A 230,686-nucleotide genomic window follows, 5' to 3' on the forward strand; every position below is an offset into this window, starting at 1 on the left:
TGGCTGCGGAAGATTTCTGTGACATCGTCTTTTTTTACTAGAGCTTGAATAATATCTGATGTAAAATGATCCATAGGGGTCGTCCTCTTTTCTTGGATTTGGTGTGGTAACTTAATCTTACAAGAAAAGGACGCCCTTTTTCTATTTATTCATTTACACAAACTATTTTACGCTCTCCAATACACATACTTTACTTAATAAAAATGATAAATCCTTATTACTTCTATTTACTCAGCTTATTAATTAGATATTGATTTAAAGAAACACCTTCTAGTTTAGCTGCTTGACTCAGATCTCTGTGTAAACTTTTTGGCATACGCACTCTCAAATTCCCGCTATACTCATCATCACTTATAGGTTCTGGAATAGCTTCTCCATCTTCTAACATATCTTCTATAAATCCTTCTAGCACTTCATAAATGGCTTGATAGGCCTCTTCCCTAGTCTCACCAGTTGCAACACAACCATTAAATTCCAAAACCCTCGCTACATAATAATCTCCTGATTCATCACTAATAGATTTAATAATAATATTATAGGGACGATTTAAATAGTTACTTATATCTTTCCTTTCTGCTACTGTCATATGATTTCATGGCTGTAAAGTGGTATATAGTCATAAGGCAAACAGGGGAACTTTCATTCTTCCCCTATTCGCTTTAACACGTCCCTAACTAAGTATGGTTTCAAAGGGCTTTGTCGAGGCAGCGGCATCCTGTCTTTTGTGTCAGGATTTTTAAAAATGTGGTGACTGCCTTTTGACCTTTTTTCTTCATAACCATATTTCTCCAAAACCTTCTTGGCTTCAGGGAAACTAATATTGTTAGGTTGACGTTTCATTTTATCGACTATCTTGTCCACGCCAGCCATGAGTCACCTCCTTATATAATTTAAATAAATGGTACCATATATGGTGACAAAGATAAAGTATTGATCTCTACATTAACAATCGCTCCCTTGTCAATAAACTATCTTATCTTCACATTTAAAATTATCAGAATATTCGGTAGAATTATATGTAAATATAATACAAGAAGGGGGAACTTCAATGAATGCCATACTCGTCGCAATCATCGGGCTCGGTGTCTTCGTTCTGGGCTACCGCTACTACTCCAAGTTCATCGCAGAACGCATCTACCGGCTCGATCCCAACTACATGACGCCCGCCCACAAGTACAAGGACGGCGTCGACTTCGTGCCTACGAACAAATTCGTCCTATGGGGCCACCACTTCACATCCGTCGCGGGGGCGGCACCGATCCTCGGTCCTGCCATCGCCGTCTACTGGGGCTGGCTGCCGGCCTTCCTGTGGGTCATCCTCGGGACCGTATTCGCCGCCGGTGTCCATGACTTCGGAACGCTCGCAATATCCGTCAGGAATAAAGGCCAGTCGATCGGTACGATCGCAGAAAAGTTCATCGGCCGGCGCGGCAAGATACTGTTCCTGTTCATCATCCTCACACTCGTGCTGATGATCAATGCGGTATTCGCCTGGGTCATCGCAAACCTGTTCATTACATATCCGGCAAGCGTCCTGCCCGTCTTCATCCAGATTCCACTCGCGATATGGATCGGCTACGCGGCATACAAGAAGAATATGAAGATGCTCGTCCCTTCACTGCTCGCACTTGCCGCCATGTATTTCGTCGCCGTCATTACGGCGGAAGTATCCTGGCTGCAGATCGACCTCGTGTCCTATATGGGCGGTGAGGAGGCTGCGGGACTGTTCGGCCTCGGTGCCGTATCGACGGCCTTCATGATCTGGATCGTCATCCTGCTCATCTATGTCTATATCGCATCGACCCTGCCGGTATGGAAGCTGCTCCAGCCACGGGATTTCATCAACTCCCACCAGCTGACCGTCGGACTGCTCATCCTGTATGCAGGTCTGCTTCTGACGAATCCGACGATCAATGCACCGGCGACGAACGCCGATGCGGACACATCCTGGCTGCCGCTGCTCTTCATCACGGTTGCTTGTGGTGCGATCTCCGGTTTCCACGGACTCGTATCTTCGGGTACCTCATCCAAGCAACTGGATAAGGAAACGGATGCCCGCTTCGTCGGCTACTTCGGTGCCGTCGGTGAAGGAATCCTTGCTCTCATCTCCATCATCGCCGTCGTGACGCTGTTCAGCAGTGTGGACGACTTCTCTGCAACGTACTCGAGCTTCAATGATGCGAATGCGAGCGGACTCGGCAACTTCGTCGAAGGGGCTGCGATTCTTGCCGGCGGCCTCGGCATCCCGGCGGCTGTCGCAACAACGATCGTCTCCATCATCGTCGTCAGCTTCGCTGCCACGACGCTCGATACGGCAGTCCGCCTCATGCGCTACATCATTGCTGAAATCGGCACCGAGTATAAAGTGCCGTCACTCACGAAGAAGCATGTGGCGACAAGTGTCGCCGTCGTCTCCACTGCTGCACTTGTACTGATCCCGGAAGGTCCGAACGGATTCGGTTCCGGGGGCTATCTCATCTGGCCGCTGTTTGGTACATCGAACCAGCTGCTTGCAGGCATCAGTCTGCTGCTGATTTCCATCTGGCTGAAGCGCCAAGGCATCAACTATGCCGTCACGCTCATCCCGATGATCTTCCTGATGTTCATGACGCTCTATGCCATGTTCGTCCAGGTGTTCTTCGAATGGGCATGGTACGCCGACGGCTCGAATCTGCTGCTGTTTGTACTCGGTGCCATCATCTTCGTCTTCGCCATCTGGATCGTCATCACATCCATCCAGGCACTCTCCGGCAAATTCGATGATGAACTCGCGAAGCACCGCAATGACGAGTAAGGAGGGATGACCCATGCTCGAAAATATCAAGAAGCTGATCCGGTACTACGAGGAAGTGCTCGAAATGCCGCATCGTACGGAAGTGGCCAGGGAGCTGAGGGACCAGGATGACCTCTTCCTGCTCCTCCTCTATTCCGAGATGATCGGCATACCGAATCCGGTCTACTACTACACACTGGAACTGTACCCGCACATCATCGAGGACTTCCACGACTGGCATCTCCGCATGGGGATGGACAAGTCGCCGCTGACCGGCATCCGCTGCTGCTGACTATAATAAAGGAGCATGTTCATGAGCATTCATACAAAGAAGATCCTGTTCATCGGCGGCAAGGGCGGCGTGGGGAAATCCACGTCCGCTGCCGCCATCGCATGGCAACTCGCAAAATCGGGGAAGAAGACGCTGCTCGTCTCGACCGACCCGGCCCATAACCTCGGGCATATCTTCTCGCGGGACATCGGCGGGGAGACTGTACAGATTGCGGAGAACCTCCATGCGCTTGAGATCGATCCGGAGCATGAGACGAAGAAGTATATCGACTCTGTGAAGGAGAACATCAAGGGCACCGTCCAGTCCAGCATGATCGAGGAGGTCAACCGCCAGCTTGATACCGCCCAGGCCTCACCCGGTGCGGATGAATCGGCGCTGTTCGACAAGCTCGTCTCCATCATCCTGGAGGAGGAAGGCGAATACGACCATCTCGTCTTCGACACCGCCCCCACCGGTCATACCATAAGGCTGCTCACACTGCCGGAACTGATGGGCGTGTGGATCGAGGGGCTGCTGAAGAAGCGGCAGAAGACGAACGAGAACTACACCCAGCTCCTGAATGACGGAGAACCTGTTGAGGACCCGATCTATGATGTACTGCTCACCCGGCAGAACCGCTTCTCACGGGCACGGGAGATCATGCTCGAGTCCGGCAAGACGGGATTCATATTCGTCCTGAACCCCGAAAGGCTGCCGATACTTGAAACCAAGAAGGCTGTAGGACTCCTAGACAAGTATCACCTGCATGTGAAGACGCTCATCATCAATAAGGTGCTGCCCGATGAAGCAGACGGTACCTTCCTCGCCCAGCGGCGGGAGCATGAGCAGCGGTATCTGAAGGAGATTGAAGACACCTTCACGGATCAGAACCTCATCCGCGTTCCCCTGCTTCCGCATGACATCACGACCATCGAGGAGCTAGACCGCTTCAGCGCGTACTATGAGATGGACTGAGAAAATAAAAGGAGCCTCCACCACTGTGGAGACTCCCATATATTGAATCTATTGGAGCAGAGCAATCTGCTCCTTTTTTATGGACTTTTAATGTAATGGTTAGTTTCAGTCAGAAGCGGTAAAAGTATAATAATTACTATTTGGAGGGATGAAGATGAAGCGTGCTGAAGATATTGAAATCATTCCAATCAAGGTCGAAGATGACGGTAAGATACCCAACCACCCCGACTTCCCCCTGCTGATCTATAAGAGTGTGTTTGAAGATGGTGATGACATTCCCGCCATCCTCAACTCCAATGACTGGTCCGGGGAATGGCTCGGTTCCGTCCACCCTTTCCATCACTACCACAGCAACACCCATGAAGTGCTTGCGGTCAAAGAAGGGCATGCCACACTGCAGCTTGGCGGTGAGCAGGGTGAAGTGGTGGAAGCGGAGAAAGGCGATGTTATCATCCTCCCTGCCGGCTATGGCCATAAGAAGATAGAGGCAAGTGACGATTATGCAAACTATGGTGCTTATCCCGGAGGTATCAGTTTTGATATGTGCTATGGAGAACCTGAAGAGCGACCTGAGAAGGTAGAGAACATAAAGAGAGTATCACCCCCTGGATTTGATCCAGTATTTGGTCAAGATGGTTCCTTGTTTGATTACTGGGAGGGTTGGTTCACACATTAAAAAAGAAAAGTCCCTGGAGTATATTATTTTAGTCAAAGTAAAGACTTGTAATAAGAAAATTAATCAACAAATAATGAGAAAAAGTTAATAAATCTAATTGGTTGCTTATTATTTAAGACTGCTAAAGATAAGAAGGCGAATCAGCTTATCATCTCTTCGATATGTAAATTTAACAGATCCTTTTAATACTAAATTTAACATATTTATTATACACTTTTTGTTATAATGCTATAAGAGTAAGATGATGAAAGTAGGTACATTATGCCAATCATACAATATGGATCCACAGAGATTTATTATAGTATTTATAATGAGGTACGTAATGACCTGAAAATCACAGTCAATCTGATTAATGGTGTAGAAGTCCATGCACCGGCAAATATAGATGAACAAAAGCTGAACCAGGTGCTCTCCAAGAAAGCGCCTTGGATTATGCAAAAGATTGAAGAATTGAATGAAGTTAAAGGTATAGTACAACCAACGGAATTCGTCAGTGGAGAAAAGCTATCGTACTTAGGCCGCAATTATCGTTTGAAAGTGAAGCGAGAAAATATAAAAGATGCTTCAATACAGTATCAACAGGGCCGATTCATCGCCACAGTGCCAAACCATTGGTCTCAAGATGAAATACAGTATCACCTGGAACAAGAGATGATCGTCTGGTATAAAGTATATGGCGCAAAAAAAGTGATGGAACGTGCAACTATTTATCAAGAAATGATGAATGTCGTTCCACGCTCACTGACATTGAAATCACAGCTTAAACGGTGGGGGACATGTACACAGAATGGAGATGTCTATTTAAACTGGCGTCTCGTCATGGCACCTGTAAGGGTCATCGACTACGTGCTTGTCCATGAACTCGCACACTTGATTGAAATGGAGCATAATGAGCGATTCTGGCGGATCGTACGCCATACACTCCCGCATTATAAAGCGTCCAAAGAGTGGCTGCGTGTGCACGGTATGGAGTTGCACAGACTACAAAACAGACAACTTCATGATATACAAAAATAAAGATATAACCAGCTTGGTTATATCTTTATTTATTTCATACTATAGTGTCTTTCACCCAACTGGACTAATTCTCTTGCTACGGACTCCACTTGATTATTCGGAATTGTACTGGCTCTTAATTGCTTTTTCAACTGCTTGCGCATATTACGCTTCACATCGTCTTTCTCAGACCAATCAATGACTGCGTTATCTTGAATGATATCAGTAATTAATTCCGTCAAATCTCTAATCTTTTCTTGTTCTATACCTTCCGGTGCCTGTTTTTCCAACAGTTGATAAAACGGTAATTGTTTTGAATCTTTTAATCCGTAGGACTGACTCTCCTGATTCAGATTCATCATTTCTTCCCGCATCTCATGGTACTTTTCAAATAGTTCCTCAAATTCCAACTGTCTTTCCTTACGCTGCTCAATCAGTAATTCTAGCCGTTCTTTTAAAGAGGTATATTTAACAGGGTTCTCGTCAAATTTGATCCGAATCTCATGTTTAATGGCATGCTCCATTTCAGCTGCTTTGGCTTCCGGTTCTTTAATGGCATCCAACTTTTCATCAAACTGATTTGAGAGAATGCTTACCGGTTCGAATAATATTTTGGGAGATGTCGCATACACATATTCTTCTATCAATTCTCGAACCTTGCCCCCAGTATCAGAAATGTCCATTGTGCCATCATCGATATAATAGCGGGATTTCGCATGCTTTCTAACTTTCCCCAGCCATTTTAAGTCATCGATGAAGGGCTTGGCTTTTGGACTGGGCATGATCGTGTCCATGCTCTCTGAAAACTTCTTGAAAGCTGCATCAAAGGTGTTTCTTCTGTCTTCCGGTTCCAATACTCTAATATGCCCCTCCAAATCATTACGGGGAATGCCGTCAAAGAACTGCATCACGCGACGGTGTCGGGACTGTAACCGTGGAATTTCCTCATCAACATGGAACATTGCGCCTTTGACATCATCATCATGAAAGATTCCCAGTGCCTTTTCTAAAAACCGTGAAACACCGTAGTAGTCTACGATCAAACCGTGGGTTTTATGTTCATAAGTCCGGTTCGTTCTCGCAATCGCCTGCAGCAGGTTGTGTTCCTTCAACGGTTTATCTAAGTACATGACTTGTTCAATCGGGGCATCAAACCCGGTAATCAATTTATCACACACGATGATGAAAGCCAGCGGATCTTCATCTAATGGTTTTTTAAATCGCTCAATCATTTCCTTTTCCTCAGCAGAAGACAAAGCGTATTGTTGCATTTCTGGCTCATCATTATGCTTCGGGGAAATAATCACTGCAGATTCGTAGTCACTGAGTGCATCCAGAAACTTTTTATAAGTGACTGCCGCTTGTCGGGACACCGTCACTACTTGTGCTTTAAATCCATTTGGCTCGATATGTTTCTCGTAATGCTCGATCATATCCAGGACGATGGATCGGATTCTCTTATGAGATTCCGTCAGCGCTTGTTCGGTGACATATTTTTGCTTAATCCGTTCTTTGTCTTCATCGGAATATTCTCTGAAGAAGCGATTAAATAGGGTGTCGATTGACTCGCCTTGCACATGCAAATCCACGAGACGTGCTTCATAAAATATTGGTACGGTGGCGCCATCTTCGACGGCTTTTTCGATGGAATATTTATCAATATAACTGCCAAATGTCCGGATGGTACTTTTATCTTCCTTATCAATCGGGGTCCCTGTAAACCCGATATAGGTCGCATTGGGCAAACCGGTACGCATATTTAGCGCCAGGGAACTGTATTGCGTGCGGTGAGATTCGTCGACTAGAACAATGACATTTTCATCCGCTGTCAGTAATGGATATTCTTCATCCTCATTTGTCTGGAACTTCTGTACGAGTGTCATGACGGTAGTCCCCGGTCCCTGTTGTAAGAGGGACTTCAACTGTTCGACCGATTCCGCCTGTTGTGGATTCGGAAAGCCACTGTCTTTAAAAGTTGAGGTGATTTGACGGTCCAAGTCCTGCCTATCTGTGACCACTACAATCACTGGATTTTTCAAAGCTTTGAGACGCCGCAACTTCATGGATAAAAAGACCATGGCCAGTGACTTACCAGAGCCTTGGGTCGCCCAAACGACACCGCCACGGGCCTGCGGGTGATCTCCCATTTGAATACGCTCCACTGCCTTATTGACTGCCCGGTATTGTTGGTAGCGCCCCATCTTTTTGATGACACGACCCTCTTCCTTCTCGTAGACGAGAAAGTTTTGAATAATATCAAATAAGCGTTCTTTATTTAATATCCCCGCAGTGAGTATATCCTGTGCTGAAGCCTTCTCACCAATGTCTTCCACTGATAGGGGGTAGGGTTCTTTCCATGTACTATAGTGCCTTGCTTGAGCGCCAATCGTCCCCACCTTAGCCCGATCGTTGCTGGTGGATATTAAAAACTGATTGTAATAAAAAAGCTTTTCGTTAATATCCTGATACCTTAAAAGTTGCCTAATTGCTTGTCCCAACTGCATATCCGGTGGGAGCTCCGGGCTTTTGCATTCGATGACCACCAAAGGCAGACCGTTGACGTACACCATAATATCCGGGTAAATTGTGCCAGTTGCATGCGTGATGCCCAGTTGATTCGTGATGACGAAGTCATTATTCTCAATATTAGCGAAGTCAATCAATGTTACCGTTTGGTTTTTACGGCCATCGCCTATGTCTTGTACTATCGATAATTTATTGATGAGGTATTCATGAAAGCGTTGGTTGGCCTCCATTAGACTCGTTGCGTCCATACGAGTGATATTATGGACGACTTTATTTAAGTTGTTCTCACTGATCCACGGGTTTAAGCGCTTAACAGACTCCGTTAAGCGCTTGTTTAGAACCACTTCAGTTGTTGAAGTACGTTCCTGATTCAGTTCCCCTCCATGCACATAGTCGTAGCCAAGCTTCTGAAGTTGGTTAAGCATTCGATATTCTACTAACGTCTCTTCATTGTGAGCTTGTGCTTCGCTCATTGTGGGACCTCCTCACTTTCAGTAGTAGGTACACGTACTTTGCCTGTTAAGAGTTGTTGCATAAGACCTCGTTTTATATTGATCAATTCATCAAGTCGTTGTTTTTCAATATGAATTTTATTATTTATACTTTCTATTTTTTTACGTATTTCTTTTTGCTCCTCTAAAGACGGTACAGGTATGAGGATTTTAAAGAAATCTCTAACTCCCACATTTAGCAACCCGTGACTTCTTCCACCTTCCGGTGCAATATTGTAAACTTGTTTATTCCATAACCCTGAATCGAAATAATGCTTATAAAAGTCTATATCGTTATTTCCTTTTAATCTAAAGCATATATACAACGTTGATACTACGCCTTTATCATATTTTTCTAACTTTTTAATAGCTCCTAATGGATATCCGTTGGAATAGCTCTTATTATAAGCAAAATCTCCATATTCGAGGAGTATATATTTTGAAAGATTTTTTGATGATACACTTTTATTGAAGTATTCTAATTGACTTACAAGACCTTTTTCACCAGAGATAGTTAGCACATTCTGGTTATCTTCTTTGTTTTTCTTTGTAATCCTATCAAATACTTCGCCAAAGGGTAGAACCTCCCAATTCATTGGTATAGTACCTACTGGAGTCGACTTTAATTCTTTATTCTGTAAACCTCTTGTTAGCATTTCATACCTGACACCAATTTTAATTTTTTCAGTTTGTTCTAAAATTTGTTTTGTTTTTTCAATTGCTTCATCTACAGAAGAGAGGATTGATGCGATTTTTTGCTGTTCCTTTATGGATGGATAAGAAACAGGTAAAGGTCGCAAATTTTTCTGACTTATTCCTTTAGCAGTTGTTCCTGTCGAGAATCTATAAAGTAAATTTTGAAATTTATTAGAAGTGAGATAATACTTAAAATAGTCGTTGTCTATATCTTCTATTGTTTTAAATGCGGCAACTCTTTGACTTAATATATATTTTTTATTGTCCGGGATTTGAGTAACATTGCCTAGCGGTGCTTCCATAGTCATAATAACATCGCCTTTATTGACTTTTCCCTTGGTCATCCATCTCTCATAAAGTTCCTCAGACCCATAGTATGCTTCTATGGAGGTATCAATTTTCCCCTTTTTTACATTGTTAGCTGAGAGAGCCAGTATATTACCATTTCCCCATTCTAAACCTAACTTTTTAGGGGTTTTTCCACGATGATCAATAATTTTCTCTACACATTGTGAGAAAGATTTTGTTTTCCATGTAGAATAATTACTCATCGTATCCAAGCTCCTTTAAATAACCATACATCTTTTCTTCTACTTCATTTCTATCTTGCTCTAATTTTTTCAAATCACTTAACGCAGCCTGTACATCAATCGCCTCTTCTTCTTCAGTGGTATCGATATATCGAGCAATATTTAAGTTATAATCATTCTCTTTTATTTCTTCTAGATCCACTACTCGACAATATTTTTCAATATCTTCCCATGAGTCATATGCATTTATTATCTTCTCGATATCTTTATCACGAAGGATATTCTGGTTTTTACCTTCCTGATAATCTTTAGAACCATCTAATATAAAAACTTTTCCTCGTTGTTCTTCTTCCTTATTTCGGTTCAAAATCAAGATGCTCGCTGGTATACCAGTGCCATAGAAAAGAGAAGAGGGCAAACCAATAACTGCTTCAATTATATCCTCTTTTAGAAGACCTTCTCTAATCTTACCTTCAGCACCGCCACGAAATAAAACTCCGTGGGGCATTACCACACCGGCTTTCCCTTCATGGTTCAATGTAGCTACCATATGTTGAACAAAAGCAAAATCACCAGCATTTTTTGGTGGGATGCCGAATCTAAAACGACCATATTCATCTGATTCCGCTTCTTCTCTCCCCCAGTTTTTAAGGGAGAAAGGCGGGTTGGCAATAACCCTGTCATATAACAGCAGCTCTTTACCATCACCTAATAATTTTGGTTCACGTATGGTATCTCCGCGTTCAATACGGTGGTCACTGAGACCATGGAGGAGTAGATTCATCTTACATATTGACCATGTATTCAAGTTTCTTTCTTGGCCATGCAATGATAAGTTACGCGGGTTTCCACCTTGTGATTTTATGTAGTCTACTGATTGAATGAGCATACCGCCTGAACCAACCGTGGGATCGCATACTCGCATACCTTCTTCTGGTTTAATCAAGCGGACTATCAATTCAACTACTTTGGAAGGGGTGTAGAATTCTCCACCTTTTTTACCAGCATCATCTGCAAACTGCTTAATGAGATACTCATATGCACGGCCAAGCATATCCGGTTCTGATAAATTATCATTGCTGAGATCAATCTTTGAGAAGTGTTGGATTAGTTGCAGCAATAATTTATCTGGGAGTTTTTCTTTGTCATTGAAGTCGATGTTGGCAAGTACACCGACTAGAGAAGGATTTTCTTCTTCCAGAGACTCAAAAGCCTTATTTATTGCATTACCGATGTCGTGGGTTTGTATTTGTATTTCTGTCCACCGGGCTCTTTCAGGTACAAAGAACTGGTGTTCATCCCGATCATACCATGCATAATCGTCACCTTCTTTTCGCTCGACCTTCTTAGCCGTCTCTATAAATACATCACTCAAACGCTTTAAAAACAATAATCCAAAAATGTAGTTTTTATAATCAGAGGAATCGATTGATCCTCTTAGTATATTTGCTGATTCCCATAAATGAGACTCCAATTGCGGTAATGTTAGTTTAGACATAGTTTCACTCTCCAAATTTTTTCGATCCAATTAATTTAGTGTATTATAACTGCTTATGTAATTAATTATTAATGCAATACTTTAAAGTAGGAGCGCTAGGCTCCTTCGTGTTGTTTGAATTTCTCTAAATTATCATCTAATGATGTCGATGGTTATGGTTGGCAAGTGTTCTACCAGCCTTGCTCTTTGATGTTTTACTTGCTCCCTTTGTCGCTAGAACTCTTGCAGCTTTCCTTGTATAAGGAGTTGCTTTTTTACAAGCCATAAACTACCACCTCCTGGCATCATGCCAATAAATTCTACGAAGTGGTATCGCCTAGTTCCTACTCTATTACTTATTATACCAAATATAGTATAACCGCATCATTTGTGGTAACTCTCAGCTTATCATCTTACAATGCGGTTGTTCTCCTCATCCGTCCAGTAGAACATGTGGCTCTTCATGATCTCCTTGTCCCCATTGGCGAAGTATCTGGTGTCATTGTAGTTGCTGAGGAGGAACAGCTGCGTATAACGGAACAGGCCCGTGTAGTTATCCCGTCGGTACCGCTTCACCTGGTTGAATGCCTCGTTAATTGCCACACCCCGGCGCTTCAGTTCGAGCTGCACCACAGGGAGGCCATTGATCAGGACCGTCACATCATACCGTCCTTTGAACCTGTCCTCCACACTGATCTGGTTCGTCACCTGGAAGCTGTTCCGTGCGTAGTTCTTCTGGTCGAAGAATTCGAGGTAGAGTTCCGTCTCATCATCCCGCTTCAGCACAAACTTATCCCTTAGGATCTTAGCACTGTCGAATACACTCTTGTTGTTGATCTGCGTCATCAGCCGGCTGAACTCCTTGTCGGAGAGCGGCTCCGCCTTCAGCTTCGCATGACGCCTGTTCAGGATATCCCTGAAGTTCTGTTCCAGTGCCTCGTTGCTTCTGATCGGCACCCGTTCATATCCAATACCCTCAAGACGCTTCATGACCTTCGCCTCAAGAGCATCCTCTCTTTCGTAACTCATATGTCATTCACCCATTCTTATCTATTGGAAGTTGCTACCATTATACTATAGATGCCCCTCCGAAAAGAACATGCTGGTTGAATTTAAATAGAGAAGAAAAAGTTCAAGAAATATACTGAAGCAACTTGGATTCACTCAGAGCGTTCTTTAATGACTCTTTACTCAAATGTAATTCCTTGGCTTTATTTCTTAAACGAATAACATGAGGATATCTTCCTTCAGTATCATTAATCAGTTTATCTAGCCCACTACTTTTATTTCCCATACCTTTCATGGAATGTGGAACCGGTCCTATAAAAATATCCGAATATTTTGTGTTATTCTCAAGTATCGATATGTCATAATTGGTTGCATCTTTATAAGAAACGACATCATACCTTCCTGATAGACCATATTTCTTAAATATGCCTGCAATGTCTTTATTCTTCATCGTTCCCGACTCTACTCCTATAATCAAGATTTTGGCGTTCTCTTCAAAAGGGGTTTCCGATTGTGCACTTTGAATATTGTACTTACTCTTAAATAAATTTATATCACCTGCCCTATTCAGCCTGAGTGCCTCATTTCTTATTGTTTCAAATAAGTCCTCTAGCATTTCTTCCAACTCTTCATAAGTAAGGCTCATTTAATTAACTCCCTTCTCATTACTTTCAAAGATGTTTGGTAGTTTTTCTTCAAATTTCTCAAGTCTTTTTATAGTACTTTTTAAACCAGCCAACTCCATTTTCATCTTTTCAGCAATATTCTTTTGACTTTCTAAAGAAACGAAGGGCACTTGAAAATCTTTTAGAGTCCCGAGGCTTAAAACTAAGATTATCGATCCTGTCTGCAACTTCCCAAGTCTTATTTTTCCTTCTTCACCAATTAAATAGGATAAGATATAATATGGATCGACTTTCTCATCTGTAACTCTAATAACTGCTATATTGGAACTGGCTATCACATCTTTTTCAACCAATGATTTATCAGCGATGGCTATTTTCAAGTTTGAACCCCTTGCTGTAAGCAATATGTCTTTCTCTTGTATCTTGTACTTCTGATATTTATCCATTAATGAAGTACTTAATTTTTGATTTAAACCTTTTATTAAATAGTTATCCAGATCAGCTATATTCAATAGATGCCCTGCATATGACTCGTCTGCATCTTCATTCAACTCTTTTTTTGTAATATCCCGACCTCTAAATACAGTTGCAATGTCCCCCAACCGTTTGGGATTTACTAGGTTCAATGTTTCTTCATTTAAATAATATGCTGTATTCCAAATGTAGTCATTTTCCTTTAAAATACTTCTTTCAATTCTGGTTGAAATTTCACTCTCTTCTTCAATTGCATCCAAAACTGTATTAATATTGTTCTCGTTCATATGGTTTAACGAACGTTCTTTCTTCTCATACAAGTTTGTTGCATCAACCATCGACAAAGGACCTTTATAACTCTTATCGAAAACTATCATTACTGTAGGAATCGCAGTTGCATTAGATAACTTTTCAGGCAACCTTATAATTGCCCTAATGTTTTTGCTTTCGCTAAATTGTCTTCTTATCTCCTTATCTGCATGACTATATAGTATTGATGTCCTGACGATTGCAATTCCTAATCCATCATCATCCATAGAGTTATAAAGCCGCTCCATAAAAATCCAATCAGGCGTAATTGATTTTTTTATTGGTATAGAGCTATATGATGAATAAGTATTCAAAACTTCATTCGTTAGTTTGTTTAAAAATGGCATATTCGAATAAACTACTGAATATCTATCCTTAGACACTGATTTCAATGAATCCACGTTTTTAAACGTTACATTCTTAAGGTTTAATAATTTAACTAAGTTTTGGCTATCACGTGATAACTTGTTATTAATTTCTTCACCAACATACTCTTGTCCTATATCTTCCTTAACACATTTTCTTATGAAGCTTGCTTTTCCAGATCCTATATCTAGAACCTCAGTAACTTCTTCCCTGTACTTTTTAATGATTGCTATTGCCAAATTTTCTAAGCTATCAAAAGTTATATATCCAGAGTAATCGTCAGTTAAGTAGTCATATACTTGAACTTTCTCTTCATTAGTAAGCTTTTCAAAAATTTCTCCAAACATTTCAGCCTTTTTATCAGATAGATATTCTTCATAATTAACATAGGAATTATTTATATATTCATCCAACACCTCTGAATATATGTTTGAAAAATTACTCACGTTACCAGCTATGCGGTATAAGTTTTTCACTCTTTCCTGAATCAATATCAACATCTCCTTTGGTTAATTTTAACCTTTTAATAAATCATATACTATACACATTAATTTGTAAAGGTTAATTTTAACCTAAATATAATTAGTGATATAAAACAGCCGACCACATAAAAGTAGCCGGCTGTTTTATATCACAATTCTGCATCCAAAAGATCAGGGTTCCAGATGACTTTACTAATTTCTTTATACAGTTGTTGCCGCTCGAGAAGATCATTCTTTGTGAACTCCTCATATGGCTTGAAATTAAGGTTGTATTTTTCCATGAACTTCTTGAATGAAGGGTTATTGATGTAGCAGTCCTGGTTCAAAGATCTGGCAAGCAGATTCTCACTGAAGTATTTCCGCGATTTCTCTTCATAAGTCATATCCTGGAAACTTCGGTTCTTGTCTTTCGGCAACAGTACAAGTCCCCCGAACATGTTCCTGAAGGATTCGAATTCCTGCCGACTTTCAAACTCCTCTTCGTGCTTCCCCTGCATGTAATCATTGGCCCACAGGTGCTCAATATCATACGGGTTCTTCTGATCACGATTGACATAGTCGACGAAACTACTGTTGATGCCGGATTCCGATTCTATGAATGCGGTCATCCGTGCAAGGATGTGAAGCATGAACCGCGCCGTATACCTATTGAGATAGAATCGGTCGAGTTCTTCGAGACCATAGTCAATCTTATGCTCGATGTAATCCTTAAAGTATGATGCAATCTCATCGAGCGATCTACGCCGAATTTCCTTAGTAATATTGAACACTGTATAGAGCACGGATGAATAGTTCATCGTACGGAAAGAAAACACCCTTCTGATAATCCATTGGTCGATGAACCGGGAGACGAGCTTTATTTTCTTTTCTATGGTCTCTTTGTCATCTTCTGGGTCGATAGCGGCGAGAATCATTTGATACTGCAGGGTGAAGTTGCGGTCAGCGTTGTAGTAGACGAACTCAAAATTTTTGTTGAAATTGGTCGCATACCTTTTTAGATCGCCATAGATGTCTGCATACTTTTCAAAGTTCACTGAAACAAAGTCTTCGAAATCTTTGCTTCTGATAAGACCAAGCCTTTCCCTATTCTCACGCACCCATTTATGTGGTGCATCCCCGATGACTTCAAAATCCTTCTTCTCTGAATCCCGCTTCCCCACACGCATGAATTCAGCATACTGTGAACGGAGCCATGTCTTGATGAAGTCTGTATCCCCATCCTTCTCAAGATCCTTCAGGCTGAGTACCCTGTATTTCCAGAGGTCGTTGATCTTATTCCGTGTGGCATTATCCTTTATTTCTGAAAGCAGATATCCCTTCAGCATCTCCACGGGCGTCAATCTTAGTCCACGGTCATTCATGGCGACGAACACTTTATGTGCATCCTGTTCGCTGTTCGCATTGATTTCAACAAGCACCACCTTCTCGATCAGCCACTCGATGAAGATCAGAAGCTTTTCATCCTTCATATCGTCCGGGAAGAGTGCTTCAATATCCCTGTACCGATTAGAAAGGTTGATGACGCTTTCCGTATCATTCTCCTTTTCATCATAACTCCCCTTCTCATAGAGGGATTCGAGACAGTCCTTCCTTTCAGGTACATTGATACTGAAGGTTTTCTTGCCGAATTTTGAGGAGAATATGAGGTGGTTCAGGTCGACCTGTTGATCTAGTGATTGCTGGAGATGGTTCAGGTAGATCAGCAGCAGTGTAATGGAAGACAGCCTCTGTTGGCCATCAATGATTGCCTTATCCTTTGTCATAATTACTGGACCAAGGAAATATCCTTCATAATGTTCAACATCCTCCTGTGTATGCCCTTCCTCATAATTCTCATAGAATTCATTCGTCAGGTCTTCTATCAGTTCCTGGATCTGCTTCGTCTTCCAGCTGTACTCCCGCTGGTAGTATTGGACTTTATACCGATTGTTCAACAGACTGCTTATAACAGTTGCTTCACTTGTGATGTGGTTCATGCCAATATCCTCTCTTTCCTGATTTGAATTCTTTTGTAGCTACTATACTTTCCTAACATTATACAATAAATTGACCACTCTAAAGAACCAGCTTGCGGCATCTATTATTTAAACCACTCGATAAGCTAGGAATCAAAATTGAATTTACATACTGTCTCTAGCATTTAATCTCTCATGATTCTGGGTAGAGAGGAGTGTAATCATAAAATGGAGGGATGTTTGAATGTCTAAAGTTGCTATTATTACCGGATCCGGTGCAGGTCTGGGCAAAGGTATCGCACAACAGCTCGCTAAGGACGGATTTAAAGTCGTGCTTCAGGACATTAACGAAGACAGCCTTAAAGAAACGGAAAAGGAATTCAAGAATGACGGTTATGAAGTGGCATCTGTTGCAGGTGATGTATCCAAGAAGGATGACCACGAAAAATTCGTTAAGACAGCAGTCGACAACTTCGGCCAATTGGATGTGTATGTGAACAATGCCGGAATAGACATCGTTGCCCCATTCCTTGAAACGACAGAAGAACAGATGAATAAAATCTTCGCAATCAATGTCAATGGTGTCATGTTTGGTACTCAGGCAGCGGCGAGACAGTTCATCGACCAAGGCAGCAAAGGCAAAGTCATCAATGCATGCAGTATTGCAGGTCATGAATCATATGAGATGCTCGGTGCATATTCGGCGACCAAGCATGCTGTGAAATCACTGACACATTCCGCTTCCAAAGAACTCGCTAAAGACAACATCACCGTCAATGCTTATTGTCCTGGTGTTGCCAAGACGGAAATGTGGGATCGTATTGATGCCGAGATGGTCAAATACAATGACGATATGGAACCAGGAGATGCCTTCAAGGAATTCTCTGGTGCCATTTCACTCGGCCGTTACCAGGAGCCGCAGGACGTTGCAAACCTCGTCAGCTTCCTCGCTTCCGAGAAGGCGGACTATATTACCGGCCAGGCCATTGTCACAGATGGCGGACTTGTATATAGGTAAGAAGCAGACAAGAAAAACCTTTGGATTCATCAAAAAGATGTTTCCAAAGGTTTTATTTTTAATGTTAAATTTCAATTGTTAACCACTGCTTTATTTATCCTCTTTTAAATATGTCCTCGCCGAATATATTGTCTTTTACGTTTCAATATTCTTATTTTAGTTTTGATCTGGTTCATTCCGGCCAACCAGGCGGATTAGAGCCTTCATAGGATGCACCACTTTCATATTCTTCCAGCTCCGGTGCATCCGTTTCATATAGTTCCATGCTCGATTCTCCACCATATTGTTCAATCAGGCTCGTTTCTTTCTCTGGGTGTTCTTCGAGGATATCCAATTGATCACGATATAGATAATCGATTTCTTTTAATCCATCCAGAGGTTCAGGGTTATAGAAACGCAGTAGATCTTTCATCAGAATTTCGTTGGAATGGTTTAATTCTTCCCTTGCTTCGTCTCTATAGCGATAAAGTTCTTCCAATTCTTCTTCGGTAAATTGATCTTGTAACGCCTCCCCTGACTCTGTATCATAGATTTCCTGTTCAAAGAAAGTATATTCCGGCGTCACTACACGTCCATTTCTGAGCGGGACGGTATTATCGTGTTCTTCTGATAAAATATCCTGCCCCATGAATAAATAGCCATCTGTTTCCATGCCCAGTAAATGCATTAAGGTTGGAAGCATGTCCACCTGACCACTGTACGTGTCAAACACTTCACCATTTTCAACGCCGGGAACATGCATGATGAACGGCACTCTTTGCATTTGAGTGTCATTGTATTGATTCCACTCCTCCGGATCTTCACCCACTAAAGGTGCCAATTCCGGGTTTCTCATATCGGAAATACCATAGTGGTCACCATACATGACTATAATCGAATCCTCATATAAGCCGCTTGACTTTAAGTAATTGAAGAATTCCTTCAACGCCTGGTCAGCATAATGTGCTGTGACGAAATAATTGTTGATTGTATCATCCTCTGTCTGGGCAGCTGGAAACTCCACATTTTCCTCATCCAATGGGTATGGGAAGTGATGGGAGACGGTGAGGAACTTGGAATAGAATGGCTGCGGAAGATTTCTGTGACATCGTCTTTTTTTACTAGAGCTTGAATAATATCTGATGTAAAATGATCCATAGGGGTCGTCCTCTTTTCTTGGATTTGGTGTGGTAACTTAATCTTACAAGAAAAGGACGCCCTTTTTCTATTTATTCATTTACACAAACTATTTTACGCTCTCATTCAGTGAAATTAATTCCTTAAAATATTATCAACTCAATGATAATAAAGTGCACCTCATGGGAACGAAAACAGACACATCAGAGCGGACCATTGAAATACACAAAGACGACATGAATCATATAAAAGCTGTTTTAAGTCAATTTACTATTAATCCACATGAATCGATTTTTAATATATCTCACCATGCCGTTGAAAAGACATTTAAACGTGCGCTGCGGGTTTTGAGTATCGATACGACTAAAAACCCTTCATTCACTCAGACATACACACTGCAGCTATATCCTAGCGCATGATGTATCTATTTATTACATTAGTCAACGACTAGGCCATAAAAACATAAGCATCACTACGAGTGTATATAGTCATTTATTAAAAGATCATTATCAGGAAGATAACGATAAAACCCTGATACTCCTGGGGGTATGTAGTATATTGACCGAATATTGACCAAACAATACTCTTTTAATACCCCTTATTCAATGAAAACAAAAATAAAAACCCCATAACCACGCGGGTTACAGAGTTTTAATGAATATCGTATTTGGACTTAAGCGTCCCAGAAGGGAGTCGAACCCCTGACCTACAGCTTAGGAGGCTGTCGCTCTATCCTGCTGAGCTACTGGGACATTAGAAAAGATAAAATAAAAACCCCGTCGACGGGGTTTGAATTTATCGGTTAGCGTCCTGGGAGGGATTCGAACCCCCGACCGATGCCTTAGAAGGGCATTGCTCTATCCAGCTGAGCTACCAGGACTCAATCGGACAAGTACAATTATAATCAATTTCACTGTCCAAAGTCAAACCTATTTCGAAAATTTATAATGTTTTATTACACCGATGGAGTATGTTTCCATTATTTCGGTTGGGTCACCCAATCTTTTTTCAGCATTCTGTACATGATACAGTCGTGATAATGGTCATACAGGAACTCATACTCTGCCATTGTTGATTCATGAACGAAACCGAATGACTCGGGAATTGCCCTGGATTTGTAATTTTTATCCCCACAGATTATTTCAATGCGGTTGAGTTCCAAATTATCGAATCCGTAATCAATCAGTCCCTTGACCGAGCGTTTGACAACACCTTTCCCTTCTGCCTCTTTTGATATCCAGTATCCGATCTGCGCCCTCCCCTGACCGGGAGCAATCATGTTGAAACCGGTCATGCCTGAGAGCTCTCCTTTGTAAAAGATGGCGACTTCGAGACCGGTGCCTCGGTCGATGTTTTCCTGCCATGCCTGGATGACTGTTACATATGAATCCGGACTGGTGGAATAATCGACCCACGGCAGCCATTTTTTGAGGTGTGCTCTGTTCTTATCAACGGTTTCAAACAGTTTGAACCGTTCTTCCATCTGCACGATCCTGAGTTCTATTTCATCGTCTATCCTGATTATTGTCATTTGATCACTGTCCTCTATGATGAAATCATTTTCTTTTTAACTTCACTGTCGATCTGGTCTATTTCACAGGTTTTGTTTCCTGTAAAACGGTGCCTGTTCCTCGCAACCCATTTATAGATGGCAGTTCTCAGGCATACCGGCATGATTTTGGACAATCTGAAAAACTTGAATCCAGTGGCATCTGCAACGACTTCTATGACTGCATCGGAATGAATATAAAGATCATCGGAATAATATGCGACTGTGTCAAAATCCTCCGGCATAACTTCTTTCAGTTCATCCACAGAAGCAAATCTGATGACATCCTTTTTATCCAGCCTCGAGATGAATTTGGCAAATCCATTACAAACGATGCATTTATCATCAAAATAAAGTATATTCATAAGTGTACCTCCAGTTTAACCCCCTAAAGGAAATGAGGTTATCATGAAACATTTTACAGCAACATTTTTCACTGTACTCGCAATTTTATATCTGGCGGACCGCTATACCAGTTTCGATATGATGATGGTCATTCTGGTCTCAGGCGCCTCTGCTCTGATAGTCATTACCACTCTCGCTGTAATCGGCGGCCTGCTCAGAAAAAATCTGTACAGCTTCTCCATAATCATACTCACCCTGTTTATACTGTTAAGCCTGATTATGTAAAAAGCTGAGACCAATGTCCCAGCTCATAATTTTGCCAGATCGACTTCTTCCAATACCTGATGGCTTCTGTCATAGAATATCACTGTATCCGTCTCCGTATCGAGTACTGCATAGGATTCCGGCCATTGTCCCTTCGATTGGGAAATGCTTCCCGGATTGATGCAGTATATACCGCTTATATTTTTTGCTTTTGCAATATGCGAATGTCCGTAAAAAGCGTATTTCGCTTCATATTCTCTGGCACGTTCAGCAAGCATCTCCCTGCCCTTTTTTATATCATAATAGTGTCCGTGAGTATAGAAAGCCTTTGCTTCATCATTGTATTCTTCAATCGGATATCTCGTATCTCCGTCTACATTCCCTTTTACACGGTTGAAATGGCTCATCTCTGTATCATCATAATGAAATTCGCTGTCTCCGAGATGGATATTCAAATCCCCGGCATTTCTGCCGTAGGCGTCGTATGAAATCCCCTGTTCTCCATGATTGTCACTGATAATCAAAAGTCTAATTGGAATCATTCCTCTCATGACGTACTAGCACATCGAACACCGCAGTATCTTCACGCAGTCTGTCGAGTGCATTTCTTCTATGACTTATTTCCCCTTTTTCAGCCGGTTTAATCATGCCGAGCTTTAAACCGTCATCCGTCATGAATAAAGGGTCGTAACCGAAGCCCCCACTGCCATCAGGTGCTTCCAGAATACGGCCATGAAGTTCTCCTGTATAGGTGCGGGTCTCCCTCTCCGGTATCGCCAGTGCAATGACAGAAATGAAATGTGCTGAGCGGTCGTCCGTACCCTCCAGCGCTTTCAGAAGCTTGCTGTTATTCTCTTCATCTGTTGCTCCTGCTCCTGCATACCTTGCCGAATAGACACCCGGTGCACCGTCAAGTGCATCCACACTCAGTCCGGAGTCATCGCTGATCACGGCCATTCCCAGGGCATCTCTCGCCGCTTCCGCTTTAAGTATGGCATTCCCCCTGAATGTTTCTTCCGTTTCTTCCACTTCAAAATCCCGAATCAATTCTTTTATTCCAATGATTTCATCGTCGGGGAAAATGGCTTTGAAATCATTTATCTTTCCCTGGTTGCCGCTGGCAATGACAATTTTCACCATATTGTTATCCCTCCAGATCAATTTCTTCTATTGTATAATCTATGAACGGTATCCAGTCTCTTAATATATATTCAAAACGTGTACTGTCTCCGTTTACTATCATGAGGTGGTTTCTTTTACTACCGGAAGCTGCGTGGGTTTTTCCATAGGTCATGATGGAACTCACTTCCCTCGCAGTCTCATATCCGGAATCGATGACCTTTTTCCTGCCTCCGAAATAGTCATGAATTTCTCCTGCAAGAAGTGGATAATGTGTACATCCCAGTATAATCGTATCGGCCGATGTGTCCAGCAGCTGTTTCAATGTCTGATGCAGTGCCACCCTCACAACGACTTTATCTTTATATCTGAGCTGTTCAACGATAGGGACAAACTTCGGACATGCCAGGCTGGTGATCCGGAAGCTCCCGTTAATGTGATGAATTGCATCTCTGTAGGCATCAGACTTCACAGTGGCCTGGGTCGCAAGTACAATGACATCGTGATTATTGCTGCTCTGGATCGCACTTCTAGCACCCGGATTTATCACCCCGATTACGGGAATGTCATAGCGTTCCTCCAGAACATCGAGTGCCGCTGCCGTAGCAGTATTGCATGCCACTACAATCATCTTCACTCCCCGGCGCACGAGATGATCGGCAACTTCGATTGTGTACTCCTTCACCTCTTTTAGCGGACGGTCGCCATAAGGACACCTTTTAAGGTCACCGAAATAGATGATTCTCTCATCCGGCAGCTGCCTCATTATTTCCTTGGCAACCGTAAGGCCGCCCACACCGGAATCCATCACACCAATCGGCTTATCCATTGCTGTTCTGCTCACTTTCATGCAATATGGATTTCAGTATGCCCGGAAGCATGGATTTCTCATCCGACGTCAGATGATCTGTGATCTCGGATATGTATGAAATGCGTTTCTCAATCACTTCATTGATGACCTGACGGCCTTTATCCTGCATCAGAATGAGCACGATCCGCTTATCTTTCTCATACTTCTGCCTTTTTATAAACCCGCCATTTTCAAGTTTGTCCACAATATCCGTCGTTGTTGAATGTGCCAGATAGAGCCTGTTTGACAGCTCACCAATCGTGATTCCCTCTTTGTCACTCGCCCATTGCAAGGCAACAAACTGCAGCGGAGACAGCTCATAAGTCTTTAAAATTTCGCGGCCGTGGCTTTTCACATGGGCAGATATATATCTGATGGATTTTTCTATAGAAATGATTGAATCCTTATCACTCATACATTTCATCCCTTATCTCGTATTTTCTTCATTATAACGTAAACTGAAATAAAAAAATAGGAAGAGCCGCGCTCTTCCCATTTGAGTAAATTTTGTTATTCCACTTCGTGGTCGCTTCCAAAGAAGGACTTGAACATATGGAAGTTTGTTTCTCTCTGCATTGCCGCGATTGAAGTTGTAAGCGGAATTCCTTTCGGACAGGCCTGGACACAGTTTTGCGCCATGCCGCACTCAGCCACGCCGCCGACACCCATCAGAGCATCAAGACGTTCGTTTTTATTCATGCTGCCTGTAGGATGCAGGTTGAACAATCTGACCTGGCTGACAGGTGCTGCACCAATGAATTTGGAGCTGTCATTGACGTTCGGACATACTTCCAGACACACACCACAAGTCATACATTTGGAGAGTTCATATGCCGTCTGACGTTTTTTCTCAGGCATTCTCGGGCCGGGACCAAGGTCATAAGTACCATCAATCGGAACCCATGCCTTAACACGTTTCAAGCTGTCGAACATGAATGAACGGTCTACCTGAAGGTCTTTGACAACCGGGAATGTGGACATTGGTTCAAGTCTGACCGGCTGATCCAGCTGATCGACAAGTGCAGTACATGACTGTCTTGCGTTACCGTTGATGACCATGGAACATGCCCCGCAGACTTCTTCAAGACAGTTCATATCCCAAGTCACCGGTGTCGTTTTCTCACCTTTGGAGTTGACTGGGTTTCTCTGGATCTCCATCAGCGCACTGATGACGTTCATATTTTCGCGGTAAGCGACATCGAATTCTTCCCAATAGCTTTCAGTTTCCTGATTTTCCTGACGTCTGATTTTAAAAGTTATCGTTTTGTTACTCATTATTTCTTAGCACTCCCTTCACTCTTTTTGGAGTAGTCACGCTCACGGGGTGGAATCAAGCTGACATCAACGTCCTGATAGTCAAAACGTGGTGGCTGGTCGGCACCTTCGAAATGAGCCATAGTAGTTTTCAGCCACTCTTCGTCATTACGTTCAGGGAATTCCGGTTTGTAGTGAGCACCGCGGGATTCATTTCTGTTATATGCACCAATCGTAATTACACGGGCCAACACGAGCATGTTCCAAAGCTGGCGGGTGAAAAATGCCGCCTGGTTACTCCATTTTTTCGTATCATTGATATTAATGCGTTTATATCTTTCCATAAGTTCAACGATTTTCTTATCTGCTTCGAGAAGCTTATCGTTGTGACGTACAACTGTTACGTTGTCCGTCATGACCTCACCCAGTTCTTTATGGATGACGTAGGCATTCTCTTCGCCGTCCATGGAGAGGATATTGTCGAACTTCTCCTGCTCTGCCTGTTCATGTTTCTCATATATAGAATCATCGATATCTTCGAATGATTTATCAAGAGATTTCACATATTCGATTGCGTTGGGACCTGCAACATGACCGCCGTAGATTGCAGACAGCAGGGAATTCGCACCAAGGCGGTTACCGCCATGCTGGGAATAATCACATTCTCCGGCAGCGAATAATCCCGGTACTGAAGTCATCTGATCGTAATCGACCCACAGGCCGCCCATTGAATAGTGGACTGCCGGGAAGATTTTCATCGGCACTTTACGCGGATCATCACCCGTAAATTTTTCGTAGATTTCAATGATGCCGCCGAGCTTCACATCAAGTTCATGCGGATCTTTGTGAGACAGGTCAAGATATACCATGTTCTCACCGTTGATGCCCAGTTTTTGGTTTACACACACATCGAAGATTTCACGTGTGGCAACATCCCTTGGCACCAGGTTTCCGTAATCCGGATATTTCTCTTCCAGGAAGTACCATGGTTTACCATCTTTATAAGTCCATATACGGCCACCTTCACCACGTGCAGATTCACTCATCAGTCTGAGCTTATCGTCACCCGGTATGGCAGTCGGGTGAATCTGGATGAATTCGCCGTTAGCATAGACAGCACCCTGCTGATATACAACGGAAGCAGCAGATCCGGTATTGATCATTGAGTTTGTAGACTTGCCGAAGATAATGCCGGGTCCGCCTGTAGCCATGATCACTGCATCGGATTTGAATGTTCTGATTTCTGATGATGTGATTTCCTGTGCTGTGATGCCGCGTGCACGGCCTTCATCGTCGATGACTGCACCAAGGAATTCCCATCCTTCATATTTGTTGACGAGCCCGTCAACTTCGTAACTTCTGACCTGTTCGTCCAAAGCATACAGCAGCTGTTGTCCAGTGGTTGCACCAGCAAATGCTGTTCTGTGGTGAAGTGTTCCGCCAAAACGCCTGAAATCCAGAAGTCCTTCTGCGGTTCTGTTAAACATAACACCCATACGGTCAAGCAAATGTATGATCTTAGGTGCTGCTTCAGTCATTGCCTTGACCGGTGGCTGATTGGCAAGGAAGTCACCACCGTAAACGGTATCATCAAAGTGAATCGCAGGAGAGTCTCCTTCACCTTTTGTATTTACCGCACCGTTGATCCCACCTTGAGCACACACAGAGTGAGAACGTTTTACGGGCACAATTGAGAACAAGTCCACTTCTGCACCTCTCTCAGCTGCTTTAATCGTTGCCATCAGTCCGGCCAAGCCGCCGCCGACAACGATAATTTTATCATTAGCCATTATTTCCACTCCTTAATTAGATAAATGCCAGAATAGCCTGCACGCCTATGAAGCTGACGACTACGAAAATAATCAGAGATACGTAGTTCATAATGCGCTGAGATCTGTCTGACTGTGTAAAGCCCCATGTAATCATGAACGCCCAAAGACCGTTGGCGAAATGGTACACAGTAGCAATGATACCTACGATATAGAATATCAGCCATAACGGATTTGACACAATCTGATGCACCATGTCAAAGTTGACTTCCTCTCCGAAAAAGACTTGCACCCGCGTCTGGTATACGTGAATGGCGATAAAAATGAAGGCGATTACGCCACTTATCCTTTGAAGTAAGAACATCCAGTTTCTGTATGTACTATGCCAGCCGTAGCCTTTCCCTCCGATATTATATTTGGCAGTAAAAGCGATATAAATACCGTAGATACCATGAAATAGAATCGGAATGTAAATTACAAAAATCTCCAGAAAAATAACAAAAGGCAGATTGCCCATGAATGCCGACGCCGTATTAAACGCTTCTTCACCTCTTGTAGCAGTATGGTTTACAAGAAGATGCTGAATGAGGAATACACCCAACGGAATTACACCTAACAAAGAATGAAGACGTCTTACGGCAAAGCTTGAATCTTGTTTTGACACTCGAATTCCCCCCTAACTGTCCATTATATGTGGTTTCACATTTCTTATTTTACCCCTCAGATATACATAAATCAAGGAGACTTGACATGTTGAGGCAAAGAATCGTTTAAATTTAAACAGTATTTTCCGAAAAATGAAACCGCATCCTCATGAGTTCAGTTTTTCCAGTATTCTCTTCGCGATCGGTGCAGGAATTCCAATTTCGGTAAATGAGCCGACATCCTTTTCCTTCATCCGTTTGATGGAACCGAAATGACTCAGAAGTTTCTGTTTGCGTTTCGGACCGACACCTTCAATACCATCGAGTACAGAAGTGACTGAAGTCTTGCTTCTCGTGTTCCTGTGGAAACTGATTGCAAATCTGTGGACTTCATCCTGAATCCTCTGAAGCAGGTAGAACTCCTGGGAGTTCTTTTTCATCGGTACTATCTCTGCACTCTCGCCGTACAGCAGTTCTGCAGTTTTATGCTTATCGTTCTTTGCGAGACCTGCCACCGGGATGTCCAGCGACAATTCGTCAAGCAGAACAGATTTGACCGTATTCATATGACCGATGCCGCCATCTACAATGATTAAATCCGGCAGGGGGAGATGCTCTTTCAGTACACGGGTGTATCTTCTTCTCACAGCTTCGGCCATGGATGCATAATCGTCCGGCCCTTTGACTGTCCTGATCTTATACTTCCTGTAGTCCTTCTTACTCGGTTTCCCGTCAATAAAGGAAATCATGACACTCACGGGATCCACACCCTGTATGTTCGAGTTATCAAACGCCTCGATGCGGATCGGCGTTTCAATATTCAGTATCTCACCAAGGCTCTCAATTGCCCCGATGGTCCTGGCTTCATCCTTTTCTATGATTTCAAACTTGTTTTTGAGAGCAATTTCAGCATTCTTATTCGCCAGGTCCACCATCTCTTTCTTTTGGCCGCGCTTCGGCTGCACTACATCAACCGGCAGATATTCATCTATGATCTCACGGTCCAGTCCTTTGGTGATGTGCACTTCTTTAGGCAGAAGATTCGATTTCAAATCATAGAATTGGGCGATGTAGCGGTAAAATTCCTCCTGCACGTCATCCTGGATCGGAAACATCTCCGCTTTTTTCTCAATCAGATTGCCATTTCTGACAAGCAGTACGGAAATCGCCATCCATCCCTTGGATACGCTGAAACCGAAACAGTCCCGGGCAGTCATATCTTTGGTCATCATCTTCTGTTTATTCATGGTGGCATCGATATGCCCCATCAGATCACGGTATTCCTTCGCTTTTTCAAACTCAAGATCTTCAGATGCCTTTTGCATCTTTTCCCTGAGCTCTCCCACTATCTGTTTTGTATCCCCGTTCAGAAATCTCGTTATACCATCGATCATCTCTTTGTACTGTTCCTGGGATACATCATATACACAAGGCCCGAGACATTGTCCGATATGGTAATAAAGACACAGTTTATCCGGCATTGTATTGCATTTCCTCAAAGGGTATATCCGGTCGAGCAGTTTTTTCGTCTCATGGGCGCTGTAAGCATTAGGGTACGGTCCGAAGTATGTGCCGGTTTTCGGTTTAACCGTCCGGGTGACAATCAGTTTCGGATGTTCTTCTTTCGTTATTTTTATGAATGGATAGCTTTTATCATCTTTGAGAAGAATGTTATAGCGTGGATAATGCTTCTTGATCAGATTGAGTTCAAGCAGAAGAGATTCCACTTCTGAATTTGTCACGATGAAATCAAAGTCGGTGATTTCCGATACCAATCTCATTGTCTTTTCATCATGGGCACCGGAAAAATAGGATTTTACACGGTTGCGGAGGTTCTTCGCTTTCCCGACATATATTACTATTCCATGCCTGTCTTTCATAAGATAACAGCCAGGTTCTGTAGGCAGCACTGACAATTTTAATTTAAGGTCCTCCATATTCATCCCTCTTATCGCAACTTTATAAAAAAAAGCCGCCATAGCGGCGGCTTAACACTTATGCATGTTTTTCGATCAATGCAACAAGTTGTTCTTTCGGCTGGAAACCGACAACTTTATCAACCGGCTGTCCGTCTTTGAACAGAATAAGCGTCGGAATACTCATTACTTCGTACTCGCTCGCTGTCGCCTGGTTATCGTCTACATTCAGTTTTGCAATATCTGCTTTTCCTTCAACATCAGTTGCAACTTCTTCAAGCACGGGTGCAATCATTTTACAAGGTCCGCACCAAGGTGCCCAGAAGTCCACTAATTTAAGACCGCTGCCTACTTCATCTTTGAAATTTTGATCGTTTACTTCATATATAGCCATCGAAATTACCTCCATTTTGGTCGATTATGTTTTTAATTATAGCATGATGATGCAAAAGGGCTCAATGGAATTGCTTATGCAAACAAAAACAGGTATACGATTCCGCCCAGGAACATCACGATCCCTGCCCCGATCATCACTTTCGCCAGTTTATACATATCGAAATTATCCATGCCTTCACCTACTTCATTTCAACTACCGTCACACCAAATCCGCCTTCACTCGGCATTCCGCCCCTGAACGATTTGACTTTAGGGTGTGTTCTGAGGAATTGCTGGACTCCTTTCTGGAGCGCCCCCGTCCCCTTACCATGAATGATTTCAACTTCATTATAGTTCGATAACAGGACCTGGTCCAGATATCTGTCCAGTTTCTGCAGCGCCTCTTCATATCTTTCTCCACGGAGGTCCAGTTCCCTTTTGACCGGAGACTTACCGATCCTTCTTGCAACTGTGCGCTCCTGCTTCTGTTTTTTGCGTTTTTTCAGTTCATCGAGACCGACTTTCATCTTGATGATCCCCATCTGGACCGTTGCTTCCTCACCTTCTACAGCAAGAACCTCACCTTTTTGACCATAGGACAGGACATCCACTTCATCACCGGACTGAATCTTCTCTTTTTCGGCAGCCCGTTCTTTTCGTTTGATCTCTTCCTGATGGTAACTGTCGGTGAGCGTCTTCTTCTGCTCGATGATTTCGTGTTCCTGTATGCTTTCAGCGCCGCGGCTCTTCATCTCTTCAAGTGACTGGATGACTGCTTCCGCCTTCATTTCACTTTCTTTGATGATGCGGTTTGCCGCTTCCCGCGCATTTTTCCTCAATTTTTCCTTATAGCCTTCAAAGTCATCCATATGTTTTTTAAGATCCTGGTGTATATTTTTGGATTCCTTCAGCAGTGCCTCTGTTTCATATTCATTGTCGCGCGCATTTCTGGTATGTCTCTCAAGTGCTGATATCATATCATTCACTTCCTGGGAATCACGGCCTGCAAGCTCACGGGCACGCATGATGACATCAGGATTCAGACCGAGTTTATTGGATATCTCAAATGCATTCGATTTACCCGGTATGCCCATCAGCAGCCTGTACGTCGGAGACAGGGTATTCACATCAAATTCCACACTCGCGTTTATAACATCACCCCTTGTATAGCTGAACGATTTCAGCTGCGGATAATGGGTGGTCGCCACTATGGTGGCCTGCCTTGTTAATAAATACTCCAGGATGCTGATAGCCAGGGCCGCCCCTTCTTCAGGATCCGTCCCGGCGCCTAGTTCATCAAGCAGAACCAGGCTGTCTGCGTCGGTTTCTTCCAGAATTCCCGTAATATTGGTCATATGGCTTGAGAATGTGGAAAGTGACTGTTCAATCGACTGCTCATCGCCGATGTCACTGTAAATTTTGGAGAACATGCGAAGCACACTGCCGTCCCTGGCAGGCACCGGTATACCCGACTGGGCCATGAGGGCACTGAGTCCAATAGTTTTGATCGTCACAGTCTTACCCCCGGTGTTGGGGCCGGTAATGATGACTGCCCGCGTTTCTCCGTCCATTACAATGTCATTCTTGACGGAGACCTCAGCCGGGATGAGCGGGTGGAAAGCGGCTGGAAGATAGATGCCGCCATCTGATACCACTTCAGGTTTTGTCCCCCCTATTTTCGATCCGTACTTCGCCTTGGCAAATACCATATCGATATGATGAAGCGCATCATCCGTCATGATAAGTTCCGAAGCCACTTCTGCAGTTTCGGCAGTCAGCTGGTAGAGGATGCGTTCCACTTCTGTCTGCTCTTCATCTTTTAAATTCTGTATCTGATTTGTCATCTGCACCACTGCCATCGGTTCCATGTAGACTGTCTGGCCGCTTGCAGAGATATCGTGTACAATACCGTTGAAATCGCCCTGATGTTCAACTTTCACCGGTACGACATAGCGGTTGTTACGCATCGTAATCAGACTGTCCGACAACTTTTTCTGATTTCCTCCGCGGATGATTTCATTCAGCCGGCTCCTGACTCTGTCTTCTTCGGAATTGATTTTGGACCTGATCCGCAGCAGCGCTTCAGAGGCATGATCGAGCACGCGGGAGTCGTCGCATGTTTCTGTAATCCGCCTGTAAAGGAAATGGATGTCGGGAAGACCGTTTATATAGACCGGCAAATAGGACAATTCCACTTCATCTTCATCAAATTCGTCAAAAACTTTCATAAGCATATTCTTCCGGTTCAGCATGCTCCGGATATGATTGAATTCGGGCACACCGAGCATGCTGCCGATTTCAGCCCGTTTAATATGCTGTTTTATATCTGTTATGCCACTGAGTTCAATATTTTTGTATCTGAGCATTGTCGCTGCATCATCCACTTCACTGATCATCTGTGTCACTTCATCCAGATTTGTGGAAATCATCGAAGGATTGATACGGTCTCTCGTCTTTTCGCTTTCCGCTTGACTCGCAAGCTGGCCCAGTATTTTATCAAACTCCAGTGCATTTATCGTTCTATCATTCATTTTAAAACCTCTATTTTCCTTTATTCACAAAATTTCTGAAGTCTTCTCTCGAAAATGTATTGATGACATCTTCTTTTTGTATCAGAGCTTTTTGCAGCGTCGCCACCCCATATTCCATGAAATCCAGATGAGCTGTATGATGGGCATCTGTATTAACGGTCAACTTCAGGCCGGAATGTCTGATGACATCGGCTGAGAGGTCGAGTCTCCGAGGATTGGCATTCACTTCCAATACTGTGCCCGTGTCTTTTGCCATACTTATCAGTTCCTGCATATTGACCGGATATCCTGCCCTCGAGCCGATCAGTCTTCCTGTAGGATGTGCGATATGCCTCACATATGGATTTTCACATGCCGACTTCAGTCTGTGCATGATTTCCGCCTCTGTCTGCGTAAAACTGGAATGGATGGCCGCGAGGACATAATCCAATTCTTTCAGCATGTCGTCCGAGTAATCCAGTGTGCCGTCTTTTAATATATCCATTTCCGTTCCAGTATATATGTCAATTTCAGGATATTCATCCCTCAGGCCTTTAATTTCTTCAATCTGTTTGTACAGCCTGTTTTCATACAGACCGTTCGCCACGCGCAGACTCTTGGAGTGATCTGTAATGATCATATACTTATAGCCTTTGGCGATGCATGCCTCTACCATTTCACGCACTGAGAATGCCCCGTCACTATATACCGTATGCATATGGAGATCGCCTTTCATATCATCCATGGAGACGATTTTGGATATGTCCGTATCTGTCTCCTCCCCGCTTTCGCGCATCGTTGGGGGAATGAATGGCAGACCGAAATGATTGAAGAAAGACTCTTCCGAGCCGAATGTCTTTATTTCTCCATTCGATTCCACACCATACTCACTGATTTTTTCCCCCCGGGATTTTGCAATCTGCCGCATCTTCACATTGTGATCTTTAGAGCCTGTAAAATGATGGAGCGTCGTAAAGTATTCCCGGGATGTGACAAAGCGGAAGTCCACATTGATTTCATCCATATCATCTTCTATGACCACAGATAATTTCTTTTCGCCTTTTGCCACCGTTTCCCGGACAAAGGGAGATTCGAGGAAACTCTCAGTAAACGCAGCGGCATCCGTCACCTCAATAATATAATCGAGATCACGGCTCGTCTCCTTAAAGCGCCTGCCGCTTCCCGCCACGTCATATTTTTCAACCATTTCCATCTCATCCAGCACATTCTCGACTGCCGTTCTGAATGAGATGATCCTTTCGATGGGATAGCGCTCGGGACGTGTCAGCAGCTCATCAATCGCCTTGGAAATGTTCTGTTCCGTTTTTACACCGAACCCCGGCAGTGTGCTCACTCGTTTGCTGTCGCATGCCTCTTTCAGTCCTTCCATGCTGGCGATACCAAGCTCTTTATGGATTTTTGCTATTTTTTTTGGACCAAGCATCGGTATTTTCAGCATTCTCACCAGGCCTTCGGGCACTGACTCCTTCAACTCATCCAGGACTGTGGATCTGCCTGTGTCAACATACTCCACAATGACTTCATTAACCCCTTTGCCAATGCCTTTCATTGTTGAAAAATCGTCTATTTCCGACAGGGACCGCCCATCGGTCTCAATACTTGCAGCAGCCTTTCTGTATGCTGATACTTTAAATGGATTTTCAAGTGAGAGCTCCATATAAGTCGCAATCGTTTCTAATAATACAATAATATCTTTTTTAGTCATGTCAGCCTCCAAAAAAAGAGCCATATTCCTATGACTCTGCTATAACCATTCTATAAATTTATCAGATAGTATAAATGTGTGTTCCATTATGAATGTTGCCAGTCCTGATTCTCCGATTGCGTTCTGGATGAATTCAAGAGGAATAATCGCAAGCATGAAAATTATTACTGTTAAAACATAAATCATTTCGATTAATCCGAGTATCAGTCCCGCAATTTCTCCTGCGACCCCAAAAACATTGATCTGCTGAAGGTAGTCAAAAGCACTCACAATCACCTGGATCAGGATTTTAGTAATTACAAAAATAATGAAAAATGCAGTCATATCATAGAATGCATATTCAGTGTTGGCCAGATCAGGAAGCAGTGGATTATGCACCGCCTGTGCTGTTGAAGGATAAGGCATGATCATATCGAATTTTGAAGACAGCGTATCGTAGTTCATGGCAGATATGATAATCGCTGAAATAGTCCCGACCAGATGAAGGAGCTGCAGAATGACGCCCCTCCTGTAGCCGATGACCAGACCGATAACGAGTAATATGAAAATTATTATCGACATATCATCAATTACCTTTTTGTTCCAGTTCCTGAATTGCGGAATCATACTTTTCCTGAAGCTTGACGTAGTCATCCATTACGTTCACCGCTGCCAGAACCGCTTTTCTTGTAGTATCAAGCCCTGCATTCCTGACACCGATTTCCCTGATTTTCTCATCTACAAGCCGCGCTACATACCTCATATGTTCCGGGTTCTCGGCCCCCACCAACGTATACTGCTGGTCATAAATATCAACAGCAATGCGATTTTTATATTCTGCCATTTGACATTGCCTCCTATTACAAAGTTTCAGTGATAAATGTTATATATAACTTAACATAAAAAGCTTTAGTGATGCCATTCCAACAGCCCCCTGACACAAATCAGAGAGCATCAGGCCTCAATAATCACATAATAATATAAATGTATAATAACACATACCCGCCATCATTTTAATAATACTATAAAAATTGGTGAAATCAAAAATACCCATGTTACAATTATAATGAAGAAACAGCAACTAAACTCACAAAAGGGAAGATAACAATGATCTATGACACTATGAACACCATAGGCAGTGATGAAGCCGGCGTGGGTGACTATTTCGGACCGATGACTGTATGTGCCGCTTATGTGCCTAAAGAAAAGATTGCATTATTAAAAGAACTCGGGGTAAAGGATTCCAAAAATCTATCCAACAGCACAGTCGACAAACTGGCGCGTGAAATCATCCATATCGTGCCCTATTCCCTCGTTGTGCTTGATAACCCATCCTATAACAAAAAGATTGATGAAGGCTGGAACATCGTGAAGCTTAAAGCAGTACTCCATGATCACTGCATACGGAAGACATTCGAAAAAATGGAACAGCCGGATGACCTGGAAGCTATTGTCATCGACCAGTTCACAACAGAGAAAGCCTACCGTAAATACGTGCCCGACCCTTTCATGCTCAATCTGGTCCATCAGGAGACAAAAGCAGAATCCAAATCCATTGCTGTGGCCTGTGCAAGCATCCTCGCAAGAAGCAGATACCTCGAACAGATGTCCAATCTGAACCGCTCATTGAAGCAGGAAGTGCCGCGGGGCGCAAGCAAAAAGACAGACTTATTCGCAGCAAAACTTGCCGAAAGACAGGGGATGGATTTTGTGGATTCAATTTCAAAAAAGCATTTTAAATCCAGGGATAAAGTCAAAGAATTATTGAATAAAAAGTATGACTGACCAACAAAAACCAGATGCAGAGGCATCTGGTTTTTTCTGTTATCTGATGGATGCCCCGTCCTGTTCAAGTGCTTCCAGTACAGGCGAGTGCACCGCTTCGATTTCTTCATCAGTCAGTGTCTGTTCCCTATTCAGATAAGTGAGACGGATCGCCACCGATTTCATTCCATCCGCGACATTTTCTCCTTCGTAAACATCAAACACAAACACATCTTCGAGATATTTTTTTGCAGCCTTCCTGATTGTATTCATCAATGCATCAGCCGTTACCGATTGTTCTACAACAAGGGCAATATCACGCGTAATGGTAGGATATTTTGAGAGTTGTTCATAAACTATAATACCGTTTTTAACACTCAGCAGCTGATCGATACTGATTTCAAATACCGCTGTCCTGTTTAAATCGTTGTCTTCTGCAAACTTCGGATGGATTTCTCCTGCAAATCCGATTTTTTCTTCTCCAAAATAGATGTCAGCTGTTCTTCCCGGGTGCATCTCCCTGAATCCTTCTGATTGACGGTAGCTGATATTATCAGTTACACCCAGTTTTTCAAAGATGCTGTCCACGATGCCTTTTGCAGCGTAGAAATCAGCAGGTACACTCGTCCCCAGCCATTCGGTACGGTTCATCTCACCGGTCAGCACACCGCCGAGCATTTCAATCTCTTCAGGCTGGTTGCCTTCTCCTCTGGACACAAAAACCCTGCCCATTTCATAGAGCTGGACATCCTTTTGCTGACGGTTCACGTTATATACTGCATTATCAATAAGATGCGGTATCATGCTGTTTCTTAAAACTGCATGATCTTCACTCATCGGCATCAAAAGTTCAAGACCTTCTGTACGCTCCGTAAACTGTTTTGATTTTTCCCGGCTTGTCAAGGCATAGTTGATTGCCTGGGTCAGACCGAGCGACTCCAGCTGATGGCGGATAATACGCACTTTCTTCTGTTCATCCGTGAGCTTCCCGGGAGTAATTGATGTGTACTCGGGAAGCGAAGAAGGCAATGCATCATAACCGTAGATTCTGGCCACTTCTTCTGTGATATCCTCTCTGATTTTCAGGTCGTCCCTTCTGGAGGGAATTGAAATATTCAGCGTTTCACCCCTGACTTCAGTTTCCAGTCCAAGCTTAGATAATGATCCGACAATCTCTTCAGTGGATAGATCCATCCCAAGACGGTTGTTGATGAATGATCCAGTCACTGAAATCCTGCTGTTTTCGAGATTCAGTTCACCATCAGAAATTACACTGCCCGTCACTCTGCCGCCTGCATATTTTTCAAGCAGATACGCGGCACGGTCCAGTGCTTCCAGAACAAATTCATGTGAAACACCTTTTTCAAAACGGGCAGAAGCTTCGCTTCGGAGATTCAGACGGTTACTTGTTTTTCTGATGGAAACCGGATTGAAGAGTGCAGACTCGATGAGGACAGTAGTCGTGCTCTCAGTGACTTCGGAGAAGTCTCCCCCCATCACGCCTGCAAGTGCAATCGGTTCCCTTCCGTTGGTAATGACGATGTCACTGTCATTCAACTTCCGTATTTTATCATCCAGAGTCGTCATCTCTTCATCCTGGCCGGCGAAACGTGTAACGATTTCGTCCGAACCGATCTTATCCCTGTCAAACATATGGAGCGGCTGCCCGAACTCAAGAAGGACATAGTTTGAAATATCAACGACATTGTTGATCGGCCGGATACCCGCTTTGATCAGGCGCACCTGCATCCATGTCGGCGCAGGTTTTATTTCAACATCTCTGACAATGCGGGCGCCGTAATAAGGTACGGCATCCGCATCTTCATTCCTGATGCTGAACGCGGCGCTTCCATTATCCTCATGCTCAGTAAGCGGGCTCTTCGGCCTTGTCACTTCGCCGCCGAAAAGTGCGCGCGTTTCATATGCGGCACCTGCCATGCTGAGCGCATCCTTACGGTTTGGCGTAAGATCGAAATCCATTACCTGGTCGTCGAGATAAAGTGCAGAGAGGGCGTCCGTTCCGATATTTTTAGCTTCATTGAACATGAAGATGCCATTCTGATATTCTTTGGGAATATAGTCTTCAGGAATGCCGAGCTCTTCCAATGAACAGATCATCCCTTCAGACACCTCGCCGCGCAATTTGGCACGTTTGATTTTGATCCCGCCAGGCAGTCTGCCGCCCACCCTGCTGACAATGACATAGGAATCCGCCTTGACATTCGGGGCACCACACACGATCTGATTTGTCTCTTCACCAGTGTTCACCTGGCATATTTTCAGCCGGTCGGCCTCCGGATGCTGCTCTACGGATTCAACATAGCCGACGACAAGATTCTTAATCCCTTCCGTATAATCGATTACATCATCCACTTCAATACCGCCGCGCGTAATCCTCTCGGCTAACTCATCGATGGAAACATCGACCGGGATCCATTCATTCAACCATTCTTTAGATACTCTCACTTTGGTTCCCTCCATCTTCTGTTGCTGTGAACTGCTTGATAAATCTAAGATCATTCGTATAGAAATGCCTTATATCTTCGATACCATATTTAAGCATTGCGATCCGGTCAGGTCCCATGCCGAAGGCAAATCCTGAGTATTCATCCGGATCGAACCCTGCCATTTCAAGTACATTCGGATGCACCATGCCGGCACCGAGTATTTCGATCCAGCCGGAACCTTTGCACACATTACATCCTGCACCCTTACATTTGAAGCAGGAAATATCCACCTCGACACTCGGTTCAGTGAACGGGAAATAACTCGGACGCAGCCTGATTTCACGTTCCGCACCGAACATTTCTTTGGCAAACAGTTCGAGGGTGCCTTTCAGGTCACTCATGTGAATGTTTCTATCCACGACAAGCCCTTCAATCTGCGTGAACTGATGGCTGTGGGTGGCATCATCGCTGTCCCTTCTGTACACTTTGCCGGGACAGATGATCTTAACCGGACCCGCGCCTTTTCTTGCCTGCATCGTACGCGCCTGCACAGGCGATGTATGTGTACGGAGCAATATGTCCTCAGAGAAATAGAAACTGTCCTGCATATCCCTCGCAGGGTGGGATTTCGGCAGGTTAAGCGCTTCGAAGTTGAAATAATCCGTTTCAACTTCGTAGCCTTCGGCGATCTCATAGCCGAGACCGATGAAGAAATCTTCAATATCTTCTATCGTACGGCTCAGTGGATGCGGACTGCCGAGTTTGAACGTCCTTCCAGGCAGTGATACATCGATGGTCTCTTCCTTAAGCTGAGCCTCCAGTGCCGCACTTGCCAACACTGCCTCCTTCTCTTCAATCACCTCAGTGATATGGGAACGCACCTCATTGACCTTGGCACCGTAGAGAGGCTTATCTTCATTTGAAAGGTTCTTCATTTCTTTCATCAAGCCCGTCACTTTACCTTTTTTACCTAAATATTCAACTTTCAGATCCTGCAATGATTTTTTGTCATCGATGGATTCTATCGCTTTGTCGAATGTCTTCTGAATTTCTGAAATCCCGCTCGTATCCATTTTCCCCACTCCTTGTAAAATAATAAAAACCCCGTCCTCTACACACAAGGACGGAGTTTTCCGCGGTACCACCTGATTTTCTGTACATCAAAGAGACATACAGACACTTCTCGAAGATAAGGGATAAGCCCTCGCTTCAATCAGCCAGGTGAACACTGGTCCCCTCCGTATGCCGCATTGCAGTCTGTGTGCGGCACTCCCTGAAACGGAATCTCGAACCATTTATGTCCGGCTTCAAGCTGAAGCTGTTTATTAATCTTATAAAGTAATTATAAATCAAAGTACTAAAAAATCAAGCTCTGAAATGGTGCATAAGTATCCCGCCGGCAATTCCGACGTTCAGGCTCTCACTCTGCCCGCTCATTTCGATTTTCACTTTTAAATCCACTGTGGAAAGTACTTCACTGCTCACACCGCTGCCCTCATTGCCCAGTACTAACATGAGCGGACCGGCGGGGACATCAATGTCACCGAGCGGAAGCGCGCCGTGAAGTGCGGTGCCGAGTACAGTCCCTTCAAAGCCCCGGACCGCCCCGGCCGCCTCCTCGACCACAATATCGATATGGAAAGTGCTCCCCTGTGCGCTTCTGAGCACTTTTTCACTGAATACATCCACCGTATCCGGCGACAGCACGACTTTATCGAATCCAAAGGCATCCGCAGTACGGATCAGTGTACCCAGGTTCCCGGGGTCCTGCACACAATCGAGAAGCAGGACTCTCTGACCGGAGGATTCCGGCGGGCTGTATGAAACTTCAGCCATAATGCCCGGCGGCGTTTCAAGGAGCGAGAGAGACTTCATGACATCCCGGCTGACGAACATCAGATCACGGTTTTTTACATCCAGTCCATCACTGACGTAATCTTCCGACAGTATCACTGTATGCACAGTCTGATTGTATATTACCGCCTCTTCAACCAGATGCTCACCTTCAATCAAAAATCGGTTGAGCCGGCCTCGGTATTTTTTCTTGTGAAGTTTTCTTAAATCCTTGATTCTCCGGTTATCTTTCGAGGTGATGATTTCCTTTTCTACCAAATGATCTCTTCCACCTTGCTGTCGTCAAGTGACCTTACTATTTCAGTCACCAGCCTGACTGCGTTATTGTAATCGTTCCTGTTGAGGATTGATACGTTTGAGTGCATATATCTGAGCGGGACACCAATTGAAATTGAAGGCACACCCTCGTTTGATACGTGGAATGCACCCGAGTCCGTTCCCCCTCCTGTAATTGTAGACCACTGGACAGGAATATCCTTTTCTTCCGCCACTTTTTCGATGTGACGGCGGAAACCGACATGTCCGATGTTGGAGCCGTCCAGAAGGAGCACCAGCGGTCCATCGCCCATCTTGCCGGTGCCGTCTTTTTCACTCATTCCGGGCGTGTCCCAGGAGATACCCACGTCGACTGCAATCGCAAGATCCGGCTTGATCTTATTTGCGGCAACTTTCGCACCGCGCAGCCCGACTTCCTCCTGCACCGTCGCGCCGCTTACGACGTTGATGTCCACGTCTTCATCTTTGATTTCTTCGAGTACTTCGACTGCCAGGCTGCAGCCGAATCTGTTATCCCATGCTTTTGCCAGAAGAGAGTCTTTGTTGGCCATCTCTGTGAAGTCACAGTGCGGAGTGATCTGATCTCCCACTTTAACGCCGGCTTCTTCGGCTTCTTCTTTGGAGGCAACACCAATGTCGATGAACATCTCTTTCATATCCACCGGTTTTTTCCGCGCTTCAGGAGAGAGGACATGCGGCGGTTTAGAACCGATCACGCCTGTAAGCACGCCCCTGTCCGTAATCACATTCATGCGCTGGGAAAGCATCACCTGATTCCACCATCCGCCAACAGGAGTGAATCTCAGGAAACCATCCTCATCGATGCGTGTCACCATAAAGCCGATTTCATCAAGGTGCCCGCCGATCAGCAACGTGCGTGAGCCGTTTTTGGCGTTGCGTTTTCCAAAGATACCGCCCAGATTATCATTGATCAATTCATCACTTACAGGCTCCAGATATTCTTTCATGACTTTTTTGACATCATACTCAAAACCTGAGATTCCGTGTGCATCAGTTAAACTTTTCATCATTGTCAATTGCTTGTCCATAATCAATCTCCTATCCTTCGTTTTAAGATACTTCCATTCTATCATAAATTATTTCAGTTCCCGTAATAAAAACCATATTGGTATAAATGTTTGTAAGAAGCTGATATTATTCTATTATAGCAGTAACTAAAGTTATTCTAGGAGGCGTATAAATGATAAATATAGAATTATCCAAAGTCGAAGAATCCGGAGAACAGGTCATTGTAAAACGCAATACTTTTGAAAATGAAAATGAAGCTGAAAAAATCTATAACTCACTGACGGACGATTACGCCGATCAGACACTTCCTTTCTTTGATAAGGGCGAGCAGCTCATCAGACTCGACATACTGCCGCCATCTTCCGATGAAGTAAGGAAGAACCAGAAGGAATGCTACTTCGAGTATTCGGAAGAACTGCTGAACAAGCTTGTAAATAGGATCTAGTACAGAAAAACACCCGTTCCGCATCGATTGCGGAACGGGTGTTTTTCATATATATTATTATTTCTCCAAAGCATTTTTAGCTTGTGTTGCAAGCTCAGCAAATGCTTTTTCATCAGAAATAGCAATTTCTGAAAGCATTTTTCTGTTGATGTCAATACCTGCAGTTTTCAGTCCGTTCATCAAACGGCTGTAGCTGATGCCATTTTGGCGTGCTGCTGCATTAATACGTGAGATCCAGAGTCTGCGGAATTCACGTTTAGTGTTGCGACGGTCACGGTAAGCGTACTGTCCGGATTTTGTTACCTGTTGTTTGGCAGTTCTATATAGAGTGCTCTTTGCACCGAAATATCCTTTTGCCTGCTTCAATACTTTTTTGCGTCTTTTACGGGACGTTAGTCCATTTTTAACTCGAGCCATGTTTGGTCCTCCTCATTCAGTCGATTATTTCATGTTTGAAAGTAGTTGTTTCAGACGTTTGTGGTCGCCTTTTGATACAAGCGTCGCTTTTCTCAAGTGACGTTTCTGTTTAGTGGATTTGTTTGCAAACAGGTGGGATGTGAACGCTCTGTTGCGCTTGAATTTACCAGTTCCTGTACGCTTTACGCGTTTTGCGTAACCTCTGTGAGTTTTCATTTTTGGCATGGGATTCAACCTCCGGTTTATTAATTTTTATCTACAATTGGGGAAACTACCAAGAACATTGAACGACCTTCCATCTTAGGTCTCTGTTCTACAGTAGCGACTTCGGAAAGCTCATCTGCGAAACGTTCCAGCACTTTACGTCCAATATCTTTGTGAGTGATTGCACGTCCGCGGAAGCGGATTGAAACTTTAACCTTATCTTCTTTAGACAGGAATTTTTTCGCGTTTTTAAGCTTCGTGTTGAAGTCATGATCTTCAATCGTCGGGGAAAGTCTGATTTCCTTGACGTTGATGACCTTCTGCTTCTTACGTGCTTCTTTCTCTTTACGCTGCTGCTCATACTTGTACTTGCCGTAATCCATGATACGGGCAACTGGCGGTTTGGCATTCGGTGCAACAAGAACGAGGTCCTGTTCTACACGGTCTGCCATCTCCTGTGCTTCTTGTTTTGACTTGATTCCGAGCTGGGAACCATCTTGTCCGATCAGTCGAACTTCTTTGGCGCGGATTCTATCATTGATAAATGTTTGATCCTTTGCTATCTTTGACACCTCCATAAAGTTTGAAGACGAACAAAAAGGCGGGCACATTATGCGCCCGCCATCTGACATGAGGACATAAGGACAGACATGATCGCCTGTTCCATACGTGTCCCTCTGTACAAACCCGGTCGCTGCTTTCCTGCGCTTGCGGGTGAGAAGCGGGTCGCTTCTTCTTGTCCGTTCTTATCAACTCTTAATATACTACACTAATCCCAACGCTTTGTCAATACGTTATTTTTTCAGACGGATCTCGTCCACAAGCTTCCAGACGAAGTCCTCCCTGTCGTAGGAATTCTGTTCCTTTTCGCCGTATTTCCGCACGTTCACCTGTGATTCTTCAATTTCCTTATCGCCGATGACCACCTGATACGGCACTTTCCTCATCTGTGCTTCACGGATCTTATAACCGAGCTTTTCATTTCTCTCGTCTATATTGACACGGATGCCATGACTCTTGAGTTCATCCTGGATGCTTCGTGCATAATCATAATGAAGGTCCAGGTTGACCGGGATGATTTCCACCTGCTGCGGCGCAAGCCATAATGGGAATGCACCTTTGTATTCTTCGGTAAGGAAGGCGACGAAACGTTCCATAGTCGATACGACTCCGCGGTGGATGACCACCGGACGGTGCAGTTCCCCGTCACTGCCTACATAAGTCAGGTCGAAACGTTCAGGCAGCAGGAAATCCAGCTGCACTGTTGAAAGTGTTTCTTCCTTGCCCATGGCTGTCTGTACCTGCACATCCAATTTCGGACCGTAGAATGCCGCTTCCCCTTCCGCTTCAGTATACTGGAGGTCCATTTCATCAACTGCCTCTTTCAACATGGATTCCGCTTTCTGCCACATTTCATCATCATCGAAGTACTTTTCAGTATCTTCCGGATCCCGGTAGCTTAATCTGAACGAATAATTTTCAAAACCGAAATCTTCATAGACGTCGATGATCAGCTGGACAACGCGTTTGAATTCCTCTTTGATCTGATCCGGACGGACGAATACATGGGCATCATTCAAAGTCATACCGCGGACACGCTGGAGACCACTCACTGCCCCGCTCGCCTCATAACGATGCATTGTGCCGAGTTCTGCGATACGGATCGGCAGCTCCCGGTATGAGTGTTTGTCTGATTTATAGATCATCATATGATGCGGACAGTTCATCGGACGCAGCACGAGTTCCTCGCCATCCATATCCATCGTCGGGAATATGTCTTCCTGATAGTGATCCCAATGACCGCTTGTTTTGTAAAGTTCTACATTTGCCATGACCGGAGTGTAGACGTGATCATAGCCCATCGCCACTTCTTTATCCACAATGTATCGCTCAATTTCGCGCCTGATTGTCGCGCCGTTCGGCAGCCATAGCGGAAGCCCTGCACCAACAAGCTGGTTGTTCTGGAACAGTTTCATGTCTTTGCCGATGCGGCGGTGATCACGTTCTTTACGCTCCTCCAGCATATTCATATATGCTTTCAGATCTTTCTTGTCGAAGAATGCAGTGCCGTAAATCCGCTGCAGCATCTTGTTGTCGCTGTCTCCCCGCCAGTATGCCCCGGCAGTGCTGAGCAGTTTGAAAGTCCTGATCTTCGAAGTTGAAGGCACATGGACGCCCCGGCAGAGGTCTGTAAATTCCCCCTGGGAATAAACAGTGACCGTTTCCCCTTCCGGAATGGCATCGATCAGCTCAAGCTTGTACTCATCATCTTTGAACAGTTCTTTGGCTTCTTCCCTGGAAAGTTCCCGGCGTTCGATTTCCACATTTTCATCAACGATCCTCTGCATTTCTTTTTCAATTTTCGGGAAATCGTCAGATGAGATATTCTCATCCATATCGAAATCATAATAGAAGCCTTCTTCGATGACTGGTCCGACACCGAACTTCACATCTCCATACAGACGTTTGAGCGCCTGGGCCATCAGGTGGGCCGTCGAATGCCTCAGGACCTCGAGACCCTCTTCATCTTTATTTGTCAGAAGCTCAAGTTCGCTGTCTGATTCAATCGGTCTTCTCAAGTCATACATCCGTCCGTCTACTTTTGCAGCAACCGCCGCTTTTTTTAGTCCCGGGCTGATTGACTGGGCAATCTCTTCAGCAGTGATGCCTTCATCAAACGTTTTTACATTTCCATCCGGAAAACTAATTTTGATTTCGTCCATTCCACTCTTCCTTTCTTCAGCTTAATTAAATACAGGAGAATAAAAAAATCGCCCCTCTGTCTATAGAGGGGCGATTTTCACCGCGGTACCACCCTGATTTACGGGGAAACCCCGTCTTCAGCCGGATATAACGGTCCGGACCGGCCGGGTATTAACCGGCATAGATTAAGGTAGTAACCATAGCGGTCTTATGTGCATGTCTCAGCAAATCATGCACTCTCTTGGATGAGACCGGGGTACAGTATTGTCCTTGGATTTAAATAATGAAATTATAGATTTATTATAATAGAATCCCATATGCTTTTCAAGCATCAGTCAATTCCTGTAGTTCCTGCCCTCCAGCTGTACTTCTTCACATAGTGATTTGATGCGTTCAAGCATCCGCATCGCTTTTGTCTCTTCCACACCATTTTCTTTCGTACGGCTGTATCTGTACTCAAGGTCATCCATGGAATAATTCGAACTGATGAATGTCGGCAGTCCTTCAACCATCCTGTGATGCAGTATGCCCGTCATCACTTCATCTCTTACCCATGGCGTGACATCTTCCGCGCCAAGGTCATCGAGCATGAGTACCTGTGCATTCTTGATCGTGTTGAATTTTTCATCTGTCGTCCCGTCTTTGAAGCCGGACTTCAGATCACGGATGATCTCCGGTACATAGACAATCATGGAAGATACCGATTTTTCCTTCAGCTCATTGGCAATACATCCAAGAAGATAGGACTTCCCTATCCCGAAGCTGCCATGTATATAGAGCCCTTTCGTATCGATGCCGGCACTGATCTTCTGACTCGCCGAAATGGCCTTTTTGATGATTTCCTGCCGGTTGGAATCCGAGTCCAGGAATACTGTATCAAATGTGGCATCTTTTACATCCTTAGGAACATGGTAGGAATCGATCAGGCGCTCCCGTTCCCGGAAAGCATCTTCTTTTTTCTTATTCGGACATACTGAATAAATGATGTGTATCCGTCCGCCGCGCACATCTATGGAAGGGACATACCCTTCCGGATGATTGATGCAGCTGTCCAGGGATCCGCATTTTTCACATGCCAGCGACTGCTCCGTATAGCGTTTCAGCTGCAGCATATCATTGCGGATCATCGTCTGTGTAATTTCTGTCTCACTGTTCTCAATGAGTTCGATAATCCTCGGATGTCGGATAAGTTCTTCATACAGCTTATCATTATTCTCTTTTATCTTCTTCGAATTTTTTAAAAATTGGTTAATGGGTTCCATTTGAATCACCTGGATTTTCTGAATTCCTCTATCATTTTTTGGATCTCGGGATCATCTTTAGCTGTTTTCTGCGTCGATCGATCTTCCGATTTCTCTTCTTTTTTAACTTTTGGTTTCTGTTCTTCTACTTTCCCTTTGCCGTCCATCCAGGCAGGGCGGCGCTCGCCCTGCCGTTCTCTGTAATTATATTTCTGCGCCGCTTTCTGAGATGCATTTTTCTTCTGCTGTCTGAAATCCATGATGGACTGGTACGCATCTTTGGCTGAAAGGATGCCTTTAGACTCCCAGTCTTTGGCAATCTTCATAGTGTACGGATAATTCAAATCCCCCTGCTTCTGCTGATATACATATTCAAGCAGCAGGTTGATTACTCCGTTTGGAAGTGAAGTCTTTGCAATGATGTCTGTAACCAGCTTCAAGTCCTGATCGCTCGGCTTAAAATTCCTGATATCATTCAGACGGTCCAGTGGATTGATGTTCTCCAGACTGTCTATATAAGAATTACCAGATGTTTGAGCCTTCGGCGTTTCGTCTTCCTTCTGAAGTTTCGGCAGTCTGCTGCCGTTCTCTTTCTGGTAATATCTTCTCGCTTCATACTTCAGCTGTTCTTCGTCTATACCCGCATATTGGGTAGTTGAAGACATCAATATCTGTTTTATGTCATAGGCATTCAAATCAAAGAGCGCACTCAATTTGACAATCAGCATGCGGACTTCTTTCGTGAAGAACGCCCGGTCTATTTTCGTCCCTTTCAAATGCGTGAACAGCACGTCAAAGTCAAAATCATCCAGGTCCATATTCGGACCTGAGGAATGATTCTCTTTCTGAAAACTTTCGGAGGGAACACTGAATCCTTCCGCGCTTCCGGAAGTGAACACTTCTGTGAATTTACGGGTCACTTCTGAAAAATTTTCAGGCATCCCGGGATAGATGAGTCTTTCCTTTTTCTTCCTGTAGGCATCGGGCCCAATTGTATTATACAGGTACAGGCTCAGCATGGGATCTTTGAAAAATGATTCAGGCGTCAGCGGCAACAGAACTTCATAAATAAACAAATCATCATGTGCTTCATTGGATACGAAAGTCCTTATCAGTCCGATCGCTTCCAATTTTTCGATTTCATTTGAAAACTTTGACAGAGGCATGCCGAACTCATCCATCATTTCCCTGTGAAACCGGACAGCCAGCGGTTCATAATGGGAAGCAGACTCATTAAAATAAATATAGACCATCGCCGCTTCCGCATTGATGAGAGGAAGATACAGTTCATTGATCACATCCAGATGATGTGTACTCAACTTTGCCGGTCTGTATATTATAAATTCTGTATTCGGCTTCAATCGGTCATTGAAGTTCATCATCATCACTGCCTTTGGCAAGATGTTTCAGCGTATCCATCAGCTGATCTATATCTTTGAATTCTTTATAAACAGACGCAAACCGTACGTATGCCACCTGGTCGAGCGTAATCAACTCGTTCATCACACTTTCCCCGATTTCATTGGAAGTGATTTCAGGCTTGTTCAGGTTTCTCAGCGCAGCCTCTATATTCCCTGTTCTCTTTTCCAGTTCTTCGTAAGGGATCGGACGCTTTTCACATGCTCTCAGCAGGCCGTCCATCACTTTTTCGCGGTTGAAAACTTCCCTCGTGCCGTCTTTTTTTACAACGACCAGCGGGGAGAGCTCCATCCGTTCGAATGTAGTAAACCTAAATCCGCAATTTTCACATTCCCTGCGTCTTCTGATGGCAGAAAACTCATCTGTATGTCTTGAATCGACTACTTTTGAACTGGGATGTCTGCAAGTTGGACATTTCATATAATCACCTCATCATCCGGGGTTAAGTACTTCATTATAATATAACATAAGCAAAAAAAGAAGAAACCGAAGTTTCTTCTTAAAAATTACAATTTAATTAAGCATTACTGACAAGTGATTTGGAAAGAATCTGTCTGGCAAGGTCCACGACTCTTGTGGAGTAACCCCATTCGTTGTCATACCATGCAAGCACTTTAACTTTATTGTCGTCCATCACCATGGTCAGAGAGCTGTCAATAATGGAACTTCTGCTGTCAGTGTTGAAGTCACTTGATACAAGCGGATCGCCGGAGACACCGAGGATGCCTTTCAGTTCGCCATCTGCATATTTTTCAAAAGTTTCATTAATTTCTTCTTTTGTCACGCTCTTGCCGAGATCTACAACCAGGTCTACGAGAGAGACATTGGAAACAGGTACACGAAGTGCCAGACCGTGAAGTTTTCCATTCAGTTCAGGAAGAACTTCTCCAAGTGCTTTAGCGGCACCTGTAGATGTGGGAATAATGTTGTCTGCGCATGAACGCGCCCTTCTCAGATCTTTATGCGGGTTATCGATGTTCTTCTGATCATTAGTATAAGCATGGACGGTTGTCATCAAACCGTTTGTAATGCCGAATTCATCATTAAGTACTTTTGCCACCGGCGCCAGACAGTTCGTAGTACATGATGCATTGGAGAAGACATCGTATTTTTCAGCATCAAGCTCCTGATCATTAACACCCAGTACAATCGTTTGGACATCGCCGCCTTTGGAAGGTCCGGTAAGCAGCACCTTTTTGGCACCCGCTTTAACATGTGCATCCGCCTTATCGCCATGGTTGAAAGCTCCTGTAGCCTCTATTACAAGATCGATGCCAAGATCCGCCCAAGGGAGATCTTCAGGATTCCTTTCACGGGTGATGAGGATTTCCCTGCCGTCGACAATCAGTTTTTCGCCTGCCGGTTCAACACGTTTAGACCATTTTCCATGCGTTGTATCATAGTTGATGATGTGTGCAAGTGTTTCAGCGGGATAACTTGCGTTCACCGCTACCAGATCGAGTTCTTCAGATTCTGCAGCAATGCGGAAAACCATTCTGCCAATTCTGCCTAAACCATTAATTGCAATTTTTTTCATGACAATCGCCCCTTAATGCTATACTTATTTTTAATTAGTATAACATAATTGGAAATAGTTTAAAGCATAATTGTGAAATTACAGTCATTTTTCAATTTCAGACAGGAATTGCTCTATCTGTTCATACAGATTCGCGCGTGAACCACTGTTATCAAGCACAAAATCGCTTTTGTCCCTTTTCTCTGCCAGAGGCATCTGACTGCTGATTCTGCTTTCCGCTTCCGCTTCAGTTAACCCATTCCGTTCCATTAATCTTGTTTTTTGAATCGATTCGTCAACATAAACAGTCAATGTTATGTCACATTGATCATCCAGCCCATTCTCAAACAGCAATGGGATGTCTAAAAAGACATGATTATCCTGAACGAGCCGGTCTCTGTCCTCATTCATCATTCTCCTCACTTCCGGATGGACGAGTTTATTAAGCACCTTGCGCTGCCCGGGATCTTTGAAAATGATCGCTCCGAGCCTGCTGCGGTCTATTTCCCCGTCTTCTGACACAACATCCTCCCCGAAAGACTGTATGATACCTTTATATGAAGGCCCGGATTTTGCAGTGGCCTTCCTTGCATACTTATCGGCATCGAGGACAGGATATCCCTTTTCTTCGATATATGCTGATGCTGTCGATTTTCCACTGGCGATGCCGCCTGTCAATCCAATGATGCTGTTCATATTATCACCTCTGGCATTTAGTACAGTAAAATGTGTTCCGCGTTGCAATCACTTTGGTTTTTACATCGCCGCCACACTGGCTGCATCTTTTCTTTTGGTATATTTTAAAACGGTCCTGCATGCTGCCGCTCTGTCCCGACACACCTCTGTAATCTGAAATCGTAGATCCTCCGCTTGAGAGCGACACTTCAAAAACATTCACAATTTCCTCATGCAGCCGTCTCAGCCGTTCCACAGATATACTTCCTGCTTTCTTAGTCGGCAGTATACCCGATGCAAATAAAGCTTCTGAAGCATAAATATTACCAACACCCGGAATGACTGAACTGTCCATGATTACTGCTTTGACAGATTTCTTACTGTTTTGTTCATTCCTTGCTCTTTCCAGAAAATAAGAAAGACTGTCCGGATCGGTATACTCCGGGGCCATGCGTCTGAAGGGTGCAAAGTCGTTTAATCGTTTCACAGTGCTCATTTCCCCGAATCTCCTTATATCACAATAAGACATTAAAGCATTGTCATCCAGATTAAATAATACATGCCAGTGCTTTCTGTAATTCAAATTTTCTATCTCTTCCAGGGATCCGGTTATAAAAAATGCACCGGACATCCCAAGATGGCCAATCATATGGAATATTTCATCCGATTTCTCCAAAATGAAGAAGAGATATTTACCTCTTCTTCCAACTTTCAATATGGAAGCCCCGGGCATCATTTCCCTGAATTCCCCGAGGTCCTGTTTAACAATTGTCTTTCGTCCCGTGTCATGCCCTTTATAAACATAATCAGACAGTTCGACACTTTCTATCTTCCGTCCTTCCACACTTCGCGAAAGCTCTCTTTTAACCAACTCCACTTCCGGTAATTCCGGCATAATTCCACCTACTTCACTTCATACCAATCTGTACCGTATCCATACTCCACTTTAAGCGGTACGTTCATCTCCATCGCATGCTCCATGATTCCCTTAATGACAGGAATAAAATCTTCAACCTGACTTTTTGGAATATCAAAGATCAGTTCATCATGTATCTGCAATAATAGTTCTGCATCGAATTTCTGCGCTTCTTCAGACTGTGCATATTTTACCATGGCCAGCTTGATGATGTCCGCAGCGCTCCCCTGTATAGGCGAATTCATCGCTGTGCGTTCTGCAAAGCTCCTCGCGTTGAAGTTCCGGCTGTGAATATCAGGGATATACCGTCTTCTGTTCATCAATGTCTTAACATAGCCGTCTCTTTTGGCATCCTGCACTATCGTTTTCATAAATTCTTTAACTTCAGCAAAGGAATCCAGATAGTTTTCAATGAATTTTTTTGCCTCTTTCCGCGTGATGCCCAGATTCTGACTCAGTCCATAGTCACTGATTCCGTAGACTATCCCGAAGTTGACAGCTTTTGCATTCCGCCGCATCTCGGATGTAACATCTTCTTTCTCGACGCCGAATACTTCCATGGCCGTTTTTGTATGGATGTCGGTATTGGATGTAAATGCACTGATCATCGTCGCATCCTGTGTTATATGTGCGAGCACTCGGAGTTCAATCTGTGAATAGTCCAGTGCAAGCAATACGTGATTCTCATCTTTTGGTACGAATGCCTTTCGTATCCTCCGCCCTTCTTCAATACGGATCGGGATATTCTGAAGATTCGGCTCAACTGAAGACAGCCTTCCCGTTTGTGCCAATGTCTGATTGAAACGTGTATGGATTCTCGAATCTTCTTTTATCTCCCCCTGCAGTCCTATGACATAAGTAGACTGTAATTTGGATAAAGTCCGGTAATCCAGAAGATACCGGATGATTTCATGTTTATCCTGCAGCTGTTCCAATACATCCACCGCAGTGGAATAGCCGGTCTTTGTTTTTTTGATCACAGGCAGTTCCAATTTTTCAAACAGCACCCGGCCAAGCTGCTTCGGCGAGTTTATGTTGAAATCCTCCCCGGCAAACTCATGAATTTTCGATTCTATTGCATTCAGACGTTCCTGTATTTCAGTTTCCATTTCAACAAGTCTTGAGGCATCCACGGTTATCCCCTTTATTTCCATTTCAGCAAGCACTTTGGAAAGCGGGATTTCAAGGTCCATCCATAGATCATACATCTCATCTTCCTGAAGGGATTTGACCACTTTATCTTTCAGCATATGCACTGCCATCACTTTGGAGTTAAGAAACTCCACACGTTCTTCATGCGGCGGATTTTTGGATTTCCTGCCTTTACCATAGTGGTAGTCATCACTGTCAACTGAGATACCAAACTGACCCGCAGTCTCGGCGACATCCAATATCTTACGGGATGGATCAAGCAGGAAACTTGCCAGCATAACATCTGTAGTAAAATCATTGAACCTGATGGCCAGCTGCCTCAGCAGACCCGTCTGACGTTTCAAATCATAGACATTGATGGCCCTCCTGGAATTCAGGAATTTTCCCAGCGTCCCGGCATCGACCGCTTCAATTTCATCGACAAACGTCTTATTTCCATCAGTAACTGCGATATATTCAGGCGGATTAACCAGATAATTGCCGGCGTTCACTTCCAGGTGGAGTGATACTTCCTGACCGAGTTCATCCATGGATTCTACACGTACATCATCAAAAACGATCTTATCCTCCGCTTCATTGGCTTCCATATTACCGAGAAGTGATTCAAATTCGAGTTCTTTGAACAATTCATATTTCTCTTCTTCATTATCATCGGAAAAAGCCAGATCATCCAAATTGAAATCAAACGGCACTTCCCTGTGGATTGTCGCAAGTTCCTTGCTCATCAGAGCATCCTCTTTATGTTCAGTCAGATTCTCCTTGAGCTTCTTGCCGGCGACAGCATCTATATTATCGAGCACTTTTTCCACCGAGCCGTAAGTGGCAAGCAGTTTCAGGGCCGTCTTTTCCCCCACTCCGGGGACACCGGGAATATTGTCCGACTTATCCCCCATCAGACCTTTCAGATCGACAATCTGAAACGGCTTCAATCCGTATTTTTCATCGATGAACTCCGGGTTGTAGAGATCAATATCGGATATGCCTTTTTTCGTGTAGTAAATCACAGTCTTGTCACTTGCAAGTTGTGTAAGGTCTTTATCACCCGTTATGATGATCGTCTGAAAATTTTCATCCTCGTCCGCCTCGCGGCTCAATGTGCCGATGATATCATCCGCTTCAAATTCTTCAATTTCATATCTTTTAATACCATAGGCATCAATCAGACGGCGGATCGGCGCCAGCTGTTCACCAAGCTCCGGCGGCATCTTCTGACGGCCGCCTTTATACTCCGAATACTGCTTATGTCTGAATGTGGATTTCCCTGCATCAAACGCCACAAGGAAATGTGTGGGTTCTTCGTCTTTTATGATTTTTTCCAGAAGACGGGCGTAGCCGAATATCGCATTCGTATGGAGACCGCTCTGGTTGCTCAGAAGCGGCAATCCGTAAAAAGCTCTGAAAGCTACACTGTTACCATCTATCAAAATTAATTTTTTCATGGATAATGCCTACTTTCTATTAGAATCCGTGCGTTTATTTTCATACTTCCTCATATATGGATTATACATTTGGGAAAGATATTAATCCATTGAAAAAGACACAGCCGGAGCTGTGTCTTGATTTATCCAGGATAATGTATTGGTGCATCCGGACCGAGTGGTATTCCGAGAAGCATCCAGACGATCAGCATGATTGCCCAGAAGATGAAGAAGCATATTGAGTATGGAAGCATTACAGAAATCAATGTTCCGATACCAATGTTCTTATCGTATTTCTGTGCAAATGCAATGATGATCGCAAAATATGTCATCAATGGTGTGATGATGTTCGTACTGGAATCGGCAACCCTGTAAGCCATTGTGGTCAATTCCGGAGAATAACCAAGCTGCATCAGGATCGGCACGAAAATCGGTGCCATCATCGCCCATTTTGCACTTGCGCTTCCGATGAACAGATTGACGAATGCTGTAACCAGCATGAATCCAATAATCAGCGGCACGCCGGTAAGCTGAAGACTGTCAAGAATCTCTGCGCCATAAACACCGATGACGATGCCGAGGTTGGATTCAGTGAAATATGCAACGAACTGCCCCGCAGCAAATGCAAGAACGATGAACATTCCCATGGAAGCCATGGTTTCAGTCATCTGGTTGGCGACATCCTTATCATTTTTGATACTCTTCGTCACCATACCATATACGATGCCGGGTATAAGGAAGAGAATCGCGATAATCGGCACAAGCGAGCTCATGAACGGCGATTGGATGATGGTGTCCATGTAGTTCCCCACATCATCCGGTCCGCGCATAGGGGAATTCGGAAGTACTACAAGCAAGAGTGCCAGTATCAGACCGATGACAAGAGAAACACCGGCCCAAATCATGCCTTTTTTCTCGATCGGCTGAAGAGTCTGAATATCCTCTGCATCTGCCAGTGTATTATTCTCATCATCTTCATCCATTTTAAAAGTTCCAAGACGCGGTTCGACAATCTTGTCGGATACGAACCAGCCTACCAGTGTCAGCAGGAATACACTTGATACGATGAAATACCAGTTGAATGCCACGTTCATGGATTCTGCATATGCAGGATCTATGAGCGCTGCACCAGCGGCGGAAAGCTCCATCAGCATTACATCCGTACCACTGAGAAGCAGATTGGCCGAGAAGCCTGCTGATACTCCGGCAAATGCTGCAGCGAGACCGGCAAGCGGATGTCTGCCAAGTGCCAGGTATAAAAGGGCTCCCAGCGGAGGCAGGACGACGTAGCCGGCATCGGATGCCACAGATGACATGATACCTGCAAATACGAGACCGGCAGTAATCAGGCTTTTAGGAATCGACAGAACAAACCCTTTAAGCACTGCTCCGATCAGACCGGATCTTTCGGCTACTCCGATGCCCAGCATTGTAACAAGTACGACGCCAAGCGGTGCGAAGTTGATGAAATTATCAGTCATGCTTTCAAATATGTAGCTGATACCTTCTGAATTGAGCAGATTATTGACTGTGACCGTCTCATTGCCCTCCCCAGGGTGCTGAACGGATACACCTGCCATTGAGAACAAAGCAGATGCCACAAGTGTCAAAACTGCAAGTATTGCGAATAAAGTTACCGGATGTGGAAGCTTATTCCCAAGCCACTCAACAAAATCCAGGAACTTTTGAAACATCCCATGTTTCTTTTCCCTATTTTCCATTTTCGAAATTTTCCTCCTATTTAAATAAATGAAAAAAGTCACCTTATGGTGACTTTCTCAGTATAATATTCTAATACACTTTTTTCAAAGGTTATTTTAGAACATTCATAACACTGATCACTGAATCTCTTGATTTATCAAGTTGTTTTCTTTCATCGTCAGTCAGTTCAAGCTCGATGATCTTTTCTATACCGTCGGTGCCAAGCACTGTTGGAACCCCGAGGTACAGTCCGTCATATCCATACTCACCTTCAAGATAAGCGATGGAAGGCAGAACACGTTTCTGGTCTTTTAAAATCGCTTCAGCCATCTGTACAAGTGCTGCCGCCGGTGCATAGTAGGCAGAACCGTTTCCAAGAAGATTGACGATTTCAGCACCACCCTTGCGTGTGCGTTCAATAATGCTGTCTATCTTCTCCTGCTCTATCAAGTCTGTAAGAGGGACCCCGCCAACACTTGAATAGCGGATCAGAGGCACCATATCATCACCGTGGCCGCCCAGGACAAACCCTTGGACGTCTTTGACTGAAAGACCTAATTCTTCCGCTACAAATGTCCGGAACCTTGCTGTGTCCAGTACACCGGATTGTCCGATGACTCTGTTTTTTGGCAGACCGGATTCCTTATACACTGTATATGTCATTGCATCCACAGGATTGGTAAGCACGATGATCGTACAATCCGGTGAGTGTTTAACAATATCCCGTGTTACAGCAGCCATGACTTTCTGATTCGTCTTAACGAGGTCGTCACGGCTCATACCGGGCTTACGTGCAATTCCTGCTGTAATGATTACAATATCTGAACCTTTTGTATCCTCATAGTTGCTGGTACCGGTAATTCTGGCGTCTACACCCAATACAGGAGTAGCTTCCTGCATATCCAAAGCTTTTCCTTTTGTTGGGCTTTCAGATTGTGGAATGTCGACAAGAACAATATCTCCGAGCTCTTTGGCTGCAGCGATAAATGCTGTAGTGGCACCGGTAAAACCGGCGCCGATTACAGATATTTTCTTTCTTTCCATGCTGTACACTTCCTTTGTCAACAAAGTGAATTACATATTTTTGATGAGTTCGTTTCCGAATTCAGAACATTTCACTTCTTTGGCATTGTCCATGAGTCTCGCAAAGTCATAAGTGACAACTTTGGAAGCAATTGTTTTTTCCATTGCTTTTGTAACAAGGTCAGCCGCTTCCTGCCAGCCGAGGTGTTCCAGCATCAATACACCGGAAAGCACAACTGAGGATGGATTGACTTTATCAAGTCCTGCGTATTTAGGCGCAGTTCCGTGAGTTGCTTCAAAGATTGCATGGCCTGTTTCATAGTTGATGTTCGCACCCGGAGCGATACCGATACCGCCAACCTGTGCAGCAAGTGCATCAGAAATGTAGTCACCGTTCAAGTTCATAGTAGCGACAACACCGAAATCTTTCGGACGTGTAAGGATCTGCTGCAGGAAGATATCCGCAATTGCATCCTTGATGATGATCTTACCGGAAGCTTCAGCTTCTCCCTGAACTTTGTCAGCTTCTTCTCTGCCTTTTTCTTCAACAATCTTATCGTACTCTTTCCATGTGAATACTTTATCGCCGAATTCACGCTCCGCGAGGTCGTAACCCCATGCTTTGAATGCACCTTCTGTAAATTTCATGATGTTGCCTTTGTGAACCAGCGTTACGGAAGGACGGTTGTTATCAATCGCGTAGTTGATTGCAGAACGCACCAGACGCTCCGTACCTTCTTTGGAAACCGGTTTGATGCCTATGCCGGAAGTTTCAGGGAAACGGATATTTTTTGCTCCCATTTCGTTCTGAAGGAAATCAATCACTTTTTTGACTTCATCAGTACCTTCCTGGAACTCTATACCTGCATAGATATCTTCAGTATTCTCACGGAAGATTACCATGTCAGTGTCTTCCGGACGCTTGATCGGGGAAGGCACGCCATCGAAGTATCTTACAGGACGCAGGCAAGTGAAAAGATCCAGTTCCTGTCTGAGCGCTACGTTCAATGAACGGATTCCGCCGCCGATTGGTGTCGTCAGAGGGCCTTTGATTGCGAGCAGATATTCATCAATGGTATCAAGTGTTTCTTTTGGCAGCCATTCTCCGGTTTTATCGAAAGCTTTCTGTCCCGCCAGCACTTCTTTCCATTCGATTTTCTTCTCGCCGTTGTAAGCTTTTTCTACAGCAGCATCAAGTACTTTGCTGGCTGCACTCCAGATGTCAGGGCCGATTCCGTCCCCTTCTATAAATGGAATAACCGGATTATCAGGTACATTCAGTACACCGTTATCAGTAGTGATTTTTGAGCTTGACATTATTCAAATACCTCCAGAATTTTATGTGTTATTGTTTATCTATTTTCGATTGAATCATACTTCTTGCCTGTTTGGCCAACATATTCTGCTCTTGGGCGAATCAGACGGTTGTCAGCATACTGCTCAAGAATATGAGCAAGCCAGCCTGACATACGGCTCATCGTGAATATAGGTGTAAACAGATCGTGGTCGATACCAAGTGAATGGTAAACAGAAGCACTGAAGAAGTCAACGTTCGGAAGGAGACCTTTTTCTTTTTCCACAATCTCAGCAATTTTAGCCGATTTTTCATAGAGTTCAGGTTCTCCGCGCTGTTCAGTCAGTTTCTGTGACATATCTTTCAGGTATTTGGCACGCGGGTCGCCTTCTTTGTACACACGGTGGCCCATACCCATGATTTTTTCTTTGTTGTCGAATTTTTCCTGCAGATATCCTTCTACCGCATCTACAGATTCAATTTCAGACAGCATTGCCATTACACGCTCATTGGCACCGCCGTGAAGAGGTCCTTTAAGCGCACCGATTGCAGCTGTAACTCCGGAATAGACGTCGGATAAAGTTGCAACACAGACACGGGCTGTAAATGTAGATGCATTAAGTTCATGGTCTGCATGAAGTACAAGAGCCTTGTTCATCGCCTCAACTTCAATGTCATTAGGCACTTCGCCATTAAGCATGTAAAGGAAGTTGGCAGCATAGCTGTATTCTTTTTTCGGATTTAAAATTTCTTTTCCGTTTCTTGTTCTGGCGAAAGCTGCAACTAAAGAAGCAATCTGCGCCTGAATTTTAATTGCTTTTTCATGGTTTGCCTCTTCGTTCATTTCCTCAGTCAGCTCATCGAAGTGAGCCAGATAGGATACAGCGGTTCTGATTGCAGTCATCGGATGGACATCATCAGTGTTGTACCCTTCAAAATGACTGTGGATTTTAGGATCAAGCGTCATATATCCGAAGAGCTTCTCACGGAATTCATCCAATTCCGATTGATTCGGAAGTCTGTCATTCCATAGAAGGAATACCACTTCCTCGAACATTGCATTTTCTGCAAGGTCGTCTATCTCATATCCACAGTATGTCAACTGTGAACCGATGATGGAGCTGATGCGTGATTCAAGCGCCACAACACCTTCTAAACCTTTTTTCTCAGACATATCGATTCTCCTTTAATAAATTAAAGATACAGCCTGTTGGCCTCTACACCATTATAGCAAATTCAATAACTTTGTGAACAAATCAAATTTTCTTAAAGATTGTGAAAAATTATTCGTTAAAAGCCCTGAAACCGCTTCACTAAAGGAAAAAGCGCAAATCTTAAAAGATTTGCGCTCCATATAAGAAACTGTTAATTAACTTATCGAAACATATAAGTTAACCTTATATTCAGTGCGTGGTCTCTGATGTGGAAATACCTGTTGCAGCTTTGACCTGTACTTCCCGGTACTTCTTCTGTGACTCTTCTTTTCCGAGAAAGGTGCCCAGAAAAGCACCGAGAAAACCGGCAGGCACTGATAGGATTGCCGGATTATCCAACGGGAATACCGGTTCCATTGCTATGAAGGCAGCTCCAGAAGGATCCATGACGTTCGGTCCCAGAATAACAAGTACCAATGAAACGATCAGCCCCGTCAATATCCCTGTAACAGCTCCATGGGTATTGAACCGCTTCCAAAAAATTGTAAATACAATTACTGGCAAGTTTGCACTTGCTGCTACACAGAATGCCAGGGACACAAGGAAAGCAACGTTCTGGTTTTGAGCAAAGATTGCCAGCACAATAGAAAGCACACTCACACTGAACGCTGCAATTTTGGCAGCCAGCATCTGCTGCTGTTCCGAAATTTTACCTTTTTTGATGACCTGGCCGTAAATATCATGTGCAAACGCACTGGCACCTGAGAGGACAAGTCCTGCCACTACAGCAAGAATCGTAGCGAATGCCACTGCTGATACAAATGACATCAGCAGATCCCCGCCGAGCCTATCAGCAAGAAGCGGTGCTGCCATGTTACCCGCCGGGTTGGCTGCGATGATTTCTTCCCTTGAGAGAAGTGCCGCTGCACCAAAACCAAGGAAAATCGTAAGTATATAGAATATACCGATGATCCAAGTCGCCCACATGACCGAACTTCTTGCTGTTTTGGCGTCCCGCACAGTAAAGAATCTCATAAGAATATGCGGCAGACCTGCAGTACCGAACAGAAGTGCTATCATCAGAGAGATGTTATTGAGCGGTGATGCTCCTTGCGCCCCTGGATTTAAAAATTCTCCCTTGAATTCCGGAGCACTTATATTCTTCATCTCACCAAACATCGTGAAAATGTTGAAATTGAAATGAAGCAGTACTAAAAATGAAATGATTACCGTACCAATCATCAGCAGTACAGCCTTGACCATCTGAACCCAGCTCGTTGCCGTCATTCCACCAAACAATACGTATATCGTCATCATGATTCCGACAATGATCACCGATAGACTGTATGGTATTCCAAACAGAAGCTGAATCAGCGCCCCCGCACCGACGAGTTGGGCAAGCATATAGAAAATTACGATAGTAATGGACGACAATGCGGCGAATGCCCTTACTTTCTTTAATTCAAACCGTGCCGCGATCATGTCAGCCACCGTGTATTTACCTAAGTTGCGTAACGGCTCTGCGACAATATACAATACGACCAGATATGCTGTTAAGTATCCGACACTATAGAAGAACCCGTCGAATCCCCATAGTGCGATGGCTCCTGCGATTCCAAGAAATGACGCTGCGGAAAGATAATCGCCCGAAATGGCGAGACCGTTCTGCCATCCGGTCAATCCTCCGCCTGCTGTATAAAAATCTTTCGTTGAATTTGTCCTTTTGGAAGCAAAGTATGTGATAACAAGTGTAGCTCCGACAAACACCAAAAACATTATGATTACAGTTGCACTCATTCCTCTTCCCCTTCCCTGTACTTCCTGATGATTTCGTCCGCTTCTTTATCAAATATTTTAGCCCGTTTCATATAAATTGTGACAAGCGTCCATACCATGACAAAAAGCAAAAGAGCATAAATCCACGCCCATGAAATATTACCGAATGCTTCATTATTCAAAATTGTGGTATAGCCGGTAAGTACCGGAAACAACAATGTTGCAATGATGAAGAAAATGCTTATGGGCATAATGAATTTGTTCCTCGTGCTGAGAAGCGTTTTGAATTCAGGTTGCTCAGCAATCTTCTCATAATCAATTTCTTTCATTTAAATTCCCCCTTTGTAGTTACATTTTATTTGTAGTTTAAAATTATGTCAATTTTATGAATTATTTAAATAGTGTAAATTTATAACACCCTTTGATTTTATGAAATAAAAATACTCCATATTTGTATATGGAGTATTGATAAATTACATATTTTTAGGTTTTTCCAAAACATCGATTTCACCGATGCGTGTGATTCCCAGATTCGAAATCATATTGATTTCCCGGCCTTCACTCTCTACTGTCAGAGTCAGTTTTCCGCCTGTGTATTGATATTCATCATTCAGGGTTACTGTAACAAGACCGTTTAAACTTTCGGCATTATCCAGAGAATTCAGCACTTCATCATTTAAAAATACTGAAACTTCTTCCGCGGATTTCACAGGAAATTCAATCTTATATCCTTCATCGGTTTTGGATGCATCGCCCTCTTTGAATGCCTCCAGACTTGTGATGATCTCTCCGTAAGTGCTGCCGCTCATGTCTACATCTTTCTCTTCTTCACTAATGTTGCCATCTTCATAGATAAAATGATCTCCATCTATAATATAATGGGAACTTATAGCACTTCCGTTATCGACCTCAACCTTCACTTCATCCTGTTCACTCTGTGTGGTTATTGTCCGGACGACATTTTGGGTGTCTTCCGAAGAAATGGTGAACGTCTGTCTTGCCTCATAACTGGATGTATCGCCCCATTCGGCTATTGCTTCCTCTATGATTTCAGATGCATCGGTCTTCTCCTGTTGGCTCTCTTCTGTCTGTTCAGGTTCTTCCGACTCCTGTGATGCATTCTGGTTTTCATTTTCTTCAGCACTCTTTTCCCCGCCCGAACTGTCTTCGTTTCCGCAGGCAGTAAGCACTATCGCCATCAGCATAAGTAATAATATTCTTTTCATTTCAGCCACCTCAACATCATTATACCGGCCCACTACAATCTCCACAACAATAAAAAATACATGCCAAAGCCCCGGAAACCAGGTTGTCACATAGTTTCCGGGGCGTACATCATTAATGATCAATTTTTATTACAGTACATTTGCATGCCCGCTGAATATACAGTTTTGTTCTGCATCTATAGTGACCACCATACCATCTTCCAACACACCGAATGCATCCGTCGCCCCGACAATTGTCGGCAGATTGAGGTTCAATCCGATGATTGCCCCGTGTGAAGTCAGTCCGCCCTCAACAGTTACAATACCGGCGGCATTCTCCAGATGTTCCGTCATTTCCGGTTCAACAGATTGTACGACCACAACTTTATCTTCGACATCCTTTTTTGTTATCTCTGAAGCAGAATTAAGGACTACTGTTTCTGCCACTGCGCTTCTTCTTCCGATGCCCTGTGCACGGATGAGCACATCTCCGACAATATGAAGTTTCATCAGATTAGTAGTACCCGCTTCGCCTGCCGGAACACCTGCCGTGATGATCAGCAGATCGCCATACGTTGCAAAGCCCTGCTCCAATGCAGCTGATACCGAAGTATTCAGAAGGGCATCCGTATCTCTTCTGCCTTCTCTCAGCACAGGATGAACGCCCCATACAAGCTGCAGCTGGCGGGCAACCTTATCATGTGGTGTAACAGCAACGATGTCTGCATGCGGACGATACTTGGAAATCATTCTCGCAGTATGCCCGGATTCCGTTGCCGCCACTATTGCCTTACATTTCAAATTCAATGCCGTATGCGCAACAGAAACACCGATTGCAGTTACCATGTTCGTATGCAGGGATTTTGTCCGCTCTGACAACAGCTTTTTGTAATCCTGTGCATCTTCTGCAGAAGCAGCGATACTCGCCATTGTCTGTACGGATTCAAGCGGATAGTCACCTGCTGCTGTTTCACCACTGAGCATCACTGCGTCTGTACCATCGTAGATAGCATTTGCCACGTCACTCGCTTCTGCACGTGTACATCTTGGGTTGTGCTGCATGGAATCGAGCATCTGGGTGGCAGTAATTACCGGTTTGCCCAACAGATTACATTTTTTAATCAGATCTTTCTGCACCATCGGTACAGATTCTGGCGGGATTTCGACACCCATATCTCCGCGGGCAACCATCAAGCCATCTGAGACCTCAAGTATGCCGTCGATGTTGTCGATTCCTTCCTGATTTTCTATTTTAGGGATTATTTTAATGGACTCGGCTGATTTTTCCTCAAGCAGCTCACGGATTTCTAGTACATCACTGCTCGTACGGATAAAGCTCGCCGCGATGAAATCAATGTCCTCACCAATACCGAAAATGATATCTTCCCGGTCTTTATCAGTAATCCCCGGAAGCTTTACGGAAACACCAGGTACATTTACCCCTTTTTTGTTTTTAAGGACGCCATCATTAAGCACGCGGCAATGGATTTCACCTTTATCATGCTGGATGTTCTCAATTTTCAGTTCCACAAGCCCATCATCTAGGAGAATACGATCCTGAGTATCCACATCGTCAATCAAACCTGCATAAGTAACTGAGAATTTCTCGCTGGTACCAACGACTTCTTCCATGGAAACGATGATTTTCTGGTCTTTTTCAAGTTCTATCGCTCCGCCTTCCATAGAGTTCGTGCGTATTTCCGGCCCTTTCGTATCCAGCAGTATTGCTACTGTCTTATCCAATCTGTCAGCAGTCTTTCTGATATTTTCAATACGTGCACGGTGTTCCTCATGATCTCCGTGGGAGAAATTGAGGCGTGCCACGTTCATTCCAGCCTCAATCAGTTTTTCCAGCATATCCGGGTGTTCAGAAGCCGGTCCGATAGTACATACGATTTTTGTATTACGCATTTATAATTTCCTCCTATATAGATAACTCTTTAGAGAGTCTGAATAATCCTTCATCAATTTTATGGTGTTCTTCGAACACTTTGTCAAAGCTGGTTTTTGAAAGGCTGTTATTTTCGATACCCACGGCATGTCCGCTTACGCCTTCGAGCAGCAGTTCAACTGCATATGCTCCGAGCCTTGAGGCCAGCACCCGGTCATTGCCGGTCGGTTTCCCTCCGCGCTGCATATGTCCCAGAACACTTTCGCGAGTATCGACGTTTATATACTTACGAAGCTCTCCTCCACATTCAGAAGCACTCATTACACCTTCTGCAACAATGATGATGGAATGCTTCTTACCCCTGTTCATCCCTGTTTCAATCCGTTCTGCAACTGATTTGATATCAGAGGATGCTTCCGGAATCAAAATGGTTTCTGCACCGCCTGCAACCCCTGCCCATAGTGCAAGGTCACCTGCGTCCCGTCCCATCACTTCGATAATGAATGTACGTTCATGACTGGTCGCAGTATCCCTGATCCTGTCGACAGCGTCTACAACAGTATTCAGAGCAGTATCAAAACCGATTGTAAAGTCAGTACCGTTGATATCATTATCAATGGTGCCCGGTACGCCAATCGTCTTGATCCCTTCTTCATTCAGTCTCTGTGCTCCTCTGTAGGAACCGTCGCCCCCGATGACAACCAGCGAATCGATGCCGCGTTTTTTCAGATTATCGATACCTTCTTGCCTTACATCAGGTTCGATGAATTCGGGACATCTGGCAGAGTAGAGCTTTGTCCCTCCTCTTTGGATGATATCACCGACATCCCCAAGTTCGAGTTTTTTAATATTATCATTTACAAGACCCTGATAGCCCTGGTAAACACCATATACTTCTATACCTTCATAAATACTTTTACGAACGACAGCACGGAAAGCTGCGTTCATACCGGGTGCGTCTCCACCACTTGTTAATACCGCAATTTTTTTCATGAGGTAACCTCCGTTGATTGATTGTCTTAAATTAAAAATAGCACATCAGTATACCTTAGCCAAGTATTGCCCCTCTGAAACCGTTTTACACATAAAAAGAACAGTCAGCATTAAGACTGTTCTTCATAGATACCAATATCCATATATTTCTGATAGCGGTTTTCCATCAGAGCATCTCTGTCCAGGGTGGACAATTCGTCCAGGTGTTTCTCAAGTGTTTCATCAAGTGAACGGTATACTGCATCTCTGTCGTTGTGTGCACCGCCCTGAGGTTCTCTGATTACTTCATCTGCAATGCCGAGTGACTTTAAATCATTCGCTGTAATCTTCAATGATTCTGCTGCTATCTCTTTCAATGAAGCATCTTTGAAGAGGATACTTGCTGCGCCTTCAGGTGAAATCACCGAATAGGTTGCATTTTCAAGCATCAGCAGCCGATTGCAGACACCGAGCGCCAATGCACCGCCGGATCCGCCCTCGCCGATGACGATGCTTATAACCGGAACTTTCAAACCGGCCATCTCAACAAGGTTCCGGGCGATGGATTCGCTTTGACCGCGTTCTTCCGCCGCCCTGCCCGGATATGCCCCCTTGGTATCGATGAGACAGATGACCGGGCGGTTGAATTTATCCGCCTGTTTCATAAGTCTCAGGGCTTTTCTGTAACCGTCAGGATGCGCCATGCCGAAGTTGCGCTTAATATTATCTTTCGTATCACGTCCGCGCTGATGTCCGATGATAGTGACAGGACTGCCCTTGTACGTAGCGATTCCACCGACAACCGCGGCATCATCACTGTAGACACGGTCTCCAAAAAATTCGATGAAATCATCGAATACGGCATCGATATATTCCAAGGTCGTAGGCCGTTTTATATACCTTGCGATTTCCACACGTTGCCATGGCGTCAGATTGTTATAGATTTCATCTTTCTTGTCTGTTACTTTCTTTTCAAGAAAACTGATTTCTTTTGTCAGGTCGAGCTTGTTTTTCACTGCGTACTTTTCAAGCTCGCCGATCTTTTCTTCCAGTTCCAGTATGGGTTTTTCAAATTCGAACGCCATGACTACACCCCGCTATGCATTCTGAGTATTTTTCCGAGATAGTCTTTCATATCATTACGATCGACAACCCGATCCAATTGACCATGTTTAAGCAAGAATTCCGCCGTCTGGAAATCATCAGGCAATTTTTCCTTGATGGTCTCTTCTATGACACGTCTGCCCGCAAAACCGATCAAGGCACCAGTCTCGGCCAGATTTATGTCACCAACTGAAGCGAAGCTGGCGGATACGCCGCCTGTAGTCGGGTTCGTCATATAGGCAATATACAAAAGACCTGCCTGGTTATGCTTCTCAATCGCCACACTGACTTTCGCCATCTGCATCAGGGACACTATCCCTTCCTGCATCCGGGCCCCGCCGCTTGCTGTGAAGACGATGACCGGCAATCCTCTTTCAGTGGCGTGACTGAATGATCTGGCCAGTTTTTCACCGACAGCAGAACCCATGCTTCCCATTCTGAAGCGAGAATCCATGATTGCAACGACTGCTCTGGTTCCCTCTATTTCGCCTTCCGCACAAACGACCGCCTCATTCAGGCCGGTTTTTTGCTTATCTTTTTCAAGCTTTGATTCATAGTTTGGGAATTCCAGAGGATTGGCCGATGTCACTTCTTCAAAGAGAATTGTAAATGTACCTTCATCCATCAATGCTTCCATGCGTTCCGTGCTGCTGATCGGCAGATGATGATTGCAGTTTGTACAGACGTTCAGTCTTTTATACAGTTCTTTAGAATAAAGGATTTTTTTACAGTTTGGGCACTTAGTCATGATTGACGCACTGTTTTCGAACGTTCCGTCATTCGAGTCAGTTTCATTTACTTTTTTGTTCAGCTTGGAAAACAAGTCTTTTAACATACTTAACCCCTTGCTTCTATTACGAATTGAAGGCTCGTGAATATTTATCGAGCAAAACGTGAATTTTTTTTAATATTTGATTGTCATCATCATAAACAGACATATTCTCATTGTCATGCTTTGATCTGACATGATGTTCAATCATTTCTTTAATCTCTATAATTTCATTCTGCTGCCTTTTGGTTCTGATCAAATACTTTCCAATCAATTGAAATAACTGATGGTTGTCAATATCAGCAAGGAAAGTACCTTCCCCGCGACGTACATATATGATGCCCAGGAGTTCAAGCGCCCTGAGTGCTTCTCTGACACTTTGACGGCTGACATTAAGTTCATCCTTCAAATACCTCTCACTGGGGAGCTTTTCGCCCACCTGGATATTTTCAGCCTCAATCAGGTTATGAATTTGTTCTACGATATGTTCCAAACCCGTTCTTTCTTCCATAGTCCCCCCGTAATTACTGCGTTAGATTTAACGTATTCTGATAGACCTCTTCCGGATCCACTTTAATACGGCTGACACCGCTTTCCATCGCTGCTTTTGCTACTGCTTTTGCAACGTTCGGAGCGACCTCTTTGTTGAATGCATCCGGGATGACATAATCGCTTCTCAATTCATCTTCTGAAATCAGGTCGGCAATCGCCACGACAGCTGCTTTTTTCATTTCATCATTGATATGGGTCGCCCTTACATCGAGCGCACCTCTGAAAATACCCGGAAAAGCAAGTACATTGTTAATCTGGTTGGGGAAATCACTGCGTCCTGTACCCATGATGCTTGCCCCGGCCGCTTTTGCAACGTCCGGCATGATTTCAGGGTTTGGGTTAGCCATCGCAAAGATGATCGGATCTTCTGCCATCGACTTCACCATATCCTCAGTCAGTGCCCCTTCGATGGAAACACCGATAAACACATCTGCATCTTTAATGACGTCTTCGAGACCGCCCTGAATCTGCTTTTGGTTTGTGAACTCTGCGAGTCTCTCTTTAGTTGGATTCATTCCGTTCGGGCGACCTTCATAGATCGCGCCTCTGGAGTCACACATTACCATTTCTTTGACGCCGAAACTGTAAAGAAGATTGACAATCGCTACACCTGCAGCACCTGCACCGTTGAGGACTACCTTGATCTTGTTCAGGGAACGGTTTGTGAGCTTCAGGGCATTTACAAGACCACTCAGGGTTACGATTGCAGTCCCATGCTGATCATCATGAAAAATAGGAATATCCGTCTCGCGGCTCAGTCTTTCCTCAATTTCAAAGCATCTCGGTGCAGAAATATCTTCAAGGTTGATACCTCCGAAGATAGGGGTCATCAATTTGACCGTATTGACAATTTCATCCACATCATTAGTTTCAAGGGCAATCGGGAATGAATCCACCCCAGCGAAGTTTTTGAATAGTGCACTCTTACCTTCCATTACAGGAAGGCTTGCCTTGGCACCAATGTTGCCGAGTCCCAGGACTGCAGATCCGTCTGTCACCACCCCTACCGTATTACTTTTTATCGTATAATCAAAGACTGTTCGTTCATCTTCATAAATTTCTTTGCATGGCTCTGCAACGCCTGGAGAATAGGCAAGACTGAGTGCCTCTCTATCTTTGATTTCCACTTTGGAATTTACTGAAAGTTTTCCTTGCTTTTGCTTGTGCATGTGTAGTGCATCATCTCTTAGCGACAAATTGATCTCCCTTTCTCTGAGTGGTCATACCACTTTTTATATTAACATTATCAATATTCTGTGACAACAAATTATCTTAAAATGCGTATATCCTCTTTATCTGTCGTGGATATCAGCGCGGACAGGTCTTGTAATTTTATCCGGCCGATTTCTTCCCGTTTAGCGAAATTCGATACCGGGATTCCTGTGTTGCCCAGTACTCCGCCAAGATCATATTTATCCGCATGCCTTATGAATACCTGACGCGCAGATTTTAAAAACTCTTTCTCAAAAATTTCAGGCAGAGCGACATCATCTATAATCAGTTGCTTCTGCCCTTTTCTTTCTTCGATTCTGCCTGAAGTCACCAGCATCTTATCAGAAAGTTTCGAATGTATATTGAAATATACTTTGGGGAAGATTACGGCTTCAATTTCTTCGAAGCCGTCAGAAACCCTGGCGAATGCCATATTCTGACCTTTTTTAGTACGGATAACTTTTACATTCTCGTAGAAGAGCAGATACTCGCCCCGCCGCTTACTGTGATGGAGCAGAGAGAAAGGAATATACTGCATTGCCCGGTGTTTCAGCTTGATCGGATGTTCTGATATATAGAAGCCGAATACTTCCTTTTCCCCTTCAAGCATTTCCAGCGGGTCCATCTCATCGGCATATTGATATTCTTTCTTGACGCTGAACCCCAATGTACTCAGAAATGAGTCATGTGAATATTCTTCTGCATTTATGGAATCCACAATGGACAAAGACTGCAGCATAGTTTTCCTGTTTTCCTCAAAACCATCCAAAGCTCCCGAAATGATCAGCTGCCTCAGCATCTTCTTGTTCAGATTAACGGTGTTGACTCGTGTTTTCAAATCGTAAAGGTCTTTGAAAAGTCCATTTTTCCTCTCATCTATGATTGCTTCGGCAGTCCGGAATGTAATTCCTCTGATCATGCCGAGGCCCAGTCTGATACCGTTATCGGCCGTGTTCATCCACACAGAATGATTGATGTCGGGTGGCAGTATCTTTATCCTCAGCTGTCTGATTTCATCCGTGACCTGCTTTATCTTTACATCATTGCCGAAATGATGCGTTAAAATGACAGAATAAAAGATCTCGGGATACTTTGTCTTTATATACGCAAGTATATAGGAAATCCGGCTGTATGCAATCGCATGGCTTTTGACGAAGCCATAATCGGCAAATTCCATGATGAGATCGAATATGAATCGGCCAAGCTTTACACCGTAGCCTTTTTCTTTTGCCCCATTTTCAAAATGGGAACGTTCTTTTTCCAGCGTCACTCTGTCCTTCTTGCTCATTGCCCGTCTGAGTATATCTGCTTCAGCATAGGAATAGCCGGCGATTTTTGAAGCGATCAGCATGATCTGCTCCTGATACACGATGACCCCATATGTTTCCTTTAATATCTCCTCCAGATCAGGATGCGGGTATTCCACTTTTTCGGGGTTCTCTTTCCCTTCTATGAAATGCGGAATCTCCTTCATCGGTCCCGGTCTGTAAAGCGCTATGACTGCTGCCAGATCCAAAAATCCGGAAGGGTTCACATCCTGAATGACTTTGCGTATGCCATCCGATTCCAGCTGGAATATGCCCAGTGTGACTCCTTTTGCAAGCAGGCGGTATACATCCGCTTCATTTTCAGGAATCTCCTTCATATTAAAGCCCGGATCGATTTTCCGGATTTTATTGACCATATATCTGATCAAAGACAAATTCCGCAGGCCCAGGACGTCAATTTTAAGCAGCCCTGCCGACTCCACTTCTGTCATTGTCCACTGGCTAAGGGTATGGCCGTCGGGGAAAATGACGGGAACGACATCTGTCAACGGACTTTCACTCAACAGTACTCCAGCAGCGTGTGTTGAAGAGTGTCTCGGAAGCCCTTCGATCTTCATGCATATATCTGCATATGTCTTATATTTATCATCCGTTTCCATCAAAGAACGGTAGGATTCACTCGAAAAGACTTTTTCAAGAGACACTCCCGGCGTATCGGGGATGATGCTTGAAATCAGCTTCAACTCCTCTTCGGAAAAACCGAAAACCCTGCCGACATCCCTTGCCGCCATTTTCGCACTCAAAGTGCCATATGTGATAATATGCGAGACATTCATCGTGCCGTACTTTCCGATTAGATAATCGACAATCTCATCCCTCCGCGTATCCTCGAAATCTATATCTATATCCGGCATCGTCACACGTTCAGGATTGAGAAAACGTTCAAACAGCAAATTATACTTCAACGGGTCAATTTCCGTAATATTCAACAGATAGGAAACGAGGCTGGCACTCGAGGATCCCCGTCCGGGTCCGACATAGACACCAGAATTTTTGGCGTAATTGACGGCATCCTGTACAATCAGGAAGTAATCTTCATATCCCATTTCAATGATGATGTCATATTCATACTTGAGCCGATCGGTGTATTCCCTTCCACCATCAGTCACTTGGGAAAGCCGTTCTGTGAGCAGCTGCCATAAATATTCTTTGGAACCGTGATTATCTTCATGGGGGAACCGGGGCAGGACATGTTCTGTTTCAGGAATGGAGACATTACATTTCTCTGCGAGCTGCCGGCTGTGTTCCAGACAGGATTTTTCTTCATCGTCAAGATCGGCAAAAGTTTTAACGAATGCCGTCCCTTTCTGCTCAAGAGTTTCATTCACATCCAGCCGTACATTATCCCGAATCGCATTGAGTACATTGACTGCAGGCAGATCATGTGAAAACAGATAATGGGAAGCTTCGGCATACACTTTTGTAAAAGCTTCCCCGCCGACATCATGGGACTGATATTTATCACTGCCGTCAATTTGCAGGGACTCGAGCACTTCTGTGCCGGCACCACTTTTTGCTACAGCAATACACTCACCGATATTGTCCTTGAGATACTTCAGCGGTGTGTGGGTGATGGATTTATAAGAAAGCATCGCTGACAGCCTTATAAGCTCCCTGTAACCCTGGTCATTTTTTGCAATCAGTATCAAAGGGATGCCCTCCATACCGTCAGCAACCTTTATCTCCATGCCTACCAAAGGTTTTATACCGTATTTTGGTGCCTGCTGCAAAAAACTGTATACGCCGTGCATACGGTTGAAATCTGTCAGAGCAACGGACTGCTGCCCATCCCGGGATACCTTTTCTAAAAGTTCATCAATTTTAATATTGCTGTTTAAAAAGTCAAAACAGCTGTGTACGTTCAAATTGATCATGGACAACTATGCTCCTTTCTAGAGTTTGTCATCCAGCGCTGCTATTACCTCGCTGATACCTTCTTTGGATGACAGACTCGCACCGCTGGCAAATGGATGTCCCCCGCCGCCAAACTGTTTTGCGACATCGTTTATCACCGTATCTTTGGAGCGGAGTCTCACGCGGATTTCATCTTCCTCCTCCACTGCCATGAACCATATCTTCGCTTCTTCGATTTCCCTGTAAAGGTTAACACTCATGCTCGCTTCATTACTTGTCAGTTCATATTTTCTAAGCACTGATTTCGGCACCCATACAGAGAGTACTCCTTTTTCAGTGATTTCGAAATTATCGATCAGATAGCCTTTGAACCTGAACTGATTGATGGATTGGACATTCATCAACTGCATATCTTTCGCTGCATTAAAGTCGAATTTTTTAAGTTCAGAAGCGATTTTGTGGGTCATACTGCTTGTATTGCTGAATAAAAATCTGCCTGTATCTCCGACAATGCCCGCAAACAGGACTCTTGCAGATTCATCATTGATATAGTCATTATCGAATCCCCATAGAGAGGTGAGAAGATAAATAAGTTCTGAAGTGGATGAAACACCCGTTTCAACTATATTGATATCTCCATAAGAATCATGGTCGGGATGGTGATCGATTTTAATCACCTTTTCACCGACGGAAAGATCGCCGTCTATACGATCCTTGTTTGCCGTATCCAATACGATCAGCAAAGGATTCTCAAGTGTTGAAACTGTATCCATCCGTCCTAAATAATTCAGGGATTCTTCCTCTTCCCCAAGTGCGGTGATGGATTTATTCGGAAAGATTACCTTTAAAATTGCCTTTAATCCAAGCTGTGATCCCAGTGCATCGGGATCGGGCCTTACATGACGCATTATGATGATTTCATCATATTTGTTGATCAGGTTGAGCACTTCTTTGTAATGTGCTTTTAATTGCGGAAACTGTTTTATATATTCTGTGAACAATTGAGATTCTCCCCTTGTAAATATTTACTTGGTCAGCATTATAAATTATACTACAATATGGAATGGAGTTGTATCAGATGGAAATGTTGTTTCAAATATCAGTATCTGTTCTGGTTACCCTGCTTCTGGTCAGCCTTTTCATGTTCCTGCTTTTCAAAGTAAGGGAAATCAGAAGTAAACGCGATGTTCAAACTGCACATTTTAACAGTATAGCAAGAATCTGGCTTGGCCTGCTCATCCTCTCTTTCGGGTTGAACACCGTGGTTCAGTTTCAAACAGCTGTTTCCTATATAATAGGTGCGTTATTCGTGCTGTTGGGGGCTTATAACATCTGGCATTTCAACGCAGCCAGAAAGTATTTCAAAGGCAATCTGCCAATCGAAGAAAAAGCATGGCAGGAGTTTGAACGCAAACAGCGTCAAACCGGAAAATAGACAAGTGGGAGTCCGCTTGTCTATTTTTTGTGATCGCTGTAATGCTGGATCATTAGCATGGCCTTGGATAATATCCCTCCATCTGTAGAAGTTTCCACTTCCAACCTTAAAAACTGGTCTCCGAGATCGATGATGTTGCCTTCGAGGACGATTTCCTGGTTGAGCTGCACGAGCTTTACGTTCATCAGGTTGAGGGAATCGATATGATAACTGTGAATATCGTAACTCTGCAGCACCACACCCGTCAGACGCTCCATCAGTCTCATGAACGCGGACTGGGTGATGCTTCCGTATTCATCCGTCATGAAAGGCATGACTTTCATGCGGATCTTGTTCTCATCGATTCTTATTTCGCGGTCAATCACTTCTTCAGATGACATGCCCGTACTGAGTTTTCTGGGCTCGAATTCTTTGAATACATCCCTTCGGTGGACAACGCCCAGAAACTGGTTATCATTATCTACAACAGGAACAATATTGAGCTGATGCCAGCTCATCACCTGTCTGAGTCTCTGCAGAGTACTCGACGGCGGCACTTCGATATCTGGCTGTATCCATTCTTTGTACCGGTTTCTGTCCACCCAAGAAATATCAGAAGATCTAATAGTTCCGAGATATCTCTCCCCGTCCACCAGGACAGTCACTTTATCCGCCGGCATATATTCACGTGCATCGCCAATTTCCAAATCATATACATATTCTTCCTGTTTGATTACAAGGTCAGCTGCTGTAACTACATTGGTCATCAGCGACCTGCTGTAGAGCTCCCTCTGGATTACAGATGCCACTGAAAATGTATCTGCACTCGTGGAAATGACGGGAAGTCCCAATGATTCTGCTCTTTCAATGATTCCCGCAGCCGGACCGAAGCCACCGGTAATCAGCATCCCTGAACGGTTGCCCAAAGCCCGCCACTGGGCATCTTCGCGGTTGCCCACAATCAGCAGTGCACCTTCTTCAAGGTATGTTTCAAGTGCTTCTGTACGCATTGCACCGATGATGAAACGTGTTATTTCATGGTTCATCCCTTTTCTCCCTGCAAGGATGGTCCCCTGTATGACCCGGTTCACCTGCTGGAATGTCAGATTTCCGTCTCCATGGGATTCCCGCCGAGCAACGCGGATAGTGCCCACTCTTTCTATCGTTTTGACAAGACCTTCCTTTTCGGCGAATTTTATCGCCCGGTAGCTGGTACCGTCCGATACACCCAGATTTGCCGATACCTGTCTCACTGAAATTTTGGCACCTTCCGGCAGAGCGTGTATATATTCGAGTATTTCATCATGTTTTGACATTTGATCACCTTAAACTCATTATATAATAAAAATAAGGAACACGGCGAGTGTTCCTTACATTATCAAAAACCATGTCAATTTAAAACTTCACTTCTTCGCCGGCTTCGAGCACCTGGCATTCGGTGGATAATTTATTTTTAAATGTTTCAGGATCCTGTTTGATCGGCGGGAAAGTATTATAATGGACCGGCACTGCGATTTTAGGCTGTACCAGCTTATCCGTGGCGTACACCGCATCATCGATTCCCATTGTGAAATTATCTCCGATCGGCACAAAGAACACATCAAACGGTCCGTTCAGATCTGATATCAGTTTCATATCGCCGAAAATTCCTGTATCACCTGCATGATAGATTTTCTTCCCCCCGGCTTCAATGATGATGCCGGTCGGCATGCCTGTATAGATGAGGTCCGCGTCTTCCCCTAATGTATAGCTCGAACTGTGGAAAGCATGCACAAATTTAACCGAACCGAATTCGAATTCATTTTTGCCGCCGATGTTCATTGCCACAACTTCAACACCATTGCTTCCGATATAATCCGCAAGTTCAACCGGAGCGATGACTGTGGCGTTTGTACGCTTTGCGATTTCCACCGTATCCCCCACATGATCGTTGTGGCCGTGTGTCAGTACAATATAGTCGGCCTCAACTTCATCCGCGTTTAAATCAGTGAGTTCGTTGCCTGTAATGAACGGGTCAACGATAAGTTTGAAGCCGTCGTTTTCCACTATTACAATCGAATGTCCATGATAGCTGATTTTCATTATGAAAATACTCCCTTTCGATTAATTTAATATACATAGTTATACTACCCTTTCGTCCCGGGTTTAATGCATCATATGATACAATTTCCTATGAGGTGAGTCATGTGAAAACTATCCAGGGAAATCACAGTTTATCAGAAAAATTTACATCCGAAATACTTGCAAAAAAAGATCTGAGCACACCGAATTCAGTGTTGCCCGGTATGAAGAAAGCCCTCTATCCCGAATCGGAAATCTTCGCATCATTGAATCATTGGGAAGAAAAAGACCGGTTCCTGTTGCAGAACATAATCATCGAGACCGCCCGAAAGATGGAAGGAGCCGATGGATTCATTACAGACCAGATATTTTCGGATCATTATCATCATCTGGACCTCAGGTTTGTCAGCGAACTGTCCAAAATCATTGCTGACAGACACTTCATCGTGGGCCCGCAGTTCAGTAAAGTACCCGCTTTCCTTCAAAGCCGTCTGCTGGATGAACTTGTTGATCATGATGTATCCGGCATCATGTATGACGTTAGAAATTTGAATATGGACGATTTCAGTGCACTGCAGCCTCTTGCAAAACTTAAAATCCATGCAAAAAAACGCATCGTCATCATTCCGCTCGTCAGCGATGAGACTCAGATGAAGCAGTTGACCGGCAACATACCGTTTGAAGCAGTCGCCATTCATGCCCGATAACAGGTTTACCTGCTGACTGTAAGCGAATAATACACCTGACTATCATATAAAGGATGTGTCATTTATGCAGGCAGTTACTGTGCAGGGCAAGAACAAAGTGAAAGTCAAAAAGATGAAAACTCCCGAAATACAGAATGGAACAGATATGATCATCCGGGTAACTTCAACAGCCATTTGCGGATCTGATCTTCATCTCTACAGAAAGAGCATGCCGATTTCTGATGATTACATCATCGGCCATGAACCGATGGGGATTGTCGAAGAAGTCGGTCCGGGTGTGAAGAATATTAAAAAAAGGTGACCGCGTTGTCTTACCGTTCAATGTCAGCTGTGGCGAATGCCACTTCTGTAAAAATCAGATGGAGAGTCAGTGTGATGTTGCAAATCCACATGCAGATACAGGCGCCTATTTCGGCTATTCTGAAGCATTCGGCAATTATCCGGGCGGACAGGCGGAATATTTAAGAGTGCCTTACGCCGATTTCACATCTTTCGTAGTGCCTGAAGAAAGCGAACTCGAGGATGAAAGTCTTTTATTCCTTTCCGATGTTATGCTGACAGCATACTGGAGTGTGGAAAACAGCGGTGTCAAAAAAGGTGACACAGTCGTCATACTGGGTTCAGGTCCGATCGGCCTCATCACACAGAAGTTTGCATGGATGAAAGGTGCAAGCCGTGTCATCGCCGTGGATCATGATAAGGTGCGGCTCAATCATGCCAAACATACCAACAATGTGGAAACGTTCAACTATACTGAATACGATGATATCGGGAAGCACCTGCACGAGAAGACAAAAGGCGGGGCCGAAGTGGTCATCGACTGTGTCGGCATGGACGGGGACATCACCGTAAAAGACCGTATCAAAACCCTTGCCGGACAGGTTGGTACAATCGATCCGATCATTACAGCGGCCGATGCAGTGAAGAAGTTCGGAACCATCCAGCTCACAGGTGTGTACGGTGCGCCGGCCGCCGGTTATCCACTGCCCCAGATATTCTCGAGAAATGTGACGGTGAAGAGCGGACAGGCGCCCGTCATACATTACATGCCCGAGCTGTATCAGATGGTGGAAAACAAAAAGATCGACCCCACCGATATAATCACACACAATGTTCCGCTTAAAAAAGCCGAAAAAATGTATAAGACGTTTGACAGCCATGATGACGGCTGCATCAAAGTCGTCATGAAACCATTAAAAACAGCCTCCGGGAAATTCGGAGGCTGTTTCAATGTATTTACAGCAATGTTTCTATGTCAGTATATTCAAGGTTCTGCGCTTCTGCGACAGCCCTGTATGTCACATGACCTTCATATGTGTTGAATCCACCGAGCAGCACAGGATTCTGTTTCGCCGCTTCCCTATAGCCTTTATTGGCAATCTGCAGTCCATAATTCATTGTTGCATTTGTCAGTGCAATTGTAGAAGTACGCGGAACAGCACCAGGCATATTTGCAACTGCATAGTGGACGACTTCATGTTTGACGTAAACAGGATCATCATGCGTTGTCACTTTATCAGTCGTTTCGAAAATTCCGCCCTGATCGATTGCGATATCAACAATGACTGAACCCGGATTCATCGACTTGATCATATTTTCTGTGACAAGTCTCGGCGCTTTTGCTCCAGGAATAAGAACAGCTCCGACCACAAGGTCACTTTCTTTGACTGCCTGGGCAATATTGAGCGGTGATGACATCAGCGTCTGCACACTCGCACCGAATAAGTCATCAAGCTCTCTCAACCGTTTAGGATTAAGGTCTAATATAGTGACATCCGCTCCGAGACCGACTGCCATTTTAGCAGCATTGGTGCCCGCCATACCCCCGCCGATAATGGTTACTTTTCCACGGGAAACACCGGGCACACCACTAAGGAGGATGCCTTTCCCTCCATTTATTTTCTGTAAGTATTCTGCACCGATTTGGGTTGCCATGCGTCCTGCTACTTCACTCATAGGTGAAAGAAGTGGGAGTGAGCCATCCGGTGCCTGAATTGTTTCATATGCGATTGCCACAACTTTTTTCTCTAAAAGCGCTTTCGTTAATTCGGTCTCTGGAGCGAGATGAAGATAAGTAAATAAAATTAAATTCTCTTTGAAAAAGCCGAACTCCTCCGCAAGGGGTTCTTTAACTTTTACCACCATTTCCGCATCCCATGCTTCAGCCGCATCCTTCGCGATTTTAGCGCCGGCTTCAACGTAATCTGCATCTTCAAAATAAGAACCTGAACCTGCGTTGGTTTCAACTAAAACTGTATGCCCCGCCTCAACAAAAGCATGGACGCCGCCAGGTGTTAAGCCAACCCGGCTTTCATTATTTTTAATTTCTTTTGGAACACCAATAATCATTGCAAAATCTCCTTTCTCCAATGAAGCAATTGTAACACAAAGTTAACAAAACAGTCATGATAATTGAGTCACAAAAGTTATAAAATTCTAAATTGTGGTATAGTATATATGAAAGCGATATCTCACTTGAAAGGGGCAATAAAAATGCTTAAGTATAATAACATTCTTATCGCAGTAGACGGATCAAGAGAGGCTGAGTGGGCATTCCATAAAGCGATTGAAATTGCAAAGCGTAACGATTCAACACTTTCAGTCATCAACGTTATTGATACCCGTTCATTTGCATCAGTCGAAGCCTATGACCGCACGATTTCCCAGAGGGCTAATGATTTTGCGCAGAAGCTGCTTGACGGCTATGAAGAACTGGCAGTGGAAAGAGGCGTTACAGATGTCGTCAAGATCATTGATTACGGTTCTCCAAAATCCATAATCCCTAAAAAAGCTGTCAAAAAGACAGGTGCAGATCTCATCGCCTGTGGTGCAACAGGCCTTAACGCAGTGGAGAGATTCATCATCGGTTCTGTCTCCGAGAGCATTGTACGTCACGCCCCTTGTGATGTATTGGTCGTCAGAACAGAAAATCTTCCGGATGACTTCGAGCCGGTCGTCGCCACTGAAGAATTCATGAACGAAAATAAACAGTAACAGTAATGAATGAACAAATGACAAAATCTCCGGAATCAATTGATTCCGGAGATTTTGTTTTTTTACAGGCCTGCAATACTCATTACATCGCGGGCGATCATTACTTCTTCATTTGTCGGAATGATGATGATCTTGACCGGTGAATAAGGATGGTTGATGAATTTCTCCTGTCCACGTACATCGTTGGATGTCACATCGAAGTAGACGCCCATGAACTCAAGCCCTTCCAGCACTTTTGCACGGACGATATCGGAGTTCTCCCCTACACCCGCTGTAAAGATGATAGCATCAAGTCCGCCCATCCGTGTTGCGTATGATCCCATGTATTTGTGGATGCGTTCACCGAATACTTCCAATGCCAGTTCGGCTCTTTCATTGCCTTTTTGAGCTTCTTCCTCGATATCACGCAGATCACTTGAAAATCCGCTGACGCCAAGAAGTCCTGATTCCTTATTGAGAACATTCAATACTTCTACAGCTGATTTACCTGTCTTCTCCATGATATATGGAATAAGAGCCGGATCGATATTCCCCGACCGTGTACCCATTGTCACCCCGGCTAGCGGCGTGAATCCCATTGAAGTATCGATGGATTCTCCGCCTCTTACAGCCGCGATACTCGCGCCGTTACCGAGGTGGCAGCTGATGATCCGGAGTTCTTCGAGCGGTCTGTTCATCAGCTCGGCCGCTCTCTGGGTGACATATTTATGGCTGGTGCCGTGGAAACCATATTTGCGGATTCCATAGTCTTTATAATAGTTGTACGGAAGACTGTAAAGATATGAGCTTTCAGGCATTGTCTGGTGGAATGACGTATCGAACACAGCAACATGCGGTACATCAGGAAGCTGCTCCCTGAATGCATTGATGCCCATCAGGTTGGCCGGGTTGTGCAGCGGCGCCAGTTCGCTCAATTTTTGAATTTCTTTGACAACTTCATCATCAATCAGTACAGACTCATCGAACACTTCCCCGCCGTGGACGACGCGGTGGCCGCTTGCGTCTATATCATTGATGCTGCTGATAACACCATTTTCAACTAGTTTTTCAAGCATGAGGTTCACTGCTTCCTCATGATTTCTGAAATCCTGGTTTATTGTTTTTTTCTCACCATCTACTGTGATGGAGAATATACCATTATCCAAGCCTATTCTCTCTACGAGTCCTTTGGCTATCTCTTTTTCTTCGGGCATTTCGAACAGTTGGAATTTGAATGAAGAACTGCCCGCATTTATCGCAATTATTTTAGACATATTTTCCTCCAGATAACATTAATAGCTATTAGCATAACTATCATACCATGATTCTGTCTGTGCTAAAAAGTGTTTGAACTGTTCCACATTTTTAAAATCCGGTATGTCACCAATCAGCACTTCATTGTTTTTGAGTGGTGAAAAATTCTTTTTAAGAACTATGATGGATTTCCTCTGGTTTTCAGTTTTGAATATGGAATTTGGTAAATTCAGGAACATCAATAACGTTGCTGATTCAGACAGATACTTTTTAATCGTCTCATTTTTTTCTTCCAGCATGTTTGATGGTACTACAAATACCCCAAGCCCATCATCTTTAACATAATTCATCGCACTTTCCAGCATTAGAAGATGTGCATAGCTTTTTTCATCTTTAAAGGCTGTGGTGAGCCCCTCCACTTCAAGCGGATAATACCCCACCGGCAGGTCTCCCATGGCTGCATCCACTTCCGGCAGCCTCACCGGTTCGATGATGTTCTGCGGATATATATCCATCGGCGCTTCCAGGTAATCACAGAGATGCACATTCATCTGTGCAAGCAAAGGATCGACTTCCACTCCGAACAGTTCAGTGTCTTTGATCTGCTCTTTCACTGTCATGGACAGGTGACCTGTACCGCTTCCCGCATCGAGCAGTTTAATCGGATCTTTATTGAACAGCTGGAGCAGATGAGAGATGAAATAACCGATTGCATCCGGTGTCAGCTGATGATTCGGCTGAACTTTTTCTTCCTTTACATGATAAAGATAGGCGAATTGGAATGCTTTTCTCAAATCGCTGTATGACCCCGTCTTTTCCACACGGATGAGTGCTTCCCCTAATGCCTCCAGCCTTGAAGCATCCGGATTACTCTCAAGCAGGCGGTCGGACTCTTCTATAAGTGCATGATAAACATTTTCCATCTGTGATAATTCCATTTTAAATCCCTCATTAACATAAAATAGGGACTGCCCTAAGCGGACAGTCCGATAAGTCATTGTACTATTATATTATATAGACTCCAATGCTTCAATCGCTTTGTCGTAATTCGGATGATCTGTACCTTCAGGCACATATTCTGCATATACGACTTTGTTATTTTCATCCAGAATGAAAACGCTGCGTGCAAGCAGTCTGAGCTCTTCCATTACCACACCGTAGTTTTTACCGAAAGAAAGATCTTTATGATCGCTCAGTGTGACTGCATTATCCAATCCTTCGTCTGCCGTCCATCTTTTCTGAGCAAAAGGAAGGTCGTTCGAGATTGTCAGGACGACTGTATTATCAACATTCGCCACTCTTTCGTTGAAAGTTTTGGTCTGAGTGCTGCAAACGCCAGTATCTATTGACGGAATAACACTGATCAATTTTTTCCTGCCGTCATAATCACTGAGTTTCACTTCTGACAAATCAGTGCTTAAAACTGAGAAATCCGGTGCCTGGTCCCCAGCTTTCACTTCGTTTCCGATCAATGTCATAGGGTTTCCTTTGAATGTTACATTAGCCATTTTGTAGATCATCCTCCTGATAATTTTGCTTTCTGTTATATGTTTCCCTGAATAAATGTGCCTTAACCATATTTTTATAGCCCTGATAATTATTTTTCACAACATAAGTATCTGCAAAGAAATCATGCAGCCCAATCCTGTTTTCCGTGAATATGATCATCAGATACGGGATATAGGCGAGTGAATTGTTGATAAAGCGCCCCACAAGTTCGCGATATAAGACTTGCGTGAAACTGAGTCCTCTGCCATCTTTATCAATGACGCTGATGCCCGTGATCATTTTCCCCAGTGTCTGGCGGAAAAAGTAAGTCATCAGGATAAAATAAAGGAAATAAAGCAGCCCTGAAGCGATGTTGTCCACACTGAATATCGGAAGCCAGAAATGCAGGTCTTTGATGTCAAGCATGCCGAGTATCGGATAAATGAGGATTTGTGACGCCGCCCAGATTACAATCACGTCGATGAGGTAACTGACGAGTCTCGTGAAGAAATGAGCAGTTGCCATGTAATCCAGCTTATCCATCAATGAATCTCTATCAGTGTCGGGCTGGTATCTTTCAGTATGTTCCAATTGAATCCCCCCTATTTCTCATACAGGTACATAGGCGTCATGCCCTGCCTGTTATCCAGCAATGATTCAATCTTATCGATTTCGCTCCTGCCTGTTATGTCTGAAATAAGACTCTTGGCTTTATAGCTTAATGAAAAATTGTTCGCCCCGCCAGCACCATACTCGATGACCTGTGGATTACCGCCTACTTCCTCTTTCAGCGCTGCAGTGGCATCCTCAAGATAGCCCATCTGATCGACCAGACCATTTTCAACAGCAGCCTCTCCCATATAAATGCGGCCATCCGCCAGGTTCTTGACCTCTTCCTCACTCATGTCCCTGCCTTCTGCAACGACATCGACGAAATCCTGGTACATGTCATCGACCATGCTCTGTACATATTGGGCCTCTTCCTCACTCGGATCTTTATGGCCGCTGAGCATTTCTTTCATATCGCCGCTGGCATATGTTTCGAATTCAACTCCGAAATCTTCTGCAAGCTGGCTGTAGTTGACACTCTGCATGATGACGCCGATTGAACCTGTCATTGTTTCGTTGGAGGCAAATATCTGATCAGCCGGGGCAGAGACATAATATCCGCCGGAGGCTGCCATGCCTCCCATTGAACTGTAGATCGTCTTTCCGGCTTCTTTTATCTGCTGCAGGTATTTATGGATTTCAGCACTTTCGTAAACACCGCCACCCGGAGAGTTCACATTAAGCAAAACGCCTTTTATCGTATCATCTTTGATAATCTGTTTGAGGGACTCGATCACCAATGTATGATTATACCCTTCTCCGCCGAACATGCCCGGCTGCTGCCCTGAATCCATGATCGTACCTTCAATATTGATCAAGGCGATTCTGTTTGAAGCATCTCCTTCTTCTATGACAGTCGAAGGCGGAAATGCACCTCCCGAAAATTCACTAAAAACATCTTCCCAGTCGCTTGCCCACATCGCGTTGAATACAGAGGCTATGACCCCGAATACGACAAGCGCCAGTGCGATGACAACCGCTATGATACGCTTCAAAAAACCAGTCCTTCCTTATGTATTATATCCATTGATAATGATACCATACAGTGAATAATTTTTAACGCATCTTCCCCTGCAGACATCAAATTGGGGAAAATCCCGTCTTTTATTCCGCGGTAATGAAAATCACCATATCGCTGAATTGTTAAACAAGCATGATATGTGGTATAAAAGTAATAGATATTGACTATGGACAGGCTAGACAAATAGTAATTAGGAGTGAATGGTTTGAATAACAACATTTATAAAACAGTATATTTCTTTGCTCCTCATGGTGAAGAGACTAAAGAAGTGCATGATGAACTGTCCGACCTTTTCGCAAGGCACGGGATCGAAGAAGTGCAATCGAGTGATGATGCAGAAATCATTGCCTCCATCGGCGGAGATGGTGAATTTCTACAGTCGGTAAGAAAGAACAATTTTCGCGATGACTGTGTGTATCTCGGAATTGCCGTAGACGAGTCGAATTACTTCTATGTTGATTTCCATTACCGCGATATAAAAACACTGGAGGAAGCGATTGACCAGGATAATCTGGATGTGCGCAATTATCCACTTCTCGAAGTCAGCATCAACGATAACAAACCAAGTTATTGTCTCAATGAATTTACATTGCGTTCCAGCATTGTCAAAACGATTAAGATGGACGTCTATATCAACGATTTCCTGTTCGAACAATTTAACGGAGACGGCATTCTGGTAGCAACGCCCACGGGCTCGACAGGCTATAATAAATCTCTTGGCGGCTCGGTCGTCGACCCTCTCATCCATGCGATGCAGGTGACGGAACTTGCCAGTGTCAACAATAATACACACAGGACACTCGGAACAAGTTTCCTTCTGAACAAGGACAGACCGCTTACACTTCTGATCGATAAAAACGTCGATTACTACCCTATCATGTCCCTGGACAATGATGCATTAAGTGTCCGCAATACAGAAAAAATCGAAGTCGGAATCAGTGACAAACTGATCAAGACACTGAAACTCAAAGACAATACATTCTGGCATAAAGCACAAAGAAACTTCCTCTGATCTTCAGAGGAAGTTTCTTTATATCCCACCCTGGATAAAATCATATATGTTTTTTAAGATCAGCACAGAAGTAACTATGATGAACAGCATTTTTACATATCCCACGCCTTTTGAAATCGCAAGGTGTGCACCGGCATATGACCCCAGCACCATGCTTGCCGCCATTGCCAGGCCATAAGTGTAGTTCACTTCGCCCATAAGCATGAACAGTGACAATGCGCCTATGTTGCTCCCAAAGTTCAATACTTTGGCGTTTCCTGCCGCCCGCAGGAAATCAAAACCGGTAAACAGCATGAGGAACATCAGGAAAGAACCTGTGCCACCGCCCATAAAACCATCATAAAATCCGATGATGACAGCAAAAACAATCAGTATGACAATCTTCCGGGCAGTCAATACATTTTCCTTTTCAATCGCGCCCCAGTTTTTCTTGAATAATGTATAGATGAGAACGACGATCAGCATCACCAGGACCAATGGTTTCAAAACTTCTCCTGGCAGTCTTACGGCGATGAACGCACCGATTACAGAGACGGCAAAGCTCACAGGGAATAGTTTCATCATCATCTTGAAATCCACATTCCTGGATCTTAAAAACTTCATAGAACTCGTAAATGATCCGAATGCGGAAGAGAGTTTATTAGTGCCCAGGGCGGTAGCCGGAGACAGACCGGCAGCGAGAAGTGCAGGGATGGAAATAAGTCCGCCCCCGCCCACTACGGCATCTATGAAGGCGGCTATAAATCCCAATACGACGATCAGCAGCAGTACCGAGAGTTCGATTTCCACTGATCAGCCTACAACAGTGCGTCGAATGCATTTTCGCTTTCTTTCGCATCCGTCTCATATACTTCTATATTTTCAAGCGCCTTTTCTATCATGGATTCAAAATCGACATTAGATTCAAATTTGAGCACTTTATCAAGTGCCGGCTTCGTCTTGGGTGCTTTTGGTTTAAATATGGTACAGCAGTCTTCAAACGGCATGATCGATGTTTCGTACGTATCATATTCTTTCGCCATCCTGACTATGTCGTTCTTTTCAAGTGTGAGAAGCGGTCTTAACACCGGGTAATTTGTCACAGCATTGATTGCATGCATGCTTGTGAGTGTCTGGGAGGCCACCTGACCCAGATTTTCGCCATTGACGATTGCTTCTGCGTCCACTTTCCACGCCAGTTTTTCAGCAATCCTTAACATGATGCGCCGTGTCGATGTCATGGACATGTTATCCGGAATCTTATCATAAAGTGTTGTCTGAAGTTCCGTGAACGGGACAATATGAAGTTTAATATCCACGCCGGTGCGTTCTGACATGATGTCAACCAGCCGCTTCACTTTTTCTGTTGCCTGCAGACTCGTATACGGCGGAGAATGGAAATGGATTGCTTCCAGCTCCACTCCCTTTTTCATGATTTCAAAGCCGGCAACCGGCGAATCTATGCCCCCCGAAAGCATCAGTAGTGCTTTGCCGCCTGTACCGGCCGGCAGTCCGCCTACACATTTGATTACATCATGATACATATAGATACCATCCAGCCTCACTTCAACCATCACTTTGTAATCAGGGTTTCTCACATCAACTTCGATATTTTCAGTATTTCTCAGGAGAAGTCCCCCGAGCATGTCCTGTATATCGAAAGTCTTCAAATGGAACTCTTTATCCGCACGTTTCACTTCGATTTTAAAAGTACTGCCTCCTTTAAAACCGCCGGCAAAATTCAACGCCGTCTCTTTCATGGCATCCTCGGTCCTGTCCATCTTCACAACCGGTGAGACGCTTAAAATCCCTGTAACATGTTTCAATGCATCCATCACTTCATACGGATCTGCATCAAATAATTCTATATATGCACGATCTCTGTTCGCCTTTACTTTGACATCAAAACCCTCAAGTGTCCGTATCATTGTCTTTCTGATTGCATTCACAAACATTTTTCTGTTTTTCGTCTTTAAAGTCAACTCTCCGTATCTCACTAAAATGTGGTCATATTTCATTTTAGTACACCTCCTATTTCCTTGTGTACGCCCTTAAGAGCTTCAATTAACATATCTGCTTCTTCATCCGTTGTAAAGTTTGAATAGGATATTCTGATACTCCCTTTCACCACTGCCGCTTTATTGTTCATTGCCATCAGCGTTTCGTTCAAACTTGCAAGTTTCGAAGCACAGGCGCTTGTTGTTGAAACCATGATATCCCGTGCACCGAGGGCGTTCACAATAACCTCACCCTGCGCACCTTCAAAAGATATATTCACGATATGCGGCACACCGCCCGGTTGGAGATGTATTGACGGCAGACCTGTCACGGCCTTTCTGAGATGTTCACTGTATCCGCTTATTCTTTCGTGGTTCTTCTCCATGTCCTGAACACTGATCCTCAGTGCTTTCGCCATTGCAGCAATGGCGCCGAGGTTGACTGTACCGCTTCTGATATTGAATTCATGCCCCCCGCCGTAGTAGACAGGATCCAGAGATTTGACCTGTTTTGCAAGCAACGCCCCTGCACCTTTCAAACCATGAAACTTATGTGCACTCAGACTTAACGTATCCACACCGGAAAAATTCATTTTAATTTTTCCTGCCGCCTGTGTTGCATCGACGTGGAAATGTACTTTTGGATAATCCTTTAACAGATCTGCGATTTCAGCAACAGGCTGGATGGCACCTGTTATGTTATTGACCGCCATGACAGTGACGAATACCACATCCCCATCCAGCAGCTCTTTCAGACTTTCCAGATTCACTTGGCCGTCTGCAGTAGTCCTGATGTATTTGACATCAAACCCCTCTGCTTTCATCGCTTCGACTGTATTGAGCACACTGGGATGTTCAAGCTCGCTCATCAGCACCGTCCTGCCAAACTGTTTCTTTTTCTTCAGTACGCTCTGGATGGCAATATTGTTACTCTCTGTCGCCCCTGATGTGAATACACATTCAAATCCTTCGAGATCCAGCAGATTCAATATTTGTTTTCTTGATGCCTCAAGCAGTTTGTCCGCATTTCTGCCTTCCTGATGGATACTTGCAGTATTAAAATAATATGTCCTGTTCACCTTTTCGAATGTTGACAAAGCTTCCTCATATGGACGCGTTGTTGCTGCGTTATCCATGTATATCAAAATACCACTCCTTACGTAAAAGTGACTTGGGATAAAAATATCCCAAGTCGCTTCGGTTATTCATTATCAAATTCTTTTTCGATACGGGATGCTGCTCCCGGTTCAACTTTTTCCAACCCATTTTTAGCAATCTCGAGCGCCCGTTTATAACGATTCTCTTTAAACAGACGTTCCGCTTCAGTCAACATCGTATTGAAGTCATGGTCATCTCTGCGGTATCTGTTGCCGTATTGGATCATCATTTCGGTCAGACGCGCTTCCTGCAGTATTTCATATGCTTCCTGATCAAATTTGTTAAGCAGCAATACAGTATGATTCACTTTATCCTTAATATATTGAACATTTAAAGGCCGGCGTTCAAAGTACTTGTGGATTTCTTTGACATCAATGTCCAGTTCGTTTTTCATAACCAGAAACTTCTCAGGCACGCTTGACATGTTGGAGCTCATCAATTCCCTGTAGATATCTTCTTTTCTGTCCTGGACCAGAAGCGCATTCTCCCTCGCTTCCGCCTCGTCTTCACGAAGGTTTATCAGATACTGCTGTATCTGTTTTTGTTCATCATTGATTGCACCGATGTTCCCTTTGATGTATTCCAGATTATCAAGGACTTCACTGTACCTTGCAGTTGTCTTCCTCATTTCAGTGGTGATTTCATCATACACATCAATCAGGTTTTCAATTTCATGCTCAAATTTCTGGACTTTATGGATATCGGATTCGTTTATGTGGAACTGCTCTTTGATGTAATCAATTTCGGTTCTGAGCGTATAGTTGAGATCTTTGGCGTGGAACAGATCATCCGTAATGATATGCTGCTCATGATCGACTGTTGTCTTGGATTTGACTTCATGCTCGACAAGTTCAAGCATATCATCAAGCTGTGTATTAATATCATCAAGGATCGCCCTGGCCTCATCCAGCTCCAGCCTTGTGATAAGCGGCTCCACCAGGTTCAGCTTCCCTTTCAGCGTGGACAGCTTGCTCTCTACCTTGATGTGCTCAAGATCATAACCTTCCGCTTTAAGATCGCGGCATCCGAATCTGATTTCCTGGAATTGCTGGGGAAGCTCCTTCTGGACATCTTTGATGAGGAGCGGAATTTCATCCATATTCTCCTTCAATATGGAAAGTTCCTCATGGACCTCATCAATATGCTTGTTTGCTGTTACATAATTCCCAGCGTTGACCAGCTGTTCATACTCTTTCAACTCAGGTTCATACGTTTCAATCAGTTTTTCCAATGAAGGCTGGGAATCTCCAAATTTGTGACCGTTCGCCAAGACGTCCCTTTTCGCTTCCCTGAACAGCCTTTCCGATTCATGGAAATTTCTCTCACCCGCATCATTGGAATCCAGCAGCTGACTAATTTCAGAAGTCAGACTCCGGTATTCCTGTTCCACCTTATCGAGTGTCTGGTTTACAGAACCTAATTTTTCACGGCCGTCTTTAAATCGGAAACGCTCGATATCCTCCGATGCCGAACCCAGGTCATTTTCCGCTTCAGTGAGGGAGCTGTTCAATGCATTTTGCCAGTCAGTCTGCCATTTTTTGTAAAGTGTCAAGGCTTCACCATGAAGATTATAGTCTTTCACTTTAACCAGGTCATCCTGGAAAGGCAGAGATTTCACTTCTTCAAGCTTGGCCTGCTGGCTGTTAATTTCATCTTTTCTTATATTTCGCATGTATAATAGTGCACCCATACCGATTATAACTAAAAGGATGAGTACAATTAAAACATAAATCCACATACAGCTACCTCCTAAACATATATTCAATTATAGCTTAAAAGACCGAAACAAAAAACATTTAATATATAAATTATCCGTTAAAATAAATGATTCAATTCATTATTACAGTTTCTTCTTACTCATATTTCCATTTAAATTTCTCCTGCGCCGGAAGCCATTATAAACAGCAAAAACCCGACTATCAATATATTACCATTAAAAGCTCCGGGACTGCTGTTTATTATATTAAAAATTCAAAGATTGAAACAATTTTTAAAAGATTGTATAATTGACAATATTTATGAAGGATAAGGTGATGCAATGTATACTGCAGTCGAAATAAAAGATTACACACAGCTCAACCAGATGTTAAAAGGGTTAATAGAAGATGAGACGGATCGAATCGCCAACCTGTCGAATGCAGCAAGTCTCTTAAATCAGTTTTTGGATAACGTCAACTGGGTCGGTTTCTATCTATACAAAGAAGAAGAGGATGAACTTGTGCTCGGTCCCTTCCAGGGGCTGCCTGCATGCGTCCGTATTCAGAACGGCAAAGGCGTCTGCGGTACAGCATTCAAAGGAAACGATATTTTCATCGTTGATGATGTCAATGAATTCCCCGGTCACATCGCCTGCGACGCAAACAGCAAATCGGAAATTGTCGTCCCCATCTATAAAGACAGCGAGCCTGTCGGCGTACTGGATATCGATGCCCCGGTATACGAACGTTTCACAGAAGAAGACCGTAAAGGATTGTCGGAGTTCGTAAATATATTGAAAAAGCATATTTAAATCTACAAACTATTGACTTATGGCAGACAATAATGTAGAATGATTTATTGTGTAAATAAACGGATTAAGTAGCGGATGATCATTACATGCAAGTATGCGGTCCCCTTAGCAGGTGTGCTGTGTAACTGATGCTATTAGGCGAAGGCACTTTAAATCGCATGCCCATGTAAGTGGTTATCACCCTTATGATGTTTGTTGCATAAACTAAACACAATAAGGAGGAGTCAAATATGGCTCGATTCACAGGTTCCATCTGGAAAAAATCCCGTCGTCTCGGCATTTCCCTGACAGGTACTGGTAAAGAACTGGAGCGTCGTCCTTACGCGCCTGGTGACCACGGACCGACTCAGAGAAAGAAATTGTCAGAGTACGGAATGCAGCTTCAGGAAAAACAAAAACTACGTTACATGTACGGTATCAACGAACGTCAATTCCGTACAATCTTCGACCGTTCAGGTAAAATGAAAGGTGTCCATGGTGAAAACTTCATGATCCTTCTCGCTTCCCGTCTGGATGCAGTAGTATACCAGCTCGGTCTTGCAAGAACTCGCCGTCAGGCACGTCAACTTGTAAACCACGGTCACATCACTGTAGACGGCGGACGTGTAGATATTCCATCTTTCGTCCTGAAACCGGGACAGGTTATTGGTCTTCGTGAAAAATCACGTAACCTTGACATCGTCAAAGAAGCTATCGAGTACAACAACTTTGTGCCTGAATACCTTACTTTCGATGAAGAAAAACTTGAAGGTACATTCGTACGTCAGCCGGAACGTTCTGAGCTTTCTGCAGACATCAACGAACAGCTGATTGTTGAGTACTACTCAAGATAATAGCTTTGAATTAGTTACAATGGTCTTGAATCCTTATCTTATAAGGTTTTGAGACCTTTTTTAATACTCTTTTATAATTGTAAATACATGTGACAACAGGCCGAAACTTTTGAAATTGGGGGCAAGAAATAAAACATAGGTTCGGGCAAGAATGGGATTTATCCAATTGGTAAATGACTCAGCTGTAAATACATAATGCCACAATGGAATAAACTTTTTTTAAGTGTTGTTGTAGTATGGCTCGAAAAGACTAGTTTATTGATAAAAAGACTTTATCCAATAAATGTGCATCGGCAAACGTACTTTGATCAGCATTTTATGAAAGACATTCAAATAAGAGCGTGTAAATAGGGACTGAGCAATAAACTTCTTTGGTAAACCGATAAAACCAGGATTATTCTTTACAAGCATCAATCATAGCGTTAAGATACCTTGGAGCATTAAAGATATTGAGGATATGAATCGAGGGATGAGCATGAAAAAAACATTCGCAGTATTTGGGCTCGGTCGCTTCGGCGGTACGATGGTTAAAGAGCTGAGTGACATGCACATAGACGTAATAGCTATAGATAAAGATGAGGATAAAGTAAATGAATATGTAGACTGTGCAACATATGCACACTGTGCCGATGCAATTGACGAATCATACCTTAAAGAGATTGGCGTGCGTAACGTAGATCATGCTTTCGTCTCGTTCGGTAATGATCTGGAAGCCAGCATCCTGACCTCTTTAATACTGAAGGAACTGGGCGTTCCAAAAGTCTGGGCGAAGGCCAAAAATGAAGAACATGCCAAAGTCTTGAACAAAATTGGCGTCGATAAAGTCATACACCCGGAACGCGATGTCGCGAGAAAAATAACCAAACACATCACTTCAGATAAAATGATTGATTTCATTGAGCTGTCCGACACCTACAGCATGGTCGAAATCATTGCGACTAAAAAAATCAAAAATAAAACGATTAAAAAGTTGGATCTGCGTTCAAAATACGGATGCACCATCATCGGTATTCAAAGAGAGGAAGATTTCATTATTTCGCCACTACTCGATGAAGTGATCCATGAGGGGGATACTCTTGTGATAGTTGGTAAAAATGAGGAAATTAAACGATTTGAAAAATATGGAGTTTAAAAATGAAAATAGTCGCCCTCTACGTCAGGATAGAGAGTGGTTCAACTAACCTAAATCAAGGCTTTTTTGTATATATTTAAAATGGTGTGCTAACATATAAGTTAGATTTCAGAAAAAGGGGAATTGTCATGAATCTTTCGGATGAAACATACAAGAAGATCATATCAGAAATTATGAAACAACAGCACGGTGCCGGCAATGTGTTCAATTTTATGGTAAAGCTGCATCAGGTTGAAGATGAGTTTACTGTGGATAAACCGGTTGAAGATACATTGGACCTAATCAGGGAAATCACTGTGCCGATTGAGATGGAGGACATTCCATCTGATGAATATCTTTTCTATATCGGCACTGGTTTTAAAGAAATGAATCCCGCAGTGGAACACCTTAAAGTCAGTGAAAATGACAACAGGACCACAGTCACCCTCCTATCCAATGCAGCTGAAGGTCTGATTAAACAGAAATCGAACAAAAAAGCCATCAAAACCATAAAGACGCACTTGGGACTTCTCGAAAACATGTAGCCAGCTGCAATGACCTTAAATTCTTATTGACCGGAATTTAAGGTTTTTTAATCACGTACTTCCTTAAAAAGTTTGAACACGAACTAAAAGTGGGATATATATTATGATAAAGAATATATGATAAACCATTATTATATTTATAAATCACGATTCTGGAGGTGGCAATGATGGCTGCACTTTTATTATTTCTATGGGGTATTTCAGGAGTCGCTGCAATTTTTTTATTTGTTACTTCAATTGTTACTGCAGTACGTAAAAAACGTTCAAGAAAATTATGGATATTGACAGGAGTGGCTGCAATCGTTTTTGTTCTTTTCTATTTAGTCATAGGTATATGAAATAGTTAGTTTCCAATAAAAAATTCACATTATATTTTCACCTTTTTCGATTCTTCCACCAGTTTTCCCACCTTATCATTGAGAGTGTCAAACTTTTTAAAACTGATCAGATTCAACGTCCCCAATACAATAAGTTGGATAACCAGGAATTCAGTTTCCGGCTTATTCTCTATAATATTCACTTTAAAACATCCCCTTCCCTAAATCAATCTGTCTTCATGTCCGTGATGCTTACATTCAATCTGGACAGTCACTTGATTTATACCCTTCTCCTTCATTTTTGCATCTATATCTTCAATGATTGTCTGGGAGTCATGAACTGTCAGGTCCCCTTTTACAACCACATGCAGACTCATTGCATTCTGTCCGCTGGTAATGCTCCAAACATGAAGGCCGTGGATGCCTTCCACTCTGTCGATATTTTTGAGAGATTCGACTATATTATCCAAATTGATATTTTTCGGCACCCCTTCCATAAGAATATGCAGCGATTCCCGGGTCACTCTCCAGCCGCTGATGAGAATGAGTACGGCCACGATGACACTCGCCAACGGGTCCATGAATCCCCAGCCGAAGAACATGATGCTGAGTGCTGCAATGATTGCTCCGACTGAACCGAGCATATCCCCGAGAACATGTAAAAACGCCGCCTTCAGATTCAAATTATCTTTAGTATCTCCTCGCGTCAGTATCCATGCTACGAGCAGATTCACGAGTAAACCGATGATTGCAATAAACAGCATCCCACCCGAAGCAACTTCAGGCGGATTCATGAACCTCTGTATCGATTCATAAAAGATAAATGCTGATATGAGCACCAGAGTCACGCCGTTAAACACTGCAGCCAGAATTTCAAACCGTTTATATCCATACGTTTTGCTGTAGTCGGCCACTTTTTCACCAAATTTGAAAGCGGCAAGTGCAATCGCAAGGGATACCGCATCACTGAACATATGTCCCGCATCTGCGAGTAGTGCCAAGCTGTTTGCCAGCCATCCTCCAACTGCTTCTATGAGCATAAATGATGCAATCAGTATAAAACTGATCAGCAGGGCCTTTTTATTGGTCCCGTGCTTGTGGTCATGATGATCGTGTTCCATCACTCTCACCTCTTTATCTCTTTCTTTTTAATCTGTCATTATGAGCAATTATATCAATTTCTGGAAATATAGTATATTTCCCAACCTCCGAACTATTCATGAGACTGACAAAAAAGGAGCCTCCCTCGCCTTATTCTAGATGTTATTATAAATATACAAATATAATTTCTTTAATTTGGGGGAAACATTTTGGGGGAAACATTTATGAAAAAATTAATTCTTGTTCCGGCAATTGCACTTCTGCTCAGTGCCTGTTCAAATGATGCAGAATCTGAAGACAAAAATGAAGGACATGAAGAAGCGCACTCACATGAAGACAATGCTGAAGAAACACACAATCATTCTTCGGTCCTGGATATGGAATTTACATATGGGAATAATGAATTATCAGTAGCTCTCACTGAAGAGGAAGAACCTTATGAAGCCGATCGTGTCAGATTCGAAGTCGTTCACCCTGAAGATGAAGACGCAACTGTATGGCTCAATACAGAAAATGAAGGTAAAGGCAGTTATACCGCTGATGCCTCTGAACTTGAACCCGGCAGCTACGAAGTCGTTATTCACGTGAACGGTCCTGAAGAATTACACGAACATACAAGTGAAAATATTGAAGTGGAATAAACGAACCGGAGTATGTCTAAATCACATGCCCCGGTTCGTTCATTTTCCCTGAATAAAGAAACCTTCATTCTCACTCCATTCAGCAAAGTAAATATCATCGAAATTATAATCAGTATCTTCATCGATTTTCTTTCTCAGCCAATGTTCATCATGTCCTGCATCATGTAACGTTTCATATTCGATTTTCCCTCCATCGATGAAAAGATATGACAGTCTGTTTTCCATAAAATCATCTTTCATTTCTTCCCGGGATATCGGTTCATTTGCTGCGTACTGCATTACGGACAGCTGTCCGCTGTTTTCCAGAATTGCATATTTGACATTACGCATTGAGAAGATGCCTTGCAGCCTGAGCAGTTCTCTCACTTCGTCCACATCCATATTGTTGTTATCCATCACTTTTGTATCCAGGTAACCATCATTAATGAGAAGGTCCGGCCCTCCTTTTGCGATTCTTCTAAAACGATGGCTTTTAAGTGCAAACTTTTCAACGACATATATCAACAGTCCCCAATAGGCAAGTGCAAAGAGCATTTCGTAAAATGGCATTGTTGTTTCGTATAATGCCTCTTCAATGACACTTCCTAAAATAAGAGCATAGACAAAATCAAGTGGTGTAATCTGAGCCATCTCTTTTTTACCGAGAAGCCTCAGAACAATCATGACACCAATGAGACCCGCGGTCAGTTTAACTACATAAGTAAGCATATCTTCCATATAACTCATCTTTTCATTTATATTTTGGAATACTCCAATAGTTATATGACACTGATTCTGTTTATTGAAATATCACCAAGGGCAGAATCACCGGAAATATACACAAACATACTTCCTGTCCTTATGCCTGGTTTGCATCGCGGTATATAGGGCTATAAAGATAATAATGAACGGAGGCATAGTATGAAACAAAAACTGCTCAACCATACTGATCACAGGAATGCACCACTTCCGAACGGTCCATGGCTCATGTACCAGAGTTTACTTTTTCAGCCTTGATGCAGCGAAAACGATACCTGTGCTGGGTGCACGGCTGGGTACACTGCCCTATTTCAAGGCCAAAATGAAAAAGGCTGAAAAAGCTGGATGGACTCATTATTCCAGCCGCCAGTATGGCTCCAGGGCATATTTCAAAGGAAGGTATAAATCAATTTCCCAACCATCATTTCCCGCATCCGGTTCTTTGGACTACTGGCTTTTTGAACGCTATTATTTATTCAACACAGTGAAAGGTAAGGTCGTATATGCAGGCATCCATCATCTGCCCTGGAAACCTGCCGAAGCTTCCGTTGTCTATGACAGGAGTGGGGTCAATTCGCTGTTGCCGGGACACATCACAGAAGAACTGGTACGTGCCCATTACGTCGAGTCCCTCGATGTGCTTTTCTGGCCATTGCAAAAATCCTGATCGATATTATCGTTGAAGCCATTCCCAGGCATCTTCCTTCTGCGATCTGTCGAACTGCTTCACTTCGATACCGGGAGCCGTATCCGCTGCCTGTGCACCGCCCTCAATCCATGCTGAATCTGTGATTACTGCAAACTTTCCATATTGGTCCCAGTGTTTAATATCCACGACCATTCCTTTTAAAAGACCGCCGATGTCCGTCCCCTCAAGATTTTTCACATCGACCAGAGCATTTACCGTTTCTCCCTCTGCATAATGTTCTTTAATAAATGCATCGGATTTTTCGGCATCTTCCTGAGTCACTTTGCCGTCTACTTCCATATAAAGGATATTCGAATAATCACTTTCACGAATTTTAATCAAAGCAATTCCTCCTGAACTTTACTTGAATTCATATAGAACCCTACCCTTTTGAATTGAACAGAAACACTGTTTGTATATAACATTCATATAAAATCGTTTATTCATCCTGCATTGAGGAAAAAGTAAAATAATATGCTGTTTTTATCATGTAGGTGACTTTCCTTGCGGCGTCTTTTAGCACAGGCTAGAGAAAATATCGTCCAGACAATTTCGGTGTTCATCGTAGCAATGCTTGTCATCTGGGGTGCAGTTGCACCTGAACAGATGATCAGGACTACAGGCGGCATTATGGATTTTTTCATCGCTGAATTCGGTTGGTTCTACGTCGTTGCCACAGCGCTTTTTATAATATTTTGTTTATACCTTGGCATAGGCTCCTACAGACAGATGAAACTTGGAAAGAAAGATGACGAGCCGGAGTACAATTATCTGGAATGGATTGGCATGTTGTTTGCGGCCGGCATGGGGGTGGGTCTGGTTTTCTGGGGTACAGCTGAACCTCTTTCCCATTTTGCAGAGCCTCCGCCCGGCACACAACCAAAGACAAAAACTGCCGCTGAACAAAGTTTATTGTACAGTGTTTTCCACTGGGGGATACACCCATGGGCGATATACTCCGTCGTCGCACTTGCATTGGCTTTCGCTAAATTCAGAAAAGACCTGCCGGGCCTCATAAGTTCTACTTTTTATCCGCTGATCGGTTCAAATATTTACCGCTGGCCGGGCAAAGTGATTGATATTTCTGCAGTACTTGCGACGACTGTCGGCATTGCCACTCCCTTAGGGCTCAGTGCAATGCAGTTTGGTGTCGGAATGGAACACATCTTCGGTTTGCCTAATAATAATGTTACCCAGCTTGCTATCATCGGAATTGTGACTGTGTTATTTCTGATTTCCGCCGTCACCGGTGTCAGTAAGGGCATGAAGTACTTGAGCGTGACCAACCTTATCATAGCAGCACTTCTGCTGGCTGCTGTAATGATATCAGGGCCAACAATATATCTGGTCGAACATATATCAAGAAGATTGGGCCAGTACGGCAGCAGTCTGTTTGAAATGTCATTCGATACAGCACCCTACAGTGAAGGTAATGAATGGATGAATAACTGGACGCTCTTCTACTGGGCCTGGCTTATTTCATAGAGCCCCTTTGTCGGCACATTCATCGCCCGCGTTTCGAAAGGACGAACGCTCGGTAAATTCATGTTTGGTGCGCTCCTTATACCGACAGTGGCGACACTCATATGGTCCGTCGTTTTTGGCGGCAGCGGATTATTCATGGAGCTTCAGGGAGAGGCGTCCATTTCCGACTGTGTAAATAAAACCCCCGAAGCCGGATTTTTCCTGTTGTTTGATCAATTTCCTGCATCCATCGTATTGAATGTCACCGAATTGGTACTGATTGCAATATTCTTTGTAACTTCAGCAAATTCTGCGACATATGTACTTGGTGTATTCACATCTTCTAGAGAACTGGACCCTTCTAAAAAAGTGCTTATAATCTGGGGAATGCTTCTCTCATCCATCGCATCCATGCTGCTTATCAGTGGTGGTATTGACGGCCTCCAAATCCGCAGCAACCATTACAGCACTTCCCTTTGGAATCATAATGATCTTTATGATGGTTTCGTTGTACAAAAGTCTGAAGGAGGCAGCCAGGGAAAATCAGAAAATTAAAGAAGAAGAGGATTGGTAGACCCATCCTCTTCTTCTTTAATTTCTTTTATAATAATCTATATATTTATCTTCCAGACTTTGACCTACATAGTTCTTACTGTTCTGCAGCATCCATTCCATATCTTCAAAATGCACTCTTTTGACTTCATTACCTGTTTCTATTCCATCAAAAATGTTCAGTTGCATGACATGGCGTTTTTTCCCGCCGTATTTGTATGTCGTCTTGACTATTTTGAAGCCTAGTTTGAATTTATCCTTCAGGCTCGGAATATTGGCAGGCATCACTGTAGTCAGTATGTAGTCGAAATCTCCTGAAGCTTTGACACGCTTTATCAGTTCGTGACCCATCCTGGTCTGGAGCCCCTGTCCTCTTGCGGCTGGATCAATAAAGGTAATTTCAGAATATATGACGCGATTTTTATTCTGTATTTCGGCATCATCCGCCAAATGTTCCGTTTCATCAGCCGCTGGGATATACATGGAACGCGACGCCACGAGAGATTGGCCGTTAAATACGCCGATGATATATCCCTGACGGATGATTCCTTCAAACTCCGCTTTCGTCAATGTTTGAAGCACTTCCTTGTCCTCCAGTGAATCATAGACAGCGTTTTGTAATTCCATTACAGCATCCAGATCATGCAGGCTCAAATCTCTGAATTTCATGGCAGACACTTCCTTTAAAATTTTGATAGTCAACGTATTAAGATGTTTATTTTTTACTGCAAAAGGTTATATAATCTATGAGGAGTTGGTGCATATGACAATCATAGTCAAGGTTAAGGACAGCACGAACAACGAAACGAATTTCAGATTCATCCGCAGTGACAAAGTCAAAGACAGCATCAAGACCGAATATATAAATCAGGAAATGACACAGAGAAACAACAGTAAATTTGTACAATTTATATATCCGAATCATACGGAGACTTTCACTCAATTTAAAATCGATTATAAAAGACGCTGAATGTGAGCGTCTTTTTAATTTGTACTATTTCAAATTGGTCTCCATCCAGCTGAACATCAATTCCAGCCACTTTGAGGCCCGGACGTCTTCGATGCCGGTCACTTCTGTTGCCAGGCTCAGTCCATGCGCACCTTTTTGGAAAGTATGCAGTTCCCAGGGAACGCGATGCGTTTCCAGTGATTTCGCAAAATCCAAAGAGTTCTGTATAAATACGAGCTGGTCTTCTACGGTATGCCAGATGAATGTTGGCGGTGTATCTGCTGAAACATGCTGCTTTAAATCGGCTTTTTGAATGAGGCCTTCATCCGGCTCGCTTCCAAAGACCATCCTTGAAGCAGTAGACATGTATTTGGGATCGCCGATGCCGCGTGTATCGGCTATTTCTTTATTGAGCATGTAATCCAAAATGGGATACCCGAGTATTTGGAAATTTGGACGGTACCACCTTGGTTCATCCCCCACTTCAGCCTGAAGCCATTCAGAATTCCAATGGACAGAGAGACTTGCTGCAAGATGGCCGCCGGCAGAAAATCCAGCTACGCCGATCTTATCAGGATTCACATTGAATTCATGACAATTTTCCCTGATGAAAGTCATCGTTTTGGCAAGCTCGATCAGCGGTCCCGGGAATTCGGAGCCGAGAACTGTCCCATCTTCCACTGTTGATGCTATCTGGTAGAGCTCGTCCCTGTCCGTCTTTTTATCTTCTCTTCTCAAGGCAGAGCCGATGGTGGAATACCTGAGAATGAACACGTGGTACCCTTTGGCTAAAAACTCATATGCCACGGGTTCCGCTTCCCTGTCCGAAACATACATATAGCTGCCGCCTGGACAGAGTACAACTGCAGGTTTCCCCTCTTTCTGCTGCATCGTACTTTCACTCAGCATCATCGTAACTTCTGCGTGTTTGTCGCCTATATAGAAACTTTGCAATATCATACCGTTTGCTCCTCCATTAGTTGATCAGCCGGTAAAGATAGAGCTCATTAGTATATTCACCCTCTATTAAAAGTGAATCAATGCGCTCCCCTTCCGTCAAAAACCCAAGTGTTTTATATAATTCAATCATATTCGTCCGACTGACAGGCAGAGAAAGTTCTAACCGGTAAATATCATTATCCCCTGCCCATCTGATTCCTGCATTCAACAAATCTTTTCCAATACGATTCTGATGTACTACATCCCTGATTCCCAAAGAAACATTGGCACGATGTTTTGTCATCTCAACATTATTGCCGAAAAGGCTCATATATCCTTTTATCTCCCCTTCATCCAAGGCAACGAGAATTTGTTTCCTCGAGTCCTGGAGAACATTGGAAAATAGATTTTCAGTATTTGAAACGGACAATACCCCATCCCCGCTGAATCCGCCGAAGCCGGATGAATCAAGTGACGCCAGTAAATTTAAGAAACTTTCAATATCCTTCATTTCAATCGGTCGAATTTCCATAATTACCCCTCTTCCTTTAACAATTCTTTTAATATGAAGTCGAGCGCGGGAGGATTTTTCTTCCTCAATTCCCTGACAAATGAATCGCGATCGTATGGAATTTTTTTAAATTCAAAATCGACGGAGCCGTCATCACCAATATCCATTACAGCATAGGGACTGAATGCATCAGCTGTTATGCCCAATGCTCCAGGATTCATAAATAACTGACTGTCATTTTCAAGATGCAGACTCATGTGATCATGGCCGAATAATATCACATCATATCTGCTATTATTATAATGTTTTTCAAGACTTGCAAGTGCCGGCTTATAATCGATGGATTGGTACTTGCCGTCTTCTGCCAAGTGGTAATGGACCATTAGAATTACAATCCCGGAAACTTCCCTTACCTCTGTCAAAGGCAGGGCCTCAAGCATCTTCAGATGCCCCTCATGAATATGTCCTGCAATATACAGGTGATGGTCCTGCTCTGCCCCTTTTATATCAGATGGTTCCCCCTTATATGCCTTAACCACTTCATCATCGTGGTTTCCACGGATGTATATTATGTTCTTTTTTCTTTTCAAGGCATTCATGACTTCATTGGTCTGGTGCCCCAGCGATACTATATCCCCCAGACAGAAAACTTCATCCACATCAGATTTTTCGATATCCTCAAGAACCTTGGATAACGCGAAATGATTTCCGTGTATGTCAGAAATGACTGCAATTCTTTTTCCCACAAAATCCCTCCGTCAGAGCTGATCCAAGCTTATCTTCATTTTATCAGAGATTTCGGCCAACACCTAAATTTTGTGCTGCATGTTAAGATGGATATATAAATATTCATGAGGTGAAACCATGACAAAAATTTGTTTAGTAAGACACGGACTCACAGATTTCAACGCACAAAGAAAACTGCAGGGTTCTTCAGATATCCCCCTTAATGCAGAAGGAGAGTCCCAGGCAGAATCAGCACGCGAAAAATTAAAGGATTACCATTTCGATGCAATAATATCCAGTCCATTAATCAGAGCTTACAGAACTGCAGAGATTATTAATGAATCCCACGGCCTGGAAATTGAAACGATGGATGAATTAAAAGAACAGTCATTTGGACCACTCGAAGGAAACCATATCGATGATATACAGGAAAAATACCCGGACGGAATATTCCCCGGAGCTGAATCGTTCGAATCATTGTCAAACCGGGTGGCTGCTGCAATCAGAGAAATCGAAAATAAGTATCCGGACAAGCATATTCTGCTGACAGCGCATTCCAGGACGATAAAATCCATACTCGCCCTGTACAGCGATGAAATCCACATGTTCGAAACAAAACTGGACAACTGCAGCCTAAGTCATATTGAATGCATAGATTCCAAATGGACTGTCAATGACTTCAATATTACAACGCAGCCCGCGGTTGACCGATAAAAAAACAAGGCCAGGAAAACCCTCCCGGCCTTGTTTTTATGCTTCCGCTTTTGCAGGAATCGGATAATCGATGAGGAAATCTTCCTGACCGACTGTTTTTCTGTAAACACGGTAGAAGTAAATCATCCATAAAATAGTTCCAGCTACTCCACCGGCATAGGCTATATTTAAATCCAATCCCAGGCCGATTTGTGCATACAGTATATATGTGACGACATTAAATGTCATGAATACTGCAGGTATTGTTGCAACCCAGTGATTCTTCCCCGCCAGAAGCAGATACATGACACCAACCCAGAGTGCAATTACGGCTGTCATCTGATTCGCCCAGGAGAAATACCTCCACAGTATTGTAAAGTCAATCTGGGTCAGAACAAAACTGATTAAAAACATTGGAACGGCTATAGCGAAGCGCTTCCAAACTTTCCCTTGTGAGAAAGTCAGATAATCTGCAACAACCATACGCGCACTTCTGAATGCAGTATCCCCGCTTGTAATCGGTAGTACGATGACACCCAGAACAGCGATTGTACCTAAAGCTGAACCAAGCAGCAATGTGGAGGCTTCAGACACAACAAGTGCCGCTTCGCCTGCAGCCAACACTTCTGCGAGACCGCCGTATCCATCAAAAAGGCTCATTGCGGCTGCAGCCCAGATCATTGCGATGACACCTTCAGCAATCATCATGCCGTAGAAGATCTGACGTCCGTTCGACTCCCGCTGAGTCGTCCTGGATATAATCGGAGACTGTGTCGCATGGAATCCTGACAAAGCCCCGCAGGTAATCGTGAAGAACAGCAGCGGGAAGATCGGCGCATTGTCCGGATGCATGTTGGACAGATTCAATTCTGGAATCGGTGCACCTGTCTGGACGAGCCTGAAACCTATTGCGACTGCACTGAATAAAAGGATCGCCCCAAAAAAAGGATAGATCCTTCCGATAATTTTATCAATCGGCAGTACAGTGGAGAGTATATAATATAAAAAGATGACTGCAATGATTATCCCGAGTGCGACTCTGCCGTCCATCAGTGAATGAAGCAGTATAGCCGGGGAAGTGACAAACACTGTTCCCACGAGCAGCAGAAGCAGCACTGTGAACAGGTTGACGATATGTTTCATGCCATTTCCCAAAAACTTACTGGCAAGCGCCGGGAGATGGGCCCCTTTATTACGGATGGAAATCATACCCGTCAGGTAATCGTGCACCGCACCGGCAAAAATGGAACCGATGACAATCCAGATGAACGCTACCGGACCATACAGTGCACCCATGATAGGACCGAAAATCGGACCGACACCGGCAATGTTGAGCAATTGTATCAATGAATTTTTACGTGTATTCATTGGCAGGTAATCCACACCGTCTTTCTGGTCATAAGCCGGCGTCGGCCGGTCATTCCTGGGACCGAACATTTTGTCGATGTACTTCCCATATGTAAAATATCCGACGATTAAAAGAATAATGGAAATAAAAAACGTAATCAAAAGAACCCTCCTATGTTAAAATATTGTGTAAACAAATTAAAGCATACTTACATTACTTATGAAAGCGTTTTTCAAAAACTTTATTTAGGAGCATAGTTGATAATGCAGACAATCACTTCAAATATACAGGAATTTCGCGGCAGCCACTATGATTACGGTGTACTGCAGGCACAGCAGCTCAAAGAAACCCCGTACATGAAAAACAGAGATTACGAGTGGGTAAAGAGACGTCCAAAATTTGAGCTCGATTATCAGGAGACGAAAAATCTCTATGAAAAATTCTCACCCCGGATCTGGGACGAACTGATGGGGCTCCAGGATGAACTGGAGATTTCAGACAGGGATGTCCTTCTGAACCTGGCTCATTACAGGGTTGCCCCGAAAGATTCAGGATGCAGCGTCTATCTGGATGACCACAGCTTCATAAGGAATTATGACTATCATCCGAATACTTACGATGGCATGTACAAGCTGTTCCAGCCTGAGAAAGGGTTCGCCCACGTCGGCCCGGCATCGAGAGTCACAGGCAGGATGGACGGCATGAATGAACACGGTCTTATCATGTCCTACAATTTCATGAACCGGAAACAACCATTCGACGGCTTTACCTGCTTCATCATCGGAAGATTCATACTCGAATTGTGCAGAAACGCAGACGATGCAAAACATCTTTTAAAAGAGCTTCCCCATCGCGGCGGTTTCAGCTATATTGTGCAGGATAAGGATAATGAATCATTCATTGCAGAAACCTCGGCAAGGGATATTGCATTCAGACAGGCGAATATCTGCACCAATCATTATGAAGCACTGGATAAGGAAAACCGGAGATATCTTGTCGACTCACTGGAACGTCTCAAGATACTGGAAGGTTTCGATTCCCCTTCCAAAGAAGATCTTCTCGACTTATTCACCGATCGTAAATACGGGTTATTCGTAGATAATTACAAAAGCTGGGCTGGAACCATCCATACTTCCTTCTACGATAAGAACAATCTTACTGCAGGCATACGCCTCGGAGAAAACACAGTGTTGGATGAATTCGATTTTGGCGGCTGGCTCAAAGGGATGCCGATTGGACAAAAAGAAATAAAAGGCTCACTTGATACAGATCTGAAGTTCACAAATGCAGACTGGCAAACGGCCAAAAACCGTATATGATATGAAAAAAAACGCCTTTCGGAATACGGATGGGCGAATGGAATGAAATTCGCAAATGCTGTCTGTCAGCTCGAATAATTACTTTCAATGTTTTCAGGGTATGTAATAAAGACATTTATATTACCCTGGGACATTGGAGGTTTTTTTATTGCTGGAATTTAATAGACTGATATTCAGTGGCTTCGACGTCATATTGAGAACATTGTTAATGGGTATAATGGCGTATGCTGCGATCGTTATTATAGTAAGGGTCAGCGGCAAACGGTCACTCAGCCAGCTGAATGCATTCGATTTTATTGTCACTGTGGCGATTGGTTCAATACTCGCAAGTGTCCTTATTAACAAAAACGTCACCATTACACAGGGGATCACTGCATTTATTGTCCTGATCGTTTTGCAATTCATCATTTCCAAACTCGCCGTCTACAGCAAACAGTTCAGCAGATATATTAAATCCGAACCGGTGCTTCTTTTTTATAACAATGAATTCCGGTATGAGAATATGAAAAAAGCACGCGTGGTTGAAAATGAAATCAATCAGGCCATACGGTCAAATGGGAATGGCGCCATGTCCGATGTAAGGGCGGTCATACTCGAAACGGATGGCAGTATATCCATCATCAACAAAAAATCGGGTGAGGATAATATAGAAAAAGATGCACCGTTGTTCAGCGGCGTTAAAAAATAAGCTTTATCCGGTACTTTTCACAAAAGATCATTTTCACTGAAGGATTACATGCAGTATCTCAATTAAAAAAGCTGCTCCGCACCATCATATGACGGTGTGGAGCAGCTTTTATTTACATACTCTGTTTGACCACTTTTTTGTAGTACATGAGTGATAATAAGGCAAATACCGAATAGAACACGACATAGGCACCCATCACCGTAAGCATAGGTGTCCACATCGCAGTACCGAACAGGAACCATCCTGCGTTGACTGCAAAGTATGTGTGCAGCAGACCGATTAGTAATGGAACTCCAAATGTGATTGCCATTTTAATGGAGAGCCCCTTCATAATTTCTCTTTCTGAAAAACCAAGTTTCCTTAAAACCTGATAACTCCCCTTCTCATCTTCACTTTCTCCAATCTGTTTGAAGTAAAGAATGCAGCCGGAGGTGAGGAGAAATGCAAACCCGACAAATCCGATGATGAACATCATCATGCCTGTGCCTTGCATCTGCGCTGTATACTGGCTGATTTTTGACTCAAAAGGAGGATTATCTTCATCATCCATCAATTCGTATATTTCCATACTGTCCTCTCCGACAATGTCCAATGCATACATTTCCTGAGGCGCTCCTTTCTCTTCGTCATAATTATAGTGGGACTTCAATTTGTCATATACTTTTTCATCGACTACAGCAACAGGTGAACCATATGTCACAAAGGATGATAAGACCGCTTCTTCCCCAACTTCTATGAGTTCAAGCGTATATTCATATTCATCATTGACAAGCGTTAAAGGCTGACTGATTTCAAAATCTATGAATGTCTCCATGAAGTAAGGAACGCCAGTCAGAACCATTTCATTTTCGCCGACATCGAATGTATCGAGCTCAGCATCACTCACAATATTGAGATGCACAGATGAAGCGCCTGCCTGCTCTGCCATATCCTGATCGACTGATATTGCACCGGCATCTTTTGCATCATACTCAATCGTCGGTATCGTGACACTGTCATATTCGATTCCATTTTCACTCAATAATTGTTCATAGAACTCCAGCCCTTCCTCTTCATAAAAGACATAATCATTTGGCATTACGGACTCAATCGCCTTATCTATCGAATAGTAACTGATATATGACAGTGACATCAGTCCCATGCTGAGTGCACTGACGATACTGATCAAAGTCAGAAGGAATGCATTCGATTTCATCTTGAACATGATGCTTGTCAGCGACAGTACATCGTTTACATTGACATGTCCTCTTTTTGATTTCCTGACCATATTGAAAAGGAACGCGACAGAAAATTTGAATGTGAGATATGTCCCGATAATCGTAAGGCCGAGTATCCCAAACAGTAAAGGCACCAATAAAAGTGAATGATCGAAAATTTTCACCGACAGCCAATATCCTAAAATGATCATGGCAAGTCCAATGATGCCGAAAGCGACGGTGCCCGCCCCCAGCTTTTTATTTGCCGATTCACTCGATCGGTTCAAATTGAGCATATTAATCAGTCTTGTCCGCTTGAGGAAAACGAAGTTCTGAATCATCAGCAGGGCGAATATGACGATATACAGCACTGCAGTCTGGACGACGGCTTCCATCGAGAAACTCAAACCGACCGGTAATTCAATCTGCATCACTTTGAGTAAAATCATCAGCAGTAATCTTGAAACCAGGAAGCCGAATCCAATTCCGAGGAATAAACTTCCAAAGTATATTATCGCGTTTTCCAGCAGCAGAATCCTGAATACTTTATTCCTGCTTAATCCGATCAGCTGGAACAATGCCAACTCTTTGTTTCTTCTCTTTAAAAATATAGAGTTTGCGAACATGACAAATGTGACAATGATGAAGACCAACAGTACGGAACCTACTAAAAATCCTGTGGACATCAACGTACCGGATGAAAGCTCTTCCTGTGCACTTTCGTCTTTTGACATCAGAACGAATGAAAAGTATAGAGCGACACTGAATATCAATGCAAAAATATACAGCGTATAATTTTTGATGTTTTTAAAAAAGTTTTTGAAAATGATGGTATTAAGACTCAACGCCGACACCACCCAGCACACTTTGAGTATTCATAATCTCTTTATAGAAATCCTCCTGGGAGTGCTCTCCTCTGCGCAGTGTAGAATATACCAGACCGTCTTTTAAGAAGATCACTCTGCCTGAATAGCTCGCCGCTGTGGCGTCATGCGTGACCATCATGATTGTAGATCGGCTTTTTTCATTTAACGTCTGCAGTTTCCGGAGCAGCGTACTTGCTGCCTTAGAATCCAGTGCACCGGTCGGCTCGTCTGCAAATATGATTTTTGGTTGATGGATGAACGCCCTTGCGGCACTAGTACGCTGCTGCTGGCCGCCTGAAATTTCATTTGGATATTTACTTTCCAGGTCATAGATGCCAAGCTCCCCTGCCACAAGTTCAAATTGCTTTTCAACATCGGACTTTTTCATATTCCTGATGGAAAGCGGCAGCAAGATATTCTCTTTGACAGTCAGTGTGTCGAGCAGGTTATATTCCTGGAATATAAATCCGAGATCATTCTTTCTGAAGTCCGCCATCCTTTTATCTTTCAGATTTGTAATATCCTGGCCTTCTATAAATATGTGCCCGCTTGTCACTCTGTCAATCGAACTGAGAACATTCAGCAAAGTCGTTTTGCCGGAGCCTGACGCTCCCATTATCGAAACAAACTCACCTTTTTCTATATTTAAATCTATGCCTTTTAGAACCTCTGTCCTGTTCAATCTGTTTCCATATGATTTTTTAATATCTCTCGCTTCAAGAATCATCACAATGCCTCCGTCGTTTTTTGTTTATATGTATATCGTACACTCCGGCTTGAAAGAATGCGTTTGATTCTTATTACATAATACAAAACCATGTGACGTTTTCGTCACATGGTCTCCACTTTCTGTAAGGCGTTCTTATCCGGGAAAGTCAGTTTTGTTGTTGTCCCCCTGCCATATTCTGATTCGATACGCATTTGAATATGCATTGCTTCTGCCGCTTCATGAGCAAGATACAGCCCCATTCCTGTAGACTGGGCATCTCCATGGTCACTGGTGGAAGTGAATCCTGCTTCAAATATGCGGGGCAGATCTTCCTTCCGGATCCCCCGGCCCTCATCGGAAATTTCAAGCGTAATCCAGCCTTCTATCAAATCACTCGTAATGGCTATATCAGCCTCTTCCGTATACTTCACACTGTTGCTTATAACCTGTTCCAGCACAAAAGTACACCATTTCAAATCCGTCTGTACTTCTGCAGCATGCAGTGTAACATCAAAACCGATGCCTTTTTGCATGCAGATAATCCGGAATTTGCGGATAATGCTGTTTACAATCTGTTCCAAATCGACTGTTTCGATGTACAGATCATTGCTTATATTTGTGAGCCTTTTACTGTACAGCATTTCATTCAGCATAGCGTCCATCCTCTGCCATTCTTCCTCTATCTTCAGCTTTTGATCACCGTCCAAACCATCTATCATCAGCTTCATCGTTGTCATCGGCATTTTCATATCGTGGATCCAGCGGGTCATCTCATCGAGATTTTCACGCGTTTTTCTGGATTCTTGTTCAATCTGTAAATTATGCGCCTGATGCATCATATCCAGATGGGCATCCAGCGTTTTTTGATATGGGGTCTCCGGAAGCGGTAAAGTATCCACTTCCTCAATATTCTCCAGATTCATGAACTCCAGTCTGTACTGTCTGCCTTTAAAGAAATCCCAAATCAAGAAAATGATGAGTATTACCATATTAAATACCACTATATACAAAACTGGTACATTGGGAATTTCCGTATCCAGGAGCCCCAACAGCAAAATGGTTATATTGAAAAGACAAAAAAGCAATATCCATGGCAGTGTCTGTTTGAAATAAATGAAAATCACTCCTTGATCATGTAGCCTAATCCTGTCTTTGTGATAATGGCGTCTACCAAGCCGATTTCCTCGAACTTTTTCCGGATTCTGTTTACATTAACGGTCAGAGTATTGTCACTGATAAACTTGGAATCATCCCAGAGCTGTTCAATCAACGACTCTCTTTCCACCACCTGCCCTGTATTTTTGATTAAGATAGATAATATAAAGTTCTCGTTTTTAGTCAGATTGATGCTTTCTTCGTTCCTCGTAACTGTCATTTTTCTAAAATCAAATACAGCATCCCGGAATTTGACGACGTCTATATTCTGGTTCTGGTATTGGTATGTCCGCCTTAACAACGCCTGGATCTTCGCTACAAGCACATCGAAATTAAATGGTTTTTGAATATAGTCATCGCTGCCCATCTGCATGCTCATTACCATATCCGTAGGATGATCCCTTGAAGAGAGAAAGATAATCGGCAGGCTGGAAATATTCCTGATACGCTGACACCAGTAAAATCCGTCATATTTTGGCAGAGTAATATCTATAATTACAAGATCCGGTCCAACTGTAATAAAATCATTGAGTACATTCGAAAAATCAGTGACACCGAAAACAGTATAATCCCAATCTTCCAGCCTCATTTTTAATTCACTGAACAATGTTTCATCGTCTTCAATAATAAGTATTTTTGACATGTCTTCACACCCCGTAATCACTATTAAAAATTAAACATCCAGTTTCCATTATAAAGGAAACTGGATGTTTTGTATGTTTAACTGATGAAATCCGGTTGGAGACGGCTGTATCATTTATCTTTTAATCGGCATGGTTTTACCGTAAGTGACCGTTCTCCAGACCCATTCAAGCGGACCGAACTTAAACACTTTCATCCACAAGTGACTGTATATTATCTGTATGATGAAAACCGTCAATACTATGGGAATAAACCATACAGCATCAATCTGATTAAATAAATTCAATCCATAAAAGAAAGATGTCATAATCACACTCTGCATAATATAGTTTGTCAGTGCCATCTGCCCCACCGGCTGCAACAACTTCGTCAGTCCTTTGACTTTCCGCGCTATCAGTACAAACAGTGCAACGTAGCCGAGCGACATCAGCGGACCACCCAAAGTGTAGGCAAGCATTGTTAAAATCGACCAGACAGGCTCCTGCATCATATAGGTCAATCCATAACCGACGAATATTTTAACCGGTGTCCCTATTCCGAGACCGACCACAGCAGTCCAAATCAGCAATTTCGTTTTGGAACCAAGATTTTCAAATAATTTTTTCTGTCCTGCATACAGCCCGATTAAAAACATGGCAAGCACTAAAGGGATCATTACAATGTTACTGGACATCATGATGCCGAGTACAGACATATTCAAATCGATGACATCCATATATCCTGCATTAGTAAGGGATTCAATCATATCAAATCCGGGGTCAACAGGTTGTGCCTCATTCGTTCCCATTACGCCTGCTGCATACAGCAGAAGGGACATAACAGCTATAAATATTGTCCCGAGGGTAAAGATGGATATGCTTATGGCCAGATTGACGGCAGGTTTAATTCTATAGAAGATCAGTAATATGATGCCTGTTACTGCATAGACCGTTAATATGTCCCCATACCAGATGAATATTGCATGGAATATCCCGAATGCAAGCAGCATCATCATTCTTCTTATAAACAATGCTGAAGTGGAACCCGGCTTTTTATCCGCCCGGGAAAGAAATATGTAAAATCCTAATCCGAAAAGAAATGAAAACATCGTATAAAAGTTTGAAGTTACAAACGTATTGATAAAGAATATTACCCCGGAATTCATCCCCCCGGTATAGATATCACTTGGACCGCCTGAGAACTGGTCCTGAAGTGTGGGCCCTGCAAAAGACATGATATTCATCATGAGAATGCCCAGCAACGCGAAGCCTCTCACTGCATCGATTTCATGGACTCTTTCGGACAGATCGATGGGTGAATAATTTTGTGACATTTTACGCCTCCTAGAATGGCTTCATTACATAGTTATGATACAACACTGCACTTGTCAAAAAATGAAAAAGGGCTCAAAACCATTGAGCCCTTTCTAAAAGTGATTTGAAGTCGAACAGTTCAATCGGATTCCCTGTCGCATAGGAGTATATATAATAGATGATCAGACCCACGATCGGAAGGAATATCACTACGAATAAAAACACTTTCATGAATCTTGTGAATACGCTGTAGAGCAATCTGAGAACAATGATTGCTGCGGCTGTTACGGCTACCGTCTTAATGTTGTAATCCAGTGCGGCGATATCAAAAAAATTGATGCCGTAAATTACGAAAAATGAGAGTGCTATGGTAAGAATTAGTCTCATGAACAAAATGGATCACCCAGTCGTTGTTATTAATACTTCATCTACTATACTATTTCTTCATGCTCACGTACAAATGATACGGACAGGAGGCCGAGTCCGACAATGAATACACTCAGCCATGGCGCATAGCTGATATCAAAATTACTGATATAGACCCCACCGATGACTGCACCGATCCCGATTCCCAGATTAAGCCCTGACATGTTCCAGCTGAATACCATTGCTGCAGAGCCCTGTACATTTTCGACCAGCCCGCTCTGGACAGAGGGGCTCGTACTCCATTGGAATACACTCCAGAAAAACAGGTTGGTATAGAACAACGCCGGTGAGCCGTAAAGTAGCGGCAGTATTGCCATGGATATCATGAAGAGGATCAGCATGTAGATGATCGTCCTTTTACTCCCGATCCTGTCGACCAGCAGGCCGCCGATATAAGTACCGGTCATCCCGCCGGCCCCTGCAATCAGGAGCGCAATCGAAACACTTTTCAGTGTAAAACCGTTCGATGTCATAAGCGGGGAAATATATCCAATGACGATATAGTTGCCGATCAGCACCGCCATCGTCACACCGATATACAAAAACACATTCCTTCTATCCAGAATTTTATCAGGCAGGGGTTCACCGAGATCCTCCCCCTTTTTATCCGGCACAAGTGACAGGATGCCAATCCCAACCAGAATCGCGATTACAATGACAAGCCAGAAGATGATACGCCATCCGAACTGCTGACCGATCAGAGTACCTATCGGAATACCGAATACATTGGCCGCACTGAATCCCATGTATACAAGTGCAATCATTTTTCCTCTGATTTCAGGTCTGGACAGAAGCACCGTCATATCCATAATTTTCACGATGAATACTGCTGCAGCGACCGCTGTAACGATCCGACCCAACGAAAGCATGAGGAATGTGCTGGACAATCCGAAAATGACATTACCGATTACAAATAAAATCAGCGATGCGATTATGACGGGTTTCGGCCTTATTTTTTCGGTTGCCTTGACCAGCAGCGGTCCGAAAACAGCAAAACTGACAGCATATACTGTAATCAGCTGGCCGGTCATCGCATGCGATATTCCAAGGTCATCACTCATCAATTCAAGAATCCCCGATATAATGAGCTCCATCATGCCAAGCAGGAACACACCTACTGTAAACGTGATAAGTAATTTTTTATTCATCATGATCTCCATTCTAAAATATTATTATAATATCAGGTAAAACCTGACGTCTTCCATCCCCAAACTTAATAATCATGATAAAATGGATTTGAGGTGGCCAAATGAAAAAAATATTTCCTATACTTCTTATAGTCTTCTTTGTTACGGGTTGTCAGGCTGCGGACAATGAGGAACTGGATGAACTATACAGTGCGTTCGAACGGAACCAGAGTGAGATCGAAGCTGATTTCCAAAACTATTATGAAGAAATCGAATCGTCGGATAACCGTGAAACGCAATTGAAAATCATTTATGAAGAAATGATTCCGGCAATAGAAGATTTTAAAACGACAATACAGAACTATGACGTTACCGCTGAAGATCATAAAGCACTTAAAGAAGACATGCTCGCATATATCAGCTCACTGCACGAATTGACCGGTCAGATTGGTGAATTCAACCGGACGTTCATAGCCGGAAATCCTTTTGATGAAGGATTCACGGAAGACGCGGACAAAGTGCTTGAAGCGGTCAGAAAAAAGGAAGAGCAAGTACAGCAAGCCTATGAAAAAGTGCTTGACGAATACGAAAATCTAACTGCAGAATAAAAGAAGCTCAGGGCGCTAAGCGCCCTGAGCTTCTTCTTTCGGCAATCTATTTAAATTATCATGTGTAAAATCATAAGTCCGTGTTTACTTTTATCATGATACATCATCATAAGCCACAAGTCCAGACATTTTATAACAGTCAGGAATATGGATTATTTTTTCATGCTTTCTGCATTTGCAGGTACCGGACGTTTGGTGCCGACCGGGTTTCCGCCTTTTACTTTACGCTCAAATAATATATCTTTCGGATCGATGTCATCGACTTCATTTTTAAGATAATACCTGCCTTTTGTCAATACTGCCAGCATAACGGTCAATATCGCTGCAAGTGCCGACGCAAAGAATGCAGCGGTACTTGCAAGAAACGGCCCCATGTAACCGAGAGCCGCCACTGTTCCCAATCCACTTGCTATAATCAGTGAAACCACACCTACCGGGTTCCATTTATACAAGTTTTTCTGACGGGCTTCATAAAAAGCAGGTCCAATTTTCAGTATCATCTTAACTACAACTGCATCTGTTATCAGAACAGCCCCCCATGCAAGCAGGAAGACGCCCTGGAATGTCAGTGCCGTATCCAGATGATCGACAATGCCGCCGAGCATGAGAACCATTGCTGTGATTCCCGCAACAACAATCCAAAATCTGCGGCCGGGAGTAAAGCGGCATACGTTTTCAAAGAAATTGGAAAGTGACAGCGAGCTGCTGTAAATGTTTGTTACATTGATACGGACTTGCGTGAGCATTGTAAATAATGCACCGCCGATTCCGAGCAGCTGAACGATGTAGACACCCGGGTTCGGTTCCGCGAGACGGACACCAAACCATATTCCAAGTCCACCCATTACCCCGTAACAGAAAATCTGCGGAATGAATCCGATTGCAACCGAGCCAAATTTGATGTGGCCGGGTTTAAGGAAACGTGCATAGTCACTGGCGAGCAGTGCAGTAAGTCCCATGATTCCATGCTGCATACCGATGCACAGAAGCAGTGCTGTGCCCCCTATCTGTACGCCTTCAGGCATATACGTCCAGAATGGACCTTCATAGAGTGACGGTGTGAAGAATGCCACTGCAATAGCAGCAATAAGGAATGCAAAAAATATCGGCAGAGACCATTTCTGCAGTTTATCCAATTGTTTTATACCAAACCAGTTCAATGGGATTACAAGTGAGCCAAAGACGACAATGAGCAGCCATATCGGGATTGCAGGGAAAAATTCATGCACCGCATAAACTAAGATCATGCCTTCGAAGGCACAGTACATGATGAAATTGGAGGCGTAAATAAGTGATGTCAGGGAAGCACCTATGTATCCGAACCCGCCCCCGCGTGACATTAAGTTGACATTCATCCCGGATCTCGCGGACAAATAAGATATGATGGTACCCATGATTCCTGCCACAATAATGGCATAACCAGCGGAGATTAGTGCGTTGATTGCACCAAATTGAAGTGCCATGACACTTCCAAGCTGAAAATAAAAAATCGCAGTTGCGATTCCGAAAGTTATGTTGGTTATACTGAACCAACCCATTTTACGTTCCTCGTAAGGAACCTTGTCTAATGAATAATCATCTTCATGATCTTCGCTCTCACGATCTGTTATATTCACAGATCCCATAAATATCCACTCCGTTCTTTTGAAATTTTATATTTAAGCGACTTTTACACTGTACACTAATAAACCAATTAAATCAAGTATCACACCGATTATCCAAAGGCTTAATGTGAAACAATACACATAATTTTATAATATTTACCCTATTAAAACTGAAATAAAAAAAATAATTTAATAGAAATTATGTTTCTAAAAAAGAGACACCTTCGTCAGGAAAGTGTCTTATCAGTGTTCAGCAGTATATATTGATGAAATTTTCATGGGTGATTTTCGCAGTAAATTCATTGCCGTATTTTTTTGTCAGGATTTTTGCCAGAGTACTGAAACTCCCGGCATCTTCCAATCCTTCTATATATGAAGCAATACCGTCAAAATCTGAACCAATGCCGATATTTTCACTGCCGCCGAGTTCGATTATCCGGTCGATATGCAAAAACAGGTCTTCGATGGCAACCTCCCCATCTTTCACAAAAGGCGGATTGAATACAATATTGATCATACCGCCTTTTTCAATGATCTGCCTGATCTGTTCATCGTAAAGATTTCTCGGATGATCAAAAATCTCCCTGGCATTCGAATGGGACGCAAGTACCCTGTCCGCTCTGTTTATAATATCTTTGAATCCGGATGTATTCAGATGGCTGACATCAATCAGCACGTCATGCGCATTACAGCAGTCAATGACATCAAATCCAAAATCAGTAAGGCCGGTCATCCGGCTCTCCCCTACACCATCTGCAACCAGATTTGCATTGTTCCAGACCAGTCCGAGTGACAGTACTCCGAGACGGATCAGCATTCGGAGTTTCATCAGATCATTTCCAAAGGCATCAGATCCCTCCAATGTAAGGACCGCACCGATTTCATCAGATTTCAATTCCCGTATTTCGCTGAAATTTTTAATATGGACGAAGTTATCCTGGATGATCACTTCATTATAGAAACAGTCCACCTGCTCCAATGCGTGCTGCCATTTTTCATCATCAGGCAGGTTCGGCGGTATGAATATCGCAAAAAACTGTACTTTGACATTTCCCTTCCTGAGCCGTTCGGCGTTGGTGTCCAGCTCGCCCGAATTTTTAAAATCCAGCAGTCTTTTTTGTGAACGGTAGGCATTCCTGAAGTCTCCCTGCAACTTCAGCAGTGCATCGCAGTGGGTATCAATAATATGCATATTAACCTCTCCTTTGCCGCTATAATTATATCTGATGAAGACAGAATATTCAAACGCGTTAATCTTTATACATTTTGTTATTAATGATTGCATTAATATACTAATCCGTATAAACTTATCAATGGGTATGAAAACGTTTTCTAGTATTATATGTATTTACTTGTCGGGGTCTATATGTATAATTATAACAAAGGGAGGAAGTTTTATGCGTAATAATGCAACTTTATTAAAATTCATAGTACCTTCATTACTCGGTATTCTAATGTTCTTATTTCCACTTAACATTGATGGAGAAACTACTATTCCTGTAGCTTTTCTGGCTAATATACTTAATGAAACACTCGGCATGGACACAGTTGTCCTGACCGTCGTAGTCATAATCAACATTTCCGCGCTGCTCACCCTGGTGTTCAGCTGGATATACAAACCGGATAATGTATTCTTGTCAAACCTGTTCACAGTAAATCCTGTGTGGGTTGTTCTAAGGCTTGTCGGTGCCGTGTTTTCAATAATGGCACTTATGGCAATCGGCCCCGAGGCCATCAACTCGGATGTGACCGGAGGCATGTTGCTTAATGATCTGCTTCCTACATTATTTGCAGTATTCCTTTTCGCGGGAATACTGCTGCCTCTGCTGCTCAATTACGGTCTTCTTGAATTCGTCGGTTCCATATTCGCCAAAGTGATGCGTCCACTGTTTACATTGCCGGGACGTTCAACAGTGGATAATCTTGCCTCATGGGTCGGGGATGGCACTGTCGGTGTTCTTCTGACAAGCAAGCAGTATGAGGAAGGGTTCTACTCCGAACGTGAAGCGGCTGTCATTGCCACAACGTTCTCAGTGGTCTCAATCACATTCACGATTGTAATCCTGGATCTCATCGGGCTCATGAACTACTTCGGTGCTTTTTACCTGACAATACTTATCGCCGGTCTTGCAGCAGCATTCATCATGCCAAGAATTCCACCGCTCTCACTGATCAAAGACAATTACTATACCGACGGGCAGGATGTGGACGAAACAATCCCGGAAGGCTACAATCCTTTTTCCTGGGGATACAAAAAGGCGATGGACAGAGCAGAAAAAGCTGACGGTTTTACCGATTACGTAAAAGATGGGCTGAAGACTGTCGGAGATATGTGGTTTGCTGTACTTCCAATCGTCATGGCAATAGGTACTCTGGGGACAATGCTTGCGGAATATACGCCGATCTTTACATGGCTCGGCGCGCCTTTTGTCCCTGTACTTGAACTCATGGGAATTCCTGAAGCCGTGGCAGCATCCGAATCTCTGTTCATCGGATTCACGGACATGTTCCTGCCAGCCATTCTGATTGAAGGTGTATCTGCGGATATTACAAGATTCATCATTGGTGCATTAAGCATTACACAGCTTATCTATCTCTCGGAAGTCGGCGGTGTCATACTCGGCTCCAAAGTGCCTGTCGGCCTTGGAAAACTGTTCATCATCTTCCTGCTCAGAACAGTAATCACACTGCCGATCATTACAATCATCGCACATATCATTTTTTAGAAAACTCCTAAGATCCCGATCTGAAATCGGGATTTTTTTAATCAATACTTCTTTGATCCAATTATTTCAACCCCGCCGAAAAAGCATATATAATGGAACTAATAATTGATAAGGGGATATTTTTATGTGCCTGATTAACTTTCAGTTGAATGATCACGAAAAATATAAGCTGATTTTAGCTGCCAACAGAGATGAAGAGTATCATCGTCCGACGGCACCCGCAAACTTCTGGGAGGATAATAGGAATATCCTTGCCGGCAGAGATTTAAGGGGCACAGGCACATGGCTCGGCATTACTGAAGATGGCCGCATTGCAGCCCTTACTAACATACGCAACAGTGATGAGCTGTTGAAGACAAATATGAAAACGCGGGGTTTATTAGTCAGTGGATTTTTACAAAAAGAACATGATCCTTCAGAGTATCTTGAGGGTCTGCGATTCGAAGCTTCCGATTATTCCGGTTTCAACCTGATTGTCGGCAGCAGTGACGCACTTTATTATATGAACAATTATGAGAAAGAAGTTGTCGAAATCGGGGAGGGTGTCCACGGCCTGAGCAATCATCATCTGGACACCGCCTGGCCAAAAGTCATTAAAGGGAGGAAGAAACTCGAAGAAATCACTTCACAGAAAGATTTTAGTGCGGAAGAATTGTTTGAACTGCTTAAAGATACCGACACTGCCCCTCCGCAAAACCTCCCGGATACGGGACTTTCCAAAGACCTTGAAACAATGCTGTCACCCTTATTCATCGAAACTGAAAACTATGGAACACGCTGTTCCACCGTAATCCTTATTGATAAATACAATAATGTCGAATTTATCGAGCGCACGTATGACCGCGGCAGGATGACGACTGAAGAACGGTATACATTCACCATCAGGTAAAGCAAAGCACCTCCGCAATGGTGCTGACCCCCAGAAGTTAGAGTCGTAAATCTAACTTCTGGGGGTTTCTTTATAGTTAAATATAGTGATGCATTTAAACTGGGGTTGGTGACTGAGTGCTTGCACGGAGATCTGGAGTATAAACGATTGGCAACACAGTACGATATCCCAGACCCGAGGATACTAAAGCCCTGGGCAGGACCGGAATCACAGGGGCATCAAGTCCGAGTTCATTCTTTATATTCACTTCTTCCATTCAGATAGGAATCAAGCGGTACATCAATACGCATCTCTTTTGCATCATATGCATTATCCGCTTTGAACACTTCTTCGAAGAATCTTATGGCTCCTTCGCCGAGAAGCTGGTAATAATCCGTGAAAAGCTGATTGGCATGATGGCCGAGCCATTTCTCAGGCAGAAGTTCATCCGGGAAACCCGGATCTATGAATAAAAACTTCTTATATTCATGTGTCAGCATCACCCTCTTGACAAAACATTCACTGGGGGACAGCCTGTCTTCAGCAATCAACTGTTTATCCAGCACATAATCCCTGCTGTATTTCTCAAAGAACCGGTCATATTTATTGTTGATCTCGTCAATATTCCAACACCTTCGAATAAGGTCCGCTTCCCCTCCTCCTGTATATTTCGAGGAGAAAATATCAATCCTTCCCTGCAGATCATATTTTATGACGAGCCGGTCCATGATTCCATGGAGCGGATTCGGTGTCACATAAACATTGGCGGAAAGTTGGCCGAAACCGTGCCATTCAAGCTCCCTCATGAATGCTTGCTTATGTTTTGTATCGTCGAATCTGTTTTGCAGCACCACCATGAGCCAATGCCCGTCCCATTTTTCTTTTCTCATATTAAAAATCCTTTTGGCAGCAGTATTCAGACGGTTTTCACCGGCTTCGGTAAGCGAATAGAAGCTTTTCTTTCCCTCCTTATTGCTCGAGAGCCATCCTTGTTTTGTCATACGGGAAAGACACATTCTTACCGACTGAGGATTATGGGTGAATTCCTCCAGTATCCGGATCAGGCTGCCCACCCATATTCTATTGTTGTAATGGCGTATGTAATCGTCGTATATAGTAAAAATCAATGATTGAGTTTTTGCCATGGTTCAACCTCTTATCTTTCATTCATCTCTGAATTCCGGTTTCCTCTTCTTTTTAAAGCCATTCAACGCTTCCAACCCGTCATATTTTATCAGTGTTTTCAGATAATGGAGTTGTTCCATTCTGAGCCCATCTGCGTCATTATAGTCGAGACTGTCATTAATTGCCGTTTTTGCCGTATGGAGCGAGACTTGAGGCTGTAGTGACAATCTCTCAATCAGATCAGCAGCATTATCCAAACCTTCCGTTTTGGATCCCGCGCTTTAGGTATCCACTCCTTTTCGGGCAGCGCCCCATTATTTCGATGATTCCGTGCATTGAAATCAGCTTTGTGAACACTGTCCTGCAAGCTTCGGACATCCAGCCGTCCATTTCAATCCGCTCCTGAAAGCTTAGTGTTCCTGCGCTTAAATCAGTTTGATAACCGCTTTCATTTAAATGCGTCTTCCCCTGTGAGCGTCATGCTTCCGTCTTCAATCAGTCCAGTGCGGCGCCTTGAATACCATCGATATACACAAATCCTATGCCTTCAACTCCACAGACAGATATGGCCGGCGCACACACCCTATAATCCGTATTTCCTGCGGATCTACTGATAAATCATCATATAAAGTCTGTCCTATGTTTCGTCGATTAGAGACGTCGAGTGCATCGGCTGATGCTTTGATGCCGGGTTGATGTAGACTTTGGCGCTGGAAACGGCGATTGGTGCTTCTCCGAATCCGGTCGCAATAAGTTTCACTTTACCGTCATAGCCGTTAATATCCCCTACGGCATAGACACCTTCGATATTCGTCTCCATTTTGGAATTGACCATCACATCATTCTTCTCAATATCCAGTCCCCACTCTTTCATAGGGCCCAGAGTCGAGGAAAATCCATAATTGCAGATGAATTCATCTGCATCGACTTCAATTTCCATGTCCTCTTTCGAATGTTGCAAAGTAATCGAATTGATCTTTTCAGATGCTTCGAATGAAACAGGCTTGAACGGTGTGAGCAGGTTCACTGAAGAATCATTCAGCTCCTCCACACTTGATTCATGTGCGCGGAAACGGTCACGTCTATGGACCAGGGTCACTGATTTTGATATTGATTCCAACATCAGACTCCAGTCTACAGCCGAATCGCCGCCTCCGAATACGACGACATCTTTATTCCTGAAATATTCAGGGTCTTTTACGTAGTAATGGATATTGATACCTTCAAACTCGTCGATATTTGGCAGTTTCATCCGTTTGGGTTCAAACGAGCCATTTCCCCCAGCAAGTATAATTGTTTTTGTATGAAACACTCTATCGTTCTCAGCTTCAATGATAAATGTATCATCTGAGGTTCTGGTGATATTTATAATATTTGTTTCAAGTGAAACGTCCACTTCAAAACGATTCATCTGTTCTTCCAGATTTTTAACGATATCCTTCGCTTTTGCTTTAGGAAAACCGGGTATATCGTATATATACTTCTCGGGGTAAAGCGTCGTCAATTGTCCGCCCAGTTCAGGAAGACTGTCCACCAGATGTACTTTCATGGATCTTAAGCCGGCGTAAAATGCTGTAAACATACCGACAGGACCTGCACCGATGACTGTTGTATCATAAACTTCCATCTCCCGTTTCATCATTTCGCCCCCTCTTTTTATAACAAATTCTTATTAAAATCAACATAAAATGTTATAGATAAATGGTAAAAAAGTTTAGAATGAAAGTCAAGGAATTGCATTTCAAAGCTTGAAATGTTAGCCATATGACATTTATCATTCTTTTTTAATATTCCTGTTACCAATCACAGTGGATTCACTTGAATCTTAAAAATGTGGTAAAAAAAGAAATGTCCGCCCCGCTATGCAATCACTATTTGAATGTAGAAATGACAGGAGTTGCTGACGGACTCAATCGGGGGTATTTGGGCTGTGACTGAAGAGATGGTCAATGGAAACAGAATCGCGATGGGAGGATTACTTAGGACAGTGCGGAATTAAAGCAAAACGAGAAGATGGTCGCCGAAGCCACTTCGTCGATCATGATTACATAAAAATGGACGATCGGCCATAAACCGATCGCCCTTTTAAATTTTTTAGAATCCCCGGCCTGCGCCGCCTCCGCCACCGGAGCCGCCGCCGAAGCCGCCAAAACCTCCTCCACCTCCGAAGCCACCTGATCCGCCTCCGGAAGGAGGGAAGAAAACAATAGGGCCTCTTCGGCGGCCACCACGTCCGCCGGGACCTTTCGGTGGCCTGCCGCCACCGCCGCTGATGATTTTATAAAGTATATATATGATGGTTACTGAAAAAATAAGTCTGAAAATAATTTCGAACAGATCGGGTGCTGATCCTGCTCCGCTTTCTTCAGCGGGGGTATCCCTTGTGAATTCACCTTCTTCATAACCGTATGCATCCAATGATTCCTGATACAAGGCATTATAGAGGTTCACAAGACCTGTCTGATAATGAGTGTTTGCAGCATCAGAGCCTTCTTTTTCTTCCGCCGCTGCCATAAAATGCTCCATCGTCACTTCGTCAATGATCGCACCGATCTTTGCATCATTCAAATACCCCTCAACGCCATAACCTACCTGTACTTCGATACCGCGGTTGTTGAATTCATCACCGTTATCCAGATTCAACAGGATGACGATGCCGTTATCCTGCTCTTCCTTGCCTACACCGTATTCCCTCAAAGCTTTTAATGCATAGTCCTGTCTGTGTTCCTGGCCTGTACTCGGCATTGTGAGGAGTAGCATCTCGACGCCGGTCCCTTCTTCCAGATGTATACCGAGCCCATTCAGTTCTTCAATAGCTTCCTCGCTCAGTACTCCCGCATTATCCTGGATGAAATAATGAGAAGTATCAAGCTGTGGAAGATCCACCCTTGCTTCTGCATGCAGCGGGAAAAGCAGGAATGAAGTCACCACCAGTAGAAGTATACGTTTCATCATTACTCACCGGAGTCGTCTTGTTCTGTATTAAACTCGACGCCCGGCACCTCCCGGCTGGAATCATCCGCTTCAAAATATTCTTTTTCACTGAAACCGAATAATCCTGCAATGATATTACCGGGGAACGTCCGCGTGTTCCTGTTGTATTCAGAAACCGCATCATTATAGTCCTGGCGTGCTACAGCTATACGATTTTCAGCGCCTGCCAGTTCGTCTCTCAGGCCGGTAAACTGCTTGTCCGCTTTCAAGTCCGGATAGTTTTCTGAGATTGCAAGCAATCGGGATAAAGCAGAAGTCATTTCATTGTTCGCTTCGGCCATCTCTTCGACATTTCCTGCACCGGAAAGCCTTGATCTTGCATCAGCAATATCAGTGAAAACCTCCTCTTCATGAGAGGCATAGCCCTGAACAGTATTCACCAGATTGGGAATCAGATCGCCTCGTCGCTGCAGCTGTGTTTCAATCTGTGATTCCTGTTTATTCACTTCTTCATCAAGATTGACGAACTGGTTGTATTTCGGGGCAAAAATAAGGGCTGCAATCACAAACAGACCCACAATGATTCCAACCGGTATAAAGTACTTTTTCATTATATTTTCTCCTATCTTCATTAATTCGACACTCGTATATATATTACCATCCGATTATATGATTGAAACAAAATAAGCACAAATACCGATGTCTGGTATTTGTGCTCTGATGAATCAGCCGGTGTACTGGATCATGTGGTATTTTTTCTTACCTCTGCGGATTACAGTGAACGCACCGTCCAGTTTATCGGACGCCTGTAGTTCATAATCCACATCCTGCCGGCGTTCACCGTTGATATAGATGGCACCATTTTTAATATCTTCACGCGCCTGTCTTCTTGAAGGCGATACGCCTGTATCTACAAGCACTTTGACCAGATTCATATCCTCTTCTGTATAACTTGCCGACGGGACGTCCTTGAATGCATCTCTGACCTGTTCCGTCGACAGTGATTTAATCTCTCCATTGAACAATGCTTCCGTAATCTTTTTTGCCTCTGCCAGTGCTTCATCACCATGGATGAACGCTGTAATCTCTTCAGCCAGACGCTTTTGGGCTTTTCTTAGATGCGGTTCATTTTCAACAGATTCACTGAGTGACTCGATCTCCTCTTTCGAAAGGAATGTAAACAGCTTGAGGAATTTGATAACATCCGCATCACTCTGATTAATCCAGAACTGGTAGAATTCATAAGGGGATGTGCGGTTTCTGTCCAACCAGATGTTGCCCGATTCTGTTTTACCGAATTTTTTACCATCCGCTTTTGTTATAAGCGGAATCGTCATGCCCTCCGCTTCTGTTTCGCCATACATCCTTCTCATCAGATCCAGCCCGCTTGTGATGTTTCCCCACTGGTCGGAACCGCCAATCTGCATCTTACAGTTATACTCCCTGTTCAAATGTCCAAAGTCGATTGCCTGCAGAATTGTATAAGTGAATTCAGTATAGGATATGCCGGTTTCCAGTCTTGATTGGATCGCATCCTTGCCCAGCATGTAGTTCAGGCTTACATGTTTACCGTAGTCTCTTAAGAAACTTATCAGACTGATGTTTTTCAGCCAGTCTTTGTTATTGACGAGAATGGCACCATTCTCATCGGAAAAATCAAAAATCTGCTCCATTTGTTTTTTTATGCCCTGCACATTGTCATCAATCTGTGCTTCTGTCTGAAGTTTGCGCTCTTCAGCTTTGAATGAAGGGTCTCCGATCATTCCTGTTCCGCCGCCGATCAGAACGATCGGACGGTGCCCATGATCCTGGAATCTTCTCATCGTGAGAAATGGTACCAGGTGACCGATGTGGAGGCTGTCAGCTGTTGGATCTGCACCACAATATAATGAAAGCTGCTCATTATCCAGCAGCTCTGAAATTTTCTCTTCATCTGTCATCTGGTAGATGATTCCACGGTATTTAAGGTCTTCAATCAATTCATTCATATATTCTTCCTCCTGATTTAGTTTTCCATTAATATAATAAAAACACCCCTACTTGAAAGTAAGGGTGCTTATCTACACGGTACCACCATACATTTAGCTCTGACAGGACAATACGCTGTCCCGGCGTCTGAACATATCAGGTGCAGTGTATTCACAGGGGGCGCGCACTGATTTACACCAACCATCAGCTCTCTTGATTGCACAATGCCTGCTACTTCTCTGCAGTCCAGTTAAATATTAATTTAGAGATATCATACATTTTTGTTTGTGAAAAGTCAAGCATGCGATGATGAAGGATACCTAAATTTTTTCCACGGATCTTGTTCATATGGTAACATGAATAATCGCATAAATGCGGTGTTTATTCGTTAACTCCCGCAGTTATTTCTATGTTATAATGACCGATGATAGGAGGTAGTCATGAAGAAGAACGACTTTTTAAATGATATAAAAAAGATGTTTTCCAGAGGTGGCGATGCTGCAGAGAAAGATAAACTGCAAGGATCATCTTTCAAGGAAAAACTTAATAATGCGACAGACCGTTTCAGAAAAGCAGGTTCTCCGGCAAGAATATCATTCTTCACTGCTTATGACACTATATGGAATGTCGTACTCTTTTTACTCCTCTCCTTCACACTCCTCGGCATACTGATATTCAGCATTGGCCTTGGATACTTCGCTGCACTTGTAAACGATGAGCAGGTCGAGCCAGCAGAAGAAGTAAAAACAGCGTTGACGGAGATGACAGAAAGTACCACAGTCGCTTTTGGTTCCGGTGAATCCCTTGGGACACTGAGAGCGGATTTGATACGTGAACGTATAGATTATGACGATATTTCGCCTTACGTTACCGATGCACTCGTTGCTACCGAAGATGAGTATTTCTATGAACATAATGGTATCGTGCCAAAAGCATTCCTGAGGGCAACTCTTCAGGAAGTCGGAGGCGCTGAATCAGGGACAGGCGGCAGTACACTGACACAGCAGCTTGTCAAAAACCAGCTTCTGACAAATGAAACGACATTTGACCGCAAGGCAACCGAACTTCTGCTTGCATTCAGAGTCGAGAAATTACTCAGCAAAGAAGAAATTCTTGAAGCATACTTAAATGCAGTTTCATTTGGACGTAATGCAAACGGCCAGAATATCGCCGGTGTCCAGGCTGCGGCTGAAGGGATATTCGGCAAAGATGCCAACGACCTCAATCTCGCTGAGAGTGCATTCATCGCCGGACTTCCGCAAAATCCATACGCATATACTCCATTTATGCAGGGCGGAGAAGTAAAGAGTGAGGAAGGCCTCCAGGCCGGAAAAAACAGACAGTTATTTGTTCTGGAACGGATGCTCACAGAAGGTACCATCACTCAGGAAGAACATGACAAGGCAGTCGATTATGATATCTATGCCAATCTGACTGACAGTGTCACCGTTCCGAACCAGAACTATCCATTCCTTACAGAAGAGGTTGAAAGACGCAGTATAGACATCCTCAAATATCACCTTGCTGAAGAGGAAGGTGTTTCAAGAGAAGATGTGAATTCAACTCCCCTTCTCAACCAGGAGTATACACAAAAAGCGAATACGGCTCTCCGCAACCAGGGATATCATATTGAAACGACGCTTGATAAGACAATCTACGACACGATGCAGAATGTAAAGAATAATTCCAACTATTATTATGGCAACAGAAGCATCCAGGAAGCAGAGGATGCAACAGAAGAAGAACAGCAGGAAAGCAATCAGGAGTTCGAACATGAAATCGGCGCTGTCCTGAAAGATAATGCCTCGGGAAAAATACTCGGTTTCGTAGGTGGCAGGAATCATGAAAATTCCTCAATAAACCATGCCACACAAACTTCAAGGATGGCTGGTTCGACGATGAAACCGCTGATCACCTATGGTCCTGCACTGGACAAAGGCATCATCGCACCGGATACCGTGCTGCTGGATAAATTCTTTACTATTCCTTCCATTGGCTACAGTCCAAGAAACTATGATGTGGATGAAGAGTTCGGACTGGTATCTGCGAAACATGCGCTGAGCAACTCCTATAACCTGAGTACACTCAGACTATGGTCGGATGTAAGGGAGCACAATCCGCAGGAATACTTCGAGAAGATGGGCATGCCGTTATCCAGTCACCTTTACGCAAATGAAGATACACTGATTCCTTCACTGCCGCTTGGTGTAAACAATATGTCTGTCGAAGAGAACGTCGATGCATTCTCGACATTCGGCAACGAAGGAAAGATGTCCGACAGCTATATGATTGAATCCATCACAAGTCCGGATGGCGAAGTGATTTATGAGCATGAGGGCACTTCCGAACAGATTTTCAAGGAATCCACAGCATACTTGATGTCAAATATGCTGCAGGAATCATTCCAGTCGGGTTCTGCGTACCACATTGAAGATTTCTATAATAGATACGATGACAGATTCGACTGGGCTGCAAAAACCGGAACGTCCAACTCTTTCATCGACTCTTGGTTCATGGGCTACAACCCTAAAGTTACACTTGGTCTGTGGATGGGTTATGACAGGAACATTCCGCAGGTTGCCAACCAGGATGCCGAACAGTACATGCACATATATAATTGGAGAGATATGGCTACGGCACTTAGTGAAGCAGCCCCTGAGGAAATGGGCGCCAACCAGAGTTTCAACCGTCCCGACTCCGTACGTGAAGTGGAATATTGTGCACTGACGATGGAACAGGAGGACGATTGCAGTGATAGTGTTGATGAACCAATCGAAGGGCTCATTGCAGAAGATACAAAATTGTCCAATAAGAGCAGTTTGAGCGACTCAGAAATACAACAGAGAATGGGTGCTGCATTTGATTCCGGGTTAAGCAATTCAGATCTCAGAGGCACTGTTACCAACACCTACGAAAATAAATACACAGTCGGACGTTCATCATCAAGTGATGACGATGACGACGATGATGACGATGATGACGATGATGATGATGACGACGAATAAAAAAGGTTAGCTGGAAAATTTCCAGCTAACCTTTTTTACTTACCTTATTTTAGAATAAACCCTTTGAGTTACCGTCTGCATCTACATCCATATTGACTGCAGATGGTGTCTTCGGCAGTCCCGGCATTGTCATGATATCACCAGTCAGAGCCACTACGAATCCTGCACCTGCTTTGGCAATGACCTCTCTTACAGTAACATTGAATCCGGATGGTCTGCCGAGCAGAGTTGGATTATCACTGAGTGAATACTGAGTTTTAGCCATACATACAGGGAAATCCCCCCATCCATGAAGATTGATTTCAGCAAGCTGTTTTTTCGCCTTGTCAGTGAAAATGACACCGTCTCCGCCGTAGACCTCAGTAACGATCTTCTCGATTTTTTTATTGATCGGCAGTTCATTTTCATAAAGATGTTTGAAATTCTGTTCCTGATCCAGCACTTCCAGGACCTGCTCAGCGAGATCAGTACCCCCCGCACCGCCATGCTCCCATACTTTGGTCAAGGCGACGCGTACACCCTGCTCTTTGCACCAGTCAAGGACATAGTTTCTTTCATCGTCAGTATCTGTAACAAAATCATTCAGTGCAACAACCGGTTCAACTCCAAATTTGCGGGCATTCTCGATATGCTTCTCGAGGTTCACAATGCCTGCTTCCAGTGCTTCAACGTTCACTTCTCCAAGGTCACTCTTGGCCACTCCGCCGTTCATCTTAAGTGCGCGGATTGTAGCGACAAGCACGATTGCATCAGGTGCGAAGTTACCTTTCCTTGCTTTGATATCCATGAATTTTTCTCCGCCGAGGTCAGAGCCGAATCCACATTCCGTCACAACAATATCAGCGAGTTTTCTGGCCGTGTTTGTTGCAATCAAGGAGTTACAGCCGTGGGCGATATTTGCAAAAGGACCACCGTGAATCAGCGCTGGTGTGCCTTCCATTGTTTGGACAAGATTCGGTTTGATCGCTTCTTTGAGAAGAAGTGCCAATGCCCCTTCCACTTCCAGCTGTCCTACAGTAACTGGTTCTTTATCGTATGTGTAGCCAAATACGATATCAGCCAGTTTTTTCTTAAGGTCGATAATATCAGTCGCCAGACACAATACAGCCATTATTTCACTCGCAACTGTGATATCGAAACTATCTTCTCTCGGCACGCCGCGTGTTGGACCGCCGAGACCGACAACAACCTGCCGCAGGGCGCGGTCGTTCATATCCATTACACGTTTCCATGTAACACGGCGGGGATCGATATTCAATTTGTTGCCATGATGGATGTGGTTGTCGATAAATGCAGCCAGTGCATTATTCGCCGTAGTGATCGCATGAAGATCACCGTTGAAATGAAGGTTGATTTCTTCCATAGGGAGGACTTGTGCGTGCCCGCCACCTGTGGCACCGCCCTTTATACCCATTACCGGACCAAGTGAAGGTTCACGCAGAGCCACCATAACATTCTTTTCAAGCTTGTTGAAAGCATCGGCCAAACCTACGGTACACGTTGATTTACCTTCTCCCGCAGGTGTCGGGTTCATTGCAGATACCAAAACCACTTTGGCCTTCGATGCGTCTCCTTCAATCTTATGTATGTCGACTTTAGCCTTATATTTCCCATACATTTCCAAAGCATCATGAGAAATGCCTGCTTTATCAGCAATATCCTGTATCGGTCTGATTTCAGCTTTAGATGCAATTTCCTGGTCTGTTAAATGTGCCATTGTTTCATCTCCTGTAATTATGATGTGCCCGGGGATGTAGGGCTTTGCTATCTATTATGCCATACTATTCAGAATATTACCTCCGGTATTTTACCGGAGGTAATATTCTTCATATTTAATCATCATCCATAGATGAGAGGTCGCCGGCCGGAAGGTCCAGCTCCCAGGCTTTTAATACACGTCTCATGATCTTACCACTTCTCGTCTTAGGCAATTTATCCCTGAACTCGATTTCCCGCGGAGCCGCATGGGCAGCGAGCCCTTCTTTTACGAAGACTCTGATTTCTTCCTTAAGCTCATCAGTCTGGTCGAACCCTTCACGAATTGCAATGAACGCTTTGACGATTTCACCGCGGACCGGATCCGGCTTACCGATGACACCGGCTTCCTGAACAGCAGGGTGTTCAACCAGCTTGGATTCAATTTCAAACGGGCCCACTCTTTCGCCTGCCGTCATGATCACATCATCAACGCGGCCCTGGAACCAGAAGTAACCGTCCTCATCCATATATGCGGAATCACCGGAAATATACCAGTCACCGATAAAGTAGGAATCATATTTGGCATCATTTTTCCAGATTTTACGCATCATGGCAGGCCACCCTTTCTTCAATGCAAGGTTGCCCATGCGGTTCGGCGGCAGTTCATTACCCTCATCATCGATGATTGTGGCTTCAGTCCCTGGTAAAGCTTTGCCCATGGAGCCGGCTTTAATATCCATGGACGGGAAGTTCACAATCATATGTGCACCAGTTTCTGTCATCCACCAGGTATCATGGATTCTCAAGTTGAATACTTTCATGCCCCATTTCACAACTTCAGGGTTCAGCGGTTCCCCTACTGATAATATATGGCGCAGGCTGGATAGATCATAATCTTTTACAATTTCATCCCCTGCACCCATCAGCATACGGAATGCGGTTGGAGCACTGTACCATATCGTCACTTTAAGGTCCTGTATCGTCCCATACCATGCTTCAGGCGAGAACCTTCCTCCAACGACGACGTTCGTCGCGCCGTTCAGCCATGGAGCAAATATACCGTAGGATGTACCAGTCACCCAGCCCGGGTCAGCAGTACACCAGTAGACATCATCCTCTTTCAGGTCCAGAACGTATTTACCTGAAATATACTGCTGTACCATTGCATGTTGGACGTGCAGTACACCTTTCGGCTGTCCTGTTGAACCACTTGTATAGTGAAGGATCATGCCATCTTCTTTTTCCAGCCACTCGATATCAAATTCCTCTGAAGCGTTTTCAAAACTTTTATTAAAATTAATATATTTATCATCGACATCATCACCGACAACAACCACTTTTTCGAGATTCGGCAGGTCATCCACAGGAATCCTCGGCAGCAGTTCAGGTGTTGTGACAATGACTTTTGCATCACTGTTTTCCAGACGGTCCCTTACAGCTTTCTCCATGAATGCCTCAAACAACGGCCCAACGATGGCCCCGACTTTTAAAGCTCCGAGAAGCGAGAAATAAAGCTCCGGACTTCTGGCCATGAAGATGAAGACCCTGTCGCCTTTGACAACGCCCGCTTCATTTTTTAATATGTTCGCCGCTTTATTGGAAGCTTTTTTCAAATCTTCATAAGTATAAACCGAGTGGTCTTCCCCATTTTTGTAATGCAGCGCAACTTTATCAGCCAGTCCAGTTTCAGCATGTTTATCAATCGCTTCATAAGCCATATTGTATTTACCCGTTTCATACCATGAAAAATTTTTTTCAATTTCATTCCAATCAAAATTTTTAACTGTTTCATCATAATCTTTCAGATTAGGATTTTGATCCGTCGCTTCGTAAAGTTCTACTTTCATAATGTAACTCCCCTTTTTTATTTTTCTTTTACAACTATTATTATATAATACTAGTGACGGATTTTTCAAAATTTTAAAACAAAACCTTCAGGAGGGCTTCTTTTGCGCCATAAAAAGACGTATTATAAAGAAGAATATGATGTCGGAGACCAGTCATTTGTCATTGAAGGTCCGCTGACCGGGGAAGAACTGAATCAATACAGCTATGACGGCGGACTGGATGCATTTCGTCCGCCCAGGGAACAATTCGAGGCGATTATGGAAATTGCGGACCTGGAAGAAGGCCGGATCATCATCGCACGGAAAAATGATCATATCATCGGTTATGTCACTTTTCTTCATCCGGATCCGCTGGAAAGATGGTCCGACGGCAACCTGCCCTATATCATGGAACTTGGTGCGGTAGAAGTCAGCTTTGAGTATAGAAGCTTCGGGCTTGGCAGACGCATGCTCCAACTTTCGATGTCCGATGATTTCATGGAAAATTATATTATCATCACAACTGAATATTACTGGCATTGGGACTTGAAAAACAGTGGTCTCGATGTCTATGAATACAAGAATCTGATGATCAGACTGATGGCATCCAGCGGCTTTGAAGTGTTTCAGACAAATGACCCTGAAATTACCGGTCATCCGGCCAATACACTGATGGCACGCATAGGAAAAAATATTACAGATGATCAGATGATGGAATTCGATAAAATAAGATTTAAAAACAGATTTTTCTTTTAGGGGGATGTACAGATGCTTGTCGAAAGAATTATGACTTCACCGGTATTTACTCTGCGTCCGGATAATACCATTGAAGATGCCATGGATATGATGAGCAAACACTCTTTTCGTCATATACCAATCATCAATGAAGATGAGAAACTTACAGGAATCATTTCAGACCGTGACATCAAATTAACGTTGCCATCGGTTTTATCAGACGATGATCCCGGGTTCAACTTAAAAGTTCCAATATCACGTATCATGAGGAAACGTGTGACTTATTGCCATCCGCTCGACTTTGTCGAAGAAATCGCATTGGATTTCTATCACTATTCAATTGGTGCCATGCCAGTCGTTTCCAATAACAGAATAGTTGGCATCGTGAGCCAAAAAGACATGCTCAACACATTTCTGGAACTGACAGGCATTACAGAGCCCGGCTCCATCATCGAAGTGAACGTAGAGGACAGGACAGGTGTCATATATGATATTGGCAAGGTTTTTAAAGAGCTTAACATAAGAATCATCAGTGTATCGGTGTACAGGAACAAAGATATGAAGGGGTATAAAACAGTCGTGCTGAGGATCCAGGCAATGAATCCGGTCAAAGCAATAGAAAAACTGAAAGAAAAAGGATTCACCGTAGTGGATCCGATACACATGGGCCAATGAAGAAACCACTTTACGTCTATGACGATTCGCTGCTGAAATACCGGTTCAACTCCACCCACCCTTTCAATCAGATGAGGCTTAAAATGACGACGGATCTGCTGCAAGATGCAGGTTTTTTAAAAGATGATGATATTATAAAACCACGCGGTGCTACCGATGATGAACTGCTGCTCGTCCATAAAAAGGACTTTTTAGATGCTGTCAAAGCTGCCGGCGAAGGTACTTTGCCTGAAGATAAAATGGAAAGTTACGGATTGAACACCGAAGATACACCAAGCTTCACAGGAATGCATGAAAAAAGCAGGATGCTGGTAGGCGCCACACTCACAGCTGTAGATGCAGTAATGGAAGGCCGTACAGATAAAGCTGTCAGTCTGGCGGGTGGCCTCCACCACGGATTCAGCGGCAGGGCAAGCGGATTTTGTGTATACAATGATTCGGCTGTCGCCATCGAATATATGCGTAAAAAATATTCAAAACGTGTAATGTATGTAGATACCGATGCGCACCATGGTGACGGCGTACAATGGATCTTCTATGATTCGAATGAAGTCATGACCTATTCAATTCATGAAACCGGCCGCTATCTGTTCCCGGGGACTGGCAGCCTGACAGAACGCGGAACCGCGGAAGGCTTCGGCTTTGCTGTAAATTTGCCGGTGGATGCATTTACGGAAGATGAGTCTTTTATAAGCATCTTTAAAGAAAGCCTCGAAGCTGCCATCATCAAATTTAAGCCGGATATCATCATCAGCCAGAATGGTGTGGATGCGCATTACAGAGACCCGATGACCCACCTTTCCTTAACGTCCAGATCTTTTGAAGAAATACCGAGATTCGTATGCGAAATGTCGGACAAGTATACAGATGGGAAATGGATTGCTGTCGGAGGCGGTGGTTATAACATCTGGCAGGTCGTTCCGAGGATGTGGGCACAAATATGGCTTGCCATGAGTGATATTGACGCCCCAAGAGGCAGACTTCCTGAACCTTATCTGGATAAATACCAGATGGACTCTCCGGTGGATTTTCCTCAAGACTGGGAAGACGATACACACGATTACCAGGAAATTCCGAGGCGTGCTGAGATTACGGAAAAAAATGAGAGCAGCCTCAACCGGGCAATGCTTCATCTGGAAAGTTAAAACAGCCGAATCCCAAAAGGATTCGGCTGTTTTATATTATCTCGTAGTAGAACGGTATTCTATCTTATAAGGCAGAATTACGTTTGATTCATCCACTGTTTCTTCATTCATATACTTTGTTAGCAGTCTCATACCTACCGCACCGATATCATAAAGTGGCATTGCAATGCTGGACAGCTGTGGTCTCACCATATTTACAAGTCTGGTGTTACTGCAACTCAGAACCTGGATATCCCCCGGAATTTCAAGATCATGGTCCATTGCACTGTGCAACACGCCAATTGCTGTTTCATCACTCATAGTAATGACTACATCCGCTTTGTGTGAATTGATCTGATCGAAGATATCTTTACCGGACTGATAATCGGAATCGGCAGTCAGGATCAGACTGTTGTCATCAACTGACTTGCCCAAGTCCTTATAGGCCGCTTTAATTCCTTCCTCGATGTGATTTTCAAGCTGATTTGAAAAGGATGCTTTAACAAAAACAATCCTCTCAGACCCCTCTTCGAGGAATTTGGCAGTTGCTTCTTTAATCGCTTCGAAATAATCGATATTTACAGATGGCAGGTTCTTGTCCTTTTCACTTGTCCCGCAAATAACGACCGGCACATGGGAATTTTTAATATCCGTCAATGTCTCTTCATTCAGAGCACCGCCTAAAAATACAACCCCGTCAACCTGCTTGCTGACCAGGCTCAGGAATGAATCCTTTTCCTTTTCAGGATCATTTTCAGTATTTGTGATGATTGTCTGATAATTATACATTTCTGCGATATCATCCAGACCTCTTGCCAGTGCAGAATAATAAAGGTTGGAAATATCTGGGATGATTACCCCCACTGTGGTCGTCTTCTTACTCGCCAGTCCGCGAGCAACCGCATTCGGCCTGTAATTCAGACGCTCAATAACATCTTTTACTTTTTTACGGGTTTCCGGCTTAACATTTGGATTGCCGTTTAAAACCCTTGATACAGTCGCCATTGAAACTTTTGCTTCCCTGGCAACATCATAAATTGTAACAGTCATATTGCACCTCCGTGCTTTCACTCTTGAAAACGCTTTTTGTATTATAATAACATGAACGGTCAAATTTCGACACAATTATAGTAAATTTGTATAAAAATTATCAAACTCGGCAAAAGACATCTGCTGTTTATTATCACTCAATGCCATGACCGGTTCGGGATGAACTTCGGCCATAATACCATCTGCACCTGCTGCCAGAGCGCCTCTTGCACATTCCAGCATTATTTCCTTCCGGCCGGTCGAATGAGTGACATCCACCATCACAGGAAGATGGGACGCCTGTTTTAAAAGCGGAACAGCGGAGATATCCAGAGTATTCCTCGTACTCTTTTCATACGTCCGTATGCCCCTTTCACACAGGATTACCTGCTGGTTGCCTTCAGCAAGTATATATTCAGCTGCGCACAGGAATTCCTCGAGTGTTGCACTCAGTCCCCTTTTCAGGAGAATTGGCATATCGGTTCTCCCTGCAGCTTTCAGCAACTCAAAATTTTGCATATTACGGGCGCCGATCTGAAATACATCCAGGTAGGGTTCTGCCAGTTCTACATGTTCAGGCGCTGTGATTTCACTAACTACAGCAATACCGTACTGTTCTCTGATTTGTGCAAGAATCTCAAGACCTTTTTCTCCGAGGCCCTGGAAATCGTAAGGGGAAGTCCTTGGTTTGAAAGCTCCGCCCCTCATGATACGCAGTCCTCTGTCGGCCAGCATCGAAGCCACAGAGGACGTCTGACGATATGACTCAACGGCACATGGTCCGAAAATATTGACCGGATCGGTTCCGCCTATTCTCAGCTCGCCTACATTGACGATAGAGTCCGATTTTTTATACTCCCTGGAAAAAAGCATTTTCTTTTCTTTGCCGCAATCGGTTAGTCCGTCGGATTCCTTGAAAAGTGACCTGAGAAGTTTTAGAACGCATGCTTTGGAATATGTACCATTGTAATTGGATATAACATTTTGAAGATATGCCTCTTCATTTATTTCGTTTTCCATAGTCGAAACTTTATGAATACGTTCATCCAGAAGAGCCAATAATTTTTTATCTATTTCCATTAATTCATCGTCATGATTGTAACTCATATAAACACCTCATAAAAAATCTAACCACATGCTCAACACATGTGGCTAGAATATGGTCATATCATCTAATTACTCGTTTTTCTCTTCATACTTGGACATGTCAACTGTTCTCGCGTCTTTAGTATGATCTTCACTGACTTCTTCCTGAATCGCTTCTTTTTGAGCTTTCATGGCCGATTCGTCAATCGATTTTACACGATTCTTCTCATCCATCTCGCTTTTCTTAACGACAGCATCATCTTTTTTATCTTTGATTTTGTCACGAAGCTCATTGGTTTTCTGTTCTGCTTTTTCTTTCAGGGAAGCATCAGTTTCATCACTGTTCAGGTTTTTAGAAAGCTTGTTCACCTGATCTGTAATATCATCCCGCAAAGCGTCACCGGGTTTCGGTGCAAGAAGAAGCCCGCCGATTGTTCCGACTGCCAGACCAATCACCAAACCGATGGAAAAGTCCCTTCCAGTTGATTGATGAATCTGCTCTTCGTATTCTTCCACGCCGTGCAGATGTCGATCTCTGTTATAAGTTTCCATTTCAAGACCTCCTATTACTTGCGGTCGTTCAATCCTGCATTTACACGATCTTCATCCAGATTGTCATTTGTTGTAGATGATTCATTTACAGCTACAGGAAGATTATCCGGATCTGTTTCAGAAGTTGTGGAATACTTGGTAGTATAAGCACTGTTGCGTTTCTGCCTCATCTGCCATTTGTCAGCAACTTCCATCGCTACGTTAGACCATTGTACAACCTGTGAAATTTTATCTTCATTTTGTGAAATGTTATGAGTGATGGAATTCGTCACTCTGTCCACAGAAGAATTCAAGTTTGTCATTGAGTTGCCGATTCCCTGAACAGCATCAACAACTGAATTCAGTTTTGCAGATTTACCCTGTACATCTTCTGCAAGACGGTTCGTCTTATGCAGCAGGTCTGTAGACTCTCTTGTAATACCCTGGATCTGGCCTTCCACTCCATCGAGTGTCTTAGCTACGTGATCCAGATTCTTTTTTACCGAAAATAGTACTACTGCTAAAGCAATACATAAAACTAAAAATGCTATTGCAGCAATACCGGCGGCAATATATAAAATTATTTGCCAATCCATTGTAACGCCTCCATCTTCTTTTGTTATTTGTTATTCACTCTATAAAATAACCCTAAACACCTGTTTGTAAACATGATTTATGCTCAATTTATGAAAGCAGTTCAGTAAACCGTTTCTCGTATTTCTGAATATCTCCTGCACCCATGAAGATTATGACAGCTTCTGAATGATCATTCAGTCGTTCTAAATCCCCTTCATTCACCAGTTCCGAGTTGGGTATAAGATCTACAAGATCTCTACTCGACAATTTCCCTGAGTGTTCTCTCGCCGACCCGAAAATATCCACAATGTAAGCCTTATCCGATTCTGAAAGAGCTTCGGCAAAATCATCAAGGAATGTCTCTGTACGGGAAAAAGTATGCGGCTGGAATACTGTAACTATCTCCCTTCCATCATACTTTTTACGGGCTGTCTCCAATGTCGCACTGATTTCCTTTGGATGATGTGCATAATCATCAACGATAACCATGCCGTTCAGGAATGTCTCGCTGAATCTGCGCTTTACGCCACCGAATGTCAGGAAGGCATCTTTGATATTACCCATATCAAGCTTTTCCAGATAACAGACTGTAATCACTGCGAGTGAATTTAATATGTGGTGGTCTCCAAACATGGGAATTGTAAACCTGTCCAGTTTTTCGCCTTCTATGAAAACATCAAAGTGTGTGCCCTTGGCATTTGTTTCAATGTTTACGGCTTTAATATCATTGTTTCCATCGATACCGTAAAACCATACTGGCACGTCCAAGGTCATACCGCGGGCGTATTCATCACCGCCATATGCGATAATACCTTTACTCACCTGCTTTGCCATATCGGTAAAAGCATCCACTACATCATCAATACTGTCAAAATAGTCAGGATGATCAAAATCGATATTTGTTATTATTGCATAATCCGGATGGTAACTCAGAAAATGCCGCTTATATTCACAAGATTCAAAAGCAAAATAATCACTGTTCTCAAGCCCGAACCCTGTGCCGTCGCCAATCAGGAAGTTAGTATCCACATCACCGTTCATAACATGGCTCAGCAGACCTGTGGTAGAGGTCTTTCCATGCGCTCCCGTCACGGCGATGGAGGTATACCGGCTCATGAAATCAGCCAGGAAAATATGGTACCTGATTATCGGGTAACCTGAATCCGTCGCTTTTTTTATTTCCATATGGTCATCTTTAAAAGCGTTGCCGGCGATATAGGTGAAGCCTTCCACTACATTACTTTCATTAAAGGGCAATATTTTTATGCCTTTGTCTCTCAGCTGGTGTTCAGTAAAAACCTCACTCTCAATATCAGAACCCTGGACTTCATGTCCAAGATCATGAAGCACCTGAGCAAGCGCACTCATACCTGCACCCTTTATCCCTATAAAATGATATTTTTCCACAAGTTCACCAATCTTTCTTAAAATGAGATCATCCTCCGATATTCTTCAAATGGGAGAAGACTCTTTGTTTTGAATCCTCAGGCAGCATAGCACCGTTTACACGAAGTGCTTTATTGGATGTCGGGATTTGGATCAGCATATCATTGCCGTCCACGAGCGTCTCGCTGCCTTCGATGATATTGGATTTTTCATCTCTGAATGAAATCCGGGTCTGCATCATCTGCAACCATTCAAAGCGTATATTAACATCCGGACGCGTATGTTTCATAATCAGATGGATGCCCAACGGCTTACCTTTTTTCAATATCTGGACAATCGTCCTGACAGCATCCGGATTATTGTCCTCAAACAGCTGGGATAAATCATCAATTACAACTGCAATCACACTTTTCCGTGATTCGTAGTTGACTCTTTGGTTATAGCTCTCTAAATTTCTGACGTGCGCTCTTCTGAATTGATTATGCCTGTCATTCAATTCTTTGAACAGCCCACTCAATACATCCGGATCCATAATGGACTTCTGAGACTGGAACAGATGCGGCAAATCTTTATAATCATCGTAATGCGGTTTGTCTGAAGCAATGAGGATTCTGAATTCATTTGGATTATGATTCATCATCAATGAAATGAGAAGATTATCTATGATGTTTGAAGAATCAATCTCATTATTGCCATATATCAGCATATGACCTGCCTTTTGAAGTTCGTAGCTGAAAATCTTATCATCTACAGTTTTTCCAATAATAAATTTGAAGTCATTCTTTCTTAACTTGAGACTGCTCGAAGAAAATACTTTACTGAATGGGATATGAACTGGTTCCTGTAATGGGAATTCAATTCCTATATTACTTGTGCCTATGATCGGTGCGATAATCCTGAAACTGACAAAAGGCAGATTTGGTGCCAGGTGTTCCCTCAGGCGCACGATATTGCTCAGTCTGAATGTACGGTCCAATGATATTCCATACCGTCCTATTATCCCATTAGTTTTATAATCATAGATTTCAGCCGGGATACCAATGGCGTCAAAAGCTTCGATCACCTGTCCTGCATGTGACGCATCTGCCTCGCCGTAATCAGCTGCCATATCACTGCCAAGCATATGTATCGAAGGCATTGTATATTTCGGACCTTGCCGTTTTGTTTCACTTTTACGGCTGTTGAGTTGTTTTTTCTTATCATATGGTGTCATGATGACGTTGTAAGGAGAAGTTGTTTTAAAAGTTTCTTTTGAATCCTCTGGAACAACTGATGTTTCTGTGCTTTCAGCCAGCTCGGGTTTCTGTTTCAGCTGCGGCTGTTCCGACTGGCTGCCCTTCAGATTATAAGGATCATCATAGCGTGCCTTTTCGCGCGCTTCCCGGCGTCTGCGCTCTTCAATGCGTTTTTGTTCTCTTTTCGCCCGCAGAAGCCTTTCCTTTTTCAGGTTTTCTATAATCGGAGAAGTATATCCCTGTTTGGCAACCTGTACATTTTTTTTATCAGCTTCAATGTAGGATAGCTCTTCCTCAGACAGATGCTGTTTATTTGTACCATGGATTGCAGAAGGCACAGGCGTTGCACCAGGTAAAGGTTTCTGTTTGCGTATTTCTTCATTTCCGTCTCCCTCTGCCTGCTCGATATGTTTCTTTGTACCATGGACGGCAGAAGGGATTTCCCTTGCTTTTGAAATCCTGAAACTGGACTCTTTCTTCTCTGCTTTTTTCGTTTCGTCAAAAAGGGTTTTCCTCTGCTCTTTTCTGATGAAAGAAGCAGAATCGTCTTCATCCCTCATTTGTTCATTCCGATACGATTTATCATTTTCATTTTTTTCATCATCCAGATCTAAAGGGAAACGGAAGCGCTCCCTGTAATTTTTTTCATCATCCAATGCACTGTTGAATTGCCTTCTCCTTCTCGATCTATCCATATGAACCACCTTTACTTAACTTCAAACGGCTGGGCCACTTCATAACTGTCGTCCAAAACATAGATTCCCTTAACACCGTCATCTTCAAGATTCAACTCTTTCTTAGAACAAATCATGCCCGTTGATTCCACACCTCTGAGTCTGGAAGGTTTAATATACAGTCCGTCAGGCATTACAGCACCCACTTTTGCAACTACGACAAGCTGTCCTTCATCGACATTGGGTGCACCACAAACAATCTGGAGCAATTCATTACCGACATCGACTTTAGTTACATTCAATTTATCTGCATCGGGATGTTTTGCTTTTTCTGTCACTCTTCCGACTACAAACTTAGGCGATGTGTCAAATTCAATTCTCTCCTCGCCATATTCTTCAAGAACTTTATTAATCGAATCAACAATATCTTCTGTCGGTTCGATATTGACACCTTCATGCAGACTGATCTTCTTTGAAGCTTTAAATATGTTCAGGCCGATAATCTCATCGTCGTCTTTGATAACAGTCAGATCATCATGGTATTCATAAGATGGACCATCCACTTTTCTAAGGGTTACAAGCAGGACATCTCCAACATGTTCATTATTATAAGTCAGTTTCATCATCATTACCTCTTTTATTATAGTTCCTCTGTTTACCCAGGATAAATACCGGTTTCAACCTTTTCTCACGGTAGGAGAAAGATAGCGATGTTATCGGAGTGAGCCCCTCTGCAAAGTACTGCATCATCATCTGCGCCATAATATCATAGCCGACATTATTTTTGACATCTGCGATAATCAGTACATCCTGATGGGGCAGCCCCACCATCATCTCACCTTCACATTTTTCATACATTTCATCAAGGAATGCTTCATTGAGGATACGCGAAGCATCATAACCGTCGTTATGGTTCACGAAATAAAAATCGTTTTCCTGTATCGTATCCTTCTTGATTTCGATTTTCAGGTTTTTAAGATTATTGCCCGCAAGCGTTCGGATATCATCGTGTCTCATGCCCAGGGAAGATGCAAGATTTTCATCAATCAGACGATAACTTTTTTTGAAATCTATGGCATAGTAGATATCTGTTTCATTTGTATGGCTGTCTTTGACAAAAGAGACACCGCTCTTCGTCTTGTCCGGGAAACTTGTGGAACGTATTACAGGATAGATTACTGCTTGTTCGGAATCAATTTTCTCTTCTTTCATACGTTCGAGTGTCTCATCTATATAGTATACAATTTCATCTGCAAAATTGCTGTCTTTCTTAAATTTATCCATTGCCTTCGACAACGAAACATTAATCCCTTTTTTATTATCTTTGCGCTCAACTCTGAGCATCTCTTTTTCCCGATCGAACGATGTGTTGAAATCACTGCGTTTCTCCCCCAGTTTTTCAATCACTTTATCTTTCAGCTGGAAAATATTCATGAAATTGCCTCCACTTCTAATCTTTGGCAGACAGCCTTAGCATTTGGTCGCCATCTTTAATGAGCCCCATTCTTCTCAGCAGAATATAGAATATCAAAGTTAGGACTGCCGGTAAAACGATATGGAAGACCAAAATGGATATCCAGACGTCAAATGATGCCCCCATCGTTTCCACTGCCATAATCTGTCCCACAAAACCACTTGTTCCCATTCCTGCACCTGCAGCATTATTCTCCATTGGAAAAAACACTGTCATTATAGGCGCAATGATTGCACTCGACAGTACAGGCGGCAGGATGACAAACGGATTCAGCAGCACATTCGGGATTTGGAGCATGGAAGTACCGACACCAATGGAAATCAGACCTGAAATCCCATTATCCTTATACCCGGTAACCGCCAGTCCGACCATGTGGCAGCAGCAGCCAATCACTGCTGCACCGGCAGCCAGCCCACTTATATCCAACATTATAGCAAGAGCGGCGCTGGAAAGTGGCGCTGTAAGTGTTATGCCAAATACCACTGCTACCAATATACCCATTATAAATGGTCTTTGCTCTGTAGCAAACCCAATGAATTCACCGATGCCAATCATGAAGTCTCCAATGGCCGGACCGACGAATTTAGCAATCAGATAACCGATGACAATTGTCAGGAACGGCGTAACAATGATATCTATCTTAGTTCTGCCGGCATAGAGTCTGGCAATTTCTATTGCTGCGATACTTGTGATATAACTGCCGGCTACACCTCCCATATCATAGGCGGCATAACTGACTACCAAAGTAGAGAATATGACCAGCGGGCCAGCTTTAAGGCCATAGGCGATTGCTGCTCCGATTGCTGCTCCGGTCAGCCCCATTGCCACTGCTCCGACTTCTCTGAGTCCACTCAAGTATGGGATATAAGTACCGGCGGTATCAATGATCAGACCGATGATCAATGAAGAAAACAAACCCAGAGCCATAAAAGCCATACCATCGATGAACCATCTGCGCATTAAATTCCTCATCAGTTTTATAGACCTCTTAATTCTTCCACTTTTTTAGAATTGATTCCTTTTACCAATTCTGACAGCATCGTCTTGGCGTGTAAATAATCATTATAATTGATGATTGAATGGCTCGTATGGATGTAGCGTGCACATATACCGACCACAGCACTTATGACACCTTCTCCGGAAACATGTATGCTGCCGGCATCCGTACCGCCGGGAGACTGGTAATACTGATGCTTGATCTCATGGGTTTCTGCAGTCTCAAGCAGGTAGTCCCGCATTGGTTTTGACAGGATCATGGTCTTGTCCATGATACGTATCAATGTCCCCTCACCTATTTTACCCATATCTTCATTTTTGCCCAGCATGTCATTGGCCGGAGAGCAATCCACTACAAAGGCGACATCCGGTTTTACAAGATTGGAGCTGACCTTCGCTCCTCTCAGACCTACTTCCTCCTGAACATTCGCTCCTATGTAGAGATCACAGTCCAGATCGACATCTTTCAATGCTTGCAGAGTCTCGATCGCAATCAGGCATCCATATCGGTTATCCCATGCCTTGGCGAGTAATTTATCCGTCCCTTCCATCACTTGGAATTCGACATCAGGAACGACTGAGTCTCCCGGCTGTATGCCCATTTTTTCAAGTTCTTCTTTGGTATCAGCGCCAACATCAAGCAGCATATCCTTGATTTCTGTCTTGCCGCCCTTGCTCTCTTTTCTGAAATGGACCGGCACGCTGCCGATAATGCCTGTAATTTCTTTATCCTTGGAAGTCCTGACTTTGAACTTATGACTGAGCATGACATCGGTGGACCAGCCGCCCAGAGGAGCAAACTTGATCATGCCGTTTTTTGTCAGCTGTGTAATCATGAAGCCCACTTCGTCCATATGAGCCGCAACCATCACTTTCGGTGCATTCTCTTTAACGGATTTTTTAACGGCAAAGATGCCGCCCAGACCATCAGTGATGATTTCATCAGCATATTTCTCCAATTCCGACCGCATATAAGCCCGTATTTTATCTTCAAATCCCGGAGCACCGTGCAGTTCGGTCAATGTTTTCATTCTTTTCAGAGTTTCATCGGTAAGATTCATTTTTATTCCCCTTTAAAATTCTATTTTTATTACTCTCTATGTTAAACTGACTCTGATGGGAGGATTCATTTATGTCAAAATACATTAAATTTTTAACTGCATTTTTTGTAATCTCCATACCGGCGTTCATATGGTTTAGGAAACACCAGCCGATTAACCCTCAGGAAATCATCAGGCAGCTGCACATACAGTTTGAAAATGTGTCGTTCATTTCCATAGACTATCAGACGAGTACCAGAAAGCTGCTCGGCATGAATTGTGAAGTCTATACGGGGCTTCTGCATGTTAAAAAAGACGGAAACACCGAACGCTACCATTTCATTGCCGATGCATTCACTGGAGAAATCATAGAGATTACTTCTTTGTAATCTTTGTGATTTCTTCGAATGTTTTACGAATACGCCCGAGACCCAGAATAATCCGCTCTCTGCTGGATGCCACATTAAACCTGAAATGCTGATTCTTTTTGACATCATACATTTTTCCTGGTGATACAGCGATTCCGCCGATCTCAACAAGGGCTTTGTGAACAGTATCGTCATCCAGTCCGGACTTCTCAAAACTGATCCACGCAAGATACGTTGCATCCGGTTTTTTGAATGTCAGCCACTCAGACATGTGCTCGTCTATATAATCCTCGACCAGCTGGAAGTTCTCTTCAAGGTGGTCATTCAATTCATCCACCCATTCGCCACATTCATTATATGCAGCTTCTACCGCTGCCAGAGCAAGTGAATTTGCCGCACCCATTCCATATTTGGAACCGATGTCCTGGTTCAATTTCCTGCGGAACTCTTTATCCCTCGAAATGAAATAGGAATGCGGCAGACTCGCCAGATTGAAAGTTTTGCCAAGTCCTGTTGTCACGAGGATCCTGTCGCCTTCTTCCATCAGTTCGACCATGGAGACGAAACTGCTTCTCGGTCTGGCAAAATCCATATGGATTTCATCACTGATTAAAAACACTCCATTCGCCATGCATATTTCACGGATCTTTCTGAGTTCACTTCCAGTCCATACTTTTCCGGTCGGATTGTGAGGATTGCAATGAATGTAGACTTTTACATCTTCTCTTTTACACAGTGTTTCAAAATGTTCAAAATCAAATTGATATCCTTTTTCATCTTCTATGAAAGGACAGTCTACAATTTTACGGCCATTCCCTTTCAATTGACTAATAAAGGCATTATAGCTGGGAGTCGTGAGAATCACCCCGTCCCCTTCCTCGCTATGCTGCCTGATGACTTCCCCGACGGTAAACAGGACAGACGGCGCATAAGAGATCTCTTCATCCTTTAGTTCAATTCCAAACCGGCTGCTCCACCAATGTTTAACAGCAGCGTAAAACTTCGGATTCTGCCAGATTGTATAACCGAAAATACGGTTGTCTATCCTGTTTTTCATTGCTTCGGCTATCGGCTCGGCAATTTCGATATCCATGTCTGCAATCCAAAAAGGTTCCAGGCCGCTTCTTCCGAATAAAGCATCAGTCCCCTCATACTGAACGCTGTATGTGCCCTCTCTCGAAGTACCTTTATCAAAATTGAATTTACCCAAAAAAAATCTCCTCCAGACTTTCTGAATGCTGCTTATCATTTCTTTATTATTTTATCATTACTCACTGAATAATACACGGCATTAAAAAAAGCACCTTTAAAAAGATGCTTTTATTCTGTATATTAAATTTCCTTTTGCTGAAAACTTCTCTTCATATTCAGTTCTGATGTTATCCTCAGGTTCATCTTCATGAAGGTTCAGTATCACTTCATGAAAATCCATTCCAAACTGATTTAAACTGACCAGACTGTATTCGAATAATCCTCGGTTGTCCGTTTTGAAATGGAGTTCGCCGTCCTTCTCCAAAATCAGTTTGTACTGGTCCAGAAATGAACTGAAAGTCAGCCTGCGCTTCTCATGACGATTTTTTGGCCACGGATCAGAAAAATTGAGATATACTCTGTCCACTTCATCTTCATTAAAATACTCATCTATCTTATTTGCGTCGAGGAGCAGAAGCCTTACATTTTCAAGCTCCAGTTCGCGCACTTTTTCGAGCACGCGGATCATGACGTTCTTATCGAGTTCAATTCCCGCATAGTTAATATCCGGGTTGCGGCTAGCCAGTTCTGTGATGAAGGTTCCCATACCGGTCCCCACTTCTATATGGAGCGGCTGTTTCTTCACAAAAAATTCATCTATTTTCCCTGCATATCTCGACTCTACGTCAACGATATCTTCATTGGACGAGAGAAAATCCATCGCCCATGGCTTGTTACGCATTCTCATCGGTTATTCCCCACCTGAAAGTAATTATTTATATGATTTAAATAAAACGGTCCCTATTAATAATCCTGTTGAGGAATATGATCCAGTCGTTCATATCTTTAAATCGCTTATGATCCTCATACCACTGAATCATCGTAATCGCCTGTACCAGCGTATACCACTTCATGCGCTTAAGCAGGTCATGATCGAGGGACTTCCCGTAGCTGTTCAGCCACTCGCCCCACTTTTCAGTATCTACATAAGTATAAAGAAGCATACCCAGATCTATTGCGGGATCTGCAATCATTGCACCTTCCCAATCCACCAGAAAAAGCTCATCCTGATCGGATAAAAGCCAATTATTATGATTCACGTCTCCGTGACATACTGTGCAGAATTGTTCGTCAATCTTCGGCATCTCATTCTCCAGATACTGGATTGCTGCACGAACAGTATGATGGGCATTCACTTTTGGTGAAAGTGATGATTGTATCTTGTTTAACAACAAGTCCGGCAGCATGGGTTTCATGCCGAGTTTTTTGAGCATTGTCAGAAGAGGTCTTGATGTATGGATCTTTTTCATCAATGACGCGACTCTCTCTGAACACATCTCATCACGGTTCAGCTCCCGGCCATTTTTCCAATGTTGTGCTGTCACTACTTCGCCGGTCTCTATTCTTTTAGTCCAGACCAGCTTAGGTACGATACCCTCAGCTGACAACGCCGCAAGGAAAGGGCTGGCATTACGTTTCAGGAACAGCTTCCTGCCATCCTGCTCCGCCTTATAGGCTTCGCCGGATGCTCCACCAACGGGGTCGAGTGTCCAGCCGAGCTGATAGAAATGCTCCAAGTTCTACACCTCTTTTCATCGTCAAAGAAAAAAGCGCTAAATACTTAACGAATAAGATAGCGCCAGTTTCTGTTCGTGTTATAAATTTTATAGGGTTTCATAATTTATTTCAAGGACTATTATCGTGTCTTTTTTTGACAACCTAATGTCACGGATCAATAAAACCATATACTGTAAGCCTTTGGACCGCCTGAAAATTAAAAGGGTAATATTTCAGGTTAACATTATTTAACCAGGTTTAATTTGTGAATGTTTGCATCAAATACTTCCTGGATACGGTTTGTGACACTTCCTCTTTGACCGTCGGAGATGATCGTATCATCAATCTTGACGACAGGGGTGATTTCCTGGGTCGTACTTGTGATTATCACTTCATCCGCTTCTTTCAATTCCTCCACAGTGAAGCCCGTTTCGTCCGTTTCAATACCCAGTTGTTTTGCGATTTTCAATACTTCAAGCCTAGTAATCCCGTTCAGGATGAAGTTATTTGCAGGATGTGTTTTCAAAACGCCATTTTTTACTATAAAAACATTTGTCGACGACCCTTCTGTCACCACTTGATCACGATGCATCACCGTTTCATGGGCGCCTGCTTTCACTGCACGTTCCTTCTCCATTACATTGGCCAGCAGATTCAGGCTTTTGACATGGCACTTCAGCCATCTGTAGTCTTCGGAAGTGATGACATGCACTCCGTTTTCAGACTGGGTCCTCGGACGTCTGGCTTCATTAATATAAGCCAGCACCACTGGTTCCACATCCACCGGGTACGCATGGTTGCGGTTCTGTATCCCTCTTGAAACCTGTATATAGAGAGCTCCGTTTTCAATGGTGTTCCTTTCTTTCAATTCCGTCACGATATCAAGCAGTTCCTGCCTCGAAACTCCTTCAATTTCAATTTCAGCCATACTGTTCATCAGACGATCCAGATGTTCATCCAGTGTAAAAAACTCACCCTCATAATACCTGATGACTTCATATACCCCGTCTCCAAAATAAAATGCACGATCCTGATATTTAACTCTCAGCTCATCATCATTTTTAAATTCACCATTATAAAAACTAATTTTCATCCATCTCACCCTTTATACAGATTCTATGAAGTGCTTCCAGGTATATCTCTGTGGCAAGCAGCAGTTCATCCAGTCTCATCCGTTCATTTTTCTGATGCATGGTATCAGCCGTATCTTTGAACATTGCACCAAAAGCAACGCCTTTCTCCAATGTCCTGGCATATGTGCCGCCTCCAATCGTAAACGGTTCGGTATCATCATCCGTATGATTGCGGTACGCATCAAGCAATACCTGCACGAGTGGGTCTTCTTTATCGACATAGTGCGGTGCCTGATGGGTGACATCTTCAATGATGAATCCGTCCTCCTGGATCTCTTTTTCCAATTTTTCGAGTCCGGCTTCAAAATCCAATCCTTCAGGGTATCTCAGATTGACTCCAAAAATACCGCCGTCGACCTCTGTGTAGTTGATCATCCCGGTATTGACGCTTGTTTCACCAAGCTCCTCATGTGAATGTGACATACCAAAATCCCCACCGTCGAAGTTATCGATTATTCTGGAATTCGCAAATTTCACAAAAGCCGTTGCATTATTATCAAGTTCCAGTCCGTCGAGGAACCTGAGCAGAATAAATCCTGCATTCACACCCGCTTCAGGTGTAGAACCATGTGCACTCTGTCCCGTAATTGACAGTTTCAGAAAGCCATTATCTATTTCGTATTCGCCTTCGACATTATCCTGCCTTAAAAAGTCCTCAAATGACTGGATGACTTCACTCATGTTCTGAAGCACTTTAAGCTTCGCCTCAGCCTCTTCAGGAACCATGTTGTATCTTTCACCCGAAATCAAAACTTTGAGCTCAATATTAGGCTCTGCTTCATCCAGCGGTGTCTGCTTCTGTATGATATTGAAAGTGGTAATCCCTTTTTCTCCATGAATGATCGGAAAAGCGGCATCCGGTGCAAATCCGGCGTCCGGCATTTCCTCGGATTTAAAATACGCATCCGTGCACTGCCAGTCCGACTCTTCATCCGTACCAATGATCAGGCGTGTCCTGTATTGAAAATCCATGCCCTGTTCTTTCAATATTTTCAGAGCGTAATAGGCCGCCATCGTCGGTCCTTTATCATCCTGGACACCTCTGGCTATGATTTCGCCGTCCTTCAGCACCGGTTCGAACGGATTCGTATCCCATCCATTTCCCGGAGGCACAACGTCGACATGTCCCAGAATCCCGAAAAGTCTCTCACCCCGGCCAACTTCAAGATGGCCGGCCAGGCTGTCCACTTCCCTGCTTATCATCCCATCACGTTCTCCGAGAGACATCATGTAGTCCAAAGCTGCTTTGGGGCCTTCTCCCACAGGTGCATTTTTTGCCGGCTCCCCCTTGACACTTTCTATCTCCAGCAGACCAAATAAATCCTTGATCAGATCATCTTTATATTGACTGACCAAATTTGTGTAATCCATGAAATCTCCCCCAGCTCGTATGTATCATAATCTTATTTTTCAATAATATAGAAAAAAACACATAAAAACAAGGAAACAGCAAAATATCTGCTGCTTCCCTGTCATTCTCATAAATTATTTTTTATTGTTATTCTTATCTGAATCCTCATCCGTCACTACATGGATATTGTGACTGTCATCCTTATCACCCTGATCCTCGATGACTTCAGCGTTTCCCGACGCTTCCTTATTAAGGCCGCCGTGGGATACTGCATCCTGAAGTTCTTCATCCTGATGGATGCCGCCTTCGGAAACCCATTCTTCATTCATCTGTTCGGTTGTCAGCTGGCCTTCACCATCCATTCTGTCAGGTTTGGTATAATGACCTTCACTTTCATCTGTACTGCTTGCCCCCTGTGTAGGAGAAATTTTACTGTTATCATTGTTCGGCTGGTTGTAATCATTGGCAGCGTCTGCAGAATCACCGTTTTCAGAATTCAATTTTGATTTTGCTTTCTGCTGCGCTTTCTGTGCGTAGCCTTTGGGATCCTGCTTCGCTTTCTCGACTTCCTCTTTCGCTTTCTCCTGATATGCCCCCGCCTGTTCTGATGCTTTGGACTGGAGGTTCTGTGCATAACCTTTCGGATCCTGTTTCACCTTATCGATTTCCTCTTTTGCTTTTTCCTGATAAGGTGCAGTTCGTTCGTTGAATTTTTCCTGTACATTCTGAGCGTAGCCTTTAGGATCTTCTTTCACCTTGTTATATTCATTAACTACGACGTCACGGTTTTCTTTCTTGGACAATTGTTTTGCCGCAACTGCAAGTCCAAGCATCGCCGCAACTTTTAATAAAGCCCCTGATTTTCTAGCCATGTTAAAACACCTCTTGTATTATATTTGGTTTGTGAGTAATCTATGATAAATATTTACCCGTTCGCAATAGCCTTAAACTTATTTTTTCAAGTTATCAATCTCTTCGGCGCTCAGTCTGCGGTATTCCCCTCTCTGGAGGGTGTCATCAAGCTTGAGCGAGGCGAATCCAATCCTTTCCAGCCCGATCACTTCATTATCCAGATACCCGAACATCCTTTTGACCTGATGGAATTTACCTTCTGTAATTGTCAGCTTCACTTTGCGTTCTGCCACTTTCAGGGCCTCGGCGGGAGCCGTCGTAAAATCCTTCAATGGAATCCCTTCTTCAAGCTTCTGCAAGTCCAGTTCCGATACATCTTTTTTCAAATCCGCAATATAAGTTTTAGCGATCTTTTTGCGCGGGCTGAGCAGTTCATGCGCCAGCTGCCCGTCATCTGTGACGAACAGGAGTCCGGTAGTATCTTTATCGAGCCTCCCGACCGGAAACAGGTCCCCGCTCTGCGGGTGATCGATCAGATCGATTACTGTAGGAGTGGGCCCCGTTTCAGTTGATGAAATCACGCCGCGCGGTTTATTTAGCATGATGTATATATCCTGTTCCAGGATAACCGGCAGGCCATTCAACGTGATCGCTTCCCCGCCTTCTACTTCACGCTTCGGGTCTTTCACCACTTCCCGGTCCACTGTCACCCTGCCTTTTCTTATATTCGTCTTTACGTCCTTACGGCTTCCTTTGCCGGCGTTTGAAAGATATTTATCCAGCCTCATTTTACAACACCTTCAATTTCTTTCTGATCTTGTCCGCCCTTGCTCCGAGTATTTCATCTGCAAGTCCAGTCCGGAAGGATATGATTAGATAGACCAGCCCGCCTACAGGCACGGCGATGGCAAGTACAATGACAGAATTCAGCTTCTGTTCAATATCAAGATTTAAGATGAATACATAATAGAAGATTTCAACAACGAGCAGCATCACCAGGCTGTAGAGTCCAATTTCCGCCAGAGGTCTGAACAAAGACCTGAAATGGAATTTGCCATACTTTTTAATGATATAGAAGTTGAGCAGCACGCCGATAGAAAGCGCAATACCTGTGCCCATTACTGCTCCGACTGTCTGGAACTGCATGATGAGCGGAATATTGATCGCCGCTTTTATAGCCAGCATGATCAATACGACATATAAAGTCAAATTCTGTTTATCGATTCCCTGTACAATTGAACATGTGACGGAAAATAATGAGATGACCACACTGACAGGCGCATAGAACAATAGTATTTTTATACCCATTTCATTATAGCTGTAAAACGATGTATAGAGCGGTGCAGACAGGATCATCATCCCAAGTGCTGCAGGTATTGCGAAGAACAGCAGCATGAGAATCATCAATTTGATCTGATGATGCACATCATCAAGCTTTCCTTTATGGAAGTTTTTAGTGATGAACGGCAGTATCGTGATTGCGAACGCGGATGCGAATGCCGTCGGAATCATTACAAGCTTATGTGTTGTCAGATTCAGCATGCCGAACCATGCATCATGGTAGGACGCCGGTACGCCGCCCATTGCAAGGCCGTTGTTATGCGTCAGCTGGTCTATGAACATTGTGAGCGGGATACTGATGCCCACAATGATGAATGGGATGCCGTAACGGACAATTTCAGAATACATTTCCCTGTAGGAAAAATCATAATCCGTCTTATCCGTTTCAACCATCTTCTGGATATGATGCTTTCTCTTCCTCCAGAAATACCAGAGTGTCGCGAGTGAACCGAGCCCTCCGATAAACGCTGCGAATACAGCAATTTCATTCGCTGTCTGGATACTGCCGCCGACCATATAGATGACAACGAATGAACCGCCGAGCAGGAACGCAATCCTCAGGATCTGCTCGATTACTGAAGATACGCTCGTAGGTCCGAATGATTCGAATCCCTGGAAAATCCCGCGCCATGTCGCCATGAACGGCACGATGATCACAGCCACGCCTACAACGCGGATAATACCCGTGATATCTTCTGTGCTCCATCTGTGCTCGCCTCCCCCTGCTGCAAGCATCTGCAGTTCAGCGATGAACGGAGCCGCAAAATACAGAGCGATGAATGCGATGAAACCGGAGGACAGCATTACGATAAGACTGGAGCGGTATAGTTTCTGGCTTGTGGCATATGCACCCAGCGCATTATATTTTGCCACATATTTAGAAACTGCACCGGGTACACCTGCTGCTGCAATCGACAGCATGATGGTGTAAGGTGTGTACGCGTATCCGTACAGTGCGAGATTTTCCTCACCGCCCATGATACTGTAGAATGGTATGAGGTAAAGCATACCAAGCACTTTAGTGATGACAGTGGCGATCGTCAGTAGAAACGTGCCTCTCACTAATTTATTTGAATCAGACATTTAACATCCCTCTTACATTCAGAATAATATTCATTATAATCGAAAGCATACAAGTTTCAAACAAAAAGGAGAGCTTACAATGTACCATACCATCGTAGTCGGCGCCGGCGTCAGCGGTCTGATGGCAGCATTTGCCGCTTCAGAGAACAACCGGAAAGTACTGCTTATAGAGAAGAATAAAAATCCGGGCCGCAAGCTGCTGATATCCGGAGGAGGCAGGTGCAACGTAACCAACAGGCTGCCGTACGAAGAAATCATAAGTCACATACCCGGAAACGGAAAGTTCCTCTACGGACCTTTTTCCACCTTCGATAACGAAAGCATCATCAGTTTTGTTGAAACCGGCGGCGTCCCGCTCAAAGAAGAAGATCATGGCAGGATGTTCCCCGTATCCGATAAAGCAAAGGATGTCCTTGACGTATTTACAAAAGCACTCGAGAAAAACAATGTGGAAATACGCTATAACACTGTGGTGAGGGAAATCCTCGCGGCCGACGGGGAAATCACCGGCGTCAGGCTGGCTGACGATACAGCGCTCAGCGCCGGGAACGTCATCATTACCACCGGTGGAAAAAGTGTTCCGCATACCGGTTCTACCGGAGACGGCCACCGCTTTGCCCAGTCACTGGGACATTCTATCACTGAATTATTCCCGACTGAAGTGCCCGTCCTCTCAGACGAACCCTTCATAAAGGAGGGAGACCTGAAAGGACTCAGCCTGGATGATGTTGCCCTTTCCGTCCTTAAGAAAAATGGCAAACCGCGCATCACCCATCAGATGGACATGATATTTACACACTTTGGCATCAGCGGCCCCGCTGTGCTCAGGTGCAGTCAGTTCATCTACAAAGAACAGCAATCCCAGAAGAAAAAAGAAATCAGGATGTCCATCGATTTCCATCCGGAGCTGAGCCGCGGTGAACTGAAGAATACCCTTGAAAAAGAGATATCAGACCATAAGGACAGATCGATCAAAAATATACTCAAGGGTAAACTCCAGGAACGCCTCGTCCTTTTCATGCTCAAACATTTGAATATCGACGGCGCAGCCAACGGGCACCATTTGAAATCCGAAGACTTTGAAGCCATCATCGATTTTCTCAAAGGCTTCATCTTCACCGTCAACGGCACCCAGTCTATCGAAAAGGCTTTTGTCACCGGCGGCGGCATCAGTCTTAAAGAAGTGACACCCCAGACGATGGAAAGCCGGCTGATTGAAGGTCTTTATTTTGCAGGAGAAGTACTGGATATCCACGGTTACACCGGCGGATACAATATTACCAGCGCCCTTGTGACCGGCTATGTCGCCGGGAACAGCGCAAACGGCCGGATAACATGAGTTATCCAGCCGTTTTTTTAGTTCGCCATTAGTTCGCCACTATATTTACCAGCTTGCCCGGTACTACGATGACTTTTCTGATCGTCTTGTCATGAATGACTTCCTGAACCTTGTCGGATTCAATCGCGATGCGCTCAAGGTCTTCCTTGCCCGCATCAGCCGGTACATTCATCTTCTCCTTCACTTTACCATTGACCTGTACTACGATTTCAACTTCTTCTTCTACAATTTTAGCTTCGTCGAATACCGGCCATGATTCATAGGAAATCGTGCCGGTGTTACCCAGTTTATGCCAGATCTCTTCAGCGAGATGAGGGGCGACCGGTGACAGCATCTTAATGAAACCTTCGATATATTCCCTGCCCAGTTTATCCTGTTTGTAGCTTTCATTGATAAATACCATGAGCTGGGAAATCGCTGTATTGAAGCCGAGTGTTTCGTAATCATCAGTGACTTTCCTGATCGTTTCGTGATACACCTTATCAAGGGCCGGTGTCTCTTCGTCCACTACAGTATCCTTTACAGAACCATCTTCATTGATAAGCAGTCTCCATACCCTGTCCAGGAAGCGGCGTGCGCCGTCAAGCCCTTTTTCACTCCAGGCGATGGAAGCATCAAGCGGCCCCATGAACATTTCGTACAGTCTGAGTGTATCAGCACCATGCGAGTAGACGATGTCGTCAGGATTGATGACATTCCCTTTTGACTTGCTCATCTTTTCATTACCTTCACCGAGGATCATCCCCTGGTTGTACAATTTCTGGAATGGTTCTTTTGTATGCACCACACCGATATCATAGAGGACCTTATGCCAGAATCTCGCATACAGCAGATGAAGTACAGCATGCTCTGCACCGCCGATATACAGATCGACCGGCAGCCAGTGCTCGAGCTTCTCCTTCGAAGCAAGTTCTTCGGTATTATGCGGATCGATGTATCGCAGGTAGTACCAGCAGCTTCCTGCCCATTGAGGCATCGTATTCGTCTCACGGCGCCCTTTCACACCATCTTCACGCGTCACGGTAATCCACTCTTCGTTATTCGCAAGCGGCGACTCCCCTGTGCCGGAAGGCTTGATCCGATCCATTACAGGAAGTGTCAGAGGCAGTTCTTTTTCATCGACCGTGCTCATCGTACCGTCCTCCCAGTGGATGACAGGGATCGGCTCGCCCCAATAGCGCTGACGTGAGAAGAGCCAGTCACGCAGTTTGTAGGTCGTCTCTTTTTCCCCGAGATTTTTCTCTTCAAGTATTTCAATCGCTTTGCTGATCGCTTCGTCCTTTTCCAGACCGTCAAGCGCTCCGGAGTTGACATGCCTGCCTTCTCCAGTGTAGGCTTCCTTCTCTATATCGCCGCCTTCGACAACTTCGACGATCGGCAGGTCGAAAGTTTTGGCAAATTCATAGTCACGCTCGTCATGCGCCGGTACTGCCATGATTGCACCCGTCCCATATGAAGCAAGTACATAGTCGGCAATCCATATGGGCATCTTTTCATCCGTAAATGGATTGATTGCATAGGCACCGGTGAACGTACCAGTTTTCACTTTCGCAAGATCTGTGCGTTCCAGATCGCTTTTGCGTGCCGCCCTTTCCTGATAGTCCTTAACACTTTCTCTGTTGCCGTCCGCCGTAATCTGATCGATCAGTTCATGCTCGGGAGATAGTACCGCATACGTTGCACCAAACACCGTGTCCGGCCTTGTTGTGAACACAGTGAACGACTCATCATGACCGTCGATTCCGAATCTTATATTCGCCCCCTCGGATTTACCGATCCAGTTGCGCTGCATATCCTTAAGCGACTCCGGCCAGTCCAGGTCATCAAGATCCTCAAGCAGGCGGTCCGCATACTCCGTGATCTTCAGAATCCACTGGCGCATCGGTTTTCTGACAACCGGATGGCCGCCGCGCTCAGACAATCCGTCGATGACCTCTTCGTTCGCTAGCACAGTGCCCAGTGCTTCACACCAGTTCACAGGCACTTCATCAACATATGCCAGACCTTTATTGTACAGTTGTATGAAAATCCACTGAGTCCATTTATAGTATTCCGGATCCGTCGTATTCACTTCACGGTCCCAGTCATAGCTGAAACCGAGCTCTTTTATCTGACGGCGGAAATTGTTGATGTTCATCTGGTTGAATTCTGTGATATCATTCCCCGTATCAATCGCATACTGTTCCGCAGGCAGACCGAACGCATCCCAGCCCATCGGATGAAGTACGTTATAGCCCTGCATGCGCTTCATGCGGGAGATGATATCAGTTGCTGTATATCCTTCCGGGTGTCCGACATGGAGACCCGCTCCGGAAGGATACGGGAACATATCCAGGGCATAGAATTTTTTCTTATCCAGTTCATCCTCTGTTTTAAAAGTTTTGTTCGTTTCCCAGTGATGCTGCCATTTTTTCTCAATCTCTTTATGATCGAATGTCATTAATAATTTCCTCCCTTAATATAAAAAATCCCATGTCTTAATAAGACATGGGACGATCATATATACATACAACCGCGGTACCACCCGCATTCACTTTAAAGTGCAGCTTAATTTTTATGAGATTAGATTGAAATCAGACGAGTTCACATACATCCATTGCCGGTTCCCACCATTGCCGGCTCTCTTCAAACGGCATGCATCCTACTACTTCCGATACTTATAAATATAAGATATATTCATAAAATTAGCAAGGTGTATATTTCGGTTCGTGAAATGCTTTGATGCATTCATCTTCCTTCAATTCCGAGCAGGGTTTCTTTTTTATCCAATCCGCCTGTATAGCCCCCGAGTGTCCCGTCGTGTGCAATCACACGATGGCAAGGCACAATGATGGAAATCGGATTTTTACCATTCGCATTTGCCACTGCCCTTGAATGGTTCGGCCCTCCGCAGTCCATGGCAAGTGTTTTATAGCTGATTGTTTCACCGAATGGGATTTCATACAATCTGTTCCATACCTTCTGCTGAAACGGTGTTCCTCTGTAGGACAGGTCCACTGGTACATCAAACCGGGATCTTCTGCCTTTGAAGTATTCCCCGAGTTCAGCAATGCATTGGTCGATGATGGAATTTGTGCTGCCGTTTTCAGATATACTCTCTCCATCTACATAATCCAGCCCGACAATAAAACCGTCATGCTCTGTAATTTTCAGATGTCCGACAGGACTTTTCATATAATACTCATTACTCATCAACATCAGTCCTTATAGGTGATATTAAATCCTTTGTCATACCTTTTTTCCACATTCTTAAGGAACAATACAGAAGCTCCCGCTGCCGCAGCAAGCACTGCCAGTACAATGTTTATTATAAAAAAATTGATTTCTCCGCCGCCGCCCATAAACAGCAATGAGATGAGCCCGGCCGTCAGCAGAAAGACCACCATGACGAATGAAAGAATGATATTGGTCGCCGTATCCAGTCTCTTGGTGGGATTTTTTGTACTCACCACGGGCTGTGTGCTGCCTGCAAGCATTCCGGCAGGTACCATGGCAAGGGACACAAGGATGATGAACACCATAGAATAAAGGAGTGCAGTCATACTGATGGGCAGAACGAGCCAGACGATCAAACCCGCTGCGAGATAGACAGGCGTAATCGTTAAAATGTTATACAAATATTTCGCTTTGACTATATCAGCAGATTTTATCGGCAGCGTCTTTAAAAATTCAAAATGTCCGGCATCGCGTGCCGTATTATAAGCACCTGCATACAGTGAAATGATGATTGTTCCGGATATTGACACTGCAATCATCTGGGCATCATACATATTGACACTGCCGGATTCCGGTCCCGCCGCCGAATTGGTGTACATGAAAAAAATCATGACGCCTGGGAGCAGATACTGCGGAAGCAGCACGGCCCATTCCTTGAAATCGCGCAGAGTCAGCTTAAAATCCTTGAGCATCAATATTTTTAACGGAGTCGATGCGGCTGAGGATGCATTTTTCTTCTCCCTTTTTGCACCGTGTTCACCGACCCAGCCCGACTTGAAGGCGTGGACTACAAAAGATCTGAGTCCCATGACCAGAACAGTCCCGGTTACGATGGAAACCGCTATACCGGTCAGTCCGCCTGCAAAATTTAAATTATACAGGAAACCATCGTATATGAACGCCGCATCAGGAAGCATCACGAGTATGTCCTCTATGGAAGAACTTCCAACAATCAATACTGCATAAACGAGGACGAATGAAATGCCCCCCAGAAAAGTGAGCACTTCGCTGACTTTATTTGCAGGCAGTATTTTCGTCACCAGAAAAACGAGTCCGTAGGCAACCGCCATGGAGAGGATGCTGAGCAGCAGGAAGTACACCAGATGGGTGACGGTTAAAAACCATTGTCCTTCCTTCAGCGCGAACAGGACTCCGAAAGCAAGTCCCAGAGGTGCCATGATCGAAACGGTATTGGTGAGCCACTGTTTCAGGAATTTTGCCATGAAGAGTGACGAAGGTGAAATTGGGAATGTCAGATAAAGCTGAATATTGCGGTCCATGAACATTTCTTTGATGATCGAATTTACTGCCAGCAAAGCCAAGATTAAAACTGCCGCTGCAGAAGCCAGCAGTATGAAGCCGCTTAAATGCTTATCCGGCGCATTGAAAATGAAGAGAGAGAGCACCGAAATGACACTCGGAACGATGAATAGAGCAATCACCGCCGACACAAGTCCATAGATCACTTTTTTTGAATCGCTGAGTGCCCTGAAGTAGTTGATCATGGAACGTTTCTCCACTCTGAGTATGGATCTGATCATGCGCCTCAGTCCCCCTCTGTCAGTTCAAGAAATACATCTTCCAGGCTGGCATCCGGTTTGCCTACGAGCGCCCTCAGTTCTCCGAGTGTCCCCGACTCTTTCGCGACGCCGTTATAAATGATGAGTATCCTGTCCGCAATCTCTTCCGCAAGGCTCAGTGTATGCGTCGTCAAAAATACAGTGTGACCATCCGCCACGTAGCCTCTCAGATAATTTTTCAGGTTCCTGTTGCTTTTCGGATCCAGGCCTACAGTCGGCTCATCTAAAAATATGATGTCCGGATGATGCATCAGTGCTCCGATGATCACCAGCTTCTGTCTCATGCCGTGGGAATAATTTTTCACGAGTGTGTCGAGCTTTCCTTCCAGATCGAACAGTTCCAAAAAGAATTCCAGTTCCTGCTTGTATTCCTCCTGCCCCATTCCATAGACACTGGCTACAAAATTCAAGTATTCACGGCCGGAAAGCTTGCCTATGATGTCCGGAGTGTCGGGGACAAAGCTTATTCTTCTTTTCAGCTCCGTTTTATCCAGCCGCATTTCCTCGCCCAATATTTCGACGGACCCGTCCGTCGGCTCCAAAAGGCCCATCAGCATCCTTATTGTCGTTGATTTACCTGACCCGTTGGGGCCCAGAAATGCAAACAGTTCGCCCTTCCCCACTTCGAAATCGAGTTTATCCACAGCCGGTTTTGAACCGAAATGTTTAGTTAATCCATCTGCTTTTATCATTTATGTGTTCCTTTCGTCCGCCTGACTCATTTATATAATTCCCTTACAAAAAAAATGGTATACCTTTTATACTTTATGTACAACCTTTATGATACAATCCCACATAGGAAATGGTCGGTGAGATACAATGGAAAAATTCAAATACAGTTTCGATGATAAAAGATACCATACATGGAATTATCATCTTAAAAATAAATTCAATGAAAAAATATTCAAGGTCGCCCTTGATGCCGGTTTCGATTGCCCGAACAGGGACGGCACTGTTGCATACGGCGGCTGTACTTTTTGTTCAGTTGCAGGAAGCGGCGACTTTGCCGGAGACCGGGTCGATCCGATTCCCGTCCAATTCGAAAAGATCAGGTCCAGAATGCAGAGCCAAAAATGGAAAAACGGGAAGTATATCGCTTATTTCCAGTCATTTACCAATACTCACGCCCCGCTCGAAGTCCTGAAAGAAAAGTTTGAGGCTGCGCTTGAAATCGACGGCGTCGTCGGACTTTCAATCGGTACGCGGCCGGACTGCCTGCCGGATGAGGTCGTTCAATATTTGGCAGAGCTTAACGACCGCACTTACCTGTGGGTGGAACTCGGTCTCCAGACTGCCCATGAAAAAACGTCAAAACTGATAAACAGGGCTCATGACCTGGACTGCTACCTGGAAGGCGTCGAAAAACTGAGGAAGCACAGCATCAACGTGTGCAGCCATATCATCAACGGTCTCCCCGGTGAAGATCACAGGATGATGATGGAAACCGCCGAAACGGTTGCGCACATGGATGTACAGGGCATTAAGATCCATCTGCTCCATTTGCTGAAAGGCACTCCGATGATCAAACAGTATGAAAAAGGGATGCTTTCTTTCCTGTCGCAGGATGACTATACGAACCTCGTGGTCGACCAGCTTGAGATTCTGCCGCCGGAAATGATCATTCACCGTATTACGGGGGACGGACCGATCGATCAGCTCATCGGTCCAATGTGGAGTACAAATAAATGGAATGTCCTGAATGGTATTGATGACGCTTTGAAACAGAGAAACACATTCCAGGGCATAAAATACGAGGAGGATGTAGATGCTGGAACGCGTGCTGCCATACGCTAAAAGTCTGGCAAAAGATATTGTCCAGCCTGGTGATATCGTTGTAGATGCCACATGCGGCAACGGTCATGACACTGCATTTTTAGCTGAACTCACTGGTCCCCGCGGCCGTGTGCTCAGTTTTGATATACAGTCGCAGGCTCTTGAAAACGCAAAAAAACGCTGTCATCTGCTGGAAAATATAGAATTCATACCAGATTCCCATGCCAATGCGGAGAAATACCTGGAAAAAGGCAGCATTATCAAAGCTGCCATGTTCAATCTTGGATATCTTCCCAAAGGGGATAAAACAGTAACGACAGAATATCAGTCAACGATTTCCGCGATTAAAAAGCTCTTTACAAGACTTGATGCGGGCGGCAGGATCATCATCGTCGTATACCACGGGCACCCTGAGGGGAAAATTGAAAAAGAGGCACTCACCGAATTTCTGACCCGGTGGCCGCAAAAAGAAGCCCAGATTTTAGAGTATCGATTCATAAATCAGCAAAACGATGCCCCTTATATATTATGCATAGAAAAGAGCAGGAAATAAAAATGGATCAGAGACGTCTCTGATCCATTTTTCTATATTAGCAGGCCTATTTTGAATAATTGCATATTCAGGAATGTTTCCAACTGATAGTAAGGGATTTCTATAGCATCTCTCTGGAATATACTGTGCTCCCCGTCTTCAAGGATATGGACTCCTATCTCCTTTGAATTGATGCGCTTGACATATTTTGCCGACAGATAAGGGTCGACGATCTCATTATTTTTACTGAGTATCGCAAGTACAGGTACATCCGGAAAATCATCAAGGTGCTCAGTGGTCGTCTTCATCTGATTGATTACTGTACGGTACCAGTGATAGCTGACTTTCCTGACAATCAATTCATCATTTTCATATTGCTCCAGGAACTTTTTATCCTCTGTGAAATATTTCATTTTTATACCGGGGTTGAAGCGGGTTGCATCACTCGATGTCCGCACACTTGTTTTCAAAGTGTTCTTCCTGTTCATGAATGACTGCTTGAATGACAAAAGCGGATTCAGCAATACAATGCCGTCAATCTGCAGATTGTTCTGTCTGACGGCTTCAAGTGCAATCAATCCGCCCAGCCCCTGCCCTATCAAAAATGTGGGCAGACCGTAATCATGAGCAACTTTATACCATTCATCAATCCTGTCTGTATATTGCGAGAAATCAGTGATGTGTCCTTTATTGACACGTGTCGTCTGGCCATGGCCGGGAAGGTCTCCTGTAATGCAATGGTAGCCCGAACGTCTCAGACGTGAAATCAAGTCCGCATAGTATTCATGATGTTCCATCATGTCGTGGATGACGACCATGACTCCTTTTGGCTGCTGATCCGTTTCCCATTTCCACATCGTAATGCTCCTCACGTAAATTTTTTCTATCCTTATGATAAACTTATTATAACAATCTGATTAGAGAAAGGACATTGGAAATGTTAATCAATTACAAGGGTAAGACACCGAAAATTAATGAAAGCGCTTTTATAGCGCCGAATGCGACTGTTATCGGAGATGTGGAACTGGGTGAAAAAGCATCAGTCTGGTTCGGCACTGTGTTAAGGGGGGATATTGCACCGATACGCATCGGCAACAACTCCAATATACAGGATCTTTCCATTCTCCATGAAACACCGGGGATGCCACTCGTTATTGAAGATAACGTAACAATCGGCCATAAGGTGACCCTCCACAGCTGCACGATTAAAAAGAAAGCGCTGATTGGTATGGACTCCACTGTACTGGACGGTGCAGTGATCGGGGAAAATGCTTTTATCGGTGCTGGCAGCCTGGTGACACCCGGTACTGAAATCCCGCCAAACACCATGGCTTTTGGAAGACCCGCAAAGGTTATCCGTGATCTTACGGAGGAAGATTTCAGAGAAATGGAACGCATCAATGAAACATATGTAAATCATATTCAGCACTATAGATCTGAAGATGACTAATTTTCAAAAAATTAAAGTTGTTTAAAAAATATGTTTAAGAGTACAATATAATATGGTACTTAAATAAGAGGAGGGTGACTATGCCAGTATTAAGAGATATTTTCATTGCACTTTCAGAAAACCAGATGCTGAATGATGCAAGCAAAAAACTGGGACTTAGATTTGGAACCAACAAGGTGGTCGGAGGCATCACAATCGAAGAAACGATTGAGAGGTTCGAAGACATCAACAGTCAGGGAATGAGTGTAACATTTGATAATTTAGGAGAGTTCATAACTGAAAAATCGGATGCAATCAAGGAAAAAAACAATATACTTAACATGATCCAGGCCATAGATGATCATGGTGTTGATGCATCCGCTTCTATAAAACTCACTCAAATCGGACTGCATATCGATTATGATTTCTGTGTTGAAAATGTAAGGGAGATACTTGAGGCAGCAAAAGATGTCAATATGTTCGTCAATATAGACATGGAAAATTTCACATCCCATGACACTACCGTCCACATCGTAGATATGATGATGGAGGAATATGACAATGTCGGGACAGTGCTGCAATCCTATCTGTACAATTCAGCAGAAAATGTTTACAAGTATAAAGATAACAGGATAAGGCTCGTAAAAGGAGCATACAAAGAAAACCCTCGAGTCGCACTGCAGAAAAAAGAAGATATAGATGATGCATATGAACAGCTCATCCGTGTCCATCTGACAGAAGGAGATGGCTTTACATCCATCGCCACACATGATCATAATATCATCAACGACACAATTGAGTTCATCAATGAACAGGGAATACCGAACGACAGATTTGAATTCCAGATGCTGTATGGTTTCAGGAAAGAGCTTCAGACGGAATTGGTCGAACGCGGATATAATGTCTGCGTCTATATTCCATTCGGCAACCAGTGGTATGCCTATTTCATGAGAAGACTTGCCGAAAGACCGCAGAATATTAATCTGGTTCTCAAATCATTCACTAAAGATCCCGCTTTCAAAACAGCGGCAATCGGAAGCGGTGCAGTTCTCGCCGGACTTGCAGCCTACAAACTGTTCAGCCGTAAATAGTAAATGTTCCGGGGGAGACCCTCCGGAACATTTTTATTTTAACCGATCGTAAAACCGGTCTGATAATTTTTTTGTATTTTTTATCAACAGCCACACCGAAGTGGACATATAATCTGCACCGACCGTCAATGCCCCAAGCGCAAACATCTTTTCCAGCGTACCGATATTCGGACTGATTACACTTCTTTCACGGTCCACCATGATGCCTCCAAACTCATTTTGTCCTATCAGCTGACGATCATATAATGCACCGACCAGGCCGTCCATATCCTTCCTGATATCTTTAACGGGACCTGTTGCGTTTATGAGCGTATCCACTTTGTAGTATTCATTCTCATTTGCCCTGATGGAAAATTTCTTTTCCTTTTTTACACTCTCCATATCATCTACGATGAACAGCCTGCCCCCGTTCACCCATTCAATCAGTTTTTCTGCTGCTTCCCTTGGCATTGGCGAGTGGTTTTCATTGATATAGGGGTGATATTTATCCATGAATATCTTTTTATCATTTCTCGAAAGGTATTGAAATATCTCGCTGAATACAGGATTAAGCGCCATGATCAGGTAATGCAGTCGTCCCACCTTTTCAGGATGATCCATGTCATATTTCAAATCTTTCACAGTATTACCGGTTCTTCTTTTCAACAGTGAGTAATCGACATTATTCGCTTCCACTTCCTTTAGAAACAGCTGCCTGAGCGACTCAAGCGGAATCTCATCGCCAATGAGTAAAGACCGGAGTTTCTCTTTCGTAAAATGATGTAATGTAATTTCTGCATGCGCTCCCCTTACCGACGGCATTTCCCCGCTCCTGGAAAATACGAATACCCTTTCTTTTTTGTTTTCCAATATAAGATAACGGATGCAGTCAATCGCCGATAAACCTGTGCCTATGATGCCGGTTTCTCCTTTCAGGTCAGCCATCTTTTCCATAACGGGATAAGGATCCTGTACATATCCATTCATGCCTTCAAGATCATATGGATCGCTGTAACGGAGCATCCCCATGGTCACAAATACATAATCATATACTTTATCCTCACCGCCCGCCGTGAGTGTAAACTTTTTTGTTTCCGAATCATAGCTGACATCATCCACAATGCTAAAAATCAAATGGATATTTTCATTGCTTTCTAACAGTGACTCCAGTTTTTCTTTCGTATATTCACCAAACTGTTTTCTGCTTGTATACTTGGCAGGAGGATATCCTTTCGATTTCAACCATTCAATGTAATCATTGGCATCGTCAGACAGATGCATTTCTTCCGTGGGTATATTAATGAGCAGATGATCGCTGTCGCTGCGGTAAGCCGGCCCTTTCCCCGCCAGGTCTTCCCTGTCATATAAATCCAAATCTATGAAACCTGTATACCTGTCATCAGAAACGATATGATTCACCGTGGATATTCCTGTCACTCCGCAGCCGATGACTGCAACTTTCACTTCTTGGTTCATGATTCCACACTCTCTTCCGGTACACTCTTTATGTTACTATTATATATAGATTTTTATAAATTTGCATGAAATGCATATGAAACGGGCGGAGGATATTCATTGAAAAGATATTTATACATAGCAGCCGGTGCAATGATTGGTGCAGTTCTCAGAATGTCCATTTCATTGATTTCAGCATCTGCCGGCCTCCCATTTTTCACTGGTACATTCCTGGTGAATATGGCCGGCGCTTTTGCTGCCGGTTTCTTCCTATACAGGATAATTGAAAATAGAAAGCGCGGAAAAGATTTCCTGATCACCGGATTGTTAGGCAGCTTCACTACTTTTTCAATGCTTTCATATGAACAGTACATGCTCCTTACAATTGGAGATTATGTCATGTTTATAGTTTACATCGCCATCAATCTCTTGAGCGGTCTTATACTTGCAGCTTTAGGCTGGCAGATTGCAGGAGGCAGAACCAAATGACTTTATTTATATTGGCAGCAGGAGCTGCGCTCGGAGCAGTGCTGCGGGCAGTCATCCTTGATTTTAAAATATTTAAGCAACTCAATATTCCGTACGGGACGGTTACAATCAATATCACCGGTTCGTTTTTAATGGGTATATGCGCCCCGCTTCTTCAAACTTCAAGCATGCTTTATACGCTGATGATCTTTGGTTTCCTCGGCGGCTTCACGACATACTCCGCATTCAGTCTGGATCAGCTTTCATTGCTCCGGGAAAAGAGATACAATGAATTGTTCAAATATAGTTTCATCACGATATTCTTCAGTCTGGTTGCATTGGCGCTCGGTCTCCTGATCGGCGTTTCCGTAGCATGAAGTAAGCGGCTCACCCTGATTCAGGGTGAGCCGTTTACTTTTTATCATATTTTCATTGAAGTGATTTTTGTTTCAAGATACGGCTCTATACCTTCAGGCCCACCTTCACGGCCGATTCCACTCTCTTTTAGACCACCGAACGGTATATGAGCGGCACTCGGTTTACCATTGTTCCAGCCAAGCACACCGAAGTTCAGCCCTTCCTGGAGTTTTATGCCGGCACGATAACTTTCAGTAAAGAAGTACGCTGCGAGTCCATATTCTGTATCATTTGCCTTTTCAATCGCCTCATCCAGATTGCTGAATGTCTGAATGGGGGCGACCGGACCGAATGTCTCCTCGTTCATGATGATCATTTCATCCGTTGCCCCGGTAATGACAGTCGGCTCGATGAAGAATCCCTTGGAGTGATCGCCGTTTCCGCCTGCAGTGATGGTTCCGCCTTTTTCTCTGGCATCATTGATATGCTCCATCACTTTATCATAGCCCTCTTTGTTGATCATCGGACCAACCTGGACACCTTCTTCCATTCCATTGCCGACTTTCAGGTCTTTTACTTTTTCACTGAATGTTTCACTGAATTTCTCTGCAATATCTTCATGTACATAAAATCTGTTTGCACATACGCATGTTTGGCCGGAGTTTCTGAATTTCGTTGCAATGGCATGATCTACTGCAGTTTCAAGGTCAGCATCCTTATGGACAACCAACGGTGCGTGTCCACCCAGTTCCATCGTGATGTTCTTGACCGTGGAAGCCGCACCTTCCATAAGTTTTTTACCAACGGCTGTGGAACCCGTGAAGGTCAGTTTCATTACTTTATCGGACTGTGAAAAGACTTCTCCGGCATCTTTCCCTGAGGCATTCACATACTGGATGACACCTTCTTCGAAGCCTGCATCTTTCGCCAGATCCAGGAATTTCATCGCTGATAAAGGTGTTTCCCGCGCCGGTTTAACTAAGAATGTACACCCTGCAGCCACCGCTGGAGCGGCTTTCCTCGCCATCATGGCCACCGGGAAATTCCACGGTGTGATGGCGGCTACAACACCTATCGGCTGTCTGGTCACTACGAGTCTCACATCATCTTCATGCGGAGGGATTGTCCGGCCATAAGTCCTTTTTCCTTCCTCAGCATAATAATCGATATAGCTGCACGCATATTCCACTTCACCAAGTGATTCTGCGATCGGTTTGCCGTTTTCTTTTGTAATAAGTTCTGCAATTTCATCTTTGTTTTCACGGATCAGCCTGGCCCATTCCACCAGCAATGCACTTCTGTCATGGGCATTTTTCTTTTTGTACTTTTTAAAAGCCTGATGTGCCGCTTCAACCTTCGCTTCAATATCTTCTCTCGAATCTTTTTTAATGCTTCGAATCTCTTCCCCGGTTGCAGGATTCATAACTGTTATCTTTTCAGACATTGTTCTTCCCCCTTGGAAATATATGATTTTGCAATAAAAAAAGCCCTATGAAAAGTATAGGACTTTTGAAGCATCAAAACAAAGAATACGTTTACGGATTCAGGCTGAAGATTTCTTCTGCAATTTCATCCAGTTCTTTGACAGTATACTGGAATCTTCCGTGGAATACATACTTCAGGAAGAAGTTTTCCAATTCTTCTTCACCGACAAGTACCTTGATGGAAGGATCCGCGGAATAATTCGAAATGGAATAATTTCCATTATCTATCGGATTGAAGTAGATCATCGGTACAACATCATATTGAAGCTTGAGTATATTCTTAAGTTTTTCAGCAGATAGCTTGGTTTCTTCTATTGTATGGTTGTAGTGATTCACAGAAACATTCTGGTTATCCGCTTTTTCAAATATCAGAGTCTGTTCTTTGGCTTTATCCAGATTCAGCAAATCAAAGAAAGATTCAACGTAAGGGAGGTCTTCGAAGTTCTCTTCACTTACACCATGAAGGATATGCCCGCCCCAGTATTTTGAATCAATCATGTATATGCCGGTCCTTGTCAACACAAGATGATCGATCTTACGTGTATTTGTATAATTTCTGGATGGCAGATATACGTTTGAGAGGATGTACATGTCCGTCTCTCTGATCTTTTCATCTCTTACAAGACGCTCCTTGAGCTGGATGAGGGACAGATCCGTAAGATACTCGCCTTTATCCACCGTAAACTGGCGGAGACTGGAAAGTTTGTTGTTCAATAAGGTTGTATCATTATGATATTTTTCATTTAATGTTGAAACTTCTTTCTTGTGACTGAGGCGTTCTTCTTCCTGATTGGATTCATATTTCTCTATCAATCCCTGCTTCTCCTTGCTATACTCTTCAGTAAGTGCATTGACTTTATTTCTGTTCTTGAAAAAGTAAACCAGAAAAGCCACCGCGACAATCAGTAAAACTGCAGCAATCGCGATAAAGATTGGATTAGTGAAAATTTCAGTATTCATAATTGAGTTTTCAATTCCTTCCAAATAATGATTTCAAGCCTTCAGTAAGGCTTTGTCCATTATAACAAAATTATTAATATATAAGTGAGGTAAACATGCAATTTTTTATAAATTATAAGTATTTTCCGCCGATGATAAATGACGTATTAGTCAATTACGATCCTGCATCCATCATCATCTCTGAAAGTTCCCAGCAGGATGAATATATTTTCGAAGCGTTGTCTCTATATGATGAGTTTCCTTTCATAAACAGTTTGGCACATCTGGAAAAACAAGTGAATACAATCATGATCGAAAGTTTCAGTGTCTACCCCAACAAATTCACTTCCGAAAACTATGAAGAAGAGAAATATCCACTTGATCCTGAAATGATCAAGCAGCTTTGGAAAATCAAACAGAAATGGATGCGGATGCAGCCTTAAATATGTCAGTCATGTAAAGATTTCCAGGTTATTATATTTACTCAATCATATATGTTTTGAGGTAAATCACCCGGGTACTATTCAACTGACCTGCCAGATACATATAGAGAAATGGCAGGCACTTTCATGAACATGAATAGGATACTTGCAGCAGGTAGCGCAGAAAAACAAAAACTAGGAGGATTATCATTATGGAACTCAGAAAATATCTCTTGGCGGGCGGATTTGCTTCAGTACTCGTTTTAGGTGCATGCGGCGGTGGCGGATCTACAGAAGAAGAATCAACTGAAGAAGGCACGACTACAGAAGAAGATTCCACAATGGATGAGGAAACAACTGAGGATTCCGGCGGCATGGAAGAAGAATCCTCTGAAGAGTAACACTGTTCCACCTAATAGTTTAAGACCCCGGAAAATTTCCGGGGTCTATTTTTAATTCACTTTTTCTTTTTTCAGTTCCGTCTGCAGATGGGCTACTTTATCAATGGCTTCCCATGGGCATTCTTCGGCATTTCTGCCGAAGTGACCGTAACTTGCTGTATTTTTGTATATCGGTCTTTTCAGATCCAGCATCTCGATAATTCCATCCGGTGACAATGTGAAGATTTTTCTGATTGCACCAGTAAGCTCCTCTTCCGAGTATTCAGAAGTTCCGAATGTATCGACTGAAATGGACACAGGCTGACTCACCCCGATTGCATATGCCAGCTGAATTTCACATTTATCCGCCACTTTCGCAGCAACGATGTTTTTGGCAATGTATCTTGCAGCATATGCAGCGGAACGATCCACCTTTGTAGGATCTTTACCACTGAACGCACCGCCTCCGTGCCTTGCGTAGCCACCATAGGTATCCACGATGATTTTTCTGCCGGTCAGTCCTGCATCACCCTGCGGGCCGCCGATTACGAAGCGACCCGTTGGATTGATGATATATTTCGTCTCTTCATCCAACAGCTCAGATGGTACGACCGCCCCGATCACATGGCTCAGGATATCATCATAAATGCGTTCGACCGGGATATCATCATGGTGCTGTGTGGAAACAACAATCGTGTCTACCCTCTTCACATGATCATTCTCATCATATTCCACAGTCACCTGTGTTTTGCCGTCCGGTCTTAAGTAGTCCAAAATATTTTCTTTTCTGACTTCTGTCAATCTTCTTGACAGTTTATGCGCAAGTGATATTGGCAAAGGCATAAGCTCTTCGGTTTCACTGCATGCATATCCGAACATCAGACCCTGATCTCCTGCTCCTGTAGACGCTTCTTCTGTCTCGCGTGTCTCAACCGCATTATTGACACCCTGTGCAATATCCTGTGACTGTTCATCGATACCCGTCAATACTGACATGGTTTTGTAGTCATATCCGAATTTTGCATCGATATAGCCGATATTCTTAACCGTTTCCCTTACTATTTTAGGGATGTCCACATAGGTTTTTGTGCTGATCTCCCCTACAATCATCGCCATGCCGGTGTTGACTACTGTCTCACAGGCAACTCTGGCATGTGCGTCCCCTTTTAGTATTTCATCCAAAATTGCATCCGAGATCTGGTCTGCGATTTTATCAGGATGGCCCTCCGTTACAGATTCAGAAGTAAAAAGCCTGCGCTCTGCCATTTATAAAACTCCTTTGATTAGTTATTAGCTATCTCTTAATAAAAATAATAAAGCCTTTTCCATAAGACAGGAAAAGGCTTCGCTCTTCCCCTTATCGATCAGAATAACTTCTGCATCCTTTAGCACCTTTCTTTTTAGAAAAGAGGTTGCTGGGTTTCATAGGGTATGTTCCCTCCACCGGCTCTTGATAAGAGATAACTTAATCTTTAATATACTAGATGATCAGAGGTAATTCAAGGTAATATTATTTGATTTAATATGTCACATCATTTTATAATGTGTTATACTATTTCGTGAAAGGGTCATACACATCATAAACTGCAAAAATGGAGGCATACATATGGTAAATCATTCTGCATTAATTCAAAACCTTATTTCAAAAGAAACGGCACAGGTTCAGCTTTCTGCTGCGCAACTTGTAGAAAGTTCCCTCAGAAGAGGTGAAGGGAAACTGACAGAAACCGGAGCTCTCAGAGCTGAGACGGGTAAATACACCGGCAGAAGTCCTAAAGACCGTTTTATAGTTGAAGATGAAGTCTCCAGAGATAAAATTGACTGGGGAGAAGTCAATCAGCCGATCTCACAGGAAATCTTTGATAATCTGTACGAAAAAGTGGTCACGCACCTTGATAAAAAGGACGAGGTGTTTATATTCAACGGCTATGCCGGTGCCGATGAAAACACAAGGCTGAACTTGAGGGTGGTCAACGAGTACAGCTGGCATAACATGTTTGCCCGTACAATGTTCATCCGTCCCGAATCCAAAGAGGAAGCATTGGATATCGACCCACAATTCACTATTGTTTCCGCCCCTACCTTCAAAGCAGATCCTGATGTCGACGGTACAAAATCGGAAGCGTTCATCATCGTTTCCTTTGAAAAAGGGATTATTCTGATCGGCGGTACCGAATATGCCGGCGAAATGAAGAAATCCATTTTCTCCATCATGAATTACCTACTGCCGGAAAAAGGTGTCATGAGTATGCATTGCTCAGCGAATGTCGGCGAAAATAAGGATGTCTCCCTATTCTTCGGTCTTTCGGGTACAGGGAAGACTACATTGTCTGCTGATCCGCAAAGAGAATTGATCGGTGATGATGAACATGGCTGGAATGAAGATGGAGTATTCAATATCGAGGGCGGATGCTACGCAAAAACGATTAATCTTTCAGCTGAAAAAGAACCTGAGATCTTCCATGCAATTCGTTTTGGATCTGTTCTTGAAAATGTTGTGCTTGATGAAACAGGCAAGCCTGATTATGATGACGGGGAACTGACTGAAAACACCCGTGCTGCATACCCGCTCGATCATATAGATAATGCACGCATTCCTTCAATTGCAGGACATCCGAATACGATCATCTTCCTGACAGCAGATGCTTTTGGAGTATTGCCTCCAATTTCAAAATTGACTAAATCTCAGGCGATGTACCATTTCCTTAGTGGTTTCACATCAAAGCTTGCAGGAACAGAAAGAGGCATCACTTCTCCTCAGCCGGTATTTTCTACCTGCTTTGGATCACCCTTCCTGCCGCTTCATGCAACAACATACGCAAATATGCTCGGTGACCTCATTGATGAGCATGAAGTGAATGTATATCTCGTAAACACGGGCTGGTCCGGCGGCGAATACGGCGTTGGAAAACGTATGGACCTTACTCATACACGCTCAATGGTCAGACGTGCAATCAGCGGTGAATTGGCACTTAATCCGTTTGAAGAAGATTCAACTTTCGGTTTAAGCATACCGGTTTCCGTACCAGGGGTGCCAAGTGAAATACTGGACCCACGGAACACATGGGAATCCACTGATGCCTATGACGAAAAAGCACAAAGTCTGAAGGAATCATTCATTGAAAACTTTAAGAAGTTCGGTGAAAGTTCTGAGAAAATCGCCAAGGATGGCGGCTTCTCGCTATAAATCGAGTAACCTTCAAATAATGCAGCGCCGTTCAGGTGGCTGCATTATTTTTTTGAAAAGAATGAGTCATCCAGACTCCTGACGTATAAATATCTGATACATTCATCTTCAAGCAAAATACTGCTTTCTTCACCGGGCACTTCCTCAATGGTCCGGTACAGCACCGGTCCGGATGTTTCCAGATAATCACATTTGAAAAATATGTCTTTAATATCGGCATAATAAACCGCCTTGCTGAAAGGACGTTCATCGTGGACAGTGTAAAAACCGACATATTCCAGCGATTCGATACTTGCTCCCGTCTCTTCGAACACTTCTCTGTGTAATGCCTCTTCCAATGTTTCATCAGGTTCGACTTTACCGCCCGGAAATTCAATTCCGCGTATTTTATGATTTGTCATCAAATACTTGTCATCAAACTTACATATTGCGAGCACATGTTTTGCTGATTTATTCTCTTTGAATTCCAATGTAACCTTTCTGCCTTCAAAATCTTTGAATTCAAGCATTGTCTCAACTCCAATATTTGCCTTAATGACATCCACCCTTTATCATTAAGATATTAAAAAGAATGTCTGGTGATTACTATGCGTGCTATACTCCTATCTCTATTCCGGTTCTATCAGAAATTCATCTCACCCATGTTTCCTCCGAGCTGCCGTTTCAATCCGACCTGTTCGAATTACGGCATAGAAGCAATCCAGGAGCATGGTGCATTCAAAGGTGCCTATCTGACAATCAAAAGGATACTGAAATGTCATCCGTTCCATCCGGGAGGATATGATCCTGTTCCGTTGAACCCTAAAAATTATGTAGATAAAAAGCAGTAGGTCATGGACTACTGCTTTTTTTCATATCAAAGATTTCCTGATTTTTCGCACGGGAAACCTTGCCTGTGGAAGTCATGACCACTTCTTCGGTTACATGGATCTCCTTCGGCAGCTTATATCTTGCCAGCCGCTTCTCAAGCGTTGCCATGATTGCATCTTCGTCAAGATAGAAACTATCCTCTATTTCAATAAGAAGCACAGGCACCTCGCCCCACTTCTGATTCTTCTTTTTGATGACTACCGCGTTTTTGACTGACTCATGGCTTACTGCAGCATCCTCAATCTCTTTGGGATAAATGTTTTCCCCGCCGCTTATGATGAGATCATTTCTTCTGTCCAGTATATATAGGTATCCTTCCTCATCAGTATACCCCATATCACCGGTGCGGAAATATCCGTCGTCCAGCTGCAGCTCTGCATTCAAATATCCCTTTGTTACGGCAGGTCCTTTTACAAGAAGTTCACCGTCATTTTCTTCATCGATCCTGATGGAAATATTATCCAATGGACGACCAACTGTTCCTTTTAAAATTTTCGGATCCCCCGGCGCAATGGATACAATCTGCGAACATGTTTCTGTCATGCCAAAAGAATTGTAGACAGGCAGCCCTTTTTCCAGCGCACGATTCAGAATATCCATTGTCACTCCGGCACCGCCCAGCAGAATACCCTGCAGTTCGTGCACGCCCTCATGTTTCATCATTCTTTCAAGCATGACAGGCACCATGCTGACATGTGTTACATTATGTGCCTCAAGTGCATGCCAGACCTCCAGGGGCTCAAATTTTTCAACCAGCACCATTGTGCATCCACGGATGACAGAACGCATTAAAATTGAAAAACCGGAGATATGATAAATTGGATTGACGTTCATCCATACACTGTCCGTAACGTAATTAAAACGGCTTTCACAGCCTAGTGCAGATTCATAATGATTGTCATAGCTCTGTTTTACTGCCTTGGCACGTCCGGTTGTACCTGATGTGAACATGATCGACAGTGTATCATCCCCGGATTTGATTCCAATTAAATTGCCAGTGCTGTCCAGGGTAGATAATTCATCATAATGGACCACAGTGTAATCTTCCATGGAAAATGACGCTGTCGTTACTATAGTATCCACATCGACATCCTGTAACTGCCTGTCAATTTCAACGGCTGTCAACCTGCGGTTGATCATCACGATTTCGATATCGGAAATTATGGCCGCATGAATCAAAATGACCGACTGAAGGGTATTATCAATGAAAAAGCCGATACGCTTCCTGTTCAGTCCATTCAATTTTTCTGATGTAACCTCCGCTTTCCTGTACAATTGTGCAAAAGTAACTGTTTCCCCGTTAAATATAACTGCCGGCTTATCCGGCCGCTCTCCTGCCTGCAGCTCTAACCAATTATAATCCATTTGATACACCTCATTAAAAAAGCCCATCATCAGATGGGCGGGATAAAACTTATGGGAATCTTGGGAATTGACCGAAATCCGGTTTCCTTTTTTCTTTGAACGCTTCTCTTCCCTCTTTTGCTTCATCAGTTGTGTAGTAAAGCAGTGTTGCATCTCCAGCCATCTGCTGTAATCCTGCAAGGCCATCTGTATCTGCATTCATACCCGCTTTCAGAAGACGCAGTGCTGTCGGAGAATGCGCCATCATCTCTTCACACCACTGCACTGTTTCATCTTCCAGCTCATCCAGAGGAACAACAGTGTTTACAAGTCCCATATCCAGTGCTTCCTGAGCATCATACTGTCTGCAAAGATACCAGATTTCACGTGCTTTCTTATGTCCGATGATTCTAGCAAGGTAACCTGCGCCATAACCGGCATCAAATGAGCCTACTTTCGGACCGGTCTGACCGAAACGTGCATTGTCTGCGGCGATTGTCAAATCGCATACAACGTGCAGTACATGACCACCGCCAATCGCATATCCTGAAACCATTGCAACCACCGGTTTCGGAATGACACGGATCAGACGCTGAAGATCCAATACGTTCAGACGTGGAACGTTATCTTCGCCCACATAGCCGCCATGTCCACGGACTGATTGGTCTCCGCCTGAGCAAAATGCCATATCGCCCTCACCTGCAAGCACAATCACTGCTACATTCTGATCGTCTCGGGCTCTTGTAAATGCATCAATCATCTCAGTCACTGTAAGTGGTGTAAAAGCATTGCGTACTTCAGGACGGTTGATCGTCACCTTCGCAATACCGTTATAAAATTCATACTTGATCTCTTTATACTCTTTTAATGTCTGCCATTCTCTAGCCATTGTTCAGCCTCCTATTAAAAACTCTAATATTATTATACCAAACTTATCCGCTGCTTCCATATGAATGTTATGTCCTGTCTCCGGAACGATTTCGAATTGGGTATTTTGCAGCAGCTTTTCCATTTCCCGATTAATCGATACGAACTTCCCATCTTTTTCACCCGCAATAAGAAGCACGGGGGTGACGATCGATGAAAGGCTTTCCCAATACGATTTTTGAATGCCGCTGCCGTATCTGACCAGACTGTTCGCAGCCCCTTCAGGATTTTGGGCCAGCCTGTTTTTCCTCTGGCTCTCCTGAAGTTTCTTATCCATGGAATTTTGTGTGCTGAACAGCCCCATCTGCTCCCATTCATTGATGAATGAAACGTAGTCGGATGACATTCGCTCCGCCCGCTCACAATCCAGCTGAAATCTTTTTCGCCTTTCTGCCGGGTCACTGATACCGGGTGAAGTACTTTCAAGCACTGCCGATTGTACCATATCCGGATGATTCACCAGAAATGAAACGGCGACCCTGCCCCCCATAGAGTAGCCGATAACGTGAACCGGCTTGAGACGCAGAGACTCTACAAGACCCGCAAGACTGCGGGAAATATCCTCCATGGTGTATTCACCCCGGCCCGGTGTCTTTCCAAAACCGGGCAGGTCCACACTTAAAATATTGAAATGTCCCCTCAGATGACGCGCAACGACTTCCATGCTCGTCATGTCTGATAAAAAGCCATGCAGCAGCAATACTGTTTCGTCGTTGCCCGTATTGTCGAAATTATAATTAAATTCCAATGGCTCTCACCATTTCCCCTATTTCATTTTTAAGCTTCTGATGCTCCTGCAGATTTTTATCTCTGTCAGTTTTGATCTCTATCATGTTTCTGCCCGACCTGTTCAAAAGCTGGACATCGAGTTCATTTACATCAGTAACTGCGGAATGATTAAAATCATACAATGCAGCCGTATGCTTGAAATCAAGATCAAGCGGTGTCCCGAACAACCGTTCAAAATGGTCTTTTTCCGCATACTGCGGCAGGAAGCTGAAAATCCCGCCGCCATTGTTGTTGAATACGATGATATTGATATCTATATTTTCGAGTTTTGCCATCAGAAGCCCATTCATGTCATGATACAGTGCAACATCACCGATGATCAGGGTCACCGGTCTTTTGACGGCTGTGCCAAGCGCTGTTGAAACGACACCGTCGATTCCGTTTGCACCGCGGTTCGCAAATATGGAATGTATATTCAATGTGTCATACCGCTCTACATCGCGAATCGGCATGCTGCTTGAGAGGAAGAAAGTTGTAGTTCCTTCAGTATTTCGAATGATGTCATACGTAAAACGGCCTTCATCTGTAAAGCCATTGATATTATCATCAATATGCCTACTGATGGAAGCATCGATATCCGTCAGCCAATTTTTAAATGCTGCCGTCCCGGATGAAAATTCCACATGTTCCAATGTATCTTTTATCTCTCCGATATAGGATGCTTCTGGTGCTACAGGATAAGTTTTAACATTCTGCAGTTCGCTGATCACATACTGGGGGATATGTGTTGCCGCAAGGAATTTATTGGCCGCTTTTGAAGTCAGCGGCTCTCCGATTCTAAGTATGAAATCAACATTCTCTTCTACAAATCCGAACTGCTCTTCGCTGAGTGCATTAAATATCAGATCATGATGTGTGACTGCATTTTTCAAAGTTTTGCGCAAATGCTGTCTCGGATCAACGACGATAGTGAGATTGTCTCTTTCGATCATCCTGGCAATGCCTGAAATATCCGCTTGGGTTTCACCGATGAATAAAAGCCCTGTACCGTGGAACACGTCAATGGCACCATCCACCATTTTGTAAACTGGCATCCGTTTTTTCGGGCGGTTGAATAATTCAAGTTTTGTCACGTCCGGCATTAAAGGCTCACGCACAGGAACGTTGATATGGACAGGACCGGTATTTATTCCTGTAAAGAAAACGGAACACTGAAGAATTTTTGCCTCTATGAGTTCCACTGCAGATTCATGCATATCCGCAAGCGGAAGTTCTGTAAAGAATTTTACATAGTTCCTGTACATATTATTCTGTGATATGGACTGTGGTGCTCCTGTATCCCTTAATTCATGCGGTCTGTCTGCTGTCAGCGCAATCAAAGGAATATGGCTCAGATCCGCCTCAGCGATAGCCGGAGTATAGTTCGCCGCGGCAGTTCCGGAAGTGCAGATGATGCCGACAGGTGAGCGCTCCGCCTTTGAAAGCCCCAGAGCAAAGAATGCCGCACTCCTCTCATCAGGATGCACATGCGTCTTAATATTGGGATGCAGTTCAGCTGCAATCGCTATAGGTGTAGAACGTGATCCCGGACTGATGACGACTTCCTCCATACCGTACGACCATAAAACGTCTACGAGTGTGAAAACCTGCCTTGTCAATAACTCCTGATGATTCATTCGCTATTTGCCTCCAGTACATTCAACATCGGCGTGAATTTAACCTGTGTCTCTTTGAATTCCTTTTCACTCGAAGAACCTTTGACGATGCCGCACCCTGCGAATAGTGTCGCGCTATTAGCCCGCACAAGCATCGATCTGATTGATACGACGAATTCACATTCATTGTCTTCATGAATGATTCCGACAGGTGCTGCATACAATCCACGTGTACCGTATTCTTCATTCATGATATACTCCCTGGCTTTTTTCTTCGGCAACCCGCCGACGGCCGGTGTCGGATGAATCGCATCGAGCAGTTCAAACACTCCTGTGCCATTATTCAGTGTCGCTTTGATCGCAGTATGCAGATGGTAGATATATTTATTCTCAAGGATTCCCGGTTTCGGATCGTATTCCACCCAGTCACTGTATGGCTCAAGATCACTGACAATGGATTCACGAACGAGTTCATGTTCATAACGGTTTTTCTCATCATTCAGGAGAAATGATTTTTGATGTTCATCCTGTCCTTCATCATGCGTTCGTTCTGCTGAACCGGCAATCGCATTTGTCCGCAATTTATCCTCTTTGACATCAAATAGTTTCTCAGGGGACTTGGAAATGAATGTCGACTTGTTCTTTTCATAGTAAATCGTGTATGTGCCTTTTTCATTATCCAATCTTTCCAGCAAAAAAAGCGGGTCGGCCGGAGACTTGAAAGTAATCAGCCTCTGTCTCGCCAGCACCACTTTCCTGAAATCCGTTTCGTCCAGAACATCCACTGCCTGGTCGACAAGCGCCTTCCATTCATTTGGAAATAGATCCTTTTCCATATTGATTACAGGTTTGCCGTCGATAAGTACTTCCGTATTTTCAATTGTCTTAAGTTCTTCGACAATATAAGCAAGTACAGTCTGCAAATTCACTTCTGAAATACTTACAGTATAAAAAAGCACACGGTTTTTTAAATCAAACTGCCATTTCGGCAAATGGAATTCCACCATGGCAAAATCATTCCATTCATCGGTGGTATCCTTGCTGTCAAAACGCGTGCCTCCGAAAAGGCTCAGGCGGGAAAGGATCCCTTCTTCCAGTTTGACCTTTTGAATTTTATCGTATAATTCATCTTTTTCACGCGATAAAGATGATGCAGAATATTTATCTCTTCTGATTGATTCCAGGTAACCAATTCCAACAATATTATAAGTTTCATCTTTCGAACGGAACCAATACCTGTTTCCCAGTTCAGATTCGAAATGGGAAAAAAGTTTCTTCTCGTCAATTTCCATATCAAAAATAGGCAATTGCAGAGTAAGATAAGTTTTATCCGAATTCAAACTTATATCATCCAGAATAGTTTGATACGCTTCCAAGTTCATTGATACACACTTCTTTCAGCATAGTTACCTTTATTTTATCATTTATTCATATTGGTGTGTATCGTATATAATTAAATGTGTTAAAATTGTTATCATATTTAATCATAAAGGAAGATGGTCATGCAAGGGACAGAAACACATACCGGTATCAAAAAATATCTCAGTCTCACCCGCCCCCACACACTGACGGCAGGGTTCGTACCTGTTTTAGTCGGTACTGCAAGCGTACTGCTTTTTGCGCCGATAAGATGGGACATGTTCATCGCAATGATGATTGCAACACTGCTTATCCAGTCGGCCACAAACATGTTTAATGAGTATTTCGATTTTAAAAGAGGGCTGGACAGTGAAGAATCAGTGGGGATCGCAGGGGCAATTGTACGGAACGGCATGTCACCCCGCTCTGTTTTGACGATAGCCGTCTTGTTTTATATCGCTGCCGGTCTTATCGGCATTTACATCGCTTTTAATACATCACTCTGGGTACTGGTCATCGGTGCCGTCTCAATGGCAGTCGGATATCTCTATACAGGAGGACCATTTCCGATATCATGGACACCGTTCGGTGAAATATTCGCTGGTTTCTTCATGGGAACCGTCATCATCATGATCACGTTTTTCATCCATACAGGCACTCTGCACTATTTCCCGCTGCTGATTTCAATACCGGTGGCAATTACGATTGGTCTGCTAAATATGGCCAACAACATCAGGGATCGTAAAAAAGATAAAGAAAGCGGCAGGAAAACATTCGTCATCCTTGTCGGCAAACCGTTCGCAGTCATGACTACTGCAGCACTGCTGGCGTTCTGCTACATCTTTATTTTCTGGATTGCCATATTTAAACCATTCGGCTCAGTCTTTTTACTTCTCACACTCCTTTCAATTCCTCTGTTTATAAAAACAGTGCGGCTGATGTGGAAAGGAAAAACGCCAGACGAACTCATTCCGGCGATGGCTTCCATGGGAAAATTGAATACGATCTTCGGACTGCTGCTCACAATCGGTTTAGTGATTAACGGAATAACAGGAATATGATTAAAAAGGCTGGGAAAATTTTTCTCAGCCTTTTTGCATTTATATATACCTGTTCTCCTGCATTTTTTCATGAAAATCACGCATACAACCAAAATGATTCGGATTGATATTACGGATCGTCTTACTTCGGACTGTGCCTGTTTTATTCTTCAGCCTGATGAATAAAACACCCGAATTGTAATCATCAGATGAATAGCAGCCGTCATTAAATTCGAATGAAACAATTTCTTTAAAGGGATAGACATTCAAAGACCACTGCTGATTATCCTCGTCCAGCTTAAGTGCTGAAGTATGCACAAAAATAATTTCATCCTCCATCAGAAGATACAGACCAACTTGCGTCAAATTAAATCTGCATGTACCGATGCAATGAATCACTTTCGATTTATAGCTCTCATACTCCAGATGATCAAACAGATATTTTTCAGCTTTAATTAGAAAATTCAGTTCATAACCTTTAAAATCATCCAGTTTCCCAGTTATTTCAGACAGCGGCTTAGGGAGGGCGATCTCATCCAGGTGCAGATTGATTTCATGATAAGAAAACATAGGCATTCTCCATATTTGTAATTTAATTTACTTTTATTATACCTCATTTGATAAAAAAAATAGAATATTAACTATTTCAAATACCGAAATAATATTGATTATTGAAATAATTGTATTATACTTATACTGTATCTATATTTTAGGGGGTAAAATATTATGAGTTTGAAGAAATATCTGCTTGCGGGCGGGTTGTCCACAGTACTGCTGCTGGCCGCATGCGGAGGCGCAGATTCTTCTGAAGAAGATGGGACAGAAGAAAACTCAGGTGAAGAAACTTCAGAAGATTCCGGAAATGATGAAAGCACAGATGTCTCCTACTCCGGGCAATACGGTGAGTATAATGTATTAGATTTCAGCCAGTATTCAATCGAACCGCCGGAAGGTGAAAACGAAGAAGAAACTTCAGAGGGCGAAGAAACAGGACCGACAGAAGTCGTCGTAATTGAATTTGAGTTCACAAACAACTCAGATGTTGCCACAGCTCCACAGGAAGCCTTCGGACTTGATCTCGCTGTCAGACAGATGGACGGTGATTCAGAAGTGCCGCTCGATAACCTTACGATGGATCTTCCTGAAGACTACGAGAAAAGCGAAGAAGCCACTGCAGCCACTGAAATGATAGATCCGGGGGAATCTGCAACAGCAGTCGTAGCCTACGGCCCATTGGATCCCGAACTTGAAACAGTTCTGCAGAGCCGTGAAAACCCTATGGCAGAAGAAAGTTCAGAACCACTCGACCACACTATTGAATTAGAAGGTTCATCAGAAGAATGACATTCCAATCATACCTCCTGCTTTAAAACAGGAGGTATTTTAAATAGGCAGGTAAAATATGATAATCACTACAGGTGGCAGGTCAAACCAAAAATCAGTACAGCAGGCCCTTACTCTGGCGGACAAATACGACTATCCCTACATAGAACGAAACAAACAGAGCACCGACACTTTATTCAACATACATCAGACCGATATCGCCATAGTAGGAAAAGAAAGATTAACGATCATCCCCTTTTCAACAAAAGAACCGATATACTTCCACCCTAGCCTTTCGATGATCAGGGCAAAACGGTTGCTCAAGGGAGAAAAGGATACTTTCATAGAAGCAGCCGGAATAAAAGAAAATATGAGTGTATTGGACTGTACTATGGGGCTTGCATCAGACAGCATCATTGCGAGTATGATCACGAATAATAAAAATACGGTCACTGCACTCGAAGCCAATCCGCTGCTCCATATGATGGTAACCGAAGGATTAAAAATCTACCATAGTAATACTATAGAAATCCAAGAAGCAATGAGGCGGATCAAAACCATTCATGTGAATCATACCGCTTACCTCAAGTCCCTCCCCGACAACAGTTTCGACATCGTATACTTCGACCCCATGTTCAGGGAAACGATTGAATCTTCCAGCGCCATCAGAAAAATCAATGAGCAGACTTTTAAGTATGACCTAAGTTCTAAAACAGTGGAAGAAGCAAAAAGAGTCGCAAAACAACGCATAGTATTAAAAGACCATTGGAAAAGTCAAAGGTTTGAAACGCTGGGGTTCGAACGTATCAAAAGAAAAACAAGCCAGGTGAATTATGGAATTATAGATATGGGTAAATGAATGAAATAATAAACTTAAAATAATGTTCAAGTTAATGTGTTGAGGAAACTAATCCATTTAAATATTACACACATTCTAATGACGATTTTTTAAATATATCATTTTCCTTTTTTATGAATCTAAAAAACACCAGGTTTGACTAACCTGGTGCAAATAATTTCTTCATTAATTTTTAATGTACCAGTGTCTCTTATATTGTATACATTCATGAAATACACAATCATAATGATATACTAACATGATGTTTAACTATCTAACATATTCAAATATGCCTGCCGCGCCCATACCTACTCCGATGCACATGGTTACCATGCCATACTTGGAATCTGGTCTTTTTTTCATTTCAGCAAGCAGTCTGGCTGTCAGCATTGCACCTGATGCTCCAAGAGGATGACCTAGAGAAATCGCTCCTCCATTAACATTCGTTTTATTAATATCTAATCCTGCCTGTCTGATTGAGGCGACAGTTTGTGATGCAAATGCTTCATTCAGTTCAATCAGATCCATATCATCAACAGTTAGACCGGATAATTTTAGTACTTCCGGAATGGCATAAGCCGGCCCGATTCCCATGACTTTAGGATCCACGCCGACTGCCTTGAAACCGACAAACCGTGCAACAGGTGTAACGCCCAATTCTTTAACCTTGTCTCCGGACATCACAACTACAAAACCTGAACCGTCTGTTAGAGGAGCGGATGAACCGGCTGTTACTGTCCCATCTGCTTTGAATACAGTAGGTAACTTCGCTAAAGTTTCCATGCTTGTATCCGGACGCACAAGTTCGTCAGTTTCAAATACGTCTTTTGTCACTACGGGACCGTTATTATCATATGAGACTTCATTTACATCAATTGGAATGATTTCATCATCAAATCTCCCTGATTCCTGGGCACTTTTAGCACGTTGGTGACTCTGAACAGAATAAGCATCCTGATCTTCCCGTGATACTTTATATTCTTCAGCTACCATCTCGGCAGTCAGACCCATTGGATAGGACACTCCAGTATCCTCATCCTGAAGCAATGGATTGTTGGTCGGCTCATTACCTCCCATTGGGACAGCACTCATCAATTCAACTCCCCCGGCCACTAGAATATCAGCCTGGTCAGACTTGATCTGGTTAGCTGCGATCGCGATTGTTTGAAGTCCTGAAGAACAGTAACGGTTCACAGTCTGACCAGGAACTTTGTTGGACATCCCGGCAAGCAACGCAATCGAACGTGCAATATTTTGACCCTGCAAGCCCTCAGGAAAGGAATTCCCGACGATAACATCCTGTACCATATCGGGATTGAATTGACCATCCACTCTACCAAGCACGCCTTTTAATACTTGTGCTGCCACCTCGTCCGGTCTTTCGTGGGCCATTGCACCGTTTAATTTCCCTCTGCCAGCTGCAGAACGTCCATAAGCTACTATATATGCATCTTGCATTAACTTTCATCCTTTCTCTGTTTCCACGATTTTTAATTTCGCAAAGGCTTGCCTGTATCCAGCATATGAGTAATTCGATTGTAAGTTTTTTCGTCTTGTAACAGCATTAAGAATTTTTGCTTTTCAAGTTTTTGAAGGTACCTTTGATTAATATACGTGTTACGCGGCAGATCTCCTCCGGATAAAACATCTGCAACACTCAAAGTGATTTTATAATCATGATCACTTATAAAGTTTCCAACGCGTTGAGCATCTAATTGTCCTTGAGCGAGCGCTTTATAGTCTCTGCCTAAAGCAAAATATTTTAATTCCGGTTTTGGAACGTAATTGGTTTCCGATTCAAACCGTGCTCTATTTAATGCAACTTCCACTCTTTTCTCTGTATTCAATATAATTGTGTCAGTATCTCTCAAATAACCATACCGCAGCGCTTCATAAGCGTTCGTTGATACTTTTGCAAAACCTACAGTAGTCAGTACTTTAGTCATCGATTCCTGTTTATCATTGTGCTTGTGGGAGGCCCCAAGTATCCGGTCTGCCATTTCGGCAAGCCCCCCACCGCTTGGCAGCAGTCCAACTCCCGCTTCCACGAGTCCCATATATGTTTCACTTGCAGCTACTACAAAAGGTGAATGAAGAATCAATTCACAACCACCGCCCAGAGATTTCCCCTGAACTGCAGTAACAACTGGTTTGAGTGCATATTTTAAGCGGTTGAAACTCTCGTGCAGTTTTTCAATCGCCGGGCCCACGGTCTCTTCCACTATGTTTTCTTCATGTGCTTTTTTCATCAGATATAAGTTGGCACCGACACTAAAGTTATTTCCATCTGCATATATCACCATGCTTGAGTAATCCTCATTTTCCAAAAGATCGATTGATTCAATTAAGTCATCAGCAAAGCCGTCTGTAATAATATTATTCATACTTTGTAATTTCAATATCAGTTGGTCTCTATTTGCAACAGCAAGTTTGGAGTCTTCCCTATTCCATATTTCACTCTCTATAAACTCTGATACTGGTGTCACACGCTCAATCGACTCACCTTCGGAATAAAAAGGCGTATTGCGCTCTTCTATCCATTCTGGTAATTCTCCCATTTCCTTTTGCATGCGTTCTTTAACGCGCTCGAAACCCATCAGATCCCAAAGTTGGAATGGCCCTTTTTTCCAGTTGAACCCCCATACCACTGCACGGTCTATATCTTTAAAATCTGTTGCCGCTTTTGGTACATTCAAAGCACAATAGTAGAAATTGTTTCTAAGGGTTTCCCATAAGAATCTTCCCGCTTCATCTTCCGCGTTATAGATTGCATTCATATTCTCTTTTAAGTCTTTACTGAAACTGCCCAGCAACTCAAATTCCGGTTTTTCCGGTTGTACATATTCATTGCTTTCAGGATCAAAAACGAGAAGTGATTTCTTTTCTTTTTTATAAAATCCCTGCTTGGTTTTTCTGCCCAATGCACCATTTTCCATCAGTTTTTCTGCAATTCTTGTATTATGGAAAAACTCTTTTTCTTCCGGAATTTGCTGCAGACCTTTAATCACTGTTACCGCAATATCAAGCCCTACCAGATCCACCAGACCATACGTACCAAGACTTGGACGCCCGATACTCCGCCCCGTCAATGCATCGACTTCTGCAATCGAGAAGCCTTTTTCTTCTGCACGATACATAACGTCATTCATTGTCTGTGTTCCTACACGGTTAGCAACAAATGCAGGCACATCATTTGCTATGACTACACCTTTTCCCAGCACATCTTCAGCAAACGCCTGTGCTTTATCTATTACTTTCGAATTTGTTCCAGGACCAGGGATCACTTCTACAAGCTTCATGATACGAGGTGGGTTGAAGAAGTGCATACCGAAAAATCTTTCCTGCTCCTTATCATTAAATACTTTGGATATGGCCTTGATTGGAATACCTGAAGTATTTGTTGCAAATAAGGCATCATCTTTGGCAACACTTCTCACCTGGTCCCAAATTTCATGCTTTATATCCAATTCTTCTTTTACAGCTTCGATAAAGATATCCGAATCATTCCGCTCGGATAGATCCTCTTCAAAATTGCCATAAGTCAAATTAGAGGCAAAGTCTAAATTAAATAATTGCGGTTTTTTCGAATCAGTTATCATATCATACGATTTTTTTGAAATTTTGTTTGGATTATTTTCATCAATCCTCATGTCCAACAACTTTACTTTTAAACCTGCGTTTACAAGCAGTGCAGCAATTTGACTGCCCATCAGTCCTGCACCTAAAACGGTTGCTTTTCTTATCATCATGAAATAACCTCCATATTTTTTGTATCTGAAATTCATTTACCACTCACGCTGATTAAATAAAAGCAGAGTCACCCGTTAATGCTCTTCCAATAACCAGTGCATTAATTTCGTGAGTTCCCTCATATGTGTAAACCGCTTCTGCATCAGAGAAAAATCGCGCAATATCATATTCGGCAAGAATGCCATTGCCTCCTGTAATCCCCCGTCCCATTGCAACAGAATCCCTTAATCTTAAGGCGTTCATCATTTTTGCAGTTGAAGTGGCCACTTCATCATATTCCCCATTCTCCTGCATCCGGGCCAATTGCGCAGATAAAGCCATCGCATGAGATAAGTTCCCCTGCATCATTGCCAGTTTTTCCTGTATTAATTGATATTTACTGATTTCTTTGCCAAACTGTTTACGTTTTGTCACATAATCCAGTGTAGCCCTCAAGGCTCCGGCCAATGCTCCTGTTGCCATATAGGCCACACCCGCACGTGTTGAATACAACACTTTCGCAATATCTTTAAAAGTATTAATGTTTTGTAATCTGTCTTCTTCTTTTACGACAACATTGTTTAAGTGAATATTGGCATTCGGAATGATTCTTAAAGCGATTTTATTTTCGATGATATCTATATCCACACCGTCTTGTTCAGGTTTAATTATAAAACCTTTAGGTTTACCTGTATCCACATCTACGGCAAAAACTGGAATGACATCTGAAAGATTGGCGCCGCCAATCCATTTTTTCGCTCCGTTTATAATCCATTTATCTCCCTCGCGCTTAGCCGTAGTTTCTAAACCACCAGCTACATCCGATCCATGTTCAGGTTCGGTTAGAGCAAAACAAGTTCTCAGTTCATGGGACTGTAACTTTGGTACATAGTATGCCACCTGTTCTTTACTGCCGCCAAACAGAAATGCATTGTGTCCGAGCCCGTGATGTACCCCAAGCACGGTTACCAGTGATACATCAAATCTTGCAATTGTATATGACAGAAAGAACTGAAACATTTGACTTGTTGTTCTCGCGCCTTCTCTACCTTCAAAAAGCAATGGATTATTAAAGTAATTCAATTTCCCCATATCGTTGAAAAAGTCTTCAGGCACCGTTGCATTGATCCAGTGTTCATTGATTGAATCACGGTACTTTTCTTCTAACATATCATTGAGTTGTTTTAGAAATTGAACTTCTCCTTCTGTTAATTCTTTAGAAATACTTAATAAGTCTTCCGGATATAATTCCTTTAGCAATTCTTGTTTTGTTGACATATTATGTCCTCCATCTCTTTATGATAACGCTTACAAAATATAACTTGTTTAAGCTAATTCATCTTCCTGCTTTTCTGCCTGTGCTTTTTGGTTCATCATTTTTTGCAATGCCATTCTGTCAGGTTTTGCAGTTGAGTTTAATGGAATCTCATCGAGTTTCAAATACATTTTCGGTATTTTGTATCCTGCCAGACGCTCCCTCACATATTCGTCCAATTTAGAGTCGAACTCCGAATCATCTTCTTGCAAAACTACTACAGCAGAAACGGATTCTCCAAATTTAAGACTCTTATACCCCACTACTACAGTTTGCCGGACAAGCGGGTGTTCTGATAATACAGCTTCCACTTCGGACGGGAGGACATTTTCACCACCTGTAATAATGAGTTCCTTCTTCCGATTGATGATGAATACATCCCCCTCTTCATCTTTTCGGGCTAGATCACCAGTGAGAAAATAACCGTCTGCAAATGATTTTTCTGTTTCTTCCGGTTTATTCCAATAACCTGGTGTAACGTTTTTGCCTTTTACAGCCAGTTCCCCTATTTCACCAGTTTCAACGTCGTTATGATCTTCATCCACAATACGCATATCCACATACATAACAGGTTTGCCAATACTCATTGGTTTTTTGATTGCATTATGTGGTGTATTAACCATGGCAAGCGGTGCTTCGGTTAAACCATATCCATTGATTAATGTGTAACCCATACTTTCGAATTTTTTCTGTACAGCCGGGAGGGGCACAGAACCTCCTTGTATTAAAAATTCAATATTTTTGAAATTCTTAATATCAAAATTATCAGCTACTAACATGCCATAATACATAGTTGGTATCAGGATTAAATAATTCGGCTGGTACTTTGCCATGAGCTCATTTAATTCCCCACCGTCGAAATAGCGATGCAGAATCAATGTTCCGCCTGCCATTATTAAAGGCAGAGCTAAATCATTAAATCCTAGTACGTGAAACATTGGAGTCGATATAATCGTTGAATAACTGGAATTTATTTTATAAGTTAATGCTGTATTAATCACATTACTGACAAACGAATCGTAAGTGAACATAACCCCTTTTGGTAAGCCTGTCGTTCCGCTCGTATATATTAAGGATGCAAGGTCATCGCTTTCTACATCAACACTTTTAAATGGCCGATGGTGTTCAGGATTAACAATTTCATCATATTCCGGTGAATCAATATCCATATGGATCAGCTGTTCTGGAATCCCTTTCAGGGATTCCAGATGATTTGAGGCATAAAAAATCAACTTGGCACCAGAATCAGAAATAACACTTTCAATCTCCATAGGCTTCAGCCGCCAATTTATAGGCAGGAAAACAGCTCCCATTTTAAAAGAAGCGAATAACATATCTAATATTGCCACATCGTTTGGTGCAAATATACCAACGACATCCCCACGTTTTATTCCCTGATCCTGCAAATAATTCGCTAAATTCTCAGCACGGATGTTTAAATCCTGATACGACCATTCCGTCCCTTTTCCAGGGTCAATAACTGCCGCTTTCACTTCGTCATAATTTGATCTTGTTTTAATCCAATCATAATTCATATTTATCTTCCCCTTTGTTAATATGCTTCAATTTTTAATCGATTGCTTCAATTTCCCCCAATTGTTTTGGTAGATGTCCTCATCCATTATTTTAAGTTCATCAGAAATAAGTGGAACAAAATCCATTTTTTCCAGAATTTCCTTTTGTAAATCCAATCCTGGTGCAATTTCAATTAATTTCAAACCTTCATCAACCAGCTCAAAAACAGCCCTTTCAGTCACATAAAAAACCTGCTGGTTCAACTCTCTAGAGTAAGCGGCATTGAAATCCACATTTTGAACATTTTCTACAAATTTATGTGACTCCCCCTCACGTTCAATAATCAGCTGATTATTCTCACAGATAGTTTCGCTTCCCACGACCAAAGTTCCTGAAAAAATAATAGTTTTTACTGTCTGACTGATGTCTATGAACCCACCGCTTCCACTCATTTTATTACCGAAGCTAGAAACATTCACATTTCCAAACCGATCGATTTCTGCAAAACTGAGATACGCTATATCCAGTCCGCCATTGTATATAAAATCCCATGTCATATCATGACGCATTCTTGCATCCAGATTATAGTTCATGCCGAAGTTATTTTTGCTGCCGATGACTCCCCCGAATACACCAGTATCAATATTAAGCTGCACCAGGTCTTCCACCTGTTCTTCTATTAATAAGTTTGACAGCTCATTATTTATACCAAAACCAATACTTACTACATTCCCTTCATTTAAAAACTGTGCAGACCGTCTTAAGATAATTTTGCGGGAACTGAGTTCAATAAATTGCGCTTGTATATCATTCACCCTATAGTCGCCTGACAGGGCAGGGTCATAGTAAGTTTGCATCACCTGCTTATGATATTCCGGATTTTTATTTACAACAACATAATCCACAAGTTCACCGGGAATAAATACATCTGTGGAACGAAAATTTCCACTCTGAACTATCTCTTTGACTTGAACAACTACCTTTCCACCATTGTTGCGGGTCGCTGCTGCTGCATTGTATCCTTCTCCCAAATGAGCTTCGTGAGTCATAAAAATATTTCCTTTTTCGTCAGCATATGTCCCTCTTAAGAGAGCCACATCAACGCCAGGAAAGTCATAATGCAAATATTCTTTTCCTTTAATTTCTAATAAAGAAACCAAGTCCTCGTCTGTAATATCATTAACCTTGCCACCCGAACTTCTCGGGTCTACATTAGTATTTAAACCAATTTTTGTAATCACTCCCGGAGAAGAATCAGAGTGGTTTCTGTATTGCGTGGCAATAACACCTTGCGGGTAAAAATAAGCTTCAATTTCATTATTTTTAATCGCATTAATAGTGACTGGTGAAGCTGTAAGAAGACTTGTTATCAGACGTTTAACCATTCCCCGCTTAACGAAAGAATCAAGATCATAGCCATCTGTGTAATCACTTATATCATTCGCAATGATAAACGTAATATTATCGGGTACTCTGGTTTCATCATATTCTTCAACTAAATGTTTTAGTATTTCTACTGGCAAGTTTCCAACTGATAAAGCTGCGATGGAAATAACGTCTCCAGTGTTAACGATATTTTTTAAATCATTGTATGAAATAATCTGCATTTTTCAAGCTCCCGACATTATTTATTCCATTTGAACACTTTCATATTCTTCCCCTTTTTTCACCCCCATCATTTAAAATGTATCACCTAACACTAAATTTGTAAACGGTTTCATTTCATAATTCAGGAGTTCTTATAAGATAAAGTTTTAAACCTGATGTTATAACCTAGTCCTAAAAACAATAAAAAAAGCACTCATATCAATACTTAAATAGAGAAAGTGAAAATTAGTACAAAATGAAATAACACAAAATAATAGAGTTATTAAATTGAAACTATTATTCCTTGACATATCTCCTTAAAAATGTCCAAGTAAAAACCATCACGCATAAGCCTGATGGTTTACATAGTTAGATTTGATTTCATCCAAGTTACACAATAACAACCGCATTAACGAAAGCGTTGCATTAAAAAGACACGAGGAAGACACAACCCCCCCTCCAAATCAACGTTTGGAGGGGGGGTTAATAACGGACAGTGAGGGATTGAGGATAGCTACCGTAACTTACCGTAAGTGTTTGAAACGTTGATTTAATAGGGTTTCATTATTAAGTATTTGCCGTTATGTCGTGTAACCTATCAAGTAAAATGGCACAAGAGTGGCACAATAAGATAGAATGGACTTAACAATTATTTAGGAGGAGTTAATATTGGAATTAGATAAAAAAGATAGAAAGAGAATGCACAGTCTACACGTCGACATTCAAAATAATAATGACTTATTATCGAAATCAGATTGGCTTATTTCTAAAAGACAAAAACGTAAATTAACTGAGAAGAATAATAAAATTGAAACAGAGTTAAATGAATTTAGAATTAAGTATGATGATCCTGAGATAGATAAAAAGGCCTATCATGCTACTGTTGAAAATAGTAACTGGACGAAAGCAGGAAACGCAGCAGACTCAATAGGAAAGAGCATGCAATCCACCGGCAAGAAAATAACGAAGGTTGGCATGCACACCACAGGCGCCGTCTGGTCTCCTCTTATCTACGCGGGCTACCAGGGCGTTAAACATGCACGGAAGAAGCCAAAGAACGAAACGCCGGAGCAGGATCTGATTGAATTGATTAAAGAAGTGGAAGCAGCGCATAGAGATGGAAAGATTGATGAAGAACAAAAGCGCAGTTATGTACTGGACTTCGTAGATAACTATTATAGGAAATAAAAAATGCCGCCCGACCAATTAAGGTTAGGCGGCTTCTTTGTCAGCAGTTTTCCAGGCTGCGTGACTAGCACAATATAGTGTTTCTATTATACCACAAAAAACACCCAACCGGTGGATGTCCGGCCAGGTGTACATATAAGACAGGTTGAGTCTCGACAACCTAAAATGATTATATATAATTAATGAAAATAATACCAGTGTTTTTTATGTATACCCGCCCGGTGTGTAAAGCCGGACAGGCTGCGAAGTAGTACATGTGGTGCGCGTTAGTGGCTTGGGTTACTTCCAATCGCCCCAATCATCCCCGACTTCTCCTGTAACAGGATTCCAACGCTTAACCGGAGTCCATTGCGGAGAATACTTATCGAGCAACCAGATGTGATCGTCAGAACGTGCAATCTCACGATAATCAAGTCTCTGACCGGGCTTCATCCATCCGGTGGAAGGAGCGCTCAACAATGGGCTCCCCTTACGCTTCTTGATAGGCTCGTTACCATTTACCCACACACCCTCATATTCAGCCCATTGTGAGCCAACTTCTTCATTGTAGTTCCAGTCGAGTTCTGAAGTATCTGTGGATGGAGCGTCTTTTTTTGTTTTATCTGCAGGCTTTTTAACCCTAAGTTTCTGTCCAATACTAATAGTATTCGATTTCAAATTGTTCCAAGACTTCAAGTCAGGTACGGACACATCAGCAGCTTGCGAAATCGCCCATAGCGTATCACCTTTTTTAGCCGTATACGTCGAACCGCTGACAGATGGTTTGTTTGATGATGGTTTAGGTGGCGCACTTGGTGCAGATTTCGTATTCTTGAATGCTACACCGAAATACTGACATACCGCTTTAACGTCGCACTCTGCCATATCTTCGATGTACTCGTCCTGATACTTACCGAATATTAAAGGGAAGTCCAAAGCGTTCGTCATGAATCCATGTTCGACCAGTACCATCGGGAATGTGGTTGATTCTCTTATCATGTGGAGGTTAGTCCATGAGTTGTACTTTGAAGCATGCAGACCGTTGCCGTGAATGCCATAGCCCATGTCTATCATGTTGTTGATGATATTTGACGCAAACTGTTTTCCTTGCTTGCTTGTGTACCAGTAAAAAGCACAACGCCCGCCAGCTTTCGCCGCTCCGGCATTCGCATGTAGAGAAATACCTAAGTCAGGACGCTTACTGTCGTAGTAATTTGTACGCTGGATCAATCCAACATCATTACTGTCAAACGGTTGTGCCATGATGACATCAAAACCGTTGTGTTCCAATAATGCTTTTACACGTTTCGCTAGTTTGTTGTTGAAGCTAAATTCCGCATATCCCTTGCCGTTTTTATACACACCTTTACCTGGTGGAAATGTGTTCTTACCATGTCCAATGTCCAGTGCGATTACTTTTCCCACATTTACACTTCCTTTATTAATTTCTTTATCCCATTCGTATAATTGATTTTCTTCGATGATATCGAGTAACTTTTCACCGTATTGTTTATCGGTTGCATAAGGAGATTCATCCAATGCTTTTACTTGAGATTTATAATCCTTTGCTGCCGTCACACCGGCGTATACTTTAGTGCGCCACGGTGTGGACGTGAAGAAGCCTGCACGATCTCTGAATGATTCAGTGAAAGATGGATACTTCCTGAATGCTGCATCAATGAAGAATTGGTTCCCATTCTTATCTTGTTCAGGCGTTCTCACAGTATAGGATTGACCGTTGTACGAACCTTTGATCCCGAATAAGTTATTGGCCTTTACCGCTAGTTCCGATTTGCCCCACCCCGTTTCAAGTATGGCTTGAGCCGCTAGGACGGATGGCAGTACGCCGGATTTACTGTATGCGGCTATGGCATGTGGCTTAATCTTTGATAAGAAGCTCACTTTGTCACCTCTTTCTCATAATAAAAAAGAAACCATTCGGAATTACCGAACAGTTACTTCTCTGTATCTTTAAATCCTCTATTCGTTTTTGTCGCTATATCATAAATACCTGATGCTGAAAGTCCTGATATGCCTCCTGCCAGTAAATGACCACCCACCGACAAGTCTGCTGTTATCTCCGGTACTACTAGAGCAATTGCACCGACCAGTAGACCGATGAACAAGGATACCAGCGGCATAAGCTTTTCGGGTACAGTCGTTGTCTTTTTAATCAATTGTACAAGTGCCACTGTCAAGACTGAAATGACACCTGCGAATACGATGATTGTTTCCATTTATTTCACCTCTTTAAATTAAAATATAAACACATGCATTATTGTTGTAATGACAATGATCAATCCAACATTGAACAGCATTTCTTTTATGTCTTCACTCATTCTGTCACTCCGATCAAAGAGGGCAAAGTGCCCTCCTGGTTATCTGTTACACTGCCTGAAGAATAGACAGCACAGAAAGCAAGCCGCTGCGTACATACTAACCACCTCCTTCTGCTAAATGCTTTTAGAATGGAAAGAACATCCCCCAGAATGTACCGACAATCATCAGAATGATGGAGACCACGCCCCCGGCAATCGTCCGGTTCTTCCACTTTTCAGAGTCCTTAAATTCATCAATGGAGTTTTTATTCTCCCGTGTTTCATGCACGAGGTTGTTCGTGGCAATCGTCTGCTTATGCTGTGCATCCGTCAATTTCTCCAGACCATCAAACAGTTTTCCTGTCTTTTCTTTGTTGTTCAATTCTGTCTCCTTAATCAACATCTTAATTTCATTGTGGTTATTATCTATTTTTGCATTCAGCTTGGTCTCCTGGTCTTTCAGCTTGTTGTTAATCTCTCTGATGTCTTCTTCGAGATAATCAACCCGCTTGTTTAACGTCTCCAAAATTCATCACCACCACCCCGTTTCAAAATAAAAAGAACAGCACCTACTGGCTACTGTCCTTCAGTCGATTCACTTCACTCTGCAAATTTTTGTTTTCTTCATGCAGTTTTCCAATCTCTGTGTCTTTAGCTTCCAGTTCCATAATCAGACCGGCAATTTTATCGTAAGATCGAGACAATGCCTGCGACCACTCGCCATTCACAAATGCCATTTTTCTCCCAAAATCCTGTTCCATTATTTCGCCTCCAGTTTCTTAATGCGCGCTTCAAAATCATTATCTCTTTCGTTCAACTGCTGAATCGATCTGGTGTGCCATGTAGTCAACTCATAAATGCTGATACCGCCACCGCTGGTTAAACCAATCGGTGTATCATACTCTCTGCCAATGACCATGCCACGTTTTATTTTTTTGTTGGCATCATCTTTGAGATTGTACTCATACAGTTGAGTTTCCACTAACGAGGATAAGGCATCGCCATTCCACTCTTTAATATTCTCTTTGTATTCTTCAAGAGAGGCATTTATGAATTCACTCGCATGAAATTTACCTGTACCAAAATCCCCGTTGATGTTTGTTGCATAGACGATGGAATCACTGGAAGCTTTGCTGAATCTTATGCCGGAGCCATGTGTCGCACCGCCGTTGATATTACCATATAGCAACGCACCATCAGTATCTGAAGATGATTCATTCTCTTTCACGTAAAACTGGAATTCATTCAATCCGTTCCTAGTCTCCATAAACGGTCTGACATAAACGGAATAGCTACGACTTTCCAAATTGACGGTATCATCTGAATTGATGACGGCTTTGCTGTGTTCCGATTTCATTGCGACCGCGCCATAAGTGGAATGGACGGTTAAGCCACCGCCCTCTGCACCTGAAAACTCTGGGTCGCGGAATAACAGTGAGCCGGAAGCATCATTGTTGCCCTCAGCGTCTGCGTATGTGGATATGCCATAGTCTGAAAAGTAAAGAGAGCGTCCCAGTGAATTATTTCTCGCTCGGATATAACCATGTTCAAATCTTAATGACACGTCATGCGTGCTGGTTTGTCCAAGCCATGTGCGCTGGTGTTTACCCCTTGCTTCAATGCGTCCATTATTGATGAGTGTATATTCGTCCGGATCCCGACTATCCCACACTTTGATCCGTTCGCCATTAATCTCGATCCGATTGTACCCCTCAGAGCCATATATCGTGATTCTGTTCGCATCTATCGTCCCGGCGGTCAACGCTTCAGTGACCACGCCTAAGTACGTGATGGCGTTGCTGTACGTCTCTCCGCCGTCTTGACTAAAGCCCAAACCGTTGGCGTTAAATTTAGTCACACCTAAAGGATTGTCCAGATTCACACCATATATTTCATTGGCGCGATAATAGAATTGTGTGTTGTCGCCATCGTTAATGACCTGTGTGGCCTGTTTAATCGCCGCAGGGAGCACTGAGTAAGGTATCGGCTTCTTGCCTAGCAGAATATCATTGATGTCCGCAATGGCATCGTACTGCATCTTCCTGTACTGAGCGGATATATTTTCATTCCCGAAGGTGTACTCCGCATCAATCAGATCGCCGTCCTCGTCAAAGTCCTCTGATATCTCCACCACGCGTATATACATATTGATGGACTTGGATGGATAAACCAGACGGATTTCATCGCCCTCATTTAATGCGATGTCGAATAGAGATGCTTTCAGCGTAAATGACATTTTAAATGTGGATTCCTGTTTGACACGGCAGGCTTCCTTGATGCCTTCTAAGTCACTGTAGCGCTCATCATAGATGGGTTCGCCATAGTACACGCCGTACTTACTCGCCATTGGAGAGATGTAGTCATATACTTTCTGTGGCTCTTTCTCTGTGCTGCCTTCGCCACCGGTTTCCTGGAAGTCATAGTATCCTTTAATAGCCGTACAGAATGAACCGGTGTCCGTGTCGATGCTTAAATCAATCAGATTGTCATCTTCGTGGATGATGATGTCATCCCTTTGCAATCCGATTCTGTTTCTAACCTGAACCGTCTGTGTGCCGATCGGGATATTAAACTCTGCATTGTGTCTACCGATGAAGTAAAGAAAACGCTCTGTGGACGACTGTTGCTTGGAATAACTCATGGTATTGGCGTAGAAATTATCAATGATGTTCAAGGTATAATCCTTATTAATAAACAGTGGTGCTATGCTATCCTCAATCATCATAGATTTGTTCTCTGCTTCGTCCACATGCCAGATGCCATTGAAGTAATGAAAGAAGTCCAAGACAGCTTCAAATGACTTTACGCCGTGCTTGTCCTCTTTCGGACTGTACAAGTGATACCAGTCACCTTGGAAGTTCACTTTCCATCCAGTTTCAATGTCTTCAAGGAAATCTGCGTTGATGTCATTCCATAAAAAAGAGAGCGAAATATCTCGCTCTCCATTGATCTGTCTGTTTCTATTCAGTTTTGAGACTGCCGGGTAGGTTTGGCCGTCTAAGCCTTTAACTGTGAGTATGGTGGTTCACCTCCTGATTTTAGGCATAAAAAAGACACCTCTTATTGAGATGTCTCAAGTTGTTTTTCTTCCTGATAATAATTGTTTCCAATATAAGCTAAAAATCCTATTGAGTAGCAGAAAATTGGCAATGATATTGGAACTGCATTCATCATTATAAAGGCAATAGTCACTCCGGAATATAAAATAAACTGTTTCATTTTACCTTTTGTTTTTTTGTACCCACGCATTATAATAAAAAAGTATATTATTATGAATAGCAATCCTATTATTCCTAATTCATACAAAACTGTTCCCCATCCACTCATGACTCTTCCACCAAGTGTTAAATTGACGCTTGATAGTTCGACTATAAAAGAATAGTTTTTCCCTATTTCTTCAAATGCGTTCTCCGTCCAAGTGCCGAATCCAAATCCTAAACCAAAGTTATGAAATATACTGATGAAGGATATTAATATATGAGCTAGTCTGTCTGTAACACTTCCATCGTTATTTATAATATACATTGGATCATGTACGGTCATATAAATTAAACTACCTGCTCTGGTAGTTAATAATGAATGGTTGCTTAATACTATCCAAATAAAAAAGGTCAAAGTCGTGAACACTCCTAGTATAGAAGCAAAAGCTTTAAAAAACTCCCCTTTTGAAACGGCTCTCAAGACCAAGTAAAAAACCAAAATCATTACGCCTATTGCAGCTTGAGATATAAATATTTGAATTATAAGCAAGGAATTATTGAACCAATACTTTTTATTAGATAGTTTTCCCGCTGATTTGAAGTAGTCATTATATAAGAAAAAGAACAAGCACATTATTGAATAAAAAGAGGGTTCAACCGCCAAGGAAGTAATGCCTCTTGATTCAGATGTACTAAGTCTCGGCAATATAGAGCTTCCAAAATCTTTGCTAATGACCAATTGTATTAATCCGAAAAGGAACCAGGAGATTATAACTATATTCAAAGTTCTGCTTTTTACATATTTAAACGTCAAATAGCTACCGAATGCAATGACGAAAACAGATACATACCCCACTAAAGAACGAATGCCATCTAGAGAAGGGTGACTAAACATAAATATCAGGGTGGCATAGAGTGCAAAAAAACCGTAAAGCACTATATATCTCGAAACCCTCACTTGCTTCTCTGCGAAAAAAAATAAAATAACAATTAGAGTTGAGAGCATTAATGCATACGGTTGTGTATCGAACGGCGTATCTATCAAAGAGATATAGGGAAATGCGCATGCAAAGAATAATAATACGGCTAAAATATTTTTAAAATTCAAAAAAACTCTCCTTCAATTAAGTATAATGTAAATATTATACATAAGAAGAATAAAGTCAATACATTTTTATTTAAGTGTTGCTAACCTTCATCCAGTCATCAACTGATGATGTGTTAACTGCGACATAAAATGCGGGATTACTCCCTCCTGTGACAGCTTGTTGTCCAACGAATATAGGAGGGCTTGATATATTATTTGCCACCCCATTTTGTTGAGTGACTTGGAAAATAGGCTCTTCTGATGTGCCATAAGAACCTGCTTGAAGACACCTTGCTTCTAACCACGATCCAATAGATGGATATGCGTTTTTTACAATGTCACCAATATCCCATGTGCCTTCTGTCGGCAATGAACTGCGTTCCACTATTTTGTAACCGCCGTTATTATAAACCTCTCCAGAAGTATCCGTCATACTCACACTTTTATCGAAATCATTATTCTTAGCGATTGATCCTGTGGAAGATGCAGAGAAAGAAAGTGAATAGCTACCTGTGAAGTTACCGCTGTTTCCTACAAAAGAAACGTCGTCAGCAAAGTTAATCACTCCACCAGTGTTTCCAGATATAATGCATCCTGACACTTTGACGTTTTCAATCTTGTTAGATTCTGTCCCAGCGATATAGAATGCGGCAGGCGTACTTGCAGTTAAAGCATTATTTGCTATTTCTGCATTATCGATTTTAATATTTTTAACTCCTGGGTATAGATACACTCCATAACTAAAGTTATCGCCATAAATACCGCCGTTGATAAATACACCTTCGCCACCGGTTACGATTATTCCATATCCCTTAGATTCATCAATCGTACCATCCTTTTTAACGAATTTAGCAGCGGTATAGATACCACCGTTAATGACTTGATTTTTTCCGCTTAATGCTAGGTTACTCGACATGTTTCCTGTAAGTGCAGACCCATCAAGGGTGAATCCATCGCTTGCTGACTCTAAACCGTTTGCACATTCCGTTGAAAAGATACCTGAGAATTTACTATTATAGGTGCCACCCATCATATTAAACCCATTTTCCAAACATCTTCGCGCAGTCGAGTTGACAATCGTCGTATTATAAGTGTTTGAATAAGGGGCGTCATAATCAATATAAGAATTTACAGCGTTAATGACATTCCCGAAAATTCCTTCGCCATAGATGTTTTCTGCATGCGAATCTATACATCCTTTAAATGCTACGGCAATAGCTCTTGGGGATTTATATCTAAACGTTTCACCGCCTTCATACTCACCTTCAAATCTCATTCCAATCACTTTAGGACTTCGAACGCCACAAAAACTAAATACAGTAAAAATATCTCTACCACTAGAAGCGTAATCATCTATAGAATGCAGGTAATCCAAGGTTAACCCCTGCATTTCGATTACAGGACTACCAACGCCGACAATCTCTATATTATCGTGGGTAATTTTCACTCTAGTTGGATTAGTTATTGTAGAGTTATTTCTAAAATTTATTCTGTAAGGCATACTTCCGCGAGGGATCAATAAACGCCCGCCTCCCAAAGAGCCTAGATGATCAATTGCCCTTTGAAATCTTTGTAAGTCATCAACTTCTAGAGCTAAGCGAGGAAAGCGAAGAATGCTGATACCTATAGTCTCATTGGTAGTTTCTGTTGCATTTTCATGCGCTTTTAATCTACCGTTCAAAACTTCAAATGAGCCACGAGCTTGAGCGATTTCTGAATTCGGATCAGCTACACCATCTATAATATTATTGATTTGTTGCTGCACATCAACATTCATATCATTTGTCTGTTGAGCTTCATTCAATACATTATGCGCTTTCTGAAGCGCTTCATCGTATGTGTATCCCATGCTGTTAAACAGTTTAATGAGTTCATTAATAATATTACGTGTATCCGACCCATGTGCAGAATTAATCAAAGGTACTTTTTCAAAACTCACATTACCACTCCTCCCATAATAAGAAAAAGACATCCCTTGTGAGATGTCTTTAATAAATATTTATATTTGAATATCATCCTGCATTAAAACTGGTAAAAATAATTCCTTTTTCAAACGTTGATTCATCTAGTGGTTCGGCAGTCCATATCTGTTTGGTATCATCGAATTGGAGCGTTGTATTAAATTCATTTATTGCTATATCCTCAGCCTCTTTTTTGATATCTGCCTTTATAATCGCACCGTCATACATGTCATAATCTGTGTTTTCATTATCGGGAAGTACTATCCACAACATACAATCACCCCTACAAATTAGTCATACAAATATCTAAAATCTATTTTTATTTCAAACTGACTGATTCCTCGAACTTCCCAATAGTTCCATCCATTCTTCACCGTTAAAAATTCACCGTTTGCCTGGTCCATTACATTTGCATTGTTTACTCTTACTTTATGCCCTTCGATGGTTAATCGTCCGCCGGGGTAAAGTCGCCTGTCTAATCTGAAAGTGGTGACACCATCATATATTTCAACCCAGGGCACTTCTTCTTGAGCAACTAACTCAATCACACTGTCTTTCTGCTGAATCAGCTTAATCTCTTCGGTGCCAGCATTGTAAAACGTCGGGTCTTCATTCGTGAATGAATACTGCCAGTAATTTTCCGGGAACCAGGTACCCATGCCATACGCCCACTTGTCGTTAAACTGCATGCCCTCTGTGTCGATGGTCATTGACGTGTGGAGGGATTGCCTGAATATCGGTTTGAGCACCTTCAACGGTACCTCTGCTTGTCCCCAGATTGTGACGGGTCTTTCAAATTCATAGTCCTCATCCACAATGACTTTCAGCAGCTTGAAGGGTTCATGACTCTCTGCAAGGTAGAATACACCAAGTCGTCTAAAGAACTCATATATCTGACTGCGCTTCAAACGCCAATCAATGGTGTCTGCGGCAGTAAATAGTATTTGGATACTTGCACTCCTATCAGATGGATAACGCTTGATGGGCGCGTCATTACCACCGTCAGACTCACTGTAAATGGAATTATATAAAACAGGCCCAATACTGATATCGAGCGCCTTCAATCCATATCCCAGTTTATCCACCGGAAAGCCGACTGGATTATATTCTAAATCATAAATATTAAACATAATTTGGTCGACCTCCTAACAATGAATGCTTCGTTGATTTCTTCTGATTGTACCTGTCATTTGACTGTCCGATTTCTTCATCTCCGATGGATAAGTCTTTTGCTTCAATGCCTGTCAGTTTCTCGAGCATTTTCATGAGGATGCCGTTTTGTTCAACGAGTGCATTGACTACATCATTATCATTACCCCCAGAGCCGCCCACATTCGGCAGCTCTCGCGTCTGCTTACTCTTTCCAGCAAGCTTCTTGCTGGCGAGTGCAATCAGCTTCATTGCTTCAGACGGATTATTCATCGGTACCACGTATTCATTGTCATGTAGGTTGAATAACCCACCTTTTTGAATGAATCCGCCGTTCTCATGGCCGGACAATACTTTCTTCGGATTGATTGTATTACTGTTCATCACCTGGTTGCCCTTTTGCGCCTGCCAGTGAATGTGCGGGCCAGTCGTCCATGCACCAGAGTTACCTGTATTTGCGATGTGCTCTCCGGCTTTGACTGCACCTGTTTTGATGATGTCTTTTAAGTGCATGAAGAACTGCGTGATATTACCACTTCTTAGCTTGGCAACCAGACCGCCGCCTTTGTTATGCATCTTGCTAACAGTACCAGCGAGTGTCGCATTTACAGGCGTACCGATTGGCGTGCCGTAGTCGATACCGTAGTGTCTGCCGCCGTTGAATCCTGTAGGATAACCCGGTACCGGGCTGTCCGGACTGTATGGTGTGGTCATGCGATAGTTCATGAATGAGGCTTTCTTGCCATTACCAAGCCCACCGGCTTCAAACCAGCCTTTGACTTTCTCCAAAGCGCCGTCTTTCAGCTTATTGTATCCGGCTTTGATGAGGTCGCCTGGGATCTTGGTGATAGAACTGAAATCCACACCGAAGTTATTCAACGCCATATCCAGCAGCTTGCCTGGATTTTTCATGTAGTCCCAGACATCACCGACTTTGTTTGCGAGACCTTTCGCGCCAGATACAATCTTAGAACCAATACCGGCCGCTTTATCTTTAATCCATCCAAGACCTTCACCAAGACCGCCTTGTCGGGTGCCCCGGCTGAACATGCCTTCAGCCATTTCCTGCGTCTGCCTGCCATTAAATATCTTTGTGCCTTTCGGCAACATCATCTGTGTGTCAATATTTGGCGTGAGGAACATCTTGCCATTTGGCAGTACGACGGTTTCCCGTCTGCCGTCTGCGCCTTGTCCGTTGCCCGGACCTCGGTCTCCCACTGTGGCCAGAGTATTCTGTGCAAGTGCGCCGTTTTGCGTACCGCGGCTGAACTTAATCGGCTCAATGAGCGTACTGCCCATACCCAATTTATCTGCGACCCAGTTCACACCGTCAATCATTTTGTTAAGACCGCCAATGGCGTGTTTCTTCAATCCGGAGGCTAAATCTTTCGCTGCCTGGACCGCATCGTTTTTCATGCCGACAACGCCATCAACCAGTTTCTTTATCCAGCTTTTAGCGGTATTATACGCGCCTCTGAAACCACCGGCAATGAAATCTTTGACACGGTTGCCCATGCTGCGTGCGCTTTGCCAGATATTACCGAACCAACTCTTAACCCCGTTATAAAGCGCGCGGATCGTATTGACTCCCGTCGCTCTAGCACTGGCAAAGGTTCGAGTGATATTCAGGTAAATATTTCGGACGAAGTTAAATATACTCCGCACCATATTAGAGAATATGGAGTTCGCTGACTTGTACAATGATGTAAAGATATTCTTTGTATTCGTCCAGGCGGATGTGGCGAATGATTTAAAGAAGCCGACAATGTTCGACCACATGCTCCGTAAAGAAGATGTGAAGAGTCGAATGAATGCCAGGCCGCCTTTGATGATTTTGCCGTAGAACATCAACTGTACAAAGTTCCATACAAATTGAATTGCGCCACGGAAAATTTGTTTGATACCCTGCCACATTTTGGAGAAATCACCGGTGAATAATCCGGAGAAAACGCGGATAATTCCCATGATAATATTTAGCCCGCCCTGGATAACGCCTTTAATGTTAGTCCAAACCGACCGTACAATAAATAGAACGGCAGTAAAAACACCCCTAAAAATTGTGGTGATAATCGGTAGAACGGCGCTTATGATCGTGCGTAAAATATTGACACCATTCATGAATGCATTAATCGTCTGCTGCCCATCAGTGCGCCAGAATAAAGCGATCTGTTGGAACATGCTGACAAAGAATCGTTTCACGGATTGAATGGCCGGAGTAATGATCGTCATGAAGTTGGTGTATATCGACTGTCCAAATGCAATGATCGTTGGAATGAAATTGCGGAACCGCTCAATCAGCCCCTGGACCATATTCCTGAATGTCGATGATTTGGAATAAGCAATCCCGAATACAGTCCCCAATGTGGTAATCACACCGATGGCAATACCGACTGGACCCAATAAGAATGAGAATCGGGTAGCCAGTGCTCTGATGACACCTAAAAACCCTTTCTCACCCATCTTCGTTAATATTGGCGACAGCATAGTAAGCCAGCCGCCAAGTAAACCGACGAATGCACCAACGCTTCCGATGACCGGGCCAAGCGCTGCGGCAATGCCGGCAAATATCAGCCCCATACGCTGACCGGCCGGGGAGAGATTATTGAACTTCTCCACAATGCCTGTAATGCCCTGTGTAATCCGTGTAGCAATCGGAGCCAATGTTGTTCCCAAATCAGCCATCGCCTGCTGGAAGGATTGCTGACTCTGTCTGGACTCGACCAATTCCTTATTGTTTTCACGGAACTTTTGATTGACATTAGCCAAACCGTTATCCGCCAATGTCTGCATGACAAAATTTTGTTCTGTGCCGTTTGCAATGGCATCACTCAATCCGCCGTTGAACTTATCCATATCCACACCAAGCCGCTCAAGTAATTCGGCAAATGGCCCGATTGCTTTACCTGTGGCCAGTGTCTCCTGCAGGCCGTCTGCCAGCCCCTCAATCTTTAAAGTGTCCGGGAATTTAACGACGGCCCCACTTAACAGGTCCATCGTCTTTGTCAGACCTTTTTCATCGAATCCAGTAGCGAGTAAGTTAGATAATGCTTCAACGTTGGAATCCGTTTCTGTGGACACGCCGGCGAGCCGTGTCATGGAATCCCGGATGACATCCACACCAATCCCCGCATTCTTTGCGTTGGTCTCCAATGTGGCCAGGTCGCCCCGGAACTCCTCTGTGCCCTTCGTGACGGCAGCAAAGCCGCCAAGCAGGGGCGCTGTAAGCCCCATCGATAATTTACCGCCGATGTTCTTCAGACCGTCCCCAATGCCCTGCATTTTGTTCCCGGCCGTTTCAGCCGCGTTGCCGAGTTTCGTCCAGCGACTGCTTGCAATGCGCTGCTCTTCCGAGAGTGATTTCAAACCTTGTTTTGTTTTATCTAGTTGTGTCTCGAGCATGTTCAGATTGTCCGCTTGTTTGTTGTACTCCTGACGAATCTTTGAGGCTTCCGCTGTGTGGCTTCTGCCGGAATCGACCAGTTCATCATACTTCCGCTTAAGGTCGTCTACGTTCTTTCGCTGACCGCCGATGGTCTTCGTTAAATCACCGATGGCCTGTTCATAGCTTTCTGTACTCTTTTCAGTGTACTTGAAGTTATTCATGCTCGTTTTCAGTCCGCTGTTCAAATCTCTGAAAGACCGTTTGATGGTGCCAAGCTTACGATCCATGCCTGCACTGTTCAGGTCCAAACCAATACTCAAGCCTTTTATTCTTTCCGCCATTTAATCACCTGCCTTTTTGACCGATAAATAAAAAAGTCCCTAACCTCCAAATGCGGAGATTAAAGACTTCGTTTGTTTCGGTTTATTCTGTTCTTCAATGATTTCCATAAAGAAACTAAATGGCATATCCAGGATTTCATTGATGTCCTTGTCGCTTTCTTTCATCATGTCGAATACGATCTTTCTCATATTCTCTTTGTGCTGCGCGTAGGTGTAAGTTTCGTCTATATCATCTTCGCTAATTGCTTTTTTCTATCATCATTCATTTTCCCTTGCGCGACCCATCCGATTTGGCTTTCCAATTCCTCCATCGTGTCCGGAGAGTGCAATTTATCCAGGATGTCGTCTTTAGTGAATTGCTTTCCGTAGATGTCCACAACCATGTCCATCATGATGTCCATCGCTTCTTTCTCTGTCACATCCGCGCCCTCTTTCGCTTCAAGCGCTTCAGTGGCATCGTACATTTTCCGGAATGGGATAAAGCTTGGTGTCAGGAATGTTTCGAATTGCGGTTCTGCATTTTTCTCTTCTACTTCTTTTACGTTCTTCACAAATTTAATAAAGTTCTTTTTCATATATATCTTCTCCTCTGTTTTATAATCCGAATGTTTCTTTTAATGTCTGTTTGAACTGCTCGTTGCTTTCGTTATCATCATTAATCACTGCATAGGCCTGCACCAGACTGTCGAGATTCTCGCGTTCCAGTACAGCACCCTTATGCTCATTAATGATCTCTGTGTATTTGTGTATGCCCTCAAGAAGCTTATCGAGTGTCATCTGTTTGTTTATCTTCATATATTCCATCTCCAATTAATTTTGCAAAATTAATCAAACTTTACTTGTTTGATGGCATCGACATATTTGATGGATGCCTTGTTTTCACTTACATGGTTTAGATCATCTTTAAATGGTCCGTCAGTTGTGTACTTACCTTTGAAAAACATATCTGTATCACTCTGCAGTACACCCGCATTGTGGAAGATTTTGTTCTCATACCATTGGTCAACGGGATTGCCCGGCCATGTAAAATTCATTTCTTTGTGAGTGTCTGTCTGTTTATCGAAATAATATACATTCCAGAGTTGCGCCCACATCTCTGCAGTCCACTTCTGGATGGGTGTATATCCTTTTATATCTTTATTTTTGTTTATATATTCATTCTCCACTTCATTAAAAAAGCGATAAAGCTTAATGCTGTCTTCATAAACTTTCCGCCAATACTCCGCAGTCGGATGACTGATGATCCATTGTGCACCTGCAATCGGCCTATGCCTGCGAATGATGCTTTCATCAATGCCAATCACTTCACACATGCGCTTTAACAGGTCTTCTCCTTTGGAATCAATGTAATCCACACCGAGATATCCTTCGCAATCACTGCCTATCCAATTATCACTGTCATAGGGTATAGCGTTGAAGTCTATCGGCTCACGCAGTATCACGTCTGAATCCAGATAGAAATACGTATCCTTTTCTCTGCTTGCATCTTCTTTCAGGTATTGCCACCACAAATAAGGTTTCACAGATGGGATATAACTTTTGTCTCTGGGACGGTCATCATATACGTGTACTTCCACATCGTATTTATCTTTTAGGTATAAAGGAATCGCATCATCCCACTTTGCAAAAAGCAGGACAATGCGATCAATACCTAAAGCTTTTAAATTAGTGATGGTCACTTCCAATTCCCATTCAAAACGCTTAATTGCCGGTTGGCAAAAGATGAACTTCATTATGCACCTGTAGTGGTTGTCGTTGTCGTGGAAGTATCAGCCGGATATGGCTTACCGAATATAGCCTGGAAGAGTTCATCCCGTTGTGCTGTTTCGCCTTTCTCATCATATCCGAAAATAACGGACTTCTCTTCGGTGAATCCAGGGACTTCACGATCCATGAATTCTGCAGTAATGGAATCAGATCCAAATTCCACAGTGTCCTGCTTACTCGTTGCAGAGCTTTCCGGTTTAAGGAATTTCCCCTTCGGCAGGCCGACCCATTCGATGGAACCATCTTCGTGTGTCTTCGCGAACACTGAAGCCACATACGGCGGATTGTCTGTGCTGCCATAGGCATAAAGACCACCTGTTGTTTTTTCGAGCCCCAGAATCGTCTGTCTATCCTGTGAAGGCAGTTTGTGGAATGCCCCTTCGACTTCAACCGGGCCATTAGATGTTGCCAGTTCAGCGACCTTGTTATCCCCGTAACCTCTGACGATTTCCTGCGATGGTGTCACTGTGATTTCCTGCAGGAACTTCACACGTTCCGGAGAGGCTTGGACAATCGTTAATTCATTCGTTTCATCCAATACACCGTAGTAGTATTCATCGACACCTGTTGTTGCTTTGTAATTCTTATTCTCTGCCATTCATAATCACTCCTATTTTTATAAATTCAATTCTTCGCGGTAGTACGCTGCTTCATAGTTCCTTGCCCGTCTGTAAATACCGATATCGGAATCATATTCCGGCTGACTGTTTGCGGTGTTCATCAGTCCCAACTGCTCTTTAAGAAGCCTATGGATGTGATAACTAAGATCACGGCAGACAGTATAAGCCACATACTCATCTGATTCCGGCACATACAGGTCCACCTGCACCAGGTAACTCAATGCAAGGTTGTCATTGTCTGCGTATTCCTCGGGCAGAGGATCATCCAGTTCGCTGATGACAATGTACGGGACGGACATGCTGGATGGCTCCGGGTACTCAAAAAACTTTATGCTTTTAACGTAGTACGTCACTTCATCGTCACTCATCAGCAGGTTGTATATTTCCATTGGAATGTCTCTCATGTCACAACAACCTTTCTATCTGCTTACGGACCTCGTTAATGTAGGTGTTCCGCGCGCTTCTTAAAGCACGCTGTATGGCCCCTTTACCGTCCGGGTTTGGATTCTTGATTGTTCCGAACTCATTCAGATGGATGATGCGGTACCGGTCTTTCGGCCCGCGCCAGTAGATCTTGACTTCACGCACACCGTTGACTGTCATCGGTTGGGATATGTGAATCTCTTTGATGGATTGGCCGGTGTCTTTAAAGGATTGAAACTGCGAAGCAATTTCCCTTTTGAACACCTGCGCGCCTTTAATCAGTGCGTTGTCCACAATGCGCCGCATGTGCTGTTTACCGAACTTATCTTCGAGTGCACCTTCCAGGTCTTTGATGCCTTTAACCGTCATTGGCATTGCCAGCACCTACGACTTTCATCATCTCTTTGTTGTCGGATGTGGGCGCAAAGTGTTGTACTTCAAAAGTCACACCAGCATATAGATCATCATCCACTTCAAAGACATCAGAGTTTTTGATTCGGTAATCTGAACGCGGCCGCCTGAATACAATCGTTAGGGTATGTTCGGCCGTTGTGCTGGCCACATACTCCAAATCCTTAGAAGAGGACTCGTACAGCTCGCACAATGCAAAGAATACTTTCGTGCGTCCTGTACCAGGAATCGGCCCTGCGTTTGCTGTTTGTCTATAAAAAGTGACGGGGACTCTGAGGTCTCCGCCACTAATTTCCGGTGGTTGATATGTCTGTTTCATAGTCAACCTCCTTCATGTTTTCCAGAGCAAACGATGTGACGTTTGACAGGAAGTTCTCATCGAAGAATTCCAATGAATCGTTATAAGCATAGCGTGTACGCTCATAGACCAATTCTGCGCCCCGGTCTGACTTATCCATATCAAATGCCTGGCATCGATACTGGATATCAGCGTAGGACTTCTCAAGCAGTGACTTGATATGCTTATCTTCGTATGAATGGAATAGTGTCAGTCTACGTTTCATTTCAGCGACATGATTTTCCGTAATCATTCAATCACCTACGCTTTGTTTTCCGATAAATTTTCCAATGCCTTTTCAAGATCATCGCGCACGATATTACCATTTTTACCTGTACCGTCTACTTCAATATCATTTTCTTCGACAAGTGATTTTAATTCATCCACAGAAAGGTCTTTAATATCAATGCCGTCGCTTGCCTCTTGGTTATCTTCTTCAACCGGTTCAAGTACCGTGCCAAGGTTCAAAAGTTTTTCATTAACTTCATCAGCACGCTTCTCTTCCATATCGACTTCATCATTTTCTTTAAGAAATTTATCCAACTCATAATCCTGATAGTCATGCTTTACTTTATACTTCTTCAATTCGACCAACTCCTTTTATTGAATTAAAAAAGAGGCGTAGTATTACGCCCCTGCTGTAGTCGTTGTTGTCGTACTTGCTGTAGTCGTCGTAGTAGTCATGCCCGCAATGTCAAGGTTGTACACTGCTACCACTTTGTTATCGTCCGGGATACCGTGTGCAAACTGTTTTGCGATATACACATTCGCATCTTCCAGTGCAAGTGTCTGATCGTACTCTTTGATTTTGGACTCACCTGTCATTACTGCGTAATAGCGCGGCCCGACAACTGCAGCCAGTTTGCCCTGTGCGATGTGCTCGGAAGCAACCACTTCGAGGTTGTACGGCAAAGAGGTCACCCATGCGCCATTCTGCGTCTGCATTGTGTACTGAGCCTGTACAAGGAACTGATCCTGAGGATTGACCAATAGGAACACTTTTCCGGCAACATTGTATGGTTTGCCGTTCTCTTTCGTAGACAGTCCTGTCATCAGTTGCGCCAGTTCGAGTGCCGTCGTTTTGGAATCGGCAAATGTCAGTGTGCCTACAGATGCTTTGTCTGTAACGGATGTCACATTGCCGTCTTCGTCAGTCGTCATGTCTTTAAGCAATCCGATTGGTTGGTTCGTTGTTGCACCGCCACCTGTCACCACACCGTATTCCAGTTGGTGTGCCATTGCTTCCACAAGTTGCTCGCGGACGTAACGCTCCACCCACTCAGGGCCGAACTCGATGAAGTCTTTCGGCACGATAGCAAATGCAGTCAGCTTGTTTTGAGCGAAAGAAATCTCTTTGAAGTTCGCCTGGATCTGTCCTTGAATCTTACCGAACAGTTCGCCCCACTTCGCAGCACCGGATGGATCACCCACGATAATACGCGTCTTAATGCCGGCCAGTGTGAAGTTAATGCGGTTAAGCAGTGGACGTTCACGTTTCAGGTCATCGAACACGCGGAGGACTGTGGATTCCGGCAGCACAACTTCTTCCTTGTACGTATCCATGTTCGCTTGGTCTTCCACCAGATTCGTAAAGAATTTACGTTCAGCAGCCGTCAGGACATTTTGCCCGCGACTCATTTTAACCTGGCTGTCAGTCGAAGTGTCTAATGCTTCACGTCTTGCTTCGACAAGCAGCTCTTCTTTCAGAGTATTGGAAAACGCGCTCATATAATTGGCGTACTTTTCTTTTACAACTTCCGGGTCTTCATTGTTCTCTACCGCCTCGAAATAGTTGTCGCGGAGATTGGATACTTTACCTTCTACATCATCTTTAAATTTAATCGTCATTTAAATCTCTCCCTTTTTTTGAATTAAAAATAGAGCCTTCTTTTCGGCTCCTGGTTTTGTGGATTATTTTGTTTCAATGCGGAAATCTCATTTGTCATTGCCGTCATTTTTTCGGTCTGTTGTTTCAACAGGTTCAATACTTTTTCGTTCGTCGCTTCTTCCGGAACGCTTGGCTCTTCTTCAGGTGTTTCAACCGTTTGTTGCGCCTGTCTGCTGGACTTCCTATCAGCAAAACCTTTCTCTACTGCTTCGTCCGCAGTGAACCACGTTTCGCCTGTGAGGAGTTCATCCAGTTCTGCTGTGTCAATGCCGGTGCGCTCGTTGTAAATATCAACCAGTGAGCCGTCAATCGTCTCCAGGGCGTTGAGTGTCTTTTTAAGTTCCGTCTTGTCGCCCCAAGCGAATGTGGATGCCTGGTGAATCATTAATGATGAGCCGGTATCCATAATCAATTCGTCGGCCGCCTGAGCTATAATCGATGCAGCACTTGCTGCCAATGCAGTAATTTCAATCGTGATATGTGAAGGATGATTCTTCAGGTAGTTGTAAATTTCTATTCCCACAAACACGTCTCCGCCCCCGGAATTTAAACGAATCAGAATGTCCTTGTCCACATCATCGAGCGCTTCAGCAATATCTTCCGCGTTGATCGTTTCTGTTTCAAATAGTCTGTCGAGCCAATCTGGTTTCGCGACCACGCCCGAAAGTGTGAGAACGTGTTTATCATCCTGCACTTCATTTTTAAATTGGTACTTCATGCCATTTTTTATAAGCTGCTGCTTCGTCATTCATTCTCACCCCCTCTCAATGCGTTATCTTTCTCATAGTTTTTGGTAAGTACATAATCATCCAGTCCTTCCACGCGTTCCAGACCGATGAAGTGCCTGCCTTCATTCGGATTAATGATTCTGGACGCAATGAGTTTATCGAGCGCATCCGCACTTTTGAATGGATTGATTTTATTCAATCCGACCACTTCAATACGGCGGCCATTCTGATAATCGGATTTATCGAAGAATTTACTGTTCAATTCATCCTCAATCTTTTTAATCAATGGATTAATGCAGAATTCCAAGTAGGCCTCCATCGCTTTCTCCAGGTCGGCCATCTCGCCGGTAATGAGCGCCGGGGGAATGCCGATCATTTTTGCCACTTCTTCAGTGAATAGCTTCTTCAGCTTCTGGATGTTATCCGCGCCATTATCGGAGCCGGACGGCGTTTTGGTCATATCATCAAATTCAAACCCGCTGACTTCCGGGACGATGGCCACACCTTTATTCGTGAAGCTGTCATAGATCTTATTGGCATATTTCTGCAGGCGTTGCATCTGTTGGACGTTCAACTGACCGCCGCCGGTCGCCACTTTAAGTACGCCGCGAATTTGGTACTTGCGAAGTTGTCCGTCCATCATGCGACCGAATAACTCACCGTAATCTCCAAAGAGTTTATTGACGTAGCTTTGTAACTCTTCGTTGTTGTAATTGAGGTACATCACATCGCTCATCAAAAAACTGCGGGTATACTTATAGCCTTTGACTTCCACGCGTTTGAACACGTCATCTTTCAGCGCAAACTCCACTCTTTCAAAATCATCTGCAATTACTAAATCCTCGGTGTCCGTTTGAATAATCAGGACTTCGTTGTCATAGACCAGTTTGTAGATGACCTTGTGCCAGAAATCACTGGCGCTTGAATCGGTATTCGGTTTTACATTCAACTTATAAGAAAGGGTATTCTTAATCCGCTGGTCACCTTCCATCACCCAAAAATGGGATTGGCTGAATGTCCTGGAAATAAAGTTGATGTTGGTCTGCAATGCGATCGATTTGAGATAAGCACGTGTTGAGGGGTCTGTTTGTAAATCAAGATCCAGCGCATCCCTTATTTCCAGATTTCTTTTAAATACATCAGCGAAGATTCCCACTGTTTCACCACCTTTCTAAAAGTCGATTAGTTCTAGCATGTCGAATGATTTATCCAGGTCTTGTCCAACAACCTCATCACTCCTGTAAAGGGCATGCAAAAAGGCGTGAAACCCATCGGTTTTACGCCTTACAGGATCTTTCTTTATAAATTCTTTATTGCCATCTTTTTTAATCTTCACAGCGGTATTATTCGTATACCAGCGCATGAGCGGATTATCATCCCAGATAACTTGATGGTTCCTGAATATTGTTTCCACGCGTGGAGAGAGTTGTGCATGGATGGAAGGCATATACTTCAATAGTTCCATTTCATAACCCGCGTCTTCGAATGCAGGCCGGGTAATGTCATATCTGAAGTTATCCACCATCACCTTGTGGACGGTCAGATTTAATCTCTCGCATTCTTGCTTAACCCAATCGACCATTAATTTAGGATCAATCGTCGGTGCCTCCACAATTGTGAGATAACCTTTCTTCTCCCACTCTCCGATGGGCGGACCCAATGAATGTGTATCCAGGAATTCCTTCCTGGCGAATGAGTGACTGTGCCATACATAATTATTGTCTATGCGGAAAAGAAATCCGACTGCGGCAAAGTCAATTGCATTTGCATAGTCCACACCCACAATCGCTGTACGGTTATTCAGCAGCGGCATGGGGCGGCTGGTTTGCATGATATCTTCCCAACTCGCCACGATCTTTTCCATGTCCTCTTCCGGCAGGTTCATACGTTTCGTCATAAATTCAGTACGGGAGGTACTGTCATAATTTAGTTCCAAAAATTCCTCTTTCACTTCTTCATAAAGAATTTCAGCGTATTCACTCATTGGCTGGGAGAACATCGGATTGGCTTTCTCCCACATAGTTTCATCGGAGACTTCTTTGACATCATCCAACTTGCAAATAAAAACGAACATCTTGGAATCAGGATGTTCGCCGTCTAAAATATTATTTGCTTTATTTTTCATGCTATCGAGATAGCCTTCTCTGACATAACCATCCGTACCAATGTAAAACTTCCGAGAATCTTTTTTCTTCCCCATACCGGACTTATAAACGTTGACTAATGAAGCATTCTCATACGCATGAATTTCATCGAAGATAACGAATCCCTGACGGCCCCCATCTTTTGTTTTTGGATTTGCCGTGTGGAATTTAAACTTTGAATTGGTGGCGTTGGATGTAATCTCCAGTTTCGTTTTGTAAAATGCTCTTTGTAATAAAGACTTCTTATTGATCGCATCGTATATTTCTTCAAAGCTTGTCTTTGCCTGTTCTTCACTGTTCGCCACTACAGATCCGTTATAATTTTCAATGCCATGAAGTTCTGAAATTAGATAATGACTGATGACGGAGATTAAGCCGTTCTTACCGCCACCACGTCCCATCATAATCAGAAACTCTTTATAGTAAGCTCTTTGATTGTGCGAGTGGTACAAAAAAATAAAACTGATGATAAACTTTTGAAATGGCTCCAGGGGGAAGTACCACTTTTCAGCAAAGTTGATACAGCCGGCGATATGTTTTTCATCAAAGTATAATCCGCCGGATTCGACTTTCTTGAAAATGGTATCTTCCAGTTGTTTTATGAGTTTGATTCTTTCGATATTAAGGACAATATTATTCTTTTTATAGCTATCAATGTAATCAGTAACAAAAGAAGGAATACCATTTTTATTAAGAATAGATTTTTCAGCACTCATGATATTAGTTCATCAGAGTCATACTCTTTGCTTGCTGCTTCCATTCTTAATTTTTCCTGGTATTCCTTCATATATCGATCAATGTCTTTTTTTAAGTTCAGCATTTGAGCATTGATGTTTTTCATATCATTGATAAGCGGATGGGCTTTCACATAGTTTTGCTCTCCGTTCTGTATTTCTACAGTCGGTCCGTCATCATATATTTGTTTCTGCATCCGCCGGAACATCCGCATTAAATCGATATAACGATCAACCACTTCAATTGCACTGTGATCATCATTATCAATTTTTGATATCAGATATCTTTCGACTTTTGCCATCGCAATCGCCATGCTACTCACCCCTTTCTTTTGTCAATACCCCCCACCCCTTTTTTCGTGAGCCCCCTTACATGAGGGATTTTTTTGAAAATCTGCGGAGTTGATTCCCCACCCCGTTCCCAAGCGGTTTTATAAACGCAAAACTTTTAGGCCGGGGGACTTCACCACATTTCGTCGAACCATTTCTTTCGCTTCGATTGGTTTGGATGGAATCTGTTTTCTTTTTTGTTATGGCATTTGATACATAACGTTTGTAGGTTATCCATATCGAATGCAAGATGTGGATGTCGTTCCAATGATTTAATATGGTCGATATCCAATCGTTTGTGCTTATCGGGTTTATGATAGTCAGTGAATACTTTGCCATTCCGTTTGCATTCCTGACACTCATGGTTATCCCTTTCAAGTACCAGCTTGCGTGTCACCTGCCATGCATTAGACTTATAAAGTTTCTTTCGTTCTTCGAAGTCCATTCGCTTTCACCTCAACAAGGTAAGTCAATGTATGACGATCAAGATACAGCTACTCTTATCAACATAGCTGATCACTTCCTCTCAAGCTTTGGCATAGTGTCTTACTGCATTGAGTAATCATATGCTTCACCTCATAACAAAAGGACTCACCACCTAAGTGATAAGCCCTCGTAATTGTTTACAACCACAGTATAACCCGATTGATATTAAAAAGAATAATCCCTGTCAGACCTTCCATTCCCTCTAATGTTTCCATTTCTTCCTATCCTTCTTTTCTGTCTCGGGTTGAGCATTGAATAGGATGATGACGATCTGGTCAATCCGCTTATACAGATTGCCATTGCTCATGTTCAACAGCACCTTAATCCTCTGCTTACTCTCCCCCTGCTTGAGCAGCTGAAGGATGTGATAGTTCTTATCACTGTGGATATGCGACTCATGTATATCAATGAAGGACACCTCATTGATTAGTTTCTCCAGCTTCTGTCGCTCCTTCTCATTGCGCATTACAATGGATGCGACCTTGTCTCCTGTCTCTCCCTGCGCCTTCGGCATGGCAGACTCGATGCCATACTGTGCAGTGGATGTACTATCCATCTCATACACTTGCGACTGTATCAGTCTCTTCTTCCAATGATAATCATTTATGATTTGCCTTATGTCATTTATCAAGTACAAGGTGCGACCATCCTTTCGTGATATGCTTTATGAATCATTTAGAGCGCATATGAGAGACGATACCTTTCATTGGCATGATTGCTCATGTAGATAGTCTTTCGCCTCTCTGCGCTTACATATGGATTATCTGGCGTATGGTCTACCCTTCCTCGTGCTCCAGGTCTATCTCTGTTTGCTTATCTTCTTTATCCTTCTCCACATATCCCCGAGCCGGATCATACTCTTGATCTTCGAATACATCGTCATTGATATCATCCTGGTTATATAGTTCGTTCTGAAGATGTTTCAGGCGTTCATGCTGTTCGGCTTCGAACTCGACATCGTACTTACTGCGGACCCATTTGTCTTTGATCTGTGTTGCCATGATCGTCGCATCCAGTGTCACGCCTCTATCCGTCCATTCGATAACGAATTGTGTTTGACTGTTCGACACCATGAATTTTTTAATCTCCACTTTGATGGAATCAATCCCAAACGTTTTGAATATCAGCTCGCTCGCATGGTTAATGTTTCTCATTTTGTTTTTATCGATAATTGCAGTCATATTTATTTACCCCTCTTCATTTTATTTGCAGCCCGTTTATTCGCCGCCCTAATCTTTACGAGTTCGTCATACTCTATGAAGCCGTACTTATCGCCATATTTAATCGACTTGCTGATCCAGATGATATGTTTATCCTTATGCATATACTCAGTAATCTTGCGCTTCATCTTTGCATCCGGTGTCGCCATGCCTTTGATGTCAATCCACACTTCATAGTCATCGTGATACTTCACTCGGAAATCCAGTTTGTAATACATCTTCTGTCGCTTCTTGCCGTAATACTCAAACGCTGGATGGATATTGAGCACTGGCTGTAACTCTATCTCTTTGATGTAGCCTGCCTTTTGTTTCTGCAGCAGATGTTCGTAGTATTCAGCTTCGACCTTTGAATCGAACTTGATGCCGTCGACTGTTATTTTTTGTGCACTGTACTTATTTTTGACCGCCATTATAGATCACTCTCTTTTACAAAAACTCCACTGACCATTTTTCCTTTGCGCCCTTTAATCTCGTCATAAGCCGTCTGCAGACACTCATATAAATCCATGTCATTCTGTTGCGCCAGGATGATTAGAGTGACCACAACATCTCCTATGCCGTCTCTCAGCATGTTCTGGTCGCCTCTTGCTAATGCTGCAGCGACCTCTCCGACTTCCTCGCTTACTTTCAAATACTGCTTACTCGAATCTGCTTCATGCAACTTCTTATTCTCAGACCATTCTTCTACCAATTTGATTAGTTCATCCATTTATTTTCCTCCTCTAATTTAGCTTCCAGCCTTCTTGTGCCGAATAATGCAACAAAAGAAATCATGAGCGCGGTATACTCAATACTATTTGTCGAAAATGCAATTACCGATCCGATAAAAGCCACGGCTTCAAGCACGAGATATATTGATGCTTTCATTCACTCGTCCTCCCTAATTCCTTTTCATCGTCTTCTCAATGAATTCCATCGTTGAGAGCATCGCTTTAGTTTCATTCATACCGTGCTTTAAACACGTCTCCAGCATGTTTTTAGATACAGGCTCATTATTGATTACAACGTTCATCGTCCGCACTGCCTGGTCTTTCAGCTCCAGCTGCTCGAAATACTCAACATCCTCTTCATTCATCTCTTCTTTATTCATCAGCATTCCCTCCTACATTTTTAAGTGGTGGATATTTGAATTCCTTTTGAATCACGACTCCATCGGCATAAGCTGTTATTATCTCCGGATACGTCGGGCCTGGTTCTTTCTCTTTCTTGACTGAACAGTTATCGCACATCCACTCCGGGAAGAGATGTGGTGCTCCTGTAAGAAACATTCTGTCGCAATTCGATTGAGCACAGAACACAGGTTTTAATGCATTGATCGGAAATGTCGCTTTAATAAGTGATGGTCGGTCTGGTGCTTTCACTGGTTTCCTATCAGTTCCACGCCTTAAATTCCTTGTCGCCCTATTATGACTTTCGGCAGCTTCTTCAGCAGTTACCCCCATGTACCGAAGCGGATTCACGGTATATTCTCCGACATCTTCATAAACATCATTTAAAGACTCTCTGCGCGTTTCTTTCTCTTCGGGGTATAAATGTTCGTCCAGGCGTTCAATCTCTGATGACAGCCTTTCTATTTGATTCCTGCGGTATAGTTCTTCTCGCTTACTCCAAATCGTTTGTTCTAACATCTCGATTTCGTCCGGTTCTTTTTTGAATATCAATGGTGCGATATGTTTCTTGAAAATGCCGGTTGAAAATAAGAGCACTGTACCCCAGACGAAGCCACCGAGCATTCCAGCTAGGATTTCAGTCATTCGCGCCACCTCTACTTTCCATATTTTTTAGCCTGTTCTTCCGTCGGCTTAGGATGTGACATGGTGCTATTATTAATCCGGCTTTTAATTCGCATCGTTTGTATTTCAGAAGCAGTCAGGACAACGGCAGCAACGATGATTGCAATCAATGCGATGAATACAAGTGTAATGAGCGCGGTCATTGATTAGCCCTCCAGTCTTCCAGTTTATTTTCTTTGTTGTGGTATGCCGGCTCCTTAAAGTCCAGGAGCGGCATACCCTCTTTCCTGCGATAGTTATTTGCAACACGATACATGGCGGATATCGTGAATTCTTTTGAGAACGCCCAGAACTTATCTTGATCATCCGTCATTTCTAATTTGCCGGAATCGACCAGATAATAAATAATGTCTTTGTATATCGCGAACGTTCGAACAGCAGCGGCATCATCACCCTGGAACTTCCTAGCTGATTCTATATGTCCGTTAAAACTGTTGAGTAACTCCAGGATGTTCATCACCGTCCCTCCTAATATATTTTTTGGATATGCTTATAGAATTTAAGGTTTGCCGTGCCGCGGTCACCGTCTTTATTTTTAGCAACAATCAACTCTAATGGACTTGGCGCGCCGGGTTGTGCATTTTCCTCATCGTGATAGTAGTCATCCCGGTACAGCATCATAATCATGTTCGCATCTTGTTCCAATTGGCCGGATTCTCTTAAATCGGACATCATCGGGCGTTTGTCCTGGCGCATTTCGACACCGCGGTTGAGTTGGGCCAGCGCGATAATCGTCACGTTCGGGAACTCCTGTGTAATGATTTTGAGTTCTCTGGACACCTGTGACACCTCTTCATACTTGCTTTTGAGTTTTTCATCCGGTTCCATCAGCTGCAGATAGTCGATGATGATAAAGCCGGTTTTGTCTTCCGGTATATTATTGGCCATTTTACGGATCATATTCGGTGTGACGACTGCTTCCTCTACGATCTTCATATCCTTGTTGTAGAAAATATCAATCGCGCCCATCACCTTATCTACTTCTTCGTTGCTCATCAGCTTCACCGGCTCTTTAAATTTGTACAGACCGACGTGTGAGATTGAAGAAAGTAACCGCTGGGTCATGTTTTTCACCGTGGATTCGATTGAACAAAATATGACTTCTGAACCGCTGTCTGCCAGGTTCTTTCCGAGTTCCAGTGCAAAGGCTGTCTTCCCCATGCTTGGACGTGCTGCCACGACGTTCAGCTGCTGCATTTCAAAGCCGCCAATGATATCATCCAGTTCCTTGAATCCAGTCTTCATGATGGCGCGTTTCTCTTCAGAGGTAAGGTCGCCCATAATTTCTCTTAGAATTTCAAACTTCTGATCACTGTCACCGAAGTCGAGTTTATTCAACGCTTCAATGCGCTTGCTTAATTTAAGTTGACTTTCAGTAGTTGGGTCTTGCTGGTACTCATTCACTGCTTTGGCCACTTCACGTTCTACGAATTTAAGCAGGACAAACTTCTGATCAGTCAGATGTTCTGCAGAGGAACCGGAAGCGACACCATAGTTGATGATCGTTTGAATGAATTCGACATCCCCATATTTCTGTTTATCACGGATGGATTCGGTCACGAGTTTTTCTTTGTTGAAGTCCGGGTCGCTCATTATCTTTTTGGCAATCGCTTGATGGCGCTGATCATAGAACCATGAAGGATCCAATTTAAGCTGATTTTTTAATTCCGGGTATTGCAGTGTGCGGGAAAGGACTTGTGTTTCATGGTGTGCCAGTTCATCAAGTATCGGTTCGCTCGTAAACATCTTTCCTCATCCTTTCCTCCATTGCTGCCAACTTCTTTAGTTTCTCTTCACGTTCCGCACGCTTCTTCGGGTCCGCCATTTCTGCAGCGACGCGCTCGCGGTCTTCTTTGATGGTCATATCCACTTGCTGATGCGGTTTATGTTCTTTGACCAGGACATCGGCCAGTGCTGGTGGGTAAGGATTACCCTCCGAATACTCCATCAGTTTGCGCTTAGTCTTTTTGTAGTCACCCTTCATCAGTTTCATCAGCCAAGTTTCATTGAATTTATCAAAATTGTTTCTGTTGAAGTTTGGATAAAGGATATATATTTCGTGCAGTATCTCTTTTGCTTCGTTCGCACTCATTCTCCGTACCTCCTCTGTAATTCTTCATCGGATAGGTTCCATACGTCAGCAAGGGGATCTTTGCCCGCTTTAGATGTCGCTCTCTTTTTTTCAGCGGCGTTTATTTCTTCAAGAGTATATGTGCCTGCCTTATCCCAATTCTTGAAAATACCGTTGATATACCAGTTTTCTTTTTTGTCATTCTCCTTACCAATTTCATACGCTTTAAGAATTGCTTCTTTTGTGAATCCTTTATCTAGTTTTTCTTCAAACGACTCGACAACTGACGGTCCTGTAATGGTTGTATAATGTTTTTCGTAATAATCAACCAAATCTCTGATATCTGTCTCTCTCTGTGGCTTTAGTTTTTCTTTTTCTTTCTCTTTAGTTTCCTTTTTCTTTAGTTTAGTTTGTTCCATAGACTCACCAAGGGGCTTATAAGGGGCTTGCAAGGGGCTTATAAGACGTATCTTTTTATCATCATCTTCAATGACAGCCGCTTGTTTGAGGTATTCTTTTATAAAATCCTCATGTTTCACTTCTTTGAGGGCAGCTGCGATATGTTTCAATACATTCGGACTTGAATTCCAGTTGTGCTTCACCCAATTGATGAGCATGATTTCTTTGGTAGTATCGTTGTATTGAATCTTTCCGTATTCGATAAATCGATTGAGTAATTTATCAACGGTCTCACGGTTGTAACCTGTTTCTAATTCGACCACTCTTTTTGGTAATTCATATATGCCGATCTGTGAGGTTTTCGAATTCGTCATCAGATACAGATAAAAATATTTCTCTTCCGGAGACAGATCCAGTACAAACGAATCTTGCCAAAATGAGACGTGCACGAATCTGTGTTTGCTCATGTCTTATTCACCACTTCCCAAACATTCCGTAAAATTGATATAGATACCAGGGCGATGGTTTGACTGCGGTAACCACTTCCACCCTGTCCGCTATCTGCTTCGGCCCCTGTTTGCCAATCGGTCGTGTCATCGCATCTTCGACTGACATCCCTTGATATAATCTTTGCCTGAACACTCGCTTACTGATGCCGCTCTCTGCCGCAATGGCCAGGTGTTCATCTGTGTAATCCCATTTACGATTCGTGCGAGCCATCTGAATCACCGCTTTCGTATTTTTTAATGTATTTAGCAGTTTCTGTTCCGACAGTCTGATAACCTAAAACGTAACCCACATTTTTATCTTTCATGTCTTTCCTTATTTCGTAGAAACTCTTTTGTATTTCATCAAACGCCTGCGCTTTGGCATACGTTTCATCGAGTTCATTTTGCATATCCCACAATTCATCAGTATTGTTTTTTCGCAAGAATGATTCTGTAAAGGCACTTTTAATTTCGTCTTTGAATTTATATTCCATCCTGCTCACTCCCTATTACTTTTTATAATTTTTATAAATCACCGCTGCATTTTTGGCACAATCCATAATCTTTAATCGGTCCTTGAATATTCATATAAACACGGTTCACTTCCCCGCACTTTTTGCACTTTACCTTAACTACTTCACTCATTCCGACACCTCTATTCTTGGCCTGCTGTCCCAATTCTGGTCAGTCCGCATATTCGGACGGCGCACATAATCCGCTCTGTAATACTCCATTTCTCTGCTCGTGAGATTCAGTGCATCAGTGAGGTCACGTTTCTCCCCTTGCAGCTGCGTAATCTCGTCTCTCAACTCTCTTATTTTCTTCGCCTGCGCTTCTATCCGTGCATCCTTTTCTTCCAGTGTCTGCATATTCAATCCTCCACTCTCAAAATGTAGTCTTCATCGGTTTCGGAAATCTTCACGTCTTTCGTGATATGGTTTCGTGTCACTGTCCTGCCGATTGCAAGGATGAAGCTGCGTTCATAGGAGTGCTTTGAGTACATGCGTGTCACGAAGCCGTACAACTTCATATGGCGCTCAACGATCATCAATTCACCGTCTAGTAGGTTTGGTGTGGTTTTCATTTAGCTAACCTTCTTTCTCGTCTCCACGAAATTCATAAAAATTTAAGTAACCTTCACACGTTTTAGAATTTGGAGTCATTTTGAAATCTTCGTCTTCATCAAAGTGTGCATCTAAATTTTCGCTAACACATTGTTTCGACAATTCGTCAGTATATGGATGTCTTGGACTCCACATATTCCAATAACAATCTGTTACATTACATCTCATCCCGTCTCCCTCTCTTCATAATTATTATCTTTCAGCCATTGCTCATAATCCGTATAAGTCATTGTCATACGCTTTTGATTCATTACCATGTGGTACATGTGCTGCGTAATACTGACCGTTTCTGCGCCTGGTATCATCGTTGCAAAGCGTTCGCCGTCTTTGTAAAGGTGTTTGCGATGTAAGAGGCCGGTGAATAAAGTCATTTAACTCACGTCCTCTTCATCGTCCAACGGCACCAGGGAGCTGTATGTGCTTCGTTTCTTCGATGATGGATATTTGTACCACTTGATCGTTTCGACTTTCACACCGACCGTCCGTGCAATTTCTGCGATGGTTCCTGTTGCGAGTATTTCTTCACCACGGTAGAAGGCATATTCTTTTTCCATCATTTAACCTCCCGCTATCTTGACCGGAACCCCAGTCACTTTTTGAATTTCGTCTTTAAATCTATTTCTCAATCCGTTGTCTTTAGAAATGTGTATCAGATGGATCTCTTTCAGCTGCGATAAATCACTCGCCTGCAGATAATTGATGGCGTTCTCCAGGTTGAGGTGCGACTTCATAATCCGATTGGCAAGCGCCTTGTGCAGCGCGCCACTCTCGACACGTTCCATCATGTAGTCATAATCGTGATTGACCTCCAGGAGCATGTGTGTGATGCCCTTGAACCTGTAACGGATGTAGTACGTATCAGTGGCAAACAATAGCTTGCTGCCGTTATCGCTCTGTATGAGGAAGCCACAAGGTTCTGCGACATCGTGCTGGGTTTCAAAAGGAAGTATGCGTAATGATCCAATGCGTACCACTTTTTTATATTCAATCGTTTTAAGTCTATGGTGTTGTAATCCGAGCGCCTGGCTCGTCCCGGCTGTTGTGTAGCATGTAAGTCCGTGCTTCAAATAATCTTCAGTGTATTTCGCATGGTCCAGATGGTTGTGAGTTATAAAGCAAGCTGATACTTTTCGAGTTTTGAAATCTAATGCTTTCTGCACCTTGTCAAACTTGATGCCAGCTTCCAGGAGAATTTGAGTGTGACCATCGGAAACGAAATATCCGTTTCCTGATGATCCACTGCCTATAGTTTTAATTTGCACGACAACTCCTCCTAAAATGGATTATCATCTTTATCGTCTTCTTTCACTTCTCCTGTTTCTTCGTCATAATCGACTGGCTTCTGCATCGGTTCCGGCTCCTGGTCAGCTTCTTTGAACTCTCCATCTACAACGTCATCCGGGAAGTCGAGATCTTCAGTTGCATGGTTTTCGGAAACCTGTGTATCAAATACTTCTTTACGCTGACGATCATCTGAATTCATTACCTGCTGCTTCAAGAGACTGGAATCATCACTGCTGTTGAGCAGCTTCTTACATGCACGATTGATGACTGTCTTCTTAGACATCTCCTGCGGGTACTTACGATGTGTGCCGTCTGCTTTAAATTCTCCGTTATACACCATCTGCGACTGCTTCCAGGCTGTTTCAATTTCATCTGTGGTCATGATTTCTGTATAGTTCTTGCTCTCATCCTCGAAGACGATAGTGGCATATGCACCGATGATGTTCTTTGTATCTCTATTGCCGAACTTTGTTTTGTGTTTGAGGTTCGTGATCTTACCGTTGATTGTTTCGTACTCAACGTCATCGCCCTCGAATATTACTTCTGCGTTGATTTCCTTAGCGCCTGTGACACGCTTCGTGACTGACATTGTGCCGAGATATGAGCGTTGGAACTGCACCTTGTCGCCGTACATGATGAAATATCCTTGACTCTTTTGAGGGTTCAAGCCTTGCACCACCATGTCCATGAGCGCGTTAGCAACACTGTTTGGATTAGCGAATTCTAATGCCGGCTTGTAACCGTCTTTCTTCGAGCCTTTGAGATCTTGCAGGATAAGCATTGCCGACTTCATTGCGTTTTCTGGTGCATAGTTGGCAGGGAAGTTAAGGTTGCCCTGTCCTTCAAGTTCTTTCACTCTAGCAAGGACGTTATCGCCCATCTTTTGGTTTTTTACGAGCACTTCATTTTTAGTCATTATTCATTCTCCTTTAGATTTTTAATTTTGTATCCAATTGCATGAGGGACGTTCCCACTGAATTTCTTAAAGGTGTTGTTGTCGAAAACGATAGTGTAGCCTTCTTCATCGTAATTATGATGAATTTCCTTCACACCTTGCCGACCGATATAATAGTCTTCTTCCACTTCGGGCAAGTAAACCTCGAATGATGTTATTACCAACGCCTTTGCCATCCTCTACACTTCCTCTTCTTTTTCATAATTGATAATGTCAGTTATCTCGCAATTAAAGTGGTTTGATAATTTGGTTAGAGTTTCAAATCGAATCCCACTGGCATATCCATTTACAAGATTAGAGATGGTTGTTCTGGATAGCCCAGTAGCTTCGTGAACTTCTTTGATATTAGTTCTTCGATTGTGTATGAGTTCCCCTAATTTGCTTTCAATCATATTTTCAAAATCCGGTTCAACAGGATATATATGATTGATGTCGAACAACATTTCCTTGCCTATTCTGTGCACGAATACTCTACAAGCATCATCTCGAACAGTTTTTATTGTTGCTTTCATCATTCCAGGGACATAATCAATCATCACTTCCTGACCCTCTTCAAATTGCATCTCTACACTCCCAATCTCAATGTTTTGTCTTTCTCTGATACGATCAATTCAATTTGCTGTGAGTCTGTTTCTTTCAGCTGCGTGACTGCTTCAGCGTTGTCGATGAAGCAAGGAGCTTCGACACCGAAGTGCTGACTAAGTGTTGACAGGATATCCAGGCCGGTATTGATACGAGCAGCGTTATTCAACCCACCATCGTAAGTGACTCCATCAACCATGATTTCGCACGTCTCTTTAATGTCACCGTTCACTTGCTGATGGAACAATTTGAATCGTGCCAGGTCGAACATGCCATTGACCTTTTCAGTAATCAGATTGACTTTGGTTTTCGTGAATTCATCGATGATGTATTTCTGATGTTTCAAGTCCTCGATCAGATCCAGCAGTTCATCCTCTTCCTGGTGGTATTCCTGGATGGATGCTTTGATATGTTCCGTTGATTTATGAGCCGCCAGAACCTCTCTTTGTTCATCCAACGCTGATTGCTTTTCTCTAATTTCTGATTCGATTGTCTGGACTGATTCTGAAACGCTTGCCTGTTCATTCGTCAGCTTGTTCTCCAGTCCTTCGATTTCTTTTTGTAAGGATTTGTACTCGTCAGTGTCTTCGGCGCTTACAAGGTCTCCGGAGACCTTTTCAAGCTGCTTTGATACCTTGCTGATTTCTTTTTTGGTATTGGTCAGACTGTTATCAATATCGTTGAGTTTGGCTTTATTCGCTTCAATCGAAGCCACAATATCTTTGCCGGCTTTAACTTGTCTCTGCAGATCCGCATCCAACTGTTCCAATCTACGAGACTTCTTCTGATTGAATTCCGCTTCTGCATGCTGCTTGGCTTCTTCTACCGCATGCTCTTGTAAAGGCTGACCACAACTTGGACAAGTGTCCGTAACGTCCGCGTTAAACTTTTCAATTTCAGCAGTGTCACGCTCCTTTTTGATTTCGTGATATTCATTCAGTGCATTCTCTCGAGACTTTTTAAGATTCTCGATTTCGTTATCCACTCGCTTATATTGAGATTCAAAAATATCGATATCGCTTTCGAGTGAGGAGAGGTTACGTTGCAGCCCGTTCTTTTTATCGAGTGTGTCACCCTCGACTGTGCGCTTGATGTTGTCCATCTCGAACTGCTTATCGGAGATCAGACGTTTAATATCTGTGACTGCTCCACCGTTTCTCGCTTGACTGCGTTTGTCTTCCAGGTTCGTGATCTCTTTTTGCAGTAACTCAATCTGCTGATTGACCGAATCGATATTGAGGTCTGCAGATGACTCCTGCAGTTGCTCATTGAGCGTATTGATCTTCACTGGAATATGTTCCAGGTCCTCTTTTGCTTTCTTTAACTTCTCGCTGATGACTTTCTTGTGGTCCTCAATCGTGCGGTTATTAATAATGTCGAGCAGCGGTTTCAGTTCTTTAGAGGATTCGATGACCTGTTCGTCCGTAATGTCTCCAGTGATTTCGAACAGCATCTTGCGCTTGTCCTCCCAATGAAGCTGCGGGAAGGCATCGGGATTGGTGACGAGCTTAAACACTTCTTCGTCAATGATCTTGTTGATTTCAGCCTTATACTTGGTAATCGGGAATGGCACATCATCGATGTACTGTTTTGTAGTGCGAGAATTCTTGTAGTGTTTTTTCGTGGAGCCTTCGACCTTTTCATAGTTGGGATGGGATTCTCTTTGGAGTTTGAGTTCAGTGCCGTTCATATCAAAGATGGCAGACACTTTCGGCACCTTTTCGTGAATGTGGTTGTTCGCTTCGTCTTTGGGTACGATGTCCACCTTCTGCCATTCCAGACCTTTGTCAAACAGCAGCCAGTAGAGTGCGAGTGCGGTGGTCGTCTTGCCTGTCGCATTGTCGCCGTAGATCTTGGCATCCTTACCTTCAAACTCGAATGTCTGATGCTTGATGCCTGCGAAGTCGACGATGTCGAGTGCTTGTAATCGTAATTTCATTTATTAGCCCTCCATGTTATAATTCCGGTATAATATTATTTGCTTATCGGCACACTTTGCAGAGTGTGTCTTTTTTATTGTTTATTTGCTTCAATCAAAATGATTTCGTTAGTGACAGTGTTCTTAAGAATGTAATCGCCATTCTGTATTACTTTGAATTCGCCAAGAGATCCAAAAAAGATAAGTTCTCCACCACCGTCTTGCTTAATTTTCCCGCCAGAAAACTCAATGATGTTACTTACTGAACACCCCCATCGCATCTTGTAACCTACAAACGGTGTATCAATTCCAAGTTTTGCTTTGTTCATCCTTTTCACCTCCCTTCTAATTCATACGCTGGTATGCTCACTGATTTAGTATTCGAGTAGAATATTGCATTGCCGGTTTTAAAGTAAGTGACGAGTTCACCGTTCTGGAATAATTCGACTGACTTAATCTTTCCGCGTTTGTCCTGATTGACCTTGTGCAGTTCAAAATGTTCCTTCGTGCCAGTATCAGCGTTGACCGCTTCAATTTCTTTGAGCATCCAATTCCTCCTCCAACTTGTCATAAGCTTCCTCGCTGCGTTCCAGACGTTCGTTGATGACACGTAAATCTGCTTCTGTTTCAAAGATTTGAATATCCTTTTCTTTACTCTCCAGCACCATTGATTTGAATAAGCTGTACGGGATTTTGATGTATTCCATTTAATCCACCTCTTTCTCGATGCGGTGTTCCAGGTCGATATGAATATCGAAGTCTTCGCTGCCTTTGAATGTTACGTACTTTGTTGTCCGGCTTTCGCTGTCATACGCTCTGTTTGTATCGTGATATAGCGTGTGATCGACTGAAGCCCGGTTAATGATTACGTCCTCTTCTCTCAGTGTTTCGATGATGTGTTCCAGTTGAGTTATTAGTTCCTTCTTATTCATTAGAAATCTATCCTTCCTAATGCGATTTTTCTGTTTATCCTCTCTAGGTGTTTTTGTCGTTCGATTGCATCTGCAATGTCTTTAGTGTTGAGTAGCGTTGATAAACCACCTGGTCCTCGCTCCCATTTCAATCCAGAAATTCCATGTTCGGATATACGAATGCCAGGCCGTTTCTTATTCAACTTCTTTGCGATGAGTCCAGTTGCAACAATGACCGATGTTCCGATGATTAGTTTTTTCATTCCATTTCCTCCTTCTCATTTAATTCCTCTAACGAGTTCCACATTCCGCCGGCCACTTTGGTGTATTCTCTTTCTTCTTCCGGTTTCTTAACGAGTTCTTTATACTCCCACCATTCACTGCCGTCATATTCATGGCGTTCCAGCCAAAATCCGTCACCTACTAACATCAAATCTTCTGCAATTCGAGCGGAACCAAAGCCGTCATCGTAATCAACATCTAAAATAGATAGATCTTCGTCGTGAGGAATGGTGAAGCGTTTGTTTCCAATCCACTTTATGTCCGAAATATTTTTGTTGTTTTCTTTCAATACTTCAATAGTTTCTTCTTTTAAATTCATCTCTCCATCCTCCAATTTTCATATTTCGCTGATACAATCATGCCGGTCGGGACCAAGATAAACAGTGTGACCAGGAAGCCGATGACTAATATTTTTCCGGGTAATATGCCGAGCGCCGTGAGTGTGAGTACAATGCCGAGTACCGTACCGAATATGATTGCAATTTGGTTTTCTCCCATTGCCTAAGCACCTCTTTCCAGATCCCTTAATATGTGTTCCAGTTTTGCCAGGCCTTTACTGACGTGGATGTAATACTTGTTGCCGGGTCGGAACACACACTCTTTGAAGTCTGGATGTGACAGGACGTTATCCCGGAACCACGTTTCTTTCATACCGCTGATTTCGAGGAACTCGTTGATCGTTGCGTACTCCTGATACTCGCGCTGCGCTTGTTGAGGCAGTGCTTCTTTAACAGCTTCGTGAATGAGTTGCTTGAATGCTTGTTCGTCTATGAGCATTTAGATCACGTCCTTGGTTAGAAAAACTTTTTCGAAGTCGAGACCTAAAATCTCGCAGACTTTTACAGCATCCTTAACTCTGAAGAGTGAAAGGTCTTCCTCCATTTTCGAGTACGTTGGAACGGATACTTTTAATTCTTCAGAAATGTCTTTCAACGTTATTTTGTTAAAATATCTAGCTCTGATAATTTCGTTTTCACTGACAGCTGATTTGGCGATATAGTTATTGCTTTCTCTTTTGGGTTCAGGGTTCAATTCGGTTTCTATTTTCTTTACTACCTGACGTACTCTTTCGCGCGTTATCCCGAAGTATTCAGATATTTCTTGCAAGGTCATTCCCTCGTATCTCATTAGTGCCATGAACTTGTGTTTCTCATCATAAAATCTGTCTAATTGGTTAAAGTTGATGTGAGACATATTTTTTCTGATATTCTCAATCTTCCTTATTTCTTTTCTTCTTGACTCTAAAGCCCTCACCTTTCCTACCCTGCACTCGCTGCACTCTTTATAATCCGTGTGAGTCCTGAACGCTTTTCTGCACATTACGCAAATGATATAACTTTCAGGTTTAAACATAAGATCGTTGTCATGTGCATGTTGGATGTTCTCTGAAGCTGTAGCCCATTCAAGATTGTCGAGCGAGTTGTTATCGCCAACACCATCTATATGGTTGACCTGCGGTTTGCTTTCTGGGTTAGGGATAAAAGCTTCAGCAAGAAGCCTGTGAACATAAAAACTTTTTTGTTTACCGTTCACCATTCCAGAAACTGTTAGGTATCTCCCATTTCTGCTTGTTCTATTTTGGGGCGCCCTTACATATTGCGTCCCCTTTTTCCTTAAGATAGATCCATCTTCAAAAACTCTAAAAAGGTTATTCTCTAAATCAACAAATTCGCAATCAGGGAAAGTAGTTACAATTTCGCCTCTCTTTCTAACCACATTAATTCACCTTCTTTTTATTAGTAGCCATATTGGCTACACTTGTTGTAAAAAAAATACCACAATCCTTCTCTGGAATACCGAGCACCGTAAAAATTAAAGATAAATCTTCAACCGTGATTCTAAGCTTGCCATTTTCTTTCTTGCTGTAAGTGCCAGCATGAATGCCCATCTTCTTTGCCATCTCTTCAACGCTCAACCCTCTTGCAATCCGTTCAGCCTTCACTCTGTTTCTATTGAATTCAACCATTTTTTATCCTCCCCTCTTATGTGTTAAATCCAATTCTATGTGTTAGTAGCCATATTGTCAACTATTTATTTTTCCAATTCGTCTACATTTTTCCGTTTTTATGTTTGACTTGTTGCCGTATTGGCAATATAATAAAATATATACATTAAATGGGGGAACGTAAAAATGAGGAATTCAGTAGAAATAGGAAAGATAATAAAATCTCGGAGAGCGGCAATGAATTTAAAGCAAACGGACTTTGCAGATAGATTAGGGATACATAAATCAACGGTATCAAAGTATGAAAAAGGAATACGCAAGATACCTATGGAGGATATTGGCAAGATGGCGGATGTGCTTGGTATATCTATTGAAGATTTATTATTAGAAAAACATACTATTACTGAAGTGCCTGTCAAACAAATTCCGGTCGTTTCCAAAGTCTCTGCGGGTATGCCGATCTACAGCGAGCAAAATATTGTAGACTACATATATCTGCCGGCCGATGAAGTAAGACCTGGCAAAGAAGTGTTTGGCTTAATTGTTTCAGGAGACAGCATGAATAAAGAATTTAAAGAAAATGACATTGTAATTATCGAGAAGGATTCCATCGTAGAGAATGGCGAAATGGGCGTGGTCATGGTAAATGGTTATAATGCCACTCTGAAGCAGATTAAATATGTAAATGATTCCATCGTCTTAATGCCACAATCAGACAACCCGGAACACGATCCGCAGATTTATAATAATCAAGATGAAGTATGCATTATCGGAAAAGTGATCGGGATGCACAGGAAATTTTAAGGAGGCTGCTATCATGAGGATTTACAAACGAGATGACAAATGGGCGTATGACATCCACATCAACAATAAGCGTAAAAGGAAGAGCGGGTTCAATACAAAGCGGGAAGCAACGGCTGCGGCACGCAAACACATTAATGATCATGAGCAGGGCTTGCAGCTGGACCACGCCATTAATTTCAAAGAGTTCTACCTGGAATGGGTAGACATTCATAAGAAGCCACATATCAGCAAAAGTTCGTATAAGTGGTATTTAAACGCTTTGAATATTTTCATCGAAGAATTTGGAGAAGATAAACTACTGAAGGATGTGCGGAAGAATGACTACCAGCAGTTATTAAATAAGTATGCTGAAAATAGAACGCAGGAGTCCACACGAAAGCTGAATAACTTTTTAAAGGCTGCCTTCAACCATGCACATGACGAAGGGATCATTGCCCGGAACCCGGCAAAGGGTGCTGTGGTCAAAGGAAAGAAGCCTTCTGCAACGGAAGAATCCAAGTACCTAAGTCGAACGAATTTCGAAAATCTAAAAGCATATGTAAAAACGAGAAGTGAAATGTCTTACCTGGTCATCTATATATTGATGGTGACTGGGGCACGTTTCAGCGAAGTGGCAAATATGAAGTATGAGGATATCCAAATGAACAACAAAATCCATCTGCCCGGCACAAAAACAGACACCGCAGATCGCATCGTGCCTGTCAGCAGAAAAGATATTGCATATATCAAAAAAAGACTGGACCGGCACCCGACCAGAATCAGCGGTGCGCCCTTTACCATTTCACACAATGCTTGTTTGAAGGCACTGCGGACCGCACAGAAGCACATAGATATCCCGGAGGATAAATGGATTACATTACACGGATTAAGGCACACATTCTGCTCTATCATGCTGGACGAGGGTATTTTACTATCAACAATGAGTAAGCGGTTGGGGCATTCAAGCATGGAGATTACCCAGCGGGTGTACGCCCATCTGTTGGAAGAGAGGGAATTGGAAGATGATAAAAAGATCGTTGAATATCTGGAAGCAAATTAAAATGGCACATAAATGGCACAAAACCCCTCAAAACCGCATGGTTTCAAGGGGTTATAACGGACAGTGAGGGATTCGAACCCTCGATACGGGGTTACCGTATACACGCGTTCCAGGCGTGCGCCTTCAGCCGCTCGGCCAACTGTCCATGTTTTAATTAAAACAGAAGTGAGCGGACTCACTTCTGAATGATGACCCGTACGGGACTCGAACCCGTGTTACCGCCGTGAAAGGGCGGTGTCTTAACCGCTTGACCAACGGGCCATATGGCTCCACAGGTAGGATTCGAACCTACGACCGATCGGTTAACAGCCGATAGCTCTACCACTGAGCTACTGTGGAATATTAAAATGGAGCGGGTGATCGGAATCGAACCGACGACATCAGCTTGGAAGGCTGGGGTTATACCATTTAACTACACCCGCTAAATTATTAATATTTAAATATAAGGGCGGCTGATGGGTTTCGAACCCACGCATGCCGGAACCACAATCCGGTGTGTTAACCACTTCACCACAACCGCCATCATAATATTATGGTTCAGGACGGAATCGAACCGCCGACACTGTGAGCTTCAATCACATGCTCTACCGACTGAGCTACTGA

The 230,686-nt window shown here is 43.3% G+C and carries 240 protein-coding genes, 8 tRNA genes, 4 pseudogenes and 1 riboswitch (1 of these 253 cut by a window edge); of the genes and pseudogenes, 52 read left to right on the top strand and 200 right to left on the bottom strand.

Annotation, left to right across the window (positions count from 1 at the left end; genetic code table 11):
- Window positions 1-223: 223 nt before the first annotated feature.
- Both BM271_RS12285 and BM271_RS12290 read right to left on the bottom strand, forming a co-directional pair.
- Window positions 224-586 carry a type II toxin-antitoxin system HicB family antitoxin gene (locus BM271_RS12285; RefSeq protein WP_046790373.1) on the bottom strand — a complete coding sequence of 121 codons (363 nt, stop codon included), beginning with the start codon at window positions 584-586 and terminating at the stop codon, window positions 224-226.
- Window positions 587-639: 53 nt separating this feature from the next.
- Window positions 640-870: a type II toxin-antitoxin system HicA family toxin gene (locus BM271_RS12290; protein WP_046790374.1), complete on the bottom strand. Its 231-nt coding sequence runs from the start codon at window positions 868-870 to the stop codon at window positions 640-642.
- 178 nt (window positions 871-1,048) lie between these two features.
- Here BM271_RS12290 and BM271_RS12295 point away from each other — a divergent pair, with 178 nt between their 5' ends.
- The 5 genes from BM271_RS12295 to BM271_RS12315 all read left to right on the top strand — a co-directional run bounded on the left by BM271_RS12295 (window position 1,049) and on the right by BM271_RS12315 (window position 5,712).
- Window positions 1,049-2,794, top strand: a complete 1,746-nt coding sequence (locus tag BM271_RS12295) for a carbon starvation CstA family protein (RefSeq protein ID WP_046790375.1) — start codon at window positions 1,049-1,051, stop codon at window positions 2,792-2,794.
- Between the two features lie 13 nt (window positions 2,795-2,807).
- Window positions 2,808-3,065 carry a cory-CC-star protein gene (locus tag BM271_RS12300; RefSeq protein WP_031546418.1) on the top strand — a complete coding sequence of 86 codons (258 nt, stop codon included), beginning with the start codon at window positions 2,808-2,810 and terminating at the stop codon, window positions 3,063-3,065.
- A gap of 21 nt (window positions 3,066-3,086) precedes the next feature.
- Window positions 3,087-4,019, top strand: a complete 933-nt coding sequence (locus tag BM271_RS12305) for an ArsA family ATPase (RefSeq protein ID WP_046790376.1) — start codon at window positions 3,087-3,089, stop codon at window positions 4,017-4,019.
- Between the two features lie 154 nt (window positions 4,020-4,173).
- A complete protein-coding gene (locus BM271_RS12310) occupies window positions 4,174-4,695 on the top strand; it encodes a cupin domain-containing protein (protein ID WP_046790377.1) in 522 nt (173 codons plus the stop codon).
- A gap of 261 nt (window positions 4,696-4,956) precedes the next feature.
- Entirely contained in the window at window positions 4,957-5,712 is a 756-nt protein-coding gene (locus tag BM271_RS12315) for a M48 family metallopeptidase (RefSeq protein ID WP_046790378.1), read from the top strand.
- 29 nt (window positions 5,713-5,741) lie between these two features.
- On the opposite strand, the gene BM271_RS12320 is transcribed toward BM271_RS12315, so the two are convergent.
- From BM271_RS12320 to BM271_RS12350, 7 genes and pseudogenes are all read right to left on the bottom strand, one after another.
- Entirely contained in the window at window positions 5,742-8,690 is a 2,949-nt protein-coding gene (locus tag BM271_RS12320; protein WP_046790379.1) for a type I restriction endonuclease subunit R, read from the bottom strand.
- Window positions 8,687-9,955 (bottom strand): restriction endonuclease subunit S, encoded by a 1,269-nt coding sequence (locus BM271_RS12325; RefSeq protein ID WP_052749862.1) that lies wholly within the window; start codon window positions 9,953-9,955, stop codon window positions 8,687-8,689. Before BM271_RS12325 ends, BM271_RS12320 begins: the two co-directional genes overlap by 4 nt.
- Window positions 9,948-11,432 carry a type I restriction-modification system subunit M gene (locus BM271_RS12330; RefSeq protein WP_046790380.1) on the bottom strand — a complete coding sequence of 495 codons (1,485 nt, stop codon included), beginning with the start codon at window positions 11,430-11,432 and terminating at the stop codon, window positions 9,948-9,950. The genes BM271_RS12325 and BM271_RS12330 overlap by 8 nt, the downstream gene beginning before the upstream one ends.
- 396 nt (window positions 11,433-11,828) lie before the next feature.
- A pseudogene (locus tag BM271_RS12335) lies at window positions 11,829-12,440 on the bottom strand (type I restriction endonuclease); the annotation flags it as partial.
- Between the two features lie 103 nt (window positions 12,441-12,543).
- Window positions 12,544-13,065 carry a hypothetical protein gene (locus tag BM271_RS12340; protein WP_046790382.1) on the bottom strand — a complete coding sequence of 174 codons (522 nt, stop codon included), beginning with the start codon at window positions 13,063-13,065 and terminating at the stop codon, window positions 12,544-12,546.
- A complete protein-coding gene (locus tag BM271_RS12345) occupies window positions 13,066-14,685 on the bottom strand; it encodes an N-6 DNA methylase (protein WP_046790383.1) in 1,620 nt (539 codons plus the stop codon).
- Window positions 14,686-14,825: 140 nt separating this feature from the next.
- On the bottom strand, window positions 14,826-16,652 hold the full coding sequence (locus BM271_RS12350; RefSeq protein ID WP_046790384.1) for a DUF262 domain-containing protein: 1,827 nt from the start codon (window positions 16,650-16,652) through the stop codon (window positions 14,826-14,828).
- Between the two features lie 223 nt (window positions 16,653-16,875).
- On the opposite strand from BM271_RS12350, the gene BM271_RS12355 reads away from it, so the two are divergent.
- Window positions 16,876-17,649 carry an acetoin reductase gene (locus tag BM271_RS12355; protein WP_046790385.1) on the top strand — a complete coding sequence of 258 codons (774 nt, stop codon included), beginning with the start codon at window positions 16,876-16,878 and terminating at the stop codon, window positions 17,647-17,649.
- A 172-nt stretch (window positions 17,650-17,821) separates the two neighbouring features.
- Here the strand turns inward: BM271_RS12355 and BM271_RS12360 are convergent, their stop codons facing one another.
- A complete protein-coding gene (locus BM271_RS12360; RefSeq protein WP_074924583.1) occupies window positions 17,822-18,667 on the bottom strand; it encodes a sulfatase-like hydrolase/transferase in 846 nt (281 codons plus the stop codon).
- A gap of 455 nt (window positions 18,668-19,122) precedes the next feature.
- On the opposite strand from BM271_RS12360, the gene BM271_RS14535 reads away from it, so the two are divergent.
- Complete coding sequence (locus BM271_RS14535; protein ID WP_408005385.1) at window positions 19,123-19,338, top strand: tyrosine-type recombinase/integrase; 216 nt, start codon at window positions 19,123-19,125, stop codon at window positions 19,336-19,338.
- 105 nt (window positions 19,339-19,443) lie between these two features.
- Here the strand turns inward: BM271_RS14535 and BM271_RS12370 are convergent.
- The 4 genes from BM271_RS12370 to BM271_RS12385 all read right to left on the bottom strand — a co-directional run bounded on the left by BM271_RS12370 (window position 19,444) and on the right by BM271_RS12385 (window position 20,679).
- A tRNA-Arg gene (locus BM271_RS12370) sits at window positions 19,444-19,517 on the bottom strand.
- Window positions 19,518-19,571: 54 nt separating this feature from the next.
- Window positions 19,572-19,645: transfer RNA gene (locus BM271_RS12375), tRNA-Arg, on the bottom strand.
- A 99-nt stretch (window positions 19,646-19,744) separates the two neighbouring features.
- Window positions 19,745-20,296: a GNAT family N-acetyltransferase gene (locus tag BM271_RS12380; protein WP_046790386.1), complete on the bottom strand. Its 552-nt coding sequence runs from the start codon at window positions 20,294-20,296 to the stop codon at window positions 19,745-19,747.
- Window positions 20,297-20,310: 14 nt separating this feature from the next.
- A complete protein-coding gene (locus tag BM271_RS12385) occupies window positions 20,311-20,679 on the bottom strand; it encodes a thiol-disulfide oxidoreductase DCC family protein (RefSeq protein WP_046790387.1) in 369 nt (122 codons plus the stop codon).
- A gap of 43 nt (window positions 20,680-20,722) precedes the next feature.
- On the opposite strand from BM271_RS12385, the gene BM271_RS12390 reads away from it, so the two are divergent.
- A complete protein-coding gene (locus BM271_RS12390) occupies window positions 20,723-20,944 on the top strand; it encodes a hypothetical protein (protein WP_046790388.1) in 222 nt (73 codons plus the stop codon).
- 23 nt (window positions 20,945-20,967) lie between these two features.
- On the opposite strand, the gene BM271_RS12395 is transcribed toward BM271_RS12390, so the two are convergent.
- The 13 genes from BM271_RS12395 to zapA form a co-directional block, all read right to left on the bottom strand.
- Window positions 20,968-21,447, bottom strand: coding sequence for a YfcE family phosphodiesterase (locus BM271_RS12395; protein ID WP_234960591.1), 480 nt, complete (start codon window positions 21,445-21,447; stop codon window positions 20,968-20,970).
- Window positions 21,448-21,451: 4 nt separating this feature from the next.
- Window positions 21,452-22,063, bottom strand: coding sequence for an RdgB/HAM1 family non-canonical purine NTP pyrophosphatase (gene rdgB, locus BM271_RS12400; protein ID WP_046790390.1), 612 nt, complete (start codon window positions 22,061-22,063; stop codon window positions 21,452-21,454).
- A 4-nt stretch (window positions 22,064-22,067) separates the two neighbouring features.
- Window positions 22,068-22,871 carry a glutamate racemase gene (gene racE, locus BM271_RS12405; protein ID WP_046790391.1) on the bottom strand — a complete coding sequence of 268 codons (804 nt, stop codon included), beginning with the start codon at window positions 22,869-22,871 and terminating at the stop codon, window positions 22,068-22,070.
- Window positions 22,864-23,307, bottom strand: coding sequence for a MarR family winged helix-turn-helix transcriptional regulator (locus BM271_RS12410; RefSeq protein ID WP_046790392.1), 444 nt, complete (start codon window positions 23,305-23,307; stop codon window positions 22,864-22,866). Before BM271_RS12410 ends, racE begins: the two co-directional genes overlap by 8 nt.
- Window positions 23,308-23,402: 95 nt before the next feature.
- Entirely contained in the window at window positions 23,403-24,167 is a 765-nt protein-coding gene (gene sdhB / locus BM271_RS12415) for a succinate dehydrogenase iron-sulfur subunit (RefSeq protein WP_046790393.1), read from the bottom strand.
- A complete protein-coding gene (sdhA, locus tag BM271_RS12420) occupies window positions 24,167-25,936 on the bottom strand; it encodes a succinate dehydrogenase flavoprotein subunit (protein ID WP_046790394.1) in 1,770 nt (589 codons plus the stop codon). The genes sdhB and sdhA overlap by 1 nt, the downstream gene beginning before the upstream one ends.
- 16 nt (window positions 25,937-25,952) lie before the next feature.
- On the bottom strand, window positions 25,953-26,579 hold the full coding sequence (locus BM271_RS12425; protein ID WP_046790395.1) for a succinate dehydrogenase cytochrome b558 subunit: 627 nt from the start codon (window positions 26,577-26,579) through the stop codon (window positions 25,953-25,955).
- Between the two features lie 147 nt (window positions 26,580-26,726).
- On the bottom strand, window positions 26,727-28,496 hold the full coding sequence (gene uvrC, locus BM271_RS12430) for an excinuclease ABC subunit UvrC (protein WP_046790396.1): 1,770 nt from the start codon (window positions 28,494-28,496) through the stop codon (window positions 26,727-26,729).
- A gap of 58 nt (window positions 28,497-28,554) precedes the next feature.
- Entirely contained in the window at window positions 28,555-28,869 is a 315-nt protein-coding gene (gene trxA / locus BM271_RS12435) for a thioredoxin (protein WP_046790397.1), read from the bottom strand.
- Window positions 28,870-29,050: 181 nt separating this feature from the next.
- Entirely contained in the window at window positions 29,051-31,381 is a 2,331-nt protein-coding gene (locus BM271_RS12440) for an endonuclease MutS2 (protein ID WP_046790398.1), read from the bottom strand.
- Window positions 31,382-31,391: 10 nt separating this feature from the next.
- Complete coding sequence (gene polX, locus BM271_RS12445) at window positions 31,392-33,086, bottom strand: DNA polymerase/3'-5' exonuclease PolX (protein WP_046790399.1); 1,695 nt, start codon at window positions 33,084-33,086, stop codon at window positions 31,392-31,394.
- Between the two features lie 39 nt (window positions 33,087-33,125).
- A complete protein-coding gene (locus tag BM271_RS12450; protein WP_046790400.1) occupies window positions 33,126-33,647 on the bottom strand; it encodes a CvpA family protein in 522 nt (173 codons plus the stop codon).
- Between the two features lie 4 nt (window positions 33,648-33,651).
- Window positions 33,652-33,909: a cell division protein ZapA gene (zapA, locus tag BM271_RS12455; protein WP_046790401.1), complete on the bottom strand. Its 258-nt coding sequence runs from the start codon at window positions 33,907-33,909 to the stop codon at window positions 33,652-33,654.
- A 278-nt stretch (window positions 33,910-34,187) separates the two neighbouring features.
- On the opposite strand from zapA, the gene rnhC reads away from it, so the two are divergent.
- Window positions 34,188-34,850, top strand: coding sequence for a ribonuclease HIII (gene rnhC / locus BM271_RS12460; protein ID WP_200795353.1), 663 nt, complete (start codon window positions 34,188-34,190; stop codon window positions 34,848-34,850).
- A gap of 39 nt (window positions 34,851-34,889) precedes the next feature.
- On the opposite strand, the gene pheT is transcribed toward rnhC, so the two are convergent.
- The 4 genes from pheT to BM271_RS12480 form a co-directional block, all read right to left on the bottom strand.
- Window positions 34,890-37,295 (bottom strand): phenylalanine--tRNA ligase subunit beta, encoded by a 2,406-nt coding sequence (gene pheT / locus BM271_RS12465; protein ID WP_046790403.1) that lies wholly within the window; start codon window positions 37,293-37,295, stop codon window positions 34,890-34,892.
- Window positions 37,282-38,349, bottom strand: a complete 1,068-nt coding sequence (gene pheS, locus BM271_RS12470) for a phenylalanine--tRNA ligase subunit alpha (protein ID WP_046790404.1) — start codon at window positions 38,347-38,349, stop codon at window positions 37,282-37,284. The genes pheT and pheS overlap by 14 nt, the downstream gene beginning before the upstream one ends.
- Window positions 38,350-38,641: 292 nt before the next feature.
- A complete protein-coding gene (locus BM271_RS12475) occupies window positions 38,642-39,388 on the bottom strand; it encodes a TrmH family RNA methyltransferase (protein ID WP_052749865.1) in 747 nt (248 codons plus the stop codon).
- Window positions 39,382-40,455 (bottom strand): M42 family metallopeptidase, encoded by a 1,074-nt coding sequence (locus BM271_RS12480; RefSeq protein ID WP_046790405.1) that lies wholly within the window; start codon window positions 40,453-40,455, stop codon window positions 39,382-39,384. The genes BM271_RS12475 and BM271_RS12480 overlap by 7 nt, the downstream gene beginning before the upstream one ends.
- A gap of 152 nt (window positions 40,456-40,607) precedes the next feature.
- Here BM271_RS12480 and BM271_RS12485 point away from each other — a divergent pair, with 152 nt between their 5' ends.
- Window positions 40,608-40,880 (top strand): hypothetical protein, encoded by a 273-nt coding sequence (locus BM271_RS12485; RefSeq protein WP_046790406.1) that lies wholly within the window; start codon window positions 40,608-40,610, stop codon window positions 40,878-40,880.
- A 57-nt stretch (window positions 40,881-40,937) separates the two neighbouring features.
- On the opposite strand, the gene rplT is transcribed toward BM271_RS12485, so the two are convergent.
- From rplT to BM271_RS12615, 26 genes are all read right to left on the bottom strand, one after another.
- Window positions 40,938-41,297 (bottom strand): 50S ribosomal protein L20, encoded by a 360-nt coding sequence (gene rplT, locus BM271_RS12490; protein ID WP_046790407.1) that lies wholly within the window; start codon window positions 41,295-41,297, stop codon window positions 40,938-40,940.
- Window positions 41,298-41,321: 24 nt separating this feature from the next.
- Window positions 41,322-41,522 (bottom strand): 50S ribosomal protein L35, encoded by a 201-nt coding sequence (gene rpmI, locus BM271_RS12495; RefSeq protein WP_046790408.1) that lies wholly within the window; start codon window positions 41,520-41,522, stop codon window positions 41,322-41,324.
- A 20-nt stretch (window positions 41,523-41,542) separates the two neighbouring features.
- Window positions 41,543-42,073, bottom strand: coding sequence for a translation initiation factor IF-3 (gene infC, locus BM271_RS12500; RefSeq protein ID WP_046791504.1), 531 nt, complete (start codon window positions 42,071-42,073; stop codon window positions 41,543-41,545).
- A gap of 222 nt (window positions 42,074-42,295) precedes the next feature.
- A complete protein-coding gene (gene thrS / locus BM271_RS12505; protein WP_046790409.1) occupies window positions 42,296-44,224 on the bottom strand; it encodes a threonine--tRNA ligase in 1,929 nt (642 codons plus the stop codon).
- 315 nt (window positions 44,225-44,539) lie between these two features.
- A complete protein-coding gene (dnaI, locus tag BM271_RS12510) occupies window positions 44,540-45,466 on the bottom strand; it encodes a primosomal protein DnaI (RefSeq protein WP_046790410.1) in 927 nt (308 codons plus the stop codon).
- 5 nt (window positions 45,467-45,471) lie between these two features.
- The gene (locus tag BM271_RS12515) at window positions 45,472-46,845 is read right to left on the bottom strand and encodes a replication initiation and membrane attachment family protein (protein WP_234960593.1); all 1,374 of its coding nucleotides are present in this window, start codon (window positions 46,843-46,845) and stop codon (window positions 45,472-45,474) included.
- Entirely contained in the window at window positions 46,811-47,284 is a 474-nt protein-coding gene (gene nrdR / locus BM271_RS12520) for a transcriptional regulator NrdR (RefSeq protein ID WP_046790412.1), read from the bottom strand. Before nrdR ends, BM271_RS12515 begins: the two co-directional genes overlap by 35 nt.
- 97 nt (window positions 47,285-47,381) lie before the next feature.
- The gene (locus tag BM271_RS12525) at window positions 47,382-48,401 is read right to left on the bottom strand and encodes a glyceraldehyde-3-phosphate dehydrogenase (RefSeq protein WP_046790413.1); all 1,020 of its coding nucleotides are present in this window, start codon (window positions 48,399-48,401) and stop codon (window positions 47,382-47,384) included.
- A gap of 84 nt (window positions 48,402-48,485) precedes the next feature.
- Window positions 48,486-49,076, bottom strand: coding sequence for a dephospho-CoA kinase (gene coaE, locus BM271_RS12530; RefSeq protein WP_046790414.1), 591 nt, complete (start codon window positions 49,074-49,076; stop codon window positions 48,486-48,488).
- A 4-nt stretch (window positions 49,077-49,080) separates the two neighbouring features.
- Entirely contained in the window at window positions 49,081-49,950 is an 870-nt protein-coding gene (gene mutM / locus BM271_RS12535) for a bifunctional DNA-formamidopyrimidine glycosylase/DNA-(apurinic or apyrimidinic site) lyase (protein WP_046790415.1), read from the bottom strand.
- A gap of 8 nt (window positions 49,951-49,958) precedes the next feature.
- The gene (gene polA, locus BM271_RS12540) at window positions 49,959-52,562 is read right to left on the bottom strand and encodes a DNA polymerase I (RefSeq protein ID WP_046790416.1); all 2,604 of its coding nucleotides are present in this window, start codon (window positions 52,560-52,562) and stop codon (window positions 49,959-49,961) included.
- Between the two features lie 122 nt (window positions 52,563-52,684).
- Complete coding sequence (locus BM271_RS12545) at window positions 52,685-54,262, bottom strand: AbgT family transporter (protein ID WP_046790417.1); 1,578 nt, start codon at window positions 54,260-54,262, stop codon at window positions 52,685-52,687.
- A gap of 91 nt (window positions 54,263-54,353) precedes the next feature.
- Window positions 54,354-55,286: a malate dehydrogenase gene (mdh, locus tag BM271_RS12550; RefSeq protein ID WP_046790418.1), complete on the bottom strand. Its 933-nt coding sequence runs from the start codon at window positions 55,284-55,286 to the stop codon at window positions 54,354-54,356.
- A gap of 30 nt (window positions 55,287-55,316) precedes the next feature.
- Complete coding sequence (gene icd, locus BM271_RS12555) at window positions 55,317-56,582, bottom strand: NADP-dependent isocitrate dehydrogenase (protein WP_046790419.1); 1,266 nt, start codon at window positions 56,580-56,582, stop codon at window positions 55,317-55,319.
- A gap of 35 nt (window positions 56,583-56,617) precedes the next feature.
- The gene (locus BM271_RS12560; RefSeq protein ID WP_046790420.1) at window positions 56,618-57,733 is read right to left on the bottom strand and encodes a citrate synthase; all 1,116 of its coding nucleotides are present in this window, start codon (window positions 57,731-57,733) and stop codon (window positions 56,618-56,620) included.
- 229 nt (window positions 57,734-57,962) lie between these two features.
- Entirely contained in the window at window positions 57,963-59,510 is a 1,548-nt protein-coding gene (locus BM271_RS12565; protein WP_046790421.1) for a solute symporter family protein, read from the bottom strand.
- A complete protein-coding gene (locus tag BM271_RS12570; RefSeq protein ID WP_046790422.1) occupies window positions 59,507-59,818 on the bottom strand; it encodes a DUF485 domain-containing protein in 312 nt (103 codons plus the stop codon). Before BM271_RS12570 ends, BM271_RS12565 begins: the two co-directional genes overlap by 4 nt.
- Window positions 59,819-59,962: 144 nt before the next feature.
- Window positions 59,963-60,715, bottom strand: a complete 753-nt coding sequence (locus BM271_RS12575) for a hypothetical protein (protein ID WP_046791505.1) — start codon at window positions 60,713-60,715, stop codon at window positions 59,963-59,965.
- A 129-nt stretch (window positions 60,716-60,844) separates the two neighbouring features.
- Window positions 60,845-62,605 carry a pyruvate kinase gene (gene pyk / locus BM271_RS12580; protein ID WP_046790423.1) on the bottom strand — a complete coding sequence of 587 codons (1,761 nt, stop codon included), beginning with the start codon at window positions 62,603-62,605 and terminating at the stop codon, window positions 60,845-60,847.
- A gap of 13 nt (window positions 62,606-62,618) precedes the next feature.
- Window positions 62,619-63,578, bottom strand: coding sequence for a 6-phosphofructokinase (gene pfkA / locus BM271_RS12585; protein ID WP_046790424.1), 960 nt, complete (start codon window positions 63,576-63,578; stop codon window positions 62,619-62,621).
- 110 nt (window positions 63,579-63,688) lie between these two features.
- Window positions 63,689-64,642 (bottom strand): acetyl-CoA carboxylase carboxyltransferase subunit alpha, encoded by a 954-nt coding sequence (locus BM271_RS12590; protein ID WP_046790425.1) that lies wholly within the window; start codon window positions 64,640-64,642, stop codon window positions 63,689-63,691.
- 2 nt (window positions 64,643-64,644) lie between these two features.
- Entirely contained in the window at window positions 64,645-65,496 is an 852-nt protein-coding gene (accD, locus tag BM271_RS12595; protein WP_046790426.1) for an acetyl-CoA carboxylase, carboxyltransferase subunit beta, read from the bottom strand.
- Between the two features lie 19 nt (window positions 65,497-65,515).
- Window positions 65,516-65,941: a FadR/GntR family transcriptional regulator gene (locus BM271_RS12600; protein ID WP_046790427.1), complete on the bottom strand. Its 426-nt coding sequence runs from the start codon at window positions 65,939-65,941 to the stop codon at window positions 65,516-65,518.
- A gap of 13 nt (window positions 65,942-65,954) precedes the next feature.
- Window positions 65,955-67,178 carry an NADP-dependent malic enzyme gene (ystJ, locus tag BM271_RS12605; RefSeq protein ID WP_046790428.1) on the bottom strand — a complete coding sequence of 408 codons (1,224 nt, stop codon included), beginning with the start codon at window positions 67,176-67,178 and terminating at the stop codon, window positions 65,955-65,957.
- A gap of 71 nt (window positions 67,179-67,249) precedes the next feature.
- Window positions 67,250-70,396: a DNA polymerase III subunit alpha gene (locus BM271_RS12610; protein WP_046790429.1), complete on the bottom strand. Its 3,147-nt coding sequence runs from the start codon at window positions 70,394-70,396 to the stop codon at window positions 67,250-67,252.
- Between the two features lie 18 nt (window positions 70,397-70,414).
- Window positions 70,415-71,377, bottom strand: a complete 963-nt coding sequence (locus BM271_RS12615; protein ID WP_052749866.1) for a DHH family phosphoesterase — start codon at window positions 71,375-71,377, stop codon at window positions 70,415-70,417.
- 77 nt (window positions 71,378-71,454) lie between these two features.
- Between BM271_RS12615 and BM271_RS12620 the strand changes: the two genes are divergently transcribed.
- The gene (locus tag BM271_RS12620) at window positions 71,455-71,811 is read left to right on the top strand and encodes a YtpI family protein (protein ID WP_046790430.1); all 357 of its coding nucleotides are present in this window, start codon (window positions 71,455-71,457) and stop codon (window positions 71,809-71,811) included.
- 20 nt (window positions 71,812-71,831) lie between these two features.
- Here BM271_RS12620 and BM271_RS12625 read toward each other — a convergent pair whose 3' ends face one another.
- Window positions 71,832-73,106, bottom strand: a complete 1,275-nt coding sequence (locus BM271_RS12625) for a DRTGG domain-containing protein (protein ID WP_046790431.1) — start codon at window positions 73,104-73,106, stop codon at window positions 71,832-71,834.
- Between the two features lie 79 nt (window positions 73,107-73,185).
- A complete protein-coding gene (locus tag BM271_RS12630) occupies window positions 73,186-73,872 on the bottom strand; it encodes a metal-dependent hydrolase (RefSeq protein WP_046790432.1) in 687 nt (228 codons plus the stop codon).
- 104 nt (window positions 73,873-73,976) lie between these two features.
- Between BM271_RS12630 and BM271_RS12635 the strand changes: the two genes are divergently transcribed.
- Complete coding sequence (locus tag BM271_RS12635; protein ID WP_046790433.1) at window positions 73,977-74,558, top strand: hypothetical protein; 582 nt, start codon at window positions 73,977-73,979, stop codon at window positions 74,556-74,558.
- Between the two features lie 64 nt (window positions 74,559-74,622).
- Window positions 74,623-75,751, top strand: a pseudogene (locus tag BM271_RS12640) (alcohol dehydrogenase catalytic domain-containing protein); the annotation flags it as partial.
- 43 nt (window positions 75,752-75,794) lie between these two features.
- Here the strand turns inward: BM271_RS12640 and ald are convergent.
- On the bottom strand, window positions 75,795-76,907 hold the full coding sequence (ald, locus tag BM271_RS12645) for an alanine dehydrogenase (RefSeq protein ID WP_046790434.1): 1,113 nt from the start codon (window positions 76,905-76,907) through the stop codon (window positions 75,795-75,797).
- A 144-nt stretch (window positions 76,908-77,051) separates the two neighbouring features.
- Between ald and BM271_RS12650 the strand changes: the two genes are divergently transcribed.
- Entirely contained in the window at window positions 77,052-77,552 is a 501-nt protein-coding gene (locus BM271_RS12650; RefSeq protein ID WP_046790435.1) for a universal stress protein, read from the top strand.
- A gap of 62 nt (window positions 77,553-77,614) precedes the next feature.
- Here the strand turns inward: BM271_RS12650 and BM271_RS12655 are convergent, their stop codons facing one another.
- The 5 genes from BM271_RS12655 to sppA form a co-directional block, all read right to left on the bottom strand.
- Window positions 77,615-78,805 (bottom strand): acetate kinase, encoded by a 1,191-nt coding sequence (locus tag BM271_RS12655; RefSeq protein ID WP_046790436.1) that lies wholly within the window; start codon window positions 78,803-78,805, stop codon window positions 77,615-77,617.
- Between the two features lie 18 nt (window positions 78,806-78,823).
- Window positions 78,824-79,723: a class I SAM-dependent methyltransferase gene (locus tag BM271_RS12660; RefSeq protein ID WP_046790437.1), complete on the bottom strand. Its 900-nt coding sequence runs from the start codon at window positions 79,721-79,723 to the stop codon at window positions 78,824-78,826.
- Window positions 79,724-79,795: 72 nt separating this feature from the next.
- Complete coding sequence (tpx, locus tag BM271_RS12665; protein WP_046790438.1) at window positions 79,796-80,293, bottom strand: thiol peroxidase; 498 nt, start codon at window positions 80,291-80,293, stop codon at window positions 79,796-79,798.
- Window positions 80,286-80,864, bottom strand: a complete 579-nt coding sequence (locus BM271_RS12670; RefSeq protein WP_046790439.1) for an RDD family protein — start codon at window positions 80,862-80,864, stop codon at window positions 80,286-80,288. Before BM271_RS12670 ends, tpx begins: the two co-directional genes overlap by 8 nt.
- 11 nt (window positions 80,865-80,875) lie before the next feature.
- Window positions 80,876-81,877: a signal peptide peptidase SppA gene (sppA, locus tag BM271_RS12675; protein WP_046790440.1), complete on the bottom strand. Its 1,002-nt coding sequence runs from the start codon at window positions 81,875-81,877 to the stop codon at window positions 80,876-80,878.
- A gap of 231 nt (window positions 81,878-82,108) precedes the next feature.
- Between sppA and BM271_RS12680 the strand changes: the two genes are divergently transcribed.
- Window positions 82,109-82,915 carry an NAD kinase gene (locus BM271_RS12680; RefSeq protein ID WP_046790441.1) on the top strand — a complete coding sequence of 269 codons (807 nt, stop codon included), beginning with the start codon at window positions 82,109-82,111 and terminating at the stop codon, window positions 82,913-82,915.
- An 18-nt stretch (window positions 82,916-82,933) separates the two neighbouring features.
- On the opposite strand, the gene BM271_RS12685 is transcribed toward BM271_RS12680, so the two are convergent.
- The 4 genes from BM271_RS12685 to BM271_RS12700 all read right to left on the bottom strand — a co-directional run bounded on the left by BM271_RS12685 (window position 82,934) and on the right by BM271_RS12700 (window position 87,787).
- Window positions 82,934-83,704 carry a TSUP family transporter gene (locus tag BM271_RS12685; RefSeq protein ID WP_046790442.1) on the bottom strand — a complete coding sequence of 257 codons (771 nt, stop codon included), beginning with the start codon at window positions 83,702-83,704 and terminating at the stop codon, window positions 82,934-82,936.
- A gap of 8 nt (window positions 83,705-83,712) precedes the next feature.
- Window positions 83,713-84,912, bottom strand: a complete 1,200-nt coding sequence (gene thiI, locus BM271_RS12690; protein WP_046790443.1) for a tRNA uracil 4-sulfurtransferase ThiI — start codon at window positions 84,910-84,912, stop codon at window positions 83,713-83,715.
- On the bottom strand, window positions 84,909-86,027 hold the full coding sequence (locus BM271_RS12695; protein ID WP_234960620.1) for a cysteine desulfurase family protein: 1,119 nt from the start codon (window positions 86,025-86,027) through the stop codon (window positions 84,909-84,911). Before BM271_RS12695 ends, thiI begins: the two co-directional genes overlap by 4 nt.
- 65 nt (window positions 86,028-86,092) lie before the next feature.
- Complete coding sequence (locus BM271_RS12700; RefSeq protein WP_046790445.1) at window positions 86,093-87,787, bottom strand: septation ring formation regulator EzrA; 1,695 nt, start codon at window positions 87,785-87,787, stop codon at window positions 86,093-86,095.
- Window positions 87,788-88,087: 300 nt separating this feature from the next.
- Between BM271_RS12700 and BM271_RS12705 the strand changes: the two genes are divergently transcribed.
- From BM271_RS12705 to BM271_RS14325, 5 genes are all read left to right on the top strand, one after another.
- Window positions 88,088-88,558, top strand: a complete 471-nt coding sequence (locus BM271_RS12705; RefSeq protein ID WP_046790446.1) for a GAF domain-containing protein — start codon at window positions 88,088-88,090, stop codon at window positions 88,556-88,558.
- Between the two features lie 230 nt (window positions 88,559-88,788).
- A complete protein-coding gene (gene rpsD / locus BM271_RS12710; RefSeq protein ID WP_046790447.1) occupies window positions 88,789-89,391 on the top strand; it encodes a 30S ribosomal protein S4 in 603 nt (200 codons plus the stop codon).
- Between the two features lie 475 nt (window positions 89,392-89,866).
- Window positions 89,867-90,523, top strand: a complete 657-nt coding sequence (locus BM271_RS12715) for a potassium channel family protein (RefSeq protein WP_046791507.1) — start codon at window positions 89,867-89,869, stop codon at window positions 90,521-90,523.
- 128 nt (window positions 90,524-90,651) lie between these two features.
- Complete coding sequence (locus BM271_RS12720) at window positions 90,652-91,047, top strand: hypothetical protein (protein ID WP_046790448.1); 396 nt, start codon at window positions 90,652-90,654, stop codon at window positions 91,045-91,047.
- Window positions 91,048-91,214: 167 nt separating this feature from the next.
- Window positions 91,215-91,385 (top strand): hypothetical protein, encoded by a 171-nt coding sequence (locus BM271_RS14325; RefSeq protein WP_159430866.1) that lies wholly within the window; start codon window positions 91,215-91,217, stop codon window positions 91,383-91,385.
- 29 nt (window positions 91,386-91,414) lie between these two features.
- On the opposite strand, the gene BM271_RS14330 is transcribed toward BM271_RS14325, so the two are convergent.
- Both BM271_RS14330 and BM271_RS12725 read right to left on the bottom strand, forming a co-directional pair.
- Window positions 91,415-91,567, bottom strand: coding sequence for a hypothetical protein (locus BM271_RS14330; RefSeq protein WP_158462230.1), 153 nt, complete (start codon window positions 91,565-91,567; stop codon window positions 91,415-91,417).
- 18 nt (window positions 91,568-91,585) lie between these two features.
- Window positions 91,586-92,485, bottom strand: coding sequence for a cation diffusion facilitator family transporter (locus BM271_RS12725; protein WP_046790449.1), 900 nt, complete (start codon window positions 92,483-92,485; stop codon window positions 91,586-91,588).
- 204 nt (window positions 92,486-92,689) lie between these two features.
- Between BM271_RS12725 and BM271_RS12730 the strand changes: the two genes are divergently transcribed.
- A complete protein-coding gene (locus BM271_RS12730) occupies window positions 92,690-93,106 on the top strand; it encodes a FixH family protein (protein ID WP_046790450.1) in 417 nt (138 codons plus the stop codon).
- A gap of 39 nt (window positions 93,107-93,145) precedes the next feature.
- On the opposite strand, the gene BM271_RS12735 is transcribed toward BM271_RS12730, so the two are convergent.
- Window positions 93,146-93,832 (bottom strand): DUF421 domain-containing protein, encoded by a 687-nt coding sequence (locus BM271_RS12735; RefSeq protein ID WP_082103671.1) that lies wholly within the window; start codon window positions 93,830-93,832, stop codon window positions 93,146-93,148.
- A gap of 211 nt (window positions 93,833-94,043) precedes the next feature.
- Between BM271_RS12735 and BM271_RS12740 the strand changes: the two genes are divergently transcribed.
- Complete coding sequence (locus BM271_RS12740; protein WP_052749867.1) at window positions 94,044-94,511, top strand: DUF2071 domain-containing protein; 468 nt, start codon at window positions 94,044-94,046, stop codon at window positions 94,509-94,511.
- 6 nt (window positions 94,512-94,517) lie between these two features.
- On the opposite strand, the gene BM271_RS12745 is transcribed toward BM271_RS12740, so the two are convergent.
- Window positions 94,518-94,874 carry a SpoIIAA family protein gene (locus tag BM271_RS12745; RefSeq protein ID WP_046790451.1) on the bottom strand — a complete coding sequence of 119 codons (357 nt, stop codon included), beginning with the start codon at window positions 94,872-94,874 and terminating at the stop codon, window positions 94,518-94,520.
- Window positions 94,875-95,102: 228 nt separating this feature from the next.
- Between BM271_RS12745 and BM271_RS12750 the strand changes: the two are divergent.
- Window positions 95,103-96,551: pseudogene (locus BM271_RS12750) on the top strand (BCCT family transporter).
- A 36-nt stretch (window positions 96,552-96,587) separates the two neighbouring features.
- Here the strand turns inward: BM271_RS12750 and BM271_RS12755 are convergent.
- Entirely contained in the window at window positions 96,588-97,217 is a 630-nt protein-coding gene (locus tag BM271_RS12755; RefSeq protein WP_046790452.1) for a GNAT family N-acetyltransferase, read from the bottom strand.
- Window positions 97,218-97,311: 94 nt separating this feature from the next.
- Between BM271_RS12755 and BM271_RS12760 the strand changes: the two genes are divergently transcribed.
- On the top strand, window positions 97,312-97,518 hold the full coding sequence (locus tag BM271_RS12760) for a hypothetical protein (RefSeq protein WP_046790453.1): 207 nt from the start codon (window positions 97,312-97,314) through the stop codon (window positions 97,516-97,518).
- Between the two features lie 24 nt (window positions 97,519-97,542).
- Here the strand turns inward: BM271_RS12760 and BM271_RS12765 are convergent, their stop codons facing one another.
- The 3 genes from BM271_RS12765 to BM271_RS12775 are packed head-to-tail and all read right to left on the bottom strand — an operon-like array spanning window position 97,543 to window position 99,693.
- Window positions 97,543-98,457: an alpha/beta hydrolase gene (locus BM271_RS12765; RefSeq protein ID WP_046790454.1), complete on the bottom strand. Its 915-nt coding sequence runs from the start codon at window positions 98,455-98,457 to the stop codon at window positions 97,543-97,545.
- A 16-nt stretch (window positions 98,458-98,473) separates the two neighbouring features.
- Window positions 98,474-98,968, bottom strand: coding sequence for a GNAT family N-acetyltransferase (locus tag BM271_RS12770; protein WP_234960597.1), 495 nt, complete (start codon window positions 98,966-98,968; stop codon window positions 98,474-98,476).
- Between the two features lie 2 nt (window positions 98,969-98,970).
- Window positions 98,971-99,693, bottom strand: coding sequence for a metallophosphoesterase family protein (locus tag BM271_RS12775; RefSeq protein WP_046790455.1), 723 nt, complete (start codon window positions 99,691-99,693; stop codon window positions 98,971-98,973).
- A 118-nt stretch (window positions 99,694-99,811) separates the two neighbouring features.
- Here BM271_RS12775 and BM271_RS12780 point away from each other — a divergent pair, with 118 nt between their 5' ends.
- Entirely contained in the window at window positions 99,812-100,387 is a 576-nt protein-coding gene (locus tag BM271_RS12780; protein ID WP_046790456.1) for a histidine phosphatase family protein, read from the top strand.
- 36 nt (window positions 100,388-100,423) lie between these two features.
- Here BM271_RS12780 and BM271_RS12785 read toward each other — a convergent pair whose 3' ends face one another.
- The gene (locus BM271_RS12785) at window positions 100,424-101,875 is read right to left on the bottom strand and encodes a carbon starvation CstA family protein (protein ID WP_046790457.1); all 1,452 of its coding nucleotides are present in this window, start codon (window positions 101,873-101,875) and stop codon (window positions 100,424-100,426) included.
- A 102-nt stretch (window positions 101,876-101,977) separates the two neighbouring features.
- On the opposite strand from BM271_RS12785, the gene BM271_RS12790 reads away from it, so the two are divergent.
- Together BM271_RS12790 and BM271_RS12795 are read left to right on the top strand one after the other, a co-directional pair.
- Window positions 101,978-103,033, top strand: a complete 1,056-nt coding sequence (locus tag BM271_RS12790; RefSeq protein WP_046790458.1) for a C45 family autoproteolytic acyltransferase/hydrolase — start codon at window positions 101,978-101,980, stop codon at window positions 103,031-103,033.
- 148 nt (window positions 103,034-103,181) lie between these two features.
- Window positions 103,182-103,721: a DUF421 domain-containing protein gene (locus tag BM271_RS12795; RefSeq protein WP_234960599.1), complete on the top strand. Its 540-nt coding sequence runs from the start codon at window positions 103,182-103,184 to the stop codon at window positions 103,719-103,721.
- 112 nt (window positions 103,722-103,833) lie between these two features.
- On the opposite strand, the gene BM271_RS12800 is transcribed toward BM271_RS12795, so the two are convergent.
- From BM271_RS12800 to BM271_RS12830, 7 genes are all read right to left on the bottom strand, one after another.
- The gene (locus BM271_RS12800) at window positions 103,834-105,762 is read right to left on the bottom strand and encodes an FtsX-like permease family protein (protein ID WP_046790459.1); all 1,929 of its coding nucleotides are present in this window, start codon (window positions 105,760-105,762) and stop codon (window positions 103,834-103,836) included.
- Window positions 105,752-106,510: an ABC transporter ATP-binding protein gene (locus tag BM271_RS12805; RefSeq protein ID WP_046790460.1), complete on the bottom strand. Its 759-nt coding sequence runs from the start codon at window positions 106,508-106,510 to the stop codon at window positions 105,752-105,754. Before BM271_RS12805 ends, BM271_RS12800 begins: the two co-directional genes overlap by 11 nt.
- Window positions 106,511-106,614: 104 nt before the next feature.
- Window positions 106,615-107,481 (bottom strand): sensor histidine kinase, encoded by an 867-nt coding sequence (locus BM271_RS12810; protein ID WP_234960601.1) that lies wholly within the window; start codon window positions 107,479-107,481, stop codon window positions 106,615-106,617.
- A 131-nt stretch (window positions 107,482-107,612) separates the two neighbouring features.
- Window positions 107,613-108,290: a response regulator transcription factor gene (locus BM271_RS12815; RefSeq protein ID WP_046790462.1), complete on the bottom strand. Its 678-nt coding sequence runs from the start codon at window positions 108,288-108,290 to the stop codon at window positions 107,613-107,615.
- A gap of 114 nt (window positions 108,291-108,404) precedes the next feature.
- Window positions 108,405-109,601 carry a DUF418 domain-containing protein gene (locus BM271_RS12820; protein WP_046790463.1) on the bottom strand — a complete coding sequence of 399 codons (1,197 nt, stop codon included), beginning with the start codon at window positions 109,599-109,601 and terminating at the stop codon, window positions 108,405-108,407.
- Between the two features lie 73 nt (window positions 109,602-109,674).
- A complete protein-coding gene (locus BM271_RS12825) occupies window positions 109,675-109,968 on the bottom strand; it encodes a hypothetical protein (protein ID WP_234960603.1) in 294 nt (97 codons plus the stop codon).
- 44 nt (window positions 109,969-110,012) lie between these two features.
- The gene (locus tag BM271_RS12830) at window positions 110,013-111,155 is read right to left on the bottom strand and encodes an MFS transporter (RefSeq protein ID WP_046790465.1); all 1,143 of its coding nucleotides are present in this window, start codon (window positions 111,153-111,155) and stop codon (window positions 110,013-110,015) included.
- A 101-nt stretch (window positions 111,156-111,256) separates the two neighbouring features.
- On the opposite strand from BM271_RS12830, the gene BM271_RS12835 reads away from it, so the two are divergent.
- A complete protein-coding gene (locus BM271_RS12835; RefSeq protein ID WP_046790466.1) occupies window positions 111,257-111,742 on the top strand; it encodes a lipoprotein in 486 nt (161 codons plus the stop codon).
- A 152-nt stretch (window positions 111,743-111,894) separates the two neighbouring features.
- Here BM271_RS12835 and BM271_RS12840 read toward each other — a convergent pair whose 3' ends face one another.
- Both BM271_RS12840 and BM271_RS12845 read right to left on the bottom strand, forming a co-directional pair.
- Window positions 111,895-113,367, bottom strand: coding sequence for a purine-cytosine permease family protein (locus tag BM271_RS12840; protein WP_046790467.1), 1,473 nt, complete (start codon window positions 113,365-113,367; stop codon window positions 111,895-111,897).
- A gap of 229 nt (window positions 113,368-113,596) precedes the next feature.
- The gene (locus tag BM271_RS12845; RefSeq protein WP_046790468.1) at window positions 113,597-114,538 is read right to left on the bottom strand and encodes a dipeptidase; all 942 of its coding nucleotides are present in this window, start codon (window positions 114,536-114,538) and stop codon (window positions 113,597-113,599) included.
- A 205-nt stretch (window positions 114,539-114,743) separates the two neighbouring features.
- Here BM271_RS12845 and BM271_RS12850 point away from each other — a divergent pair, with 205 nt between their 5' ends.
- Window positions 114,744-116,072 (top strand): YjiH family protein, encoded by a 1,329-nt coding sequence (locus BM271_RS12850; RefSeq protein ID WP_046790469.1) that lies wholly within the window; start codon window positions 114,744-114,746, stop codon window positions 116,070-116,072.
- 124 nt (window positions 116,073-116,196) lie between these two features.
- Window positions 116,197-116,961: an NRDE family protein gene (locus tag BM271_RS12855; RefSeq protein WP_046790470.1), complete on the top strand. Its 765-nt coding sequence runs from the start codon at window positions 116,197-116,199 to the stop codon at window positions 116,959-116,961.
- Window positions 116,962-117,191: 230 nt separating this feature from the next.
- Here the strand turns inward: BM271_RS12855 and paaX are convergent, their stop codons facing one another.
- The 7 genes and pseudogenes from paaX to tyrS all read right to left on the bottom strand — a co-directional run bounded on the left by paaX (window position 117,192) and on the right by tyrS (window position 122,987).
- Window positions 117,192-118,085: a phenylacetic acid degradation operon negative regulatory protein PaaX gene (paaX, locus tag BM271_RS12860; protein ID WP_046790471.1), complete on the bottom strand. Its 894-nt coding sequence runs from the start codon at window positions 118,083-118,085 to the stop codon at window positions 117,192-117,194.
- Window positions 118,086-118,103: 18 nt separating this feature from the next.
- Complete coding sequence (locus BM271_RS12865; protein ID WP_046790472.1) at window positions 118,104-118,322, bottom strand: Clp protease/crotonase-like domain-containing protein; 219 nt, start codon at window positions 118,320-118,322, stop codon at window positions 118,104-118,106.
- Window positions 118,313-118,467, bottom strand: a pseudogene (paaA, locus tag BM271_RS14335) (1,2-phenylacetyl-CoA epoxidase subunit PaaA); the annotation flags it as partial. The pseudogene paaA and the gene BM271_RS12865, both read right to left, overlap by 10 nt.
- A 235-nt stretch (window positions 118,468-118,702) precedes the next feature.
- Complete coding sequence (locus BM271_RS12870) at window positions 118,703-119,704, bottom strand: NAD(P)/FAD-dependent oxidoreductase (RefSeq protein WP_046790473.1); 1,002 nt, start codon at window positions 119,702-119,704, stop codon at window positions 118,703-118,705.
- Between the two features lie 455 nt (window positions 119,705-120,159).
- Complete coding sequence (locus tag BM271_RS12875; RefSeq protein ID WP_046790474.1) at window positions 120,160-121,020, bottom strand: TPM domain-containing protein; 861 nt, start codon at window positions 121,018-121,020, stop codon at window positions 120,160-120,162.
- Entirely contained in the window at window positions 121,020-121,610 is a 591-nt protein-coding gene (locus BM271_RS12880) for a LemA family protein (RefSeq protein WP_082103672.1), read from the bottom strand. The genes BM271_RS12875 and BM271_RS12880 overlap by 1 nt, the downstream gene beginning before the upstream one ends.
- Before the next feature lie 114 nt (window positions 121,611-121,724).
- The gene (gene tyrS, locus BM271_RS12885) at window positions 121,725-122,987 is read right to left on the bottom strand and encodes a tyrosine--tRNA ligase (RefSeq protein ID WP_046790476.1); all 1,263 of its coding nucleotides are present in this window, start codon (window positions 122,985-122,987) and stop codon (window positions 121,725-121,727) included.
- A gap of 420 nt (window positions 122,988-123,407) precedes the next feature.
- On the opposite strand from tyrS, the gene BM271_RS12890 reads away from it, so the two are divergent.
- Window positions 123,408-125,972, top strand: a complete 2,565-nt coding sequence (locus BM271_RS12890; RefSeq protein ID WP_052749869.1) for a transglycosylase domain-containing protein — start codon at window positions 123,408-123,410, stop codon at window positions 125,970-125,972.
- A 49-nt stretch (window positions 125,973-126,021) separates the two neighbouring features.
- On the opposite strand, the gene BM271_RS12895 is transcribed toward BM271_RS12890, so the two are convergent.
- Entirely contained in the window at window positions 126,022-127,689 is a 1,668-nt protein-coding gene (locus tag BM271_RS12895) for a formate--tetrahydrofolate ligase (protein WP_046790477.1), read from the bottom strand.
- 115 nt (window positions 127,690-127,804) lie between these two features.
- Window positions 127,805-129,517, bottom strand: a complete 1,713-nt coding sequence (gene acsA, locus BM271_RS12900; protein WP_046790478.1) for an acetate--CoA ligase — start codon at window positions 129,515-129,517, stop codon at window positions 127,805-127,807.
- A 102-nt stretch (window positions 129,518-129,619) separates the two neighbouring features.
- On the opposite strand from acsA, the gene BM271_RS12905 reads away from it, so the two are divergent.
- Genes BM271_RS12905 through BM271_RS12915 form a run of 3 tightly spaced genes read left to right on the top strand, consistent with a single transcriptional unit; the run spans window position 129,620 to window position 132,051 of the window.
- Complete coding sequence (locus BM271_RS12905; protein WP_046790479.1) at window positions 129,620-130,252, top strand: GNAT family N-acetyltransferase; 633 nt, start codon at window positions 129,620-129,622, stop codon at window positions 130,250-130,252.
- A gap of 12 nt (window positions 130,253-130,264) precedes the next feature.
- Entirely contained in the window at window positions 130,265-130,906 is a 642-nt protein-coding gene (locus BM271_RS12910; protein ID WP_046790480.1) for a CBS and ACT domain-containing protein, read from the top strand.
- Window positions 130,903-132,051 carry an acetoin utilization protein AcuC gene (locus BM271_RS12915; protein WP_046790481.1) on the top strand — a complete coding sequence of 383 codons (1,149 nt, stop codon included), beginning with the start codon at window positions 130,903-130,905 and terminating at the stop codon, window positions 132,049-132,051. The genes BM271_RS12910 and BM271_RS12915 overlap by 4 nt, the downstream gene beginning before the upstream one ends.
- Before the next feature lie 36 nt (window positions 132,052-132,087).
- On the opposite strand, the gene ccpA is transcribed toward BM271_RS12915, so the two are convergent.
- The 10 genes from ccpA to BM271_RS12965 all read right to left on the bottom strand — a co-directional run bounded on the left by ccpA (window position 132,088) and on the right by BM271_RS12965 (window position 142,078).
- Window positions 132,088-133,080, bottom strand: coding sequence for a catabolite control protein A (gene ccpA, locus BM271_RS12920; protein ID WP_046790482.1), 993 nt, complete (start codon window positions 133,078-133,080; stop codon window positions 132,088-132,090).
- Between the two features lie 75 nt (window positions 133,081-133,155).
- On the bottom strand, window positions 133,156-134,166 hold the full coding sequence (locus tag BM271_RS12925) for a bifunctional 3-deoxy-7-phosphoheptulonate synthase/chorismate mutase (protein WP_046790483.1): 1,011 nt from the start codon (window positions 134,164-134,166) through the stop codon (window positions 133,156-133,158).
- Window positions 134,167-134,235: 69 nt separating this feature from the next.
- Window positions 134,236-134,697, bottom strand: a complete 462-nt coding sequence (locus tag BM271_RS12930) for a YtxH domain-containing protein (RefSeq protein ID WP_046790484.1) — start codon at window positions 134,695-134,697, stop codon at window positions 134,236-134,238.
- 14 nt (window positions 134,698-134,711) lie between these two features.
- Window positions 134,712-135,272, bottom strand: a complete 561-nt coding sequence (locus BM271_RS12935; RefSeq protein ID WP_046790485.1) for a DUF948 domain-containing protein — start codon at window positions 135,270-135,272, stop codon at window positions 134,712-134,714.
- A gap of 88 nt (window positions 135,273-135,360) precedes the next feature.
- Window positions 135,361-136,659 carry a UDP-N-acetylmuramate--L-alanine ligase gene (gene murC / locus BM271_RS12940; RefSeq protein WP_046790486.1) on the bottom strand — a complete coding sequence of 433 codons (1,299 nt, stop codon included), beginning with the start codon at window positions 136,657-136,659 and terminating at the stop codon, window positions 135,361-135,363.
- A 28-nt stretch (window positions 136,660-136,687) separates the two neighbouring features.
- Window positions 136,688-138,568: a DNA translocase FtsK gene (locus BM271_RS12945; RefSeq protein WP_046790487.1), complete on the bottom strand. Its 1,881-nt coding sequence runs from the start codon at window positions 138,566-138,568 to the stop codon at window positions 136,688-136,690.
- Window positions 138,569-138,579: 11 nt separating this feature from the next.
- Window positions 138,580-139,170 (bottom strand): YtpR family tRNA-binding protein, encoded by a 591-nt coding sequence (ytpR, locus tag BM271_RS12950; protein WP_046790488.1) that lies wholly within the window; start codon window positions 139,168-139,170, stop codon window positions 138,580-138,582.
- The gene (locus BM271_RS12955) at window positions 139,154-139,981 is read right to left on the bottom strand and encodes a DUF1444 family protein (RefSeq protein ID WP_046790489.1); all 828 of its coding nucleotides are present in this window, start codon (window positions 139,979-139,981) and stop codon (window positions 139,154-139,156) included. Before BM271_RS12955 ends, ytpR begins: the two co-directional genes overlap by 17 nt.
- A gap of 16 nt (window positions 139,982-139,997) precedes the next feature.
- Window positions 139,998-140,993 (bottom strand): PTS sugar transporter subunit IIC, encoded by a 996-nt coding sequence (locus BM271_RS12960; protein WP_046790490.1) that lies wholly within the window; start codon window positions 140,991-140,993, stop codon window positions 139,998-140,000.
- A 5-nt stretch (window positions 140,994-140,998) separates the two neighbouring features.
- A complete protein-coding gene (locus BM271_RS12965; protein WP_046790491.1) occupies window positions 140,999-142,078 on the bottom strand; it encodes a M42 family metallopeptidase in 1,080 nt (359 codons plus the stop codon).
- Window positions 142,079-142,149: 71 nt separating this feature from the next.
- On the opposite strand from BM271_RS12965, the gene BM271_RS12970 reads away from it, so the two are divergent.
- A complete protein-coding gene (locus BM271_RS12970; protein ID WP_046790492.1) occupies window positions 142,150-142,446 on the top strand; it encodes a hypothetical protein in 297 nt (98 codons plus the stop codon).
- Here the strand turns inward: BM271_RS12970 and BM271_RS12975 are convergent.
- The 8 genes from BM271_RS12975 to BM271_RS13010 form a co-directional block, all read right to left on the bottom strand.
- Window positions 142,433-143,635: a MalY/PatB family protein gene (locus BM271_RS12975; RefSeq protein WP_046790493.1), complete on the bottom strand. Its 1,203-nt coding sequence runs from the start codon at window positions 143,633-143,635 to the stop codon at window positions 142,433-142,435. The two genes, BM271_RS12970 and BM271_RS12975, sit on opposite strands and share 14 nt — an antisense overlap.
- 96 nt (window positions 143,636-143,731) lie before the next feature.
- Complete coding sequence (gene trmB / locus BM271_RS12980) at window positions 143,732-144,364, bottom strand: tRNA (guanosine(46)-N7)-methyltransferase TrmB (protein ID WP_046790494.1); 633 nt, start codon at window positions 144,362-144,364, stop codon at window positions 143,732-143,734.
- 37 nt (window positions 144,365-144,401) lie between these two features.
- The gene (locus BM271_RS12985; protein WP_046790495.1) at window positions 144,402-145,193 is read right to left on the bottom strand and encodes a phosphotransferase family protein; all 792 of its coding nucleotides are present in this window, start codon (window positions 145,191-145,193) and stop codon (window positions 144,402-144,404) included.
- Window positions 145,194-145,417: 224 nt separating this feature from the next.
- Entirely contained in the window at window positions 145,418-146,266 is an 849-nt protein-coding gene (gene dat, locus BM271_RS12990) for a D-amino-acid transaminase (RefSeq protein WP_046790496.1), read from the bottom strand.
- Complete coding sequence (gene pepV, locus BM271_RS12995; RefSeq protein ID WP_046790497.1) at window positions 146,256-147,677, bottom strand: dipeptidase PepV; 1,422 nt, start codon at window positions 147,675-147,677, stop codon at window positions 146,256-146,258. The genes dat and pepV overlap by 11 nt, the downstream gene beginning before the upstream one ends.
- 114 nt (window positions 147,678-147,791) lie before the next feature.
- Window positions 147,792-148,529: a hypothetical protein gene (locus BM271_RS13000; RefSeq protein ID WP_052749870.1), complete on the bottom strand. Its 738-nt coding sequence runs from the start codon at window positions 148,527-148,529 to the stop codon at window positions 147,792-147,794.
- Between the two features lie 78 nt (window positions 148,530-148,607).
- Window positions 148,608-149,297: a pseudouridine synthase gene (locus tag BM271_RS13005; RefSeq protein WP_046790498.1), complete on the bottom strand. Its 690-nt coding sequence runs from the start codon at window positions 149,295-149,297 to the stop codon at window positions 148,608-148,610.
- Window position 149,298: 1 nt separating this feature from the next.
- On the bottom strand, window positions 149,299-150,933 hold the full coding sequence (locus tag BM271_RS13010) for a putative polysaccharide biosynthesis protein (protein ID WP_046790499.1): 1,635 nt from the start codon (window positions 150,931-150,933) through the stop codon (window positions 149,299-149,301).
- 79 nt (window positions 150,934-151,012) lie between these two features.
- Here BM271_RS13010 and BM271_RS13015 point away from each other — a divergent pair, with 79 nt between their 5' ends.
- Window positions 151,013-152,272: a BaiN/RdsA family NAD(P)/FAD-dependent oxidoreductase gene (locus BM271_RS13015; RefSeq protein ID WP_046790500.1), complete on the top strand. Its 1,260-nt coding sequence runs from the start codon at window positions 151,013-151,015 to the stop codon at window positions 152,270-152,272.
- 28 nt (window positions 152,273-152,300) lie between these two features.
- On the opposite strand, the gene leuS is transcribed toward BM271_RS13015, so the two are convergent.
- The 4 genes from leuS to BM271_RS13035 all read right to left on the bottom strand — a co-directional run bounded on the left by leuS (window position 152,301) and on the right by BM271_RS13035 (window position 157,760).
- Window positions 152,301-154,712 (bottom strand): leucine--tRNA ligase, encoded by a 2,412-nt coding sequence (leuS, locus tag BM271_RS13020; protein WP_046790501.1) that lies wholly within the window; start codon window positions 154,710-154,712, stop codon window positions 152,301-152,303.
- 287 nt (window positions 154,713-154,999) lie between these two features.
- The gene (locus BM271_RS13025; RefSeq protein WP_143544952.1) at window positions 155,000-155,464 is read right to left on the bottom strand and encodes a methylated-DNA--[protein]-cysteine S-methyltransferase; all 465 of its coding nucleotides are present in this window, start codon (window positions 155,462-155,464) and stop codon (window positions 155,000-155,002) included.
- A 5-nt stretch (window positions 155,465-155,469) separates the two neighbouring features.
- Complete coding sequence (locus BM271_RS13030) at window positions 155,470-157,029, bottom strand: hypothetical protein (protein ID WP_046790503.1); 1,560 nt, start codon at window positions 157,027-157,029, stop codon at window positions 155,470-155,472.
- Window positions 157,030-157,034: 5 nt separating this feature from the next.
- Entirely contained in the window at window positions 157,035-157,760 is a 726-nt protein-coding gene (locus tag BM271_RS13035; RefSeq protein WP_046790504.1) for an ABC transporter ATP-binding protein, read from the bottom strand.
- 127 nt (window positions 157,761-157,887) lie between these two features.
- Between BM271_RS13035 and mnmL the strand changes: the two genes are divergently transcribed.
- Window positions 157,888-158,862, top strand: coding sequence for a tRNA modification radical SAM protein MnmL/YtqA (mnmL, locus tag BM271_RS13040; RefSeq protein ID WP_046790505.1), 975 nt, complete (start codon window positions 157,888-157,890; stop codon window positions 158,860-158,862).
- The gene (gene mnmM / locus BM271_RS13045) at window positions 158,834-159,394 is read left to right on the top strand and encodes a tRNA 5-(aminomethyl)-2-thiouridylate-methyltransferase MnmM (protein ID WP_046790506.1); all 561 of its coding nucleotides are present in this window, start codon (window positions 158,834-158,836) and stop codon (window positions 159,392-159,394) included. The genes mnmL and mnmM overlap by 29 nt, the downstream gene beginning before the upstream one ends.
- 32 nt (window positions 159,395-159,426) lie before the next feature.
- On the opposite strand, the gene BM271_RS13050 is transcribed toward mnmM, so the two are convergent.
- On the bottom strand, window positions 159,427-160,230 hold the full coding sequence (locus tag BM271_RS13050; protein ID WP_046790507.1) for an alpha/beta hydrolase: 804 nt from the start codon (window positions 160,228-160,230) through the stop codon (window positions 159,427-159,429).
- Between the two features lie 80 nt (window positions 160,231-160,310).
- On the opposite strand from BM271_RS13050, the gene BM271_RS13055 reads away from it, so the two are divergent.
- On the top strand, window positions 160,311-160,823 hold the full coding sequence (locus BM271_RS13055; RefSeq protein ID WP_046791514.1) for a gamma carbonic anhydrase: 513 nt from the start codon (window positions 160,311-160,313) through the stop codon (window positions 160,821-160,823).
- Window positions 160,824-160,903: 80 nt separating this feature from the next.
- On the top strand, window positions 160,904-161,893 hold the full coding sequence (locus tag BM271_RS13060; RefSeq protein ID WP_046790508.1) for a proline dehydrogenase family protein: 990 nt from the start codon (window positions 160,904-160,906) through the stop codon (window positions 161,891-161,893).
- Window positions 161,894-161,926: 33 nt separating this feature from the next.
- On the opposite strand, the gene BM271_RS13065 is transcribed toward BM271_RS13060, so the two are convergent.
- Window positions 161,927-163,348 (bottom strand): FAD/NAD(P)-binding protein, encoded by a 1,422-nt coding sequence (locus BM271_RS13065; RefSeq protein ID WP_046790509.1) that lies wholly within the window; start codon window positions 163,346-163,348, stop codon window positions 161,927-161,929.
- 99 nt (window positions 163,349-163,447) lie between these two features.
- On the opposite strand from BM271_RS13065, the gene BM271_RS13070 reads away from it, so the two are divergent.
- Both BM271_RS13070 and BM271_RS13075 read left to right on the top strand, forming a co-directional pair.
- Window positions 163,448-163,816 carry a fluoride efflux transporter FluC gene (locus BM271_RS13070; protein WP_052749871.1) on the top strand — a complete coding sequence of 123 codons (369 nt, stop codon included), beginning with the start codon at window positions 163,448-163,450 and terminating at the stop codon, window positions 163,814-163,816.
- Window positions 163,813-164,172, top strand: a complete 360-nt coding sequence (locus BM271_RS13075; RefSeq protein WP_046790510.1) for a fluoride efflux transporter FluC — start codon at window positions 163,813-163,815, stop codon at window positions 164,170-164,172. The genes BM271_RS13070 and BM271_RS13075 overlap by 4 nt, the downstream gene beginning before the upstream one ends.
- 44 nt (window positions 164,173-164,216) lie before the next feature.
- On the opposite strand, the gene BM271_RS13080 is transcribed toward BM271_RS13075, so the two are convergent.
- Together BM271_RS13080 and BM271_RS13085 are read right to left on the bottom strand one after the other, a co-directional pair.
- Window positions 164,217-165,596 (bottom strand): NAD-dependent succinate-semialdehyde dehydrogenase, encoded by a 1,380-nt coding sequence (locus BM271_RS13080; protein WP_046790511.1) that lies wholly within the window; start codon window positions 165,594-165,596, stop codon window positions 164,217-164,219.
- A 91-nt stretch (window positions 165,597-165,687) separates the two neighbouring features.
- Window positions 165,688-166,596, bottom strand: coding sequence for a nuclease-related domain-containing protein (locus tag BM271_RS13085; RefSeq protein WP_046790512.1), 909 nt, complete (start codon window positions 166,594-166,596; stop codon window positions 165,688-165,690).
- Between the two features lie 95 nt (window positions 166,597-166,691).
- Here BM271_RS13085 and BM271_RS13090 point away from each other — a divergent pair, with 95 nt between their 5' ends.
- Window positions 166,692-167,018: a hypothetical protein gene (locus BM271_RS13090; RefSeq protein ID WP_046790513.1), complete on the top strand. Its 327-nt coding sequence runs from the start codon at window positions 166,692-166,694 to the stop codon at window positions 167,016-167,018.
- Between the two features lie 191 nt (window positions 167,019-167,209).
- A complete protein-coding gene (locus tag BM271_RS13095) occupies window positions 167,210-167,398 on the top strand; it encodes a hypothetical protein (RefSeq protein WP_046790514.1) in 189 nt (62 codons plus the stop codon).
- Between the two features lie 51 nt (window positions 167,399-167,449).
- On the opposite strand, the gene metK is transcribed toward BM271_RS13095, so the two are convergent.
- Window positions 167,450-168,643, bottom strand: a complete 1,194-nt coding sequence (gene metK / locus BM271_RS13100; RefSeq protein ID WP_046790515.1) for a methionine adenosyltransferase — start codon at window positions 168,641-168,643, stop codon at window positions 167,450-167,452.
- An 88-nt stretch (window positions 168,644-168,731) separates the two neighbouring features.
- A riboswitch (SAM riboswitch) is annotated at window positions 168,732-168,837 on the bottom strand.
- A gap of 146 nt (window positions 168,838-168,983) precedes the next feature.
- On the opposite strand from metK, the gene pckA reads away from it, so the two are divergent.
- Window positions 168,984-170,564 (top strand): phosphoenolpyruvate carboxykinase (ATP), encoded by a 1,581-nt coding sequence (gene pckA / locus BM271_RS13105; RefSeq protein WP_046790516.1) that lies wholly within the window; start codon window positions 168,984-168,986, stop codon window positions 170,562-170,564.
- A 44-nt stretch (window positions 170,565-170,608) separates the two neighbouring features.
- Here pckA and BM271_RS13110 read toward each other — a convergent pair whose 3' ends face one another.
- On the bottom strand, window positions 170,609-171,073 hold the full coding sequence (locus BM271_RS13110; RefSeq protein WP_046790517.1) for an NUDIX domain-containing protein: 465 nt from the start codon (window positions 171,071-171,073) through the stop codon (window positions 170,609-170,611).
- A gap of 78 nt (window positions 171,074-171,151) precedes the next feature.
- Here BM271_RS13110 and yidD point away from each other — a divergent pair, with 78 nt between their 5' ends.
- Window positions 171,152-171,394: a membrane protein insertion efficiency factor YidD gene (gene yidD / locus BM271_RS13115; protein WP_046790518.1), complete on the top strand. Its 243-nt coding sequence runs from the start codon at window positions 171,152-171,154 to the stop codon at window positions 171,392-171,394.
- 1 nt (window position 171,395) lies between these two features.
- Here the strand turns inward: yidD and menE are convergent, their stop codons facing one another.
- Genes menE through BM271_RS13135 form a run of 5 tightly spaced genes read right to left on the bottom strand, consistent with a single transcriptional unit; the run spans window position 171,396 to window position 177,471 of the window.
- Window positions 171,396-172,799: an o-succinylbenzoate--CoA ligase gene (menE, locus tag BM271_RS13120; RefSeq protein WP_046790519.1), complete on the bottom strand. Its 1,404-nt coding sequence runs from the start codon at window positions 172,797-172,799 to the stop codon at window positions 171,396-171,398.
- Window positions 172,800-172,848: 49 nt separating this feature from the next.
- Window positions 172,849-173,667, bottom strand: a complete 819-nt coding sequence (gene menB / locus BM271_RS14210) for a 1,4-dihydroxy-2-naphthoyl-CoA synthase (RefSeq protein ID WP_046790520.1) — start codon at window positions 173,665-173,667, stop codon at window positions 172,849-172,851.
- A 3-nt stretch (window positions 173,668-173,670) separates the two neighbouring features.
- Window positions 173,671-174,453, bottom strand: coding sequence for a 2-succinyl-6-hydroxy-2,4-cyclohexadiene-1-carboxylate synthase (gene menH, locus BM271_RS14215; RefSeq protein WP_046790521.1), 783 nt, complete (start codon window positions 174,451-174,453; stop codon window positions 173,671-173,673).
- On the bottom strand, window positions 174,443-176,110 hold the full coding sequence (gene menD / locus BM271_RS13130; RefSeq protein ID WP_046790522.1) for a 2-succinyl-5-enolpyruvyl-6-hydroxy-3-cyclohexene-1-carboxylic-acid synthase: 1,668 nt from the start codon (window positions 176,108-176,110) through the stop codon (window positions 174,443-174,445). The genes menH and menD overlap by 11 nt, the downstream gene beginning before the upstream one ends.
- On the bottom strand, window positions 176,107-177,471 hold the full coding sequence (locus tag BM271_RS13135) for an isochorismate synthase (RefSeq protein WP_046790523.1): 1,365 nt from the start codon (window positions 177,469-177,471) through the stop codon (window positions 176,107-176,109). The genes menD and BM271_RS13135 overlap by 4 nt, the downstream gene beginning before the upstream one ends.
- A 120-nt stretch (window positions 177,472-177,591) precedes the next feature.
- On the opposite strand from BM271_RS13135, the gene BM271_RS13140 reads away from it, so the two are divergent.
- Window positions 177,592-178,509 (top strand): 1,4-dihydroxy-2-naphthoate polyprenyltransferase, encoded by a 918-nt coding sequence (locus tag BM271_RS13140; RefSeq protein ID WP_046790524.1) that lies wholly within the window; start codon window positions 177,592-177,594, stop codon window positions 178,507-178,509.
- A gap of 39 nt (window positions 178,510-178,548) precedes the next feature.
- Here the strand turns inward: BM271_RS13140 and BM271_RS13145 are convergent, their stop codons facing one another.
- Complete coding sequence (locus tag BM271_RS13145; RefSeq protein WP_046790525.1) at window positions 178,549-179,058, bottom strand: hypothetical protein; 510 nt, start codon at window positions 179,056-179,058, stop codon at window positions 178,549-178,551.
- Window positions 179,059-179,214: 156 nt separating this feature from the next.
- On the opposite strand from BM271_RS13145, the gene BM271_RS13150 reads away from it, so the two are divergent.
- Both BM271_RS13150 and BM271_RS13155 read left to right on the top strand, forming a co-directional pair.
- The gene (locus tag BM271_RS13150) at window positions 179,215-179,832 is read left to right on the top strand and encodes a hypothetical protein (RefSeq protein WP_046790526.1); all 618 of its coding nucleotides are present in this window, start codon (window positions 179,215-179,217) and stop codon (window positions 179,830-179,832) included.
- A gap of 58 nt (window positions 179,833-179,890) precedes the next feature.
- Window positions 179,891-180,670, top strand: a complete 780-nt coding sequence (locus BM271_RS13155; protein ID WP_046790527.1) for a class I SAM-dependent methyltransferase — start codon at window positions 179,891-179,893, stop codon at window positions 180,668-180,670.
- A 249-nt stretch (window positions 180,671-180,919) separates the two neighbouring features.
- On the opposite strand, the gene BM271_RS13160 is transcribed toward BM271_RS13155, so the two are convergent.
- From BM271_RS13160 to fadX, 5 genes are read right to left on the bottom strand one after another with little or no spacing between them, the layout of a single operon-like run.
- Window positions 180,920-182,107 (bottom strand): thiolase family protein, encoded by a 1,188-nt coding sequence (locus BM271_RS13160; protein ID WP_046790528.1) that lies wholly within the window; start codon window positions 182,105-182,107, stop codon window positions 180,920-180,922.
- A gap of 32 nt (window positions 182,108-182,139) precedes the next feature.
- Window positions 182,140-184,398: a 3-hydroxyacyl-CoA dehydrogenase/crotonase FadB gene (fadB, locus tag BM271_RS13165; protein ID WP_046790529.1), complete on the bottom strand. Its 2,259-nt coding sequence runs from the start codon at window positions 184,396-184,398 to the stop codon at window positions 182,140-182,142.
- 52 nt (window positions 184,399-184,450) lie between these two features.
- Window positions 184,451-185,656, bottom strand: a complete 1,206-nt coding sequence (gene fadE / locus BM271_RS13170; protein ID WP_046790530.1) for an acyl-CoA dehydrogenase FadE — start codon at window positions 185,654-185,656, stop codon at window positions 184,451-184,453.
- A gap of 48 nt (window positions 185,657-185,704) precedes the next feature.
- Window positions 185,705-187,228 carry a long-chain-fatty-acid--CoA ligase FadD gene (gene fadD, locus BM271_RS13175; RefSeq protein WP_046790531.1) on the bottom strand — a complete coding sequence of 508 codons (1,524 nt, stop codon included), beginning with the start codon at window positions 187,226-187,228 and terminating at the stop codon, window positions 185,705-185,707.
- Between the two features lie 27 nt (window positions 187,229-187,255).
- A complete protein-coding gene (gene fadX, locus BM271_RS13180) occupies window positions 187,256-188,815 on the bottom strand; it encodes a fatty acid degradation protein FadX (protein WP_046790532.1) in 1,560 nt (519 codons plus the stop codon).
- A 649-nt stretch (window positions 188,816-189,464) separates the two neighbouring features.
- On the opposite strand from fadX, the gene BM271_RS13185 reads away from it, so the two are divergent.
- Window positions 189,465-189,983: a hypothetical protein gene (locus BM271_RS13185; protein WP_052749872.1), complete on the top strand. Its 519-nt coding sequence runs from the start codon at window positions 189,465-189,467 to the stop codon at window positions 189,981-189,983.
- 279 nt (window positions 189,984-190,262) lie between these two features.
- Here BM271_RS13185 and BM271_RS13190 read toward each other — a convergent pair whose 3' ends face one another.
- From BM271_RS13190 to BM271_RS13460, 59 genes are all read right to left on the bottom strand, one after another.
- Window positions 190,263-191,864 (bottom strand): glucosaminidase domain-containing protein, encoded by a 1,602-nt coding sequence (locus BM271_RS13190; RefSeq protein ID WP_052749873.1) that lies wholly within the window; start codon window positions 191,862-191,864, stop codon window positions 190,263-190,265.
- 53 nt (window positions 191,865-191,917) lie between these two features.
- Window positions 191,918-192,199, bottom strand: coding sequence for a holin (locus tag BM271_RS13195; protein WP_046790533.1), 282 nt, complete (start codon window positions 192,197-192,199; stop codon window positions 191,918-191,920).
- Window positions 192,200-192,425: 226 nt separating this feature from the next.
- A complete protein-coding gene (locus tag BM271_RS13200) occupies window positions 192,426-192,806 on the bottom strand; it encodes a hypothetical protein (protein ID WP_046790534.1) in 381 nt (126 codons plus the stop codon).
- Window positions 192,807-192,849: 43 nt separating this feature from the next.
- Window positions 192,850-193,041 (bottom strand): hypothetical protein, encoded by a 192-nt coding sequence (locus BM271_RS13205; RefSeq protein WP_046790535.1) that lies wholly within the window; start codon window positions 193,039-193,041, stop codon window positions 192,850-192,852.
- Window positions 193,041-195,143, bottom strand: coding sequence for a phage tail protein (locus BM271_RS13210; protein ID WP_074924585.1), 2,103 nt, complete (start codon window positions 195,141-195,143; stop codon window positions 193,041-193,043). Before BM271_RS13210 ends, BM271_RS13205 begins: the two co-directional genes overlap by 1 nt.
- Window positions 195,144-195,340: 197 nt before the next feature.
- The gene (locus BM271_RS13215; RefSeq protein ID WP_046790537.1) at window positions 195,341-196,588 is read right to left on the bottom strand and encodes a hypothetical protein; all 1,248 of its coding nucleotides are present in this window, start codon (window positions 196,586-196,588) and stop codon (window positions 195,341-195,343) included.
- A gap of 70 nt (window positions 196,589-196,658) precedes the next feature.
- Window positions 196,659-198,506, bottom strand: a complete 1,848-nt coding sequence (locus BM271_RS13220; RefSeq protein WP_046790538.1) for a hypothetical protein — start codon at window positions 198,504-198,506, stop codon at window positions 196,659-196,661.
- 73 nt (window positions 198,507-198,579) lie between these two features.
- Complete coding sequence (locus BM271_RS13225; RefSeq protein WP_046790539.1) at window positions 198,580-198,801, bottom strand: hypothetical protein; 222 nt, start codon at window positions 198,799-198,801, stop codon at window positions 198,580-198,582.
- Between the two features lie 17 nt (window positions 198,802-198,818).
- Window positions 198,819-199,658 (bottom strand): phage tail family protein, encoded by an 840-nt coding sequence (locus tag BM271_RS13230; protein ID WP_046790540.1) that lies wholly within the window; start codon window positions 199,656-199,658, stop codon window positions 198,819-198,821.
- Window positions 199,651-203,400, bottom strand: a complete 3,750-nt coding sequence (locus BM271_RS13235) for a peptidoglycan DD-metalloendopeptidase family protein (RefSeq protein WP_046790541.1) — start codon at window positions 203,398-203,400, stop codon at window positions 199,651-199,653. The genes BM271_RS13230 and BM271_RS13235 overlap by 8 nt, the downstream gene beginning before the upstream one ends.
- A 39-nt stretch (window positions 203,401-203,439) precedes the next feature.
- Window positions 203,440-203,568, bottom strand: coding sequence for a phage tail assembly chaperone GT (gene gpGT / locus BM271_RS14435; RefSeq protein ID WP_420806935.1), 129 nt, complete (start codon window positions 203,566-203,568; stop codon window positions 203,440-203,442).
- 56 nt (window positions 203,569-203,624) lie between these two features.
- Entirely contained in the window at window positions 203,625-203,975 is a 351-nt protein-coding gene (gene gpG, locus BM271_RS13240) for a phage tail assembly chaperone G (RefSeq protein WP_046790542.1), read from the bottom strand.
- Window positions 203,976-203,994: 19 nt separating this feature from the next.
- Window positions 203,995-204,195, bottom strand: coding sequence for a hypothetical protein (locus BM271_RS13245; protein WP_046790543.1), 201 nt, complete (start codon window positions 204,193-204,195; stop codon window positions 203,995-203,997).
- 29 nt (window positions 204,196-204,224) lie between these two features.
- Window positions 204,225-205,133: a hypothetical protein gene (locus BM271_RS13250; protein WP_046790544.1), complete on the bottom strand. Its 909-nt coding sequence runs from the start codon at window positions 205,131-205,133 to the stop codon at window positions 204,225-204,227.
- Complete coding sequence (locus BM271_RS13255; protein ID WP_046790545.1) at window positions 205,133-205,765, bottom strand: major tail protein; 633 nt, start codon at window positions 205,763-205,765, stop codon at window positions 205,133-205,135. Before BM271_RS13255 ends, BM271_RS13250 begins: the two co-directional genes overlap by 1 nt.
- 18 nt (window positions 205,766-205,783) lie before the next feature.
- Entirely contained in the window at window positions 205,784-206,191 is a 408-nt protein-coding gene (locus BM271_RS13260) for a hypothetical protein (RefSeq protein WP_046790546.1), read from the bottom strand.
- Window position 206,192: 1 nt separating this feature from the next.
- The gene (locus tag BM271_RS13265) at window positions 206,193-206,579 is read right to left on the bottom strand and encodes an HK97-gp10 family putative phage morphogenesis protein (protein ID WP_234960606.1); all 387 of its coding nucleotides are present in this window, start codon (window positions 206,577-206,579) and stop codon (window positions 206,193-206,195) included.
- On the bottom strand, window positions 206,569-206,940 hold the full coding sequence (locus BM271_RS13270) for a hypothetical protein (RefSeq protein WP_052749874.1): 372 nt from the start codon (window positions 206,938-206,940) through the stop codon (window positions 206,569-206,571). Before BM271_RS13270 ends, BM271_RS13265 begins: the two co-directional genes overlap by 11 nt.
- Window positions 206,909-207,211: a hypothetical protein gene (locus BM271_RS13275; RefSeq protein WP_046790549.1), complete on the bottom strand. Its 303-nt coding sequence runs from the start codon at window positions 207,209-207,211 to the stop codon at window positions 206,909-206,911. The genes BM271_RS13270 and BM271_RS13275 overlap by 32 nt, the downstream gene beginning before the upstream one ends.
- A gap of 8 nt (window positions 207,212-207,219) precedes the next feature.
- On the bottom strand, window positions 207,220-207,543 hold the full coding sequence (locus BM271_RS13280; RefSeq protein WP_046790550.1) for a hypothetical protein: 324 nt from the start codon (window positions 207,541-207,543) through the stop codon (window positions 207,220-207,222).
- Window positions 207,544-207,585: 42 nt separating this feature from the next.
- Window positions 207,586-208,806 carry a phage major capsid protein gene (locus tag BM271_RS13285; RefSeq protein ID WP_046790551.1) on the bottom strand — a complete coding sequence of 407 codons (1,221 nt, stop codon included), beginning with the start codon at window positions 208,804-208,806 and terminating at the stop codon, window positions 207,586-207,588.
- A 23-nt stretch (window positions 208,807-208,829) separates the two neighbouring features.
- Complete coding sequence (locus tag BM271_RS13290) at window positions 208,830-209,594, bottom strand: head maturation protease, ClpP-related (RefSeq protein ID WP_046790552.1); 765 nt, start codon at window positions 209,592-209,594, stop codon at window positions 208,830-208,832.
- Complete coding sequence (locus BM271_RS13295; protein WP_046790553.1) at window positions 209,591-210,730, bottom strand: phage portal protein; 1,140 nt, start codon at window positions 210,728-210,730, stop codon at window positions 209,591-209,593. The genes BM271_RS13290 and BM271_RS13295 overlap by 4 nt, the downstream gene beginning before the upstream one ends.
- Window positions 210,731-210,745: 15 nt before the next feature.
- Window positions 210,746-212,434 carry a terminase TerL endonuclease subunit gene (locus tag BM271_RS13300; protein WP_046790554.1) on the bottom strand — a complete coding sequence of 563 codons (1,689 nt, stop codon included), beginning with the start codon at window positions 212,432-212,434 and terminating at the stop codon, window positions 210,746-210,748.
- Window positions 212,431-212,766 (bottom strand): P27 family phage terminase small subunit, encoded by a 336-nt coding sequence (locus BM271_RS13305; protein ID WP_052749875.1) that lies wholly within the window; start codon window positions 212,764-212,766, stop codon window positions 212,431-212,433. Before BM271_RS13305 ends, BM271_RS13300 begins: the two co-directional genes overlap by 4 nt.
- 149 nt (window positions 212,767-212,915) lie before the next feature.
- Window positions 212,916-213,227, bottom strand: a complete 312-nt coding sequence (locus BM271_RS13310; RefSeq protein WP_046790555.1) for an HNH endonuclease — start codon at window positions 213,225-213,227, stop codon at window positions 212,916-212,918.
- Between the two features lie 243 nt (window positions 213,228-213,470).
- Window positions 213,471-213,824, bottom strand: a complete 354-nt coding sequence (locus tag BM271_RS13315; protein ID WP_234960608.1) for a hypothetical protein — start codon at window positions 213,822-213,824, stop codon at window positions 213,471-213,473.
- A 220-nt stretch (window positions 213,825-214,044) separates the two neighbouring features.
- Window positions 214,045-214,449 carry a hypothetical protein gene (locus BM271_RS13320; protein ID WP_046790557.1) on the bottom strand — a complete coding sequence of 135 codons (405 nt, stop codon included), beginning with the start codon at window positions 214,447-214,449 and terminating at the stop codon, window positions 214,045-214,047.
- A gap of 2 nt (window positions 214,450-214,451) precedes the next feature.
- The gene (locus tag BM271_RS13325; RefSeq protein ID WP_046790558.1) at window positions 214,452-214,898 is read right to left on the bottom strand and encodes a DUF1064 domain-containing protein; all 447 of its coding nucleotides are present in this window, start codon (window positions 214,896-214,898) and stop codon (window positions 214,452-214,454) included.
- Window positions 214,898-215,197 (bottom strand): MazG-like family protein, encoded by a 300-nt coding sequence (locus BM271_RS13330; protein ID WP_046790559.1) that lies wholly within the window; start codon window positions 215,195-215,197, stop codon window positions 214,898-214,900. The genes BM271_RS13325 and BM271_RS13330 overlap by 1 nt, the downstream gene beginning before the upstream one ends.
- Complete coding sequence (locus BM271_RS14340) at window positions 215,185-215,355, bottom strand: hypothetical protein (RefSeq protein ID WP_158462232.1); 171 nt, start codon at window positions 215,353-215,355, stop codon at window positions 215,185-215,187. The genes BM271_RS13330 and BM271_RS14340 overlap by 13 nt, the downstream gene beginning before the upstream one ends.
- Before the next feature lie 13 nt (window positions 215,356-215,368).
- A complete protein-coding gene (locus BM271_RS13335) occupies window positions 215,369-215,578 on the bottom strand; it encodes a hypothetical protein (RefSeq protein WP_046790560.1) in 210 nt (69 codons plus the stop codon).
- Window positions 215,571-216,242 carry a hypothetical protein gene (locus BM271_RS13340; RefSeq protein ID WP_046790561.1) on the bottom strand — a complete coding sequence of 224 codons (672 nt, stop codon included), beginning with the start codon at window positions 216,240-216,242 and terminating at the stop codon, window positions 215,571-215,573. Before BM271_RS13340 ends, BM271_RS13335 begins: the two co-directional genes overlap by 8 nt.
- Window positions 216,243-216,253: 11 nt before the next feature.
- Entirely contained in the window at window positions 216,254-216,424 is a 171-nt protein-coding gene (locus BM271_RS14345; RefSeq protein WP_158462233.1) for a hypothetical protein, read from the bottom strand.
- Window positions 216,421-216,738: a hypothetical protein gene (locus tag BM271_RS13345; protein ID WP_046790562.1), complete on the bottom strand. Its 318-nt coding sequence runs from the start codon at window positions 216,736-216,738 to the stop codon at window positions 216,421-216,423. Before BM271_RS13345 ends, BM271_RS14345 begins: the two co-directional genes overlap by 4 nt.
- 11 nt (window positions 216,739-216,749) lie before the next feature.
- A complete protein-coding gene (locus tag BM271_RS13350) occupies window positions 216,750-218,027 on the bottom strand; it encodes a DnaB-like helicase C-terminal domain-containing protein (protein ID WP_046790563.1) in 1,278 nt (425 codons plus the stop codon).
- Window positions 218,002-218,373 carry a hypothetical protein gene (locus BM271_RS13355; protein ID WP_046790564.1) on the bottom strand — a complete coding sequence of 124 codons (372 nt, stop codon included), beginning with the start codon at window positions 218,371-218,373 and terminating at the stop codon, window positions 218,002-218,004. The genes BM271_RS13350 and BM271_RS13355 overlap by 26 nt, the downstream gene beginning before the upstream one ends.
- Complete coding sequence (locus tag BM271_RS13360) at window positions 218,370-219,218, bottom strand: DnaD domain-containing protein (RefSeq protein ID WP_052749876.1); 849 nt, start codon at window positions 219,216-219,218, stop codon at window positions 218,370-218,372. The genes BM271_RS13355 and BM271_RS13360 overlap by 4 nt, the downstream gene beginning before the upstream one ends.
- A 7-nt stretch (window positions 219,219-219,225) precedes the next feature.
- Window positions 219,226-219,471 (bottom strand): hypothetical protein, encoded by a 246-nt coding sequence (locus BM271_RS13365; protein ID WP_046790565.1) that lies wholly within the window; start codon window positions 219,469-219,471, stop codon window positions 219,226-219,228.
- Window positions 219,452-219,733 carry a hypothetical protein gene (locus BM271_RS13370; RefSeq protein ID WP_046790566.1) on the bottom strand — a complete coding sequence of 94 codons (282 nt, stop codon included), beginning with the start codon at window positions 219,731-219,733 and terminating at the stop codon, window positions 219,452-219,454. Before BM271_RS13370 ends, BM271_RS13365 begins: the two co-directional genes overlap by 20 nt.
- A 147-nt stretch (window positions 219,734-219,880) precedes the next feature.
- A complete protein-coding gene (locus BM271_RS13375) occupies window positions 219,881-220,108 on the bottom strand; it encodes a hypothetical protein (RefSeq protein WP_046790567.1) in 228 nt (75 codons plus the stop codon).
- A 2-nt stretch (window positions 220,109-220,110) separates the two neighbouring features.
- The gene (locus BM271_RS14220; protein ID WP_046790568.1) at window positions 220,111-220,323 is read right to left on the bottom strand and encodes a hypothetical protein; all 213 of its coding nucleotides are present in this window, start codon (window positions 220,321-220,323) and stop codon (window positions 220,111-220,113) included.
- Between the two features lie 204 nt (window positions 220,324-220,527).
- Window positions 220,528-220,734, bottom strand: a complete 207-nt coding sequence (locus BM271_RS13385; protein WP_046790570.1) for a hypothetical protein — start codon at window positions 220,732-220,734, stop codon at window positions 220,528-220,530.
- Window positions 220,735-220,917, bottom strand: coding sequence for a hypothetical protein (locus BM271_RS13390; RefSeq protein ID WP_200795356.1), 183 nt, complete (start codon window positions 220,915-220,917; stop codon window positions 220,735-220,737).
- Between the two features lie 3 nt (window positions 220,918-220,920).
- Window positions 220,921-221,625: an MBL fold metallo-hydrolase gene (locus BM271_RS13395; protein WP_234960611.1), complete on the bottom strand. Its 705-nt coding sequence runs from the start codon at window positions 221,623-221,625 to the stop codon at window positions 220,921-220,923.
- Window positions 221,626-221,636: 11 nt separating this feature from the next.
- Complete coding sequence (locus BM271_RS13400) at window positions 221,637-222,563, bottom strand: recombinase RecT (protein ID WP_046790572.1); 927 nt, start codon at window positions 222,561-222,563, stop codon at window positions 221,637-221,639.
- Window positions 222,563-222,778 carry a hypothetical protein gene (locus tag BM271_RS13405; RefSeq protein ID WP_046790573.1) on the bottom strand — a complete coding sequence of 72 codons (216 nt, stop codon included), beginning with the start codon at window positions 222,776-222,778 and terminating at the stop codon, window positions 222,563-222,565. Before BM271_RS13405 ends, BM271_RS13400 begins: the two co-directional genes overlap by 1 nt.
- A gap of 3 nt (window positions 222,779-222,781) precedes the next feature.
- On the bottom strand, window positions 222,782-223,165 hold the full coding sequence (locus BM271_RS14540; RefSeq protein WP_052749877.1) for a helix-turn-helix domain-containing protein: 384 nt from the start codon (window positions 223,163-223,165) through the stop codon (window positions 222,782-222,784).
- A gap of 2 nt (window positions 223,166-223,167) precedes the next feature.
- The gene (locus BM271_RS13415; protein ID WP_052749878.1) at window positions 223,168-225,123 is read right to left on the bottom strand and encodes an AAA family ATPase; all 1,956 of its coding nucleotides are present in this window, start codon (window positions 225,121-225,123) and stop codon (window positions 223,168-223,170) included.
- Window positions 225,124-225,197: 74 nt separating this feature from the next.
- The gene (locus BM271_RS13420) at window positions 225,198-225,431 is read right to left on the bottom strand and encodes a hypothetical protein (protein WP_046790574.1); all 234 of its coding nucleotides are present in this window, start codon (window positions 225,429-225,431) and stop codon (window positions 225,198-225,200) included.
- A 5-nt stretch (window positions 225,432-225,436) separates the two neighbouring features.
- On the bottom strand, window positions 225,437-225,649 hold the full coding sequence (locus BM271_RS13425; protein WP_046790575.1) for a hypothetical protein: 213 nt from the start codon (window positions 225,647-225,649) through the stop codon (window positions 225,437-225,439).
- A complete protein-coding gene (locus BM271_RS14350; RefSeq protein ID WP_158462234.1) occupies window positions 225,633-225,809 on the bottom strand; it encodes a hypothetical protein in 177 nt (58 codons plus the stop codon). The genes BM271_RS13425 and BM271_RS14350 overlap by 17 nt, the downstream gene beginning before the upstream one ends.
- Window positions 225,810-226,034 (bottom strand): hypothetical protein, encoded by a 225-nt coding sequence (locus BM271_RS13430; RefSeq protein ID WP_046790576.1) that lies wholly within the window; start codon window positions 226,032-226,034, stop codon window positions 225,810-225,812.
- Window positions 226,034-226,276, bottom strand: coding sequence for a hypothetical protein (locus BM271_RS13435; RefSeq protein ID WP_046790577.1), 243 nt, complete (start codon window positions 226,274-226,276; stop codon window positions 226,034-226,036). The genes BM271_RS13430 and BM271_RS13435 overlap by 1 nt, the downstream gene beginning before the upstream one ends.
- Complete coding sequence (locus BM271_RS13440) at window positions 226,273-226,614, bottom strand: hypothetical protein (RefSeq protein WP_046790578.1); 342 nt, start codon at window positions 226,612-226,614, stop codon at window positions 226,273-226,275. Before BM271_RS13440 ends, BM271_RS13435 begins: the two co-directional genes overlap by 4 nt.
- Window positions 226,611-226,793, bottom strand: a complete 183-nt coding sequence (locus tag BM271_RS13445) for a hypothetical protein (RefSeq protein ID WP_046790579.1) — start codon at window positions 226,791-226,793, stop codon at window positions 226,611-226,613. Before BM271_RS13445 ends, BM271_RS13440 begins: the two co-directional genes overlap by 4 nt.
- Window positions 226,794-226,796: 3 nt before the next feature.
- Complete coding sequence (locus tag BM271_RS13450) at window positions 226,797-227,072, bottom strand: hypothetical protein (protein WP_046790580.1); 276 nt, start codon at window positions 227,070-227,072, stop codon at window positions 226,797-226,799.
- Window positions 227,073-228,011, bottom strand: a complete 939-nt coding sequence (locus BM271_RS13455; RefSeq protein WP_052749879.1) for a sigma factor-like helix-turn-helix DNA-binding protein — start codon at window positions 228,009-228,011, stop codon at window positions 227,073-227,075.
- A gap of 1 nt (window position 228,012) precedes the next feature.
- Window positions 228,013-228,261 carry a helix-turn-helix domain-containing protein gene (locus tag BM271_RS13460; protein ID WP_046790581.1) on the bottom strand — a complete coding sequence of 83 codons (249 nt, stop codon included), beginning with the start codon at window positions 228,259-228,261 and terminating at the stop codon, window positions 228,013-228,015.
- A gap of 165 nt (window positions 228,262-228,426) precedes the next feature.
- Between BM271_RS13460 and BM271_RS13465 the strand changes: the two genes are divergently transcribed.
- Together BM271_RS13465 and BM271_RS13470 are read left to right on the top strand one after the other, a co-directional pair.
- A complete protein-coding gene (locus BM271_RS13465; protein WP_046790582.1) occupies window positions 228,427-229,044 on the top strand; it encodes a LexA family protein in 618 nt (205 codons plus the stop codon).
- Between the two features lie 13 nt (window positions 229,045-229,057).
- Window positions 229,058-230,083: a site-specific integrase gene (locus tag BM271_RS13470; protein WP_046790583.1), complete on the top strand. Its 1,026-nt coding sequence runs from the start codon at window positions 229,058-229,060 to the stop codon at window positions 230,081-230,083.
- Between the two features lie 57 nt (window positions 230,084-230,140).
- On the opposite strand, the gene BM271_RS13475 is transcribed toward BM271_RS13470, so the two are convergent.
- From BM271_RS13475 to BM271_RS13500, 6 genes are all read right to left on the bottom strand, one after another.
- Window positions 230,141-230,228, bottom strand: a tRNA-Ser gene (locus BM271_RS13475).
- 44 nt (window positions 230,229-230,272) lie between these two features.
- Window positions 230,273-230,344, bottom strand: a tRNA-Glu gene (locus tag BM271_RS13480).
- 3 nt (window positions 230,345-230,347) lie between these two features.
- A tRNA-Asn gene (locus BM271_RS13485) sits at window positions 230,348-230,422 on the bottom strand.
- Window positions 230,423-230,431: 9 nt separating this feature from the next.
- Window positions 230,432-230,505, bottom strand: a tRNA-Gly gene (locus BM271_RS13490).
- A 25-nt stretch (window positions 230,506-230,530) separates the two neighbouring features.
- Window positions 230,531-230,603: transfer RNA gene (locus BM271_RS13495), tRNA-His, on the bottom strand.
- Window positions 230,604-230,616: 13 nt separating this feature from the next.
- Window positions 230,617-230,686 (bottom strand) — tRNA-Phe (locus BM271_RS13500) (it continues 3 nt past the right edge of the window).

This window comes from Salinicoccus halodurans (assembly GCF_900114445.1).
GTDB classification, from domain to species: Bacteria; Bacillota; Bacilli; order Staphylococcales; family Salinicoccaceae; genus Salinicoccus; species Salinicoccus halodurans.

Coding starts and splice junctions, on each gene's coding strand:
- BM271_RS12330 (WP_046790380.1), bottom strand. CDS start 11,432: ATGTCTAAACTAACATTACCGCAATTGGAGTCTCATTTATGGGAATCA.
- BM271_RS12770 (WP_234960597.1), bottom strand. CDS start 98,968: ATGGAAATTCGACCGATTGAAATGAAGGATATTGAAAGTTTCTTAAAT.
- tpx (WP_046790438.1), bottom strand. CDS start 80,293: ATGGCTAATGTAACATTCAAAGGAAACCCTATGACATTGATCGGAAAC.
- BM271_RS13135 (WP_046790523.1), bottom strand. CDS start 177,471: ATGAACTTGGAAGCGTATCAAACTATTCTGGATGATATAAGTTTGAAT.
- BM271_RS12630 (WP_046790432.1), bottom strand. CDS start 73,872: ATGAAAATCAGCTATCATGGACATTCGATTGTAATAGTGGAAAACGAC.
- BM271_RS12560 (WP_046790420.1), bottom strand. CDS start 57,733: ATGTCTGAGAAAAAAGGTTTAGAAGGTGTTGTGGCGCTTGAATCACGC.
- BM271_RS12720 (WP_046790448.1), top strand. CDS start 90,652: ATGAATCTTTCGGATGAAACATACAAGAAGATCATATCAGAAATTATG.
- BM271_RS13305 (WP_052749875.1), bottom strand. CDS start 212,766: ATGGCGATTGCGATGGCAAAAGTCGAAAGATATCTGATATCAAAAATT.
- BM271_RS13085 (WP_046790512.1), bottom strand. CDS start 166,596: ATGAATACTGAAATTTTCACTAATCCAATCTTTATCGCGATTGCTGCA.
- BM271_RS13235 (WP_046790541.1), bottom strand. CDS start 203,400: ATGGCGGAAAGAATAAAAGGCTTGAGTATTGGTTTGGACCTGAACAGT.
- BM271_RS12815 (WP_046790462.1), bottom strand. CDS start 108,290: ATGTCAAAAATACTTATTATTGAAGACGATGAAACATTGTTCAGTGAA.
- BM271_RS12755 (WP_046790452.1), bottom strand. CDS start 97,217: ATGAAATTCAGAGATTTGAGCCTGCATGATCTGGATGCTGTAATGGAA.
- ytpR (WP_046790488.1), bottom strand. CDS start 139,170: ATGAAACTGACTTATAATAATGAACATGTTGGAGATGTCCTGCTTGTA.
- fadX (WP_046790532.1), bottom strand. CDS start 188,815: ATGCAGATTATTTCATACAATGATTTAAAAAATATCGTTAACACTGGA.
- BM271_RS12545 (WP_046790417.1), bottom strand. CDS start 54,262: ATGGAAAATAGGGAAAAGAAACATGGGATGTTTCAAAAGTTCCTGGAT.
- BM271_RS12715 (WP_046791507.1), top strand. CDS start 89,867: ATGAAAAAAACATTCGCAGTATTTGGGCTCGGTCGCTTCGGCGGTACG.
- racE (WP_046790391.1), bottom strand. CDS start 22,871: ATGGATAAGCCGATTGGTGTGATGGATTCCGGTGTGGGCGGCCTTACG.
- ccpA (WP_046790482.1), bottom strand. CDS start 133,080: ATGACTGTTACAATTTATGATGTTGCCAGGGAAGCAAAAGTTTCAATG.
- menB (WP_046790520.1), bottom strand. CDS start 173,667: ATGGCTAGAGAATGGCAGACATTAAAAGAGTATAAAGAGATCAAGTAT.
- BM271_RS13350 (WP_046790563.1), bottom strand. CDS start 218,027: ATGTTTACGAGCGAACCGATACTTGATGAACTGGCACACCATGAAACA.
- BM271_RS12315 (WP_046790378.1), top strand. CDS start 4,957: ATGCCAATCATACAATATGGATCCACAGAGATTTATTATAGTATTTAT.
- coaE (WP_046790414.1), bottom strand. CDS start 49,076: ATGAACAGCATCATTGGATTGACAGGCGGCATCGCCAGTGGAAAATCG.
- menD (WP_046790522.1), bottom strand. CDS start 176,110: ATGAATCATCAGGAGTTATTGACAAGGCAGGTTTTCACACTCGTAGAC.
- BM271_RS13470 (WP_046790583.1), top strand. CDS start 229,058: ATGAGGATTTACAAACGAGATGACAAATGGGCGTATGACATCCACATC.
- BM271_RS13205 (WP_046790535.1), bottom strand. CDS start 193,041: ATGGAACAGGATTTTGGGAGAAAAATGGCATTTGTGAATGGCGAGTGG.
- BM271_RS13245 (WP_046790543.1), bottom strand. CDS start 204,195: ATGAAGATAAACAAACAGATGACACTCGATAAGCTTCTTGAGGGCATA.
- BM271_RS14325 (WP_159430866.1), top strand. CDS start 91,215: ATGGCTGCACTTTTATTATTTCTATGGGGTATTTCAGGAGTCGCTGCA.
- BM271_RS12655 (WP_046790436.1), bottom strand. CDS start 78,805: ATGTCTAAAATAATTGCGATAAATGCGGGCAGTTCTTCATTCAAATTC.
- paaX (WP_046790471.1), bottom strand. CDS start 118,085: ATGGCAAAAACTCAATCATTGATTTTTACTATATACGACGATTACATA.
- BM271_RS12970 (WP_046790492.1), top strand. CDS start 142,150: ATGTCAAAATACATTAAATTTTTAACTGCATTTTTTGTAATCTCCATA.
- BM271_RS13415 (WP_052749878.1), bottom strand. CDS start 225,123: ATGAAATTACGATTACAAGCACTCGACATCGTCGACTTCGCAGGCATC.
- BM271_RS13145 (WP_046790525.1), bottom strand. CDS start 179,058: ATGTTTTCTTATCATGAAATCAATCTGCACCTGGATGAGATCGCCCTC.
- BM271_RS13090 (WP_046790513.1), top strand. CDS start 166,692: ATGCAATTTTTTATAAATTATAAGTATTTTCCGCCGATGATAAATGAC.
- BM271_RS13440 (WP_046790578.1), bottom strand. CDS start 226,614: ATGAATTTAAAAGAAGAAACTATTGAAGTATTGAAAGAAAACAACAAA.
- BM271_RS13250 (WP_046790544.1), bottom strand. CDS start 205,133: ATGAAGTTCATCTTTTGCCAACCGGCAATTAAGCGTTTTGAATGGGAA.
- metK (WP_046790515.1), bottom strand. CDS start 168,643: ATGGCAGAGCGCAGGCTTTTTACTTCTGAATCTGTAACGGAGGGCCAT.
- BM271_RS12855 (WP_046790470.1), top strand. CDS start 116,197: ATGTGCCTGATTAACTTTCAGTTGAATGATCACGAAAAATATAAGCTG.
- BM271_RS12820 (WP_046790463.1), bottom strand. CDS start 109,601: ATGTCACAAAATTATTCACCCATCGATCTGTCCGAAAGAGTCCATGAA.
- BM271_RS13030 (WP_046790503.1), bottom strand. CDS start 157,029: ATGATCAGATCCATACTCAGAGTGGAGAAACGTTCCATGATCAACTAC.
- BM271_RS13230 (WP_046790540.1), bottom strand. CDS start 199,658: ATGTTTAATATTTATGATTTAGAATATAATCCAGTCGGCTTTCCGGTG.
- rdgB (WP_046790390.1), bottom strand. CDS start 22,063: ATGGTGAAAATTGTCATTGCCAGCGGCAACCAGGGAAAGATAAATGAT.
- BM271_RS13390 (WP_200795356.1), bottom strand. CDS start 220,917: ATGGAAAAAGAATATGCCTTCTACCGTGGTGAAGAAATACTCGCAACA.
- BM271_RS13025 (WP_143544952.1), bottom strand. CDS start 155,464: ATGAGTAATGAGTATTATATGAAAAGTCCTGTCGGACATCTGAAAATT.
- polA (WP_046790416.1), bottom strand. CDS start 52,562: ATGAAAAAATTAATTTTGATAGATGGTAACAGTGTAGCTTTCAGAGCT.
- thrS (WP_046790409.1), bottom strand. CDS start 44,224: ATGGACGAAATCAAAATTAGTTTTCCGGATGGAAATGTAAAAACGTTT.
- BM271_RS12610 (WP_046790429.1), bottom strand. CDS start 70,396: ATGATCAATTTGAACGTACACAGCTGTTTTGACTTTTTAAACAGCAAT.
- menE (WP_046790519.1), bottom strand. CDS start 172,799: ATGGATTATAATTGGTTAGAGCTGCAGGCAGGAGAGCGGCCGGATAAG.
- BM271_RS12355 (WP_046790385.1), top strand. CDS start 16,876: ATGTCTAAAGTTGCTATTATTACCGGATCCGGTGCAGGTCTGGGCAAA.
- BM271_RS12440 (WP_046790398.1), bottom strand. CDS start 31,381: ATGAATGATAGAACGATAAATGCACTGGAGTTTGATAAAATACTGGGC.
- BM271_RS13445 (WP_046790579.1), bottom strand. CDS start 226,793: ATGGGAGAAAACCAAATTGCAATCATATTCGGTACGGTACTCGGCATT.
- BM271_RS14340 (WP_158462232.1), bottom strand. CDS start 215,355: ATGAAAGCATCAATATATCTCGTGCTTGAAGCCGTGGCTTTTATCGGA.
- BM271_RS12850 (WP_046790469.1), top strand. CDS start 114,744: ATGCGTAATAATGCAACTTTATTAAAATTCATAGTACCTTCATTACTC.
- BM271_RS12740 (WP_052749867.1), top strand. CDS start 94,044: ATGCACCACTTCCGAACGGTCCATGGCTCATGTACCAGAGTTTACTTT.
- BM271_RS12565 (WP_046790421.1), bottom strand. CDS start 59,510: ATGAGTGCAACTGTAATCATAATGTTTTTGGTGTTTGTCGGAGCTACA.
- BM271_RS13275 (WP_046790549.1), bottom strand. CDS start 207,211: ATGATTACGGAAAATCATGTCGCTGAAATGAAACGTAGACTGACACTA.
- BM271_RS12285 (WP_046790373.1), bottom strand. CDS start 586: ATGACAGTAGCAGAAAGGAAAGATATAAGTAACTATTTAAATCGTCCC.
- tyrS (WP_046790476.1), bottom strand. CDS start 122,987: ATGAATGAATTGATTGAAGACCTTAAATACCGTGGAATCATCTACCAG.
- fadD (WP_046790531.1), bottom strand. CDS start 187,228: ATGAATTATGATTGGATTAAAACAAGATCAAATTATGACGAAGTGAAA.
- BM271_RS12825 (WP_234960603.1), bottom strand. CDS start 109,968: ATGAGACTAATTCTTACCATAGCACTCTCATTTTTCGTAATTTACGGC.
- trmB (WP_046790494.1), bottom strand. CDS start 144,364: ATGAGAATGCGTAACAAGCCATGGGCGATGGATTTTCTCTCGTCCAAT.
- BM271_RS13000 (WP_052749870.1), bottom strand. CDS start 148,529: ATGGCTAGAAAATCAGGGGCTTTATTAAAAGTTGCGGCGATGCTTGGA.
- BM271_RS13255 (WP_046790545.1), bottom strand. CDS start 205,765: ATGGCAGAGAATAAGAATTACAAAGCAACAACAGGTGTCGATGAATAC.
- BM271_RS13450 (WP_046790580.1), bottom strand. CDS start 227,072: ATGCTCATAGACGAACAAGCATTCAAGCAACTCATTCACGAAGCTGTT.
- BM271_RS12340 (WP_046790382.1), bottom strand. CDS start 13,065: ATGAGCCTTACTTATGAAGAGTTGGAAGAAATGCTAGAGGACTTATTT.
- BM271_RS12870 (WP_046790473.1), bottom strand. CDS start 119,704: ATGAAACGGGAGATGGAAGTTTATGATACAACAGTCATCGGTGCAGGT.
- fadB (WP_046790529.1), bottom strand. CDS start 184,398: ATGATGATAAGAAAAGCAACCGTTTTAGGTGCAGGACTGATGGGCAGT.
- BM271_RS13425 (WP_046790575.1), bottom strand. CDS start 225,649: ATGCTCAAAGAAATTGAAGCGGTCAACGCTGATACTGGCACGAAGGAA.
- BM271_RS14220 (WP_046790568.1), bottom strand. CDS start 220,323: ATGAAAACCACACCAAACCTACTAGACGGTGAATTGATGATCGTTGAG.
- BM271_RS13310 (WP_046790555.1), bottom strand. CDS start 213,227: ATGGACTTCGAAGAACGAAAGAAACTTTATAAGTCTAATGCATGGCAG.
- BM271_RS12930 (WP_046790484.1), bottom strand. CDS start 134,697: ATGGAAACTTATAACAGAGATCGACATCTGCACGGCGTGGAAGAATAC.
- BM271_RS13140 (WP_046790524.1), top strand. CDS start 177,592: ATGCAAGGGACAGAAACACATACCGGTATCAAAAAATATCTCAGTCTC.
- BM271_RS13385 (WP_046790570.1), bottom strand. CDS start 220,734: ATGACTTTATTCACCGGCCTCTTACATCGCAAACACCTTTACAAAGAC.
- polX (WP_046790399.1), bottom strand. CDS start 33,086: ATGACTAAAAAAGATATTATTGTATTATTAGAAACGATTGCGACTTAT.
- BM271_RS12890 (WP_052749869.1), top strand. CDS start 123,408: ATGAAGAAGAACGACTTTTTAAATGATATAAAAAAGATGTTTTCCAGA.
- BM271_RS13005 (WP_046790498.1), bottom strand. CDS start 149,297: ATGAGGCTGGATAAATATCTTTCAAACGCCGGCAAAGGAAGCCGTAAG.
- BM271_RS12965 (WP_046790491.1), bottom strand. CDS start 142,078: ATGAATCTTACCGATGAAACTCTGAAAAGAATGAAAACATTGACCGAA.
- leuS (WP_046790501.1), bottom strand. CDS start 154,712: ATGACATTCGATCATAAAGAGATTGAGAAAAAATGGCAGCATCACTGG.
- BM271_RS13060 (WP_046790508.1), top strand. CDS start 160,904: ATGCCAGTATTAAGAGATATTTTCATTGCACTTTCAGAAAACCAGATG.
- BM271_RS12620 (WP_046790430.1), top strand. CDS start 71,455: ATGGAAATGTTGTTTCAAATATCAGTATCTGTTCTGGTTACCCTGCTT.
- rplT (WP_046790407.1), bottom strand. CDS start 41,297: ATGGCTCGAGTTAAAAATGGACTAACGTCCCGTAAAAGACGCAAAAAA.
- BM271_RS12810 (WP_234960601.1), bottom strand. CDS start 107,481: ATGGTAATACTCATCATTTTCTTGATTTGGGATTTCTTTAAAGGCAGA.
- ald (WP_046790434.1), bottom strand. CDS start 76,907: ATGATTATTGGTGTTCCAAAAGAAATTAAAAATAATGAAAGCCGGGTT.
- BM271_RS12915 (WP_046790481.1), top strand. CDS start 130,903: ATGAAGAAACCACTTTACGTCTATGACGATTCGCTGCTGAAATACCGG.
- BM271_RS12525 (WP_046790413.1), bottom strand. CDS start 48,401: ATGAAAAAAATTGCAATTAATGGTTTAGGCAGAATTGGCAGAATGGTT.
- BM271_RS13080 (WP_046790511.1), bottom strand. CDS start 165,596: ATGTCTGAAAAGATAACAGTTATGAATCCTGCAACCGGGGAAGAGATT.
- rnhC (WP_200795353.1), top strand. CDS start 34,188: ATGAACACCATAGGCAGTGATGAAGCCGGCGTGGGTGACTATTTCGGA.
- BM271_RS13015 (WP_046790500.1), top strand. CDS start 151,013: ATGTACCATACCATCGTAGTCGGCGCCGGCGTCAGCGGTCTGATGGCA.
- BM271_RS12765 (WP_046790454.1), bottom strand. CDS start 98,457: ATGATATTGCAAAGTTTCTATATAGGCGACAAACACGCAGAAGTTACG.
- BM271_RS12295 (WP_046790375.1), top strand. CDS start 1,049: ATGAATGCCATACTCGTCGCAATCATCGGGCTCGGTGTCTTCGTTCTG.
- BM271_RS12410 (WP_046790392.1), bottom strand. CDS start 23,307: ATGAGTGATAAGGATTCAATCATTTCTATAGAAAAATCCATCAGATAT.
- BM271_RS13265 (WP_234960606.1), bottom strand. CDS start 206,579: ATGACGGTTAAAGGCATCAAAGACCTGGAAGGTGCACTCGAAGATAAG.
- BM271_RS12590 (WP_046790425.1), bottom strand. CDS start 64,642: ATGGCGTTCGAATTTGAAAAACCCATACTGGAACTGGAAGAAAAGATC.
- BM271_RS13435 (WP_046790577.1), bottom strand. CDS start 226,276: ATGAAAAAACTAATCATCGGAACATCGGTCATTGTTGCAACTGGACTC.
- BM271_RS12385 (WP_046790387.1), bottom strand. CDS start 20,679: ATGAATATACTTTATTTTGATGATAAATGCATCGTTTGTAATGGATTT.
- BM271_RS12600 (WP_046790427.1), bottom strand. CDS start 65,941: ATGGAAGAAAGAACGGGTTTGGAACATATCGTAGAACAAATTCATAAC.
- BM271_RS12625 (WP_046790431.1), bottom strand. CDS start 73,106: ATGTCAAAACATGATGAAATACTCGAATATATACACGCTCTGCCGGAA.
- BM271_RS13095 (WP_046790514.1), top strand. CDS start 167,210: ATGGAACTCAGAAAATATCTCTTGGCGGGCGGATTTGCTTCAGTACTC.
- BM271_RS13365 (WP_046790565.1), bottom strand. CDS start 219,471: ATGGCTCGCACGAATCGTAAATGGGATTACACAGATGAACACCTGGCC.
- BM271_RS12705 (WP_046790446.1), top strand. CDS start 88,088: ATGTATACTGCAGTCGAAATAAAAGATTACACACAGCTCAACCAGATG.
- BM271_RS13225 (WP_046790539.1), bottom strand. CDS start 198,801: ATGTTGTGGATAGTACTTCCCGATAATGAAAACACAGATTATGACATG.
- BM271_RS12840 (WP_046790467.1), bottom strand. CDS start 113,367: ATGGGATCTGTGAATATAACAGATCGTGAGAGCGAAGATCATGAAGAT.
- pfkA (WP_046790424.1), bottom strand. CDS start 63,578: ATGAAAAAAATTGCGGTATTAACAAGTGGTGGAGACGCACCCGGTATG.
- BM271_RS12380 (WP_046790386.1), bottom strand. CDS start 20,296: ATGACAATAATCAGGATAGACGATGAAATAGAACTCAGGATCGTGCAG.
- BM271_RS12290 (WP_046790374.1), bottom strand. CDS start 870: ATGGCTGGCGTGGACAAGATAGTCGATAAAATGAAACGTCAACCTAAC.
- BM271_RS12880 (WP_082103672.1), bottom strand. CDS start 121,610: ATGAAAAAGTACTTTATACCGGTTGGAATCATTGTGGGTCTGTTTGTG.
- BM271_RS13355 (WP_046790564.1), bottom strand. CDS start 218,373: ATGAGTGCGAACGAAGCAAAAGAGATACTGCACGAAATATATATCCTT.
- BM271_RS12650 (WP_046790435.1), top strand. CDS start 77,052: ATGCTTAAGTATAATAACATTCTTATCGCAGTAGACGGATCAAGAGAG.
- BM271_RS12835 (WP_046790466.1), top strand. CDS start 111,257: ATGAAAAAAATATTTCCTATACTTCTTATAGTCTTCTTTGTTACGGGT.
- BM271_RS13055 (WP_046791514.1), top strand. CDS start 160,311: ATGTTAATCAATTACAAGGGTAAGACACCGAAAATTAATGAAAGCGCT.
- BM271_RS13010 (WP_046790499.1), bottom strand. CDS start 150,933: ATGTCTGATTCAAATAAATTAGTGAGAGGCACGTTTCTACTGACGATC.
- fadE (WP_046790530.1), bottom strand. CDS start 185,656: ATGTCAACAAAACAAGAATTGCTAAAGGAATTATATCCGGAAGACTTA.
- BM271_RS13315 (WP_234960608.1), bottom strand. CDS start 213,824: ATGGATAGTACATCCACTGCACAGTATGGCATCGAGTCTGCCATGCCG.
- BM271_RS13345 (WP_046790562.1), bottom strand. CDS start 216,738: ATGAACATCCTGGAGTTACTCAACAGTTTTAACGGACATATAGAATCA.
- pyk (WP_046790423.1), bottom strand. CDS start 62,605: ATGCGTAATACAAAAATCGTATGTACTATCGGACCGGCTTCTGAACAC.
- BM271_RS13320 (WP_046790557.1), bottom strand. CDS start 214,449: ATGACTGCAATTATCGATAAAAACAAAATGAGAAACATTAACCATGCG.
- trxA (WP_046790397.1), bottom strand. CDS start 28,869: ATGGCTATATATGAAGTAAACGATCAAAATTTCAAAGATGAAGTAGGC.
- BM271_RS13050 (WP_046790507.1), bottom strand. CDS start 160,230: ATGTGGAAATGGGAAACGGATCAGCAGCCAAAAGGAGTCATGGTCGTC.
- BM271_RS12735 (WP_082103671.1), bottom strand. CDS start 93,832: ATGAGTTATATGGAAGATATGCTTACTTATGTAGTTAAACTGACCGCG.
- BM271_RS12450 (WP_046790400.1), bottom strand. CDS start 33,647: ATGTCGATAATAATTTTCATATTACTCGTTATCGGTCTGGTCATCGGC.
- BM271_RS12660 (WP_046790437.1), bottom strand. CDS start 79,723: ATGGAATTATCACAGATGGAAAATGTTTATCATGCACTTATAGAAGAG.
- BM271_RS12310 (WP_046790377.1), top strand. CDS start 4,174: ATGAAGCGTGCTGAAGATATTGAAATCATTCCAATCAAGGTCGAAGAT.
- sdhA (WP_046790394.1), bottom strand. CDS start 25,936: ATGGCTAATGATAAAATTATCGTTGTCGGCGGCGGCTTGGCCGGACTG.
- BM271_RS13150 (WP_046790526.1), top strand. CDS start 179,215: ATGAGTTTGAAGAAATATCTGCTTGCGGGCGGGTTGTCCACAGTACTG.
- BM271_RS12325 (WP_052749862.1), bottom strand. CDS start 9,955: ATGAGTAATTATTCTACATGGAAAACAAAATCTTTCTCACAATGTGTA.
- BM271_RS13405 (WP_046790573.1), bottom strand. CDS start 222,778: ATGGCAAAGGCGTTGGTAATAACATCATTCGAGGTTTACTTGCCCGAA.
- BM271_RS13155 (WP_046790527.1), top strand. CDS start 179,891: ATGATAATCACTACAGGTGGCAGGTCAAACCAAAAATCAGTACAGCAG.
- BM271_RS12910 (WP_046790480.1), top strand. CDS start 130,265: ATGCTTGTCGAAAGAATTATGACTTCACCGGTATTTACTCTGCGTCCG.
- BM271_RS13420 (WP_046790574.1), bottom strand. CDS start 225,431: ATGAACAAAGCAAAACTTGGAATTGATACACCGTTTGTAGGTTACAAG.
- BM271_RS12925 (WP_046790483.1), bottom strand. CDS start 134,166: ATGAGTTACAATCATGACGATGAATTAATGGAAATAGATAAAAAATTA.
- rpsD (WP_046790447.1), top strand. CDS start 88,789: ATGGCTCGATTCACAGGTTCCATCTGGAAAAAATCCCGTCGTCTCGGC.
- BM271_RS13110 (WP_046790517.1), bottom strand. CDS start 171,073: ATGCTTGAATTCAAAGATTTTGAAGGCAGAAAGGTTACATTGGAATTC.
- BM271_RS12320 (WP_046790379.1), bottom strand. CDS start 8,690: ATGAGCGAAGCACAAGCTCACAATGAAGAGACGTTAGTAGAATATCGA.
- BM271_RS13340 (WP_046790561.1), bottom strand. CDS start 216,242: ATGACTGAAATCCTAGCTGGAATGCTCGGTGGCTTCGTCTGGGGTACA.
- icd (WP_046790419.1), bottom strand. CDS start 56,582: ATGTCAAGCTCAAAAATCACTACTGATAACGGTGTACTGAATGTACCT.
- BM271_RS12695 (WP_234960620.1), bottom strand. CDS start 86,027: ATGGATAACGCAGCAACAACGCGTCCATATGAGGAAGCTTTGTCAACA.
- BM271_RS12575 (WP_046791505.1), bottom strand. CDS start 60,715: ATGAAAAGAATATTATTACTTATGCTGATGGCGATAGTGCTTACTGCC.
- BM271_RS12305 (WP_046790376.1), top strand. CDS start 3,087: ATGAGCATTCATACAAAGAAGATCCTGTTCATCGGCGGCAAGGGCGGC.
- BM271_RS13260 (WP_046790546.1), bottom strand. CDS start 206,191: ATGAGAGACATTCCAATGGAAATATACAACCTGCTGATGAGTGACGAT.
- BM271_RS13285 (WP_046790551.1), bottom strand. CDS start 208,806: ATGACGATTAAATTTAAAGATGATGTAGAAGGTAAAGTATCCAATCTC.
- BM271_RS12935 (WP_046790485.1), bottom strand. CDS start 135,272: ATGGATTGGCAAATAATTTTATATATTGCCGCCGGTATTGCTGCAATA.
- BM271_RS13065 (WP_046790509.1), bottom strand. CDS start 163,348: ATGAACCAAGAAGTGAAAGTTGCAGTCATCGGCTGCGGAGTGACAGGA.
- BM271_RS12725 (WP_046790449.1), bottom strand. CDS start 92,485: ATGGAACACGATCATCATGACCACAAGCACGGGACCAATAAAAAGGCC.
- BM271_RS12300 (WP_031546418.1), top strand. CDS start 2,808: ATGCTCGAAAATATCAAGAAGCTGATCCGGTACTACGAGGAAGTGCTC.
- BM271_RS13300 (WP_046790554.1), bottom strand. CDS start 212,434: ATGAGTGCTGAAAAATCTATTCTTAATAAAAATGGTATTCCTTCTTTT.
- BM271_RS13335 (WP_046790560.1), bottom strand. CDS start 215,578: ATGAATAAAGAAGAGATGAATGAAGAGGATGTTGAGTATTTCGAGCAG.
- BM271_RS13035 (WP_046790504.1), bottom strand. CDS start 157,760: ATGATAAAAGCAGATGGATTAACTAAACATTTCGGTTCAAAACCGGCT.
- BM271_RS13330 (WP_046790559.1), bottom strand. CDS start 215,197: ATGGATGAACTAATCAAATTGGTAGAAGAATGGTCTGAGAATAAGAAG.
- BM271_RS13465 (WP_046790582.1), top strand. CDS start 228,427: ATGAGGAATTCAGTAGAAATAGGAAAGATAATAAAATCTCGGAGAGCG.
- BM271_RS13075 (WP_046790510.1), top strand. CDS start 163,813: ATGACTTTATTTATATTGGCAGCAGGAGCTGCGCTCGGAGCAGTGCTG.
- dat (WP_046790496.1), bottom strand. CDS start 146,266: ATGAAAATTAGTTTTTATAATGGTGAATTTAAAAATGATGATGAGCTG.
- mnmM (WP_046790506.1), top strand. CDS start 158,834: ATGCTGGAACGCGTGCTGCCATACGCTAAAAGTCTGGCAAAAGATATT.
- thiI (WP_046790443.1), bottom strand. CDS start 84,912: ATGAAATATGACCACATTTTAGTGAGATACGGAGAGTTGACTTTAAAG.
- BM271_RS14350 (WP_158462234.1), bottom strand. CDS start 225,809: ATGGAATACATCAAAATCCCGTACAGCTTATTCAAATCAATGGTGCTG.
- BM271_RS12350 (WP_046790384.1), bottom strand. CDS start 16,652: ATGAACCACATCACAAGTGAAGCAACTGTTATAAGCAGTCTGTTGAAC.
- pheS (WP_046790404.1), bottom strand. CDS start 38,349: ATGGATACGAGCGGGATTTCAGAAATTCAGAAGACATTCGACAAAGCG.
- BM271_RS13460 (WP_046790581.1), bottom strand. CDS start 228,261: ATGGTTGAATTCAATAGAAACAGAGTGAAGGCTGAACGGATTGCAAGA.
- BM271_RS13375 (WP_046790567.1), bottom strand. CDS start 220,108: ATGCAGACACTGGAAGAAAAGGATGCACGGATAGAAGCGCAGGCGAAG.
- BM271_RS12390 (WP_046790388.1), top strand. CDS start 20,723: ATGAAACATTTTACAGCAACATTTTTCACTGTACTCGCAATTTTATAT.
- gpG (WP_046790542.1), bottom strand. CDS start 203,975: ATGAAAAAGAACTTTATTAAATTTGTGAAGAACGTAAAAGAAGTAGAA.
- BM271_RS12780 (WP_046790456.1), top strand. CDS start 99,812: ATGACAAAAATTTGTTTAGTAAGACACGGACTCACAGATTTCAACGCA.
- BM271_RS14540 (WP_052749877.1), bottom strand. CDS start 223,165: ATGCAATTTGAAGAGGGTCAGGAAGTGATGATTGATTATGTCCCTGGA.
- nrdR (WP_046790412.1), bottom strand. CDS start 47,284: ATGAAATGTCCAACTTGCAGACATCCCAGTTCAAAAGTAGTCGATTCA.
- BM271_RS12760 (WP_046790453.1), top strand. CDS start 97,312: ATGACAATCATAGTCAAGGTTAAGGACAGCACGAACAACGAAACGAAT.
- BM271_RS12700 (WP_046790445.1), bottom strand. CDS start 87,787: ATGTGGATTTATGTTTTAATTGTACTCATCCTTTTAGTTATAATCGGT.
- mnmL (WP_046790505.1), top strand. CDS start 157,888: ATGGAAAAATTCAAATACAGTTTCGATGATAAAAGATACCATACATGG.
- BM271_RS13270 (WP_052749874.1), bottom strand. CDS start 206,940: ATGAAACAGACATATCAACCACCGGAAATTAGTGGCGGAGACCTCAGA.
- BM271_RS12895 (WP_046790477.1), bottom strand. CDS start 127,689: ATGGCACATTTAACAGACCAGGAAATTGCATCTAAAGCTGAAATCAGA.
- BM271_RS13160 (WP_046790528.1), bottom strand. CDS start 182,107: ATGCAAGATGCATATATAGTAGCTTATGGACGTTCTGCAGCTGGCAGA.
- BM271_RS13290 (WP_046790552.1), bottom strand. CDS start 209,594: ATGACGAAGCAGCAGCTTATAAAAAATGGCATGAAGTACCAATTTAAA.
- mutM (WP_046790415.1), bottom strand. CDS start 49,950: ATGCCGGAATTACCGGAAGTGGAGTTGGTTAAAAGAGAGCTTTCGCGA.
- BM271_RS13360 (WP_052749876.1), bottom strand. CDS start 219,218: ATGAGCAAACACAGATTCGTGCACGTCTCATTTTGGCAAGATTCGTTT.
- BM271_RS12730 (WP_046790450.1), top strand. CDS start 92,690: ATGAAAAAATTAATTCTTGTTCCGGCAATTGCACTTCTGCTCAGTGCC.
- BM271_RS12830 (WP_046790465.1), bottom strand. CDS start 111,155: ATGAATAAAAAATTACTTATCACGTTTACAGTAGGTGTGTTCCTGCTT.
- pckA (WP_046790516.1), top strand. CDS start 168,984: ATGGTAAATCATTCTGCATTAATTCAAAACCTTATTTCAAAAGAAACG.
- acsA (WP_046790478.1), bottom strand. CDS start 129,517: ATGAAAGTAGAACTTTACGAAGCGACGGATCAAAATCCTAATCTGAAA.
- BM271_RS12845 (WP_046790468.1), bottom strand. CDS start 114,538: ATGCATATTATTGATACCCACTGCGATGCACTGCTGAAGTTGCAGGGA.
- BM271_RS12480 (WP_046790405.1), bottom strand. CDS start 40,455: ATGGACAAGCAATTGACAATGATGAAAAGTTTAACTGATGCACACGGA.
- BM271_RS12955 (WP_046790489.1), bottom strand. CDS start 139,981: ATGAATATTTTCCAGCTGAAAGATAAAGTGATTGAAAAACTGGGGGAG.
- accD (WP_046790426.1), bottom strand. CDS start 65,496: ATGTTAAAAGACTTGTTTTCCAAGCTGAACAAAAAAGTAAATGAAACT.
- BM271_RS12805 (WP_046790460.1), bottom strand. CDS start 106,510: ATGATTCTTGAAGCGAGAGATATTAAAAAATCATATGGAAACAGATTG.
- zapA (WP_046790401.1), bottom strand. CDS start 33,909: ATGGCAGAATATAAAAATCGCATTGCTGTTGATATTTATGACCAGCAG.
- BM271_RS12875 (WP_046790474.1), bottom strand. CDS start 121,020: ATGATGAAACGTATACTTCTACTGGTGGTGACTTCATTCCTGCTTTTC.
- rpmI (WP_046790408.1), bottom strand. CDS start 41,522: ATGCCAAAAATGAAAACTCACAGAGGTTACGCAAAACGCGTAAAGCGT.
- mdh (WP_046790418.1), bottom strand. CDS start 55,286: ATGGAAAGAAAGAAAATATCTGTAATCGGCGCCGGTTTTACCGGTGCC.
- yidD (WP_046790518.1), top strand. CDS start 171,152: ATGCGTGCTATACTCCTATCTCTATTCCGGTTCTATCAGAAATTCATC.
- BM271_RS12790 (WP_046790458.1), top strand. CDS start 101,978: ATGCAGACAATCACTTCAAATATACAGGAATTTCGCGGCAGCCACTAT.
- pepV (WP_046790497.1), bottom strand. CDS start 147,677: ATGGATTACACAAATTTGGTCAGTCAATATAAAGATGATCTGATCAAG.
- dnaI (WP_046790410.1), bottom strand. CDS start 45,466: ATGGAACCCATTAACCAATTTTTAAAAAATTCGAAGAAGATAAAAGAG.
- BM271_RS14345 (WP_158462233.1), bottom strand. CDS start 216,424: ATGACCGCGCTCATTACACTTGTATTCATCGCATTGATTGCAATCATC.
- BM271_RS12945 (WP_046790487.1), bottom strand. CDS start 138,568: ATGGATAGATCGAGAAGGAGAAGGCAATTCAACAGTGCATTGGATGAT.
- uvrC (WP_046790396.1), bottom strand. CDS start 28,496: ATGGAGGACCTTAAATTAAAATTGTCAGTGCTGCCTACAGAACCTGGC.
- BM271_RS12960 (WP_046790490.1), bottom strand. CDS start 140,993: ATGAGGAATTTAATGCGCAGATGGTTCATCGATGGTATGGCTTTTATG.
- BM271_RS13370 (WP_046790566.1), bottom strand. CDS start 219,733: ATGGAATATAAATTCAAAGACGAAATTAAAAGTGCCTTTACAGAATCA.
- BM271_RS13400 (WP_046790572.1), bottom strand. CDS start 222,563: ATGACTAAAAATGAAGTGCTCGTAAAAAACCAAAAGATGGGCGATAAC.
- BM271_RS12485 (WP_046790406.1), top strand. CDS start 40,608: ATGATAAATATAGAATTATCCAAAGTCGAAGAATCCGGAGAACAGGTC.
- gpGT (WP_420806935.1), bottom strand. CDS start 203,568: ATGATGAAAGAAAGCGACAAGGACATCAATGAAATCCTGGATATGCCA.
- BM271_RS12570 (WP_046790422.1), bottom strand. CDS start 59,818: ATGAAAGAAATTGATTATGAGAAGATTGCTGAGCAACCTGAATTCAAA.
- BM271_RS13430 (WP_046790576.1), bottom strand. CDS start 226,034: ATGAATAAGAAGGAACTAATAACTCAACTGGAACACATCATCGAAACA.
- sdhB (WP_046790393.1), bottom strand. CDS start 24,167: ATGAGTAACAAAACGATAACTTTTAAAATCAGACGTCAGGAAAATCAG.
- BM271_RS13195 (WP_046790533.1), bottom strand. CDS start 192,199: ATGGAAACAATCATCGTATTCGCAGGTGTCATTTCAGTCTTGACAGTG.
- BM271_RS13325 (WP_046790558.1), bottom strand. CDS start 214,898: ATGGCGGTCAAAAATAAGTACAGTGCACAAAAAATAACAGTCGACGGC.